224 protein-coding genes, 2 tRNA genes and 2 pseudogenes (2 of these 228 running past the window's edge) are annotated in these 230,686 nt (G+C 44.0%); 102 read left to right on the forward strand and 126 right to left on the reverse strand.

The features are described 5' to 3' along the window. Together WJQ40_RS05905 and WJQ40_RS05910 are read left to right on the forward strand one after the other, a co-directional pair. On the forward strand, positions 1-259 hold the 3' portion of the coding sequence (locus WJQ40_RS05905) for a 5-formyltetrahydrofolate cyclo-ligase (protein WP_337405298.1). Its footprint begins 338 nt before the window's first position; the window shows 259 of its 597 coding nt (coding positions 339-597); the start codon falls outside the window, past its left edge; it ends in the stop codon at positions 257-259. 16 nt (positions 260-275) lie between these two features. Further along, a complete protein-coding gene (locus tag WJQ40_RS05910; RefSeq protein WP_337538612.1) occupies positions 276-1,520 on the forward strand; it encodes a glutamate-5-semialdehyde dehydrogenase in 1,245 nt (414 codons plus the stop codon). A 45-nt stretch (positions 1,521-1,565) separates the two neighbouring features. Here WJQ40_RS05910 and WJQ40_RS05915 read toward each other — a convergent pair whose 3' ends face one another. The 5 genes and pseudogenes from WJQ40_RS05915 to WJQ40_RS05935 form a co-directional block, all read right to left on the reverse strand. Continuing rightward, positions 1,566-2,624 carry an ABC transporter substrate-binding protein gene (locus WJQ40_RS05915; protein ID WP_337538615.1) on the reverse strand — a complete coding sequence of 353 codons (1,059 nt, stop codon included), beginning with the start codon at positions 2,622-2,624 and terminating at the stop codon, positions 1,566-1,568. A gap of 52 nt (positions 2,625-2,676) precedes the next feature. Further along, positions 2,677-3,441 (reverse strand): annotated as a pseudogene (locus WJQ40_RS05920) (ABC transporter permease); the annotation flags it as partial. Continuing rightward, a complete protein-coding gene (locus tag WJQ40_RS05925) occupies positions 3,438-4,259 on the reverse strand; it encodes an ABC transporter permease (RefSeq protein ID WP_262573197.1) in 822 nt (273 codons plus the stop codon). The pseudogene WJQ40_RS05920 and the gene WJQ40_RS05925, both read right to left, overlap by 4 nt. Then, the gene (locus tag WJQ40_RS05930; protein ID WP_337538619.1) at positions 4,252-5,328 is read right to left on the reverse strand and encodes an ABC transporter ATP-binding protein; all 1,077 of its coding nucleotides are present in this window, start codon (positions 5,326-5,328) and stop codon (positions 4,252-4,254) included. Before WJQ40_RS05930 ends, WJQ40_RS05925 begins: the two co-directional genes overlap by 8 nt. A 27-nt stretch (positions 5,329-5,355) precedes the next feature. Next, positions 5,356-5,895: a cupin domain-containing protein gene (locus WJQ40_RS05935; RefSeq protein WP_337538624.1), complete on the reverse strand. Its 540-nt coding sequence runs from the start codon at positions 5,893-5,895 to the stop codon at positions 5,356-5,358. A 254-nt stretch (positions 5,896-6,149) separates the two neighbouring features. Between WJQ40_RS05935 and WJQ40_RS05940 the strand changes: the two genes are divergently transcribed. Further along, positions 6,150-7,226, forward strand: a complete 1,077-nt coding sequence (locus tag WJQ40_RS05940; RefSeq protein WP_262573193.1) for a lactonase family protein — start codon at positions 6,150-6,152, stop codon at positions 7,224-7,226. A gap of 37 nt (positions 7,227-7,263) precedes the next feature. Here WJQ40_RS05940 and aroC read toward each other — a convergent pair whose 3' ends face one another. After that, a complete protein-coding gene (gene aroC / locus WJQ40_RS05945; protein WP_337538628.1) occupies positions 7,264-8,364 on the reverse strand; it encodes a chorismate synthase in 1,101 nt (366 codons plus the stop codon). Positions 8,365-8,588: 224 nt separating this feature from the next. Between aroC and WJQ40_RS05950 the strand changes: the two genes are divergently transcribed. From WJQ40_RS05950 to WJQ40_RS05995, 10 genes are all read left to right on the forward strand, one after another. Then, complete coding sequence (locus WJQ40_RS05950; protein WP_337405292.1) at positions 8,589-9,641, forward strand: M15 family metallopeptidase; 1,053 nt, start codon at positions 8,589-8,591, stop codon at positions 9,639-9,641. An 8-nt stretch (positions 9,642-9,649) separates the two neighbouring features. Then, a complete protein-coding gene (gene tgt / locus WJQ40_RS05955) occupies positions 9,650-10,795 on the forward strand; it encodes a tRNA guanosine(34) transglycosylase Tgt (RefSeq protein ID WP_262573188.1) in 1,146 nt (381 codons plus the stop codon). A gap of 109 nt (positions 10,796-10,904) precedes the next feature. Then, complete coding sequence (yajC, locus tag WJQ40_RS05960) at positions 10,905-11,228, forward strand: preprotein translocase subunit YajC (protein WP_118796911.1); 324 nt, start codon at positions 10,905-10,907, stop codon at positions 11,226-11,228. A 78-nt stretch (positions 11,229-11,306) separates the two neighbouring features. After that, positions 11,307-12,395, forward strand: coding sequence for a 3-isopropylmalate dehydrogenase (leuB, locus tag WJQ40_RS05965; RefSeq protein WP_118796912.1), 1,089 nt, complete (start codon positions 11,307-11,309; stop codon positions 12,393-12,395). Further along, positions 12,379-14,043 (forward strand): glycosyltransferase family 39 protein, encoded by a 1,665-nt coding sequence (locus tag WJQ40_RS05970; protein ID WP_337538636.1) that lies wholly within the window; start codon positions 12,379-12,381, stop codon positions 14,041-14,043. The genes leuB and WJQ40_RS05970 overlap by 17 nt, the downstream gene beginning before the upstream one ends. Beyond that, positions 14,040-15,710, forward strand: coding sequence for a dihydroxy-acid dehydratase (gene ilvD / locus WJQ40_RS05975; RefSeq protein WP_337538639.1), 1,671 nt, complete (start codon positions 14,040-14,042; stop codon positions 15,708-15,710). The genes WJQ40_RS05970 and ilvD overlap by 4 nt, the downstream gene beginning before the upstream one ends. A 25-nt stretch (positions 15,711-15,735) precedes the next feature. Then, complete coding sequence (ilvB, locus tag WJQ40_RS05980; protein WP_337538641.1) at positions 15,736-17,409, forward strand: biosynthetic-type acetolactate synthase large subunit; 1,674 nt, start codon at positions 15,736-15,738, stop codon at positions 17,407-17,409. Continuing rightward, on the forward strand, positions 17,409-18,812 hold the full coding sequence (locus WJQ40_RS05985) for a L,D-transpeptidase family protein (protein WP_337538644.1): 1,404 nt from the start codon (positions 17,409-17,411) through the stop codon (positions 18,810-18,812). Before ilvB (WJQ40_RS05980) ends, WJQ40_RS05985 begins: the two co-directional genes overlap by 1 nt. A 105-nt stretch (positions 18,813-18,917) precedes the next feature. After that, entirely contained in the window at positions 18,918-20,009 is a 1,092-nt protein-coding gene (gene serC / locus WJQ40_RS05990) for a 3-phosphoserine/phosphohydroxythreonine transaminase (RefSeq protein WP_118796917.1), read from the forward strand. A gap of 6 nt (positions 20,010-20,015) precedes the next feature. After that, positions 20,016-21,179, forward strand: a complete 1,164-nt coding sequence (locus tag WJQ40_RS05995) for a phosphoglycerate dehydrogenase (RefSeq protein WP_118796918.1) — start codon at positions 20,016-20,018, stop codon at positions 21,177-21,179. A 117-nt stretch (positions 21,180-21,296) separates the two neighbouring features. Here WJQ40_RS05995 and WJQ40_RS06000 read toward each other — a convergent pair whose 3' ends face one another. Beyond that, positions 21,297-21,593 (reverse strand): hypothetical protein, encoded by a 297-nt coding sequence (locus WJQ40_RS06000; protein WP_118796919.1) that lies wholly within the window; start codon positions 21,591-21,593, stop codon positions 21,297-21,299. Positions 21,594-21,735: 142 nt separating this feature from the next. Between WJQ40_RS06000 and glgB the strand changes: the two genes are divergently transcribed. The 3 genes from glgB (at position 21,736) to WJQ40_RS06015 (ending at position 25,141) form a co-directional block, all read left to right on the forward strand. After that, entirely contained in the window at positions 21,736-24,156 is a 2,421-nt protein-coding gene (glgB, locus tag WJQ40_RS06005) for a 1,4-alpha-glucan branching protein GlgB (protein ID WP_337538647.1), read from the forward strand. Next, positions 24,157-25,017, forward strand: a complete 861-nt coding sequence (locus WJQ40_RS06010) for a mechanosensitive ion channel domain-containing protein (RefSeq protein ID WP_337538648.1) — start codon at positions 24,157-24,159, stop codon at positions 25,015-25,017. A gap of 51 nt (positions 25,018-25,068) precedes the next feature. Beyond that, positions 25,069-25,141: transfer RNA gene (locus tag WJQ40_RS06015), tRNA-Thr, on the forward strand. A 14-nt stretch (positions 25,142-25,155) separates the two neighbouring features. Here the strand turns inward: WJQ40_RS06015 and WJQ40_RS06020 are convergent. Then, positions 25,156-25,980, reverse strand: a complete 825-nt coding sequence (locus WJQ40_RS06020; RefSeq protein WP_118796920.1) for an ABC transporter permease — start codon at positions 25,978-25,980, stop codon at positions 25,156-25,158. Beyond that, entirely contained in the window at positions 25,958-26,728 is a 771-nt protein-coding gene (locus WJQ40_RS06025; RefSeq protein WP_118796921.1) for an ABC transporter ATP-binding protein, read from the reverse strand. Before WJQ40_RS06025 ends, WJQ40_RS06020 begins: the two co-directional genes overlap by 23 nt. Positions 26,729-26,902: 174 nt before the next feature. Between WJQ40_RS06025 and argH the strand changes: the two genes are divergently transcribed. The 13 genes from argH to WJQ40_RS06090 all read left to right on the forward strand — a co-directional run bounded on the left by argH (position 26,903) and on the right by WJQ40_RS06090 (position 42,246). Continuing rightward, the gene (gene argH, locus WJQ40_RS06030) at positions 26,903-28,282 is read left to right on the forward strand and encodes an argininosuccinate lyase (protein WP_262573169.1); all 1,380 of its coding nucleotides are present in this window, start codon (positions 26,903-26,905) and stop codon (positions 28,280-28,282) included. 19 nt (positions 28,283-28,301) lie between these two features. Beyond that, entirely contained in the window at positions 28,302-29,387 is a 1,086-nt protein-coding gene (gene asd / locus WJQ40_RS06035) for an aspartate-semialdehyde dehydrogenase (RefSeq protein ID WP_262573167.1), read from the forward strand. Between the two features lie 40 nt (positions 29,388-29,427). Further along, positions 29,428-31,149, forward strand: a complete 1,722-nt coding sequence (locus WJQ40_RS06040) for a bifunctional diguanylate cyclase/phosphodiesterase (protein ID WP_337538654.1) — start codon at positions 29,428-29,430, stop codon at positions 31,147-31,149. A 19-nt stretch (positions 31,150-31,168) separates the two neighbouring features. After that, positions 31,169-32,530 (forward strand): ATP-binding protein, encoded by a 1,362-nt coding sequence (locus tag WJQ40_RS06045; RefSeq protein ID WP_337538657.1) that lies wholly within the window; start codon positions 31,169-31,171, stop codon positions 32,528-32,530. Continuing rightward, positions 32,530-34,581: a DNA topoisomerase gene (locus tag WJQ40_RS06050; protein WP_337403789.1), complete on the forward strand. Its 2,052-nt coding sequence runs from the start codon at positions 32,530-32,532 to the stop codon at positions 34,579-34,581. The genes WJQ40_RS06045 and WJQ40_RS06050 overlap by 1 nt, the downstream gene beginning before the upstream one ends. Then, positions 34,582-35,247 carry a UDP-N-acetylglucosamine pyrophosphorylase gene (locus WJQ40_RS06055; RefSeq protein ID WP_337538659.1) on the forward strand — a complete coding sequence of 222 codons (666 nt, stop codon included), beginning with the start codon at positions 34,582-34,584 and terminating at the stop codon, positions 35,245-35,247. It begins immediately after the preceding gene. A gap of 130 nt (positions 35,248-35,377) precedes the next feature. Continuing rightward, positions 35,378-36,070: a hypothetical protein gene (locus WJQ40_RS06060; RefSeq protein WP_118796927.1), complete on the forward strand. Its 693-nt coding sequence runs from the start codon at positions 35,378-35,380 to the stop codon at positions 36,068-36,070. A 20-nt stretch (positions 36,071-36,090) separates the two neighbouring features. Continuing rightward, the gene (locus WJQ40_RS06065; RefSeq protein ID WP_118796928.1) at positions 36,091-37,101 is read left to right on the forward strand and encodes a GGGtGRT protein; all 1,011 of its coding nucleotides are present in this window, start codon (positions 36,091-36,093) and stop codon (positions 37,099-37,101) included. Between the two features lie 92 nt (positions 37,102-37,193). After that, complete coding sequence (locus tag WJQ40_RS06070; RefSeq protein WP_337538663.1) at positions 37,194-37,772, forward strand: ECF-type riboflavin transporter substrate-binding protein; 579 nt, start codon at positions 37,194-37,196, stop codon at positions 37,770-37,772. A gap of 123 nt (positions 37,773-37,895) precedes the next feature. Next, a complete protein-coding gene (locus WJQ40_RS06075) occupies positions 37,896-39,623 on the forward strand; it encodes an ABC transporter ATP-binding protein (protein WP_337538665.1) in 1,728 nt (575 codons plus the stop codon). After that, positions 39,595-40,449: an energy-coupling factor transporter transmembrane component T gene (locus WJQ40_RS06080; protein WP_337538667.1), complete on the forward strand. Its 855-nt coding sequence runs from the start codon at positions 39,595-39,597 to the stop codon at positions 40,447-40,449. The genes WJQ40_RS06075 and WJQ40_RS06080 overlap by 29 nt, the downstream gene beginning before the upstream one ends. A gap of 16 nt (positions 40,450-40,465) precedes the next feature. Beyond that, a complete protein-coding gene (locus tag WJQ40_RS06085) occupies positions 40,466-41,311 on the forward strand; it encodes an SAM-dependent chlorinase/fluorinase (protein WP_262573147.1) in 846 nt (281 codons plus the stop codon). An 11-nt stretch (positions 41,312-41,322) separates the two neighbouring features. Beyond that, positions 41,323-42,246 carry an NYN domain-containing protein gene (locus WJQ40_RS06090; RefSeq protein ID WP_118796933.1) on the forward strand — a complete coding sequence of 308 codons (924 nt, stop codon included), beginning with the start codon at positions 41,323-41,325 and terminating at the stop codon, positions 42,244-42,246. A 5-nt stretch (positions 42,247-42,251) separates the two neighbouring features. On the opposite strand, the gene WJQ40_RS06095 is transcribed toward WJQ40_RS06090, so the two are convergent. Beyond that, a complete protein-coding gene (locus tag WJQ40_RS06095) occupies positions 42,252-42,710 on the reverse strand; it encodes a helix-turn-helix transcriptional regulator (protein ID WP_337538670.1) in 459 nt (152 codons plus the stop codon). A 140-nt stretch (positions 42,711-42,850) separates the two neighbouring features. On the opposite strand from WJQ40_RS06095, the gene WJQ40_RS06100 reads away from it, so the two are divergent. Both WJQ40_RS06100 and WJQ40_RS06105 read left to right on the forward strand, forming a co-directional pair. Further along, entirely contained in the window at positions 42,851-43,492 is a 642-nt protein-coding gene (locus WJQ40_RS06100; RefSeq protein ID WP_337538672.1) for a DUF4190 domain-containing protein, read from the forward strand. Next, positions 43,482-43,892: a DUF2752 domain-containing protein gene (locus tag WJQ40_RS06105; RefSeq protein ID WP_118796935.1), complete on the forward strand. Its 411-nt coding sequence runs from the start codon at positions 43,482-43,484 to the stop codon at positions 43,890-43,892. Before WJQ40_RS06100 ends, WJQ40_RS06105 begins: the two co-directional genes overlap by 11 nt. On the opposite strand, the gene WJQ40_RS06110 is transcribed toward WJQ40_RS06105, so the two are convergent. Then, complete coding sequence (locus WJQ40_RS06110; protein ID WP_118796936.1) at positions 43,875-44,459, reverse strand: hypothetical protein; 585 nt, start codon at positions 44,457-44,459, stop codon at positions 43,875-43,877. The genes WJQ40_RS06105 and WJQ40_RS06110 overlap by 18 nt on opposite strands. A 141-nt stretch (positions 44,460-44,600) precedes the next feature. Between WJQ40_RS06110 and WJQ40_RS06115 the strand changes: the two genes are divergently transcribed. The 9 genes from WJQ40_RS06115 (at position 44,601) to WJQ40_RS06155 (ending at position 54,545) form a co-directional block, all read left to right on the forward strand. Beyond that, entirely contained in the window at positions 44,601-47,081 is a 2,481-nt protein-coding gene (locus tag WJQ40_RS06115; RefSeq protein WP_337538675.1) for a homocysteine S-methyltransferase family protein, read from the forward strand. Positions 47,082-47,089: 8 nt separating this feature from the next. Further along, complete coding sequence (locus WJQ40_RS06120; RefSeq protein ID WP_337538677.1) at positions 47,090-47,509, forward strand: hypothetical protein; 420 nt, start codon at positions 47,090-47,092, stop codon at positions 47,507-47,509. A 56-nt stretch (positions 47,510-47,565) separates the two neighbouring features. Then, on the forward strand, positions 47,566-49,182 hold the full coding sequence (ilvB, locus tag WJQ40_RS06125) for a biosynthetic-type acetolactate synthase large subunit (RefSeq protein WP_337538875.1): 1,617 nt from the start codon (positions 47,566-47,568) through the stop codon (positions 49,180-49,182). Between the two features lie 13 nt (positions 49,183-49,195). Next, complete coding sequence (gene ilvN / locus WJQ40_RS06130) at positions 49,196-49,687, forward strand: acetolactate synthase small subunit (RefSeq protein WP_118796940.1); 492 nt, start codon at positions 49,196-49,198, stop codon at positions 49,685-49,687. A 94-nt stretch (positions 49,688-49,781) separates the two neighbouring features. Beyond that, positions 49,782-50,279 carry an acetolactate synthase small subunit gene (gene ilvN / locus WJQ40_RS06135; RefSeq protein WP_118796941.1) on the forward strand — a complete coding sequence of 166 codons (498 nt, stop codon included), beginning with the start codon at positions 49,782-49,784 and terminating at the stop codon, positions 50,277-50,279. Positions 50,280-50,295: 16 nt separating this feature from the next. Then, a complete protein-coding gene (gene ilvC, locus WJQ40_RS06140) occupies positions 50,296-51,315 on the forward strand; it encodes a ketol-acid reductoisomerase (protein ID WP_331488695.1) in 1,020 nt (339 codons plus the stop codon). 82 nt (positions 51,316-51,397) lie between these two features. Continuing rightward, entirely contained in the window at positions 51,398-52,666 is a 1,269-nt protein-coding gene (gene leuC, locus WJQ40_RS06145) for a 3-isopropylmalate dehydratase large subunit (protein WP_118796942.1), read from the forward strand. 20 nt (positions 52,667-52,686) lie between these two features. Next, the gene (gene leuD / locus WJQ40_RS06150; RefSeq protein WP_118796943.1) at positions 52,687-53,175 is read left to right on the forward strand and encodes a 3-isopropylmalate dehydratase small subunit; all 489 of its coding nucleotides are present in this window, start codon (positions 52,687-52,689) and stop codon (positions 53,173-53,175) included. A gap of 47 nt (positions 53,176-53,222) precedes the next feature. Further along, the gene (locus WJQ40_RS06155) at positions 53,223-54,545 is read left to right on the forward strand and encodes a hypothetical protein (RefSeq protein ID WP_118796944.1); all 1,323 of its coding nucleotides are present in this window, start codon (positions 53,223-53,225) and stop codon (positions 54,543-54,545) included. Between the two features lie 40 nt (positions 54,546-54,585). Here the strand turns inward: WJQ40_RS06155 and WJQ40_RS06160 are convergent, their stop codons facing one another. Beyond that, positions 54,586-55,371, reverse strand: a complete 786-nt coding sequence (locus WJQ40_RS06160; RefSeq protein ID WP_262573127.1) for a histidine phosphatase family protein — start codon at positions 55,369-55,371, stop codon at positions 54,586-54,588. A gap of 161 nt (positions 55,372-55,532) precedes the next feature. Between WJQ40_RS06160 and WJQ40_RS06165 the strand changes: the two genes are divergently transcribed. The 13 genes from WJQ40_RS06165 (at position 55,533) to WJQ40_RS06225 (ending at position 66,245) form a co-directional block, all read left to right on the forward strand. After that, a complete protein-coding gene (locus WJQ40_RS06165; RefSeq protein ID WP_262573125.1) occupies positions 55,533-55,934 on the forward strand; it encodes a NusG domain II-containing protein in 402 nt (133 codons plus the stop codon). A gap of 24 nt (positions 55,935-55,958) precedes the next feature. Then, on the forward strand, positions 55,959-56,444 hold the full coding sequence (locus WJQ40_RS06170; protein ID WP_337538681.1) for a Gx transporter family protein: 486 nt from the start codon (positions 55,959-55,961) through the stop codon (positions 56,442-56,444). Beyond that, complete coding sequence (gene ruvA / locus WJQ40_RS06175; RefSeq protein ID WP_262573122.1) at positions 56,441-57,049, forward strand: Holliday junction branch migration protein RuvA; 609 nt, start codon at positions 56,441-56,443, stop codon at positions 57,047-57,049. Before WJQ40_RS06170 ends, ruvA begins: the two co-directional genes overlap by 4 nt. 21 nt (positions 57,050-57,070) lie before the next feature. Continuing rightward, on the forward strand, positions 57,071-58,069 hold the full coding sequence (ruvB, locus tag WJQ40_RS06180; protein ID WP_337538682.1) for a Holliday junction branch migration DNA helicase RuvB: 999 nt from the start codon (positions 57,071-57,073) through the stop codon (positions 58,067-58,069). Positions 58,070-58,111: 42 nt separating this feature from the next. Next, on the forward strand, positions 58,112-58,516 hold the full coding sequence (gene zapA / locus WJQ40_RS06185; protein ID WP_337538684.1) for a cell division protein ZapA: 405 nt from the start codon (positions 58,112-58,114) through the stop codon (positions 58,514-58,516). A gap of 134 nt (positions 58,517-58,650) precedes the next feature. After that, a complete protein-coding gene (locus tag WJQ40_RS06190; protein WP_337538686.1) occupies positions 58,651-60,885 on the forward strand; it encodes a U32 family peptidase in 2,235 nt (744 codons plus the stop codon). Continuing rightward, positions 60,886-62,328, forward strand: a complete 1,443-nt coding sequence (locus WJQ40_RS06195; protein ID WP_337538688.1) for an FtsW/RodA/SpoVE family cell cycle protein — start codon at positions 60,886-60,888, stop codon at positions 62,326-62,328. Continuing rightward, entirely contained in the window at positions 62,309-63,751 is a 1,443-nt protein-coding gene (locus tag WJQ40_RS06200; protein ID WP_337538689.1) for a penicillin-binding transpeptidase domain-containing protein, read from the forward strand. The genes WJQ40_RS06195 and WJQ40_RS06200 overlap by 20 nt, the downstream gene beginning before the upstream one ends. 44 nt (positions 63,752-63,795) lie before the next feature. Continuing rightward, positions 63,796-64,128, forward strand: coding sequence for a hypothetical protein (locus tag WJQ40_RS06205; protein WP_337538691.1), 333 nt, complete (start codon positions 63,796-63,798; stop codon positions 64,126-64,128). Beyond that, positions 64,118-65,029 (forward strand): DUF2953 domain-containing protein, encoded by a 912-nt coding sequence (locus tag WJQ40_RS06210; RefSeq protein WP_337538693.1) that lies wholly within the window; start codon positions 64,118-64,120, stop codon positions 65,027-65,029. The genes WJQ40_RS06205 and WJQ40_RS06210 overlap by 11 nt, the downstream gene beginning before the upstream one ends. Continuing rightward, a complete protein-coding gene (locus WJQ40_RS06215) occupies positions 65,016-65,414 on the forward strand; it encodes a GerW family sporulation protein (protein WP_262573106.1) in 399 nt (132 codons plus the stop codon). The genes WJQ40_RS06210 and WJQ40_RS06215 overlap by 14 nt, the downstream gene beginning before the upstream one ends. Positions 65,415-65,492: 78 nt before the next feature. Then, entirely contained in the window at positions 65,493-65,633 is a 141-nt protein-coding gene (locus tag WJQ40_RS06220) for a hypothetical protein (protein ID WP_262573104.1), read from the forward strand. 39 nt (positions 65,634-65,672) lie between these two features. Next, positions 65,673-66,245 (forward strand): hypothetical protein, encoded by a 573-nt coding sequence (locus WJQ40_RS06225; protein ID WP_337538695.1) that lies wholly within the window; start codon positions 65,673-65,675, stop codon positions 66,243-66,245. Between the two features lie 48 nt (positions 66,246-66,293). Here the strand turns inward: WJQ40_RS06225 and rpmB are convergent, their stop codons facing one another. Beyond that, positions 66,294-66,479 (reverse strand): 50S ribosomal protein L28, encoded by a 186-nt coding sequence (gene rpmB, locus WJQ40_RS06230; protein WP_118796956.1) that lies wholly within the window; start codon positions 66,477-66,479, stop codon positions 66,294-66,296. A 182-nt stretch (positions 66,480-66,661) separates the two neighbouring features. Between rpmB and WJQ40_RS06235 the strand changes: the two genes are divergently transcribed. The 10 genes from WJQ40_RS06235 (at position 66,662) to WJQ40_RS06280 (ending at position 78,926) form a co-directional block, all read left to right on the forward strand. Continuing rightward, entirely contained in the window at positions 66,662-67,021 is a 360-nt protein-coding gene (locus WJQ40_RS06235; RefSeq protein ID WP_118796957.1) for an Asp23/Gls24 family envelope stress response protein, read from the forward strand. Positions 67,022-67,072: 51 nt separating this feature from the next. Next, positions 67,073-68,689 carry a DAK2 domain-containing protein gene (locus tag WJQ40_RS06240; RefSeq protein WP_337538877.1) on the forward strand — a complete coding sequence of 539 codons (1,617 nt, stop codon included), beginning with the start codon at positions 67,073-67,075 and terminating at the stop codon, positions 68,687-68,689. Positions 68,690-68,761: 72 nt separating this feature from the next. Continuing rightward, positions 68,762-70,819, forward strand: coding sequence for an ATP-dependent DNA helicase RecG (gene recG, locus WJQ40_RS06245; RefSeq protein ID WP_337538697.1), 2,058 nt, complete (start codon positions 68,762-68,764; stop codon positions 70,817-70,819). Positions 70,820-70,896: 77 nt separating this feature from the next. Continuing rightward, complete coding sequence (locus tag WJQ40_RS06250) at positions 70,897-71,763, forward strand: DegV family protein (RefSeq protein ID WP_118797129.1); 867 nt, start codon at positions 70,897-70,899, stop codon at positions 71,761-71,763. 21 nt (positions 71,764-71,784) lie between these two features. Continuing rightward, on the forward strand, positions 71,785-73,707 hold the full coding sequence (locus WJQ40_RS06255; protein WP_262573092.1) for a DNA gyrase subunit B: 1,923 nt from the start codon (positions 71,785-71,787) through the stop codon (positions 73,705-73,707). A gap of 19 nt (positions 73,708-73,726) precedes the next feature. Next, positions 73,727-75,967, forward strand: coding sequence for a DNA topoisomerase (ATP-hydrolyzing) (locus WJQ40_RS06260; RefSeq protein ID WP_337538698.1), 2,241 nt, complete (start codon positions 73,727-73,729; stop codon positions 75,965-75,967). An 11-nt stretch (positions 75,968-75,978) separates the two neighbouring features. Beyond that, positions 75,979-76,533: a 16S rRNA (guanine(966)-N(2))-methyltransferase RsmD gene (gene rsmD, locus WJQ40_RS06265; RefSeq protein ID WP_337538700.1), complete on the forward strand. Its 555-nt coding sequence runs from the start codon at positions 75,979-75,981 to the stop codon at positions 76,531-76,533. Beyond that, positions 76,530-77,024 (forward strand): pantetheine-phosphate adenylyltransferase, encoded by a 495-nt coding sequence (gene coaD, locus WJQ40_RS06270; RefSeq protein WP_118796961.1) that lies wholly within the window; start codon positions 76,530-76,532, stop codon positions 77,022-77,024. Before rsmD ends, coaD begins: the two co-directional genes overlap by 4 nt. Positions 77,025-77,036: 12 nt before the next feature. Further along, positions 77,037-77,648, forward strand: a complete 612-nt coding sequence (locus WJQ40_RS06275) for a vacuolar family H+-ATPase subunit H (protein WP_262573085.1) — start codon at positions 77,037-77,039, stop codon at positions 77,646-77,648. Positions 77,649-77,738: 90 nt separating this feature from the next. Next, positions 77,739-78,926, forward strand: a complete 1,188-nt coding sequence (locus WJQ40_RS06280; RefSeq protein ID WP_337538704.1) for an N-acetylmuramoyl-L-alanine amidase — start codon at positions 77,739-77,741, stop codon at positions 78,924-78,926. Here WJQ40_RS06280 and WJQ40_RS06285 read toward each other — a convergent pair. Then, entirely contained in the window at positions 78,874-79,683 is an 810-nt protein-coding gene (locus tag WJQ40_RS06285) for a nucleoside recognition domain-containing protein (RefSeq protein WP_337538705.1), read from the reverse strand. The two genes, WJQ40_RS06280 and WJQ40_RS06285, sit on opposite strands and share 53 nt — an antisense overlap. Positions 79,684-79,850: 167 nt before the next feature. Here WJQ40_RS06285 and WJQ40_RS06290 point away from each other — a divergent pair, with 167 nt between their 5' ends. From WJQ40_RS06290 to rsfS, 22 genes and pseudogenes are all read left to right on the forward strand, one after another. After that, the gene (locus tag WJQ40_RS06290) at positions 79,851-80,588 is read left to right on the forward strand and encodes a pseudouridine synthase (protein WP_337538707.1); all 738 of its coding nucleotides are present in this window, start codon (positions 79,851-79,853) and stop codon (positions 80,586-80,588) included. Beyond that, positions 80,573-81,220, forward strand: coding sequence for an HAD family phosphatase (locus WJQ40_RS06295; protein ID WP_118796965.1), 648 nt, complete (start codon positions 80,573-80,575; stop codon positions 81,218-81,220). Before WJQ40_RS06290 ends, WJQ40_RS06295 begins: the two co-directional genes overlap by 16 nt. A gap of 12 nt (positions 81,221-81,232) precedes the next feature. After that, positions 81,233-81,802 (forward strand): hypothetical protein, encoded by a 570-nt coding sequence (locus WJQ40_RS06300; RefSeq protein ID WP_262573077.1) that lies wholly within the window; start codon positions 81,233-81,235, stop codon positions 81,800-81,802. Between the two features lie 11 nt (positions 81,803-81,813). Then, positions 81,814-82,842 (forward strand): RluA family pseudouridine synthase, encoded by a 1,029-nt coding sequence (locus WJQ40_RS06305; RefSeq protein WP_337538709.1) that lies wholly within the window; start codon positions 81,814-81,816, stop codon positions 82,840-82,842. After that, positions 82,814-83,353, forward strand: a complete 540-nt coding sequence (locus WJQ40_RS06310; protein ID WP_337538711.1) for a Holliday junction resolvase RecU — start codon at positions 82,814-82,816, stop codon at positions 83,351-83,353. The genes WJQ40_RS06305 and WJQ40_RS06310 overlap by 29 nt, the downstream gene beginning before the upstream one ends. A 140-nt stretch (positions 83,354-83,493) precedes the next feature. Further along, complete coding sequence (gene hisZ / locus WJQ40_RS06315) at positions 83,494-84,627, forward strand: ATP phosphoribosyltransferase regulatory subunit (RefSeq protein ID WP_337538713.1); 1,134 nt, start codon at positions 83,494-83,496, stop codon at positions 84,625-84,627. Position 84,628: 1 nt separating this feature from the next. After that, positions 84,629-85,279 carry an ATP phosphoribosyltransferase gene (hisG, locus tag WJQ40_RS06320; RefSeq protein ID WP_118796970.1) on the forward strand — a complete coding sequence of 217 codons (651 nt, stop codon included), beginning with the start codon at positions 84,629-84,631 and terminating at the stop codon, positions 85,277-85,279. Between the two features lie 70 nt (positions 85,280-85,349). Next, on the forward strand, positions 85,350-86,645 hold the full coding sequence (hisD, locus tag WJQ40_RS06325; protein ID WP_337538714.1) for a histidinol dehydrogenase: 1,296 nt from the start codon (positions 85,350-85,352) through the stop codon (positions 86,643-86,645). A gap of 14 nt (positions 86,646-86,659) precedes the next feature. Then, positions 86,660-87,247 carry an imidazoleglycerol-phosphate dehydratase HisB gene (gene hisB, locus WJQ40_RS06330; protein ID WP_118796972.1) on the forward strand — a complete coding sequence of 196 codons (588 nt, stop codon included), beginning with the start codon at positions 86,660-86,662 and terminating at the stop codon, positions 87,245-87,247. 37 nt (positions 87,248-87,284) lie between these two features. After that, positions 87,285-87,608, forward strand: a pseudogene (gene hisI / locus WJQ40_RS06335) (phosphoribosyl-AMP cyclohydrolase); the annotation flags it as partial. Positions 87,609-87,693: 85 nt separating this feature from the next. Further along, positions 87,694-88,095 (forward strand): hypothetical protein, encoded by a 402-nt coding sequence (locus WJQ40_RS06340; RefSeq protein WP_118796973.1) that lies wholly within the window; start codon positions 87,694-87,696, stop codon positions 88,093-88,095. Between the two features lie 54 nt (positions 88,096-88,149). Beyond that, entirely contained in the window at positions 88,150-90,072 is a 1,923-nt protein-coding gene (locus tag WJQ40_RS06345) for a TIGR03960 family B12-binding radical SAM protein (protein ID WP_337538716.1), read from the forward strand. Next, positions 90,056-90,733, forward strand: coding sequence for a TIGR03936 family radical SAM-associated protein (locus WJQ40_RS06350; protein ID WP_337538718.1), 678 nt, complete (start codon positions 90,056-90,058; stop codon positions 90,731-90,733). The genes WJQ40_RS06345 and WJQ40_RS06350 overlap by 17 nt, the downstream gene beginning before the upstream one ends. Positions 90,734-90,837: 104 nt before the next feature. Then, on the forward strand, positions 90,838-91,920 hold the full coding sequence (locus WJQ40_RS06355) for a ribonuclease E/G (RefSeq protein WP_262573062.1): 1,083 nt from the start codon (positions 90,838-90,840) through the stop codon (positions 91,918-91,920). A 126-nt stretch (positions 91,921-92,046) separates the two neighbouring features. Beyond that, positions 92,047-92,352 carry a 50S ribosomal protein L21 gene (gene rplU / locus WJQ40_RS06360; RefSeq protein WP_118796977.1) on the forward strand — a complete coding sequence of 102 codons (306 nt, stop codon included), beginning with the start codon at positions 92,047-92,049 and terminating at the stop codon, positions 92,350-92,352. Between the two features lie 14 nt (positions 92,353-92,366). Then, positions 92,367-92,681 carry a ribosomal-processing cysteine protease Prp gene (locus WJQ40_RS06365; protein WP_337538720.1) on the forward strand — a complete coding sequence of 105 codons (315 nt, stop codon included), beginning with the start codon at positions 92,367-92,369 and terminating at the stop codon, positions 92,679-92,681. A gap of 3 nt (positions 92,682-92,684) precedes the next feature. After that, positions 92,685-92,969 carry a 50S ribosomal protein L27 gene (gene rpmA, locus WJQ40_RS06370; RefSeq protein WP_118796979.1) on the forward strand — a complete coding sequence of 95 codons (285 nt, stop codon included), beginning with the start codon at positions 92,685-92,687 and terminating at the stop codon, positions 92,967-92,969. Positions 92,970-93,032: 63 nt separating this feature from the next. Beyond that, positions 93,033-94,328 carry a GTPase ObgE gene (gene obgE, locus WJQ40_RS06375; RefSeq protein ID WP_118796980.1) on the forward strand — a complete coding sequence of 432 codons (1,296 nt, stop codon included), beginning with the start codon at positions 93,033-93,035 and terminating at the stop codon, positions 94,326-94,328. A 14-nt stretch (positions 94,329-94,342) separates the two neighbouring features. Continuing rightward, on the forward strand, positions 94,343-94,633 hold the full coding sequence (gene yhbY, locus WJQ40_RS06380; protein ID WP_337538723.1) for a ribosome assembly RNA-binding protein YhbY: 291 nt from the start codon (positions 94,343-94,345) through the stop codon (positions 94,631-94,633). A 27-nt stretch (positions 94,634-94,660) separates the two neighbouring features. Continuing rightward, complete coding sequence (gene nadD, locus WJQ40_RS06385) at positions 94,661-95,275, forward strand: nicotinate-nucleotide adenylyltransferase (protein ID WP_337538725.1); 615 nt, start codon at positions 94,661-94,663, stop codon at positions 95,273-95,275. Positions 95,276-95,317: 42 nt separating this feature from the next. Further along, the gene (yqeK, locus tag WJQ40_RS06390) at positions 95,318-95,881 is read left to right on the forward strand and encodes a bis(5'-nucleosyl)-tetraphosphatase (symmetrical) YqeK (protein WP_337538879.1); all 564 of its coding nucleotides are present in this window, start codon (positions 95,318-95,320) and stop codon (positions 95,879-95,881) included. Between the two features lie 26 nt (positions 95,882-95,907). Next, positions 95,908-96,270: a ribosome silencing factor gene (gene rsfS, locus WJQ40_RS06395; RefSeq protein WP_337538727.1), complete on the forward strand. Its 363-nt coding sequence runs from the start codon at positions 95,908-95,910 to the stop codon at positions 96,268-96,270. A 5-nt stretch (positions 96,271-96,275) separates the two neighbouring features. On the opposite strand, the gene WJQ40_RS06400 is transcribed toward rsfS, so the two are convergent. After that, entirely contained in the window at positions 96,276-97,142 is an 867-nt protein-coding gene (locus WJQ40_RS06400) for an AraC family transcriptional regulator (RefSeq protein WP_118796983.1), read from the reverse strand. 343 nt (positions 97,143-97,485) lie between these two features. Here WJQ40_RS06400 and WJQ40_RS06405 point away from each other — a divergent pair, with 343 nt between their 5' ends. From WJQ40_RS06405 to gnpA, 6 genes are all read left to right on the forward strand, one after another. After that, positions 97,486-98,862, forward strand: coding sequence for an extracellular solute-binding protein (locus tag WJQ40_RS06405; RefSeq protein ID WP_337538729.1), 1,377 nt, complete (start codon positions 97,486-97,488; stop codon positions 98,860-98,862). A 75-nt stretch (positions 98,863-98,937) separates the two neighbouring features. Next, positions 98,938-99,816: a sugar ABC transporter permease gene (locus tag WJQ40_RS06410; protein ID WP_337538731.1), complete on the forward strand. Its 879-nt coding sequence runs from the start codon at positions 98,938-98,940 to the stop codon at positions 99,814-99,816. Further along, positions 99,809-100,615, forward strand: coding sequence for a carbohydrate ABC transporter permease (locus WJQ40_RS06415; protein WP_337405409.1), 807 nt, complete (start codon positions 99,809-99,811; stop codon positions 100,613-100,615). Before WJQ40_RS06410 ends, WJQ40_RS06415 begins: the two co-directional genes overlap by 8 nt. Next, positions 100,615-101,076 carry a hypothetical protein gene (locus WJQ40_RS06420; RefSeq protein WP_337538734.1) on the forward strand — a complete coding sequence of 154 codons (462 nt, stop codon included), beginning with the start codon at positions 100,615-100,617 and terminating at the stop codon, positions 101,074-101,076. The genes WJQ40_RS06415 and WJQ40_RS06420 overlap by 1 nt, the downstream gene beginning before the upstream one ends. Next, positions 101,027-102,325: a right-handed parallel beta-helix repeat-containing protein gene (locus WJQ40_RS06425; RefSeq protein WP_337538736.1), complete on the forward strand. Its 1,299-nt coding sequence runs from the start codon at positions 101,027-101,029 to the stop codon at positions 102,323-102,325. Before WJQ40_RS06420 ends, WJQ40_RS06425 begins: the two co-directional genes overlap by 50 nt. 44 nt (positions 102,326-102,369) lie before the next feature. Then, positions 102,370-104,532 (forward strand): 1,3-beta-galactosyl-N-acetylhexosamine phosphorylase, encoded by a 2,163-nt coding sequence (gene gnpA / locus WJQ40_RS06430; RefSeq protein WP_337538738.1) that lies wholly within the window; start codon positions 102,370-102,372, stop codon positions 104,530-104,532. A gap of 85 nt (positions 104,533-104,617) precedes the next feature. Here gnpA and lexA read toward each other — a convergent pair whose 3' ends face one another. Then, positions 104,618-105,232: a transcriptional repressor LexA gene (lexA, locus tag WJQ40_RS06435; protein WP_337538740.1), complete on the reverse strand. Its 615-nt coding sequence runs from the start codon at positions 105,230-105,232 to the stop codon at positions 104,618-104,620. 252 nt (positions 105,233-105,484) lie between these two features. On the opposite strand from lexA, the gene WJQ40_RS06440 reads away from it, so the two are divergent. Next, a complete protein-coding gene (locus tag WJQ40_RS06440; RefSeq protein ID WP_337538742.1) occupies positions 105,485-105,859 on the forward strand; it encodes a LysM peptidoglycan-binding domain-containing protein in 375 nt (124 codons plus the stop codon). A gap of 3 nt (positions 105,860-105,862) precedes the next feature. Here the strand turns inward: WJQ40_RS06440 and WJQ40_RS06445 are convergent, their stop codons facing one another. Next, positions 105,863-106,879, reverse strand: coding sequence for a tyrosine-type recombinase/integrase (locus tag WJQ40_RS06445; protein WP_337538881.1), 1,017 nt, complete (start codon positions 106,877-106,879; stop codon positions 105,863-105,865). Positions 106,880-107,047: 168 nt separating this feature from the next. Between WJQ40_RS06445 and WJQ40_RS06450 the strand changes: the two genes are divergently transcribed. Beyond that, entirely contained in the window at positions 107,048-108,367 is a 1,320-nt protein-coding gene (locus WJQ40_RS06450; RefSeq protein WP_337538744.1) for an AI-2E family transporter, read from the forward strand. 55 nt (positions 108,368-108,422) lie between these two features. Then, the gene (dtd, locus tag WJQ40_RS06455) at positions 108,423-108,875 is read left to right on the forward strand and encodes a D-aminoacyl-tRNA deacylase (protein ID WP_262573020.1); all 453 of its coding nucleotides are present in this window, start codon (positions 108,423-108,425) and stop codon (positions 108,873-108,875) included. Between the two features lie 478 nt (positions 108,876-109,353). Here the strand turns inward: dtd and WJQ40_RS06460 are convergent, their stop codons facing one another. The 28 genes from WJQ40_RS06460 to WJQ40_RS06595 form a co-directional block, all read right to left on the reverse strand. Then, on the reverse strand, positions 109,354-109,980 hold the full coding sequence (locus WJQ40_RS06460; protein ID WP_118797003.1) for a cytidylate kinase-like family protein: 627 nt from the start codon (positions 109,978-109,980) through the stop codon (positions 109,354-109,356). Positions 109,981-110,064: 84 nt separating this feature from the next. Continuing rightward, positions 110,065-110,985, reverse strand: a complete 921-nt coding sequence (locus tag WJQ40_RS06465; RefSeq protein WP_337538746.1) for an RluA family pseudouridine synthase — start codon at positions 110,983-110,985, stop codon at positions 110,065-110,067. A gap of 4 nt (positions 110,986-110,989) precedes the next feature. Continuing rightward, positions 110,990-111,529, reverse strand: a complete 540-nt coding sequence (lspA, locus tag WJQ40_RS06470; RefSeq protein WP_118797005.1) for a signal peptidase II — start codon at positions 111,527-111,529, stop codon at positions 110,990-110,992. Continuing rightward, complete coding sequence (gene aroB, locus WJQ40_RS06475) at positions 111,526-112,638, reverse strand: 3-dehydroquinate synthase (RefSeq protein WP_337405434.1); 1,113 nt, start codon at positions 112,636-112,638, stop codon at positions 111,526-111,528. Before aroB ends, lspA begins: the two co-directional genes overlap by 4 nt. A gap of 61 nt (positions 112,639-112,699) precedes the next feature. After that, entirely contained in the window at positions 112,700-113,212 is a 513-nt protein-coding gene (locus tag WJQ40_RS06480; RefSeq protein ID WP_118797007.1) for a cell division protein SepF, read from the reverse strand. Positions 113,213-113,227: 15 nt separating this feature from the next. Then, positions 113,228-113,920, reverse strand: coding sequence for a YggS family pyridoxal phosphate-dependent enzyme (locus WJQ40_RS06485; protein WP_118797008.1), 693 nt, complete (start codon positions 113,918-113,920; stop codon positions 113,228-113,230). Positions 113,921-113,932: 12 nt separating this feature from the next. After that, the gene (locus WJQ40_RS06490; protein ID WP_337538748.1) at positions 113,933-115,324 is read right to left on the reverse strand and encodes an HlyD family efflux transporter periplasmic adaptor subunit; all 1,392 of its coding nucleotides are present in this window, start codon (positions 115,322-115,324) and stop codon (positions 113,933-113,935) included. A gap of 84 nt (positions 115,325-115,408) precedes the next feature. Then, on the reverse strand, positions 115,409-115,828 hold the full coding sequence (locus WJQ40_RS06495; protein ID WP_337538749.1) for a twitching motility protein PilT: 420 nt from the start codon (positions 115,826-115,828) through the stop codon (positions 115,409-115,411). Positions 115,829-115,929: 101 nt separating this feature from the next. Next, entirely contained in the window at positions 115,930-116,931 is a 1,002-nt protein-coding gene (locus WJQ40_RS06500; RefSeq protein WP_337538751.1) for a D-alanyl-D-alanine carboxypeptidase, read from the reverse strand. Next, positions 116,915-117,310, reverse strand: a complete 396-nt coding sequence (gene mgsA / locus WJQ40_RS06505) for a methylglyoxal synthase (protein ID WP_118797011.1) — start codon at positions 117,308-117,310, stop codon at positions 116,915-116,917. The genes WJQ40_RS06500 and mgsA overlap by 17 nt, the downstream gene beginning before the upstream one ends. Positions 117,311-117,357: 47 nt before the next feature. Next, the gene (locus WJQ40_RS06510; RefSeq protein ID WP_337538753.1) at positions 117,358-118,473 is read right to left on the reverse strand and encodes an FtsW/RodA/SpoVE family cell cycle protein; all 1,116 of its coding nucleotides are present in this window, start codon (positions 118,471-118,473) and stop codon (positions 117,358-117,360) included. 24 nt (positions 118,474-118,497) lie between these two features. Then, the gene (minE, locus tag WJQ40_RS06515; protein ID WP_118797013.1) at positions 118,498-118,767 is read right to left on the reverse strand and encodes a cell division topological specificity factor MinE; all 270 of its coding nucleotides are present in this window, start codon (positions 118,765-118,767) and stop codon (positions 118,498-118,500) included. 12 nt (positions 118,768-118,779) lie between these two features. Next, complete coding sequence (gene minD, locus WJQ40_RS06520; protein WP_118797014.1) at positions 118,780-119,571, reverse strand: septum site-determining protein MinD; 792 nt, start codon at positions 119,569-119,571, stop codon at positions 118,780-118,782. A gap of 56 nt (positions 119,572-119,627) precedes the next feature. Continuing rightward, complete coding sequence (locus tag WJQ40_RS06525) at positions 119,628-120,308, reverse strand: septum site-determining protein MinC (RefSeq protein ID WP_118797015.1); 681 nt, start codon at positions 120,306-120,308, stop codon at positions 119,628-119,630. 22 nt (positions 120,309-120,330) lie between these two features. Further along, entirely contained in the window at positions 120,331-123,195 is a 2,865-nt protein-coding gene (locus tag WJQ40_RS06530) for a penicillin-binding transpeptidase domain-containing protein (RefSeq protein WP_337538755.1), read from the reverse strand. Beyond that, positions 123,188-123,706, reverse strand: coding sequence for a rod shape-determining protein MreD (mreD, locus tag WJQ40_RS06535; protein WP_118797017.1), 519 nt, complete (start codon positions 123,704-123,706; stop codon positions 123,188-123,190). The genes WJQ40_RS06530 and mreD overlap by 8 nt, the downstream gene beginning before the upstream one ends. Before the next feature lie 3 nt (positions 123,707-123,709). Further along, positions 123,710-124,585 carry a rod shape-determining protein MreC gene (mreC, locus tag WJQ40_RS06540; RefSeq protein WP_118797018.1) on the reverse strand — a complete coding sequence of 292 codons (876 nt, stop codon included), beginning with the start codon at positions 124,583-124,585 and terminating at the stop codon, positions 123,710-123,712. Beyond that, positions 124,582-125,592 carry a rod shape-determining protein gene (locus tag WJQ40_RS06545; RefSeq protein WP_337538757.1) on the reverse strand — a complete coding sequence of 337 codons (1,011 nt, stop codon included), beginning with the start codon at positions 125,590-125,592 and terminating at the stop codon, positions 124,582-124,584. Before WJQ40_RS06545 ends, mreC begins: the two co-directional genes overlap by 4 nt. A 15-nt stretch (positions 125,593-125,607) precedes the next feature. Then, complete coding sequence (radC, locus tag WJQ40_RS06550) at positions 125,608-126,297, reverse strand: DNA repair protein RadC (protein ID WP_337538760.1); 690 nt, start codon at positions 126,295-126,297, stop codon at positions 125,608-125,610. A 76-nt stretch (positions 126,298-126,373) separates the two neighbouring features. Continuing rightward, positions 126,374-126,610, reverse strand: coding sequence for a DUF4321 domain-containing protein (locus WJQ40_RS06555; RefSeq protein ID WP_118797021.1), 237 nt, complete (start codon positions 126,608-126,610; stop codon positions 126,374-126,376). Positions 126,611-126,721: 111 nt separating this feature from the next. Then, positions 126,722-128,026, reverse strand: a complete 1,305-nt coding sequence (locus tag WJQ40_RS06560) for a methionine gamma-lyase family protein (RefSeq protein WP_337538763.1) — start codon at positions 128,024-128,026, stop codon at positions 126,722-126,724. Beyond that, positions 128,023-128,976, reverse strand: a complete 954-nt coding sequence (gene miaA, locus WJQ40_RS06565; protein ID WP_337538765.1) for a tRNA (adenosine(37)-N6)-dimethylallyltransferase MiaA — start codon at positions 128,974-128,976, stop codon at positions 128,023-128,025. Before miaA ends, WJQ40_RS06560 begins: the two co-directional genes overlap by 4 nt. After that, complete coding sequence (gene mutL / locus WJQ40_RS06570) at positions 128,973-130,877, reverse strand: DNA mismatch repair endonuclease MutL (RefSeq protein ID WP_337538767.1); 1,905 nt, start codon at positions 130,875-130,877, stop codon at positions 128,973-128,975. Before mutL ends, miaA begins: the two co-directional genes overlap by 4 nt. A gap of 15 nt (positions 130,878-130,892) precedes the next feature. Further along, a complete protein-coding gene (mutS, locus tag WJQ40_RS06575) occupies positions 130,893-133,544 on the reverse strand; it encodes a DNA mismatch repair protein MutS (RefSeq protein WP_337538769.1) in 2,652 nt (883 codons plus the stop codon). A gap of 18 nt (positions 133,545-133,562) precedes the next feature. Continuing rightward, positions 133,563-135,002: a tRNA (N6-isopentenyl adenosine(37)-C2)-methylthiotransferase MiaB gene (gene miaB / locus WJQ40_RS06580; RefSeq protein WP_337538771.1), complete on the reverse strand. Its 1,440-nt coding sequence runs from the start codon at positions 135,000-135,002 to the stop codon at positions 133,563-133,565. A gap of 53 nt (positions 135,003-135,055) precedes the next feature. Continuing rightward, a complete protein-coding gene (locus WJQ40_RS06585; protein WP_262572973.1) occupies positions 135,056-135,481 on the reverse strand; it encodes a GtrA family protein in 426 nt (141 codons plus the stop codon). A 488-nt stretch (positions 135,482-135,969) separates the two neighbouring features. Continuing rightward, a complete protein-coding gene (locus tag WJQ40_RS06590) occupies positions 135,970-136,509 on the reverse strand; it encodes a DUF5662 family protein (RefSeq protein ID WP_337538774.1) in 540 nt (179 codons plus the stop codon). After that, entirely contained in the window at positions 136,506-138,341 is a 1,836-nt protein-coding gene (locus WJQ40_RS06595) for a hypothetical protein (protein ID WP_337538775.1), read from the reverse strand. The genes WJQ40_RS06590 and WJQ40_RS06595 overlap by 4 nt, the downstream gene beginning before the upstream one ends. Before the next feature lie 230 nt (positions 138,342-138,571). Here WJQ40_RS06595 and WJQ40_RS06600 point away from each other — a divergent pair, with 230 nt between their 5' ends. Then, complete coding sequence (locus tag WJQ40_RS06600) at positions 138,572-138,916, forward strand: DUF1292 domain-containing protein (protein ID WP_118797031.1); 345 nt, start codon at positions 138,572-138,574, stop codon at positions 138,914-138,916. On the opposite strand, the gene WJQ40_RS06605 is transcribed toward WJQ40_RS06600, so the two are convergent. The 6 genes from WJQ40_RS06605 to WJQ40_RS06630 form a co-directional block, all read right to left on the reverse strand. Beyond that, the gene (locus WJQ40_RS06605) at positions 138,891-140,711 is read right to left on the reverse strand and encodes an ATP-dependent helicase (protein WP_337538777.1); all 1,821 of its coding nucleotides are present in this window, start codon (positions 140,709-140,711) and stop codon (positions 138,891-138,893) included. The two genes, WJQ40_RS06600 and WJQ40_RS06605, sit on opposite strands and share 26 nt — an antisense overlap. After that, a complete protein-coding gene (gltX, locus tag WJQ40_RS06610) occupies positions 140,695-142,161 on the reverse strand; it encodes a glutamate--tRNA ligase (protein WP_262572965.1) in 1,467 nt (488 codons plus the stop codon). The genes WJQ40_RS06605 and gltX overlap by 17 nt, the downstream gene beginning before the upstream one ends. A 26-nt stretch (positions 142,162-142,187) precedes the next feature. Next, positions 142,188-143,675: a 4Fe-4S dicluster domain-containing protein gene (locus WJQ40_RS06615; protein ID WP_337405935.1), complete on the reverse strand. Its 1,488-nt coding sequence runs from the start codon at positions 143,673-143,675 to the stop codon at positions 142,188-142,190. A 73-nt stretch (positions 143,676-143,748) separates the two neighbouring features. Then, positions 143,749-144,327: a DUF4340 domain-containing protein gene (locus tag WJQ40_RS06620; protein ID WP_337538780.1), complete on the reverse strand. Its 579-nt coding sequence runs from the start codon at positions 144,325-144,327 to the stop codon at positions 143,749-143,751. 14 nt (positions 144,328-144,341) lie between these two features. Then, positions 144,342-146,450 (reverse strand): Gldg family protein, encoded by a 2,109-nt coding sequence (locus WJQ40_RS06625; RefSeq protein WP_337538782.1) that lies wholly within the window; start codon positions 146,448-146,450, stop codon positions 144,342-144,344. Further along, positions 146,434-147,444, reverse strand: a complete 1,011-nt coding sequence (locus WJQ40_RS06630; RefSeq protein WP_337538784.1) for an ABC transporter ATP-binding protein — start codon at positions 147,442-147,444, stop codon at positions 146,434-146,436. The genes WJQ40_RS06625 and WJQ40_RS06630 overlap by 17 nt, the downstream gene beginning before the upstream one ends. Positions 147,445-147,685: 241 nt before the next feature. Here WJQ40_RS06630 and WJQ40_RS06635 point away from each other — a divergent pair, with 241 nt between their 5' ends. Then, positions 147,686-149,341 (forward strand): SulP family inorganic anion transporter, encoded by a 1,656-nt coding sequence (locus WJQ40_RS06635; RefSeq protein WP_337538786.1) that lies wholly within the window; start codon positions 147,686-147,688, stop codon positions 149,339-149,341. Here WJQ40_RS06635 and WJQ40_RS06640 read toward each other — a convergent pair. Then, the gene (locus tag WJQ40_RS06640) at positions 149,307-150,458 is read right to left on the reverse strand and encodes a pyridoxal phosphate-dependent aminotransferase (RefSeq protein ID WP_337538789.1); all 1,152 of its coding nucleotides are present in this window, start codon (positions 150,456-150,458) and stop codon (positions 149,307-149,309) included. The two genes, WJQ40_RS06635 and WJQ40_RS06640, sit on opposite strands and share 35 nt — an antisense overlap. Before the next feature lie 124 nt (positions 150,459-150,582). Here WJQ40_RS06640 and WJQ40_RS06645 point away from each other — a divergent pair, with 124 nt between their 5' ends. Genes WJQ40_RS06645 through WJQ40_RS06660 form a run of 4 tightly spaced genes read left to right on the forward strand, consistent with a single transcriptional unit; the run spans position 150,583 to position 152,581 of the window. Then, positions 150,583-151,476 carry a LysR family transcriptional regulator gene (locus tag WJQ40_RS06645; RefSeq protein WP_337538790.1) on the forward strand — a complete coding sequence of 298 codons (894 nt, stop codon included), beginning with the start codon at positions 150,583-150,585 and terminating at the stop codon, positions 151,474-151,476. A 48-nt stretch (positions 151,477-151,524) separates the two neighbouring features. Then, complete coding sequence (locus tag WJQ40_RS06650) at positions 151,525-151,698, forward strand: spore coat associated protein CotJA (RefSeq protein ID WP_118797040.1); 174 nt, start codon at positions 151,525-151,527, stop codon at positions 151,696-151,698. Further along, positions 151,695-151,970: a spore coat protein CotJB gene (locus WJQ40_RS06655; RefSeq protein ID WP_118797041.1), complete on the forward strand. Its 276-nt coding sequence runs from the start codon at positions 151,695-151,697 to the stop codon at positions 151,968-151,970. Before WJQ40_RS06650 ends, WJQ40_RS06655 begins: the two co-directional genes overlap by 4 nt. A 2-nt stretch (positions 151,971-151,972) precedes the next feature. Beyond that, positions 151,973-152,581 (forward strand): manganese catalase family protein, encoded by a 609-nt coding sequence (locus WJQ40_RS06660; protein ID WP_262572950.1) that lies wholly within the window; start codon positions 151,973-151,975, stop codon positions 152,579-152,581. Between the two features lie 96 nt (positions 152,582-152,677). On the opposite strand, the gene WJQ40_RS06665 is transcribed toward WJQ40_RS06660, so the two are convergent. The 24 genes from WJQ40_RS06665 to WJQ40_RS06780 form a co-directional block, all read right to left on the reverse strand. Then, positions 152,678-153,106 carry a type II toxin-antitoxin system HicB family antitoxin gene (locus tag WJQ40_RS06665; RefSeq protein ID WP_262572948.1) on the reverse strand — a complete coding sequence of 143 codons (429 nt, stop codon included), beginning with the start codon at positions 153,104-153,106 and terminating at the stop codon, positions 152,678-152,680. 12 nt (positions 153,107-153,118) lie between these two features. Continuing rightward, entirely contained in the window at positions 153,119-153,316 is a 198-nt protein-coding gene (locus WJQ40_RS06670) for a type II toxin-antitoxin system HicA family toxin (protein WP_334307692.1), read from the reverse strand. A gap of 214 nt (positions 153,317-153,530) precedes the next feature. Next, positions 153,531-154,331 (reverse strand): MBL fold metallo-hydrolase, encoded by an 801-nt coding sequence (locus tag WJQ40_RS06675; RefSeq protein WP_337538796.1) that lies wholly within the window; start codon positions 154,329-154,331, stop codon positions 153,531-153,533. A gap of 100 nt (positions 154,332-154,431) precedes the next feature. After that, entirely contained in the window at positions 154,432-155,835 is a 1,404-nt protein-coding gene (locus WJQ40_RS06680) for a spore germination protein (protein WP_337538883.1), read from the reverse strand. Positions 155,836-155,965: 130 nt separating this feature from the next. After that, the gene (locus WJQ40_RS06685) at positions 155,966-156,400 is read right to left on the reverse strand and encodes a dUTP diphosphatase (protein WP_337538798.1); all 435 of its coding nucleotides are present in this window, start codon (positions 156,398-156,400) and stop codon (positions 155,966-155,968) included. Continuing rightward, entirely contained in the window at positions 156,387-156,908 is a 522-nt protein-coding gene (nrdG, locus tag WJQ40_RS06690; RefSeq protein WP_337538799.1) for an anaerobic ribonucleoside-triphosphate reductase activating protein, read from the reverse strand. The genes WJQ40_RS06685 and nrdG overlap by 14 nt, the downstream gene beginning before the upstream one ends. A 3-nt stretch (positions 156,909-156,911) precedes the next feature. Next, positions 156,912-159,098, reverse strand: coding sequence for an anaerobic ribonucleoside-triphosphate reductase (gene nrdD, locus WJQ40_RS06695; protein WP_262572933.1), 2,187 nt, complete (start codon positions 159,096-159,098; stop codon positions 156,912-156,914). Positions 159,099-159,124: 26 nt separating this feature from the next. Next, positions 159,125-160,300 (reverse strand): aminotransferase class I/II-fold pyridoxal phosphate-dependent enzyme, encoded by a 1,176-nt coding sequence (locus WJQ40_RS06700; protein WP_337538802.1) that lies wholly within the window; start codon positions 160,298-160,300, stop codon positions 159,125-159,127. A 101-nt stretch (positions 160,301-160,401) separates the two neighbouring features. Next, positions 160,402-160,563: a hypothetical protein gene (locus WJQ40_RS06705; RefSeq protein WP_262572927.1), complete on the reverse strand. Its 162-nt coding sequence runs from the start codon at positions 160,561-160,563 to the stop codon at positions 160,402-160,404. 30 nt (positions 160,564-160,593) lie between these two features. Continuing rightward, positions 160,594-162,267 carry a hypothetical protein gene (locus WJQ40_RS06710; RefSeq protein WP_337538804.1) on the reverse strand — a complete coding sequence of 558 codons (1,674 nt, stop codon included), beginning with the start codon at positions 162,265-162,267 and terminating at the stop codon, positions 160,594-160,596. Positions 162,268-162,282: 15 nt separating this feature from the next. Next, on the reverse strand, positions 162,283-164,013 hold the full coding sequence (locus WJQ40_RS06715) for a methyl-accepting chemotaxis protein (RefSeq protein WP_337538805.1): 1,731 nt from the start codon (positions 164,011-164,013) through the stop codon (positions 162,283-162,285). Positions 164,014-164,031: 18 nt separating this feature from the next. Continuing rightward, complete coding sequence (locus tag WJQ40_RS06720) at positions 164,032-165,354, reverse strand: amidohydrolase (protein WP_118797050.1); 1,323 nt, start codon at positions 165,352-165,354, stop codon at positions 164,032-164,034. Then, positions 165,351-165,836, reverse strand: coding sequence for a cytidine deaminase (gene cdd, locus WJQ40_RS06725; RefSeq protein WP_337538808.1), 486 nt, complete (start codon positions 165,834-165,836; stop codon positions 165,351-165,353). The genes WJQ40_RS06720 and cdd overlap by 4 nt, the downstream gene beginning before the upstream one ends. Positions 165,837-165,849: 13 nt before the next feature. Then, entirely contained in the window at positions 165,850-166,671 is an 822-nt protein-coding gene (locus WJQ40_RS06730; RefSeq protein WP_337538811.1) for a purine-nucleoside phosphorylase, read from the reverse strand. 206 nt (positions 166,672-166,877) lie between these two features. Next, positions 166,878-168,359: a stage IV sporulation protein A gene (gene spoIVA / locus WJQ40_RS06735; RefSeq protein WP_262572913.1), complete on the reverse strand. Its 1,482-nt coding sequence runs from the start codon at positions 168,357-168,359 to the stop codon at positions 166,878-166,880. Between the two features lie 138 nt (positions 168,360-168,497). After that, entirely contained in the window at positions 168,498-169,052 is a 555-nt protein-coding gene (locus WJQ40_RS06740) for a hypothetical protein (protein WP_337538814.1), read from the reverse strand. Positions 169,053-169,074: 22 nt separating this feature from the next. Continuing rightward, the gene (locus WJQ40_RS06745) at positions 169,075-169,764 is read right to left on the reverse strand and encodes a SprT family zinc-dependent metalloprotease (protein WP_337538816.1); all 690 of its coding nucleotides are present in this window, start codon (positions 169,762-169,764) and stop codon (positions 169,075-169,077) included. 7 nt (positions 169,765-169,771) lie between these two features. Next, complete coding sequence (gene tyrS, locus WJQ40_RS06750) at positions 169,772-170,995, reverse strand: tyrosine--tRNA ligase (protein ID WP_337538818.1); 1,224 nt, start codon at positions 170,993-170,995, stop codon at positions 169,772-169,774. A gap of 18 nt (positions 170,996-171,013) precedes the next feature. Further along, positions 171,014-171,499, reverse strand: a complete 486-nt coding sequence (locus WJQ40_RS06755) for a hypothetical protein (RefSeq protein ID WP_118797060.1) — start codon at positions 171,497-171,499, stop codon at positions 171,014-171,016. After that, positions 171,492-172,439 (reverse strand): hypothetical protein, encoded by a 948-nt coding sequence (locus tag WJQ40_RS06760; RefSeq protein WP_337538821.1) that lies wholly within the window; start codon positions 172,437-172,439, stop codon positions 171,492-171,494. Before WJQ40_RS06760 ends, WJQ40_RS06755 begins: the two co-directional genes overlap by 8 nt. Positions 172,440-172,469: 30 nt before the next feature. Beyond that, a complete protein-coding gene (locus WJQ40_RS06765; protein WP_337538823.1) occupies positions 172,470-173,507 on the reverse strand; it encodes an NAD(P)H-dependent glycerol-3-phosphate dehydrogenase in 1,038 nt (345 codons plus the stop codon). A gap of 32 nt (positions 173,508-173,539) precedes the next feature. Beyond that, the gene (gene plsY, locus WJQ40_RS06770; protein WP_118797063.1) at positions 173,540-174,196 is read right to left on the reverse strand and encodes a glycerol-3-phosphate 1-O-acyltransferase PlsY; all 657 of its coding nucleotides are present in this window, start codon (positions 174,194-174,196) and stop codon (positions 173,540-173,542) included. A 1-nt stretch (position 174,197) separates the two neighbouring features. After that, on the reverse strand, positions 174,198-175,535 hold the full coding sequence (der, locus tag WJQ40_RS06775; protein WP_118797064.1) for a ribosome biogenesis GTPase Der: 1,338 nt from the start codon (positions 175,533-175,535) through the stop codon (positions 174,198-174,200). A gap of 17 nt (positions 175,536-175,552) precedes the next feature. Then, entirely contained in the window at positions 175,553-176,893 is a 1,341-nt protein-coding gene (locus WJQ40_RS06780; RefSeq protein ID WP_337538825.1) for a DUF512 domain-containing protein, read from the reverse strand. 112 nt (positions 176,894-177,005) lie between these two features. Here WJQ40_RS06780 and WJQ40_RS06785 point away from each other — a divergent pair, with 112 nt between their 5' ends. Next, entirely contained in the window at positions 177,006-178,202 is a 1,197-nt protein-coding gene (locus tag WJQ40_RS06785) for a ribose-phosphate pyrophosphokinase (RefSeq protein ID WP_337538827.1), read from the forward strand. Positions 178,203-178,263: 61 nt separating this feature from the next. On the opposite strand, the gene WJQ40_RS06790 is transcribed toward WJQ40_RS06785, so the two are convergent. The 30 genes from WJQ40_RS06790 to pta form a co-directional block, all read right to left on the reverse strand. Then, positions 178,264-180,846 carry a HAMP domain-containing sensor histidine kinase gene (locus WJQ40_RS06790; RefSeq protein ID WP_337538829.1) on the reverse strand — a complete coding sequence of 861 codons (2,583 nt, stop codon included), beginning with the start codon at positions 180,844-180,846 and terminating at the stop codon, positions 178,264-178,266. A 28-nt stretch (positions 180,847-180,874) separates the two neighbouring features. After that, positions 180,875-181,567, reverse strand: coding sequence for a response regulator transcription factor (locus tag WJQ40_RS06795; protein WP_118797068.1), 693 nt, complete (start codon positions 181,565-181,567; stop codon positions 180,875-180,877). 89 nt (positions 181,568-181,656) lie between these two features. Beyond that, complete coding sequence (gene pgeF / locus WJQ40_RS06800; RefSeq protein WP_337538830.1) at positions 181,657-182,532, reverse strand: peptidoglycan editing factor PgeF; 876 nt, start codon at positions 182,530-182,532, stop codon at positions 181,657-181,659. A 32-nt stretch (positions 182,533-182,564) separates the two neighbouring features. After that, a complete protein-coding gene (locus WJQ40_RS06805) occupies positions 182,565-182,930 on the reverse strand; it encodes a YraN family protein (RefSeq protein WP_118797070.1) in 366 nt (121 codons plus the stop codon). 8 nt (positions 182,931-182,938) lie between these two features. Then, on the reverse strand, positions 182,939-183,229 hold the full coding sequence (locus WJQ40_RS06810) for an EscU/YscU/HrcU family type III secretion system export apparatus switch protein (RefSeq protein ID WP_337538832.1): 291 nt from the start codon (positions 183,227-183,229) through the stop codon (positions 182,939-182,941). Positions 183,230-183,239: 10 nt separating this feature from the next. Continuing rightward, positions 183,240-184,898, reverse strand: coding sequence for a flagellar hook-length control protein FliK (locus WJQ40_RS06815; protein WP_337538833.1), 1,659 nt, complete (start codon positions 184,896-184,898; stop codon positions 183,240-183,242). Positions 184,899-184,906: 8 nt separating this feature from the next. Beyond that, the gene (locus WJQ40_RS06820) at positions 184,907-185,686 is read right to left on the reverse strand and encodes a ribonuclease HII (RefSeq protein ID WP_118797073.1); all 780 of its coding nucleotides are present in this window, start codon (positions 185,684-185,686) and stop codon (positions 184,907-184,909) included. Positions 185,687-185,697: 11 nt separating this feature from the next. Beyond that, positions 185,698-186,246, reverse strand: a complete 549-nt coding sequence (lepB, locus tag WJQ40_RS06825) for a signal peptidase I (RefSeq protein ID WP_262572867.1) — start codon at positions 186,244-186,246, stop codon at positions 185,698-185,700. Continuing rightward, complete coding sequence (gene ylqF, locus WJQ40_RS06830) at positions 186,237-187,088, reverse strand: ribosome biogenesis GTPase YlqF (RefSeq protein ID WP_337538835.1); 852 nt, start codon at positions 187,086-187,088, stop codon at positions 186,237-186,239. The genes lepB (WJQ40_RS06825) and ylqF overlap by 10 nt, the downstream gene beginning before the upstream one ends. Beyond that, the gene (lepB, locus tag WJQ40_RS06835; protein ID WP_262572863.1) at positions 187,088-187,669 is read right to left on the reverse strand and encodes a signal peptidase I; all 582 of its coding nucleotides are present in this window, start codon (positions 187,667-187,669) and stop codon (positions 187,088-187,090) included. The genes ylqF and lepB (WJQ40_RS06835) overlap by 1 nt, the downstream gene beginning before the upstream one ends. Before the next feature lie 109 nt (positions 187,670-187,778). Further along, positions 187,779-188,126, reverse strand: coding sequence for a 50S ribosomal protein L19 (gene rplS / locus WJQ40_RS06840; protein ID WP_118797077.1), 348 nt, complete (start codon positions 188,124-188,126; stop codon positions 187,779-187,781). A 122-nt stretch (positions 188,127-188,248) separates the two neighbouring features. Continuing rightward, positions 188,249-189,061 (reverse strand): tRNA (guanosine(37)-N1)-methyltransferase TrmD, encoded by an 813-nt coding sequence (gene trmD / locus WJQ40_RS06845; protein ID WP_337538838.1) that lies wholly within the window; start codon positions 189,059-189,061, stop codon positions 188,249-188,251. Between the two features lie 7 nt (positions 189,062-189,068). Further along, a complete protein-coding gene (rimM, locus tag WJQ40_RS06850; protein WP_118797078.1) occupies positions 189,069-189,587 on the reverse strand; it encodes a ribosome maturation factor RimM in 519 nt (172 codons plus the stop codon). Positions 189,588-189,646: 59 nt separating this feature from the next. Beyond that, the gene (locus tag WJQ40_RS06855) at positions 189,647-189,874 is read right to left on the reverse strand and encodes a KH domain-containing protein (RefSeq protein WP_118797079.1); all 228 of its coding nucleotides are present in this window, start codon (positions 189,872-189,874) and stop codon (positions 189,647-189,649) included. Between the two features lie 29 nt (positions 189,875-189,903). Continuing rightward, on the reverse strand, positions 189,904-190,149 hold the full coding sequence (gene rpsP / locus WJQ40_RS06860; protein WP_118797080.1) for a 30S ribosomal protein S16: 246 nt from the start codon (positions 190,147-190,149) through the stop codon (positions 189,904-189,906). A 62-nt stretch (positions 190,150-190,211) separates the two neighbouring features. After that, complete coding sequence (gene ffh / locus WJQ40_RS06865; protein ID WP_262572858.1) at positions 190,212-191,570, reverse strand: signal recognition particle protein; 1,359 nt, start codon at positions 191,568-191,570, stop codon at positions 190,212-190,214. Positions 191,571-191,572: 2 nt separating this feature from the next. Next, complete coding sequence (ylxM, locus tag WJQ40_RS06870; RefSeq protein ID WP_118797082.1) at positions 191,573-191,914, reverse strand: YlxM family DNA-binding protein; 342 nt, start codon at positions 191,912-191,914, stop codon at positions 191,573-191,575. 87 nt (positions 191,915-192,001) lie between these two features. Continuing rightward, positions 192,002-192,850, reverse strand: a complete 849-nt coding sequence (locus tag WJQ40_RS06875) for an AraC family transcriptional regulator (RefSeq protein WP_337538841.1) — start codon at positions 192,848-192,850, stop codon at positions 192,002-192,004. 4 nt (positions 192,851-192,854) lie between these two features. Further along, the gene (locus WJQ40_RS06880; RefSeq protein WP_337538843.1) at positions 192,855-193,961 is read right to left on the reverse strand and encodes a glycoside hydrolase family 25 protein; all 1,107 of its coding nucleotides are present in this window, start codon (positions 193,959-193,961) and stop codon (positions 192,855-192,857) included. A gap of 83 nt (positions 193,962-194,044) precedes the next feature. Continuing rightward, complete coding sequence (locus WJQ40_RS06885) at positions 194,045-194,911, reverse strand: YitT family protein (protein WP_337538846.1); 867 nt, start codon at positions 194,909-194,911, stop codon at positions 194,045-194,047. Between the two features lie 120 nt (positions 194,912-195,031). Further along, a complete protein-coding gene (gene ilvA, locus WJQ40_RS06890; protein WP_262573354.1) occupies positions 195,032-196,243 on the reverse strand; it encodes a threonine ammonia-lyase in 1,212 nt (403 codons plus the stop codon). 1 nt (position 196,244) lies between these two features. Further along, the gene (gene ftsY / locus WJQ40_RS06895; protein WP_262572818.1) at positions 196,245-197,210 is read right to left on the reverse strand and encodes a signal recognition particle-docking protein FtsY; all 966 of its coding nucleotides are present in this window, start codon (positions 197,208-197,210) and stop codon (positions 196,245-196,247) included. Then, a complete protein-coding gene (smc, locus tag WJQ40_RS06900; RefSeq protein WP_337538848.1) occupies positions 197,210-200,770 on the reverse strand; it encodes a chromosome segregation protein SMC in 3,561 nt (1,186 codons plus the stop codon). The genes ftsY and smc overlap by 1 nt, the downstream gene beginning before the upstream one ends. A gap of 4 nt (positions 200,771-200,774) precedes the next feature. Continuing rightward, positions 200,775-201,461 carry a ribonuclease III gene (gene rnc, locus WJQ40_RS06905; RefSeq protein ID WP_118797145.1) on the reverse strand — a complete coding sequence of 229 codons (687 nt, stop codon included), beginning with the start codon at positions 201,459-201,461 and terminating at the stop codon, positions 200,775-200,777. A 90-nt stretch (positions 201,462-201,551) separates the two neighbouring features. Beyond that, entirely contained in the window at positions 201,552-201,785 is a 234-nt protein-coding gene (gene acpP / locus WJQ40_RS06910; RefSeq protein ID WP_118797088.1) for an acyl carrier protein, read from the reverse strand. Positions 201,786-201,803: 18 nt separating this feature from the next. Then, entirely contained in the window at positions 201,804-202,817 is a 1,014-nt protein-coding gene (gene plsX, locus WJQ40_RS06915; protein WP_118797089.1) for a phosphate acyltransferase PlsX, read from the reverse strand. 164 nt (positions 202,818-202,981) lie between these two features. Further along, positions 202,982-203,161, reverse strand: coding sequence for a 50S ribosomal protein L32 (rpmF, locus tag WJQ40_RS06920; RefSeq protein WP_118797090.1), 180 nt, complete (start codon positions 203,159-203,161; stop codon positions 202,982-202,984). A 2-nt stretch (positions 203,162-203,163) separates the two neighbouring features. Next, positions 203,164-203,709: a DUF177 domain-containing protein gene (locus tag WJQ40_RS06925; RefSeq protein ID WP_118797091.1), complete on the reverse strand. Its 546-nt coding sequence runs from the start codon at positions 203,707-203,709 to the stop codon at positions 203,164-203,166. Positions 203,710-203,802: 93 nt separating this feature from the next. Further along, positions 203,803-204,999: an acetate kinase gene (locus WJQ40_RS06930; RefSeq protein WP_118797092.1), complete on the reverse strand. Its 1,197-nt coding sequence runs from the start codon at positions 204,997-204,999 to the stop codon at positions 203,803-203,805. A gap of 13 nt (positions 205,000-205,012) precedes the next feature. After that, positions 205,013-206,014 carry a phosphate acetyltransferase gene (gene pta, locus WJQ40_RS06935; protein WP_337538851.1) on the reverse strand — a complete coding sequence of 334 codons (1,002 nt, stop codon included), beginning with the start codon at positions 206,012-206,014 and terminating at the stop codon, positions 205,013-205,015. Between the two features lie 155 nt (positions 206,015-206,169). On the opposite strand from pta, the gene WJQ40_RS06940 reads away from it, so the two are divergent. Continuing rightward, a complete protein-coding gene (locus tag WJQ40_RS06940) occupies positions 206,170-207,423 on the forward strand; it encodes a nucleotidyltransferase family protein (protein WP_337538852.1) in 1,254 nt (417 codons plus the stop codon). A 32-nt stretch (positions 207,424-207,455) separates the two neighbouring features. On the opposite strand, the gene WJQ40_RS06945 is transcribed toward WJQ40_RS06940, so the two are convergent. From WJQ40_RS06945 to WJQ40_RS07040, 20 genes are all read right to left on the reverse strand, one after another. After that, the gene (locus WJQ40_RS06945; RefSeq protein ID WP_337538854.1) at positions 207,456-208,745 is read right to left on the reverse strand and encodes a diguanylate cyclase; all 1,290 of its coding nucleotides are present in this window, start codon (positions 208,743-208,745) and stop codon (positions 207,456-207,458) included. Positions 208,746-208,786: 41 nt separating this feature from the next. Next, the gene (locus WJQ40_RS06950; RefSeq protein ID WP_337538855.1) at positions 208,787-211,066 is read right to left on the reverse strand and encodes an extracellular solute-binding protein; all 2,280 of its coding nucleotides are present in this window, start codon (positions 211,064-211,066) and stop codon (positions 208,787-208,789) included. A 12-nt stretch (positions 211,067-211,078) separates the two neighbouring features. Further along, positions 211,079-212,188 carry an ABC transporter permease gene (locus WJQ40_RS06955; protein ID WP_337538857.1) on the reverse strand — a complete coding sequence of 370 codons (1,110 nt, stop codon included), beginning with the start codon at positions 212,186-212,188 and terminating at the stop codon, positions 211,079-211,081. A gap of 14 nt (positions 212,189-212,202) precedes the next feature. Continuing rightward, positions 212,203-214,281: an efflux RND transporter periplasmic adaptor subunit gene (locus WJQ40_RS06960; protein WP_337538859.1), complete on the reverse strand. Its 2,079-nt coding sequence runs from the start codon at positions 214,279-214,281 to the stop codon at positions 212,203-212,205. A gap of 52 nt (positions 214,282-214,333) precedes the next feature. Beyond that, complete coding sequence (locus WJQ40_RS06965; RefSeq protein WP_317246613.1) at positions 214,334-215,290, reverse strand: carbohydrate ABC transporter permease; 957 nt, start codon at positions 215,288-215,290, stop codon at positions 214,334-214,336. After that, a complete protein-coding gene (locus tag WJQ40_RS06970; RefSeq protein WP_262572799.1) occupies positions 215,290-216,210 on the reverse strand; it encodes a sugar ABC transporter permease in 921 nt (306 codons plus the stop codon). The genes WJQ40_RS06965 and WJQ40_RS06970 overlap by 1 nt, the downstream gene beginning before the upstream one ends. Beyond that, positions 216,211-218,565, reverse strand: coding sequence for an extracellular solute-binding protein (locus WJQ40_RS06975; RefSeq protein ID WP_337538860.1), 2,355 nt, complete (start codon positions 218,563-218,565; stop codon positions 216,211-216,213). Positions 218,566-218,655: 90 nt separating this feature from the next. Continuing rightward, on the reverse strand, positions 218,656-220,020 hold the full coding sequence (locus tag WJQ40_RS06980) for a PFL family protein (protein WP_337538862.1): 1,365 nt from the start codon (positions 220,018-220,020) through the stop codon (positions 218,656-218,658). 13 nt (positions 220,021-220,033) lie between these two features. Further along, entirely contained in the window at positions 220,034-220,306 is a 273-nt protein-coding gene (locus WJQ40_RS06985) for an ACT domain-containing protein (RefSeq protein ID WP_118797102.1), read from the reverse strand. Positions 220,307-220,352: 46 nt separating this feature from the next. Further along, positions 220,353-221,153 carry an MBL fold metallo-hydrolase gene (locus WJQ40_RS06990; protein WP_118797103.1) on the reverse strand — a complete coding sequence of 267 codons (801 nt, stop codon included), beginning with the start codon at positions 221,151-221,153 and terminating at the stop codon, positions 220,353-220,355. Positions 221,154-221,156: 3 nt separating this feature from the next. Continuing rightward, positions 221,157-223,157, reverse strand: a complete 2,001-nt coding sequence (locus WJQ40_RS06995) for a cell division protein FtsA (RefSeq protein ID WP_337538885.1) — start codon at positions 223,155-223,157, stop codon at positions 221,157-221,159. Between the two features lie 17 nt (positions 223,158-223,174). Next, positions 223,175-223,771: a dephospho-CoA kinase gene (gene coaE / locus WJQ40_RS07000; RefSeq protein ID WP_337538865.1), complete on the reverse strand. Its 597-nt coding sequence runs from the start codon at positions 223,769-223,771 to the stop codon at positions 223,175-223,177. Next, the gene (gene polA / locus WJQ40_RS07005) at positions 223,772-226,408 is read right to left on the reverse strand and encodes a DNA polymerase I (RefSeq protein ID WP_337538867.1); all 2,637 of its coding nucleotides are present in this window, start codon (positions 226,406-226,408) and stop codon (positions 223,772-223,774) included. Between the two features lie 15 nt (positions 226,409-226,423). Continuing rightward, positions 226,424-226,750 (reverse strand): zf-HC2 domain-containing protein, encoded by a 327-nt coding sequence (locus WJQ40_RS07010; RefSeq protein ID WP_118797106.1) that lies wholly within the window; start codon positions 226,748-226,750, stop codon positions 226,424-226,426. A gap of 74 nt (positions 226,751-226,824) precedes the next feature. Beyond that, a tRNA-Leu gene (locus tag WJQ40_RS07015) sits at positions 226,825-226,907 on the reverse strand. 72 nt (positions 226,908-226,979) lie between these two features. Then, positions 226,980-228,278 carry a diaminopimelate decarboxylase gene (locus WJQ40_RS07020; protein WP_262572787.1) on the reverse strand — a complete coding sequence of 433 codons (1,299 nt, stop codon included), beginning with the start codon at positions 228,276-228,278 and terminating at the stop codon, positions 226,980-226,982. Between the two features lie 37 nt (positions 228,279-228,315). Beyond that, a complete protein-coding gene (locus WJQ40_RS07025; protein ID WP_118797108.1) occupies positions 228,316-228,993 on the reverse strand; it encodes a uracil-DNA glycosylase in 678 nt (225 codons plus the stop codon). After that, positions 228,984-229,748 carry an imidazole glycerol phosphate synthase subunit HisF gene (gene hisF, locus WJQ40_RS07030; protein WP_118797109.1) on the reverse strand — a complete coding sequence of 255 codons (765 nt, stop codon included), beginning with the start codon at positions 229,746-229,748 and terminating at the stop codon, positions 228,984-228,986. The genes WJQ40_RS07025 and hisF overlap by 10 nt, the downstream gene beginning before the upstream one ends. A gap of 4 nt (positions 229,749-229,752) precedes the next feature. Next, entirely contained in the window at positions 229,753-230,373 is a 621-nt protein-coding gene (gene hisH / locus WJQ40_RS07035; protein ID WP_118797110.1) for an imidazole glycerol phosphate synthase subunit HisH, read from the reverse strand. Positions 230,374-230,405: 32 nt separating this feature from the next. Continuing rightward, a protein-coding gene (locus tag WJQ40_RS07040) for a hypothetical protein (RefSeq protein WP_337538871.1) crosses the window boundary here: on the reverse strand, positions 230,406-230,686 show its final stretch. Its footprint extends 1,243 nt past the window's final position; only the last 281 of its 1,524 coding nucleotides appear in the window; the start codon falls outside the window, past its right edge; the stop codon is at positions 230,406-230,408.

Here is a 230,686-nt window from a genome sequence, read left to right on the forward strand (position 1 = left end):
TAAGGAAAAACTGTTCACAGAGGAAATAGCAGGGCAGAAGACACTTGTGCTGGTACCTGGCTCTGTATTTGACAGATCCGGAAACAGGATGGGTTATGGAAAGGGATTCTATGACAGATTCCTTAAGGCTTTTCCCTCTGTAAAAAGTGCGGGACTCGCCTTTGATGTACAGATTGCACCGGTTACAATACCCTGTGAGGAACAGGACAGAAGGGTGGATATGGTGATCACGGAATCTGAAGTGATCAGACATATCTGAGAGAAGGGGGAAGTATATGACAGCTTTACAGGAAACAGGGCAGAAAGCCGTGCAGGCAAAATATGAGGTACAGAAGCTTTCTGAAAAGGAGAAGAACCGGGCACTGCTTACGATAGCAGAAGCCCTTGTGACAGAGACAGACAGGATCCTTGCGGCTAATGAAAAGGATCTTGCAAGAGCAGAAGAAAAGGGAATGAAGGCAGGACTGATCGATCGTCTCAGACTGACAGAAGAGAGAATAAAAGGAATGGCAGAAGGGATCGAAAAGGTAACACAGCTGCCGGATCCTGTAGGAGAGCTGCTGGAAACCATTCACAGACCCAATGGTCTTGTAATCGAAAAGAGAAGAGTGCCGCTGGGAGTTGTCGGGATCATCTATGAATCCAGACCAAATGTGACGGCAGATGCTTTTTCACTTTGCTTTAAAAGCGGCAATGCCGTAATATTAAAGGGTGGAAGTGATGCTCTTTATTCCAATAAGGCGATCGTTTCCGTGATCCGTGAAGGACTTGAGAAAAGCGGTGTGACAGAGGATGCAATTTCCTTTATTGATGTCACAGACCGGGCGGTGACCATGGAATTTATGAAAATGAAGGAATATGTGGATGTCCTGATTCCGAGAGGTGGAGCCGGACTGATCCGCAGTGTGGTGGAAAACAGTACCATACCGGTTATCGAAACAGGTACCGGAAACTGTCATATTTATATTGATGAGGATGCAGACCTTGCAAAGGCTATTCCCATTATCATCAATGCCAAGACCCAGCGCCTTGGCGTATGCAATGCCTGTGAATCTCTGGTAGTCCATGAAAAGATCAGGGAAAAGCTGCTTCCAGATCTGGCAAAAGCACTTTCTGAAAAGAGTGTAGAGATCCGGGGAGATGAGAAAATCGGTGAAGTGATCAATTGTGTACCGGTCACAGAAGAGGACTACGGAACAGAATATCTGGATGCCATTATCTCTATGAAGACGGTAAAGAATGTAGACGAGGCTATTGCTCATATCAATAAATATAATACGAAGCATTCTGAGGCGATCATTACAGAAAACAGGGAGCATGCAGAGAAATTCCTGAATGAAGTGGATGCAGCCTGTGTTTATGTAAATGCCTCTACCAGGTTTACTGATGGATTTGAATTTGGCTTTGGTGCTGAGATCGGGATCAGTACCCAGAAGCTCCATGCAAGAGGCCCAATGGGACTTAGAGAGCTGACCAGCTATAAATACAGAATTACCGGTAACGGTCAGATCAGACCGTAATAGAACAGGGACGCAGACAGGTCAGACCTTCTGCGTCCCTGTATTCTATTGTGCCTTTACTTCTTTCCAGTAATCGTTATAAAGAGCATCACCCTCTTCACCAAGATACTGGAAGGTTTCCAGATTCTGGTAATCAGAGAAATCTGGGAATGCGATGGAGGAGTTTTTGATATCCTCATCCTCGATCAACTCACGGGCAGCCATGTTGGGGGTAGAATAGGTGATGTATTTAAAATTCATCAGGGCAATATCGTCCCGGCACATGAAGTTGATAAAGGTCTCTGCGTTTTCCTTATTGGATGCGTTCTTCGGGATCACCCAGCTGTCGATCCAGACATTGGTGCCTTCCTTCGGGATCACATATTCAAGATCAGGATTTTCTCTCTGCGTATAGATAGCTTCCCCGGAATAGATCACACCGATGGCAGCTTCATTGCCGATCATTTTATCTCTGACCTGGTCGATGACATAGGCCTGCACAAGGGGCTTCTGGGTGATCAGAGAATCTCTGGCAGCAGCAAGCTGGCTTTCATCCAGGGTATTCATGGAATAGCCGTTCAGCTTCAGGGCTACCATGAAGGCATCTCTGACAGAATCCTGCATCAGAATGCTGTCTGCGTATTTTTCATCCCAGAGAATGGACCAGCTGTCTACCGGCTCATCCACCATGGTCTTGTTATACAGGATGCCAACAGTTCCAAAGCAGTATGGAACGGAATATTTATTTTCCGGGTCAAATTCCCTGGACTGTTCAAAGTACTGGTCACCGATATTTTTCACATTGGGGATATTGTCAAAATTGATCTCGGCAAGAAGATCATTCTGGATCATCTTCTGGATCATATAATCGGATGGGCAGATCACATCATAGGCAGTGGCACCGGCCTCAACCTTGGGATACATGATCTCATTGGTCTCAAATTCATCATAAACCACATGGATTCCGGTTTCTTCCTCAAACATGGTCAGAGTATCAGGATCGATATATTCTCCCCAGTTGTAGACAACAACTTCACCGTTTTCACTTTTTGCAGCGCCGCAGCCTGTCAGCAGCAGGGAAAAGGTAAAGGAAAGGCAAATGGCAGCAAGTAATTTCTTTTTCATTGTTGTAGTATCTCCTTCATCATAAATAAAATATATCTTAGGCTTTCTGCTTTTTGTCAGCAGGCGCTTTATTGATCAGTAAGAGCAGGATCAGTACCGTTATAAAGATCAGTGTGGAAAGGGCATACATTTCCGGCTTGATCCCTTTTTTGACTTCGGTATAGATCTTGGTGGAAAGGGTATCCACACCGGCACCCTTGGTAAAGTGGGTGATGATAAAATCATCCAGTGACATGGTAAATGCCATCAGGAAGCCGGATAGGACACCGGGCAGGATATCCGGCAGCACCACTTTGAAAAAGCTGTATACAGGCCCTGCACCAAGATCCAGGGCAGCCTCGAAGGTACTGGTATTAAACTGCTTCATCCTCGGCATGACACTTAGGATTACATACGGGATGCAGAAGGTAATATGGCTTAACAGGATCGTTCCATAGCCAAACTTAAGTCCTAGACTTAAAAAGAGCAGCATCAGGGAAATACCGGTTACGATATCCGCATTCAGCATGGGGATATTAGTGATCCCCATCCAGATGGCTCTGGATTTCTTTTTCATATTGATAATGGCAATGCAGGCAATGGTTCCGATGACGGTAGCTGTCAGGGAAGCAATGAGAGCAATGGTAAGTGTATTGAGCAGGGCGTTCATAATGGCATCATTCCGGAACAGGGAAACATACCATCTGGTAGTAAAGCCGCCCCATTTTGCCCTTGTCCTGCTGGCGTTCAAGGACAGAACGATCAGTGTGACAATGGGCGCATATAAAAAGAGAAAGATCAGAAACACATAAAACTTTTTAGCAGCCGTTTTGATCATAATACAGAGCCCTCCCCCTCTTTATCGAAGATTGCAGAAACGATCATGTTCAGCAGGATAAACAGCATCAGGACGATGGAAAGTCCACTTCCAAGATGCCAGTTGCTGGCCTGTGTAAATTCCTGTTCTACGACATTGCCGATCAGAAGAACCTTACTTCCCCCAAGGAGATTACTGATCACGAAGGTTGTCAGTGCAGGGATAAATACCATGGTAATACCACTGATGATGCCGGGGAGTGTCAGGGGAAGCATTACCTTGAAAAATACCTGGACCGGACTGGCACCAAGATCCCTGGCGGCATTGATCACGTTTTCATCAATCTTGGCAAGGGCATTATAAATCGGCAGTACCATAAAAGGCAGGAAATTATATACCATGCCAAGGACGATGGCCTGCGGTGTATTGATGATATTTAAAGCCGGCAGATGCAGGAAAGAAAGGATACTGTTGATCACGCCGGTCTTTTCGAGCAGTGTCTGCCAGGCAAGGGTACGCAGCAGGAAATTCATCCACATGGGAAGGATGAAGATAAATACGATCACGCTGTGCTGACCGCCTTTCCTGCTGCACAGGATCATGGCAAGCGGGTAAGAGAGCAGCAGACAGATCACAGTTGCGATCAGGGACAGAAGGAGCGAGAGCCATAATGCCTTGCTGTGTTCCCTTGTTGTGACTGCTATGATATTTTCCAAGGTAAAGGCACCACTTTTATCTGTCAGACCGTAATAAAACACCATGCATAAAGGAATGATGATGAACAGCACGGACCAGAAAAAGTAGGGGGTACCGGGCAGTTTTTTGCGAAAGTTATTCATCGATCTTTACAGCCTCCTCATCTTCAGATGCAGGCTTGTGCATGATCTGGATATTAAAAGGATCCACATCAATACCAACCTGTGTGCCTACAGGATACATACCGGTAGAATGGACAAGCCATTCATAGCCATCAGGGGTGGTGACCTCCATTTCATAGTGGACACCCTTGAAGATCAGATGGGTTACGATACCGGCCAGTCTTCCGTCTGCAGGAGAAGAGAGGATGACATCCTCAGGGCGGATCACAACGTCAACGGGACGGTTTGTCCCAAAGCCGGTATCCACACAGGGAAACCTTGCAGAAAGGATCTCTACCAGCTTATCCTCGATCATGATGCCGCCGATGATATTACTATCGCCGATAAAGTCAGCAACAAAAGCATTCTCGGGCTCGTTATAGATCTTTTCAGGAGAACCGATCTGCTGGATATAGCCCTGATTCATGACCACGATCGTATCAGACATGGTGAGCGCTTCTTCCTGATCATGTGTGACATAGATGAAGGTAATGCCAAGCTCATTTTTCAGACGGATCAGCTCATACTGCATATCCTGTCTGAGCTTTAAGTCAAGGGCACCAAGGGGTTCATCCAGAAGAAGAACCTTGGGTTCGTTGACAATAGCTCTTGCGATAGCGATACGCTGCTGCTGGCCGCCGCTTAAGGAATCAGGCATACGGTTGCCGTAGCCTTCCAGATTCACTAATTTCAGGGCATAGGCGATCTTGTCGTTAATATAGGACTTTGATTTATTCTTGATTTTCAGACCAAAGGCGATATTTTCAGCAATGGTCATATGGGTAAAAAGGGCATATTTCTGGAATACGGTGTTTAACTGCCGTTTGTTTGGCGGAAGCTTTGTGATATCCTGATCATCAAAGATCACATGACCCTGATCCGGTGTTTCAAAACCGCCCAGGATACGCAGGGTAGTGGTCTTGCCGCATCCGCTTGGACCAAGGAGAGTCAGAAATTCATTTTCACGGATATAGAGATTTAAATCGTCCAGGATCATCTGGCCGTCAAAGGATTTGGTAATATGCTGCAGATCGATTAATTTCTTGTTCATTACGGTTCTCCTTGTTGGATTTATGGTTTAAAAACTGGGGGGTGCACTGACCCAGATCAGTGTTGCACCGGTTTTTTCACTGGCTCTGATGTAGTGTGTGGTATTAGCGGTAAAGTAAAAGGATTCTCCTTTTCTTACACGGATGGTACGGTTTCCGAGGATCAGACAGATGCTGCCGGACAGTACATAACCGAACTCTTCTCCTTCATGAGGATTGTCAGGGTAGGTGGAGCCTCCTTTTTCCAGTGTGATACGGATCGGCTCCATCATATTTTTCTGTGCATTCGGGATGATCCATTCGATCCGGTTACCGAGGGCTTCATCTGTTTTTTCAAAATAATCGGTTTCCTTAAAGCTGATCTGGTCATCATCAGAGTCATTAAAAAAGTGCTTCAGGTCAGTGCCAAGACACTGCAGGATATCGATCAGTGTGGCAATGGAGGGAGAAGTTAAGTCCCGCTCCAGCTGGGAAATGAAGCCTTTTGACAGCTCACAGCGGTCAGCAAGCTCCTCCTGTGTGAGATTTTTCTGGATACGAAGATCTTTTATTTTTTTTCCAATTTCCATAAATACTCCAGTCTGCCAGCACACGAGTGATGAAGAAATAATAAACTTGAAGTTTACTTTTACTAAACCGGCACTGCCATTTATTATACATACAGATAAAGGAAAGTCAACAGATTTTACAGGAAAATTACAAAATAAAAAAAGAGGTTTATTTTGATTGATTTGAGGCAGGACAGGAGATATAATAAACGCAGACGAAAGGAAGAAACTTTCATGTCTGACGATATCCAGAAAGAAGCAGGAAGGACACGACTATGAGTAAAGGAAAATATGTAGCGTATGTATCCGCTTATACCTCTGGTAACCAGAGTAGCTGCGGAATTCGAATTTATGATGTGGATATGAACCATGGAAGGTTTACAGAAAAGGACAGAGTAGAGATCACCAATTCTTCTTATGTGACGATTTCCCATAACCAGAAGTATCTTTATTCCATTACCGACTTTGGTGTAGAGGCTTACCGGATCCTGAAGGATGGTACGCTTGAAGCAATCAACCGGGCATCCATCAATGGAATGAGAGGATGTTATCTTTCTACTGATTATGATGATAAGTTTTTATTTGTCGCAGGCTATCATGATGCCAAGCTGACGGCACTCCGTGTTAATTCTGATGGTTCTGTCGGTGAGATCACAGATGAGATCTTTCACAGAGGACTTGGCAGCATTGCAGAGCGGAATTTCAGGCCGCATATCAGCTGTGTGAAGATGACAAGGGATAACAGATATCTGTGTGCTGCAGATCTGGGAATGGATCATATTGTTGTTTATGAACTGGATCATGAGAGCGGCAGGCTCCAGCAGGTTGATATTATCAGAAGTGAGCAGGAATCGGCACCACGGCATCTGAAGTTTTCCAAGGATGGCAGATATATGTATGTGGTACATGAGCTAAAGAATTATATAGATGTATATCATTATTACATAGATGAACATCATGATTCACCGGAATTTGAGAAGATACAGACCATTTCCACACTGAATGACTATCATGCAGGCGGATCCGCAGCCAGTGCACTGAACATATCTGATGATTTCCAGTATCTGGTAAGCTCCAATGCCGGTGATAACAGCGTAGTGGTTTATAGGATCGACCAGAGAAATGGTATGCTTGAGAAGCTGTTCTGTCTGCCGATCAGTGGAGATTATCCGAAGGATGCGACACTGTTCCCTGACAATAAGCACCTTGTTTCACTGAACCATGAATCCAATACCATGACATTTTTTACCGTGGATTTGAAAAAAAATATTATTGTGATGAACGGGAAGGAAATTGATGTTGACCAGCCGAACTGTGTAATCTTCCATAAGCTCACATCAGAAGAACCGTAAGAAAAGACAGGAGATCTGCCAGAAGGCTTCTGGCAGATTAAGACTGATAGAAATCTACCAGATAGTCAAGCCTTGCTGTCATGTTTTTCATGCAAGCATCCAGGATGGTAAGGGCAGTCATACACTCCACCACCACAACTGCTCTTGGAACAACAACGGGGTCATGGCGGCCTCTGATCTCAAGCTCTGTATTTTCGAGGGTATTTGTTACCGTATGCTGTTTCTGGAAGATGGAAGGTGTTGGCTTGAAGTGTGCCCGGAGAATAATCTCTGAGCCGTCACTGATGCCGCCAAGGATACCTCCTGCATGATTTGTCTTCTTTTTGATCTGACCATGATCTGCATAGAAAGCATCATTATTTTCAGACCCCTTTCTGGAAGCAGCCGCGATTCCGTCACCAATCTCTACTGCCTTCACAGCACCAATAGACATCACAGCCATGGAAAGCATGGCATCGAGCTTCTCAAATACCGGATCACCAATCCCGGCAGGAACACCACTTACCACACATTCTACTACGCCGCCGGCAGAATCGTGTTCTTTCATGCACTGTGCAAGGAAAGCACTGGCTCTTGCATCTGCCTCTCTGTCAGGCATACAGGTTGAAGTTTCGGAGATTGCTGACGGATCAAAATGATCGTCGGAAATGGAAACAGGACCGATGGATCTTGTATAGGCTGTCAGATGTATTCCAATGGAAGAGAGAATTTTGCTTGCAATAGCACCGGCAGCTACCCGTGCTGCGGTTTCTCTGGCTGAGGATCTTCCGCCCCCTCTGTAATCCCGAAATCCAAATTTGGAATCAAAGCTGAAATCAGCATGACCTGGTCTGTAGGTAACTGCGATCTCACCATAATCTGAGGAACGCTGGGAAGTATTGGGGATCATCATGGCAATAGGTGTACCGGTAGTTTTTCCCTCGAAGACACCGGAGAGGATCTCGACCTGATCATTTTCCTTTCTGGGTGTGGAGATTTTCGTCTGACCGGGCTTCCGCCTGTCAAGAAAAACCTGGATATCATGCTCGGAAAGTGAAAGACCTGCGGGACAGCCGTCTACGATGACACCGAGAGCTTTGCCGTGGGATTCTCCAAATGTTGTGATTTTAAAAAGCGTTCCAAATGATGAGCCTGCCATGGATGTATCCTTTCCCTGATTTATAATCTGAAGTATTCTGTTAATTTCTATTAACAGAATACAGTATGATATTGATTATATCGAAAACTTATGTTTCTGGCAATAAAATTTATAATAGGTGCAACTTATTTCATGAAACCCCTGTACAAATGTTATAGTTGTGTATTATGATAAAAGTGTGTGTAAAAGCATGGAATTACGAAAAAATGATACATGGTGGACAAATGAAAAGGTCGTTAAAAGAACGGGTTTTAGATTATTTCATTTATATGGGCAGAAAAAGCAGACTGCTGAAAATACCGGCTATCATCGGACTTGCTGTAAGTATCTGGTTCTTCAGGGTTGTTGAATATTTTAAGGGTGGCACCAAACGTTTTACCTGCGTGATGTTTATCCTGCTTTGTTTCATGGCGGGAAACAGCTTTGCCTATCCGGTATTCCAGAAGGACAGTGGCTTTGTGGATGGAGAAAAGGGGCAGGTAGAGGCTGTGTCGGAGGATGATTCCATATCCTTTGCAGATCAGGATGAGGGAAAGGATCCTTTTGCGGAAGAAGAGCAGAAAGAAATCCTGGACAGTCATGGTACCTCCGCAGAATATCAGTATTCCCTGTCAGAGATCCTGGATGAAGACAAGCTGTCTGAAATGCAGATCAGTAACGAAAATACAGACAGTGCTGCAGAAGAAGTGAAAGGATTTTCAGCAGATGACTGGAAGCTGATCCTGATCAACAAGCAGCATCCGCTTCCAGATGATTATGAACTGACTCTTGGCAATATCATGACGATCAAGGGAACGATGAAGTGCGATGAAAGGATTATAGAGGAGCTGCTTGTCATGATGCGGAATGCTGAGAATGAGGGTGTGACGCTTGCTATCTGTTCGCCTTACAGGGATCTGAATTACCAGGAAGGACTGTTCAACAGAAAAATAGAAAATTATATGAAAAAGGGAATGACTTATATGGAAGCCTATACACTGGCTTCCCAGGCGGTAACAGTACCGGGAGCCAGTGAACATCAGGCAGGACTTGCCTTTGACATTATTTCCAATGATTATGTAACTCTGGATGAAGGTTTTGCAGAGACAAAAGCTGGACAGTGGCTTTCGGAGAACAGCTGTAAGTATGGCTTTATCCTCCGCTATCCCAAGGGAAAAGAAGATATTACCGGGATTGAATTTGAACCATGGCATTTCAGATATGTTGGCAGGGAAGCTGCAGAAATCATAAATAAAGAAGGGATTACCCTGGAGGAATTCTGGGATAAATATTTATAGGTGCTGTTATGTATAAAGTATTGAAGCAGGAAGGCAGAGCTAAAAGAGGAGAACTGACCACTGTACACGGAGTGGTACAGACACCGGTTTTTATGAATGTCGGAACGGTAGCGGCGATCAAAGGAGCCGTATCTACGGAGGATCTTGAGGGAATCGGGACACAGATAGAACTGTCAAATACCTATCATCTCCATGTCAGACCGGGAGATGAGATTGTAAAGAAGATGGGAGGACTGCACAAGTTCATGTCCTGGAACAAACCGATTCTGACAGATTCCGGCGGATTTCAGGTGTTTTCCCTGGCGAGCATGCGGAAGATCAGGGAAGAAGGCGTTACCTTCCGTTCCCATATCGACGGACATAAGATTTTTATGGGACCGGAGGAAAGTATGCGGATCCAGTCCAATCTGGCATCTACCATTGCCATGGCATTTGATGAATGTCCTTCTGCACTGGCAGAGAAAACCTATGTGCAGAATTCTGTGGACAGAACCTACAGATGGCTGGTACGATGCAGGCAGGAGATGACAAGACTCAATTCTCTTGAAGATACCATCAACAGGAACCAGATGCTTTTTGGTATTAATCAGGGAGCTATATTCGCAGATATCCGGAGGGAACACGCAAAGCGCATTTCTGAGCTTGAGCTTGATGGCTATGCCATAGGAGGTCTTGCTGTCGGGGAGAGCCATGAAGAAATGTATCATATTATAGAAGAAACTATTCCGTATCTGCCGGTAGATAAGCCGACTTATCTGATGGGAGTAGGCACACCGGCCAATATACTGGAGGGTGTGGAAAGAGGGATCGATTTCTTTGACTGTGTATATCCTTCAAGAAATGGACGGCATGGACATCTGTATACCAATCAGGGAAAGATTAATCTGTTTAATGCTAAGTATGAGCTGGATGAGAGACCGATCGAGGAAGGCTGCCAGTGTCCCGCCTGCAGACGGTATTCCAGAGGCTACATCAGACATCTACTGAAAGCAAAAGAAATGCTTGGTATGAGGCTCTGTGTGCTTCACAACCTTTATTTCTATAATACGATGATGACGGAGATCAGGGATGCACTGGATGCCGGCAGGTTTGCAGCCTATAAGAAGAGAAAACTGGAAGGAATGGCACAGGAGCCTGATCAGAAGGAAAAATAAAAAGGTCTTGTTTTTAAGCTGGGGATTGTGTATTATATTTTTTAAGGCATGAAATTTGCGGTCATTTGCCTGAACAGGACCGCAGACCAATTTTTCAGGAGGAAATTTAATGGGCAATACATTACTGAGTAGTACCGATGCAGCTGGATCTGCAGCCGGGGGCGGTCTGATCATGATCGTTTACATCGTTTTAATCTTTGTGTTTATTTATTTCTTTATGATCCGTCCACAGAAGAAGGAGCAGAAGAAACAGGCAGCAATGCTGTCTCAGCTTGCAATAGGTGACTGTGTTCTGACAAACAGCGGTTTTTATGGAATTATCATTGACATTACAGATGACACTGTGATCGTTGAGTTCGGAAATAATAAGAACTGCCGCATTCCCATGCAGAAAGCTGCCATTGCACAAGTAGAAAAAGCAGACAATGAATAAAGCAGAACGTGATTGGAAATGAGGCGCTTATGGCGTCTCATTTTGTTTACAGGAATATAAAAAAGGAGACCGAAAACTATGAAACTGAATATTACCTGTATCCCGGGAGATGGAATCGGACCGGAGATCGTTGCAGAAGCGAAAAAGGTTTTGAATAAGGTGGCTGAGGTTTACGGACACGAGATCACTTATAAGGATATTCTGATGGGAGGCGCTTCCATTGATGTACATGGCGTACCGCTGACAGATGAAGCAATTGCGGATGCCAAGGCAGCAGACGCTGTCCTGATGGGTTCCATTGGTGGAAATACCAGTACATCACCCTGGTATCAGCTTCCTCCGGAGAAGAGACCGGAAGCTGGACTGTTAAAGATCAGAAAGGCACTTAATCTGTTTGCTAATTTAAGACCGGCAGTGCTGTATCAGGAGCTGTCTGATGCCTGTCCGCTGCGGAAGGATATCAGTGACCGGGGCTTTGATCTTCTGATCATGAGAGAACTGACAGGTGGTCTTTACTTTGGAGCAAGACATACCACAGAAGTGGACGGTGTGCGTACCGCAGTAGATACTCTGACTTATAATGAAAATGAGATCCGCAGAATCGCCATCAAGGCATTTGACATTGCAAGAAAGAGAAGAGGAATTGTGACCAGTGTGGATAAGGCCAATGTACTGGATTCTTCCAGACTCTGGAGAAAAGTGGTTGAGGAAGTGGCAAAGGACTATCCGGATATTACACTTTCCCACATGCTGGTAGACAACTGTGCCATGCAGCTTGTAAGGGATCCTTCCCAGTTTGATGTGATCCTGACAGAGAATATGTTTGGAGATATCCTTTCGGATGAAGCAAGTATGGTAACCGGCTCCATCGGCATGCTGGCAAGTGCATCCCTGAATGATTCCAAATTCGGTTTATATGAGCCAAGCCATGGCTCAGCACCGGATATTGCCGGTATGGATATTGCCAATCCAATCGCAACCATTCTTTCAGCGGCAATGATGCTCCGTTATTCCTTTGACCTTGACAAAGAAGCAGATGCGATCGAAATGGCTGTCAAAAGCATATTGAAGAAGGGCTACCGCACAGCTGACATCATGGCAGAAGGCTGTGAAAAGGTTGGCTGCAGCAGAATGGGTGATTTGTTAGCTGATGAAATTTCACGTTAATACAGAACGCAAAAAGGATCCGGAGATCATCATATTTGCTTGTATTTTGGCAGGAATGGCCGTTTATTATGGCTGCAGGATGTTTACCCTGACTCCCTGGTATGATGAGCTGTATACTTACTATTATTTCATCAGCCGGGGACCTGTCTATGCGGCTATCCACTGGCCGGTGCCCAATAATCATGTGGGATATTCCGTACTGTCAGCTTTTCTTGATTTCTTCGGGAATCCTTATATAGGCCTTAGAGGTGTCAGTTATCTGTGTGCCCTGATTAATATGGTGCTTCTGTTTTTATTAGGAAGACGTTATTTTAAGGAAGGGATCTCACTTGCTGTAGTTTCCGGGTACTGCCTTTTAAATCTGGTGAATCAGCTTTCTGTGCAGGGAAGAGGATATACGCTTTCCGTGACCTGTTTCCTGACAGCCGTCAGTATGCTGGATGTGATCTGCAGGGAAGAACGGGTACGAAAGAAGACATATGTATTTTTTGCACTTTCCCTGGTGCTTGGACTCTATACTGTTCCAAGCGATGTTTACTGGGTGATTCCGGTGTGCCTTTCTGGTGGAATTTACCTGCTTTTGCAGGCATTTGCAGAGAAAAGAAGCCGGCAGGGAAAGCTGATAGAAGCATCTGCATTCCAAAAGCTGATCCGGCTGATCCTTGTATCTCTGCTGGCAGCGTTTATTACAATATGCCTGTATGGAATCATCTGGCTGGCAATCGGATCCAACCTCTTGATCAAGGAGGATCCGGCATTTCAGGGAACAGGACATGTGCAGATGATCTTGAGGCATCCATTTATCTGTGTCAGTACAGGGATCGATTATATGCTGGCAACGCCCTATATCCAGAGTGTGCCAAAGGAAGGCTTCCTTACAAAGCTTGTGACATGGCTTCAGAATCTTTTTATCCAGTATCTGGATGGAAGCTGGTGGCTGATCCCAATGATTGTTATTGGCGGCTTCCTTGCGCTGGGAATCCGGACAGTGATCGGAAGCAGAAAAAGGAGGCAGCTGTCAGAAGAGGACATGAAAGACCAGGAAAAGGAAGAATTTACAGGGCAGACCAAAGAGAAGATGGCAGGAATACTGCCACTTCTTACGGTGATCTGTACACTTGCAATTCCCTTGTTTTTGTTCGTGCAGCATAAGCTCCCTTATTACCGGGTGTTTATGTATGGCGGTGCACTGACCGCCTTACTCCTTGGCTTTTTTCTTGACTGGATCTTACCTGATGACAGGAAGAAGACCGGATATGCAGCGTTTCTGACCGTGGCAGCCTTTGGCATATGGTGTTTTGCAACCAGAGGCTATCAGAATCAGTACAGTGACAGGGAACACAGCATGCAGGAGGTATTGGCAAAAGGCAATATCGAAGAAGCACAGAATGTCTGTGTCACGGACTGCACACAGCAGTATCTGATTCGGTTCCTGTATGGGATCACCTGTGAAAATCAGCAGATAGAGGGTTCTGACTTCCTGCTTCTTGACAGGAGGATGGCAGATCCGGACTTTACAGAAATGGAATGGGAGTTTTATCATTATTACAACACGATCCCCTGGGATTATGTAAATACAGAAATGGAAAAGAAATATGAAAACCAGAACTTTATTTTATATACTGGCATAAGGGAGGAAACAAAATGAGAAGTGATAACGTAAAAAAAGGAATGCAGCAGGCTCCTCACAGAAGTCTGTTCAATGCACTTGGCTTTACCGAAGAGGAAATGCAAAAGCCTATGATCGGTATTGTAAGCTCCTACAATGAGATCGTTCCGGGACATATGAACCTTGACAAGATCGTAAATGCTGTCAAGCTTGGCGTGGCAGAAGCAGGTGGTGTACCGGTTGTATTTCCGGCCATTGCTGTCTGTGATGGAATCGCCATGGGACATGTAGGTATGAAGTACTCTCTGGTAACCAGAGACCTGATCGCTGATTCTACAGAGTGTATGGCACTTGCACATCAGTTTGATGCCCTTGTTATGGTGCCAAACTGTGATAAGAATGTACCAGGACTTCTGATGGCTGCTGCCAGGATCAATATTCCGACCGTATTTGTATCTGGAGGTCCCATGCTGGCAGGTCACGTAAGAGGACAGAAGAGAAGTCTTTCATCTATGTTTGAAGCGGTAGGTGCCAATGCAGCCGGAACCATGACAGAAGAAGATGTCCGTGAATTTGAGGAAAAGGTATGTCCTACCTGCGGCTCCTGCTCCGGTATGTACACAGCCAATTCCATGAACTGCCTGACAGAAGCCCTTGGAATGGGGCTTAAGGGAAACGGAACCATCCCTGCAGTATATTCCGAGAGAATCAAGCTGGCAAAGCATGCCGGTATGGCTGTTATGGAAATGCTAAAGAGAGATATCAGACCAAGAGATATCATGACAAAGGATGCCATCTTAAATGCACTGACCGTAGATATGGCACTTGGATGCTCTACCAATTCCATGCTGCATCTGCCTGCTATTGCCCATGAGGTTGGTTTTGACTTTGATATTGCCTTTGCAAATGAGATCAGTGAGAAAACACCGAACCTCTGTCATCTGGCACCTGCAGGACCGACCTATATGGAAGATCTGAACGAGGCCGGCGGCGTTTCTGCTGTTATGAAGGAGCTGGCAGATCTTGGTCTGCTTCATACAGACTGTATCACTGTAACCGGCAAGACTGTAGCAGAGAATATCAAGGATGCTGTCAATAAGAACCCCGAAGTAATCAGACCGGTAGATAATCCATATTCCAAAACCGGCGGACTTGCCGTATTAAAGGGAAATCTGGCACCGGACGGCAGTGTTGTCAAGAGATCTGCTGTTGTAGAGGAAATGATGGTTCACGAAGGACCTGCCAGAGTATTTGAATGTGAGGAAGATGCGATTGCCGCCATCAAGGGTGGCAGGATCGCAGCGGGAGATGTGGTTGTGATCCGTTATGAAGGTCCCAAGGGCGGTCCTGGTATGAGGGAAATGCTGAATCCTACCTCAGCTATTGCCGGTATGGGGCTTGGCTCATCTGTAGCCCTGATCACAGACGGACGTTTTTCAGGAGCATCCAGAGGAGCGTCTATCGGACATGTTTCTCCTGAAGCTGCTGTCGGCGGTCCTATCGCATTGGTAGAAGAAGGCGATATCATCAGCATTGACATTCCGGCGCTGAAGCTGGAAGTTAAGGTTTCTGACGAAGAGCTGGCAAGAAGAAAAGCAGACTGGAAGGAAAGAGAGCCTAAGGTAACAACAGGATATCTGGCAAGATACAGAGAAATGGTAACAAGCGGAAACAGAGGGGCTATTCTGGAAACTCCCAGAAAATAATAATGAGCATGGAGGCAAATGAACTATGAAATTAACAGGAGCGGAGATCGTAGTTGCCTGCCTGAAGGAGCAGGAAGTAGATACTGTTTTCGGTTATCCGGGCGGTACGATCCTGAATGTATATGATGCTTTGTATAAACACAGTGATGAGATCAGACATATTCTGACATCTCATGAACAGGGGGCAGCCCATGCGGCAGACGGGTATGCCAGGGCTACAGGCAAGGTCGGTGTCTGCCTGGCAACCAGCGGACCTGGTGCAACCAATCTTGTTACCGGTATTGCAACGGCCTACATGGATTCTGTACCTATGGTAGCAATTACCTGTAATGTAAATCTTCCGCTCCTTGGAAAGGATTCCTTCCAGGAGGTAGATATTGCAGGCGTAACCATGCCGATCACAAAGCATGGGTATATTGTAAAGGATGTCAGTATTCTGGCAGATACCATCAGAAAGGCCTTTGCGATTGCAAGAAGTGGCCGGCCGGGACCGGTTCTTGTGGACATCACCAAGGATGTGACAGCGGCACAGTTTGAATATCAGGAGAAAAAGCCGGAAGCACTGCCTGTAAAGAAAAAATATGAGGAAGAAGATATAGAGAAGGCAGTAGCTCTGATGAAGGAAGCAAAAAAGCCATATATCTATGTAGGTGGCGGTGCTGTTATTTCTGGAGCCTACCAGGAAGTGCGGAAGCTGTCCGGGCTGCTGGATGCACCGGTATGTGATACCCTTATGGCGAAGGGTGTTATGGATGGACACAGTGACTATTATACCGGCATGATTGGTATGCATGGAACGAAGACCTCTAATTTCGGAGTAAGTGAATGTGACCTTCTGGTTGCCCTTGGTGCCAGATTCTCAGACAGAGTTGTAGGAAATGCTTCTGCCTTTGCAAAAAATGCGAAGGTATTACATATTGATATTGATGCGGCTGAGATCAATAAGAACATCCACAGTGATGCGTTTGTAGTCGGGGACCTGAAGGAAGTATTAACAAAGATCAATGAAAAACTGCCAGAGCAGGAACATCCGGAATGGATCGCTCATATAAAGGAATTAAAAGAGAAATATCCTCTTTCCTATGATCACAGTGTATTATCCTGCCCTTATATCATGGAGGAAATTGATAAGGCAACAGAAGGAAAAGCCATCATTACCACGGATGTCGGGCAGCATCAGATGTGGGCTGCCCAGTATTACAAATATACAGAGCCTAGAACCTTCTTATCTTCCGGCGGTCTTGGAACCATGGGGTATGGACTTGGAGCCTGCATCGGAGCCAAGTGCGGCAGACCGGAAAAAATCTGCATCAATATCGGCGGAGATGGATGCTTCCGTATGAATATGAATGAGCTTGCCACCGCAAGCCGCTATCAGATCCCGATCATCCAGGTGGTGATCAACAACCATGTGCTTGGTATGGTAAGACAATGGCAGACACTGTTCTATGAAAAAAGATATTCACAGACGGTTCTGGATGACGGCGTGGATTTCTGTATGGTTGCAAAGGGGCTTGGCTGCGAAGCCTTCCGTGTGACCACGAAGGAGGAATTTGATGAGGCGATCAGAAAGGCTATAGAGCTGAAAAAGCCGGTAGTGCTTGACTGCATGATCGGGGAGGATGACAAGGTATTCCCGATGGTTCCGGCAGGGGCACCTATCAGCGAAGCCTTTGACGCTTCTGATATGGAAGCATAATGAAAAATTCTGCATTAGTAAAAGGCTGCGTGATCGGATTTTCCATTGTGGCAGCGTCAGTGATTGGGTTTTATCTCTGGCTGTCTCATTATTATAAAGACGGCTTCAGTTATGGAACGTGGATTAACGGTGTTTACTGCACTGGCAAGAGCATTAATGAAATCAATGAGGAACTGCTTTCCGGCAGAGAACATGGAGGGCTTACTGTTCTGAAAAAGGATGGGGAGTCCTTCAGGATAAAGGCACAGGATATTTCGCTTACAGTTTCCTATACAGAGCCTCTCAGACTGTATCTGGACAGACAGAACCCCTATCTCTGGATCGACAATCTGATCGGTTCCGGTGGAAAAAAGGAACTGAAGCCACAGGTGGAGTATGATGCGGATATATTGGAGCAGATCCTGATGGATGCCGGAATTCCCAATGCTCCGTTAAAGACAGACGGCAAAGTCATGATCAGGAAAACAAAAGAAGGTTATGTTCTTGTGAATGAAAGAGAAGGACTTCTGAATGGGAAGAAGGCATGCCTGCTGATAGAGGATGCACTGGAAAACGGCGATACGGAGGTGGATCTGGCGGAAAATGAGTGCTATGAGGATCTGCCATTGACGGAGGAAATGGAGGAGAGTATTACTCTGTTTCAGAAAATATCTGATTTTCAGGACTGCAGGATCATTTACCAGATGGGAGATGATCAGGTGCCGGTAGATGCTTCCAGAGCCTGTGACTTTATAAAGTTGGATGAAAGCGGGAATTTTGTTCTGGATGAACAGGGAAATCTCTGTGCTGATGAAGAAGAGGTATTTGCCTTTGTAGACTGGCTTGCTGATGCCTATGATACAGTAGGGACAGAGCGTACCTTTCATGCTACAAGGGGAGATATCGTGAAGGTGGAAGGTGGGATCTATGGAAACCTGATCGACAGGGAAGCAGAGAAGGAGTATTTACTTGACGCTTTCCTTCAGAAGAAGGCAGAAATACATACGCCGGTCTATTCCCAGGTGGCCAGAAAACAGGGACTGGATGATATCGGGGACACCTACATTGAAGTGGATATGACAGAACAGAAGCTGTATTATTACGAAGAGGGAAAACTCCTGATCGATACTCCGGTGGTAACAGGAAATACATCTCTTCGGAGGGGAACTCCATGTGGAACCAATTATGTCTATGCCAAGCAGAAAAACAGGACTCTCCGGGGAGCTGATTATGAAAGCTTTGTCAGATACTGGATCCCGGTAAAGGGAGCGATCGGCATTCATGATGCGTCCTGGCGATCGGAATATGGAGGAGAAATCTATAAAAAGTCCGGTTCGCACGGCTGTATCAATACACCTCTCGATGAAGTGGCAAAGCTTTATGATCTGGTAGAGATAGGTACACCGTGTGTAATGTTTTACTAAAGCAGTTGACTAAAGTGTTAAATCGGTTTACAATAAGTGAAATATTTTATAATATTTTAAGATTTTCATATATGAGGGGATAACCCGTGACAGGAGGAAGAAAAAGTGGCCAGAGTGTATAACTTTTCAGCAGGTCCGGCAGTTTTACCTGAAGAAGTATTAAAAGAAGCTGCAGATGAAATGTTAGATTACAGAGGAACCGGTATGTCCGTGATGGAGATGAGTCACAGATCGAAGGCCTTTGAAACTATCATTAACGAAGCCGAGGCTGATCTGAGAGAGCTGATGAATATCCCTGATAATTATAAGGTGTTGTTTTTACAGGGAGGAGCAAGCCAGCAGTTCGCAATGATCCCTATGAATCTGATGAAGAACAGAAAGGCTGCTTATATTGTTACCGGTCAGTGGGCTAAAAAGGCATTTCAGGAGGCAAAGATCTATGGTGATGCCGTAGAGGTTGCATCTTCTGCAGATAAGACCTTTTCTTATATTCCGGATTGTTCTGATCTCCCGATTCCGGAGGATGCAGATTATGTTTATATCTGTGAAAATAATACCATTTATGGAACCAAATATAAAACACTTCCAAATACCAAGGGACATATTCTTGTTTCTGATGTATCATCATGCTTCTTATCAGAGCCTGTTGATGTAACAAAGTATGGTATAATCTATGGCGGTGTACAAAAGAACGTGGGACCTGCCGGTGTTGTTATTGTTATCATCAGGGAAGATCTGATCACAGAGGATGTTCTTCCCGGAACGCCTACCATGCTGAGATATAAGATTCATGCTGATGCAGGATCTCTTTATAATACACCTCCGGCTTATGGTATTTATATTTGCGGCAAGGTATTCAAGTGGCTGAAAAAACAGGGTGGTCTTGCAGCAATGAAGGAGCGCAACGAAAAGAAAGCAAAGATTCTGTATGATTTCCTGGATGAGAGCAAACTCTTTAAGGGAACAGTAAGAAAAGAAGACCGTTCCCTGATGAATGTACCTTTCGTAACAGGCGATGCTGATCTGGATGCCAAATTTGTTAAGGAAGCCAAGGAAGCTGGATTTGAAAACCTGAAAGGTCACAGAACAGTAGGCGGCATGCGTGCCAGCATTTACAATGCGATGCCGATCGAGGGCGTTGAAAAGCTTGTGGAATTCATGCGTGAATTTGAAAAAAATAACGGAAAAGAGGACTAGATCAGGATGTTTCAGTATTATTGTTTAAATCCCATTTCAAAGGTAGGCCTTGAGAAATTCTCGGATAGCTATACAAAGACAGAGACTGCAGAAGAGGCGGAAGGAATCCTTGTAAGAAGTGCTGCCATGCATGATATGGAGTTCTCGGATAAGCTGCTTTGTGTAGCAAGAGCAGGAGCCGGTGTCAATAATATTCCTCTTGACCGCTGTGCAGAAAAGGGGATTGTAGTATTCAATACTCCTGGCGCCAATGCCAATGGTGTGAAGGAACTGGTATTTGCAGGTATGCTGCTGGCATCAAGAGATATCATCGGCGGTATTAACTGGGTGATCTCTGATAAGGGTGATGAGAATATTGCCAAGGCTGCCGAGAAGGAAAAGAAGAAATTTGCCGGTACAGAGATTGAGGGCAAGAAGCTTGGTATCATCGGACTTGGTGCGATTGGTGTCAAAGTCGCAAACGCAGCAAAGCATCTTGGTATGGAAGTTTATGGATATGATCCTTATGTTTCCGTGGATGCAGCATGGAACTTAAGCCGTGATGTAAAGCATGTGCTGAATGTAGAGGATATTTATGAGAACTGCGATATCATCACCATTCATGTACCGCTTCTTGATTCCACCAAGGGCATGATCAATAAGGAAGCCATTTCCAAAATGAAGGATGGTGTGATCCTGCTGAACTTCGCAAGAGATCTTCTTGCAGATGAAAAAGATGTATTGGAAGGAATTAAAGCAGGAAAGATCAGAAAGTATGTATCTGATTTTCCAAATCCGACTACGGCAGGCCAGGAAGGCTGCATTGTCATTCCTCATCTTGGTGCTTCCACAGAAGAGTCAGAAGATAACTGTGCGAAGATGGCTGTGAAGGAAATGATGAACTATCTGGAGAATGGTAACATTGTAAACAGTGTGAATTATCCTTCTCTTGACATGGGTGTCTGCACACAGGCAGGCCGAGTGGCAATCTTCCATAAAAATATTGCCAATATGATCACAAAGTTTGCAGCATGCTTTGGTGATGAGGGAATCAATATCACAGATATGATGAACAAATCCAGAGGAGAGGTTGCTTATACCATGTTTGATCTGGAGAGTCCTGCAGAGCAGAAGATCATTGACAAGCTGCAGAGCATTGATGGTGTGTTCAGAGTCAGAGTAGTGAAATAAACAAAAATAAAACTGTTGTCATTTCGCCTGATGAAATGTTCCAACAGTTTTATTTTTGCTGTTAGTTATGCTTCTGACGGTATGACTCTTTGCCCGTAAAAGAAACTACTGCGAGGTTCAGATAGTCGGGAAGTCGATGGGGATGTTTCCTTTCTTTTCCTTCCCGGCCTTGCGGGCAAGGACTTCACTGGAGAGATCCATGTATCTGACAAAGATGTCTTCCAGGGCAACACCACGCTTTAAGGCAAGCTTACGCATAATGGGTTTTAATTTATCAAGCCGTTCTGACATTTTCATATCTTCCGGCTTCACATCTCCGATGACTTTTTCGGAGTAAGCAGTGATCTTCTGCATCAGTTCCTTATCGTCTCCGGTCAGAAAATCGAAGTCCTCAGGGGTGATTGGATCATACATAATTTCACTTCCTTTTTTATATATAGTAGGTAACAGATCCTGTATATTGTACCACTTGACCCTTGTACTGTACACCCATTTTTGATACACTGTAAGAACAGGTTGGATGGAAAATTCCGGAATGGAAAACAGGGGGATTATAATGGACAATAAATTATATAAGCTGATGAACTGGCCAAGAGTAGAAGGAATCATTTATTCAGAGGAGAACAGTCCGTTTGAGATACTGGGACCGCATCCGGCAGGACGGAATACACTGGTTCAGACCTTCTGGCCGGATGCCAAAGAAGTTTTTCTTGTTTCAGGGACGAAAAAGAAGCAGATGGAAATGGCTGATGAGGCCGGCTTCTTTGCCTGCCTGGTCAGCGGAAGGGACATGGCAGACTATCGGTATGAAGTGCACTATGATGATGAAAGAGGTATAAAGTCTGTGAAGGATGCTTACCGTTATCATCATGGATTGACAAAGCAGCAGATCGATAAGCTGAATGCAGGAATTCTGTATGATTCCTATGAGTTTCTTGGCGCACATCCCATGGAGATCGACGGGTGCCATGGTACTTTTTTTGCAGTTTATGCACCAAATGCCATCCGTGTCAGTGTAGTAGGTGATTTTAACTATTGGGATGGACGGATACACCAGATGCAGCTTTGCCGGGAAAGTGGTGTATATGAACTGTTTATCCCGGATGTAAAAGCAGGGGACTGCTATAAATACGAGATCAAATCTAAAGGAAATACAGTCGTTCTGAAGGCAGATCCCTATGCCTTCGGACAGCAGCTCCGTCCGGATACAGCTTCCATTGTCAGGAATATTTCTTATGAATGGTCGGACGAGGCATGGATGAAGGAGAGAAAGAAGCTTCAGCAGAAGGATGCTCCGGTCAGTGTGTACGAGCTTTATCTTGGAAGCTTCAAAAGAGGGGAAGATGGAGAGTACCTGAATTACCGGGCACTGGCACCCCTTGTTGCCTCCTATGCAAAGGATATGGGATATACCCACGTGGAACTAATGCCGGTAATGGAACATCCGCTGGATGCTTCCTGGGGATATCAGGTGATCGGATATTATGCACCTACGGCAAGATATGGCACAGCCGCAGATTTTAAATATTTTGTAGATATGCTTCATAAAGAAGGGATCGGGGTGATCCTTGACTGGGTTCCGGCACACTTTCCAAGAGATACTTATGGGCTTGGCAGATTTGATGGCACCTGTATTTATGAGCATGAGGATCCAAGAAAAGGGGCACATCCACATTGGGGTACACTGCTTTATAACTACGCCCGTCCGCAGGTATCCAATTATCTGATCTCCAACGCATTGTACTGGGTGAAGGAATATCATGCAGATGGGATCCGGATGGATGCCGTTGCCTCCATGCTGTATCTGGATTATGGCAAGAAGGAAGGAGAATGGATTCCCAATATTTATGGTGGCAATGAAAATCTGGACGCGGTGGAATTTTTAAAGCATCTGAATTCTATTATGAAAAAGAAAAATCCTGACGTGTATCTGATTGCAGAGGAATCTACAGCATGGCCGAAGGTGACCGGTGAGGTAGAGGAAGATGGACTTGGATTTTCCATGAAATGGAATATGGGATTCATGAATGATTATCTTTCCTATATCAGCTATGATCCATATTTCCGTGCCCATCATCATAATGAACTGACTTTCAGCATGGTGTATCAGTACAGCGAGAATTTTATGAGTGTATTTTCCCATGATGAAGTGGTGCATGGTAAGTCTACCATGATTGGTAAGATGCCGGGAAATAAAGAAGATAAATTTGCCAATCTGAGGCTTACCTATGCCTATATGATGACACATCCCGGAAAGAAGCTCCTGTTTATGGGACAGGATATTGCCGAATATAAGGAATTTGATGAAACAAGGCAGACGGAATGGGGGCTTTTGCAGTACCCTGAGCATAAGGGAATTTCAAAACTGGTGAAGGATCTGAATTTCCTGTACAAAAACAAACTTGCCTTGTATAAGAAGGATACGGATCCTGATGGATTTGAGTGGATCAACTGTATTTCCAGTGATAAATGTATGCTTTCTTTTGTGAGAAAAGCAGATAAACTGCAGGATATGATACTGGTAGTGGCAAATTTTGCAGGGATTGAACAGGAATTTACTGTGGGTGTACCTGCAGCTGGAAAATATAAGGAACTATTTACGACAGATGATAAAATATATGGCGGAAACAGTAGCCGGGTTACCAGAGCACAGGCAACGACAGAAGAGGAGGCGGACGGAAGGGAAAATTCCATTCATGTGGTGGTGCCATCACTTTCTCTTGTGATGTATTCCTATGCGCCTTATACGCAGAAGGAACTGGCAGAGATCGAGAGAAAGAAAGAAGCGGCGATGGCGAGAAGAAAAGCGAAAGAAGCCATGAAGGAGGCTGAGGAAGCTAGAAAAGAGGCTGATCTTGCAAGAGAAGAGGCAGGATTGGCACAGAAGAAGGCAGAAGCCGCAGAAGAAAGAGCTAAAGCTGCCATGGAAAGAGCAAAGGCTGCAGATAAGGAAGCACAGGAGAAGGAAAAGGCATAAATGGACGGAATTCAACAGATCGAACAGCTTGATATTGAAAACGTGGATCCCGGAGTGATCGAAAAATTCCTGCAGGAGCTGCCTGAAAAGGCATTTCATCTGGGACTTCGGATCGTACTTGCCATTCTTGCGCTGCTGATCGGCATGCAGCTGATCAGACTTGTCCGCAGTGTTATGAAACGGGGACTCAGAAGAGGGAAGGTAGAAGAAAATGCAATTCACTTTATTGATTCCTTTGTGAAATATGCACTGTGCTTTGTGCTGATCATTTTTATAGCTTCCTGGATGGGGGTTGATGCGACCAGCATTGTGGCGATCCTTGGTTCTGCCAGTGTGGCTATTGGTCTTGCCCTGCAGGGGAGTCTGAGCAATATGGCAGGAGGGATCCTGCTGCTCTGCCTGAAGCCCTTTGTTGTCGGTGACTATATCATGGATGCACAGGGGATGGAAGGTAGCGTGACTGCCATTGATGTTTTTTATACCCGCCTGCATACCTTTGATGATAAGGTGATTGTACTTCCGAATGGTACTCTGGCAAACGGAAGTATCATCAACTATACCAAAAGTGAGAAGAGACGGGTGGATATTCCTGTGGGGATTGCATATGAAGAAGATATCAGGAAAGCCCGTGAAGTATTGATGACCATGATCAAAGGGGATGAAGATGTGCTGAAAAAGGAGACAATGCGGGTGGTTGTGGACAGTCTTGCTGACAGCAGTGTTAATCTTGTGATCCACTGCTGGTGTAAGTCTGAGGATTACTGGCCGGTTAAGTGGAGGCTGACAGAAAATGCCAAGTATGCGCTGGATGATGCAGGTATTACCATACCCTTTCCACAGCTTGATATTCATACAAAATAACTCTTGCCAAAATAAAGGCTTGCCGTTATAATAGTTTTGTTGTGTTGACAGGCTGGAATGGCGCAGTTGGTAGCGCAACTGATTCGTAATCAGTAGGTCGAGGGTTCGAGTCCCTTTTCCAGCTTAAGAGGTCGGAAGTTATCCGGCCTCTTTTTTCTTATAAAGATGCTCCAGAAACTGAATGAACTGATACAGTCCCATGGCAATGACACAGAGGATCAGGATAGAAGTGATGACCATATTCAGCTGAAATACCTGAGTTCCATAGATGATCAGATATCCGAGACCCTGCCTGGCAGCCAGGAATTCCCCTATGATCACACCTACGAGAGAGAGGCCTACATTGACCTTCATATTGCTTAAAATAGCCGGTACAGAGGAGGGAAGCACCACCTTTAAAAGAGCGGTAAAACGGGTACCCCCAAGAGTTTCTATGAGCTTCAGCTTTTCAGGGTCTGTATTCCGGAAAGCAGTATACAGACTGATTATGGATCCGAAGAGAGCAACAGAGATCCCGGCAACGATGATAGTCGTCATACCACTGCCAAGCCATACGATCAGGAGAGGCGCCAGAGCGGATTTTGGCAGGCTGTTCAGGATGACAAGATAGGGTTCGGCAACTTCAGAAAGGGTTTTAAAGTACCACAGAAGAGTGGCGCTGATCAGTCCAAGGAGAGTTACGAGCAGAAAGCTGATCAGTGTTTCAAACAGGGTGATCCCTATATTTGAAAAAAAAGAACCGTTTTTTACCATAGCTGCAATGCAGGACAGGATCAGGGAGGGACTTGAAAAAAAGAAAGGATCAATCAGATGGGATCGGGAAGCAAATTCCCAGGCTGTAAGAAAAAGACACAGGATAAGAAAGCGGGAAAAGGTAACCATATGATGGTGATACCTGTGTTTTCTTAAAAAATCAATCTGGTTCTGACTGATCCCGGTTTTAATTTGTTTTTTGATATTCATCAGCGATCTCCTTCCAGAGAATTGAAAAATAGGAACTGAATTCCGGTGCATTCCGTGCTGCAAGTGGTGTCTGGTCTTTGAGTGTCAGGTGAATGGGGAGATCTTTTTTGATCCTGGCCGGACGTTTTGAAAGAACGATAATGCGATCAGCAAGAGAGATGGCTTCTGAAAGGTCGTGTGTGATCAGGATCGCTGTGATCTTACTGCTTTTGATAATACGTCCGATATCGGCAGACACCATCAGACGCGTCTGGTAGTCAAGAGCACTGAAGGGTTCATCTAACAGCAGAAGCTTTGGGTGCATCAGCATGGTCCGGATCAGAGCCGCACGCTGTTTCATGCCACCGGAAAGCTCACAGGGTCTTTTATACTGAAATTTATCAAGACCATAATCCTTCAGGAGTCTGTCAGCCAGCGTTTGGTGTTCAGAAGAGAGGATATGGTTGATTTCCGGTCCTAAAAGTACATTCCTGCGGATGCTGCGCCATTCAAAAAGATGATCCTGCTGAAGCATATAGCCGATCCTGCTCTTGTCTTCTATATTGATTATAATTTCTCCTTCTTCCGGGTGGCTTAAGCCAGCAATCAGTGACAGGAGAGTAGATTTGCCACAACCGCTTGGTCCGACAATGGACAGAAATTCTCCGGCCTGTACCTGAAAGGAGAGATTGGATAAAGCCAGGGTTTCACCACTGAGATTATGATAGGAATAACTGACATTACGACAGTCTAAAATTGGCTGATTCATACAGATTCCCTCCATGATTATAGTAATAGTTTATGAAAGATAAGGCTATTGGTGAAAGCAACGGGGATAAAATGATTGAAAATAAATATAAAATATGATAGTATCAAATTCAGATTTAATAAAATGGATATATTTATGAATAAGTGAAAATACGACCATTACAAGGAGGCTTTTATGGCACAGTTATGGGGTGGACGTTTTACCAAGCAGACGGATCAGATGGTATATGATTTCAATGCTTCCATCCGCTTTGACAAACGCCTTTTACAGCAGGATATCGAAGGCAGCATTGCCCATGTGGTCATGCTTGAAAAGCAGGGGATTCTGACCTGCGAGGAAAAGGATGCGATTGTAAAAGGACTGACAGAGATCAGGGAAGAGGTGGAGGCAGGCAGACTTGACATATCCACACAGTATGAAGACGTGCACAGCTTTGTGGAGGCAACGCTGATCGACAGAATCGGAGACGCCGGCAAGAAAATGCACACCGGAAGAAGCAGAAATGATCAGGTGGCTCTTGACATGAAGCTTTATGTAAGAGGAGAGGTGCTTGCAATCCAGGAAGAACTGAAGGAGCTGCTTACGACACTGCTTCATCTTATGGAGGATAATCTGGAAACCTATATGCCGGGATTTACCCATTTGCAGAAGGCACAGCCGACTACTCTTGCCCACCATATGGGAGCTTATTTTGAAATGTTCAAACGGGATGCCCAGAGACTTCAGGATATTTACAGAAGAATGAATTACTGTCCCCTTGGAGCAGGTGCATTTGCCGGAACTACTTATCCACTGGACCGTACCTATACAGCATCCCTTCTTGGATTTGAGGGTCCAACGCTGAACAGCATGGATTCTGTATCAGACAGAGATTATGTGATCGAATTTTTAAGTGCGCTTTCTACGATCATGATGCATCTTAGCCGTTTCTCGGAGGAGATCATTATCTGGAATTCCAATGAGTATCGCTTTGTGGAGGTAGATGATGCATTCTCTACCGGAAGCAGTATCATGCCGCAGAAAAAGAATCCGGATATAGCAGAGCTTGTCAGAGGAAAGACAGGACGTGTTTATGGGGCACTTGTCAGCATCCTGACAACGATGAAGGGACTTCCACTTGCCTATAATAAGGACATGCAGGAAGATAAGGAAGTCACCTTCGATGCGATTGATACAGTTAAGGACTGTCTGCGTTTATTTGATGGTATGCTTTCTACCATGAAGTTTAATCATGAAATTATGGAAAAGAGCGCCATGAAGGGGTTTACCAATGCGACAGACGCGGCAGACTATCTGGTCGGTAAAGGTGTTCCCTTCCGGGATGCCCATGGTATCATCGGACAGCTTGTGCTGCACTGCCTGGATAAGGGCTGTGCGATCGATGAACTGTCTATAGAGGAGCTTCAGAAGATCAGTCCGGTGTTTGAGGCGGATGTGTATGATGCCATCAGCTTAAAGACCTGTGTGGAAAAGAGGCTTACCACAGGAGGACCGGGAAGACAGGCCATGCTTGATGCGATTGAAATGCAGAAAGCATATCTTAATACACTATGAGGAGAGGAAGGAATTTATCATGAGTGACAAGTTAAAAGTAGGTATTTTAGGCGGAACAGGAATGGTAGGCCAGAGATTTATTTCTCTGCTTGAGAATCATCCCTGGTTTGAAGTGACAACCATTGCAGCAAGTGAAAGGTCAGCTGGCAAAACCTATGAGGAGGCAGTTGGGGACAGATGGAAAATGACAACCCCGATGCCGGAAGCGGTCAAGAAGATCGTGGTCATGAACGTCAATGAAGTAGAGAAGGTTGCTTCATCTGTAGATTTTGTGTTCAGCGCAGTGGATATGACCAAGGAAGAGATCAAAAAGATCGAAGAAGAATATGCTAAAACAGAGACACCTGTTGTTTCCAATAATTCAGCCCACCGCTGGACACCGGATGTTCCCATGGTAGTGCCGGAGATCAATCCGGAGCATTTCAAGGTGATCGAGTTTCAGAAGAAGAGACTGGGAACCAAGAGGGGATTTGTTGCCGTAAAGCCTAACTGCTCTATCCAGAGCTATGCACCGGTTCTTACTGCATGGAAGGAATTTGAGCCTTATGAAGTAGTAGCAACAACCTATCAGGCAATCTCAGGAGCAGGAAAGACATTTAAGGACTGGCCGGAGATGGTAGGAAATATCATTCCTTACATTGGCGGTGAAGAAGAAAAGAGCGAAAAGGAGCCTTTACGAATCTGGGGAGAGATCAAAGATGGTGTGATCGAACCGGCTAAGAGTCCTGTTATTACCTGCCAGTGTATCCGTGTTCCTGTATTGAATGGACATACAGCGGCTGTATTTGTAAAATTCAAGAAAAAGCCGACCAAGGAACAGCTGGTCGAAAAGCTGAGAAACTTCAGTGGACTTCCTCAGGAGCTGAAGCTTCCGAGTGCACCGGAACACTTTATCCAGTATCTGGAAGAGGACAACAGACCGCAGGTAAGCCTCGATGTTGATTATGAAAACGGTATGGGTATCAGCGTTGGACGTATCAGGGAAGACAGTGTTTACGACTGGAAGTTTGTAGGACTTTCCCACAATACAGTCAGAGGTGCAGCAGGCGGTGCTGTTCTCTGTGCAGAGCTGTTAAAGGCACAGGGATATATCACAAAGAAATAGAGATTAATGTTTATGAGGGGTTAAAAGGGAACTGGCATTCATGGAAGAGTTACGTTATCAGGTGGATTTACTGAACGCCTTGAATCAGAAGCTTGAAAAAGAAGAAAAAATGCTGAAACTGATCTGTGAGACATCGACCAGTGCTTTTGTATATGTCAATTTTGAAGATCATTATGTGAAGACAGTAGCCAACTGGGACTATCTTTTTAAAGGTGTGGAGATCAGGGAGATCAAGGATATCAGCAAGATTTACGGGGAAGTAGAAGAAAAATATGTCCTTCCGCTTAAGGAGCTTCTCTTCCTCGAAAAATCTGGAATACAGTCTGACAGTGCGATCGTAAGACTGAAGGAGGGAAAAACCTGGGTTGAGTGTGAGGTTTCCGTGATCTATGATCAGATGAATGTACCTACGGATAAGGTCATCCGTTTTAAAAATGTTTCCAAGATACAGAATCAGAACGATGAACTGACCTATATGGCATATTACGATGTTCTGACAGGACTGTACAACAGAAACTATTTTGTACGTCTTCTTGCCGATTTTGTAAGAAAAGCAGAAGACGAACAGAACATTGTTGCTGTCATGTTTGTAGATATTGATGATTTCAGAAAGATCAATGACGGTCTTGGCATTGTAGTTGGCGATGAAGTAGTACAGCAGTTTGGACAGTATCTGTCAGAATTTAACAGTGAGAATGTAGTTGTATCCCACTTTAATGCAGATATCTATTGTATTGCTATTTACAATCCATATGGAAACCGCAGTGTTGATTATATTTACGGGGCAATTGCTGAACGTGTAAAATCACCGTGGATCCTCAGTACTGGACAGGAGATCAGCATCAGTGTATCCATTGGTGTAGCAGAGTATCCGGAAGCGGCCAAATCTACCCTTGAACTGATCAACTGTGCAGAGATCGTCATGTTTAAGGCCAAAGAATCAGGAAAAACGTCTATTCAGTATTTTGATGCCCTGATCCTGAATGATTTCCTTCAGAATGTTGCTATTGAAAATAAGCTGAAGGATGCTGTATTTAACCAGAACTTTACGCTGAATTTCCAACCTCAGTATCATATTAAGGACAGAAAGCTGCGTGGAATGGAAGCGCTGATCCGCTGGAAGGACTCTGATGGAAAGATGATCAGTCCAGCGGTGTTTATTCCGATTGCCGAAAAGAACGGTGCCATTGTTCCAATCGGTACCTGGGTCGTAGAAGAGAGTATCCGCTGCTTTGCAGACTGGAAAAAGAAATATACAGGACATTTTGTCCTGTCGTTGAATATCTCTGCGATCCAGTATAAGAAGACGGATTTTGTAGATATCGTGATGCAGATCATCCGTAAATATGATGTAGATCCACACGAGATCGAACTTGAGATCACAGAAAGCGTATTGATTGATAATTTTGCAGAAATGACAGAGAAGCTCTGCGTTCTGCGTGAATATGGCTTCCGTATTTCCCTAGATGACTTTGGAACAGGATATTCTTCCTTATCCTACTTGAAAGGTCTTCCGATCGATACTTTGAAAATTGATAAAAGCTTTGTGGATGCAATGCTTGTAGATGACAATGCAAGGATTATTACAGAATCTATTGTATATATGGTCAGGAAGCTGGGGTTTGAGACAATAGCAGAGGGTGTTGAGACTAATGAACAGTTTGAATATCTGAAATCCATAGAATGTGACTGTATTCAAGGATTCCTTCTTGGAAAACCGATACCGAAAGATGAGGTAGAAAAGCTTCTGCTCAGAAGCTGATTCAGAGGACGGCAAGAGCATGGTTTTAGGACGTACTGTTGAACTGAATTATCTGAATACTTATTTTGATAAGGCGGGAAGCCAGCTGATGATTGCCTATGGAGAGCGTGGAACAGATAAACTTGCTCTCCTTATGGAGTTTGCAGACGGAAAGCCTTTTCATTATTACCGGGCCAGACCGGCATCCTTAAAAGAACAGCTGATCCAATGGAACAGGGAGCTTTGGGAACAGTCCGGTATTTCAAAAGATAGCATTTCTTTTTTTGGGTTATTGAATTCCCTTTCAGAAAAACAAAAGAAAAAAATAGTGGTGATCATAGACGAATTTCAGCTTATGATCCGTGAGAATGGCTCTTTTATGGAAGAGCTTATTCGTTATCTGCATAAAAAAGAACAGGAAGAGGGAGTCATGGTTATTTTGTGCAGTTCCCAGGTTAGCTTTGTAGAAAACAGCCTGATTTCCAAAATTGGAGCTGCAGCCTATGAGATTACAGGCTTTCTAAAGATCAAGGAGCTGCCTTTTTCCTGTATAGGAGAATATTTTCCTGCGTTTTCCAGACAGGAATGCATAGAAGCTTATTCGGTTCTTGGCGGTATGCCCGGTCTATGGAAATATTTTGATGATAAACTGTCTGTCAGGGAAAATATATGCAGAACGATTCTGAATCCGGAAAGTGGTCTGTATACAGAAGGAAGAAGAGAAATGGAAGAACAGCTCCGGGAGACAGGAGTTTATGATACCATTTTGTCGGCTCTTTCATCCGGACAAAAGAAGCTGAATGATCTCTATCGGCATACCGGGTTTTCAAGGGCCAAGATCAGCGTTTATCTGAAGAATCTCATGGAACTGGAAATTGCAGAAAAAGTATTTTCCTATGATACAGAAGGAAAAGCGGCGGCACAGAAAGGAATCTACCGGATTTCCAATCATTTTCTGCATTTTTATTATAAGTTTATATATCAGAATGCAAGCGGCCTGCAGAGACTTCCGGCAGATATGTTTTATGAGAGATATATTGCACCAGGGCTGAGAACTTACACTGCAGATTATTTCAAAAAGATCTGTATGCAGAGTCTGCAGATGTGGTCAGAAAATGGGAAACTTCCTTTCAGGGCAGAAGAATTTGGAGAATGGGTCGGCAAGTTTGGGAATATTGATCTGATCGCAAAGGGCGAAGGAAAGACACTGATCGGACTGTGCAATTATGAAAATGAGGTTTTCAGATATGATGATTATGAATGGCTGCTGTTCTGTGCAAAGAAGGCACAGCTCTCAGTCGATTATGTATATCTGTTTTCAGTGACAGATTTTGAGGATGCATTGAACAGAGAATCAAAACAGAAGGAATATTTGCGTTTACTGACGCTGGATGAAATATAATGGGGAAAAATTTGTTTATTGCGGAGAAGCCCAGTGTGGCAAGGGAATTCGCAAGAGTGCTGCAATTAAATACCAGTAACCGGGATGGCTATATGGAATCTGACCAGGCAATCGTTACCTGGTGTGTTGGACATCTGGTTACCATGAGTTATCCGGAAGTATATGATGAAAAATATAAAAGGTGGTCTTTTGATACGATTCCTTTTATCCCGGATCGGTTTAAATATGAGGTCATAGATAGTGTAAAGAAGCAGTTTCAGATCGTAAGCGGACTTCTGAACCGGGCAGATGTCGATACTATTTATGTCTGCACGGACTCCGGACGTGAGGGAGAATACATATACAGACTTGTGGAACAGGAAGCCCATGTGACGGGGAAAATCCGGAAGCGTGTGTGGATCGATTCCCAGACAGAGGAAGAGATAAAGCGTGGCATCCGGGAAGCCAGGGATCTGTCAGCTTATGATGCACTCGGAGCGGCAGCTTATCTGCGTGCCAAGGAAGATTACCTTATGGGTATCAACTTTTCCAGGGCACTGACACTGAAATATGGAAACGGGATCAAAGGATTCCTGAAAGCTGACCGGGCAGTGGTTTCCGTAGGGCGTGTTATGACCTGTGTCCTTGGAATGGTAGTGAAGAGAGAACGTGAGATCCGGGATTTTGTGAAAACACCATTTTACCGTGTGGTGATGGATATGGAAATCCAGGGAAGAAGCCTCGTCTGTGACTGGAAGGCAACGGAAAAGAGCCGTTATTTTAATTCGCCTCTCCTTTATAAAGAAAATGGTTTCAAGGAAGAGAAGGATGCCAGGGAGCTGATCTGCTTCCTGACAGAAGAGCCGACAGAAGATATGACAGTGGATGCGGTAGAAAAGAAAAAAGAAACCAAGAATCCACCGCTTCTTTATAACCTCGCGGAACTGCAGAATGACTGCTCCAAGTTTTTCAAGATCAGTCCGGATGAAACACTGCGGATCGCCCAGGAGCTTTATGAAAAGAAGATGACGACCTATCCGAGAACGGACGCCAGAGTGCTTTCCAGTGCGGTAGCTAAGGAAATCCATAAAAATATCCGTGGGATCCAGAATTATGAGGTCTGCAGCCAGCTTGCTGCGGAAGTCCTTTCTTCAAACAAAATTGCAGGGATTGCAAAGAGCCGTTATGTGAATGACAAGCAGATCACCGATCACTATGCCATTATCCCTACCGGTCAGGGACTTTCCGCACTCCGTTCCCTGAATCCTACAGCGCAGAAGGTATATGAGATCATAGTAAGGCGTTTCTTAAGCATTTTTTATCCGCCGGCCATTTACCGGAAGGTATCCCTGACACTGAACCTGAAGGGAGAACAGTTCTTTGCCAGCTTCAAGGTGCTGGAAGAGGAAGGCTATCTGAAAGCTGCCAGAGCTTCTTTTTTTAATGCAAAGAAGAAGCAGGCTGAGAATGAGGAAGAGGATAAACAGGAAAACGGCGAACAGGAGAATGAGGATTTTGATATCGGATTCCTGAAAGCACTTCATGACCTGAAAAAGGGAGATCATCTGCCGGTGGGAACACTGGAAGTCAAGGAAGGGGAAACCTCTCCTCCCAAGCGCTATAATTCAGGAAGCATGATCCTGACCATGGAAAATGCAGGCCAGTTTATCGAGGATGAAGAGCTGCGTTCCCAGATCAAGGGAAGCGGGATCGGAACCTCTGCCACAAGAGCCGAGATCCTGAAAAAGCTGTTTAATATTAATTATCTGTCCCTGAACAAGAAGACTCAGATCATCACCCCAACCCTGATGGGAGAAATGATCTACGAGGTGGTTGGCAACTCCATAAGACCGCTCCTTGACCCGGCTCTTACCGCAAGCTGGGAAAAAGGTTTGACTATGGTGGCAGAAGGTACTATAACAGAAGAAGAGTACATGAAAAAGCTTGATGATTTTGTCCGCAGAAGGACAAATGTGGTGAAACAGCTGAATAACCAGTCATCCCTGACAAGACGGTATCAGGAGGTGGCCAGAAATTATTCATCAAAGGGAAGTGCACAGAAAGGAAAATAAATGGAAGAATTTAAAATCAGTAATCTTTATGACCTGAATGAAACAATCGCAGCAGAGCTGCTTCAGACAGCAGAGTATCCATGGGAGCTTCTGCCGAAGATCAGTGCGTTTATCCTGGAGCTTGGAGCAAAGCTTCCAAAGGATACCTATACGGAGATCAAAGAGCATGTATGGGTGGCAGACAGTGCTACCATCGCACCTACAGCGTGTATTAACGGACCTGCTATTATTGATGAGGATGCAGAAGTAAGACATTGTGCCTTTATCAGAGGAAATGCCATTGTGGGAAAGGGTGCTGTAGTGGGTAATTCCACAGAGCTTAAAAATGTCATCCTGTTTAACAAGGTACAGGTACCGCATTATAACTATGTAGGGGACAGTATCCTTGGATTTAAGGCGCATATGGGAGCCGGCTCCATTACCTCCAATGTCAAGAGTGACAAGACATTGGTTGTTGTGAAAAACCAGGAGGAAAGAGTGGAGACAGGACTGAAGAAATTTGGCGCCATGCTGGGGGATCATGTAGAGGTTGGCTGCAACAGTGTACTGAATCCCGGTACTGTGATCGGAAGAGAAAGCAACATATATCCGACCTCCATGGTAAGGGGCTGCGTTCCCGCGCACAGCATTTTCAAAAAGACCGGAGAAATTGTTGCCAAGAGATAAAAAATTATCAAAAGTACTGGATTTTTTACCAGACTTATGAGAAAATATGTGTTGTGATTATGACAAAATATTCACAAATAGTGGGTGTTTTGTTAGAAAAATACATCTATATGTTGAAAGGAGTTTTCACATGATTTATTCAAAAGAAGTTGAAGAAATGTGTACAGTAGCACAGGGCGTTCATCATGGCTGTGCGCCAATTCCCGAAGAAGCAAAATGGGTACAGGCTAAAAAAGTGGAAGACATTTCCGGTTTGACACATGGTGTAGGCTGGTGTGCACCTCAGCAGGGTGCCTGCAAGCTGACACTGAACGTTAAGGAAGGCATTATCCAGGAAGCACTGGTTGAGACGATCGGATGCTCAGGTATGACACACTCCGCAGCTATGGCTGCAGAAATCCTTCCCGGATTAACCGTTATGGAAGCTTTAAACACTGACCTCGTATGCGATGCAATCAACACCGCTATGAGAGAATTATTCTTACAGATCGTTTACGGTCGTTCCCAGAGTGCATTCTCTGAAGAAGGACTTCCGATCGGTGCTGGTCTTGAAGACCTTGGTAAGGGACTGAGAAGCCAGGTTGGTACTATGTATGGTACTCTGAAGAAAGGTCCCCGTTATCTGGAAATGGCAGAAGGTTATGTAACCGGAATCGCCCTTGATGCAGATAATGAGATCATTGGTTACAAGTTCGTTAATCTTGGTAAGATGACAGACTTCATCAAGAAGGGTGACGATCCGACTACCGCTTATGAGAAATCCTGCGGACAGTACGGACGTGTTGATGACGCTGTTAAGATTATCGATCCCAGAAAAGAATAATTCATAGGAGGAATGAGAAAATGGCTTTATTTGAATCATATGAAAGAAGAATTGATAAAATCACTTCTGTATTAAACTCTTACGGCATTTCTTCTATTGAAGAGGCTGAGAAGATCACAAAGGACGCTGGACTTAACGTATATGACCAGGTTAAGAAGATCCAGCCTATCTGCTTTGAGAACGCATGCTGGGCATACACAGTAGGTGCAGCAATCGCAATCAAGAAGAACTGCAGAAAGGCTTCTGAAGCTGCAGCAGCAATCGGTGAAGGACTTCAGGCTTTCTGTATTCCCGGATCTGTAGCTGATACCCGTAAGGTTGGTCTTGGACATGGTAACCTTGGTAAGATGCTTCTGGAAGAGGATACTGACTGCTTCGCTTTCCTTGCAGGACATGAGTCATTCGCAGCAGCAGAAGGTGCGATCGGTATCGCTGAGAAGGCAAACAAGGTTCGTCAGAAACCTCTTCGTGTTATCCTGAACGGTCTTGGAAAGGATGCTGCAAAGATCATTTCCAGAATCAATGGATTTACATTTGTAGAAACAGAATATGATCCTTACACAAACACTGTTAAGGAAGTATATCGTAAGGCATACTCCGAGGGACTTCGTGCAAAGGTTAACTGCTATGGTGCAAACTCCGTTCCGGAAGGTGTTGCTATCATGTGGAAGGAGAACGTAGACGTATCCATTACCGGTAACTCTACCAACCCTACAAGATTCCAGCATCCTGTTGCAGGTACTTACAAGAAGGAAAGAATTGAAGCAGGAAAGAAGTACTTCTCTGTAGCATCCGGTGGTGGTACAGGACGTACACTTCATCCTGATAACATGGCTGCAGGTCCTGCATCCTATGGCTTCACAGATACATTAGGACGTATGCATTCCGATGCACAGTTCGCAGGTTCTTCATCCGTTCCGGCACACGTTGAAATGATGGGTCTGATCGGTATGGGCAACAACCCGATGGTTGGTGCAACCGTAGCTGTAGCTGTTGCCGTACAGGAAGCAGCTGACGCTGGCAAGTTCTAATAAGACAGTACTTTTTGAAAGGGTTTTGAGAATGCCTCAAAGCCCTTTCTTATAGAAAAACTCACAGAAACATTTCTTAGGAGGAAAGAGATATGAAAGAGAGCAAATGGAAACAGTTCCTTGGTGTTTGGAATACCAAGACAATTGTAGGTGTGGCGATCGGAGCAGCGCTGTTTGGTGTACTGATGGTATTTGGAGGAATCAAGATCTTTTCTAATACTTCCCTGACATCTGCTATGGTAGTTGTAGTTGTTGTAGCTGCTCTGTTCGGACCTGTTCCGGCAGCACTGACAGCAGGTATCGGTAACGTGATCGCCGATCTGATCGGTGGCTGGGGCTTCTGGTTTGACTGGTCATTTGGAAACCTTGTTCTTGGTCTGTTTGTGGGACTGCTCCCCTTATATGGTGCCAAGATTTCAGAAGGAATCTTTAAAGTAAAGCATGCTATTATTTATGTAATCACCTGTATTGTAGGTAATATTGTTGCATTCGGTCTGGTAACACCACTTCTGACAAGCCTTTTCTATTCCCAGGAGCTGGCCATCACATGGCTGCAGGCAGCATCTGCTATCGTATCCAATGGTGTCGTACTGATCGTGATCGGTATTCCTTTCCTGTTCCTTCTTGCAAAAAGAAATGCAAGCAAGACAAACCTGAAGAAAGAAGACTAATGCTGGCAGCTAATGTCAGAGCTTTACTGAAGAAGGCGGGATATCAGAGATCCTGTAAGAATCTGGTATCCTGCTTTCCTTAGGTTATACAGTACAAACAAACTTTTTGAATGAGAGAGAAAAATGGCACTTCCGATTATTGAATTTCATGATTTCGGCTTTCGTTATCAGTCACAGACAGAACAGACCCTGCATGATGTGAATCTGACTATTTATCAGGGAGAGAAGGTGTTGATCCTTGGACCAAGCGGAAGCGGAAAGTCTACCCTTGCCAACTGCATTAACGGACTGATTCCCTTTTCTTATGAAGGGGAGATCTCAGGATCCTGTAAGGTAGCTGGCATAGAGACGAAAGAATCCAGTATATTCCAGCTAAGCAAGCATGTAGGTACGGTCCAGCAGGATTCCGATGCACAGTTTGTAGGTCTTTCTGTAGGAGAGGATATTGCTTTTTCCCTGGAGAATGATGAGGTTCCAAGGAAAGATATGCTTCCCATGGTACTGGAAGCGGCGAAAACTGTCGGCATGGAGGATTATCTGATGGAACCCCCGTTTAATCTTTCGGGTGGTCAGAAGCAGAAGGTGGCACTTGCAGGTATCCTGCATGACCATGCAGAGATCCTTCTGTTTGATGAACCGCTTGCGGCACTGGATCCTGCCATGGGTATGACAACGGTAGATCTGATTGACCAGATCCATAAAAAGGAAAATGCAACTGTCATTATTATTGAGCACAGGCTGGAGGATGTTCTTTACCGTCATATTGACAGGATCATTCTGGTAAATGAAGGAACAATACAGATGGATACCACTCCGGATGAGCTGCTTTGCAGTGATGTGCTTAAAAAGAATGGTATCCGGGAACCCCTGTATATAGCAGCACTGAAGCATGCGGGGATTCGGTTTGGAAAAGATGAGCATCTGGATAATATCAACGAACTTGCCATAGATAGATATAAAGAAAAGATACAGCAGGAGATGAAGGCGGCAAGACCCTATGTTCCGGCAGAAAAGGGAGAAGAGCTTCTGAAGGCAGAGCATGTTGATTTTGCATATGAGAAAAGACAAGTGCTTTCTGATGTTTCCTTTACGGTATGCAGAGGAGAGAAGATTGCCATTATCGGAAAGAACGGTGCTGGAAAGTCTACGATGGCAAAGCTTTTATGTGGGATCATCCGGCCTGTGTCCGGCAGCATCATGGTCCAGGGAGTGAATTATCTGCCGCTTACTATTAAGGAAATCGGCAGAAAGATCGGATACGTCATGCAGAATCCAAACCAGATGCTGGTAAAGGATATGATCCGGGATGAAGTAGAACTGGCTCTTATACTCAATGATTTTTCCAGGGAAGAGATCGACAGGAGGGTGGAAAAGACACTCAAAATGTGTGACCTGTACAGCATGCGCAACTGGCCTGTGAGTGTACTCAGCTACGGACAGAGAAAACGTGTGACGATTGCTTCCATTCTGGCACTGGAGCCGGAAGTCATTATTTTGGATGAGCCTACTGCAGGCCAGGATTATCAGAGATATTCCGAGATTATGGGATTTCTGGAAACACTGAACAGAAAGTATCATATTACGATCCTGTTTATTACCCATGATATGCACCTTGCTATCGAGTATACGGACAGAGCCATTGTTTTTGCAGATGGAAAATGTATTGCTGATGCACCTGTATTTACAGTACTTTCCAATGAAGGTTTAATTGAGCAGGCCAATTTAAAGCAGACGTCACTGGTACTTCTTGCAAAACAGGCAGGGATTGATCCAGAAAGCTATATCAGACATTTTATCGAAATTGAAAGAGAGGAGAGGGCACATGGGACTGACAAAACGACTGTTCATTAAAATTATTCCCGGAAAGACTTTCCTTGATAAATTGAGCGGAACTACAAAGGTCAGATTTTTTCTGCTTCTGATATTACTTCTGATCGTAAGCTGGGATCTCAGGGTGCTTCTTGCAGTATCGGTACTGGGTGTTATCGGAATGATATCCGTGAAACCAAACTGGCCACTGATACGGGGACTTACGATATTCATGCTGCTTACGAACCTGTTTAACCTGTTCCTGATCTGGCTGACCAATCCAAATTACGGAGCGGATCTGACAGGTGGCTGTACAGTTCTTCTGGTACTGTCAAAGCATTACTTTATTTCAGCGGAAACGTTGTTTGCCCTGTTTGTACGTTTTATGAAGTTTATGTCCACCTTCCTGATCTCACTGTGCTTTATCCAGTGTATTACACCAAGTGAGATGGCAGCCGGACTGTATTCCATCAAGGTGCCCTATAAGGTATGTACCGTAGTGTCACTGGCTTTCCGGTATATTCCGGATATTGCCAGGGATTTTGAAAATATCAAGATCTCCATGCAGGCAAGAGGAATGGAGCTTGACAGTAAAAAAGTCGGCTTTTTCGCCAGATTGAAACAGAATATACTGATTCTGATGCCTCTTATTATTTCTTCTTTTGACAGAATCGGAAATATTGCCAATGCCATGGATTTGAGAGGATTTGGAAAAGGAAAAAAAAGAACCTATTATTCAGAGCATGAGGAAACAAAACAGGATAAAATTATGAAGGTCTGCTATCTTCTGACAGCAGCCGGAATACTTGCAATTATAATTGGCAGAATTGTGGCACCACCCGAATATAAGATGTGGAAGCCATGGTAAAAGAAAGGAAAATAAAATGAAACCTTGTATTGTTTGGCAGACAGATTTTGGACTTTCCTGGGGAGCAGTTGCTTCCATGGTAGGCGTATGTAAGCAGGTCGATCCGGAACTGGAATGCATTGATATCACACATGAGATTGAAGCTTATAATATTCTGGCAGCGTCCAGGGAGATTATCTATGTGGAGCCTTTCTGGCCGAAGGGAACCGTATTTGTATCAGTAGTGGATCCCGGTGTCGGAACTGACAGACGTGCCTGTGTGGCAAAGCTCCATGATGGAAATTATATTGTTACACCGGATAACGGTACCCTGACTCACCTTTATTATGAAGTTGGTATTGATGAAGTCCGTGAGATCGATGAAACTGTAAACCGTTATCATGGAACAGAAGCAGTCAGCGTATTCCATGGAAGAGATCTGTTTGCGTATACGGCGGCAAAGCTGGCTTCCGGGAAGATCAGCTTTGAAGGTGTCGGACCAGCTTATCCGGTAGAAGAGATTGTACGCTTTGACAGAGATGTGATCGAGGCACAGGTAGATGGCAGCGATATCAAAGCAATCGTGGGGAGTGTCAGTGATCCCTTTGGAAGCATTGCCTTTAATATTAAGAGCTCAGATTTCGCAAAAGCAGGCTATGCCCAGGGAGATATGGTGCATGTCATCCTGAAGAAGGATGGAGAAACTTACTTTGAGCAGGATGTTCTGTATGAAAAATCTTTTGGCTTTGTAGAAAAAGGAGCGCCGATCCTGTTCAATTCTTCTACCAATTATATTGAGCTTGGACTGAATATGGGCTCATTCCGCGATACTTATCAGGTAAAGGAAGGCAGAAGCTATACAGCGGAACTTTCCAGAGCATAAGGAGAGGGCTTATGGAGAATAAACGATTTGCGCTGCTGATTGATGCAGATAACATTTCAGCAAAATATATCAGTGTGATCCTGGAGGAGCTTTCTACCTATGGGATTACAACCTATAAAAGGATTTACGGGGATTGGACAAGTACGCAGGCTTCCAAATGGAAGAACCAGCTTCTGGAAAATTCCGTGATCCCGGTACAGCAGTTCAGCAATACGGTAGGAAAAAATGCCACCGATTCCACGCTGATCATTGATGCCATGGACATTCTCTATACAGGAAATGTAGAGGGCTTCTGTATTGTGTCAAGTGACAGTGATTTTACCAGGCTGGCAAGCAGACTCAGAGAATCCGGCATGGAAGTTATTGGCATGGGAGAAGAGAAGACCCCCAGATCCTTCCGTGTGGCCTGTACAAGGTTTGTGAACCTTGAAAATCTTGGAAATCAGGAAGACAGTGAAGAGAAAAAACAGCAGGATAATACTGTCAGCCGTGAAGTGATCTACAATGCGATCACCAATATTATTACTGAGAATGAAAATAAAGGAAAGAATGTGGAACTGGCATCAGTGGGAAACCGTCTGGTCAATATGTACCCGGATTTCGATGTCAGAAATTACGGTTACAGTCTGCTTTCCAGATTTTTGCAGGAATCCGGTCTGTTTCTGCTTGATAAAAGGGATAATGTGATTACGATTTCACTGAAGGAAAATGAACAGTCCAAAGAGGAGATCAGAACCTATGTGATGGAGATCATCCATAAGGCGGGAAGTAAAGGGATTGGGATCAATGAACTCAGTAACCGTGTCCATGGCAGATACAGCCACTTTAATGTAAAGGATTTCGGCTACAGCCAGTTTTCCAAGTTTGTACAGGGAATGGAAGGCGTGCAGGTCTATGCAGACAAAAATGACAGGAAACGTGTCAAGGCATTATAAGTATATTAACGCTTCCGGTCATGGCTGCGGTTCTGACATTTCACTTTCATAAAGGAGAGGATATCCTGCTGGTCTCTTGCATCAAGCTGTTGGTAATAGTACAGGATCATCCGTTCCTTACGGTCAAGGGGTTTGAATTTCCTGATATTTTCCGGTGCATTGATATAATCAAGAAAGCCTGAAAGATCTTCGGAAACAGCACTGTCGGAAACCGGAGGCTGTGTGGCAAAATCCATACTGATATTGTAGGTGACAGCCAGCTCCAGAAATTCTTCGGCCGGAACACCATAAAGCCTTGTAAGGTTATAAAGCGAATTGACCGGAGGGGAAATACGGCCGGTTTCATAATGAGAATAAGTCTGCCGTGTAATGTTAAGATGTGAGGCAACAAATTCCTGAGAATAACCACAGGACTTGCGAAGTTCTTTTAAATACTGGTTGAGGGGCCGCTTGTCTTTCTCCATACAAATTTCTCCTTCTGATTTTGTATATTATACCATTTTTTGAGAAAATAGACTATAGAAAGAATAGACAATTTACAAAAGATAGCTTACAATAAAAACAGATAATAAGCCTGTGATACAGGTATAGGAAAGAGGATATTATGAGCGAAAATAATGATCTGATCACATGCTCCCATTGTGGAAGCCAGAATCCGTCCACCTTCCGTTTCTGCAGTAACTGTGGAGAGAGACTGGATGAGAAGAAAGAAGAAGCACCCGTTCAGGAAACATCTTTTTCTGAAGATGCTGTACAGACACCGGTACAGGATCCTTCTGCAGCATGGGGAGCTGAAACAGAGCAGCCTTCTGCAGAAACATCCGCATTTGCGAAGGCAGAAGGTGAAGTGGTAAGCGGCGGTGCATTTTCATCCCAGGATACAACAGGTACATATAAACCGCAGGAAGAGATTCATATCAATTATGAACGTGCAGCTGGTGATCCGGTACCTGCACAGGCGGCAGTCAAAGAAGGAAACGGTAATATCGGTTTTGCCATTGCTTCCCTGATCTGTGGAATCCTTTCCATTCTGTGCTGTTGTTTTGTATGGCTTGCGTTAGTTCTTGGCATTGCAGGCATTGTTCTTGGTATCATTACCCTGACACAGAAATATGAGGGGAAGGGTATGGCAATTGCCGGTATCATCACCGGAGGTGTTGGTCTGTTGCTTTTCCTTATTGTTTTACTTGTTGCCGGCTCTACTGATGCATTCACTACTCTGATAGATGCTCTTAATGAATACTAAAAAATTCAGACTGGATACTTTATTGTTTAAAACAGAAGCCCTGCTTGCTGTGCCCTGCATAGCAGCAGGGTATTGGTTTGTCAGAAGGATTTATCCTGAACATGCAGACTTTTTTTCCTGTACATTTAAAAGGATCACCAGCCTGCCATGTCCGGGATGTGGTGGTACAAGAGCGCTGTATGCTTTTCTGACAGGACATTTTGCGGAAAGCTTTCTGTACCATCCGGCCATTCTGTATCTGGCATTTGCCGGCATCCATTTTACCGTTCGTTATATTTTCCGTAATTTTATAAAAAAAGAACAGCCATCAAAAGAAATAGCTGTTCCTGTATATGCCTATATACTGATCGGTGTGATCCTGGTACAGTGGATCTGCAAGCTGTTATTCGGTTTCTGTTAAAAGATCTTCTTCAGCGGAAGGATCTGTTTCACCGGAAGCAGCACCGGAATCTGGCTGGCTGCTGTCATCTTCAGAATCATCCTCATAGGTATAAATCTCTTCCGGAATGTCCCCGTGGAGAATGGAAACGATATACTGGAGTCTGACATTGGCTCTGTCGTAATATTGCTTGGCAACGTCTGCAAGAGAGGCATCATATTCTTCCCCTTCAAAAGCCTGATGATAATAGGAAACAGCCTGAGACATATTCTCACTGGCTTCTGCGGCAAGCTGATCTACACCGGGAAAACCATCAGGAACTGTGAGAGATGCCATCTGGGCAAAGGAAGTATCCATGGAGTCAAGCAGGGCAAGCAGATCGGAAACCGCTGTATCGGACTGGGGATCAATGCTGTTGATAGAATCATTGTAAACCTTTATGTTTTCAAAGAACTGGTTCATGTTTGCCTTATAATTTTCAAGTTCCTGGTTTTTCTTGCCACAGCCTGTGAAAAGCAGGGAAAATGAAAGGATCATGATGGAAAAAATGGTCAAAACAGAGTATTTTCTGTGGAACTTATGGTACAAGATAATGTCCTCCCTTTTAAACTTGATCTAAATGCATACATATAAAATAGCATAGATGATTAAATTATTCAATTGTAGTTTCTGAGTAATTATGCTAACATGATGAGGAAATATAAGCAGTACGACAGATGGAGATTTTTCATGAATAAAGCAGAATTTAACCGGCTTTCCAGAGAAAGAGTCCTGTATCTGGATGGTGCGACCGGATCTAATCTGATCAAGCGTGGCATGCCTGCAGGAGTATGCCCGGAGAAGTGGATCTTAGATCATAGAGAGATCATGATCGGTCTGCAGAGGGAATACATAGAAGCCGGAAGTAATATTATTTATGCGCCTACTTTTACTGCAAACCGGATCAAATTGAAGGAGTATGGTCTTGAGAAGGAAATCAGGTCCATGAACAGGGAGCTGATCAGGCTTTCTCTGGAAGCAGCAGAGGGGAGGGCGCTTGTTGCTGCAGATATCACCATGACAGGAGAGCAGCTTGCTCCTATGGGAACCATGGATTTTGAAACCCTGATTTCGGTTTATAAGGAACAGATCACAGCTGTTGCGCAGGCGGGAGCTGATCTGATCGTTGTGGAAACTATGATGAGCCTTCAGGAATCAAGAGCCGCATTAATTGCCGCAGGTGAGGTCTGTGATCTTCCGGTTATGGTTACTATGACGTTTGAAAGTGATGGTAAGACACTGTATGGCACCGATGCTACTACAGCGGCAGTCGTTCTTGAAAGTCTTGGTGCCTGCGCGATCGGTGCCAACTGTTCCACAGGACCGGATAAGATGATGCCGATCATCCGTGAGATCGCAGAAGCGGTATCCATTCCGGTCATAGCCAAGCCAAATGCCGGCCTTCCCGCGCTAAACGAGCATGGAGAGACTGTCTATAGTATGGGGGAAGAGGACTTTGTTGCAGGTATGCAGGAGCTGATAGAAGCCGGGGCGTCTATTCTTGGAGGCTGTTGTGGGACGTCACCCTCTTATATAAGAGCACTTTCAGATTCCTGTCATGGAAAGGAGCAGATGGTCAGGAAAGAGCAGCTGCAGAAGACAGATCACAGATTGCCGCAACGTTTCCTGACATCCGAAAGAAAGACCCTTGCCTTTAATCTGGATTCACCGTTTATGATCGTGGGTGAAAGGATCAATCCTACTGGGAAGAAAAAGCTTCAGGAAGAGCTGCGCAGCGGAAGCCTGTCCATGGTACTTGACTTTGCGGAGGAGCAGGAAGCAAGGGGAGCATCTTTACTGGATATTAACGTAGGCATGAGCGGTATTGATGAAAAGGATATGATGCTTAAGATCCTGGATGAGGTCACGCTTGCATCCTCCCTGCCACTTTCACTGGATTCCAGCCATGTTGATGTACTGGAGGCAGCCCTCCGGAAATATCCTGGAAGAGCTCTGGTCAATTCCGTATCGGCTGAACGGGTCAAGCTGGAAAGGCTTTTGCCAATTGTCAGGAAGTATGGGGCTATGTTCATATTACTTCCTTTGTCGGATGAAGGACTTCCTGCAAATCTTGATGAAAAAATTGCACTCATTGAAATGATCGTTCAGAAAGCTTCTGAACTGGGCATGAGAAAAGAAGATATTGTGGTAGACGGTCTTGTGGCTACAATAGGTGCTAATAAAAATGCAGGACGGGAAGTACTGGAAACAATCCGTTATTGTAAGGAAAATGGGCTTGCAACGATCTGTGGTCTTTCCAATATTTCCTTTGGCTTGCCGGAGAGAAGCTTTGTAAATACGGCATTTTTGACTATGGCGATCAAGGAAGGACTTACGATGGCAATCGCCAACCCTTCCCAGGAGATGCTGGTCAATGCGGCTTTTGCTTCTGATCTTCTCATGAACAAGGAAGAAAGCGATATCCGTTATATTGAACGTATGGCTGATTACCAGGCAAGAAACCCGAAGGTGGATCCGATGCTCCTCAGGGCTGCTGTCAGTAAAACAGACCAGCCGGCCAGGAAGGAAGAAAAAGAACAGACCGGTATTTTATATCAGGATGTATTAAAGGGAAACCGGAAGATGATCCTTTCCCATACCAAAGAAGAAATAGAGGCAGGTAAAGAGCCGTCTGTTCTTTTAAATGAAATGCTGCTGCCGGCAATCGATGAAGTGGGAAAGCTGTTTGATCAGGGAAAATATTTCCTTCCCCAGCTTATAGCCAGTGCAGAGGCCATGAAGCTGTCCATTGAATATTTGGAGCCCCTTCTTGCAGGAACGAGGGCAGAAGGAGATATGCCAACGGTTGTTATTGCTACGGTGCAGGGAGACATTCATGATATTGGCAAGAATCTGGTAGGACTTATGTTAAAAAACCATGGCTTTCATGTGATCGATCTTGGAAAGGATGTTTCAAAAGAAGCGATCGCTGAAGCGGCACTGACCAATCATGCGGCAATCATCGGATTATCAGCACTGATGACGACAACCATGCAGGAAATGAAACATGTGGTTGATTATGTCCATGAGAAAGGGATTCCGGTCAGGATTATGATCGGCGGGGCTGTCATCACACCGGAATATGCAAAAGAGATCGGAGCAGATGCTTATTCCAAGGATGCGGCAGAAGCGGTTGTTGTGGCAAAAAGGCTTTTGGGAATACAGGACTAGGAGGAAATATGGACGAAACAAGGGATGAGCTGCTGCAAAGGATTGCAGAGCAGACGAAAAAACAGGTTTTTTATGCCAGGATCAGTGCTATATGCGGAGGAATACTGACAATGGCTGTCGTGATTGCACTTCTTATACTGGTTCCGTCACTGCTGAAGACCATCCACCAGGTGAACGGCGTGGCCGCAGAAGCAGAAGAGACTTTAGCGCAGGCACAGGATGCTCTTGCAGGCGTGGATGAGATGACAGATGCTGTAATTAGTATGAGTGAAAATATGGATACCTTTGTTACCGAAAATGCTGTATCCATTGAACAGGTCATGAAAAAACTGGAGGCTATTGATTTTGAAGGACTGAACGGTGCTATCAAGGATCTTGGTGATGTAGTGGAACCCATGGCTAAATTCTTTGGGAAGTTTAAGAAATAACAGGTAAGCCCCTCTTACAGGGTAATGATACAGAAATGGGAAAGGAACAAACGAATATGATAGGTGCAGATGCAATCGTTAAATGTCTGGAAGAAGAAAAAGTAAAATATGTATTTGGATATCCTGGTGTGGCAATCTGTCCGTTTTATAACAGCATTCTGGATTCTTCTATAGAAACCATTCTTGTCAGAACGGAGCAGAATGCAGCCCATGCGGCAAGCGGACTTGCCAGAGTGACAGGAAGACCAGGAGTCTGTGCAGTTACTTCCGGTCCAGGTGCAACCAATGTGATCACCGGAATTGCCACAGCCTTTGCCGACAGCATCCCTCTGATCTGTATTACAGGACAAGTAAATTCAGAGCTTCTTGGAAGTGATGTGTTTCAGGAGGCAGATATCACAGGTGCTGTGGAATCTTTTGTAAAATACAGTTATCTGGTAAAGGATGTCAATGACATTCCGAGAATTTTCAAGGAAGCCTTTCATATTGCCAGTACCGGCAGAAAAGGACCTGTACTGATCGATATTCCCATTGATATCCAGAATGCGGAGATAAAAAAGTTTTCCTATCCGGAACGTGTATCCATGAGAACCTATAAGCCTACGGTAAAGGGAAATATGGTACAGATCAAGAAAGTAGCATCCCAGCTTGAAAAAGCAAAGAAACCGATCATCTGTGCAGGGGGTGGTGTTCTTTTATCCGATGCGGAAACGGAGCTTAGGAGCTTTGCACAGAAGTATGGGATCCCTGTTGTTTCTACTATGATGGGGATTGGTGTTATGCCAACTGAGGATCCTCTTTACTTTGGGATGGTTGGAAATAATGGAAAGCCTTATGCTAACCGTGCAATGAATGAATCTGACCTTCTGATTATGGTGGGTGCAAGGGTGGCTGACAGGGCAGTCAGCCAGCCGGATCTGATCACGGAAAATAAGGTACTGATCCATATTGATGTAGATCCTGCAGAAATCGGTAAAAATGTTGGAGCAGCCATTCCACTTGTCGGAGATGCAAAGCATATCTTCAGAGATCTTCTTGAGCTTACTATTGACTGTGAACATCAGGAATGGCTTACTACACTGGATACCTACCGCAGAACCATGGTGCCAAAGAGAAATCCGGATCCATCCTATGTAGATCCGGCAGCCTTTATCACCCTGCTGTCAGAGAAAATGCAGGCAGATGGCATTTATGTGGCAGATGTAGGGCAGAATCAGATCTGGTCCTGCGGCTACCATATAGTAAGAGATGGAAAGTTCCTGACTTCCGGCGGTATGGGGACGATGGGGTATTCCATTCCGGCTGCTATGGGAGCCAAGCTGGCAGATAAAAAGAGGCAGGTCGTTGCAGTCTGCGGTGATGGATCCTTCCAGATGTCCATGATGGAGCTGGCAACCATGAACCAGCATCATATTCCTGTCAAGATCGTTGTCCTTAAGAATAATTATCTTGGTATGGTACGTGAATATCAGCATTATACCTATAAGGATCATTATTCTGTTGTAGATCTGTCAGGAAGTCCGGATCTTGAGAAGCTTTCTGCGGCTTATGGCATGGACTTTGCAAGACTTGAAAATATGGATCATGCACAGGAAACGGTCGATGCTTTTCTGAAGGAAGATAAGTCCATGCTTCTTGAGTGTCTGATCAATCCGATGGATCTTGTAAAGTAGGAGGAGAAGTATCATGAAGAAAATATATTCTGTACTGGTAGAAAACAGATCCGGTGTACTATGCAAGGTGGCAGGTCTTTTCTCAAGGAGATGCTTTAATATTGATTCGCTTGCTGTAGGAGAAACAGATACGAAGGATGTTTCCTGCATGACAATCGTGAGCAGCGGGGACAAGAGAACCATAGAACAGATCGAAAAACAGCTGAATAAAAAGCTGGATGTCATCAAGGTAAAAACCTTTGATACGGAAAGCAGTATCAGCCGTGAACTGATGCTGATCAAGGTCAAGTACAACAAGACGAACCGGAGAGACATTATGGAGATCTGCGAGATCATGCATGCCCAGATCGTGGATATGTCTAAAAATCTCATGCTGATCCAGATGTGTGATCTGCCTGAAAGAACACAGCTTCTGATCGACATGTTCCAGTCAGTCAGCATCGTGGAGGTGGCACGTACCGGTACCTTGGCGCTGCAGAAATGCAATGAAACAGATCTGAAATGATAAAATAGATCAACAAAATTGGATAAAATGGTACAATTGACTTTTATAACGTCAGTTGCTAAAATATTGGATAAAAGTTAAGGAGGAGTCTTACGTGCATAAGAAAGTATTTCAGCTTCTTGTTGACAATACCTCAGGTGTGTTAAGCCGTATTTCAGGTCTGTTTTCAAGGAGAGGCTATAACATTGAGAGTATTACTGCAGGTGTAACTGCGGACCCTCGTTTTACAAGGATCACCATTGTCGCTTCAGGGGATGATGAGATTCTGGATCAGATTGAAAAACAGGTCTCCAAGCTCGTGGATGTCCGCGATGTGAAGGAGCTTAAGCCGGACAGCAGTGTTTACAGGGAACTGGCACTGATCAAGGTAAAGGCAGGATGTGACCAGAGGCAGGGTGTGATCTCCATTGCAGATATTTTCCGTGCGAAGATCATTGATGTGGCTTCTGACAGTCTGATCGTTGAACTTACAGGTAATCAGGATAAGATTGATGCTTTCATCAATCTCCTTGATGGATATGAAATTCTGGAGCTTGCCAGAACCGGTATTGCCGGACTTGGCAGAGGTTCAGAAAATGTTACCTATTTATAAGAAAGGAGTCATGAAAATGGCAAATATTTATTATCAGGAGGATTGTAATCTTTCCCTTCTTGAAGGAAAAACAATCGCAGTTATCGGTTATGGCAGTCAGGGACATGCCCATGCACTGAATGCAAAGGAGTCCGGCTGTCACGTAATTATCGGTCTTTATGAAGGATCCAAGTCCTGGGCAAAGGCTGAGGCACAGGGATTTGAAGTATATACTGCAGCAGAAGCAGCAAAGAAGGCTGATATCATTATGATCCTCATCAATGATGAGCTGCAGGCAGCAATGTATAAGAAGGATATCGAGCCCAACCTGGAAGCAGGCAACATGCTGATGTTCGCACATGGTTTCAATATTCATTTCGGACAGATCGTTCCGCCTAAGGATGTCGATGTTACCATGATCGCTCCCAAGGGACCTGGACATACTGTAAGAAGCGAGTATCAGGCTGGTAAGGGTGTTCCCTGTCTGGTTGCTGTTCATCAGAATGCTACAGGTAAGGCCCTTGAGATGGCACTGGCTTATGCACTTGCTATCGGTGGCGCAAGAGCAGGTGTTCTTGAGACAACCTTCCGTACAGAAACAGAGACAGACCTCTTTGGTGAGCAGGCAGTTCTCTGTGGTGGTGTATGTGCGCTGATGCAGGCTGGCTTTGAAACTCTCTGCGAGGCTGGTTATGATCCGAGAAATGCATACTTTGAGTGTATCCATGAAATGAAGCTGATCGTAGATCTGATCTATCAGTCAGGCTTCGAAGGAATGAGATATTCCATCTCCAACACAGCAGAGTATGGTGATTATATTACAGGTCCCAAGATCATTACAGATGAAACCAAGAAGACTATGAAGAAGATCCTGAAGGACATCCAGGATGGTACTTTTGCAAAGGACTTCCTGCTTGATATGTCTCCTGCGGGCGGACAGGCTCATTTCAAGGCCATGAGAAAGCTTGCTGCAGAGCATCCTTCAGAGCAGGTTGGCAAGGAGATCCGTAAGCTTTACAGCTGGAACAACGAAGGCGACAAACTGATCAATAACTAAAGGTATGACAGTTCTATAAAAATGACATGAACCTTGTGCCGAACTTCTGGCACAGGGTTCTTTCTATCAGGAGGAAATAAGCATGGGAATGACAATGACCCAGAAAATTCTGGCAGCACATGCCGGACTTGAGAAGGTAGAAGCCGGACAGCTGATCGAAGCAGATCTGGATCTGGTGCTTGGAAATGATATTACCAGTCCGGTAGCCATTAAGGAAATGGCAAAGATGAATACCGAGGGAGTTTTTGATAAGGACAAGATCGCACTTGTTCCTGATCACTTTGTTCCCAATAAGGATATTAAATCTGCGGAACACTGCAAATGTGTCAGAGAGTTTGCAAGGCGTAATGAAATTACCAATTATTTTGAAGTAGGAGAAATGGGAATTGAGCATGCCCTGCTTCCTGAAAAGGGACTGACAGTAGCTGGTGATGTGATCATCGGGGCAGATTCCCATACCTGTACCTATGGTGCACTTGGTGCATTCTCGACGGGTGTTGGAAGTACCGATATGGCTGCCGGCATGGCAACGGGTAAGGCATGGTTCAAGGTGCCGGGAGCTATTAAGTTCAATCTGACAGGTAAGCCTTCCAAATGGATTTCCGGTAAGGACGTGATCCTGCATATTATCGGCATGATCGGTGTAGACGGTGCCTTATACAAGTCCATGGAGTTTGTTGGAGATGGTATCAGAAATCTTACCATGGATGACAGATTTACCATTGCCAATATGGCGATCGAAGCCGGCGGCAAGAATGGTATTTTTCCGGTAGACGATCTGACGGTCGCTTATATGAAAGAGCATGCGACCAGATCCTTTACAGTATATGAAGCAGATGAGGATGCTGTTTATGATGAGGAGTATACCATTGACCTTTCTGAGTTAAAGCCTACCGTGGCATTTCCTCATCTTCCGGAGAATACAAAGACAGTAGATGAGATTACAGAAGATATCGCCATCGATCAGGTAGTGATCGGCTCCTGTACCAATGGACGGATTGATGATATGAGAATTGCAGCATCTATCCTTAAGGACAGACATGTTGCAAAGGGAATGCGCTGTATCGTAATCCCTGCTACCCAGGCTGTTTATCTGCAGGCCATGGAAGAGGGTCTGTTAAAGACCTTTATCGAAGCCGGCGCCGTAGTCAGTACACCCACCTGCGGACCCTGCCTTGGTGGTTATATGGGTATCCTGGCAGAGAATGAAAGATGCGTTTCTACCACAAACCGTAACTTTGTAGGTCGTATGGGACATGTAAAGAGTGAAATTTATCTGGCAAGCCCTGCAGTAGCTGCTGCAAGTGCCGTTGCAGGTAAGATCGCAGATCCCAGAAAGTTAGATGCGTAGAGAAGGAAAGGACGAAAACTATGAAGGCAGCAAAAGGAATCGTATTTAAATTCGGAGATAACGTAGATACAGATGTGATCATTCCTGCAAGATATCTGAATTCCTCAGATCCTGCGGAACTGGCTGCACATTGTATGGAGGATATTGATAAGGATTTTATTAAAAATGTAAAAAAGGGAGATATTATCGTGGCAGACAAAAATTTCGGCTGCGGTTCTTCCAGAGAGCATGCCCCTATTGCCATTAAGGCTGCAGGTGTAAGCTGCGTCATCGCGGAAACCTTTGCCAGAATTTTCTACCGCAATGCGATCAATATCGGACTTCCCATTATTGAATGTAAGGAAGCAGCCAGAGAGATTGAGAACGGGGATGAGGTTTCAGTTAACTTTGATACCGGTGTGATTACTGATATCACAAAGAACACAACTTATCAGGGACAGGCATTCCCTGAATTCATGCAAAAAATAATTGCTGCAGAGGGACTTGTTAATTATATCAATCAGAAGTAAAATAGGTTCTGTAGTTATTGAGAAAGAATTAAGGAGGAGCTCTACAAATGGCAAAAAAAAATGAACCTGAGGTAACAGAGCAGAAGGTTCAGACCCGTTATGACAAAAAAATGGCAGCCAGAAAGGCGAAAGAAGAAAGGGACAGACGTGACGAGAAGATCTTCAAAACAGTTACAGCTGTGATCGGTATCGCTATTGTACTGGCAATTGTAATTGGTTTTGGATCCAGTATCGTTAAGAAACAGACAGCACTTCACGGAACCTATATCCAGGTAGGAGAAGAGAATATCAGCAAGCTGGAATTTGATTATTATTATCATTCCGTTGTAAATAGTTATCTTTCCACATATGGTTCCATTGCTTCTTATATGGGTCTTGATACATCCAAGGATCCGGCAGAGCAGATCTATGATCAGGACAAGAACCTGACCTGGAAGGATCTGTTTGAGGAGATGGCTGTACAGCAGATTGTTTCCACTTATGCGATGAAAGCGGATGCACAGGCAAATGGTTTTACCTATGACAGTACGGAGGAATACGAAAGTCAGATAGAGCAGTTCAGATCGGCTGCCGATTCAGCTGCTGAGACACTTTCTGTTTATTACAGAGAAACCTTTGGTGATTATGCTACTGAGAAGAATATCAAGCCTTTCCTTGAGGATGCGCTTCTTACCAATGCATATTATCAGGAACTGCTTGCAAAGAATGCGCCTTCAGAGGAAGAGATCAAGACAACTTACGAGGCTGACCCGGCGTCTTATGATGATGTGGATTACAGAAGCTTTGTTTTCAAGGCTGATCTTGCAGATGACGCTACAGAGGATGATATTGCAGCAGCAATGGATGACCTGAAAGCAAAAGCAGATGCTTTTCTGACAGAGCGTAAGGCCGGTGGAGATTTCAATGCACTGTGTGCTGAGAATGCTTCTGAAGATGATAAAGCAAATTATGAAGATACTGAGTCTGATTATTCGCTGAAGGAAGGTCAGCGTAAATCCTATGCTCCTTCTGTTATTCAGGATTTTCTGTTTGATGATACAAGAGCAGAGGGGGATATCGAAGTTATCGAGGACACTGACAATCATCAGTATTATGTAGTTGAATTTATCAAGAGATACTATGATGCTGAAACTGTAGACAGTGAAATTTCTGATTCCATGGCTTCTGATGCGACAGCGGCATATCTTTCGTCTCTGACTGAGAAGTTTGAGGTATCAGATCAGAAGGGACATCTGAATTATCTGACCGCAACAGACAGTTCTTCAGACAGTACTGCAGCAGATGGTTCTGACAGTACAGATGAGACCAGTGATACTGGCACAGCAGAGTCTGATGAGATGGATGGCACAGAAGATACAGCGGAAGAATAAGAAGATTTAAAAGGCTGCGAGTAATCTCGCAGCCTTTTGGTTACTGCTGAAAAACAGGCGTAAAGGAACCGGCATTGGATATGGGCTCTCCTGCAAGCAGCAGATGGGATACATCTCCCATGGCCTGCACGCGGAAATAAGCTTCATTGCTCCAGCGTTCTTCGGTACCGAGAATAGTCAGGGAGGTAGTTGGCAGGAAAAATCCATGTGCAAGAAGTGGGAAGGGGATATTCAGCAAATGGGACAGCATAATGCAGATTGCACCCAGATGACAGAAGATAACGACAACCTTTTCCCTGCCATGCTGCAGCTGGTTACTGATATTGGCCTGATTGTCAGGAGAAACGGTTCTGGAAATGAATACTTCCTTTTTACCGGGAACTCTGTAAAAATTATCCTCCCGTACATAGCCGTATTTTTCAAGAAACTGATCCAGCTGCTTACATACATCCTGATAATGGACTGCAATATCGGGATTCTGGCTCATGATATCAGATTGAACCCAGCCGTCTTTGGACAGCATAAGGATATCATTACACCAGGAAGAAGGAACAAGATCCCATGGAACACCATGCCTGCCGGTAACAGGGTCATCGATCGGATAATTAAATTCCTGTGTCCAGCTCAGGATCTTTGCCTTACGGTTCATTTTTTTCAGTGTACAGTAAGCGGTATCTCTTGCACGGCCAAGAGGAGAACAGTAGAAGTCATCCACGTCAAAGCTGCTGATCCGTTCTGCCAGTATTTCTGCCTCACGCCAGCCTTTTTCTGTCAGGGAATCCAGTGTATAGTCAGGATCACCATGTCGAACGAATATTAATTTCATCTGTTGTTTTCCCTTTCTTAAAAACGGTTTTGTATTCCTGATCAGTTTAGCACAGAAAAGGAAGAAAATAAATACCAGAGAAGCTTGAAACATATGTTCGATTATGATAATATAATAATATGGTTTTGCAAGAATGTGAACAGGAGATACCAGTATCGTATATGGAGAGGCAGACATTGTTTCAGAAGCTGAAGGGCGATTTGCTTATTGTCGGAATCATTCTTCTTCTGGCAGCCACTTTTTTCCTGATCAATGTAATCAGGGACAGGCAGTCCTCAGGAGAGGGGAGTGTCCTTGTGATCAGAGACGGCAGTGTGACAGCTTCTTATCCTCTTTCTGAGGATATTACCGTTACGCTGTGGAATGAAGAACGGACACATTATAATTTGTTGATGATCAGAGACGGCAGTGCAGAAATTTCTGATGCCAACTGTCCGGATAAAATCTGTGTCCGCTCAAAAGCCATAGCAAGGGATGGGGAGAGCATCATCTGTCTGCCTCATAGGCTGGTCCTATCCGTTCATTCAGAAAGGGAGAGTGACATGGATGCGGTCACCGGTTAGGCACATATGAAGAGAACTGCAGTAATGGGACTTTTACTTGCCCTTGCTTTAATTTTATCCTATGTGGAAAGCCTGATTCCGCTCCCGATAGGAATACCTGGGATCAAGATCGGACTTGCCAATCTGGCAGTTGTGCTTGCCATGTATCTGGTGGGGGAGAGGAATGCGCTTCTCCTTACGATATCAAAGGCTGTTTTAAGCGGTCTGTTATTTGGAAATCTTACAGTGATCCTGTATAATCTTGCAGGAGCCCTGATCAGCTTTTTTACCATGGCACTGATGAAAAAATCAGGAAGATTCCACCTTCCGGTGATCAGCGCTGTCGGAGGTGCGATGCATAATACCGGCCAGCTCCTGGTTGCATGTGTGATCGTGAGCACCTATGGCATTGTATATTATATTCCCTTTCTGCTGATCGCAGGCCTTGGTACCGGCATGGTGATCGGCAGTGTGGCAGTACTTGTGCTGCCGGCAGCCAGAAAGGGTATGAACGGAGGAAACAGAGGATGATTGCTTTTATCAGGGGGATCATTGATGAAATTACAGAAGAAAGTGTTGTGATAGATACCGGAAGTATGGGTTACAATATCCGTATTTCAGGGAAAACAGCCGGTGAACTCCCGGGGATTGGAGAAGAAGCTAAGCTTTATACCTATACAAGTGTACGTGAGGATGCAATCTGGCTGTATGGTTTTCTTACAAGGGATGAACTGGCTGTTTATAAACAGCTTATTACGGTAGGTGGAATCGGTCCTAAAGGAGGTCTTGCAATCCTGTCTGTGATGAGTGCAGATGATCTGCGGTTTGCTGTTCTTTCCGGGGATGCCAAAGCGATTGCCAAAGCACCTGGTGTCGGTATCAAGACTGCAGGCAGGGTGATCCTTGACCTGAAGGATAAGATCTCCATGAGGGATACCGCAATCGGCCGGGAAGAAGCTGCATATGCTGAAGGTATGGAACAGGATGGAAACAGTGCCAGAAGTGAAGCTGTAGAAGCACTGACGGCGCTTGGATACAGCCCGGCAGATGCCCTTAAGGCGATAAGGAAGGCAGAAATCCCCGAGGATGCAGATGCAGAGCTGATCCTGAAGCTGGCTCTGAAAAATATGTTCTAAATTCTGAAAAGGAAATGAAGCATGGCAGGAAGAATGATAGAAACCAGCCTGAAGGAGGAAGATATCCGTGTAGAAGGATCTCTCCGCCCCAAGCAGCTGGATGATTATATTGGACAGTCCAAGATCAAAGAAAATCTGAAGATCTATATTGAAGCGGCAAAGAAACGACAGGATCCACTGGATCATGTTCTTTTTTATGGACCGCCTGGGCTAGGTAAGACGACGCTGGCAGGTATTATTGCCAATGAAATGCAGGTCAATATGAAGGTGACCAGTGGACCAGCCATCGAGAAGCCAGGGGAAATGGCTGCGATTCTGAACAATCTGAAAGAAGGGGATGTTCTCTTCGTAGATGAGATCCACAGACTGAACAGGCAGGTGGAAGAAGTTCTGTATCCGGCTATGGAGGATTATGCCATTGATATTATGATCGGTAAGGGACAGGCAGCCAGATCAATTCGTCTTGATCTTCCGAAGTTTACATTGATCGGAGCAACCACCAGGGCAGGTCTTTTAACTGCACCTCTCCGTGACCGTTTCGGGATCATCCACCGGCTTGAATTTTATACGCCGGAAGAATTGCAGCAGATCATTCTGCATTCAGCAAGGATACTGGAAGCACCGGTAGATTTTGACGGAGCGATGGAGATGGCAAGGAGGAGCCGGGGAACACCGCGTCTCGCCAACCGGATACTGAAGAGAGTCAGGGATTTTGCACAGGTGAAATATGACGGTGTGATCACAAAGGACGTAGCAGTAACAGCCTTAAATCTGATGGATGTGGATCCTATGGGGCTTGATCATATTGACAGGAATCTGCTGCTTACCATGGTCAATAAATTTCAGGGAGGGCCGGTAGGTCTTGATACACTGGCTGCAGCCATTGGAGAGGATGCCGGTACCATAGAAGATGTTTATGAACCTTATCTGATCAAAAACGGCTTTCTGAACAGAACTCCCAGAGGACGTGTAGTGACAGACCTTGTTTATCACCATTTTGGACTTGAAATTCCCGGTTAATATGCGTATAATTAACTCAATATATACAAAGGGGTGAAGGGGATGTCAGTGAAGACAGATACAGAGGTTATCATCGGTGGTAAGGTATTTACACTGAGTGGTTATGAGAGCGAAGAATATTTGCAGAAAGTGGCCTCCTACATCAACAACAAGCTGTCTGAGTACAACAAAGTAGAGTCTTTCAGACGTCAGCCCCAGGATACCCAGAATGTACTGATGCAGCTCAATCTGGCTGATGATTATTTTAAGGCGAGGAAACAGATTTCCCTGCTGGAAGAAGAGATCCAGAGCAAGGAGAAGGAGTTGTATAATCTGAAGCATGAGCTCATTGCTTCCCAGATCAAGCTGGAGAATATGGAGAAAAATATCAAGGGTCTCCAGACAGAAGTCAATGACAGTGCCAGGAAGATCGTCAGACTGGAAACAGAATTAAAAAAACAGCAATAGTATAAATAAAAGAACGGATCTACGAAAGAAAGCTGTCTCAAGAAGACAGCTTTTGTCACATTATGAGAAGTTGTTGGAGACTTTGTATGAAAGAGGTTCCGTAAGCTTTACAGATCCGTATTATTGAGGCAGCTATGAATCAAACAGAATTACTGGCACCGGCAGGAAATTATGAAGCGCTGACAGGTGCCCTTTCAGCAGGTGCAGATGCCATCTATCTTGGTGGCAGTGCCTTTGGGGCGAGAGCATATGCAGATAACTTTTCTCAGGAAGAAATCTGCGAAGGGATCCGTTATGCCCATACCCTCCAGAAGAAAATATATCTTACTGTCAATACACTGGTAAAGGAATGGGAATTCCCAGCACTTTATCAGTTTCTGATACCCTTTTATGAAGCAGGACTGGATGCTGTGATCGTACAGGATCTGGGTGCCTTTCTTTTTATAAGAGATCATTTCCCAGGTCTTTCCCTTCATGTCAGTACCCAGATGACCATTACTGGCCCCTTCGGGGCGAAGCTGCTGAAGTCACTTGGCGCATCCCGTATTGTTCCTGCCAGGGAACTGTCCCTGCGGGAAATTATTACCATGAAGCGGACAGCAGATATCGAGGTGGAAACCTTTATCCATGGAGCCATGTGCTACTGCTATTCCGGACAGTGCCTGTTCAGCAGTATCCTGGGAGGCAGAAGTGGTAACCGCGGCAGATGTGCACAGCCCTGCAGACTTCCCTATCACGTAGAGAACGGCAGGGAGGAATATCCTTTAAGCATGAAAGATATGTGTACGATCCATTTGATTCCGAAGCTTATGGATGCCGGGATTGATTCCTTTAAGATAGAAGGCCGTATGAAAAAACCGGAATATGCAGCCGGTGTGACTGCAATCTACCGGAAATACATGAATCTTTATACAGCCCTGAAGCAGGAAGGGAAAGAAGCACTGTATGCGGTATCGGCAGAAGATATTCAGAAGCTGAAATCCTTATATTTGCGAAGCAGTCTTTCAGAAGGCTACTATGAGAAGCATAATGGACGGGATATGATCACGATTTCTTCACCTTCCTATAATGGTGCTGACGAGTCACTTCTTCAGGCTGTCCGGAAACAGTATATTGAGAAGCCGGTTCGAAAGGAGGTTTCTCTGTCTGCTGTATTTCATGCAGGTGAACAGGCCGTCCTTACTGTAACGGACGGTATCACGACTACAGCCGCTAAAGGTGATATTGTAGATAAAGCCAAAAACAGGCCATTATCAGAAGAACAGGTGGTTGAACAGCTCCGGAAATGCGGCGGTACATTTTTTACAGTTGCAGATGTGCAGATCACCATGGATCCGGATATTTTTATGCCTGTTAGCAGGCTGAACCAGCTGCGGAGGGATGCCCTGAAGGCTTTTGAATCATTTTTTCTGTGGGATGACGCCGTAAAGGAAAGACATCCACTGCCATTTGAAGTGGATTCTTTATCAGACAGAGCTGCCGTACAGAAGGTACAAAGTGTCCGGAAAGAACAGGAAATACTTCCGTCTTTGAAAGGAACGCAGCTTCATGTCCTTGTGACACAGAAAGAGCAGCTGCAGGCAGTATGCCATACCTGCCTTGAAAAGAGGGGAGAGGCAGCAAGGCTTTATGTGGAACTGGCACTCACGAAAGATCCTTCTGTGACAGAACTGTTTTCCCTGTACAGACAGGCAGGCGGGGGTGAGGTATATCTGGCACTTCCCTATGTCAGCCGACAGACCTGTGACAGCGAATGCAGACAGCTTATCGAGCTGACAACGCAGGGATTTATTGATGGATGTCTTGTACGAAATATGGAAATGCTTTCCTGCCTTTTGGAAATTAACTATACAGGTCATATAGTAACAGACAGTGGTCTTTATGTGTGGAACAGCAGGTCATTTGCTGTTCTTCAGAAATATGCAGAAGAAAGCTATCTGCCGATTGAACTGAATGGAAAGGAACTGTACACTCTGATACAGAATGCTGATATCAGAAGGCCTTCTTTGCAGATATATGGGCGTTTTCCCATGATGGTCAGTGCGGGGTGCCTGCAGAAAACTTCCGGAAAATGTACCCATGTACCGGGTTATCTTACATTAACAGACCGGTACCGGAAGACATTCCCGGTTTATCATGAATGCAGCTCCTGTTATAATATTCTTTATAATTCTGTACCGCTGTCACTACATACGCTTCTGATGAACAGAACATTTCCGGTATCTGTCGGAAGGCTTGACTTTACCACAGAGACGGCGGGGGAAACAGAAAAGGTTCTTTCGTATTTTACAGCGCTGGTCAGAGGAGAAAAACGGCAGCCGTTTTATCAGGATTTTACAACAGGACATTACAAACGGGGAGTTGAATAAATGGAGTTATACGTCAGCGAGTTTTCAAAATATGTTATAACGCTGCTGATTGCACTATATACTTATGAAAGCTTTGCAGTTTTCAGAAAAAAACAGGAAAGCGACAGAAACGGCATTTACACGAGACAGAATATACTTATGTTTGGCCTGCATTTTAGCTGCTTTATTGTGATCTGCTTTGAAACGGGAGATATCACGTATCTGTTCTTTTATGCTTTTCAGCAGATCGTGCTGTATGCGACTGTGATCCTGTTCCGGATGCTTTATCCCAAAACGAACAGGCTTCTTGTCAATAATATGTGTATGCTTCTGACAGTTGGATTTGTGATCCTGACAAGACTTTCCCTTGGTAAGGCGATCAGACAGTTTATCATAGTCATGATCTCTCTGGTGATAGCGCTTGTGATTCCTTTCTTTGTAAGCCGTTTCAGGTTTCTGAAGGAATGGAAATGGATCTATGCAGCGGCAGGTATTGTGGCACTTGGCATTGTGCTTGTTCTTGGACAGACAACCTATGGCAGCAAGCTTTCTTACACCATAGCCGGGCTGACCTTTCAGCCATCAGAATTTGTGAAGATCATCTTTGTCTTTTTTGTGGCCAGTGCTTTATATAAGGCAGCCGGATTCTTTGAGGTATTTACAACAGCAGTGATAGCAGCAGCCCATGTCATTATTCTGGTCTGCAGTAAGGATCTTGGAAGTGCCCTGATCTTTTTCGTGGTGTATGTACTTATGGTAGTGGTGGCCAGCAGAAACTGGCTTTATCTGTTGGCGGGTGTATCCGGCGGCAGTGTGGCTGCCTATCTTGCTTATTGTGTGTTCCCACATATTCAGGTGCGGGTACAGGCCTTTAAGGATCCCTGGAGCGTGATTGATTCTACTGGTTATCAGATTACCCAGTCTCTGTTTGCGATTACGAGCGGGGGCTGGTTTGGACTTGGACTTTTTAAAGGCACACCGGAATCCATTCCCTTCGTGGAGGCGGATTTTATTTTTTCGGCGATCACGGAAGAGCTTGGTCTTCTGTTTGCTCTGTGTGTCATACTGATCTGTGTCAGCTGCTTTGTCATGTTTATGAATATTTCCATGAACCTGAAGGATAAGTTTTATCAGTTAACAGCCTTTGGACTTGGTGTTACTTATATTTTCCAGGTTTTTCTCACCATTGGCGGTGGCTGCAAATTTATTCCGCTGACCGGAGTTACGCTTCCCTTTATCAGCTATGGAGGAAGCTCTGTCCTTACTACACTGATCATGTTTTCCATTACGGAAGGTCTTTCCATGATCCAGGAAGAAGAAGCTGAGGAAGAGAAATACCGCAGGAAACGTATCAGGCAGAAGAAAAAGAAACAGGCGGGCAGAAAGAAAGACAGACCTGTTTACGAATATGAGGATTTAGATTTTGAAGAAGACGGAGAAACCTTTGAACAGGAAGAAGAATAAAGGAAAGAAAAAAAGCCCACAGATTATGATTATAACGGCTGGCTTTACGCTGCTGTTCCTGTCCATGATCGGGTATATTACCTATTATTCAGTGACGCACAAGCAGGAGCTGATCAATAACAGCTATAATGGAAGACAGCAGATGCTGTTATCCCAGAATCGCAGAGGCAGCATTTATTCTGCTGATGGAAAGGTGCTGGCACAGACGGTAACTGATGAAAACGGAAATGAGGTCAGGGAGTATCCTTATGGCAATCTGTTTTCTCATGCTGTCGGATACGCAACCAACGGGCGTATGGGTGTGGAAGCACAGGCAAATTATTATCTGATCAATTCGAATGCGCCTCTTTCCACGAAAGCGGCACTGGAAGCCAGCGGTGATAAGTATCCTGGAGATAATGTTTACACGACCCTGGATACAAAGCTCCAGCAGGTTGCATCCACAGCACTTGGTGTTTACCGTGGTGCGATCATAGTGACTGAGCCGTCTACCGGCAGAATCCTTGCCATGGTAAGCAAACCGGATTTTGACCCGGGTACGGTAGAAGCAAACTGGGATGAGCTTCGAAGTGACAGTCAGAAGGGTGTCCTTTTAAACAGAGTAACACAGGGATTATATCCACCAGGATCTACGTTTAAGATCGTTACAGCCCTTGAATATATCAGGGAGAACCCGGATACTTATCAGCAATATACTTATCAGTGTAATGGTTCTATTTCGAGGGGAGAAGACAGGATCCAGTGTTATCATGGCTCTGTACACGGACAGATTGGCTTTACCAGATCCTTTGCCAAGTCCTGTAATTCCTCATTTGCGAATATGGGACTGACTTTTGACAGAGGCCATTTTGAAGAAACCCTGGATCAGCTTCTGTTTAACCAAAAGCTGCCATTGTCCATGAATTACAGTCAGAGCCGGGTGGATATGAGTGATACGACTTCAGATGCAGATATGATGCAGGTATCTATCGGACAGGGAACAACAGCCATGACGCCTATTCATCTGAATATGATCACAAGTGCCATTGCCAATAACGGGGTTCTGATGAAACCCTATATTGTTGATCATGTACAGAACAGCGCTGGCGGTAACATTAAAACCTTTAACGCTGCTGCCTATGGAAATCTGATGACAGAGGAGGAAGCCTTCATACTGACAGGACTGATGACAGACGTTGTAGAGGAGGGAACAGCCTCCAGACTAAAGGGACTGTCCTATACAGCGGCTGGAAAGACAGGCTCTGCAGAATATGGTACGGTAAAGGGAGACAGCCACGCGTGGTTTACCGGTTTTGCACCGGCAGAGGATCCGGAAATCTGTGTTACTATTATTATCGAAGGAGCCGGTGCCGGCGGTGATTATGCGGTACCGATCGCCAAACGGATTTTTGATGCCTACTTTGGAGTAGAAACAATCTACTGATCCGGAGTGGATTGGGATAAGGAAGCATACATGAGGAAATATCTATGAAGTTTTACAGATATCTTTATGTCGGAGAGTCTGTGACAAATCCGGCTAAGGTCAAATGGAAACTGAAAAATCATATCGGGCAGCTTTCGATTTATGTGATCTGTCTGGCGAACGGCATGGATCAGCTTGAAATCTATCACTGTGCCTATCTGAAGCAGAAATATTACCGGTTCCACCCACCGGTCATCGTGGGTATTTCAGGAAGCTATGAGGAGGCTGTAGAGCTTGTCATGCAGATGACAAAGGAAAGCCTTGAGACTACCGGCTGCTGCAATATTAATGCCTATCTGAAAAAGAGAACGGGAAAAGGAGCTGCTTATGGTGATTAAGATACTGACAGTACTCCTGCTTATACTGAAAATCCTGGGCATAGTCCTGCTTGTATTCCTTGGGATCCTGCTGGCTCTTTTACTGATCGTCCTTTTTGTCCCGGTCAGATATCAGGGAAGCGGATACAGAGAAGAGGGAGATCCTGTTCCGATGCATGTGCAGCTTAAAGTAACCTGGCTGTTACATCTTGTCAGGGTATCCTTTATTTATCCGGAAGAGGCATTTCTGAAGGTAAAGGTACTGTTTTTCCAGATCCTTCCGGCAAAAGAAAAGAAGAAAAAGACTTCAAACAAAAAGGAAGCTGATGGAAAGAAGCCGAAAACAGATAAAAAGGAAGTCGGATCTGACGTCAGCGATACAACTTCAGATCAGAAGATTTCTGATGAAGGAAATGCCGCTGATGAGGACGGTGGCGATGACAGAAGAACCCTTTTGGATTTCGTAAGAAAGCTTTTTTCCGCTATCAGAAATATTAAGTACACAATCCGGAAGATATATGATAAGATAAATCATATCATTCATAACATCAGATATTATATAAAGATTTTACAGACAGAGAGCTTTAAAAGAGCGTTTGTGTTATGCAGGGAACAGCTTTTAAGACTCATGAAGATAGTTCTTCCACGGAAGGTATCCGGTACCTTTACAATCGGCATGGAGGATCCTGCAGCTACAGGACAGATTCTTTCCATATATGGGATTCTGTATCCACTGATCGGGGACAGTATTACGGTAATCCCCGATTTTGAAAAGCCGGTGATGGAGGGCAGCTTTCGATTTAAAGGGAAGATTACTGCATTTACCCTGATCAGGATTGCAGCGAAAATTTATTTTGATAAGGATCTGAAAAGAGTGATCTGTTTATTTAAGAAGGAGGCAGTGCAGAATGGCAGAAAATAATTTTACCGGTGTGATCGAGTCGTTGATGAAAGGAATGAATACGGTACTTTCTACTAAAACGGTTGTCGGGGAACCAACGAAGCTTCCGGATGATACAGTGATCGTACCTCTTGTAGACGTAAGCTTTGGTGTTGGTGCCGGTGCCAGTGTGGGAGATAAGAAGAACGGGGGCATGGGCGGCTTTAGTGGAAAGATGTCACCAAGTGCAGTTCTGGTGATTAAAAATGGCAGCACCAAACTTGTTAACATCAAGAATCAGGATACCATGACAAAGGTACTGGATATGATCCCTGATATTGTAGATAAATTTACAGCACCGAAGGAAGAGATGATCGATGATGAACAGGCTGTAGATGTGGCTTTTCCGGAGGAAGAAAATAACTGATCCTTTTAGAGAAATCAGGAAAAATCAAGGGTTTTCTGCATATAATAAAGAAAGAAGTATGTGAAAGAGAGCAGCAGAATGAAAAAAATGATCGGCTTTATTGCTTTCTGGATTGCGGTAGGGATGCTGTTTATGCTTTTTCTTGCCCATCACTATCTGATCGCACTGATCATTATCGGACTGCTTTTACTGGTAGGCTATAATTTTTACTGTGATTAAAAGTAAAGCGGCAATCTATCAGGCCGCCGGGAATGATTCATGGACATGTTTAAAGAAAAGGATGATCATCAGCCTGAGTTCGAAAAGAAGCTGGTGGATGGAAGGGAAGAGGAACTGAATGAACTGAAGGCCTGGCTGTTCAGGGAAAATATCCGTGTGGAGACGGAGAAAAAAGACCTGAAACACAGGCAGGAGGAGTTTCTGAAAGAAAAACAGCAGTTTCGGAGAGAAATGGACGAGGTCAACAGAAGACTTGTCGTTGAAAGAAAACGCCTGAAGCAGGACGAGCTGTTTTTTGATAAAAAAATGGATATTCTGAAAAGCGGATTTTTGCAGCTTGATGCAGAACGCAAACAATTAAACCGTGAAAAACAGGAATTTGCCGGTGAAAAGAGAGGCGAGGAGAAAGTGCGTCGTATGGAATACAGCCAGATGACGGCAAAGCTTCTGTTCCAGGGGGTAAAGAGCCAGCTTGCTCTCAAAAAGAGATACAGGGATCTTCTTAAGATGTTCCATCCGGACAATATTGCAGGAGACCATGAGATGGTGCTTCTGATCAATGCGGCCTATGAGGAACTGAAAGAAGAGTATGATATAGGAAAAAGAGCATAAAAAAACTTCACTTTGCAGTGAAGTTTTTTGTTACGCATTTCTTGCTTATTAAGCTCTCTCAACTTTACCAGACTTTAAGCAGTTTGTACAAACGTGCATTCTTTTAGGAGCTCCGTTTACTTTACATTTAACACTTTTAATGTTGGAATTCCAGATTCTGTTAGATCTTCTATGAGAATGGCTTACGTTGTTACCAAAATGAACGCCCTTACCACAAATATCACATTTAGCCATCGTTGCACCTCCTAACATATTATTATCTGCGTGCTTCAAATAGCGGATTATATCCGCAACAGTTGTATAATATCAGAAAACCCAGAATAATGCAAGAAGAAATTTAAATTTATTTTATAGTTTCTTTTTTGGAAGATACAGGTTATAATCAAAATATATGGAAAGAAATAAGGAGGCAGCCTATGAAATCTTCTTCAATGAATACCCACATGGGAAATGTTTCAATTGATAATGAAGTAATCGCCCAGTATGCCGGCAGTGTAGCCATGGAATGTTTTGGTATTGTCGGAATGGCAGGCATTAATGTGAAAGACGGACTTGTGAAGCTGTTAAAGATGGACAGCATGACAAGAGGAATCAATGTTTCCATAAAGAACAACAAGCTGACACTGAACTTTCACGTGATCGTAGCATATGGAGTCAGCATTCTTGCTGTTACGGACAATCTGATCAGCAATGTGAAATACAAGGTAGAGGAATTTACCGGTATAGAAATTGAAAAAATAAACATCTTTGTTGAAGGTGTTAGAGTGATTGACTAAGAGGAGGATACATTCGTGGTTAATACGATTGACGCTAAGTTACTTGCAAAGATGTTCTTAGCTGGAGCCAAAAATCTGGAAGCAAAGAAGGAGTGGATCAACGAGCTCAATGTTTTCCCCGTACCTGACGGTGATACAGGAACCAATATGACACTGACAATTATGTCTGCAGCCAAGGAAGTGGCTGTTATGGAAGATCCGGACATGGCAACCCTGTGTAAGGCAATCTCATCCGGTTCCCTTCGTGGAGCGAGAGGAAATTCAGGTGTTATCCTTTCGCAGCTGTTCAGAGGTTTTACCAAACGGATCAAGGGGGAAGAAACACTTACGATTCCGATCCTTTCAGAAGCTTTTGATAAGGCGGTGGAAACTGCTTACAAAGCAGTTATGAAGCCAAAGGAAGGAACGATCCTGACTGTTGCCAAAGGCGGTGCTGATAAGGCAAGAGAGCTTGCAGAAAACGGATGTGATGATCTTTCCGTATTTATTGATGAAATTATCAAATATGCAGATGAGGTTCTTGAAAAGACTCCTGAGATGCTTCCGGTTCTGAAACAGGCTGGTGTAGTGGATTCCGGCGGACAGGGACTGATGCAGGTGCTGAAGGGTGCCTATGATGCATTCCTTGGGAAGGAGCTGGATCTGACGATCCCGGAGAATACTCAGGCGAAGCCACAGGCAGAAACAGCACAGAAGGAAGAGCGGGAGATCAGATTCGGTTATTGTACGGAATTTATCATTCTTCTGAATAAAACCTTTAATATAAAGCAGGAAATTGATTTTAAAGCCTATCTGGAATCTATCGGTGATTCTATTGTAGTGGTTGCGGATGATGATGTTGTTAAGGTACATGTACACACCAATGATCCGGGACTTGCAATCCAGAAGGCTCTGAAATATGGTGCTCTTTCCAATATGAAGATCGACAATATGCGCCTGGAGCATCAGGAAAAGCTGTTTAAGGAAGAAATGAAGAAGGCTGCACAGGAAGAAGTACAGATGCCTCATAAGGATACCGGCTTTATCGCTGTTTCAGTCGGTAAGGGAATGGATGAGATCTTTAAGGGACTTGGTGTTGATTATATTATTGAAGGCGGACAGACCATGAATCCAAGTACAGAGGATATGCTGAATGCCATTGATAAAGTCAATGCTGACCATGTTTTCATTCTCCCCAATAATAAGAATATTATTCTTGCTGCAAATCAGGCCAAGGCCATGGTGAAGGATAAGGATATTATTGTGATCCCGACAAAGACAGTTCCACAGGGAATTACAGCTGTGATCAATTATGTTCCGGATCTTTCAGCGGCAGAGAATGAAGAAACCATGAATGCTGAGATCGGTAATGTCAGAACCGGACAGGTTACTTATGCGGTCAGAGATACCACGATTGATGACAAGGAGATCAAACAGGGTGATTATATGGGTCTTGGTGATCATGGAATTCTTTCTGTTGGCACAGAAATGGATACAGTTGCCTTTGAGATGATTGAAAACATGATGGATGATTCCTTGGAACTGATCAGCATTTATTATGGATCAGATGTGGATGAACAGACTGCACAGGCACTTCGTGATAAGGTGGAGGCAGCATATCCTTCCTGCGATGTTGAGCTTCAGTATGGCGGACAGCCGATCTATTATTATATTGTTTCAGGAGAATAAGGAAGAGGAAAATAAAACCAGTTTATAAAAGGGACGGTGAAAGCCGTCCTTTTCCTGTCAGAGGATTTGCATATGCAGTATACAGACAATATTACCAGCCTGAAAGGAATCGGTGAAAAGACGGCCGGACTTTTTCATAAACTGAATATTACGACATTGTACGATCTGATCACCTTCTTTCCAAGGGATTATGAACAGTTCGGAGAAAGAATCCCTGTCAGTCAGGCGGCCGGGCAGGAGCCTGTTACGCTGAAGCTGACACTGACAGGAGATTACAAGTACCGAAAATTTGCATCTCTTGGTGTAGGAACCATAACAGCTGCGGATGAAAGCGGACAGCTTGTCATTACCTACTACAATGCACCCTATCTGAAAAATACGCTAAAAAGAGGTATGTCCTATTACGCACATGGCAAGGTCCGCACTGAGAAGAACCGGATCCAGATGGATCAGCCAAAGCTTTATACAGAGGAACAGTATCAGGCTCTGATGAGATTCATGCAGCCAAAGTATGCCCTGACAAAAGGACTTTCGGCTCATATGGTAAGCAAAGCTGTTTCCATGGCTCTTGCTGGATTGTCTTTTGCCGAGTATCTTCCAGAAGATATCCGCATGGAATATCAGCTGTCTGACATTGAAAAAGCCTACCGTCAGATTCATTTTCCGGAAGATTATGAGAGTATGATCCTTGCCAGAAAACGGCTTGCCTTTGATGAACTGTTTTCTTTTTTTATGCAGCTTCACCGTCAGAAGGAGATCACAAAGGAAACTCCTTCAGCCTTTTCTCTCCTGGAAACTGCCGACACCGGCAGATTGCTGGAAGCTCTTCCTTATAAGCTGACGAAGGCGCAGATGCGTACCTGGCAGGAAATCAAAGATGATCTGACAGGCGGGATGGTCATGAACAGGCTTGTACAGGGAGATGTAGGAAGTGGAAAAACGATCCTTGCTTTTCTTTCACTTCTCCTTGTGGCAGCTAATGGCTGTCAGGGAGCCATGATGGCTCCTACGGAAATTTTGGCAAGACAGCATTATGAAGAGCTGTGCCATATGGCAGAAACTTATCATCTGCCGATGAGACCGGTACTTCTTACCGGTTCTGTTTCCGCAGCTGAAAAGAAAAAAAGATGTGCCGGAATTGAAAAAGGTGATTATAATGTCGTAATCGGCACCAGTGCCCTGATCCAGGAAAAAGTCACTTATCAGAAGCTGGTTCTTGTGATCACGGATGAGCAGCACCGGTTTGGCGTGCGTCAGAGAGAAGCCTTTCTTGGAAAGGGAGAACAGGCGCATGTACTTGTCATGAGTGCTACACCCATCCCAAGAACACTTGCCATTATTCTCTATGGAGATATGCATCTTTCACTTGTAGATGAGAAACCGGCAGACAGGCTGCCGGTGAAAAACTGTGTGATTACCAGAAGGGATCACAAAAAAGCTGTTTCTTTTCTTATAAAGGAAACACAGGCAGGACATCAGGCCTATGTGATCTGTCCGATGGTAGAAGAAAATGAAGATATGGAAGGCGTGGCAGATGTGATCTCCTATACAGCAGCTTTAAAAAAGGAGCTGCCGGAACAGATCCGTGTGACATATCTTCATGGCAGGATGCGGCCTTCTGAAAAGGACCGGATCATGGAAGCTTATCTGAACCGCAATATTGACGTGCTGGTGTCTACGACGGTGATTGAAGTTGGGATCAATGTGCCAAATGCAACTGTTATGATGATAGAAAATGCAGAGCGTTTTGGCCTGGCACAGCTTCATCAGCTCCGGGGACGGATTGGAAGAGGAGCAGCACAATCCTATTGCATTTTTGTAGATGGAAGTGGAAAAGACAGTCCATCAGAACGGCTGCAGGTATTAAATAAATCCAATGATGGATTTTATATTGCAGAAGAAGATCTGAAAATGCGGGGACCCGGTGATCTTTTCGGAATCCGTCAGAGTGGTATTATGAATTTTAAGGTTGCTGATATCTATCAGGACAGTTCCCTGCTGATGCAGGTCAGAAAACTGGTAGAGGATCTGCTTATGGACGATCCTGATCTTACAGCAAAAGAGCATGAGAGTATAAGGGGATGGCTGTCCCTTAACTTTGGAAATCTGGTTGACTTTAGAAGTATCTGACGGTAAGATATATTTGTGTGTATTTTCCTAAAAAGCACTAGATGTTGTACTTTTTATTAGAAGAAAGGGATGGAATCATGGGAAAAGTGGCAGTCGTCACAGACAGTAACAGTGGTATTACGCAGGCACAGGGAACAGAGCTTGGGATCTTTGTTCTGCCTATGCCTTTTATGATTGATGAAGAACAGTTCTTTGAAGATGTGAACCTGACACAGGAGCAGTTCTATGAGAAACTGGAAGCCGGTGCAAACGTGGTCACAAGCCAGCCGTCTCCAGAAGCTGTCATGAACCTGTGGAAGGAAATTCTTACAGATTATGATGAAATTGTGCATATTCCCATGAGCAGCGGTCTTTCTGGCTCCTGCCAGAGTGCCATGATGATGTCTGAAGAATTTGACGGCAGAGTACAGGTTGTAAATAATCAGCGTATTTCTGTTACCCAGAAACAGTCCTGTATGGATGCTCTGATGCTTGCCGGACAAGGACGGAATGCAGCTGAGATCAGGGAGATCCTTGAAAATGATAAATTTAACTCCAGTATTTATATTATGCTGGATACCCTGTTTTATCTGAAAAAGGGTGGGCGTATCACACCGGCTGCGGCGGCGATCGGAACGCTTCTGAAATTAAAGCCTGTATTGCAGATCCAGGGCGAGAAGCTGGATGCCTTTGCCAAGGCGAGGACAACAGGACAGGGCAAGGCACTGATGGTCAATGCCATCCGTACAGATATGGAAAACCGCTTTGGAGGGGCAGCACCGGATAATATTTATCTGCAGGTTGCTTATACCAAGAACCGGGAAAATGCGCTTCATTTCTGTGAAGAACTGAAAAAGGAGTTCCCCGGGTTCAATGTAGAGCCAGATCCGCTTTCCTTAAGTGTTTCATGCCATATTGGCCCCGGTGCACTTGCGGTAGCCTGCTGCAAAAAGCTGCAGCCATAGAAACAGAAAGAGGTTTTTAAAATGGAAAAGGAAGCCAGATATGATGCCTCCAGTATTACTGTACTGGAAGGACTTGAGGCAGTCAGAAAAAGACCCGGTATGTATATCGGAAGCGTATCTACCAAAGGACTGAATCATCTCGTATATGAAATTGTAGACAATGCAGTAGATGAACATCTTGCCGGATACTGTGATGCAATTTCTGTTACCCTGGAGGCTGACGGTTCTGCTACTGTAGAGGATAATGGCCGTGGAATCCCAGTAGGCATGCATGAAAAAGGAGTCAGTGCGGAACGTCTTGTGTTTACAACGCTTCATGCAGGTGGTAAGTTTGATGATTCTGCCTATAAGACAAGTGGTGGTCTCCATGGTGTTGGTTCTTCTGTCGTAAATGCTCTTTCAACCCATCTGACGGTCAGGGTAAAAAATGGCGGTAATATTTACGAAGATAAATACGAAAAAGGAAATCCGGTGATCCCGTTAGAGAATGGTCTTTTACCTGTGGTTGGCAGGGCAAAGGGAACCGGAACCAGCATTAATTTCCTGCCGGATGATACAATCTTTGACAAGACAAGGTTCAAGGAGGATGAAATCAAAAGCAGGCTCCATGAGACCGCTTATCTGAATCCTGGGCTGACCATTCATTTTGAGGATAAGAGAAAAGAGATCCCTGAAAAAATCTCCTATCATGAACCAGATGGTATTGTTGGCTTTATCAAGGATATGAACAAATCCAAAGAGGTTCTCCATGATGTGATCTATTTTAAGGGAGAGGTGGATAAGATCACGGTAGAGGGTGCTCTCCAGTATGTGAACGAATTTCATGAAAATGTGCTTGGCTTCTGTAATAATATTTACAATGCAGAGGGAGGTACCCACCTGACAGGCTTTAAGACAGCCTTTACCAATATCATTAATACCTATGCGAGAGAACTGAATATCCTGAAGGAAAAGGATGTGAATTTTACCGGTGCAGATGTCAGAAACGGTATGACTGCAGTGATCAGCATCAAGCATCCGGATCCCAGATTTGAAGGACAGACCAAGACCAAGCTTGACAATCAGGATGCGGCAAAGGCAGTCAGCAAGGTGACAAATGATGAACTGATCCGTTATTTTGATAGAAATCTGGAAACACTGAAAAGCATTATCGGCTGTGCAGAAAAAGCGGCCAAGATCCGTAAGACAGAGGAAAAGGCAAAGACTAATCTGCTGACGAAGCAGAAATTTTCCTTTGATTCCAATGGAAAGCTGGCAAACTGTGAATCCAGGGATGCTTCCAAATGTGAAATTTTTATCGTAGAGGGAGATTCTGCGGGTGGCAGTGCAAAAACAGCCCGTAACAGAGCTTATCAGGCAATCCTGCCGATCAGAGGTAAGATCCTGAATGTAGAGAAGGCAAGTATTGACAAGGTGCTCGCCAATGCTGAGATCAAGACCATGATCAATGCCTTTGGATGTGGTTTTTCCGAGGGCTACGGAAATGATTTCGATATTACGAAGCTCCGTTATGACAAGATCATTATCATGGCCGATGCCGATGTGGATGGCGCCCATATTTCCACTCTGCTTCTGACTCTGTTTTACCGGTTCATGCCAGAGCTGATCTTTGAGGGACATGTGTATATTGCCATGCCTCCTCTTTATAAGGCTATGCCGTCAAGAGGAGAAGAAGAGTACCTGTATGATGATAAGGCACTGGAAAAATACAGAAAACGGCACAAGGGATCCTTTACACTGCAAAGATACAAAGGACTTGGTGAAATGGATGCGGATCAGCTCTGGGAAACCACGCTGAATCCGGATACGAGAATGCTTAAGCTTGTAGAGATCGAGGATGCCAGGATGGCATCTGAAGTCACAGAGATGCTGATGGGGACTGATGTTCCTCCCAGAAAGGCATTTATTTACGATCATGCAACTGATGCAGAGCTGGATGTTTAAGAAAGGCATTTTACTGTAAATGGACGAGAAAATCATAAAAACAGAATATTCTGAACTGATGCAGAAATCTTATATTGATTATGCCATGAGTGTTATCATTGCAAGAGCCCTGCCGGATGCCAGAGATGGCCTGAAGCCGGTTCAGAGAAGAACACTTTATGATATGCATGAGCTGGGTATCCGCTATGACAGGCCTTATCGTAAGAGTGCCCGTATCGTAGGTGATACCATGGGTAAATATCATCCTCACGGAGACAGCTCCATTTATGATGCACTGGTTGTCATGAGCCAGGAGTTTAAAAAGGGGCTGCCGCTTATTGATGGACATGGTAACTTCGGTAATATCGAAGGAGACGGTGCCGCAGCCATGCGTTATACAGAAGCAAGGCTTGAGAGGGTGACACAGGAAGCGTTTCTTTCTGATCTCGATAAGGATGTCGTTGATTTTGTGCCAAACTTTGATGAGACAGAGAAAGAACCGTCTGTTCTGCCGGTAAAATTCCCAAATCTCCTGGTAAACGGTTCTGAAGGTATTGCTGTTGGTATGGCGACCAGTATCCCGCCTCATAATCTTTCAGAAGTCATTGATGCTGTGAAGGCATATATGAAAGATGAATCCGTTTCTACGGCAGAACTTATGAAGTACATAAAGGGACCTGATTTTCCGACCGGAGGAATCGTTATCAATAAAGACGAGCTTCTGTCCATTTATGAGACGGGAACCGGTAAGATCAAGGTTCGTGGAAAGGTGGATATCGAAAAGGGAAAAGCCGGCAGAACCAATGTGGTCATTTCAGAAATACCCTATCCCATGATCGGTGCCAATATTGCCAAGTTCCTGATGGATGTGGCAGCTCTTTCCGAGCAGAAGAAGACTATGGATATCGTGGATATCACCAATCAGTCTTCTAAAGAAGGAATCCGTATCGTTATAGAGCTGAAAAAAGATGCGGACGTGGAAAACTTTGTAAATATGCTTTACAAAAAGACCAGACTGGAAGATACGTTTGGGGTCAATATGCTGGCGATTGCCGGAGGCCGCCCGGAAACGATGGGGCTTAAGGGAATCATTAAATGTAATGTGGATTTCCAGTATGAGGTCAATACCAGAAAATATACCACACTTCTTGCAAGAGAACAGGAGAAGAAGGAAATACAGGAAGGTCTCATCAAGGCCTGCAATGTCATTGATCTGATCATTGAGATCCTGCGTGGCTCCAAAGACAGAGCCATGGCGAAGGCATGTCTTGTGGAAGGTAAGACAGAGGGTATCAAATTCAAGTTTAAAGAGTCAAAGATCATGGCATCACAGCTTATGTTTACGGAGAAGCAGGCAAATGCTATCCTGGAAATGCGCCTTTATAAGCTGATCGGCCTGGAGCTGGAGGCACTGATCAATGAGCATGAAGAGACCATGGCCAATATTTATCGTTATGAGGACATCCTTTCCCGTAGAGATGCCATGGCACAGGTTATCATGAATGAACTGGATGCCATTAAGAAAAGCTTTGGACATGCCAGAAAAACACAGATTGAAAATCTTGCAGAAGCTGTTTATGAAGAAAAGAAACCGGAAGAGATGGATGTTGTCTTCCTGATGGATCGCTTTGGCTATGCCAGATGTGTTGACACAGCTACCTATGAAAGAAATAAGGAAGCTGCTGACAGCGAGTCACGGTATGTATTTACCTGTAAGAATACGGGCAAGGTCTGTGTATTTACCAATACAGGCCAGCTCCATACCGTAAAGGTAGCCGATATTCCCTATGGAAAATTCCGTGATAAGGGAGTTCCGATCGATAATATCAGTAACTTCAGTTCGGATAAGGAACATATTATTGCTGTTACCAGTCAGACGTCACTGAATCTGTATCGTGTGATCTTCGTTACGAAGCTTTCCATGATGAAGATCGTCGATGGTGGCGAATTTGATGTATCAAAGAGAATGGTTGCATCCACCAAGCTGCAGGAGGGAGATGAGATCGTGGATGTATCTGTACTGAAGGAGCAGAAGGATATTATACTGCAGACGAAAGACGGATATTTCCTGAAATTTTCCCTGGAAGAAATACCGGAGAAGAAAAAGGGAGCCGTTGGTGTCAGAGGCATGAAGCTGACAGGTACGGATCAGGTTGAAAACGTTTATTATACAAGACCGGGCATGGCAGATCCTGTCATAGAATTTAAGGAAAAACAGTTTGATCTGTCCAGGATCAAAACCGGCAGACGGGATTCGAAAGGAACGAAACCCAGAGTATAAAGGAGATCATTATGAGGGTAATTGCAGGAACAGCAAGACGTCTTTTGTTGAAAACACCGGAAGGAATGGATACAAGGCCAACAACAGACAGAATCAAGGAAACATTGTTTAATATGATACAGGGTGAGATTCCGGGAAGTATATTTGTGGATCTGTTTTCCGGAAGCGGAGGTATCGGGATCGAAGCCCTGAGCCGTGGTGCCAGACATGCTTATTTTGCAGAAAATGCGAAGGACGCCATAGCCTGTATCCAGGCAAATCTTTCAACAACCAGATTCGAGGATAAGGCAACATTGTTAAAGCAGGATGCTGTCAGTGCACTGTCCCTGATCTCCGAAAAAGAAGTTGATATTGTATTCATGGATCCTCCTTATCAGCTTCAGGTTGAAAGAAATGTGTTTTCTGCATTAAAACAGCAGAAATATATTACAGAGGATACGCTCATCATAACTGAAGCAGCTCTTGATCGTGATTTTTCCTTTGTAGAAGAACTTGGATTTACCATAGTCCGTGAAAAAAGATATAAGACGAATAAGCACGTGTTCTGCAGAAAGGCGGCACAATGAAAAGAGCAATCTATCCCGGAAGCTTTGATCCCGTAACCTACGGGCATCTGGATATTATAAGGAGGGCAGCAGAAATATTTGAAGAGCTGACTGTCAGTGTACTGAATAACACGCAAAAAACTCCATTGTTTTCTGTAGAGGAACGTGTTACTATATTGAAAGAAGCAACGAAAGATATCCCGAATGTAAAGGTGGAATCTTTCAGTGGACTTCTGGTTGATTATGCGAAAGCCAAAGATGTTCATGTCGTGATCCGAGGACTTCGTGCTATTACCGACTTTGAATATGAATTGCAGAATGCACAGACCAATGCGCTGTTGTCCAAAGGAGCACTTGATACGGTTTTCCTGACCACGAAGCTTGAGTATGCCTACTTAAGCTCCTCAACGGTCAAGGAAATTGCAAGCTTTCATGGTGATATTTCCATGTCAGTACCGGATTTTGTGGCTGAGCGGGTATATAAGAAATTTGGGTATCATATAGACAAATAGGGAGGTTCTTCCATGAGCAGCAGAATCGAGCAGTTAATCGACGAGATCGAAACTTATATTGATAATTGCAAATATCAGCCTTTTTCCAATACCAAGATCATTGTAGACAAAGAAGAGATCGATGAGCTTTTAAGAGAGCTTCGTATGAAAACACCTGATGAGATCAAGCGTTATCAGAAGATCATCAGTAACAAAGAAGCAATCTTAAATGATGCAAGAGCCAAGGCTGAGGCACTGATCAATGATGCTACGATCCATACCAATGAGCTGATCAATGAACACGAGATCATGCAGCAGGCATATGCACAGGCCAATGAAGTGGTCACCATGGCAACCAAGCAGGCACAGGATATCCTGGATAATGCTACGATTGAAGCCAACAATATGCGAAGCGCTGCCATGCAGTATACAGACGGCATTCTCGCCAACGTAGAGAATCTGCTGACACAGACGATGAAAACCACGCAGGATCATTATGACAGCTTTATCAGTTCCCTGAATCAGTATAATGACGTGGTCAACGCTAACCGTGTGGAGCTGAATCCGCCGGAACCGGATACCATCGTAGAGGATCCTGGGGCAGCACAGTCTTCCTCCGAAGACCTCAATCTGGATATGATCTAGAACAGGAACAGCATAAACCGGTTTGCCACAGGGCAGGCCGGTTTTTTTGAGTGCGCCTGACGGCGCACATTTAAAAGGAGACAACAGTTTATGCCGGATTTACAGGGAAATACCGTTATTGTGATTGATCCGGGGCATGGCGGAGAAAATCTGGGTGCCCAGGTAGATGGATATACAGAAAAAGAAATGACGATGATCGTTGCCAAAGCGATGAAGAAAGAACTGGAAAACTACGACAATGTGGTTGTCTATCTGACAAGGGAGTCAGATCAGGAATTGTCATTAGAAGAGCGTGCGCAGTTTGCAAAAGACAGAAATGCCGATTTTCTGTTCTGTCTTCACTTTAACAGTTCTGTTAACCATAATTTATACGGTTCTGAAGTCTGGGTATCTGCTTTTGGAGAATATTACAGCAAGGGACGCAGCTTTGCTGAGATCAATATGAGAAGGTTTGAAGATATGGGTCTGTTTTCCAGAGGGATCAAGACCAGACTGAATTCCCGTGGAGATAATTATTACGGAATCTTACGAGCCAGTACAGACCTTGAGATTCCAGCGGCATTGATCGAGCATTGTCATCTGGATCAGTCCCGTGACAAGGTTTTTTACCAGCAGAGTGAAGAACAGCTTGTAACGTTCGGACGGGAGGATGGCAAGGCTGCTGCCGAATATTTCGGGCTGAAATCCCCCAAAACAGGCGAAGATTTCAGCGGTCATGTGAACCAGAGCTTTTCCATAAAAGAAATCAACAGACCGGATCAGACAGAAGCGGAAATCTGCCAGATTGAACTTTTATCTGTTGATCCTTATGGACGGGAAGCAGATGTGAAAATTAAAGCATCTGATTCTGATGGCTATATCCAGTATTACTGTTATCGCTTTGACCAGGGAGAATACAGTGAGCTATATCCATGGCCAAGAGAAAACTGGGACAGCTCCCTGCCAGAGCATGAATTTACCGTTGCACTCCCAGAGGAAGAAACGGCAGATCTGCAGGTATGCGTTTACAATGGTTATGATCTGAAAACGGAAAGCAATACAATTACCATTTTTATTCCATTACAGGAAGAGGAAACGGAGGAAATTACCAGTGAAACAGAAACACTTTCCAGAATTCCACTGGATCTTTCCATGTCAGCTTCAGAAATTCGGGCTGAAAAAGGCTCCCTGATCCTTCTGATCCTCTGTGTCAGTCTGATTCTGACTGGAAGCCTTTATTTTGTCATCAGGCTGTTACAGAAAAGAAAACGACGTAATAAAGGGCACAAAGAATGGTAAGACAGAGCCGGTTCTTAAAATAACAGATAAGAGAAAACGGACTTCCTGCAAGGACGCTCCCTGTCTGGGCAAGACAGCAGAAACCGCAGAATACAAGCAGAATCAGGGAGATACAGGGAGAGGTATCCTGAAGCAGTGCCAGACCTCCTGATATTTCCAGTAGTCCCTGTGCAATCCCGGGATACAGTCCCTGTTTAAGAAACAGGGACGGATATACATTCAGGATCTGGAACAGGATCATATAACCGCCAAGCTTTGTAATACTGTGCAGGGAGGCTGTCACAGATTCATCCAGTGCAGCAAGGAGCGAAGCTTCTTTTTCATAAGAAGCCTGACAGAGAACTGGCGTTTTTCTTGCGGAAGCAGACAACTTACAGCGGTATCTTGTATGGCGGAGAACTATCCCATAAAGCAGTGGTATGCCATACATGCCAAAGAGGCAGGGCAGGAGCGGCGGATTTCCCATGCTGGGAAGGGCGAAGCTGATGAAATAAACCGGTCCGATATTATTACAGAAGGAAAGCAGAAATTCTCCTTCTGTAACAGAAAGCCGTCTTTTTTTATAAAGATCTGTAACTGCCACAGCACCCATGGGGAATCCACACAGAAACCCTATGATGATCACATAAAGGCAGTCAGTATTTACCCTGAATACTGGGGTGAGCAGAGGGCGGAGCAGTGAAACAAACCGGTCTGTCAGATCCATGCGGATCAATATGCCTGACAGTACCATAAAGGGGAATAAGGATGGAATCATCTTCTGGAACCAGAGGTTTAAGCCTGTGAGTGCAAAGGACAGGCATTGCCCCGGGAATAGAAGGAGTGTTCCCATAAACAGAAAAAGACATATCAGTGTTAATGGAAATGAATTCTTTTTTAACAAAATGAGTGGTTCTTTTCTCCGTTTGTGTTATTATTATAGCTATGAGAATTGACAGGTTTTTATGCGAACTGAATATAGGTTCCAGAAGAGAAGTGAAGGAGCTCCTGAAGAAGGGAGAGATCCTCATCAATGGAAAGAAAGGGCTTAAGCCGGATGACAAAGTGGATGAACTGACAGCGGTTGTCAGCTACAGGGGGAAGGAATTCCGCTACCGGCCTTATGTTTATTATATGATGAACAAGCCTGCAGGTGTTGTCAGCGCTACAGAAGATTTAAGAGATAAAACCGTACTGGATCTTTTGAAGGAACAGCTTTCCCAGCATGACAATAAAGACCTGTATGGCATTCCTTCAGATGATATCTTTCCTGTTGGAAGACTGGATAAGGATACGGTAGGACTTTTGCTCCTGACCAATGACGGTGCGCTTTCCCACAGACTGCTTTCTCCTGCAAAGCATGTGAAAAAATGCTATTATGTGGAAACGGATCTGACCATTGTTCCAGAAGAGCTCAAAAAGCTTGAAATCGGTGTGGATATCGGAGAAAAGGCACTGACAAAGGAAGCGGAAACTAAGCTGCTATCTGAAAAGAGCTGCCTTCTGACCATTACAGAGGGAAAGTTCCATCAGGTAAAACGGATGTTCCAGGCCATCGGTCTTACCGTCACGTATCTGAAGCGGGTTTCCATGGGAAGCCTTGTGCTGGATGAAGATCTGCCTGAAGGACGCATCCGTGAATTAACAGAAGAAGAGGTAAACAGCTTATGCTCGAACATATAAAGGCGGTCCTGTTTGATCTGGACGGTACGCTGGTAGATTCCATGTGGGTATGGAATGATATTGATGTTGAATATCTGGGACGATTTGGCCTGTCGCTTCCGGAAACCCTGCAGAAGGAGATTGAAGGAATGAGCTTTACGGAAACGGCTGTTTATATCAAACAGAAGTTTTCCATTCCGGATCCCATCGAAAAGATGAAGGAAGACTGGAATGCCATGGCCTTTGACAAGTACGTGAATGAGGTGCCCTTGAAAAAAGGGGTTCCTGAATTTCTTGCGCTCTGCCGGAAGAAAGGAATCCGTCTTGGTATCGCTACCAGTAATTCCAGACAGCTTGTGGATGCGATCATTGCTTCACATGGCCTTACAGAATACTTTGACGGTATCGTGACAGGATGCGAGGTAAACCGTGGGAAGCCGTGGCCGGATGTTTATCTGGAAACTGCCAGAAGATGTGGTGTTTCACCAGAACACTGTCTGGTTTTCGAAGATATTGTTCCGGGTATGCAGGCGGGCAGAAATGCAGGTATGAAGGTATGTGCTGTGGCAGATGCCTATTCGGTTTATCAGGAAAAAGAAAAGCGTGAGCTTGCTGATTATTATATTGAAGATTTCACAGAGATCACAAAATAGAGAGGATAGCAGATGAAAAAAGCAGTTAAGGGTACTTATGGTTATATTAAAACAAAGCGGACTTTTGTTCTGCTGCGTACGATTCTTTATTTCGTTATTTCCCTGGCACTTCTGTTTGCCGGTATTATTTCTACCGGATCACGGAAAAACCTGCTTACGGTTGTAGCAGTGCTTGGCTGCCTGCCGGCTGCCAAAAGCCTTGTGAATTATGTCATGTTCTGCCGGGCTAAAGGCTGTAGTGAAGCAGTAAAGGAACAGGCAGAAGCTGTGACCGGTGATCTGGTTGGTATGTTTGACATGTATTTTACCTCCTATAAGAAAAATTTTGCCATCAGTCATATGGTAGTTGACGGCAAAACAATCTGTGGTCTTACAGAAGATGACAAATGTAATCTGCAGGCCTGTGAAACGCATCTGGCTGATATGTTAAAACAGGGCGGTTTCAAAGACATGACCATCAAGATCTTTCGTGATACCGGCAAATACTGTGACAGACTGGTGAGTCTTAACAAATCAGAGCATGGCAAAACACCTGAGAGAGATGATGAGATCCGTGTCATCCTTTATGATATTTCCCTGTAAGAGAGGCTGTTATGTACCAGTTTACGATCAAAGAGTCAGAAGCAGGACAGCGTTTTAACAAATACCTTCAAAAGCTTCTTCCTGCAGCAGCTTCTTCTTTTCTCTATAAAATGCTGCGCAAAAAAAATATTGAACTAAACGGTAAAAAGGCTGCCGGAAACGAGGTACTGAAAAACGGAGATACCGTAAGGCTTTTCTTTTCAGAAGAGACCTTTCTGAAATTTAAGGCTGCCGGTGCACAGGAAGCCAAAAGCTCTTCCTATGAAAAAGCCTTTCAATCCCTGAAGGGTATTTCTGTTATTTATGAAAATGAACATATGCTTCTTCTGAATAAACCGGAAGGCATTCTGACCCAGAAGGCCAGTGATTCCGATCTTTCCCTGAATGAATGGATGATCGGCTATCTGCTTTATCATAAAGTTATTTCAGAACAGTCCCTGCAGACCTTTAAACCATCTGTCTGCAACCGTCTTGACCGGAATACCAGTGGACTTGTGATCTGTGCCAAAACCCTTATGGGAAGTCAGAAGCTGAATGAAATGATAAAGACAAGAGCTGTACGGAAATATTACCGGCTTTTTGTAAAAGGGCGGCTGGAAAAAGAATTGTCTTTAAAGGGATATCTTGTCAAGGACGAAAAAACAAACCGGGTAAGTGTTATTAACAAGCCTGTTGATAACAGTTCTTATATTGAGACACGCTTTTATCCACTTCAGATCTTTTCCGATATGACTTATCTTGAGGTGGAGCTGATCACCGGAAAGACCCATCAGATCCGTGCACATATGGCATCCATCGGCCACCCGTTGCTGATGGACTATAAATACGGGGAAGCCGCTTTTAATCACCGCTACGAAAAGCTGATCTCCGGAAGGGGACAGCTTCTGCATGCTTATCGGTTGGAATTTCCACCCTGCCGTCTTTTAGCAGAAGAAGAGATCCACCGCTTTACGGCACCGGAGCCGAATGCCTTTCAAAAGCTTCTGCAGATAAAAGGTAAGGAGAATATTGATGACAACATGGAATTCCAGAGGTCTTAGGGGAGCAGGACTTGAGGAACTGATCAACAGAACCAACGAAAAATATCTGGAAAAGGGACTGGCTCTGATCCAGAAGATTCCAACGCCGATCACACCGATCAATATTGATCAGACAAGCAGGCATATCACACTGGCTTATTTTGATAAGAAAAGTACCGTTGACTATATTGGTGCCGTTCAGGGGATCCCTGTCTGTTTTGATGCCAAAGAATGTGCTGTGGATACATTCAGTCTTCAGAATATCCATGAACATCAGGTGACCTTTATGGAGGCCTTCGAAAAGCAGAGGGGGATCGCTTTTTTTCTGATCTATTACACTCATCTGGATCTATTTTATTATCTGCCCTTTGATATGCTGATGTTCTTCTGGATCCGGGCAAAGGAAGGAGGACGGAAGAGCTTTCGCAGGGAAGAACTGAATCCGGACTATTATCTGCCAAAGCATAATGGTATCCTTGTTCCTTATCTTGACATCCTGCAGAAAGATCTTGAGGATCGAGATTATACATAAACTATTTGACAAGTATTTCTCTTTTCGTTATACTGACAATAGTTTTAAACACTACCATGGTAGCATATTAGCACTGTAATCTACTAAAGTATTTGGCGATACATAAAAAACCATACTGCACCAGAAAGGATTTTATCACCATGAATAAGAAGCCGGTACATACACCTGAGGGCGTCAGGGATATCTATGGAAAGGAATACGCAGTCAAGCTGGCCATAGAAGAACATATCCATGGACAGTTAAACAGCTACGGCTATGAAGATATCCAGACACCGACTTTTGAATTTTTTGATGTTTTTTCCAAGGATATCGGGACTACACCTTCCAGAGAGCTGTACAAATTTTTTGACAAGGAGGGTAATACCCTTGTCCTTAGACCAGATTTCACACCTTCCATGGCACGCTGTGCTGCCAAATATTATATGGATGAAGATGTACCGATCCGTTTCTGTTATCTAGGAAATACTTTCACAAACACCAGCAATCTGCAGGGTAAATTAAAGGAAGTCACCCAGATGGGTGCAGAGCTGATGGGGGATGGCAGTGTGGAAGCTGACGGAGAGATCATTGCCCTTGCTGTTTCCTCCCTGCTTGCGGCGGGACTTCAGGAATTTCAGCTTAGCATTGGTGAGATCGAGTATTTTAAGGGAATCTGTGAGGAAGTAGGACTGGATGAAGACACAGAGCTTTCTCTTCGTGATTATATTTCCGGCAAGAACATTTTCGGTGCCGAAGCTCTTCTCCTTGAAAAGGGTATTGACGAAAAGCACAGGGAAATGCTTCTGAAAACTACAGATTTCTTTGGAAGTGCAGAGATGCTGAAGGAAGCAGCTGCGATTGTCGATAATGACAGATCCAGAAGTGCCGTAGAAAGACTGTTTGCATTGTATCAGGTGCTTTGTGAATACGGTGTGGAGAAATATATCTCCTTTGACCTTGGCATGTTAAGCAAATACAATTATTATACCGGTGTGATTTTCAAGGCCTATGCCTACGGTGTCGGGGATGCGATCCTGAAAGGCGGCCGCTATGACAATCTGTTATCCCGTTTCGGAAAGGAAGCACCGGCTGTTGGTTTTATGGTTGTGATCGATGATCTGATGCAGGCTCTTTTCCATCAGAATATACAGCTGCCTGAAAAGGAATCTGTCAGGATCATTATCTATGCTAAGGACAGCTTCAGGGCAGCCCTTAGAGAAGCGAAAAAACTCCGGCAGGAGGGCATCCGGGTGGCACTTGTTCCGGAAAAGAATATGCAGGAAAGAGGAGAGTAGCATGAACAACGACAGATATCTTACCTTTGCCCTCGGTAAGGGAAGACTTGCCAATAAAACACTGGAGCTTCTTGAAAAAACAGGAATCACCTGTGAAGAGATGAAGGATAAGAATTCCAGAAAGCTGATCTTTGTCAATGAGGAGCTGAAGCTTCGTTTTTTTCTTGCCAAAGGACCTGATGTCCCCACTTATGTGGAATATGGTGCAGCTGATATTGGTGTGGTCGGAAGCGATACCATCATGGAAGAAAACAGACGTGTTTATGAAGTGCTGGATCTTGGCTTTGGAAAATGCCGGATGTGTGTCTGTGGTCCTGCACAGGCCAGAGAGCTGTTAAAGCATCACGAAAGGATCCGCGTAGCCAGTAAATATCCAAATATTGCCAAAGACTATTTCTTCAACAAGAAGCATCAGACTGTAGATATCATCAAACTGAACGGCTCTGTAGAGCTTGGCCCTATCGTCGGGCTTTCAGATGTGATCGTTGATATCGTAGAGACCGGTTCCACCTTAAGGGAGAATGGCCTTGAGGTGCTGGAGGAGATCTGTCCCCTGTCTGCAAGAATGATAGTCAATCAGGTCAGCATGCAGATGGAAACAGAGCGGATCCGCAGCCTGATCCAGAAGCTGAAGCCTCTGTGTGAAGCCTGAGAATCAGTATGAAACAGGTAATGATGAACTATAAGAATATACAGAAAGCATACCAACAGGAGGAAGCCTCATGAAGATCATCAATCTGAATGAAAATACAAGAAAAGAACTGCTTTTGCAGCTGCAGAAAAGAAGTCCTTCAAGCTATGGCGGTTATGAAAAGACGGTCAATGAGATCATTGAAAATATAAGACAGCATGGTGACAAAGCCCTGTTTGATTATACGGAGAAATTTGATCACTGCAGCCTGAGCAGGGAAACTGTACAGGTCACCCGGGAAGAGATTGAAGAGGCCTATACAAAGATCAGTCCTGAATTTGTAGCTGTTATGAAAAAGTCAGCAGAAAACATCAGGGCTTTTCATGAGAAGCAGCTTCATGCAAGCTGGATCATCCCCAAAGAAGACGGGACAATCCTTGGACAGAAGATCCTGCCTATTGCCATTTCCGGTGTTTATGTTCCCGGCGGCAAGGCGGCTTATCCTTCCAGTGTTCTGATGAATGTGCTCCCTGCCAAAGTAGCGGGTGTTAGCCGTATTATCATGACAACCCCTCCCGGAAAAGACGGAAAGGTAAATCCAGGCACACTGGTTGCTGCAGATATTGCAGGGGTAGATGAGATCTATAAGGTAGGCGGTGCACAGGCAATCGCAGCCATGGCGTTTGGTACAGAAAGCATTCCCAAGGTAGACAAGATCACAGGACCCGGAAATATTTTCGTAGCCCTTGCCAAGAAGGCATGCTTTGGTTTTGTAAGTATTGACTCTATCGCAGGCCCCAGTGAGATCCTGGTTCTTGCCGATGAAAGTGCAAATCCCAGATATGTAGCAGCGGATCTTCTTTCCCAGGCAGAGCATGATGAACTGGCAAGTGCGATCCTGATTACCACAAGCAGAGAACTGGCTGATCAGGTTGTTACAGAAATTGAACAGTTTACAGAAAAACTGGAGAGAAAGGCTATCATTCAGGCCTCACTTGATAATTACGGTACCATTTTCCTTGCAGATTCCATGGAGGATGCGATCCATGCTGCCAATGAGATCGCCAGCGAGCATCTGGAGATCCTGACGAAAAATCCGTTTGAAACCATGACCAAGATCAAAAATGCAGGGGCAATTTTCCTTGGAGAATACTCCTCAGAGCCGCTTGGTGATTATTTTGCAGGACCGAACCACATCCTGCCAACCAATGGCACGGCAAAATTCTTCTCTCCCTTAAATGTAGATGATTTTATGAAGAAGACAAGCATCATTTCCTATTCAAAAGATGCACTTGCCCGTGTTCATAAGGACATCGAACTGTTTGCAAAAGAAGAGGGTCTGACTGCCCACGCCAATTCCATTAAAGTACGATTTGAAGAAGAGTAAGAAAGGAATCTGTTATGAGCCGAAACGCTTCTGTAACACGTAAAACAAAAGAAACTGATATTACTGCAACGCTGGAGCTGGATGGCACCGGCAATTCCAACATTGATACCGGCATCGGATTTTTTGATCATATGCTTGAGGGATTCTCCAGACACGGATTCTTTGACCTGATCCTGGAGGTGGAAGGGGATCTGCAGGTAGACGGACACCATACCGTAGAAGACACTGGTATTGTAATCGGTTCTGTGATCAAAAAGGCTCTTGGCGATAAGGCAGGAATCCGCCGGTATGGCTCCTGCATTCTTCCCATGGATGAAACACTTGTTCTCTGTGCGGTAGATCTGTGTGGCAGACCCTATCTGAACTTTGACTGTAACTTTACAGTAGACAGGGTCGGAGAACTGGATACCGAGCTTGTAAGGGAGTTTTTCTATGCCATTTCCTACAGTGTGGGCATGAACCTTCATATCAAGCTTTTGGATGGCAGCAATAACCATCATATCATTGAAGCCATGTTCAAGGCCTTTGCCAAAGCACTGGATATGGCCGTTGAAAAGGATCCGAGGATCCAGGATGTACTCAGTACCAAGGGGAGCTTATAATATGAAAAAAATGACTTATACACCGGTATCTGTCGTAAATCATATTCCATGGAGCGAGCTTAAAAAAAATACGGATGGCCATGTTACGGTAGTGGTCCAGGACGAAAAGACGCTGCAGGTACTGATGGTAGCTTATATGAACGAAGATGCCTACGAAAAGACCCTTGCCACCGGCAGGATGACCTATTTCAGCCGGAGCCGGAATGAACTCTGGATCAAGGGTGAGACAAGCGGTCATTTCCAGTATGTGAAGGAGCTTTATGCCGACTGTGATAAAGATACCCTCCTTGCCAAGGTGGATCAGGTTGGAAATGCCTGTCATACCGGAAGCTACAGCTGTTTTTTTGAAAAAATAATCTGAAACAGATAAGAATGGTGACATGCACTGCATAGATTAAAAATGCAGTGCATATTTTTTAGTAAGGTTTGTCTGAAAAGAGAATGATATGGAAAAAGTCAGTGCAGATCAGAAGCTGAAACTGATACAGTCCATCCGGACAGAAAATCAGTATAACCGTATGAAATGCAGAGAACGGGAAAAACTGCTTTATGGAGCAGAGGCAGTACATATGGATGGATATGGTGGTGTGGGAAGCAGCTATGGAAGCATGGATGGCATTTCACCTCCTTCGTCAGACGATCCCCGGCCATCCACCGGAAAAGGGCTTCTTTCCGGATTCCGCTTCCGGTTCTTTCTGGCGGTCTGCCTGTCTGCTGCTTTTATTTACATGGATAAGCAGCAGATCCTGGTTCTCGGAGAGCCCCTGCGGTCTTACTGTGAAAAGCTGACAGAAGAGGATGCCATTTTTGACCGGATCCTTCAGAGTCTGAATCTATTTGATTTCTGATCTGTTATTCGTTATACTGAAAAGGCAGGAAAAACAACAGACAAGGAAAAAAACATGAGAACATTAGCATTAAGTGATGAAATTCTTATGCAGGTAGAAAAACCTGCCAGATATATCGGCGGCGAGATCAATGCCGTCATGAAGGATCCGGAGGCAGTAAAGGTACGTTTTGCCATGTGCTTTCCGGATGTTTACGAAATTGGTATGTCCCACCTTGGGATCCAGATTCTTTATGGTATGCTGAACAGCTATGAAGATGTCTGGTGTGAAAGAGTCTATTCTCCCTGGGTCGATCTGGATGCCATCATGCGGAAGGAACAGATCCCTCTGTTTGCACTGGAATCCCAGGATCCGATCAGAACATTTGATTTTCTCGGCATCACCATCCAGTATGAAATGTGTTATACCAACATTTTGCAGGTACTTGATCTGTCCGGCATTCCCCTGCTTTCTAAAGACCGTACAGAAGAAGATCCCATTGTGATCGGCGGCGGTCCCTGCACATACAATCCGGAGCCGGTCTGTGATTTCTTTGACCTCTTTTATATTGGAGAAGGAGAGACCAGATACCGTGAGCTGATCGATCTTTATGAGGACTGCCGTGGCAGAGGACTTTCCAGACAGGACTTTCTAAAGAAGGCTGCCTGTATTCCCGGAATTTATGTGCCTTCCCTATATGAGGTAAGCTACCATGAAGACGGCACCATAAAGGAAATGAAGCCTCTGGAAGAAGGAATCCCTGAAAGAATCCTCAAGGAAATGGTGACCGAGGTATCTGATACCTATTATCCGGATAAGCCGGTGGTTCCCTTTATCAAGGTGACACAGGATCGTGTTGTGCTTGAGATCATGCGTGGCTGTATCAGAGGCTGCCGTTTCTGCCAGGCCGGCCAGCTCTATCGTCCGGTCCGCGAAAGGGATGTGGAATTCTTAAAGAAATATGCTATTGCTATGCTGGAAAATACCGGTCACGAAGAAATATCCTTAAGCTCCTTAAGCTCCAGTGACTATCAGAAGCTTCCCGAGCTGATCGATTTCCTGATCGAGGAGTGCAGCAGGCGGAAAGTCAATATTTCCCTGCCGTCCCTCCGGATTGATGCCTTTTCCCTGGATGTCATGAACAAGGTGCAGGATGTAAAAAAGAGCAGCCTGACCTTTGCACCGGAAGCCGGCAGCCAGCGCCTTCGTAATGTGATCAATAAGGGGCTTACCGAGGAAGTGATCCTGCAGGGTGCAAAGCTTGCCTTTGAAGGCGGCTGGACAAGGGTCAAGCTGTATTTTATGCTGGGGATCCCCTTTGAAACAGAAGAGGATATTCGGGGCATCGCAGAGCTCTGTAATAAGATTGCTGCTGAATTTTATGATACGGTTCCCAAGGAAAAACGAAATGGAAGAGTACAGATCGTTGCCAGTACCTCTTTCTTTATCCCTAAGCCCTTTACCCCTTTTCAGTGGGCACCGCAGTGTAGAAAGGAAGATTTCCTGAATAAAGCCTATCTGACAAGGACAGCTATTATGAGCCAGTTAAATCAGAAGAGCATCAAGTACAACTGGCATGAAGCAGATGCCAGTGTGATGGAAGGCATTCTTGCCAGAGGTGACAGAAAGGTGAACCAGGTTATTTTGAGAGCCTATGAAAAGGGCTGCTTCTATGATGCCTGGGGCGAAAATTATAAACATGATGTGTGGCTTGAAAACTTTGAGGAATGTGGTGTGGATCCTGACTTTTACACAGTCAGGGAACGGAGTGAGGATGAAATTTTCCCCTGGGACTTTATCGACTGCGGTGTGACCAAGGCATTTCTTCTCCGCGAATGGAAAAGGGCTGCAGAAGCTGTTGTCACCCCCAACTGCCGGATGCAGTGTCAGGGCTGCGGCGCTGCCAGGTTCGGGACAGGCGTCTGCTTTGATAAGCATACCGGTGTCACAGAAATTCAGACAGAAACGGAGGAAAACGGAAATGAAGGTACGGATTAAATTTTCCAAAGAGGGTCCTGTCCGTTTTATCGGGCATCTGGATATCATGCGCTATTTCCAGAAAGCAATCCGGAGAGCCGGAATTGATATTGCTTATTCCACCGGCTTTTCCCCTCACCAGATCATGTCCTTTGCATCTCCTCTGTCAGTAGGGCATGAAAGCTGCGGTGAATATTTCGATGTGGAATTAAATTCCATAACGGATACGGAGGATATTAAGATGCGCCTGAATCAGACCATGGCAGAAGGAATTCAGATCCTGCAGGTGGCTGTTCTTGATGAAACGGAAGGAAATGCCATGGCAAGCGTTGCCGCTGCCGATTATCTGATCTCTTTCCGGGACAGTGTTTCCCTTCCGGATGACTGGAAAGAAAAGCTGACAGCTTTCTACGAAAAGGATAAGATTCCTGTCATTAAAAAGACCAAAAAGGGGGAAAGAGAAATAGATCTGAAGGAGACCATTTATCAGCTTGAGATACGGGAGGATCAGGTCTATATGCTGCTGGATGCTGGAAGCGGAAGCAATATGAAGCCTGGCTTTGTACTGGAAACCTTCTGCACTGCTGAGAATATTTCCCTGCCGGAATATCCTTTCAGGGTACGCCGTCTGGAAACCTATAAAAGAACCGGAGAAGAAAGGCTTGTTCCTTTAATACCATGAATAATATTGTAATTACCCGTCAGAACAACCGATATCTGTCAGTCCTTTTCACAGAGGGACGGCCTTCCCGGATGCACTGCAGCCCTCTCTTGCAGGAGGAGGGGATGCTTTCACAGATCTGCCTTGCCAGAGTGAAGGATGTTATCCCTGCCATGAAAGGTGCATTTCTTACTGTTCCTGAAGGCAGGACTGTCTATCTGCCGCTTTCAGAGTCCGGTGATTTCCTGTGTGCAAACAGAAGCTTTTCTTCCTTATCTGAGCTTCATCAGGGAGATGAGATCGTTGTCCAGATCACCGGAGAAGCGGTAAAGACCAAGCCGCCTCTTGCCAGTGCAATGCCTGTACTGACAGGACAATATTGTGTCTGTTCCCTTTTTGGACATGGTATCCATGTTTCCAGAAAGCTTGCACCGGAAAGACAGAAAGAGTTAAAGACTGCCATTGCAGAGGCTGGTATCGAAGGCAGGAAAAACTTTCAGTTCACTGTCCGCACCAATGCAGATACCCTGAAGGAGCTGACACCTCTTTTTCAGGAAATGCAGGAATTTATCTGCTTTTTTCAGGAGCTTACTGAAATTTACCGGCACAGGAGCTGTCCTTCATGTCTGTACAGACCGCTGCCAGAACTGATCCGTCAGATCCAGGATATCCCTCTTACAGCATATGAAGAGATCGTTACGGATGAACCGGAAGTATGGCAGCTTCTGAAGGATACTTTTCCGGAAAAGACTGTCAGGCTGTATCAGGATCCTTCCTTAAGCCTTTCCAGGCTTTACCGGCTGGATTTCTTTCTACAGGAAGCCCTGTCAAGAAAAGTATGGCTGCCCTGTGGTGGTTATCTGGTGATAGAACCGACAGAAGCCATGGTTGTCATCGACGTCAATTCTGGCAAGGCTGTCCATAAAGGCCGCTCCAGTCAGGACTATTACCGGAAGGTCAACCGGGAAGCAGCAGCCGAAATTGCAAGACAGCTGCAGCTTCGGAATTATTCCGGCATGATCATGGTTGACTTTATCAATATGGAAAGTGAAAAAGATCAGAAAGAGCTGCTTTTCCTGCTGGACCAGCTCCTGAAGAAGGATCAGGTACGGACAAGACTGGTTGATATGACAGCACTTGGAATTGTAGAAATTACAAGAAAAAAAATCAATCGTCCGTTATTTGAAGAAATGCAGAAAAACTCTTGACATACATGGGTCTGGATGTTATATTTTATGAGTATGCCGCATAGCGGGGTAGAAGTGTGCCTTACGGCGCCACCGAAGCTAGCGAGTAAAATCAGTTTCGGCTGATTAGAAGGAGGATTATCCATTATGTACGCAATCATAGCAACAGGCGGAAAGCAGTATAAGGTTTCCGAAGGTGATGTGATCAAGGTTGAAAAGCTTGATGCTGAACCCGGAGCTACTGTTACATTTGACCAGGTTGTCGCTGTAAGTGACAAGGAGCTTAAGGTTGCCGGAGACGTAGCTAACGCCAATGTTACTGCAACAGTTATGGAGCAGGGCAGAGGTAAGAAGGTTATCGTTTACAAGTATAAGAGAAAAACCGGTTACCATAAGAAGAATGGTCATAGACAAGCATACACTCAGGTTAAGATCGAAAAGATTAATGCTTAGTTATGACGACCATTATGATTTATCAATCCAATAAGGGAGAATATCAGAGACTGACCTGTAAGGGTCATGCAGGCTATGCAGATTACGGTAAGGATATCGTATGTGCTTCCATATCCTGTCTGGTGATCAACACAATCAACTCACTGGATGAATTAGTCCATGAGAAAATGGAGATTACTACAGAGGAAGAGCAGGGTTATATCGACTGCAGATTTGAAAGTCTTTCCGATCAGGGAAAGCTTCTCATGGATTCTCTTATTCTTGGATTACAGAATATCGTAAGCAATTACGGTAAGAAGTATTTGGAACTAAAATTCAAGGAGGTGTAAACCATGTTAAAGATGAACCTTCAATTTTTCGCTCATAAAAAGGGAGTTGGTTCTACTAAGAACGGTAGAGATTCCGAATCCAAGAGATTAGGCGCGAAAAGAGCTGACGGACAATTCGTAAAAGCAGGAAACATTTTATACAGACAGCGTGGAACCAAGATTCATCCTGGTATCAATGTTGGTATCGGTGGAGATGATACTTTGTTCGCATTAGTTGACGGTGTACTTAAATTCGAAAGAAAAGGCAGAGACAAGAAACAGGCTTCTGTATATCCTGTAGAGAAATAGTACGATGGATCGGGCTTCAAACAACTTTACGTTTGAAGCCCATTTTTTTGAAAGGAAAACGTTATGTTTGCAGACAGAGCGAAAATATATGTCAGAAGCGGTAAGGGCGGCGATGGCCATGTGTCCTTCCGACGTGAAAAATATGTGGCGAATGGCGGACCAGACGGAGGCGATGGCGGTGATGGCGGCAGTGTTATTCTGGAAGTTGATGATGGAATGAATACTTTAAGTGATTACCGTCATGTCCGTAAATATCAGGCAATGGACGGCGAAAACGGAAAAAAGCGGAACTGCCGTGGGAAAAACGGTGATGACCTGATCCTGAAAATGCCTGCTGGAACTGTCATTAAAGAATTTGAAAGCGGCAAGATCATTACGGATCTCTCTGGCGATAACAGACGTTTTGTTCTTTTACAAGGCGGCAGAGGCGGGAAGGGGAACCAGCACTATGCCACCAGTACCATGCAGGTTCCCAAATATGCGCAGCCAGGCCAGCCGGCAAGGGAGCTTACCCTGCAGCTTGAACTGAAGGTAATTGCCGATGTAGGACTTGTGGGATTTCCCAATGTCGGGAAATCAACACTGCTTTCCAAGGTCAGCAATGCCAGACCGGAAATTGCCAATTATCATTTCACCACCATCACACCCCATCTTGGCGTGGTAGACCTGGATGGTGCAAAGGGATTTGTCATGGCAGATATTCCGGGACTTATCGAAGGTGCATCCCAGGGTGTTGGCCTTGGCTTTGAATTCCTGCGTCATATTGAACGTACCAAGGTGATCATCCATATGGTAGATGCTGCATCCACGGAGGGAAGAGATCCGGTTGCGGACATTTATGCCATCAACGAAGAACTGGAAGCCTATAATCCTGAGATTGCCAGAAGGCCGCAAGTGATCGCAGCCAATAAAACTGACATGATCTTTGATGACGGGGAGACAGAAGATCCTGTAGAACGTCTGAAAAGGGAATTTGAGCCAAAAGGCATCCCGGTGTATCCAATTTCTGCCATTAGTGGGAAAGGCCTGAAAGAGCTTTTGTATCATGTAAGTGAACTGCTTTCAAAAGCGGATCAGGAGCCTGTTGTTTTTGAACAGGAATTCTTCCCAGAATATATGCTGCCAGTATCCGATGAGCCTTACTCGGTTACTTATGATGAAGATGCAAATGAATATGTTGTAGAAGGACCCCGTATTGAAAAAATGCTTGGTTATACCAATCTCGACTCCGAAAAGGGATTTACCTTCTTCCAGAATTTCCTGAAGGACAATGGTATTCTGGATGAGCTGGAAGCACTTGGTATTTCAGAGGGAGATACTGTAAGAATGTATGGTCTTTCTTTTGACTATTACAAATAACGGAGGAGACGAATATGACAAGTAAACAGCGTGCCTATTTAAAGGGACTTGCCATGAATATTGAACCGGTATTCCAGATCGGCAAATCAGGCCTTACACCGGAAATCACAGAAGCTGTTCTTGAGGCTTTTAATACAAGGGAGCTGATCAAGCTTGCTGTTCTGAAAAACTGTCTGGAAGACCCAAAAGAAATTGCAGCAGTGATCGCTGAAAGAACCCATTCACAGGTTGTCCAGGTGATTGGCAAGAAAATCGTTCTGTATAAGGAAAACAAGGACCACAAGAAGATCAATCTGCCTTTATAATATTCAGAATCATGGAGTATTCCTTATATGACAAATAGAAAAACAGGCCTCATAGGCGGAACCTTTAATCCTGTTCATTATGGTCATCTTTTTCTGGCAGAACAGGCGATGGAATACTGTCATCTGGATCAGGTGCTCTTTATTCCAAGTGGCATTTCCTATATGAAAAATGTGAGAGAAATTGCCAGTGCAGAAGACCGTCTGCAGATGGTCAGGCTGGCAACAGAAAATCACCCGGACTTTCGAGTTTCTTCTGTGGAAACAGACAGGCCGGGAGAAAGCTATACCTGTGAGACACTTTTAGCCTTGTCAAGGGAATATGCTGATACCAGATTTTACTTTATTATCGGGGCAGACAATCTTTTTTCTATTGAAAAGTGGAAAGAACCTGCAGAAATCTTCAGAAGATGTACACTGGTCGCGGCATTTCGCGGTGATGAAGCCAGAAGTGCACTGGAAGAAAAAGCAGAAGATCTGTATCATAAATATCAGGCAGAAATTATTCTTCTGCCAAAGCGCAGGATAGATATTTCTTCCACAGAGATCAGACAACGGATTACTGAAAAGAGATCCATCCGTTATATGGTACCTGAACCGGTGAGAAACTATATCACAGAACATGGATTGTACCAAAAGGCATAAATCTTAAAAGCAGGGAAAGGGACAGAGGTTATTGTGAAAGAAATCAGTCTGAAAGAATTACGGAAAGAAATAGAAAAATCACAGGATGAAAAACGTTTTGAACATACACTTGGTGTTACCTATACAGCAGCTGTTCTTGCCATGTGTCATGATGAGAATGTCGAAAAGGCCAAGATAGCAGGTCTCCTGCATGATTGTGCCAAGTGTATCAGTGATGAAAAGAAGATAAAGCTCTGCCAGAAGGCTCATATGGAAATTACAGAGGTGGAGCTTCGCAATCCTTTCCTGCTTCATGCAAAGGCTGGTGTCTGTCTTGCACGCGACAAGTTTGGTGTGCAGGATGAGGATATCCTGAATGCCATCCTATATCATACAACCGGGCGACCTGATATGTCGAGGCTGGAAAAAATCATTTACATTGCTGATTATATGGAGCCTTCAAGGAAACAGGCAGAGGATCTTCCTGATGTCCGCAGACTGGCTTTTCAGGATCTTGATCTGACTCTTGTCCGGATATTAAAGGATACTCTTTTTTATCTGCGGGAAAAGGGAAACGAAACAGATCCCATGACACAGAAAACCTATGATTTTTATGCGGGATTCTAACTACATCCTGTCGGAAAGGAACAATTATGATCGAACAGAATATAAAAGAAATGGCACTTCTTGCAGTGGATGCACTGGAGGATAAAAAAGGTGAGGATATTACCGTTATTGACATCAGTGAAGTTTCTGTCATTGCAGACTGCTTTATCATTGCAGGCGGTTCCAACAAAAGTCAGATTCAGGCAATGAGTGATTCTGTAGAAGAGAAGCTTGGCCGGGTAGGTATGCCGCTTAAGCAGTCAGAAGGATATGGCAGTGCCAACTGGATCCTTCTGGATTTTGGAGATATCATTGTCCATATTTTTGATAATGAGAACCGTTTATTCTATGATCTTGAAAGAATATGGAGTGATGGCAGGAAGATTGACCTTACTGGGTGGAGATCCTGAACGTGTCAGCAGGACGCTTCTTTGTCCTGATCCTGATCCGATTTGCTTGTCCTGCGGTAGCAGCTGGGAGACACACCCGTTATCTTTTTGAAGGTCTGGGAAAAGTAGCTGGAGGAGGAAAAGCCACAGGTACGGCTGATGACGGAAAGAGAGTAATCCGTGGTTGCCAGCAGCTTTTCCGCCTTTTTTACACGGGTACGCATGAGGTAGCTGATAGGAGAGATCCCATACTCGTCGGTAAAGGTATGCACCAGATAATATTTGTTTACATGAGAAAATTTTGCCAGCTGCTCCAGGGAGAGATCATCCCCGCAGTTCTGGTCGATGTAGCGTCGCACTGAATCACAAAGGTGGGATGCTTTTTTATTTGCCGGGCTAAGAATTGTAGAGAAATTTGTCTGGCGTCCGAAAAGGACAATAAGAATCTCCATCAGATCCTGGCAGATGGTTTCATGACCAGGAGAGCGGTTTTCAATTTCTCTGAGCATCATCTTTAAATAGAAGTTGATAGTATCCTTGATTTCCTTAAAATTTACAATACAGAAGTTGGCGTTGTGATTTTCCACGGAAAGTTCCAGCCCCTCGATTCCAAGGACGATATATTTTAAAGGATTAGCATTGAAACCAAGCTCCGTGTGGGAAACGTTAGGATTGATAACCACAAGATCATTGGCTGAAACTGGAAAAATATGATCCTCCACCTGAAATTGCCCCATACCGTCAATGACATAGAAAAGTTCGGAGCAGTAGTGGGTGTGAGGAGTACTGAGCCAGTCCCCGCCATAGGTTGCAGAGGAAACATATAAAAGTTTTGCTTTATCTTTTGTTAAATATTCTTTTGGAGCAGAAAAGTCGTAACGCTCATTTCCCATAAAAACCTCCTGAAAAACCGTTTTTTTCATTATACTACTAAAAAATAGTGATGTATTGTGCTAAATTGCTATAAAATGTTAATATCTTGCTAAACAATATAGCAAAACAAAAACAAGCATATCAACAATTTGTACACTAAAGTAAAGCTAGAAAAATAAAAATGGGATAAAATGACGAAAAAATAAGTGCAAAAAAGAGGGATAAGAGCTGAATAAATATATTTTTTAATAAAAACAGCAATATATTGATAAAATAGAACAACATAGAAATTGAAAAGAAAAATTGGCACAGATATAATGAAATCATCAACAAATAATATATTGTTTCAAAGGAGGATTCAATATGAAAAAAAAATTAGTAGGTGCACTGCTCATTACAGCGATGATGGCTACTATACTGGGAGGCTGTGGCAGCAGCAATGATACAGCAAACGCTCCTGCCTCCACTGATGCAGCAGAAACCTCAGAAAGTGCAGCAGACTCTGTTACAGAAACGGAAAGTACAGAAGCTGAGGCAGCTGATGGCGAAGAAGTTCTCACTGTATGGTGTTGGGATCCCACTTTCAACGTATATGCAATGAAACAGGCTGAGGCAATTTACCAGAAAGACCATCCAAATTTCAAACTGGATATCCAGGAGAAGGTTTACACCGACATTGAGCAGAGTATCATTACCGCTGCTGAGGCTGGCAACTATGATACGCTGCCTGACATCTTCTTGATGCAGGACAATTCTTTCCAGAAGAACATAGCAAATTATCCTGAAGTTTTCACAGAGTTATCCGACTCTGGTATCAGCTTTGATGATTTCTCAGGTGGTAAATTAGGAGATTCTACTGCAGATGGCAAACACTACGGGATTCCTTTTGATAACGGAGCAACTATTATGGCAATCCGATCCGATATGGTAGAGGCTGCCGGCCTTACTGTTGAGGATTTCAAGGATACAACCTGGTCTGAGTTTATGGGTTTAGCAAAAAAGGTTGTTGATGCAAACGGTGTTCCCATGCTGACAAGCTCAGGTGGTTCTGAAATCGTTATCGAAATGCTGCAGTCCGCAGGTGCATCTCCAATCGTTGATGGTAAAGTCCACCTTGTTGACAATGCAGCGTTGAAAGAAGCAATCAGTGTTTATAAAATGCTGATCGATGAGGGCATTATGGTTGACTACACTGACTGGGATCAATACATCGCATCCATGAACAAGGGAGACGCTGCCGGTGTTATCCAGGGATGCTGGATCATGTCCTCCATTCAGGCAGCAGAAGACCAGTCCGGTAAATGGGCTATCGTAAATATGCCTGCCCTGGATGACGTTGACGGTGCTACTAACTTCGCGAACTGTGGTGGTGCAAGCTGGGCAGTATCTTCTAATTGTCAGAACACCGAGCTTGCATTTGATTTCTTAAAGACAACCTTTGGCGGAAGTGTTGAATTATATGATGAACTGCTTCCTAACGCTGGTGTAATTTCCAGCTATCTGCCTGCAGCGCAGTCTGATGTCTACAACCAGAATTCTGATTTCTACGGTGGACAGGCAGTATATAAGGATATTGTTGAGTTCGCAGGTAAAGTACCCGCAATCAACTATGGTGCATACTACAATGATATTAGAAGTGCACTGACTGATGCAATCACTAACGTAGTACAGAATGGTGCTGATATTGATGGAGAAATCCAGAACGCACAGGATACTGTTGAATTTAACATTAGTGAATAAATAAGTAAAAAATGAGCCAGTACCGGGAATGCAGTGTATTGCGTTCCCGGTATTTGTTAAATCAGGAGAATTTATATGAAACAGAAGAAAGTAAAAATGAGTTTGGAAAAAAAGCATAACCTGACTGGATGGGTATTCTTGATTCCGGCTGCACTTCTTATCTTTATCTTTTGCTTTTATCCTATGGTGCAGGCGATCATCCTGTCCTTTTCCAAAAAGAATTCAGGCTTTGTAGGATTGGCAAACTACCAGAGAATATTAAAAGATAAGACCTTCCAGCAGTGTCTGTTTAATACGGTATTTTACTTTATTATCCAGGTTCCGATCATGCTGATCCTGGCACTTGGTCTGGCACAGCTTTTGAACAGCCCGAAGATTAAAGGAAAGAGTATTTTCCGTACTCTCATCTTTCTGCCCTGTGCAACATCACTGGTATCATATTCTATGATTTTCAAATCTTTATTTGCCCAGGATGGTCTGGTAAACAATATTATCACAACGCTTGGCTTTGTCAGAGTGGACTGGTTTCAGAACGCATGGGCAGCTCGTTTTGTTATTATTATTGCGCTGATCTGGAGATGGACAGGATACAATATGGTTTTCTATCTGGCAGGTTTACAGAATATTGATTATTCCGTATATGAGGCAAGTTATATTGATGGAGCTACCCCTTTCCAACAGTTTACGAAGATTACCATTCCATTACTGAAGCCTACCATTTTGCTGACAGCTATTATGTCAACCTCCGGTACGCTACAGTTGTTTGATGAGTCTGTCAATCTGACTTCCGGCGGTCCCGGTAAGTCTACTATGACACTGGCACATTATGTTTATAATATCTCTTTCGTGGAAACACCTAAGTTTAATTATGCAGCAGCAATTTCTGTGTTTATTCTTGTAAGCGTAGCAATCCTTTCTGCAATCCAGATGAAAGTAGGTGACAAACGTGACTAAAGTAAAGACGACTATTACTTATATTATTTTAATCGTTGCCAGTTTTCTGTCAGCGTTTCCCCTGTACTATATGATTTGCGGAGCAACCAATTCCAGTATTGCTATTGTCCGTGGGAAACTCGTGCCTGGCACTTATCTATTGGAAAACTATCGGAGTCTCATTGCCAACCAGAATCTGGGACGTGCCATATTTAACTCCTTCCGCAATGCCATTGTGATCACTGTAGTTGCACTGCTGATCTGCTCCATTGCAGGGTACGGATTTGAGATCTATCACGATAAGGGAAAAGACCTTTTGATGAACATCCTGCTTCTTGCCATGATGCTCCCTTTTGTGGCTATAATGATTCCTTTGTTTAAAATGTTTTCCTCCTGGAAAATGGTCAACACCTGGATCGCACTGGCACTGCCTTCCATTTCCACACCTTTTCTTATCATGATGTTCCGGCAGGCAGCTCGTTCCTTCCCTCACGATATTATCGAGGCATCGCGTCTGGAAGGACTTAGTGAGATTAAAATTTTCTTTACCATGTTCCTGCCTGTTATGAAGTCCACCTACGGTGCTGCTATGACCGTAACCTTCATGAATGCCTGGAATAATTACCTATGGCCAACTATCATCCTGCAGGACAGCAACCAGATAACGATGCCTATGCTGGTAGCTAATTTAAAGAGTGGTTACAGCGTAGACTACGGAATGTTAATGCTTGGGGTATTGATTTGTACCCTTCCTACCGCAATTATCTTTCTGTGCTTACAAAAGAGCTTTGCCAATGGAATTGCAGGAGCAGTGAAATAATGAATCAGAAATATTGTTTGGATAAAAAGGAATGGAAGGAGGCGCAGGCAGCCCTTCTTCTTGCAAAACAATTAGGACTTATTGAAGATGCATGCATCGGGGCTTTGGAGAAAAGACGGGCAGAGAAAAATGAGAAAAACAGGCAGGCAGAAAAAGCCGGGGAATTTTTTTATGGACCTCGTTTTTATAGTCCGGCCATGTATCTTCAATATGAACTCACCCGTTTTAAGCTGGATTTCGTTCAGCCCTCGGAAAAGATAAAAAAGCAGGGGCGCTGTCCTGACTTTAGCGAGAAAGAAAAACGGGCATTTTATGAAAATAATCGGGATCTGTTCGGACGCTACCATGGGGATCTGTTCGATTATGAGGATGTACGGCAGGTTATCGAAAAAAGACTGAGGGAGGATGTCTATGAAAAGCTCATACAGGACATTTTATGTCAATCAGAAAACGGGGTGTGATACCAATGACGGATTGACCATGGCTTCCCCTTTTGCCAGCCTTTTCTCCATAAACAGACAGACACTGAAACCTGGCGACAAAGTGTTATTAGCTCAGAATTCTATTTTTGCAGGGCAATTTTTACAGATTAAGGACAGTGGAACGAAGGAACATCCTATTGAAATTGGAGCTTATTCACCGGAGAGGGAAGAGGGAAATATGCCTCTGATCGCAGCTGATGGACAGGGTATCTGGTACCAGGATTATGGGACACCCCTGGATTCCCCCAATCACGTGTATCAGGGCTATGTATCCTCAGCAGTACTTTTGTACGATGCAGAGCATATAATCATCCACGATATTGAGATCAGCAATAAGGCATTGGAAATTCCGGGAGAAAGCTATAGTTCTCCTCATAAAATGAACCGTACTGGTGTGGCTGTAGTGGCAAAGGATAAAGGAATACGCAGCGGCATCATCCTGCAGAATCTTTCTATCCATGATGTCAATGGTAACGTCTATGACAAACATATGAACAATGGCGGCATTTATATGACAGCTTTAAAGCCTGCCAATGAAAAAGCCACCGGTGTTGCACGTTTTAAGGATGTCACTGTGACAGGATGCTTTGTATACAGGGTCAGCCGCTGGGGGATCGCTGTGGGATATACCTATTCCCATGACGAGTTCAAGGGTGCAGAGCTGTCAGAGGATATCTTCCTGAAATATGGACATGAGAATATTGTCATACGGGACAATTATGTGAAAGCTGCCGGAGGCGATGGAATTACTGCGATGTACGCTTTACGTCCTTTGATCGAACATAATACAGCAGATTCTGTTGCCTGCGAGATCAATGACAGAATTTACAGCAAGCCGGAAAACCGTGCCGGAAAAGTAGCAGCAGGCATATGGCCCTGGAAGTGCAAGGATGCTCTGTTTCGTTACAATGAGGTCACGGATACCAGACTGAATCAGGATGGGATGGCTTATGATGCAGATTCTGGTGATGGCACCATTTACGAATATAATTATAGCAGACAGAATGAAGGTGGATGCATCATGTTTTGTTTACAGGAGGCAATTCACAATACCTTTCGATATAATGTGAGCTTTGACGATCTTGGGGGCACGGTTAGCCCGTCGCAGAACCCAGACGCTTTGCTTGCCCATAATATCTTTTATGTGAGAGAAGGTGTACCCTTCATCCGTAACAAGATGGGTGGTGGAAGCTACACCGAGGAGGATAATACGATTATCCCGTTGTAAGCAGCTGCCGCAATAACTTAATTTATTGCAGGAGGAAAATACCGATGAGTATAACAAAGGGACGGGTAACCATTCCAACTAATCTGGATGTTGTGCCTGAAACGATAGAATTGATGAACCGCTGGGGAGCTGATGCCATCCGTGACTGTGATGGTACAGAGTTCCCGGAAGAACTGATTAAGACCGGGGCAAAAATATATGCTACTTATTATACCACGCGGAAGGATAATGAGTGGGCAAAAGCAAACCCGGATGAGGTACAGCAATGCTATGTGATGACTGCTTTTTATACCGCAGTGGAGCCTGAGCTGATGATTCCTCTTATGAAGGGTATTTCCAAAGAACTGATGATGGTCAATACCAGAGATGACAGAAAACGATGGTGGGAGGTTATTGACCGTTCGACGGGGAAGGTTGTGTCCGTAGATCTCTGGGAATATGATGAGGAAAAGGGGTGCGTGATCGTTCACGATGCTATCCCTTTCCATGAATATACCGTCAGCTTTCTGGCTTATATTATCTGGGATCCGGTACATATGTACAACGCAGTCACTAACAATTGGAAAAACTTTGAGCATCAGATTACGTTTGATGTGAGACAGCCGAAGACTCATAAATATTCCATGGAGCGTCTTCGCAATTATTGTGCCTCACATCCTTATGTGAATGTAATTCGATATACTACCTTTTTCCATCAGTTTACTCTGATGTTTGATGAGTTAAAAAGGGAAAAATATGTGGACTGGTATGGTTATTCTGCTTCTGTCAGCCCCTATATCTTAGAACAGTTTGAAAAGGAGGCTGGCTATGTGTTCCGGCCCGAATATATCATTGACCAGGGTTACTACAATAATCAGTATCGTGTACCAAGTAAGGAATTCAAGGATTTCCAGGCATTCCAGCGCAGAGAAGTTGCAAGGCTTGCCAAAGAGATGGTGGATATTACCCATGAGTGTGGCAAGGAGGCAATGATGTTCCTGGGTGACCACTGGATTGGAACTGAACCGTTCATGGAAGAATTTGCCACTATTGGTCTGGATGCAGTAGTAGGAAGTGTTGGAAATGGAAGCACACTTCGCCTCATCTCTGATATTGAAGGGGTGAAATACACGGAGGGCAGATTTTTGCCTTATTTCTTTCCTGATACATTTCATGAGGGCGGTGACCCTGTGAAAGAGGCAAAGGAGAACTGGATTACTGCAAGACGTGCCATCCTGAGAAAGCCAATTGACAGAATTGGTTACGGTGGGTATCTGAAGCTGACTCTGGATTTCCCTGAATTTCTGGACTACGTGGAGAGTGTGTGCAATGAGTTCCGGGAGTTGTATGCGAATACAAAAGACACCATCCCGTATTGTGTTAAAAAGGTAGCCGTTCTGAACAGCTGGGGAAAAATGAGAAGCTGGGGATGCCATATGGTACATCATGCACTGTATCAGAAACAGAATTACAGCTATGCAGGAATTATTGAGGCATTGAGTGGGGCGCCATTTGATGTAAGCTTTATTTCCTTTGATGATATTCTGGCAGACAGGAAAATCCTAAAAGACCTGGATGTGATCATCAATGTAGGGGATGGAGATACCGCTCACACTGGCGGAAGCATATGGGAGAATCCTGATATTTCTTCTGCAATCAGAGCGTTTGTATATAGCGGCGGTGGTTTTATCGGTGTCGGAGAGCCTTCCGGACACCAGTTCCAGGGACATTACATCCAGCTTGCAGACATGCTTGGTGTGGAAAAAGAAACTGGATTTACTTTAAACTACGATAAATATAACTGGGAGGAGCATCCAGATCACTTCATTCTGGCAGATACCACAAAAACCGTGGATTTTGGCGAGGGAAAAAAGAACATTTTTGCTTATGAAGGTACGGAAATTCTGGTACAGAAGGAGAAGGAGGTACAGATGGCAGTCCATGAGTTTGGAAGGGGACGCTGTGTTTATATCAGTGGTCTGCCTTACAGCTTTGAAAACAGCCGCATCCTGTACCGCAGCATTCTCTGGAGTACTCACGGTGAAGAGGAACTGCATCAGTGGTTCAGCTCCAATTTCAATGTGGAGGTTCATGCCTATGTTAAAAACGGTAAATTCTGTGTGGTAAATAACACCTATGAAAACCAGAAAACCGTGGTTTACCGTGGCGATGGCAGCAGCTTCTCTTTGGAGATGGAGGCAAATGAAATTAAGTGGTATAATATTTAATATATGAGAAAAAAGGATGGGTTACAGTCCACAGATAAATCTATGAACTGTGACCCATCCTTTTTAAAAATAGAACTTGGAACCGTTATAAAATACGGAAAATTCCAAATACCTTTCCAAGAATCTGACAGTCATTGACAATAATCGGATCCATGGTATCATTTTCAGGCTGGAGACGGATATGTCCATCTTCTTTGTAAAATGTCTTGACGGTAGCAGAATCATCGATCAGGGCAACCACAATCTCACCATTTCTGGCAGTATTACAGGCATTGACAAAAATCTGATCTCCGTTAAAAATACCTGCATTGATCATAGAATCTCCCTTGACGTTCAGTATGAAGGATTCTCCATGAGGTACCACCTCTGCTGGAACAGGGAAGTAGCTTTCAATATTCTCTTCAGCCAGGATCGGCTGTCCGGCTGCCACCTGTCCGATCACGGGAAGACTTACCATTTCAGTACGTACCATCTGAAAATTGTCATCACAGATTTCAATCGCACGCGGCTTCGTAGGATCCCTTTTGATATACCCATTCTTCTCAAGTGTTTCCAGGTGGGAATGGACGGAAGAGGTGGATTTCAGATTCACAGCTTCACAGATCTCACGAACAGCCGGCGGATAACCTCTCTTTAATATTTCTTCCTTAATATAATCCAGTATTTCCTGTTGCTTCACTGAAATCTTACCATATGCCATGCTTGATCCTCCCATATCACTGACCGATAACCTGCCAGTATCAGTTCTTTCAATTTTGATTCAGTAGTTGATAAATAAAGTATATCATACCTCATTTCCGAAAGCAAACATATATTCCAAATATTTGTTCGATTATTTTCATGTAATCTATTGACACGGGAATGTATGTTCGATATAATCAAAACATAAGAACAAATATTTGGAGCATACGTTCGATATTTGTATAAGGATGATTATCAGGGAGGCAGAATCATGAATAATCAGATCAGTGAAAGAAGGATCAGAAATAATAAGAAAAAAAGATGCCGTCAGCTCAAACGACATCTTATGATTACTGTTATAACCTTACTCTTAACAATAGGTATTTCCGGTGCTTTCTTCAGTATCGGATCCAGAGCCCAGGCGGCAGGAGATCATAACATCAGCTATAAGTATTATAAAAGCGTTACTGTAGCCAGTGGAGAAACTCTCTGGAATTATGCCGATCAGTACGCTGACAGTGAATTCTATGATTCTCATGATGATTATATTAAAGAGGTGATGAATATCAATCATATGAAAAAGGATACTATTATCTATGGACAGCATATCATTCTTCCCTATTACAGCGATGTATTTGTAGAGTAAAGATTATGGTTCTCTGAGGCGTACAGCATTGGCAGCCTTCCGTTTACGCATATCAGACTGGGCTGCATAGTGCTTTCGGGTAGTATTCACATCCTTGTGTCCAAGAACATCTGCTACCAGATAAATATCACCGGTTTCCTGGTAGAGGGCAGTACCATAGGTACTTCTCAATTTGTGAGGAGTAATTTTTTTCAGTGTCGTTACGGTAGAAGCGTATTTTTTTACAAGATTTTCTACAGCCCGGACAGTGATCCGTCTGTTCTGCAGGGATAAGAACAGTGCATTTTCATGACCTTCAAGCGGTATCATATGATGCCGCTTTTCCAGATAATCGTGTAGTGCATCTGCCACTTCATCTCCGAAGTAAACTACAGTTTCATAGCCGCCTTTTCGTCTGATCTTAATTCCATTATTTTTAAAATCCACATCATTGATGTCCAGCCCCACACATTCAGAAACACGTATCCCGGTTCCCAGCAGAAGAGTAAGAAGTGCCACATCCCGTATCACTGTTTTTTTATGATAAATCTGCTGGGTCTTACTCAGCTTTGTTCCATCTTCAACCTGGTCAAGAAGCATGGCAACTTCGTCTGCATCCAGACGGATGATTTCCTTTTCGTGCTGTTTGGGAAGAGGTACGAGGGCTGCCGGGTTTGTCTGTATCTGTTCTGCACAGAAATAATAATTATAAAAGCTCTTTAAGGCAGACAGCTTTCGTTTTTTTCCGCGTTCATTATTGGTATATTCCTTACCATCCTTTTCGTACAGACTCAGATAATCCATATATTCCTCAATGTCCTCCTTACAGATACTATCCAGGATAGAAAGAGGATATGCTGTAATCTCCATTTTTTTGCACATGCTGTTATTATCATGCAGAAATTCAAAAAATACCCGGAGATCATAGGCATAAGCAAGACGTGTCCGTGAAGAAGTATATTCCTGGATACCGCGGAAAAAGCTTTTGCAGAAGCCCGGCAGTGTAGCAAGAACTTCTCTCATATGGGTTATGTTGATCATGCTTTGCTCGTCATGATAATTTTTACTGTTTTCCAATGTTCAGTCCTCCAGTTCCAATAAACTATGATAATATTATCATAAATCAATAAGAATCCATAGTATATTTTCAGAAATAATGGTATGATAAATTAATATGGGTTAACATTTTTAGGAAGGAACAAGTATATAATGAAATTAAAATTTGAAAAAAAATACATCTGCTTTGGAATTACTGCATTCCTTGTAATTGCAGCTTCCATCTGTTTTTATTATTTATTATTTCATTGGGACCGTTTTTCAGCCAGAATAGATTCCATTGTAAAGATTGCATGTCCTGTTCTTTATGGTATGATTCTGGCTTATCTGCTGACACCATTGGTAAATACACTGGAAAGAAAATTTTTGATCCCGGCATTTACAAGGAAATCGAAAATCAGCTCTAAAAAGAAGAAAGGAATCCGTTTTATTTCTGTTACACTGACAATTATTATTGTTATTTTAGTCGTTTATGGTTTCTTTTCTATTATGATCCCCAACCTGATCAACAGTATCCAAAGTATTTCCATGGCGCTTCCCATTTATGTGAACAATCTGATGAAATTCATGGACAAGTATTTTGAAGCCAATCCAGATATTGAGAATCTTGTACAGCAGCTTATGACCACATATTCTACCGAATTTAATCATTATGTTAATAGTAATGTGCTGCCCCAGATGGAATCTTTGCTGCGGACAGTTTCCCTAAGTCTGATCAGTGTTTTAAAGGCTATGTGGAACCTGATCATTGGTCTGATTATTTCCATCTACGTTCTGTTCAGCAAAGAAACCTTTTCTGCACAGACTAAAAAAATTATCTACAGCATTTTTCCTACATCAAATGCCAATGAACTGATCCACGATATGCGTTTTGTCAGTGATACTTTTATTGGATTTATCAGTGGAAAGATTGTAGATTCTATCATTATTGGATTGTTATGTTTTATTGGAACCACGCTTTTGAATATCCCCTATGCATTGCTGGTTAGTGTAATTGTAGGTGTTACCAATGTGATCCCATTCTTTGGCCCTTACCTTGGTGCTATTCCAAGTGCACTATTAGTCCTAATGATCAGTCCCATGAAATGTCTGACATTCCTGATCTTTATTTTGATCCTGCAGCAGCTGGATGGCAATTTTATCGGGCCAAAGATCCTTGGACAGTCAACGGGATTGACAGGATTCTGGGTTATTTTTTCTATCACTATTTTCGGAGGATTATTTGGTGTACTTGGCATGATCATAGGTGTACCTTTCTTTGCTGTTGTTTATGCCTTTATCAAGCGCCTGGTTGAAAAAGTGCTGCGTAAGCGGGAGCTTTCTGTGAAAACGACCGATTATATTAACCTGAACTATATTGATGAAAGCAGAAATATGATTCCCAAGGATGAAAGCCTTGAGAAACCTTTCTTTAAATTTTCCTTTAAGAAGAAATCAACTCATGATAACAATAGTGATAAGAAAGAAGATTAGTATCTTACAGTAAAACCTATAAAAATGCTTGGAAGAAATAGGAGAGTAGTAAATTATGAAATTAGTCATTCAACGTGTTCAGGAAGCCTCCGTTAGTGTGGATCAGGAGGTTGTCGGTAAAATTGGCCATGGATTTATGGTATTGCTGGGGGTCAGTCAGACTGATACAGAAGAAATTGCAGATAAAATGTTCCAAAAACTTTTGAAGCTTCGTATTTTTGAAGATGAAAATGGGAAAACAAACCTGGATATTAAATCTGTAAATGGAGAATTGTTAATTATTTCACAATTTACATTATATGCGGATTGCAGGCATGGAAACCGACCCTCATTTATCGGTGCAGGAACACCTGATCAGGCAAATGCCTTGTATGAATATTTCCTGTCACAGTGCAGGAAGGAAATCCCTGTTGTTGAACAAGGCATTTTCGGTGCACATATGATGGTTTCCCTGATCAATGACGGTCCCTTTACCATAGTGCTTGATTCAGACGAAATCATTAAATAATTCCATGAAATCAATATATAATATTGAAAGGCAGCTTATATGAAGATATTAATTGGCCTGATCGTGGTGTTTCTAGCGATTGTATATATCTATACCTTTCTAAAAATCAGAAAGAAAAGGAAAAACATAACACCAGATGCTGTACAAAGCTTTCATCAGAAATATGATCGTATTCACAATAAACCTAAGCCAGATACTAAAATAAGGAATCATACTAAACAGATTACCCGTTACAATAGTGCTGTAGATTATATTACCAGGGAAGATCTGGCTGAGGACAAAAACCGCAACGGATCGTGATGGTTAAAGCACGCACTGTTCGTTAAACTTGTGTTTTGCGAATAGTTTTCTGTATCTTTCAGGCTTCTTTTCTTCGACCAGGCAGGCAGAAAAAACCTGTTGACTTCATGTACCCGTGCACTGAAAAAGCCATACCGATTTCTAACAGTATGGCTTTGATATCTTTTATATACTTCATTTACTGATTCTTAGCTTCAAAGTCTTCAATATACTGAACAAGGAGCTTTACTGTTCCTTCTACACCAAGAACACTGCTGTTAATGCAGAGATCATAGCTGTCAGCACGTCCCCATTTCTTGGAGGAATAATAATTGTAATAGCTCTGTCTCTGTTTATCCTTTTTAATGCACATATCCTTTGCTTTAGCAGCATCTACATTATATTTACCCATAATTCGTTTGGTTTTGGTTTCTTCATCACCATAAATAAAAATGTGGACGCAATTCTTCAGATCATTTAATGCATAATCAGCACACCGTCCGACAATAACGCAAGGGCCTTCGCTTGCAATTTTTTTAATAGCATCAAACTGCGCCAAGAATACCTTATGACTGATAGGCATATCTACGAAATGGGATGCATTATAACCAAAGGAATACGTATCCATAACCAGATTATAAAGAAATGAGCTGGTTGGTCTTTCATCATGATTTTCCAGCATTTCTTCACAAAAACCACTTTCCTTTGCTGCTCGGCTCAATAACTCCTTATCATAACATTTAATTCCAAAATACGCTGCAACCTTTTCACCGATCTCGCGGCCGGCAGAACCAAACTGCCTTCCGATTGTAATAACTGTATTCATACGGAACCCTCCTTTTTTTTCACTGTCAGTGTTATTTCTATTATATCAAAAAAACGAAAAAAATCCAGTTTATTGTCTGAAAGATCATGCAAGGATTGTGAGCAAATGCTCAAAATATCTAGGAAGTGATGCATCTGTTTCAATATACTTTCCTGTGGAAGGATGTGAAAATCCAAGGATTTTTGCATGCAGACACTGTCCCTGTAGTTTATACTGTTTTGAAGGTGTTCCATAGATTTCGTCTCCGAGAAGGGGGTGTCCAATACTTGCCATATGTACACGGATCTGATGGGTCCGGCCGGTTTCCAGTATACATTCCACGTAGGTATATTTCTCGAACTGCTGCAGTACCCTATAGTGAGTAATGGCATCCTTTCCACCCTCTCTCACAACAGCCATTTTCTTACGATCTGTGGGGTGACGTCCAATTCTTGTATGGATCGTTCCCTCAATTTCCGGCAGTCTGCCGCACACAATGGCATGATACTTTCTTATAATACTGTGTTCTTTTAACTGCTCGGCAATGGAAGCATGGGCGGCATCGTTTTTGCAGGCAATGATACTGCCTGTGGTATCCTTATCAATACGGTGTACGATTCCTGGACGTAAAACACCGTTAATACCGCTTAAATTATGGCAATGGTATAAAAGTGCATTGACCAGTGTACCACTGTAATGTCCGGGAGCCGGATGTACAACCATACCTTTGGGTTTATTGACTACGATAACATCCTCATCTTCATAAAGAACCTCCAAAGGAATATTCTCCGGAAGGATATCCGGTGTGATCAGGGGTGGCAGCAATACTCTTACTGCATCTTCAGTTTTGATCCGGTAATTCGCCTTTACTGGCTGTCCGCCTACGGTCACATGTGATTCCTTTAAAAGCTTTTGCAGATAAGAACGGGAAAGAGAGTCCATAAGCATCGTCAGATACTTATCGACTCTCTCCCCTTCTGATTCTTCTGAAACAATAAATTCATATTCCTTTAATTCTTCCGCCATATGTTTATTTAAGTTCCCTGAATTTTTTCTGATTAAAGCTTAAAAAGTTAAAATCATTGTCCTTATATACAAACAGAACCTGAATGATCAGTATCACTGTGGCAAATGTTACATACATATCTGCCACATTGAAAATCGGGAAATTAATGAGGACAATATAAATAAAATCTACAACATAGTCAAATCTGAGCCGGTCGATCATATTACCAATGGCGCCGGCGGCAATCATGGTCAGCAGGATATGCAGCTTTCTGTATTTCCTGTCATCCGGGGTACGGAGCAATACAAATATGATAACACTTAAAAAGATCACTGCAATAAATACGAAAAAGATTTTCTGATTCTGAAGCATACCAAATGCAGCACCTCTGTTTTCCAGATAGTTAAATTCCAGTACGCCATCGATGATATTAAACGCTGCCTGATTTTTCAGTTTGATCACAGCCAGGTATTTTGTATAATAATCGATCAGAACAAGTACGACAAGCATGACCAGATCCATACATAACAGTTTTATTTTCTCTTTGTTCAATGTTTTCTTCATTCTGCTGAATTCTCATCCTCCACATAAAGAATTTCTTTTACGGCATTCAAAATATCATCATCTGTAACATTTCTGTCAATGACAGCTTTTCCAACCTTCTTAAGAAGTACAAATTTTATACTTCCGTTTTCTGCCTTTTTATCTGATTTTGTCAGAGCGAGAATTTCCGCAGGATCAATATCTTCTATCGTGATTGGAAGGTTAAATGGCACAAACATGTCACGGATTTCATAATATTCCTCCATGGAAAGCCATTCATGCTTCCAGGAGATATACGCAGCCGCCACACAGCCAAGAGCAACACATTCTCCATGTGTCATATTAAAATTCTTTGCTTTCTCAATGGCATGACCGATCGTATGTCCAAAATTTAAAAGAGCCCTGTCTCCTTTTTCAGTAGGATCCTTCTCCACTACAAGCTTTTTGATCAGGCAGCTCTTTTGTACCATTTCCAGCATGGTTTCAGGATTTCTTTCATGGATCTCATACATTTTGTCAAGAAGCCATTCATAAAAATTGCTGTCCTTGATCAGTCCATGCTTCATCACCTCTGCAAACCCACCATAAAACTGTCTGTCGTCCAGTGTGCCAAGCACAGAAACATTCATATAAACCAGCTTCGGCATATAAAATGCACCAACCATATTCTTATAGCCTTCAAAATCAACACCTGTTTTTCCACCAATGCTGGAATCACACTGTGCCAGCAGTGTTGTGGGAATCTGGATAAAATCCACCCCCCTCAGATAGGTTGCTGCTGCATATCCTGTGATATCACCGGTCACACCACCGCCAAGTGCGATCAGCAGATCTTTGCGGTTAAACTTCTCTTCAATCAGAAAACGGTAAATATCTCTGACAGTATCCAGTGTTTTATTTTCTTCTCCTGCTGGAAAAGCATACATAACTGCTTTCAGGCAGAATGGAGTAATCCTGTCTAAAAGCTCAGTACCATAAAGGGATTCTACATGGGAATCCGTAATGATGCATACCTTACGGTCTTTCGAATCCAGCTTCAGAAGTTCTTCAGGAAGATCTTCAAAGGAAGCAGTGAACAGAATATCGTAGCATGGTTTTTTGTCATAATTGATTGTCATTCGTTCAGACATCGTTATTCTCCTTTAGTAACAGTAGTAAAAAAGCTTCCCGGCATCACCAGGAAGCTTGCTTCTATAATCCATTATTGATCGGTGGTACATCAAAGGAACCTGATAAGATTTCCTGAAAATCACCGGAAATATCTACAATAGCCGGTGTTATGATGAATATATAATGAGATATCTTCTGCAGATTCCCACTGATTGCAAAACAGGATCCTGAAGTAAAATCAATGATACGCTGTGCAATATCTACATCAAGACCTTCCAGGTTCAAAACAACTGTCCGGTTTGCTAGGAGTGTTTCTGTAATCTCTCTCGCATCTTCAATGGATGTCGGCTTGATCACACATACCTCCATGCCATTACCAGTCTTCTTATTCTGGCGCATGGGTGTTACCTTTGGCGTCACCTTCTTTGGTGCAGGCTTCTCATCTTCTATTTCTGCATTACTTTCTTTTGTAATAGAAGGAAGCTTCTTTGGTTTGGACTCTACTGGTTCCTCATCATAATAGTCATCATCATAGTAATCATCATCGTCATCGTTCAGTTTCATCGCATTGAGGAATTTATCCATTACTCCCATTTTAAGCACCCCTTTTTATACTGCATAATGCCTTTCACCAAAGATGCCTGTACCAACACGTACATATGTAGCACCTTCTTCTATGGCAACAGCGTAGTCTCCTGTCATGCCCATTGACAAAACATTCATATTAACATTATCAATGTTTTTTGTTGCAATGTCAACAGATAATTGCTTTAAATCAGCAAAATATTGACGATTTTTTTCCTCATCCTCTACATATGGTGCTATTGTCATAAGACCACATATTTTTATCCCGTCAAGCAATGCAATCTTGCGGATCAATGGTTCAGCTTCCTCCATGCTTACACCGAACTTGGATTCTTCCCCTGCTACATTCACTTCGATCAGAATAGAAACGGTGACCTGTTTCTTCTGTGCTTCTTTGCTGATCTCCCTTGCAAGCTTAATGGAATCTACACTGTGGATCATGGTTACCTTATCAACGATATACTTCACCTTATTGGTCTGCAGATGTCCGATCATATGCCAGTGGATATCCTTTGGCATTACTTCGTATTTATCAACAAGCTCCTGTACCTTATTTTCTCCAAACTCACGGCAGCCTTCCTGATAAGCTTCCATCAGATCCGGAACCGGTTTGGTCTTACTGACAGCGATCAGTGTTACTTCTTTCTCATCCCGTCCTGCTTTCAGGCAGGATTTCTGTATTCTTTCATTTACATATTTCAGATTTTCTGCGATCATCCTTGACACTTCCTATTCATTAATAATTTCATTATCTTCTACTGCCATAGCATCCAGTGCGATATAATCATATACGCTGAGACCATACTGTGTATTGGACTTTACAATTGCGTATTCTTCGTTCTGGTATAAAATGTCGATCTGCTTGAAATCGGCATAACCCTTGTTGATATTATAAACGCCCATCAGGCTTCCCTTTTTGCTGACAGCATACTTTTCTGTAGAATCAGGTTTGATCAGATAATCGCCGCTCCTTAAGGTGCTGTCATCCAGATAGTATTCTGTTTCTGTGGCATTATAGATCGTTGTTTCAACAAATTCAGTCGTTGCGGTACCTTCTTCCGTATAGCTTTCTCGCATGACCCCATCACGACCGTATTCACCGCCCTGGATCACGTATTCACTGGGAACAATGAAAAAGTCCTTCTGTATAATGGAAGAAACCGGGATCTTCAATCCTTTTTCATCTTCTGTGATCAGTTCGATCTCTATAAAACGGTCTGTGCAGAAGGTAACCATGGAATTGGTAAAGGTAAGGGATACAAAGGTATCTCCATCAGGATTGGTGTAGCTCTTTACCTCAGCCCAGGAAGTATCTTGATTTTTCAAAAATCTGATCTTTACATATTCAAGCTCAAGAAGCTCCTGTGCCTTTTCTTCATCCACCTGGATCACAATGGACCAGTCCTCATCCTCAGACAGCTTATATACAGGATCACCACGGGCGATAAGGTCATTACTGATGAGCTGTGTTTTTTCATAATCCTTGTTATCAAACAGATCTTTCGTAAAGTCTTCAAGCTTCAAAGCCTCATAACCATCTACAGAATAGATCACAATACCGGTATCAGGTGCATTACAGAAGGAAACAAGGCTTGTCGTTCCGGCATTGAGCTTATCAATATTTTTCAGAATATTGGCATTAGCCAGCTTCAGTACAGTACCTTTAACGTCATATTTGAATTCATACACAGTTGAAAAGTTTGTTGCATCAAAACCAGAAACAAAACCAAGGATCTCTGATTTCAGTTCTGCCAGATCTTTATCAGACAGTGTTGTTTCTCCACTGTTTTCGGCAGAAACATAATCAGAAAGCTTACCAGATTCATCCAGTGTATAAACAAGATTTCCTACGCCGACACGTTCACCTTCTCTGGCATAGTAATTAATGTACCCCGCCTGGTCAGCTGTAATGATCTTTTCATTTCGCAAGGCGATTCCCTGATAAATATTATTGGCTGAGAGAGACCCCTCCTTTACTTCATAAGGGACTACATGCTTGGCTGTGAAGTATCCGAACACACAGATGATAATATAGATCAGGATAACAGCGAAAATGACCATTCCAATATTGATATTCAGAGGTTTTCTGTATTTTACCACATTGTTCCGGGATGCATTCAATGGTCAGACTCCAATCTTTTCCTTTTCAGAACAAGAACCCCAGATATTTTCCGGGGTTCCTGCTGTTACCTTTTCTACTGCTGATTATAATGAAACGATGATCTTTTCTTTCAGTGAAGCAGGAAGCTCCGCTTCGTCACGGGAAATACTAAGTACAAAATCAATTCCAAACTTTTCTCCAATAGCATCAAGCTTTTTGATGATAGGCTCTATTTCAGCTTCTTCTGCGCATGCAATCTTTAAGAAGCTGTCAAAATACATCTGCTGCAGATCATGATCCTGTGAAACAATACCGCAGACAAATCCGAGAAATTCCTCCGGACTGGTGATCAGATAAGAGGAAACATCGATTAATCTGATCTTATTATTTAATTCATACATATGTTTTGTGCTTTTATCCAGATATACAATATTTCCAGATACAGACTGTACTTCACTATTTACTTTGTCAAGAAGCTGTTTTGTTTTGCCTTTTCCCTTTTTTCCTACAATTAACTGAACCATCGGTAAACCCTCCTGTAGTATGATTTGGTACTGCTTTTGACAGCACCTTCAAGAAATAACCCTGTTTTTATTATAAGATAGAAAGTGCCAAATGACAACCGTTATTTGTTAATTCCGGAAAGGAGGCTGCTCATCTCATCATACAGATCTTCCCTGCTTTCGGCTCTCATGATCACAGAAATGTAAGGATTTCCGGATGTATCTCTTGACACGAGCACAAGGCAGTGTCCGGCTGCATTAGTTGTTCCTGTCTTTCCTCCAAGTACTGTGATCCCGGAAGGTGCATCTGCATTTCCCTGCAGATAATAATTGGTACTGTTAACCGACAGATCCTTGGCGTTTCCGCTTTTGTCATAATATACTGTCTGATATTCTTTCATATGTATGATCTCATTGAACCGGTCATACTGAATCGCTGCATTGGTGATCAGATACATATCATATACCGTTGTATAATGGTCATTATCAGAAAGACCATGGGGATTTACAAAGTGAGAATTGGTTGCCCCGATCTCAAGTGCTTCCTGATTCATCATGTCGGCAAACGCTTCGACTGATCCGGCAATTCCTTCTGCAATCATAATGGCGGCATCATTGGCTGAATTGATCAGAAGTACATGAAGTGCCTGATCCAGGGTCATCTGATCCCCTTCCTTCAGCCCACAGGTCTGTGCTCCGGATTCCAGATTCCTGACATTGGCAGATGCTGTCAGTGTGGTATCCATGGAACCATATTTTAATGCTACCAGTGCCGTCATGATCTTGGTCAGACTGGCCGGATACAGCTTTTCATATACGTTTTTGGCATATAAAGTATTTCTGCCATTTACATCGAACAATCCGGCACCATCGGCCTTGGAGGTATCTATGCCGGGAATAGATATATCTGAGGATACTACACAGAGATCAGAAGCAAACGTCTCTGCATTTAAATTTTTTTCTTCAATATTAACAAGACGCAGACTGCTGACATCTGAATTAACAGTATATGCCATATCATATCTGCTCTGTCCACAGCCTGTCAGTAAAAAAAGCATCATACAGGAGCAAAGAACTGATACGCTGCGCTTTATCTGCATTTTCTGCCTATTTGTAATTTTCACGCCACTCCATATCTCCTCTGTCCAGGGACTTGATCAAAAGCTCAGCGGTGGCAAGATTGGTTGCCAGTGGAATATTATATACATCACAGAATTTGACTACATTGTTTACATCCGGTTCATGATGCTTCTGTGTCAGCGGATCTCTCAGGAAAATAACAAGATCAAGCTGATTATGTTCAATCTGCGCACAGAGCTGCTGTTCCCCACCTAGGTGCCCTGCCAGATATTTATGTATCGTCAGATTGGTTACTTCCTCCACAAGACGTCCTGTTGTTCCTGTAGCATAGAGTTCATTTTTGCTCAATATGCCCCGATAGGCAATGCAGAAATTCTGCATCAGCTTCTTTTTGGCATCATGGGCAATTAATGCAATATTCATAAGTAATTTGCCCTTCCCTTCTCACAGATTTTCTCTTTCAGTATACACTATTTTTGTTTACATTGTAACCCCACATTTAAAACTAATCCAATTCCGATAAAGGAACTGATCAGCGATGTCAGACCATAACTGACAAACGGCAGAGGAAGACCGGTATTTGGCAGCAGATAAGTAACTACACCTATATTGATAAAGCTTTGGAAACCGATCAGGGCACCGATCCCGGTAGCAATCACCGCTCCTGCTGTATCTTTTGCTTTTCTTGCCACCGCAAAGCATTCAAGACTGATCAGGAGAAGCAGGATCACAACTGCGGAAGAACCAATAAACCCAAACTCCTCCCCAATGACCGCATAGATAAAATCTGTTTCCTGTTCAGAAATAAAGTTTGCATTTTTTACCGAACTGATCTGGTTTGTCTTATAGCCTTTTCCGGTAAGCTGTCCGGAGCCGATGGCCATTACCGAGTATTCCTGTTGATAGCCAAGGGTATTGGCATACTCTTCTTTGTTAAAGAAGGCAATGATACGATTGCCCTGATATGTAGTATCTCCGCTGAATATCTTCTGATCCGGCTGCAGGATGAGAAAGATCAGGATTACGGCAGCCGGAATGGCTACAGCCAGAACACCGGCTATCAGCTTCCAGCTGATTCCTGCCACAAACATGATGGATGCAAAAATAAGGCAGAACACAATGGTTGTAGAAAGATCTGGCTGTGAAACGATAAGAAATGCCAGAATACCGAATAAAACGACAGACAGTACAATATACTTTACTGTATTCAGTCTTTCCCTGTTCTTTCTCAGAAACTCGGCAAAGAACAGGATCATGAATATTTTGGCAATCTCGGACGGCTGGAACCGGAAACCACCGATATCCAGCCATCTCTGTGCACCGCCGCCTTCATCCCCGATGAAGATGACAAGAGCAAGCAATACTACATTTGCTGCATAAATGAGCCAGTAGAACTTCAGTATGATCGAATAGTCAAACAGGGAAAGTGCGATCATGATAGCCACACCTGCCGCAAATCCGCCAATCTGTCTTGACTGCAGACTTTCCTGTGCACTTCCTACGGCAATGATCCCGATCATCGATATGGCAAGCACAAGAAATATCAGTTTGAAATTATAATTCCGTAATTTATACTGTCTCAGCATATAAGTAAATCCTTACCTCTTCTATCATTTGCTGTGAAGATCCAGAATCGGAATATTGGCATACAGTGTCGGCATTTTGCCATCATGCCCTTTTACTCCCGTTTTGCTGATCTGGATCTCCATGGATTTTGTATCTATCTGCATATATTTCGATATAACTTTTGCAATATCTGTTTTTATCATTTCCATCATTTCCGGTGAGCAGTTTACTCTGTCGGAGATCAGAAGAATCTTAAGCCTGTCTTTTGCAATTTCTCTGGATTTTTTCCGTGAAAAAAAATGTTTGAATCCCATATCAGCCACCTCCTAGTTCTTCCGAAATATTCCTGACACTCTGGTCCAAAAGGAAAAGCTTTTTTCAAATTCAAGAAAAGGCATTTCCTTTCCGGTTACCCTGTAGCATATGTTCTGATATGCTCTTCCTGCCAGTGTATTATTTCCAACCAGTGGTTCTCCCTGATTTGTGGCGATCACCACATTTTCATCATCTGGTACAATACCGATCAGTGGAACTGAAAGAATATCGATCACATCGGATGCACTCATCATTTCTCCGCGCTTTACCATATCCGGACGTAGTCTGTTGATCACCAGATCTATCTGTTTGAAGTCATTGGCCTCCAAAAGGCCAATAATACGATCTGCATCGCGGATCGCAGATACCTCAGGTGTTGTTACCACAAGCGCCCTGTCAGCACCGGCAATGGCGTTCTTAAATCCCTGTTCAATCCCTGCCGGACAGTCCAGGATGATATAATCAAACTGCTCCCGGAGTTGATTGATCATACGGACCATCTGTTCCGGAGTTACTGCTGTTTTATCCTTTGTCTGGGCTGATGGCATCAGATAAAGACTTGGATGACGTTTGTCCTTGATCAATGCCTGCTTGATACGGCATTTATTTTCTACCACATCTACAAGGTTATAAACAATCCGGTTTTCCAGCCCCATGACTACATCCAGATTGCGCAGACCGATATCGGTATCGATCAGAACCACCCTTTTCCCCATTGCTGCAAGACCCGTTCCTACGTTTGCGGAAGTAGTGGTCTTTCCTACCCCGCCTTTCCCTGATGTGACGACAATTACTTCACTCATAGTTTATCCTCCTCAAACTGTTGTGAATCAATTTCGTCCCCTGAGGCATATCCTGTTTAAAGTGGCATGTCACTCAGTAATTCTTTGGTAAGGGAATCCATAACGATTTTTTTGTTTTTTACGTATGCGATTTTCGGCTGTACCTTTGGCTTAATGCCCCATTTTGATTTCTCTTTGGCATGATATTTGAAATCACCGATTTTTAATTTTTCCGGCGACATTTCAAGCGCTGCTACATAATGGCCATCACTGCCATTTCCTCCGGCATAGGCCTCTCCATATAGCCCGCCAAGAACGATAATATCCCGTGCGGATATAATGGCTGATCCGGGATAAACATCTCCTAGAATCACTATGCTGTATTCTGTTTCCAGTACTTCACCATTTTTTAATGTGCCTTTATAAAACTGGCCGGCACTGTTCCCATTTCCGTCTTCTGAAAAGTCTGTTTCAGAAATAGCTTTTATAAACATCCTGTCAGTATCTTCATCATCACTTACGAGACACAGGATATGAATATCAGAATTCTCTGATATGATATTTAAAAGGGTATTTTCTTCCTCTTCCGTCAGCTTCCGGCCCTTGATGGACAGAGCCATTTTTGCATCCTTGAAAAAATCTCTGGATTCCCGGAAACGTATTGCAGTTTCCTGCAGGATCTCTTCAAATGTGTCTGCTTCGGAAAGATGAAGCACAATACCATTTGGAAAACTTTTTATAATGACAGATTGTTTCAATGAATATAGCCGCCTTTCTGTTTTAGTCAGTCTGTGCTGTACTTGCTCCAAGCTCAGATGCTGTATCTGTGATCAGATCATCTTCATCTACCAGATCGAAATAATAACTGATCACATCCTTGGTCGTTCTTGCCGCATAATCAGAAGAATATCCATAAGCAATTCTGGTTGCTACTGCAATTTCAGGATTATCATATGGTGCATAACATACAAACAATGCATGGTTTGCCCTGTTTTTATTCTCTTCTGCGGTACCTGTCTTACCAGCTACCTGAACCTTCAGATCAGAATAATAGGATTTTGCTTCCACCACCTGACGCATACCAGTATGAATGGCATTCCACTCACCACTGCTCAGTTCTACCTGATTACGTATCTGAGGCTCCTTTTCCATGAGAAGATTTCCACTTCTGTCAGTTACTTTATCGATCAGTGTCAGATCATAGCAGGTACCACTATTTGCTACTGTTGTAACATATCTTGCCAGACTGACCGTTGTATAGTTATTGGTACCCTGGCCAATGGCAGAACGGACAGCATCGGTATTTGATACCTGTGGTGCGTATTCTTCAATCTCTACACCGGAGGTTTCTGTAAGTCCATACATATCTGCATATTTCTGAAGCTTTTCAAGACCGGCTTCTGAAGAATAGACTCCATCCACCATACCAAGCCTGTATGCCATTTCATAAAAGAATACATTACAGGAATTTTTGATTGCTCCCGTCACATTCAACGCTCCATGGCTGCCTCTTCCGTAGATCCAGCAGCGGGGAGGTGGATCGATTTCATTAAACTGGCCATTACATACAAACGTCGTAGTTGTATTGATGATCCCTTCTTTGAAGCCGGCAGTTGCAGATACCATTTTAAAGGTGGAACCAGGTGCAGTTCTCTGCTGGGTTGCATAATTCAGCATCGGTGATGAAAGATCACTTCTCAACTGTGCAAAGTATTCTGCATCTACACCATTTGCCATCTTATTGTTGTCATATCCCGGGTAGGAAACCAGTGCAAGCACATCACCGGTATTGACATCCGTAATGACCATGGAGGCATTACAGGGATCCAGTGCAAGCTGAGCCGGTGTAATATCCAGGTTTTTGATCCGGTCCATCATAAAGGTATAGGAAGAAACAGCGCCGCTGATCAGTTTGTTCTGCTCTTCTTCTGAAATATCGATCAGGTTCTGCTCCAGCAGGATCATGCAGATCTGTCTGCCTGATATCACATCATCCTTGATCATATATTTGTAAATGCTCTTGGTAAAATCCAGGTTATTTTTCAGTTGTCCGAAAAGATAATCTACCAGTTTCCTATAAATTTCCTCCGTATCGGAATACTGGCTGTCAAGAGAAAGCTTCGTTACATCCACCCAGTTCTGTGCGATACAGTAATTCAGGTATTCATTCAGGCTGATCACCTCATCGGTTGTCCATGCAATATAAGTCTGATCTTCCGGATCCACCTTCTCCTTGTCGAGCACACCATTATTGTAAAGCATCCTGACAATATAGCTTTCGTAAACCTGATATTCCTTTTTCAAGTTTTCATAGGTTGTTTTCGTGTTAAAGAGTTCTTCCCTGAGAGTGGCAAATACATCTTCCTTTCTGGTAAGAAAGCTGTCATATACCGCCTTTTCATTTTCGGCTGCAGTTGTTTCTTCAAAATGAGAAAGATTAATAATATTGTTATTGATCAGTGCAAAATATACATCATAAATAGGAATCTTTATCTTACTGCTCGTAACATTTTCCGTATTGAATTCTTTAGTGTTGATAATATTGGAATACAGAATACCTGCAAGCTTCTCTTCCAGGATCTTGTAGCAGGCAATCTGCAGATCCTTATCAAGTGTCAGATAGATATCATTTCCGGCAGCCGGTTCCACATAGTTGCTTGTTTCAATTACTTTACCAACATTGTTGACAAATACCGTTTCACTTCCTTTTTTGCCCTGCAGCCAGGATTCCATGGATTTTTCAATGCCAAGCTTTCCAACCGTATCATTCAGGTCATAAGCATTGTTCTTAGTCTGAAGCTCCTTAAGTTCCTCCTGGTCTACTTTGCCGGTATAGCCGATGATCGGTGCAAAGTAAATGCTATCTACATATTTGCGTACAGTATCCTCTACAATGGAAACACCCTCCAGTTCATTACAGTTTTCCATGATCACTGCTACTGTTTCTTCGCTTACATCCGTTGCTACTGTGGTTGCAATATATTTCTGGTAGGAATTGGTATTCATATCATAGCGGATGGTCAGGATCTTCAGAACCTCCTCCTTGGTATAGCCATTACCGGGGATAAAGGTATCCTTAGTATCTTCAGAGGTATACTCTCCAATCCTGAAACGGCTCCAGCCGCACAGATATTCCACCACTTCTTCTGCTGTAGCAGTCCGTTCCTGCTCCTTCAGATCATCAATAGAAAGACAGCCATACACATCTGCCAGAAAACGCAGAAGCTGTGTATCCTCTACTGTAAATGCATATCTGCCATTATCATCCAGATCAATCTTAAAATCCCGTACAGTCGTGTCACCATTTTTTTCAAGCATCTGGATCAGCGTAGCAATCGTACTGTTCAGATTATAATTTTTCATCTTGCTGTTTTCATAGACATCTTCTATCGTCACAGAATGTGCCAGTTCATTGTACGCAAGAAGGTTCCCATTCCTGTCATAAATACAGCCACGGCTTCCGGAAATGGTTCTTTCCTTCATGATCTTTGTTTCAAAAGAATCAAGATATTCTTCTCCGTGTACTATCTGCAGATCAAAAATACGTTCAATGATAACCACCGCAATCAGAATCATTGCGATTGTCAGCACAAACGTACGGGATGTTATGGTATTGATCAAATTTTCCTTAAAATCCTCAAACAAATTTCCGCGCACTCCTTTGTTCTCTGCTTTCCAGCCTTTTATTGATCCAGAGGATCAGCGGATATAACAGCAGGGTTACCACGATGGTATAAACAGCCTCAGGCAGAATAATGTGAAGCAGGTAATATCCGAAATGAAATTTTCCTCTCATAAGGAAAAACAGAAGATAGCAAAGCAATCCATATGCCAGATCACTGCATAGAATCAGGGCAAGGGGAAGCTTGATATCCTCCGGATAAAAAATCCTGTTGAATTTGCCATTTAAATAACCAATATACATATAGATCAATGCATACAGTCCAATAAAGCTTCCAAAGAAAATATCTGCCAGAAGTCCGCAGAAAAAACCAAATAAAAGACCTGATTTTTCTCCACGCATAAATCCAAAGGAAGCAGTCAGGACAATCATAAGATTTGGCACAATCCCTCCAAAAGAGATTGCCGGAAAAACTGTGCTCTGCAGTACAAAGCAGAATATTGTCAGAAAAAATGAAACCAGAAATCTAAGCATGGATCAGTCTCCTTCCGCAACAGTCTGCTTTGTCTGTGTGATCACAAGAACCTCTTCCAGATGCTCAAAGTCCACTGCCGGTGTCAACACTCCTGATTTGGTCAGATTATTGGAATCCACATTAATGGCCGATATGTAACCGATCAGAATCCCTGGCAGATATTTGTCACTGACATTGGAGGTGACGATCTTATCCCCCTCTACCACTCTGTCAGCACTGTCAACCAGCTTTTCAAAGCTGATCAGACCATCTGCGTACAGCTCCAGGTCTCCTGTTACGATAAGATTATCGGATGTGGAAAGTACCATGCCGCTGACGTTGGAATTATCGGAAATGATCGCCATTACCTTTGCCCAGTCAGGTCCTGCATCTATGATCCTTCCGACCAGCCCACTTCCGGCTATGACATTCATATCCACGGACAGTCCATCATTCGTTCCTTTGTTGATGGTAAAAGAATGGAACCAGTTGCCAGAATCCTTGGCAATGATCCTTGCTCCGATCTTCTGATATTCATCATACTGGGAATCCAGCTCATAGAGCTGTCTTAAATTGGTCAGCTCGTACCGATCCTGCTGAAGGCTGATATTTTCCATGGTAAGCTCGTCCACTTTCTGCTTCAGCTCCTCATTTTCCTGAATCAGCGACCGGATCTCGACCAATTCTTCTGATCTTGTTGAAAGCCATGAGCCTGCCTTACTGATCCCGTCCTGCATGGGAACGATCAGAAAGCCTCCCACAGCACTTAACGGGGTACTCAGAAAACCGGTATAAAAAGTCAAAATGATCAGTGCGGTACATACAATTGTTAAAATAAAAAGGAGATATTTACTCGGTAATGTAAATTTTTCTCCTTTTCTCTTTACGACAGGACTCATTTACTCATTCCTTCAATAGCATAAGCTACGGACTTGTAATTATCTTCCTTGATGATCTTGGCAAGTCCAAGTGCAACACTGGTAACCGGATTCTCAGAGAGATTTACCTTAAGACCGGTTCCCTTGTGGATCAGTTCAGCCAGATGACTGACCTGGGAAGCCCCGCCAGTCAGATAAATACCATGACGGTAGATATCAGCAGCCAGTTCCGGAGGTGTTCTCTCCAGAATGACTTTTATACTGTCAATGATCGTATAAAACAGTTCCATCAGACATTCATCAATCATAGAGGTAGGAAGTTCTCTTTCTACAGGAAGTCCGGTTACAATATCACGGCCGTAAACAACTGCACCTCTTCCCTCTTTTTCAAGCTCTTTCAGCGAAATCTTGACATTTTCTGCTGTTTTTCCACCTATGATCAGGCTGAATTCCTTGCGCACCGCACTGCGGATCGCATCATCAAATTTAAGCCCGCCAATCTTGATCAGCTTGCTGAGCACAATCCCCCCAAGGGACAGAATGGAAATTTCTGTGGTATCATACCCTACGTTAACAGTCAGTACCCCCTGGGAATTCTTAACATCAATATCCATCCCAAGGCCGTCAGCAACTGCCTTTTCCACAACAAGGATCTTCCTTGCCTTCACACCGGATTCCTTGATCAGATCATAAAAAGCCCTTTTCTCTACCTCTGTGATGTCAAAGGGGACTGCAATATAATAATCTGCAGGACGTACATTGCCTCTTGTCAGGTCATTGATGAAATATTTGACAAGAAGCTCCATGTTCTTGATATCAGCGATTACACCATTGGACAACGGATAGGAAATATGAATGTTGGCCGGTGCTTTCTCGTACATTTCAAAGGCGGAATCTCCATAGGCAAACAGCGTGCTCTTGTTTTCGATGGCGATCATATTTTTTTCAACAAGGATTGTATCATCCGCCCTGTTATAAATTTTAATATTGCTTGTACCAAGATCGATACCAAAAATATTTGAAGACAAAATAAATACTCCTTTCTATAATAAGCCGCATTTCTTAAAGCTTGTATAAGCATTACTCCCTATAACGATATGATCTGTCAGCGGAATGCCAAGCAGTTCTCCGGCTTCTTTTATCTTTTCTGTAACACAGACATCCTGTCTGCTTGGTGTTGCATCCCCACTCGGATGATTATGAAGCAGCATAACAGACGATGCCTTATTTTGAAATGCCAGTACGAAAATTTCTCTTGCAGAAAGCAGGGAATAATTCACGGTTCCAATGGAAAGCACATCCTTTTCAATCAGATTAAGTCTGGAATCCAGTGATAATAACAGTACCTTTTCTCTTTCCTCGTGCCGCAGCTCTTCCATAAAATAACGGGCTACTGTATCCGGTGAATCAAAGGAAAGTGTTGAGGCAGCCTGTTCTCTTGCCATACGTTTCGACAGCTCTGCAAGGCTTTTCAGCTTCACTGCCTTGACTTCACCAATTCCCGGGATCTTCAGCAGTTCCCTTAAGGGTATATGGTGCAGTGCATTTAATCCCTTTTCCCTTCCCCTGGCAAGCGAAAGTACCTTTTCTGCCAGCTCCAATGCAGAACAATTTCTGGTGCCTGTCCGCAGGATAACGGCAAGCAGCTCTGCTTCTGTCAGTGCTTCAGCCCCGAAACGCATAAATTTCTCATAGGGCTGTTCCTGACTCATTGTTTCTGTGATAGCTTCCATATTTTCCTTTCTGCCCTTCTCTCATCACAGATACCTCCCGGCATCTGACTATGCAGAAAGTAATGTTTTACATATTTCAAAGGAAGCGGTAAATAATAATTCCAATAATAATCCCAAGAATACTGGCTACAGTGATCTTAATGGAAAGTCCAAATGTCAGGCACAGGATACCAAAATCCAGGACGACCGGACTGGAAAGTCCAAACGTCTGCCCATAGTTTAACCACTGTACCGGTAAAAGACTTCCTATAAAGCCACCTATTACAATTCCTGCCAGGATCAGCAGAAAGCAGGCCCAGTTATTCTTACGCATAAATCGTTACCCCCGGCTTCTCTTTTGCTTGTTCACAATGTCATTATTTTAGCATAGAAAAAAATCAATGTATACCGCTTTCATGGAAATTTTATGATTTACGGATGTAATTTATTCCCCTGTTCCATCAAAATTCGAAGGGATCATTCCCTGTTCGACAAGACTCTGCAGGCTTTTCATAATACCGAATTTTCCATGCTGCCAGGTCAGTCCCCCCTGGAAGTAAACAGTATAGGGTGGTTTGATCGGGCCGTCTGCGGAAAGCTCAATAGAGGAACCGGAAACAAAGGCACCTGCAGCCATGATCACCGGGCTGTCATAGCCTGGCATATCCCACGGTTCTGGTGTTACATGCCCATCTACAGGTGCTGCCTGCTGGATTCCCCGGCAGAAAGCAATCACACCCTCCGGCTTTCCAAAGGTTATTGCCTGAATGATATCATACCGGGGCTCGGTACCATTCGGCACAACAGAAAATCCAAGCTTTTCATAAATGTTTGCAGCAAAAATGGCATTCTTCATGGCATTTGCCGTAACAGAGGGTGCCAGAAAGAGTCCCTGATAAAAGGATGGAAGTGCCTGCAGGGAAGCTCCTACTTCTCTGCCAAGTCCAGGTGTTGTCAGACGGCAGGCTGCATTCTCGATACATTCTTTTTTGCCGGCAAGGTAGCCACCGATCGGAGCGAGACCGCCGCCCGGATTCTTGATCAGGGAACCGACTACCAGATCTGCTCCCACATCAGAAGGTTCTATGGTTTCCGTGAATTCTCCATAGCAGTTATCTACCATGCAGATAATATCAGAACGGATTCCTTTAATGAACCTGATCAGATCTCCGATTCTTTCGACTGACAGGGTAGGCCTTGTCTGATATCCCTTGGAGCGCTGGATTGTAACCAGCTTCGTACAAGGCTTTATGGCCTTTCTGATATTCTCATAGTCAAAAGAACCATCAGGCAGCAGATCCACCTGGCTGTAGCTGATACCGTATTCCTTTAAGGATCCCCTGGATGGACGGATTCCGATCACTTCTTCCAATGTATCATATGGTTTCCCAACAGGAGAAAGCAGTTCATCCCCTGGGCGGAGGTTACTTAAAAGTGCCAGTGCCAGCGCATGTGTTCCACAGGTAATCTGGGGTCGCACCAGTGCATCTTCTGTATGGAAAATATCTGCATAGACCTTTTCCAGGGTATCCCTTCCAAGATCATTATATCCATAACCGGTCGTACCAAGAAGGCAGGCCTCACTCACCTTCTGGTTCTGCATGGCTGCAATGACCTTGATCTGATTATACTCTGATATCCGGTCAATCTCCTGAAAACGTCCAGAAAGAGCTTCCCAGATCTTTTCTCCATATTCGTATACTTTCCGGCTGATGCCAAGCTGTCTGTACATCATTTCTGCTGCACTCATTTTATAATTTCCTTCTTTCTTAAGTTTTCCAGTATGCAGGAAAGAACGGCATCCTCATCATAAGCAAACGCCTGCTTATCAAGCCAGATCACATCCCTTTCCCTGCGGAACCAGGTAAGCTGCCGTTTGGCAAAATGTCTGGTTTCCTTCTTGATCTTTTCTACTGCTTCCAAAAGGCTGCATCTGCCATCCAGATATTCCAGTATTTCTTTATATCCAAGCCCCTGCATGGATACCATGGAGGCATTGCAGCCCCGTTCCTTCAGGGTTCTCACCTCGTCGCCCAGCCCTTTAGAAAGCATCTGGTCAACCCTGCTCTCAATCCTTTCATAAAGCTTTTTTCTGTCATCCGTCAGGACAAAATAGCAGGAGTTATAGGCTGACGTCTTCTGCCGCTGTTCCTTATTATGGGTCGAAATAGGCTTACCGCAGTTCTCATAAAACTCCAGGGCACGTATCACCCTTTTCCTGTTATTTTCATGGATCTCTTCTGCGGACTCCGGATCTACCTTACGCAGCAGCTCGTGGAGATAATGGTTCCCCTTTTCTTCTCCAAGCTGCCAGAGTTTATCGCGGTAGGCAGTATCTGTTTCTTCTTCTGTAAAATCGATCTGATATAAAAGAGCCTGAATATAAAAGCCAGTTCCTCCGACCACAACAGGAATATGTCCTCGTTCATAAATCTGTTCCATGGCTTCCAGTGCAAGCTTTTCAAAAAGACAGACATTGAATTCTTCCTCCGGCTCCAGTATATCAATCATATGATGGGGAATTCCACCCATTTCTTCCGGCTTTATTTTGGCAGAGCCTATATCCATCTGCCGGTAGACCTGCATAGAATCAGCGGAGATGATCTCTCCGCCGATTTCTGAAGCAAGTTTAATGGAAAGTGCTGTTTTCCCAACAGCGGTCGGTCCGGTCAGAATGACCAATGGTTTCTTTTCCGTCACGTCACGATCCTCTTAAATTTCTTTTCAATTTCATATTTGCTCATAGTAATGATCGTTGGTCTGCCATGTGGACAATGGTAAGGATTTTCCAGTGTCAGCAGTTCATCGATCAGTGTTTCCATTTCTTTTCTGTTCATGGAATTATTTCCCTTTACTGCAGATTTACAGGCCATGGATGCCAGCTTCTGAAGGATCACATCCGGTTCTCCCCTAGCAGGCACTTCAGAAAGCTCATCCAGAACCTGGAAGAACAGTTCCTTTTCATCACAGCCATAAAGGTCTGTCGGCACACTTCTGATGGCATAGGCACCAGTTCCAAATTCTTCGGCTTCAAAACCCATCTTTTCAAAGTATTCCCGGTATTGTCTGAACACAATTTCTTCTTTGCTGGAAAGATTTAAGATGACCGGAGGACTTAAAAGCTGGGAAGCTGCCTGCTTTTCCTTAAGCTGCTTTACCAGCCGTTCGTATTTTACTTTTTCGTGAGCCGCATGCTGGTCAATGATCAGGAGCTTATCCCGGTATTCCATCAGCCAGTAGGTATCAAAGATCTGCCCAAGGATCTTATATTCATCCCTAGCCTCTCTTGTCAGGATCTTTTCTTCGAACAGATTCATCTGTACTGGTTTTTCTACAAAAATATGGTCAGCAGCCTTGATTACATTGGATCGGATTTCACTATTGACTAAAGGAGTCCCGATTTTATGTGCAGCTGCACCTAGTACTGCACTGGTCAATTTGCGATCCGCCCGGTCAACCGGAGCACCTTGCCCTGTTTCTGGACCTGTAAGGTAAGTCTTTTTTTCCTCCTGTACCAGATTTTCAATCCGTCTGGTTTCGAAGGGCTCCGGTGTCTTTACCTTCTGCGGTGCTTCTTCTTTTTCCTCTGTCAGAAGAACCTTTGGTATCATCTCCAGCTCGTGCAGTCTTTTCTTTATATTCTCCGAAAGAAAGGCAAACATTTCATTCCCGCGCTGGATCCTGATCTGCATTTTGGAGGGATGCACATTCACATCAATCTCCTTTGGATCTATGGAAATGTGCAGCACGGCAAAAGGAAACTTATGCTGCATCACATACTGTCTGTAGCCTTCTTCCAGTGCCTTGGACAACAGATCATCCCTTACAAATCTTCCATTCACAAAGAACAGCTCATAGGCTCTGCTGGAACGGTTGATCTCCGGCTTTCCAATGTAGCCGCTGATATGGCAGAGATCTCCTTCTTCTTCAAACGGGATCACACTATCTGCCATTTCCCTTCCATAGATCCGGTAGATCACTTCCTTCAGATCCCCGTTTCCGGAAGTGTGGAATCTGACAGCACCGCCATTTACAAATTTAAAGGAAATATCCGGTCTGGACATCGCAATGTGCTCCATCAGATCTGATACATAGCCGCCTTCTGTTTTGGGCTGCTTCATAAATTTCCGTCTCGCCGGTGTATTATAAAACAGATTATGCACAAGGAATGTTGTTCCTTTCGGAGCCCCGATCTCTTCCACGTCCTCTTCCATGCCGCCTGCAATGGCATACCGGATGCCGGTCAGTTCTTTCTCTGTTTTGGTGATTGCTTCTACCTGTGCCACTGCAGCGATACTGGAAAGTGCTTCGCCGCGGAAGCCAAGACTTTCTACGAAGCTTAGGTCATCTATGGTACTGATCTTGCTGGTAGCATGACGGAGAAACGCCCGTTTAATCTGCGATTTATCAATGCCGCAGCCATTATCCGTTACCCGGATCAGAGACAGTCCGCCGTCTTTGATCTCGACAGTAACTGCGTCTGCTCCGGCATCTATGGCATTCTCTACAAGCTCCTTTACCACACTGGCAGGCCGCTCAACAACTTCTCCTGCCGCAATCTGATCAATTGTGCTCTGACTTAAAAGATGAATTTCAGGCATACAGACCTCCCTTTTTTACAGCTGCCATCTGTTGTTCAGTTTATTCTGTAATTTATACAACGTATTCAGTGCATCCAGAGGTGTTAAGGTGGAAATATCAATTTCCTTCAGCTCCTTTATCACATCCTCATCCTTCACGGTATCAAACAGGGACATCTGAGACAGATCCACTTCATCATACTTGACGGGTTTATGTCTGCTCTCCTTCTGATCCACAGTGATGCTTTGCACTTTTTCCAGAATATCATTGTCAGAAAGCTGTCTTGCAATCTCTTTTGCCCTGTCAATGACCATATCCGGAACACCTGCCAGTTTGGCTACCTGGATACCGTAGCTTCTGTCAGCACCACCCTTTATGATCTTGCGCAGGAATACAATGTCATCTCCTTTTTCCTTAACAGCGATACAATAGTTGGTGACATTATTCATCTTGCCCTCCAGCTCTGTCAGCTCATGATAATGGGTGGCAAACAGTGTTTTGGCTCCAAGAAGCTTTTTATTGCTGATATGTTCGATCACTGCCCATGCAATGGATAGTCCGTCAAAGGTAGAAGTTCCCCTTCCAATCTCATCCAGTACAAGCAGGCTGTCTTTTGTTGCATTGCGAAGAATATTCGCAACCTCGTTCATCTCTACCATAAAGGTACTCTGCCCGCTTGCAAGATCGTCTGAAGCCCCGACTCTTGTAAATATCCTGTCCACGATACCGATATTAGCACTGTCAGCCGGTACAAAGCAGCCAATCTGCGCCATTAGGACGATCAGTGCTGTCTGACGCATATAGGTAGACTTACCGGCCATATTGGGACCGGTGATCACAGCTACACAATTCTTGTGATTGTCAAGGAAGGTATCATTGGCGATAAACATATCACCATCTGTCATCTGTTCCACAACCGGATGTCGTCCTGCCCGGATCTGGATCACACCTTTTTCATTGATAGCGGGCCTGACATAATGATTCCGCTCAGCTACAACGGAAAATGACGCATATACATCAAGCATGGCGATCGCCTTGGCCGTTTTCTGGATTCTCAGGATCTCTCCTGCTATGGTATCCCTGACACGGCAGAACAGATCGTATTCCATGGCCGTCAGTTTATCTTCTGCATTCAGGATAGTATCTTCCAGCTCTTTCAGCTTCTGATTGGTATAACGCTCGGCACTAGCCAGTGTCTGCTTCCTGATATAATCTGCAGGCACCAGATCCTGATAGGAATTGGTCACTTCAAAATAATAGCCGAATACCTTGTTGTATTTGATCTTCAGATTTTTGATCCCTGTCCGGTTCCGGTCTTCTTCCTCAAGCCGTGCCAGCCAGTTTTTCCCCTCTGTTTTGGCATGACGCAGGGTATCTACATTTTCATCAAAGCCTTCTTTGATAATATCACCTTCTCTGATGGAAATGGGCGGCTCCTCAATGATCGCGCTGTCGATCAGATTACAGATATCCGTCAGCGGATCAATGTCCTGACCAATCTCCGGCAGAAGACCTGTTTCGAAATCATTCAGGATTGTCTTGATATGCGGCAGCATCTTCAGGGAATTGCCAAAGGCGATAAGATCCCTAGGGTTTGCTGTTTTAAAGCTAACCTTTCCAAGCAGACGCTCAAGATCATAGACTGGATTTAAATATTCACGGATCTCATCCCTGAGCATGGGCTTCTTTGAAAGTGCTTCTACTGTATCCAGTCTTTTCTCAATGGAAGCCTTATCGATCAGAGGCTGTTCCACGTACTGACGCATACATCTGGCTCCCATGGCTGTTTTTGTCTTATCAAGCACCCAGAGAAGAGAGCCTCTCTTCTGTTTTTCCCGTAAGGTCTCTGTAAGCTCCAGATTCCTTCTGGTAGCACTGTCAAGAAGCATATAACGGCTTGTCAGATACGGATATAAATGAGTAAAATGGGAAAGATCATTCTTCTGTGTATCATAAAGATATTGCATCAGCGCCCCGGCTGCGATCAGCCCGGACGGAAAATCCTCGACCCCCATCCCCTTCAGCGTACTGACATGAAAATGCTTCATCATGCATTTCTTGCAGCGGTCTTCGTCATAATAATGGGAATCCAGTGTATTACAGATAATACCAAGTCTTCCTTTCAGATCATCAATATTGACCCCACTGACAAGAAACGCATCATTACAGATAATCTCACTTGGTACGTATTTATTGATCTCATCCAGAAGCTTCCGGTTGTCCTCCACCTCTGTCAGGTAATAATCACCCGTTGTCACATCAGCTACGGAAATTCCACTTTTGCCCTGAAAATAGGCTATACTCATGAGATAATTATTCTTACCTGCATCCATAGCCTGAATATCCATATTGGTACCGGGTGTAACGATCCTTACCACTTCACGCTTTACAATTCCTTTGGCAAGCTTCGGATCCTCTACCTGTTCACAGATTGCCACCTTGTAGCCCTTCTGGATCAGCTTGTTCAGATATCCTTCTACCGCATGGTAGGGAATCCCGCACATGGGTGCTCTCTCTTCCTGTCCGCAGCTTTTGCCGGTCAGGGTAATTTCCAGCTCTCTGGATGCTGTCAGGGCATCCTCATAAAACATTTCATAAAAGTCACCCAGTCTGTAAAAAAGGATGCAGTCCTGATAATCCTTTTTTGTTTCCAGGTACTGTTTCATCATAGGTGTTACTTCAGCCATTTGTTCACCATCCGATTTCTATACTCGTTCTCCCAGATAATAAAATCCGTGACATTCCTTCAGGCAGACTGGTACGATCTGTCCGATCAGATCTTTTTCTCCTTTGAAATGCACGATCATATTGTTTGACAGTCTTCCTGTCAGAAGCTCCGGATCCTGGTCATTCACATCCTCCACAAGAGCAGAATGTGTCTGTCCCTGCAGAAGTGCCGCCCGTTTCTTTGCAGTCTGCTGTACGGTTTCCAGTACTCTTGCAAAATTTTCCTTTACTTCCTCTTCCGGCACCTGTTCCATTGCTGCAGCAGGTGTTCCTGTCCTCTTGGAATAAATAAAGGTAAACGCATTGTCATATTGTACTTTATTGATCACATCAATTGTTTCATCCACATCTGCCCTGGTTTCCCCCGGGAAACCCACGATAATATCTGTGGTGATCGCCATATCCGGTATCTCCCTCCGGATCTTTTCTGCCAGTGCCAGATACTGTTCTTTGGTATACCGGCGGTTCATCTTCGTCAGGATCTCTGTAGAGCCTGACTGCAGAGGCAGATGCAGATGCCGGCAGATTTTTTTCGATTCCTTCATCATCTGAATCAGTTCATCTGAAAGATCCTTTGGATGGGAAGTCATGAATCTGATTCTCTCAATGCCGTCGATTTTTTCCACCTCCCGAAGAAGCTGAGCAAAGGTAATGGGCATATCCAGATTTTTTCCATAGGAATTGACATTCTGTCCAAGGAGCATGATCTCCTTCACCCCATCCCCGGAAAGCTTCTCAATTTCCCTGAGGATATCCTTCGGGTTCCTGCTTCTTTCCCTGCCTCTTACATAAGGTACGATACAGTAGCTGCAGAAATTATTGCATCCAAACATGATATTAATTCCGGATTTGAAAGGATATTTTCTTTCTACCGGAAGATCTTCCACAATCTGGTCAGTATCCTTCCAGATATCCACGATCATACCATCTGACTCAAACATGGCTGTCAGAAGCTCTGCAAATTTATAGATATTGTGGGTTCCAAAGATCAGATCCACAAAGCGGTAGCTTTTCCTGATCTTTTCAATCACTGCCGGTTCCTGCATCATGCAGCCGCACAGAGCGATCTTCATATGAGGATTTTTCTTTTTCAGTCCATTCAGATAGCCAAGTCTTCCATAGACTCTCTGATTGGCATTGTCCCTGACGGTACATGTATTGTAAATAACGAAATCAGCCTCTTCCTTCTCTACCAGTTCATAGCCCACCTTTTCCAGGATACCGGAAAGCTTCTCGGAATCCCTTGCATTCATCTGGCACCCGAAGGTAACTACACAGCAGGTCGGCTTTCTGCCAAGCTTTTCTGAAAGCTCCTGCACATAACCGGCTGCCTTTTCCATGAAGGCGATCTGTCTTTCTGTTTCCCTGGCACCATCTATCTTTTCTGTTATCTGTGTAATTGTTTTCTGTTCTGTCATGTCAGTCTCTCATTCTGTATTTATTATTTTTCAGACCTCTGGAAGCTGCCTTGTTATTTTCTTTCAAGAAACAGCTTCCTGGAAATAAAATTGTATACCATAACAATACCGGTTGCCACCACAGAACTGATGGATACCATCAGGCCATCTGTAATCATATCCTGCAGGAAAGCGCTGTGATCATAGATCACGTCAATGCAGAGATACATCACGATCTCATTGATCAGAAGCCCAAAAGCAGACAGTATCAGAAATATAGTGAATTCCTTCTTCTTGTCCATTTCCTTTTTATCAGTAAATACAAACTTGATACTGAGGATATAATTGACGATTGCTGAAACTACAAATCCAAGGAACTTGGATACCAGATAATGGATACCAAACCAGTTATAAAATCCACTGGTGATTCCAAAATCGATCAGGAAGCAAATAAATCCCACTACGCCAAATTTCAGAATCTGTTCTATCAGTTTTTTCATTGTTTTTCAAAATTTCCTTTCTTTTCATTTCCTGCTGGATGATCTGTGACATGCTTTAGCTGTTCACAACAAAATGCCATGTTAAAAGGCACACAGGCTATTATAACATGACATTTTATATTTGAGACATATTATTTTTGCATTTATTTGATGCTTTTTCTTATTTTCAGTTTGAAGAATTCTCACAGCCGCAGGATGACTGGCTCTGGAATGAGATAAAGTTCCTGGTTGTATCACTGCAGGAAGAAGGTTCTCTCCGCTCCGCTTCACAGCCACAGGAAGATCTTCTGCCGGAAGAGCAACTGCTACCATTACCGTTTCCGTTACTGTTGTTTCCACTTCCCTGACAAGGTCTGTTTCCGGTTTTAGATGGACACTGGTTATTCTGGAAGCAGCAAAGTAATAATAAAATAATAAGACAATCCATATTTTTCCGCTCCTTTATTTTATACTGTATCCTATGCAGTAAAGGAGCAAAGAGTGAGCCATCAGCGTTTCTTATGAAAAATTTCTTTGCGGATATAGGAAAAAGTTTCCTTTTCTCCCTTCTGTGCCAGCATGGTGAGCAGCTTTTCAAGAAGGGCTTTGGTTTCAGGGTGCATCATTGCATTTGCCTTTCCCTTACGGAAATAGGCAAGGGGATCTCCGTCCGTATAACTGCTTCCGTGATAGGTCTTGCAGGCTGCGATCCGATCCATAAGCATTTCCACAACATATTTATCAGGCATTCTGGCTGGTGTCATACCTCCCTTGATATCAGAAGCACTGTAATCGATCCAATATTCATAATGATGCTTGTTTCGTCCCTTATGGTGCAGCCATGCACTGGAATAGCCGACAGCTTCTCTCTCTGCATTATTGGGACTTCTGTCACCCTGATAATATCTGGCTCCCACCAGAAATTCTGCCGGACTGTATTTGGACATATCATGAAGAAGCCCCTGCCCGTAAAGGCCGACTTTAAAGCATCCCTGCATGACCAGTATCTTATGATGGGTTATGGTTTTAAAATGGGAAAAGGCTTTCATGCATTCTCCTTCTGACTGACATACACAGCAATGCTTCTTCCGGGTATCACAATCTTATTTTCCGCTTTTTCCCCAGAAGAATCTTCTTTTTCTGCAGCCTCATTTTTTCCCACAGAGTCATCAGAAACCGGTCTCATAATTTCTTCAGACCAGAGAACCGGGACAAATTTTTCACCCTTTGGCAGCTTTGGAAGTGCCAGCTCATGCTCTATCCAGTGCATATTATACGCAATATAGATAGATGGTTCATCCTGTTTTTCAGCATAATTTCCACAAAGCATAATACCGATCATACGGCTGATATAGGACAGATCCGGTCTCCAGGCTTCTGTCCCGTGGTAAGAAATATCCGGGTAGCCGCATCCAAGCGTATCAAGTATTTTTAATTCCTTCTGGCTGTGCAGAACGGAGTGTTCCTTTCGGAAACGTATCAGTGCCTTCGTAAAGCCAAGGATCTCATCCTGAAGCTTTCCGGTCTTCCACTTTATATAGCCGGTATCATTGTCCTGACAGTAAGCATTGTTATTTCCATATCTGGTATTGCCAAATTCATCTCCACTGAACAGATATGGTACCCCCTGGGAAAGAAATAAAAAGGCAAGCGCATTTTTTATCTGCTTCTTTCGAAGCTCCAGAACCGATTTCTTACGACACTCTCCTTCAAAGCCGCAGTTCCAGGAATAGTTATGATCAGTACCATCACGGTTGTATTCTCCATTTGCTTCATTGTGCTTCCGGTCATAGGAAACCATGTCATACAGGGAAAATCCGTCATAATCTGCCAGATAATTAACAACAGCACAGTCTCTTGGATTATTCCGCTGGTCAAAGATCACCTGTCCGACCAGATTCTCATCCCCCTTCAGGAATCTGCGCATATCATTCCTGTAATTACCGTTATCAGCTGCAAGATTTCGGTAATAAGGTATCTTATCACCATAGATCTCTTCTAATGGGAAATAACTGCTTCTGATCTTGGTTTCCTGCAGAACTGGTTCTTTGGCAATGATCAGATACGGGATCTGAAAACCACTGAGGCGCACACCATCAATATGATACTCAATGACCCAGTATTTCAGGATATCCAGAATCACAGACTGATTCATTTCTGGTGGAAAATAAAACTGCATCATAACCTCTATGCCATTTGCATGCAGCTCCTTTACCATATTTTTGAAGGAAACCTCAGGATCCCCACCGGCACTGTAAGAAGCCTTAGGTGCAAAATAAAATCCCTCCTGATATCCCCAGCAGTTCAATCTTACCTTCTCCTTAAAGGCTTCCGGAAGATTTTTTACTTCCCTTGCGATTTCTTCTTTAACCGGTTTATCACTGGCAGCTCCGGAAGCCGGGTAGATACACTCATCATATTCATAGCAGGGCATCAGTTCTACTGCCGTAATACCAAGTCCGTTCAGATAGGAGGCTTTTTCTGCAACGCCTTCATAGGTTCCCCTGTTTTTCACATGGGAACTCTTATGCATGGTAAACGCCCTGACGTTCAGGCCATAGATCACGCTGTTGCTGTACGGGATCAGGAGTGGTTCATCCTCACCCCAGTCAAATTCCTTATAAGTAAGAGAACCCCGAGTTTTTCTTTTGGCAGTCAGGCCATGTCCGAATTTCGACAATCCGTTGACCTTTCTGGCAAATGCATCTGTATATACAGTATTTTTATAATAATAATTGTACTCCAGATAAGGGAATTCTCCGGAAACAGCTTCTACCATAATACCACAAAGAGATCCTCTTTTTCCTTCTTTCTGAAAGGGGATCTTTTTCTGTTCTCCATTTTCTGCATATAAAATCAGGCCGCTGTTCCCATCATCCAAAACTTCCTCTGCAAAAGAGAATCCATTCTTAATGGGATATACGCCCTGCTTTGTCGGTTTAAAATATGTGATTTTCAAATTTTTATTCATGGATTTATTATAGCATGAAGTCGTAAAAGGGGCAATAAAGCCTTTTAAAAGAAAACAGTTGTATCTCATCCTGTTATTCTGTACAATAGAGGCGGTAACCAATAACATACAGAAGCTGAAGCTTCAGAATGGAAGGAAAAATGGGCAGACAAGAAAATTACGAAACACCGGAAGAAAACGATGAGGAAATGACCGTCACCCTGGATCTTGATGATGGCACCAGTGTTACCTGTGCGATCGTTACGATCCTGACAGTAAATAATCGGGACTATATCGTCCTGCTTCCTCTGGAAGAGGATGGGGAAAACCATGATGGAGAAGTCTGGTTTTACCGTTACAGCGAAGATGAAAATGATCCCAATGCTGAGCCTGTTCTTGACTATATCGACAGTGATGAGGAATATGATCAGGTTGCAGAGGCCTTTGATGAATATCTGGATAATGCAGAATTTGATGAGATCATGGACGATTCCACGGAAGACTGATATCACACAGGAAGCGGGTCAGTTTCCGGTTCCGTTCTCCTGTATAATACAGAAACAGTTGTTCTCTGGCTCTTGTTATGGCAACATACAGGAGCCTTCTTTCTTCTTCAAGCTCTTTTTCTTCCTTTACCTTCCTGTCAGGAATAACTCCTTCATTCAGATCCGGTAAAAACACACTTTGAAATTCAAGCCCTTTGGCTGCATGCATGGTAAGCACGGTTATGCCTTCTTCTGTCTGCTCTTCTTCACATGGCGTTTTCTTTCTCATCTTATCAAAGAAATCATCCACACTCTCGCCTCTTTCAGCCAGCCGGCATCCTTCCTGTAATTCATCCAGTATTTTCATGGTTCCTGCTTTATCCCCGGGATATTTTGAAAGAAGATAGTTTTCATAGCCAAGCTGCTTCCGAAAGCAGCGGACTGCCTGTGAAAAAGACAGTTTTTCAGCAAGCAGAAGTCCGGTAAAAAGGGTTTCTATCCTTGCACACATTTCTTTGTTCTGTCTGTAATAAGAGAGTATCTCTTTCCTGGAAACACGCTCTGAAAGAAGTGCCTTGCTGGAAAGATATCTGTCTGGTTTATTCATGAACCGCAGAAAATCACTTCGTTTTTCTCCTTCCTTACAGAACCTGAGAAAGGAACGGATATCCTCTGCCACTTCTCCTTCAAAAACATTTTGAGCTTTTTTCCCTTTTCTTTTCACCGGTATTTTATGTTTCGTAAGTAATTCTTCATATAAAATTGCTTCCCGGTTTGTTCTAAGGATCACAGCACTCTCTAAAAGCTCCTTTTTGTCAAGACTCCTGATATCATCAAGAAGCTTTTCTTCCTCCAGCATTCTTGTTTCACAGCAGTATCCTTTTATTTTGCCACCGGCCTTGCCGGCATGTATCTCCTTCCGGATCCGATCTTTATTTTTCTTTACAACTTCTGTTGCAAAATGGACGATTCTTTCACCACTCCGGTAGTTATCTGTCAGAAATAATACCTTTTCTTCCGGATAATCCTGTGAAAACCGTTTCATGATCCCTGGAACGGAACCCCGGAATCCATAAATGGACTGGTCATCATCTCCCACCACAAAGATATTTTTCTCTTTACCGGCAAGAAGTTTTATCAGTTCATACTGTGTCAGGTTAACATCCTGAAATTCATCCACCAGAAGATAGCGGATGCGATGCTGCCATTTTTCTCTGTAAGCTGCATTCTCCTGTAGTAAAACAAGACTTTGCAGGATCAGGTCATCGAAATCGCAAAGCCCCCGCTCATTCATGAAGGCAGTGTAATCATTTAAGAGAAGCTGCAGGCTTCCCTTCGGAATTCCGAAGTCCTTCCCGGAAAAAGAAATGCCATTCTTTATACGGCTGATCTCAGACAGAAGCTCTGCTGCAAATCCGGCTGAACACATACGTTCAAAACCTCTGTTTTTCAGAAGCTCTTCCATGATCCTGATTCGTTTATTTTCACTTGTAAGGGAAGCATGATAGCCCCTCCGCTCTTTCAGAATAGAATAGCAAATACCGTGGATCGTACCAAAGTGTGCCACATTTCCCAATCCCTTAGTAAGGCACTGGCTTCTTTCATCTGCAAGGAATCTGCTTTGCATTTCCCCGGCCGCTGCTTTTGTATAAGTAATTGTGAGTATACTGTCAGGACTGATCTGACGGTTGAATATAAGATAAAAGATTCTCTGAATGATCGTAAAGGTTTTGCCGGAGCCTGGACCTGCAACGACTCTTGCAGGTCCTTCTCCGTGCATAATTGCTTCCAGCTGAATTTTACTTGGCTGCTGCATTTTGAAGTAATTCAATTCCTTTTTTGATTCGGTTAATAGATTCCTCTTTACCGAGGATCTCCATGATCTCTGTTGCACCCGCAGGTGTCATCTGCTTACCGGATACCGCTGTTCTTACCGGCCAGAGTACATAACCGTTCTTGTACTCATGTTCTGCTGCAAAGGTTGTCAGAAGCTGGTACAGGGCATCATTGGAATAGTCCTCCTGCTGTTCGAATACTGGACATAATTCCTGAAGTACAGCAAGAGATGTTTCCTTATTGGTCTTCATTTTCTTATGTGTATACATTTCCGGATCATATTCCGGCAGTGTCTCAAAGAAGTCTATCAGATCACAGATATCCGGGAAAACTTCAATTCTTGTTTTCACCATGGCTGCGATCTTGTGAAGATCCAGATCCTTTTTAATGACACTCTTTAAATAAGGCTCTGCCATGGTATAGAAAGCCTCGTCAGCCATGGCCTTGATATATTCCCCATTCATCCATTTCAGCTTCATATAGTCAAAAACAGAAGGAGACTTATTGATTCTATGATAATCAAATTCTTTGATCAGTTCATCCAGAGAAAAGATCTCACGATTATCTTCCGGACTCCAGCCAAGCAGTGCAATGTAGTTCACAACTGCCTCAGGAAGAAATCCCTGCTCAAGCAGATCCTCAAAGGAAGAATGTCCGCTTCTCTTGGACAGCTTCTTGTGATTTTCATCCGTGATCAGCGGCAGATGGATATAAACCGGAGATTTCCAGCCAAATGCATCATAGAGCCGCTGATATTTCGGTGAGGATGACAAATATTCATTTCCACGTACCACATGGGTGATATTCATGGTATGATCATCCACTACATTGGCAAAATTGTAAGTCGGGTAGCCGTCTGACTTGATCAGTATCATATCATCCAGCTCTGCATTTTCTACAGTAATGTCTCCATATAATTCATCATGGAATGTAGTGGTTCCTTCCATGGGGATATTCTGTCTGATTACGAAGGGCTTGCCCTCTGCCAGATTCTTCTCTACTTCCTCCTTGCCAAGATGCAGGCAGTGCTTGTCATAGATCATGATCTCTTTGCCTTCTACTACCTCTGTCTTCAGCGTGGAAAGACGTTCCTTATCACAGAAGCAATAATATGCCTCTCCCTTTTCAATGAGTTCCTTGGCATATTTCATGTAGATGCCAGTTTTCATACGTTCACTCTGTACATAGGGACCGTAACCGCCATCCTTATCTGGTCCTTCGTCATGGGTAATACCGGCTTTGGCAAGCGTATCATAAATGATATCTACAGCACCCTCTACAAAACGCTCCTGATCGGTATCTTCGATCCTGAGCATAAAATCTCCACCAGCATGCTTGGCAATTAAAAACTCATACAGGGCGGAACGCAGATTTCCTACGTGCATCCTTCCTGTCGGACTTGGTGCAAATCTTGTTCTGATCTTTGTCATGATTTTCTGTTCTCTCCTGTCCCTATTTATTCTGTTATATCCCTGTCAGGGATCTTCTTATCTGCTGCAGCTTTGAAGCCTGCCACTTCCTTCATGGCCTGTGGAATGGCTATATTCGTGCCGGCTCCGGCAACACATCCGCCAGGACATGCCATACCTTCGATCAGGCAGCCGTTTTTCTTACCGGCCTTCGCAAGCATCAGGATCTTCTTGCATTCCGCCAGACTTTCTGCATGCTCAATATGCACATCGATATCCGGATAATATTCCCTGATACATTCTTCGATCGCACTGGCTACACCGCCTGCCACTCCATATCCTCTTCCGGCTCCGGTTGCATCGTTTAAAGGCTCTCCTGGCTGAATATTATCAAGCAGCAGTCCTTTTGCCTCAAACATTCCCTGAAGCTCTTCAAAGGTAATAACGAAATCCACATCGGAACGTACTGTTCTTCTGGATGCCTCCAGCTTTTTGGAGGCACATGGACCGATAAACACCACACTGGCATCAGGATGTTCCTTTTTAATTTCTCTTGCAGTGGCTACCATAGGCGTCAGAGCATTGGATATATTGTCAATCGTTTCCGGGAAGAACTTCTTAGCCAGCATTGCCCAGGATGGACAACAGGACGTCAGAAGAAAGGGTACTTTTCCAGTTGCTACTTCCTTCGCATAATGCTCTGCCTCTGCCATGGCACCATAATCAGCTCCGATTGCTGTTTCGTATACGTCATAGAAGCCAAGCTCCTTTAAAGCCTCTTTGATCATATCCGGTGTCACCTTGCTTCCAAACTGTCCAACAAAGGAAGGTGCCACCTGTGCAATGATCTTTCTGCCTGACTGGATCGCACGGATCAGCTGGAAGATCTGGGACTTGTCTGCAATCGCACCAAAGGGACAGCTTACCATACACTGGCCACAGGATACACAGATGTCAGTATCAATATATGCTCTGCCCTTTTTATCACTTTTAATAGCATTCACACCACAGTTGGCAAGACATGGCCTTACCTGATGGGAAATGGCATCATAGGGACATACAGACTTACATTTACCACATTTGACGCATTTTTCCTGATCAATGATGGATTTGCCATTTTTCATGGAAATGGCTCCTCTTGGACATACCTCACGGCAGGGATGCGCAACACAGCCCATACATTTATCTGTCACTTCATATCGGTTCTCCGGACAGGCATTGCAGGCTGATGGTATTACCTGCATCAGGGGCGGCTCATAATACTTTTCATCAATATTACTTTCCTCAAGTCCCTGTGTCACATGCACCGGCTGATCCTCAGGACGCAGGGAAAGACCCATTGCCAGACGGATGCTCTCTCTGACAATGGCCCTTTCCCTGTAAATATTCCCTGACTCGGATTCGTCATAATCTACTATTTTATAGGGAAGTGCTTCCACATCATCCTTCAGATTCCTGGATTCATAGGCAAGTGAAGCTACTTCCTTGAAGATTCGTCTTCTGTTTTTACGAACCTGTGTGTCAATTCCCCGCATACTCATACTAATGGTCTACATCCTTTCTGCATCATCATTTTATTTTTGCACAAACCTGCGAGGAAATCAAGCACTATTCTGTTTCAGATCCTGTTTCTGTCTCCGTTTCTGAATCAGCTTCAGATGTTGCAAAATCATCCATTGTCTTCTCCAGGGCATAACGTACAGAGCTTTCTATTGTATAAACAGTATCTTCGTCATTAACCCTGACATAGAAAAACCCGCCGGCATTACTGTTCTGGTCTCCAATGGTGATCACATACAGATCATCATCCCACTGCAGGGATATAGTATTCTCCGAATCTGTCAGACCATACTGGTCAAAATCTGTCACATCCGGAATCACAAGATCTGCCGGTATTTCACAGGCATCTGTAAGAAAGCTTTCTACCTTGTCACTATCTATGGAAATACTGTCATCATCTTCTGAAGTCCATACGTCCCCCTCTTTTTTCAGATTGACACTGGTTTCTCCCTGCGTGATCCCGATCTCTGTTACTTTGGATGAATCAATCTCCAGTACCTTTGCTGTTACCGGCTCTTCTTCCGTCTGATGGTTTTCTTTATAGTATCCATATCCCAGATAACCGGCCATCAATATCAGAAATAACACAATAAGGAGAATCAGATTTCTCTTTTTCTTTTTATTCATTTCCTCGTACTCCTTTATTTCTTTCTCCGTCTAAACCATACGATAAAACCACCCACAATGAAGAGAACCGGAAGTAATACTACGGTAACAAGGGCAATGATCATGATCGTGCCCTGCGGTACTGTCAGATAGTCTGCTTCCATACTCTTGACCGGAATAGAAACACTGGTCTCATGAGAGGCGAAGGTTCCAAGCGATGCTGTGAAAAGCTTTACATTGGTTCCTGATACGATCATATTGGCATCATTTGTGAACATATTACTGCTTGTATAAATGATGGCTGTTGAGGTTTCCTCTCCTGCACTCTTTTCGCACTTAACACCAATTTGGAACGGTCCGTCCTCATCACTGTCCTGTTTCTCATAGCTGTCCACACCGGAAATATCATTTCTTAAATAGCTGTTGTCAGAAGAGCTGAGCAGCTCTGCTATTGTCACATCCTCCTTCTCTTCTGTTGTGATTCCCTGCGCATAAGGTGCAAATACATAGCTTCCATTATTATAAATGCCCGATGTAATATCATCATAGCTGATCTCAGGCAGGATATAAAAAGGATCCTGATAATAATGCCCTCTGTCAGTTTCGATGATGAGTCCTTCCTTCACGTTTACTCCATAATAATCCAGGAGTCTGTCAATATTTTCATGGGCTTCTCCTGTATAACAGGAAACAAAGAAAATATCACCGCCCTTTTCCATATAAGAAAGCATCTTTTCTGTATCATCCGCCGAAAAATCTGATGTCGGTGCATTGATCACCACGCAGGAGGCATCCTCTGGTACTTCATCATAATCCATCAGATTAATGCTTTCATAATCCAGATTTTCCTTTTCAATCGCATTGCTGAAGGTACTGTCAAAGGAAGACTCCCCATGACCTTCCAGCAGGTAAATCTTCGGCATTTCATTACTGGTCACATAGGCAAGGGCACTGGTAAGCTGTCCTTCTCCGTCATAACCGGTCACGCTCTGTGTATAATTGGTATAGTCATAGCTATATTCATAAATATCACTGTAATCAATGACACGGCTTCTCTTTCCACTCTCCACGATCAGGCTGTTTGAAGAAACACTGCCATCCGTATACTGCAGATAAAACTTTGGATTTACCGCAGGATCCACATAAGAAACCTTAATATGGGAATTGAGTCCTTCATACTTTTTCAGAGTCTCATCCAGTGTGGTATCTGCATTGTCCTCATTTGCCAGTACATAAATCTGGATATCATCTGTAATACCATCCGCAATCTCCTTTGTTTCCGTTGTCAGGGAATACAGCTGATCTGATGTCACGTCAAATACAGTATATTTCTCAGGAAGCTGTGCCACAAGCAGATTCAGTACCACGATAACGGCAAGGGAAAGCACAACCACAGAGCTGCTGTAGGTTCCAAGACTCAGTGTTTTTCTGGATAACTGGTACCTTCTCTTTTGAATGGACTGTACCGTAAGGATCAGTGCCAGTACGATCACAGAAAGATAATACAGCACACTGGTCAAATGGAAGGAGCCATTCAACAGATTGCTGAATCTTTCTGACATATCAAAGACTGACAGAAATCTCGTGAACAGATTTCCCGTAGAAGAGATCATGCTGCAAAGACCGTTTACGATATAACCAAAAAACAGCACACCAAAAGAAACCACTGCTGCGATCACCTGGCTTTCTGTCAGGGACGAGATAAATACGCATACGGCAATGCTGGCAAGTCCATACAGCAAAAAGCCGAATACGGCCAGATAGGATTTTCCGATATCCACGGTGCCAAAGAAGCTCATCACAACAGGATACAGGGAAACAAGCCCTACTGGTATAGCAAAGATCGTAGCAAGAGCCAAAAACTTGCCAAGCACAATTCCCGTAACACTGACAGGTGAGGTTAATATAAGCTGATCCGTTTTCTGGTGCCGCTCTTCTGCCAGGATCTTCATGCAAAGAACCGGTATGGCAATCAGAAATAAAAAGGTTACGGAGGAAAGAGCATATCCGATATAAGGATAGCCCATGAACAGATCATATACCGCAAAGTAAATGCCAAGCAGCAATAAAAATGCCCCTATAAATAAAGGTCCAAGGAACGAATGAAAATAGGACTGTAACTCCTTTTTATAGATTGCCTTCATCTTCATTTCCTCCTTTATTTTCACTCATATGTTCTGCTGTATCCGGATCAGATATGCTGCTTTGATCCTCTGTCAGTTCCAGGAAAATATCCTCCAGTGATTTTTCTACCCGGTTCATGGAAAGGATCGGCATTTTATTTTCTGCCAGCGCATAAAAAAGATCTTCTCTGATATCCTCACCCGCTTCTGTTCTGATCACTGCTTTCACTGCACCCTTCTCCGGCGCATTTTCTATGGAAAACTCAGCAATTCCGGCAATAAACGGCAAAATTTTCCGTAACGCCTCTTCGCTTCCGAGAATATGTACCTCCAGTGTTGCATTTCCTTTCATCAGACCGGTGAGTCCTTCCGGTGTATCGCAGGCGGCAAGCTTTCCCTTTGACAGGATCATGATCTCATCACAGACTGCCTGCACTTCTGAAAGAATATGGGAGCTTAAGATCACCGTATGCTTTTCTGAAAGACTCCTGATCAGCTCCCTGATCTCAATGATCTGTTTGGGATCAAGACCAACCGTAGGCTCATCCAGGATAATCACTTCCGGATAACCCAGGATTGCCTGTGCAAGACCAACTCGCTGCTTATAGCCCTTGGACAGGTTTTTGATCAGCCTTTCACTGACATCAGTTGTCATGGTCATTTCCATAATATCCGCAAGCTGCTTTTCCACATCCTTCTTTGGAATCTTCTTCAGGGCTGCTGCGAAGCGCAGGTACTCAAATACCGTCATATCCTGATAAAGTGGAGGAATTTCCGGAAGATAACCAATGCACCGCTTTGCCTCCTCTGCATTTTTCTGGATATCAAAGCCATTTATCCTGACAGTTCCCTCTGTGGGGGCAATATACCCCGTCATCATATTCATCGTGGTACTTTTTCCGGCACCGTTCGGTCCCAGAAAACCATAGATTTTTCCAGGCTCCACCTGAAATGTCAGGTGATCGACAGCAAGGTGATTTCCGTATCGTTTGACAAGATTCTCAACTTCTATCAAAATAAGCTCCTCCTTTTTAACCCTTTGGGAAATTCGTATTTACCGGGTTGTTTTTATTCTCTACCACTGTAAAGCATAATTGTGTTCGAAAATGGGAAAATTTGTGAACATTGTGTGTTCCCTCTTTCGGTCTCTCTGAAAATACAGTATATGAAGCAGCTCGCGCAAAAATGATTGCAGAATCATTCTTTCAATGATATAATCAAGCCGTTTGTTTTTTATTATGAGGGAGAAATAAATTATGAAAGAATTAAAACCTATGTTATTTACCTGTCTGAAGGGCTACACAAAGGAACAGCTTCTGAAGGATGTAGTCGCAGGTGTCATTGTAGCGATCATTGCCCTGCCCCTTTCCATCGCCCTGGCACTGGCTTCCGGTGTCGGTCCTGAGGAAGGTCTGTATACCGCAATTATTGCCGGATTTCTGATTTCCTTTCTTGGCGGCAGCCGGGTACAGATCGCAGGACCTACCGCTGCCTTTGCTACTATCGTTGCTGGGATTGTTGCCAGGAACGGTATGGATGGTCTTATGCTTGCCACACTTCTTGCCGGTGTTTTCCTGATCCTTATGGGTCTGTTCCACTTTGGAAACCTGATCAGATTTATCCCCTATACGATCACCACCGGTTTTACTGCCGGTATCGCCGTAACCATTGTCATAGGTCAGTTGAAAGACTTTTTTGGCCTGACCTATGCCGAAGGAGTAAAACCGATCGAAACCATGGAAAAATTAAAAGCTGTTGTCAGCAGCTTTTCTACCATAAATCTTTATTCGGTTCTTGTGGGAGTCATCTGTCTTGCCATTTTGATCCTGTGGCCAAGGGTCTGCGCAAAGATTCCCGGATCCCTGATCGCTGTCCTTGCAGGGATCCTTCTTGTAAAAGGTCTGCACCTGCCTGTCAATACCATTGGAGATCTTTATACTGTAAGTAACAGGCTGCCATATCTCCACGTTCCGTCATTCAGTCTTTCCATGGCACAGACTGTATTGCCGGATGCATTTACCATTGCCATACTGGCGGCGATCGAGTCTTTGCTTTCCTGTGTGGTTGCTGACGGCATGACAAACTCCAAGCACCGCTCCAATACTGAGCTGGTTGCCCAGGGAGTTGGGAATATAGGCTCAGCACTCTTTGGAGGTATTCCGGCAACAGGTGCTATTGCAAGAACAGCAGCCAATATCAAAAGCGGTGGCAAGACACCGGTAGCCGGTATGGTACATTCCATTACTCTGCTTCTGATCCTTGTTGTCCTGATGCCCTATGCAGCCCTGATCCCCATGCCGGCCATTGCCGCTATCCTGTTTCAGGTTGCCTATAACATGTGCCAGTGGAGACCCTTTGTCCATCTTGTGAAGACAGCTCCAAAGAGCGATATTTCCGTTCTCGTCCTGACCTTTGTCCTGACCATCGTCTTTGACCTTGTCGTTGCTATTGAGATTGGACTTTTGCTTACCTGTCTGCTGTTTATGAAGCGCATGAGTGATGAAACGGATATCAGAAGCTGGAAATATGCAGAGGATGAATGGGATGACACTGCAAAACTGATCCATCTTCCCCTCTCTGTCAGAGTCTACGAGATCAATGGTCCTCTTTTCTTCGGCGCTGCTGGAAGAATTGCAGAGATCAGTGTCAAAGATTTTACGAAATGTCTGATCATACGGATGAGAAGTGTCCCTGCGATCGACGCCACTGCCATGAACGCACTGGAAGAATTATATAACCGCTGTTCCCGCCAGGGAATCATTATGATCTTCTCCCATGTTAATGAGCAGCCAATGCATACCATGGAAAAAGCGGGATTCCTTGACAAGGTTGGCAGGGAACACTTCTGCACTCATATTGATGATGCGATTGCCATGGCTACAGAGATTTCAGGAAACGTTCCATCCTGTTAAGTCCATCTTCAATTTTCTCCATGGAAGTACCATAGGAAATTCTGACATACCCGGAAGCATTTTTGCTGAAATTGCTTCCGGGTATAACTGCCACATGTTCTTTTTCCAGTAATCTTTCTGCAAACTCCTCTGCAGATAACCCTGTTTTCTTTATATTGGCAAAAACATAAAATGCTCCTTTTGGCATGATACAGCTGATCTTATCCATTTCATTAATCCTGCTTACCAGAAAATCCCGTCTTTTTTTGTATTCCTTTTTCATAGCCATCATAGCCTCCATTCCTTTATCAAATGCAACAAGAGCCGCATACTGGGATGGGGTTGCAACTGCTGAATATACATTTTCCACGCATTTTGTCATAAGCTCGATCAGATGAACGGGACCTGTGGCAAAGCCGACCCTGAACCCTGTCATGGCAAAGCTTTTTGATACACTGTCGATGATCAGAGTACGTTCCTTCATGCCTGGCAGCGTTGCGATACTGAAGATTTCATCACTGTCAAAATTCAAATGTCTGTAAACCTCATCCGAAAAAACAAACAGATCCTTCTCCTTCGCGAACTCTGCAATTTTCTGTAGTGATTCCCGGTCGATCAGCCCTCCTGTCGGATTACATGGAGAATTCAGAAGAAGAATACGGCTTTTTTTTGTCACAGCCGCTCTCAGATCTTCTACGGAAAGGATAAAATCATTTTCCTCCTTTACCTCTATTTCCCTGACAGTCCCTCTGCACATAGCAACCATCGGGCCATAATTTGAGAAGTAGGGAGCCGGTATGAGAACCTCATCTCCAGGATTGAGCAGGCAGAAGAACGCAAGGTACAGAGCTGCCATGCCACCGCTTGTTACCATAGTTTCCGGCATACTGTAATCACTGCCTATCGTTTCATTCAGATATCTGATATATCTTTCCCGCAGAGGATCAATTCCGGCTCCCGGCGCATATTTGGTACAGGAGGATAAATGCTCTGCCGTCTCTTTTAAAATACATTCATCTGTAATAAAGTCCGGCTCTCCTACCCCGAAGGAAACTACATCCTCCATATGGGCTGCTTTCACCATCATGGCCCTGATTGGGGATGCTACGATACTTTCTGCCAATTTTCCATATTCCATATGCTTTTTCCTCCTCAAAATAAAATGTGTACTTGTATTGGAGAACAGTATAGTATAAATTAATATATAAGAAAATTTAAATGTTTTTATATTATATATAAATTTTTACTATATAGGAGGCCTTATGGAAATCCGTGAACTGAAAACATTTGTTACAGCCGCTGAATACATGAATTTTTCGAAAGCAGCTGAAAAGCTCGGATATACCCAGGCATCAGTCACATTGCAGATACAGCATCTCGAGAAAGAGCTTTCAGTCTGTCTCTTTGACCGGATTGGGAAAAAGGTGTATCTGACTGACAAAGGCACACTTCTGTTGGAGCATGCCCAGATCCTTATACGGAATATAGAATCCCTTACAGCAAAGCTGCAGGATAACACAGCAAGCATGGAAACGATCCGTATCGGTATTTCAGAATCTCTTCTTTCCTGTGATTTTTCTGATCTGATACATACCTTTGAATCCCATTACAGTAATATATCTCTTATCCTTAAAACTGGTGTAAGGGATCATCTATCCGAACTCATGATGCGGAATGAGCTGGATTTTTCATTTATTATTGACCAGAATGTTGGCGATCCGGACTGGAATGGCACTGTCCTTGGCAGTGACCAGGCCTACTTTACTGCTGCTCCGTCACATCCGCTTTTTCAGAACCGGAATCTTGCGATAACAGACCTGCTTTCCGAAAAAATTATCCTTACAGAACAGGACTTCGGATACAGTCAGGCTCTTCTTCAGCTGCTTTCCAGGGAAGGCATTTCCTTAAAGGCAAGTCTGGAAACAGGAAATACGGATTTTATCCGTGCCATGCTTCTGAAGGAAAACTGTATTTCCTATCTCCCCAGATATGTGATTGAAAAAGAACTTTCTTCAAGACAGCTTGCCATTCTTCCGCTTCCCCAATATAGCGTCACTGTCTACAGACAGATCATCTATCGGAAAAATAAATACCTGACTCCTGCAATGTCATCTCTGATCCGCCTGATCAGGGAACAGTATGGAACATCAAAATAGCCCTTTCATACAATATATTAAATAAACAGAAAAATATGAGAGGATTTTATGCAGGATTACAGCTTCAACGAATATTTTGAACGATTTCCTATTGCTATGGCATATGTTCCATGGCAGCATCTTACAAGCATTTATGAGGATCTTGAAGAAGGCTATTGTAATGGCACCATCTTTCCTGAGCTGACCAAACCATTTACAGGAAGGAGATGTGTGAATCCATGAATAACCGTAGCAAAATGACAGATCAGCAGCAGCTTTATCACGACATAGGTGTGATTGATTTTGTTGTTGTGGAAATGACAGAATATCTGGATACCCACCCGACTGACCGTGAAGCCATGGAGTATCTGAATCATTACGTCAGAATGAAAAACCAGGCCATGCAGGAATATGCCATGAAATACACACCCTTGCGCATTTCTGATGCACAGTTCTGTAAAAAAGGTGAATGGGAATGGGCGACAACCCCATGGCCCTGGGAAGGAGGCTGCTGACTATGTGGAACTATGAAAAAAGATTACAATTTCCGGTAAATATCAAAACTCCAAATGCCATGCTTGCACAGGCAATCCTCAGCCAATATGGTGGACCTGACGGAGAGCTTGGCGCTTCTATGCGTTATCTTTCACAGCGTTACTCCATGCCTTATAATGAAGTGGCAGGTGTACTGACTGATATTGGAACGGAAGAACTTGCACATCTTGAAATGGTCTCTACCATCGTCCACCAGCTTACAAGAAACCTTTCCATGGAAGAAATTGAGAAATCCGGCTTCGCCAATTATTATGTGGATCACACTGTCGGTATCTGGCCTATGGCAGCAGGCGGCATCCCCTTTAACAGTTGTGAATTCCAGTCAAAGGGCGATGCCATTACGGATCTTTTTGAAGATATGGCAGCCGAGCAGAAAGCCCGTTCCACCTATGACAATATCCTCCGCCTTGTCAGGGATGATCCGGATGTCTATGAACCCATAAAGTTCCTTCGCGCCAGGGAAGTCGTACATTTCCAGCGTTTTGGCGAAGCTCTCCGTATTGTCCAGGATAAGCTGGACTCCAAAAACTTCTATGCCTTTAACCCGGAATTTGATAAATGTAAATCCTGATATTCGCATATGACACAGAAGCATTTCTGATGCCATAAAATAATGCAGGGGAAGCCTGTTTCAGCGGCTTCCCCTTGTATTAACTTTTTACGGTATTCATCTGTTTTGGGTCGTTTGTAAAACTGTTATAAGTGCATCCTGTAATACTTTGGACACATTAAGACCTTCCCTATCTGCTGCTCGATTTAACCAGTTCGGAAGTGTTACATTTCTCCGGACTGTTCTCCTATCAACCTTCTTTCTATACTCAGCAAGATCAACATCTACATAAGTTACACAGGTTTCCCCTTCACCAGAAAAGATTCCTTCGTCTTTATTAATCTTCTCAATAGCCGAGGGTTCTTTAATGTCAATTCCTTCATCTTCTCTTGTAATAATTTCCAGACCGATTGCATCCCTGGCCATTTCTATAGCATCTGCAATTCCATAGCCTTCTGTCTGAATATTCAGATCCGGAACCTCAACTAAAATTGTATTTTTCGTGTCCTTCGTTTTGGTCAACAACACCGGATATGCTTCTTTCATCTCTGCTCCTTTCTACAGTCCCCATTTCCGCAATATTGCCATTGCTAATTTCTCATGTATTTCCTTATGTCTTGGAATTTGCTCCGTATCCCCATTTCTGATATATACATCATGATTTCCACCATGACGTAAAAAACGAAAGCCAGCCCCTTCAAGCTTCTTTATTAAGTCCCTTCGTTTCAAGTGTAACTCCTTTCTCTTATTATACACATTGAGTGTGTATAATACAATTGCATAACACTGCAATTTTTATAAATAAATACAAAATCAACCATGTTGGATTTTACTGACTGCATGAATATTTCCAGCCAAACAGATTTTTAAGATTCTATCAGATCACTGTTTTGAATATCTTCAAAGACACTTTTATTATAAAACAGGGATCAAAAATGTCAATCTGATCATTTTTGATCCCAGGCTTTTCCTACAACTCCATTACTTCCAAGTCATCCGGCACGAACAGATTCCCCTTATAATACCTTTTCCCCTCTTCCAGATACTTTTCTTTCCGGCAGGCTATATTCTTGTCCTCGGTATGATACAGGACAAGATTTTTCACCTGCAGCTTTTCTGCCAGTTCACAGGCATCCTTTACCGTAGAATGATGCTTCTCATAAGGTTTGAAGATATCCGCCTGTCCATACAGACAAAAAGCCTCATGGAGAAGCCATTTGCTTCCCCTCGCATATTTCTCTTCACATTCCTTATAAGGTTCATCCCCGCAGCAGGTCAGCTTCTCTCCGTTTCCAAGATCCATGCAGAACCCAAACTGCTTCGCCTTGGTGGACTGAATATCGAAAAAAGTAACCTTTCTTCCAAGGATTTCCTTTTCTTCTCCATCTGCTACCGGTATGAGATGCAGCTTTTCATCCAGATACTGCACTTCTTTTTTTGCAAAAAGCATCTCTGACATACTGCGGATCAGCCGTATCACTTCCTCATGCCCGTAGATCACAGCTTCCCCTTCATAATTTCCCCTGCTCATATTCTGACAGATCATCCTTACCATCCAGAGGATCCCAAGCAGATGATCCACATGCTTATGGGTTACAAAAATCGTCCGCATATCCTGCCAGTTCAGCTGTGCGGCTTCAAGCTGATGTAAAAGACCATTTCCACCACCACCGTCAACCAGAAAATATCTGTCATTTTCCTGCAGTACAAAACAGGTATTATAGCACTGCGTCACTGTTGCATTGCCAGTTCCAAGCATAATCATTTTCATAATCGTTTCTCCTCATTTGCATCATTATAATATGATTATAGCAAAGATAGCTTTTAGTTAGAACAGCGGATTTTCCCACTTATTTATCCGCCTTCTGTCTTTATTCTCTTGCTCCCGGGAGTCTGTAACGGATAAATCTTCTGGCAAGACGTTTCAGATTTAATGGAAGCAGCGGATAAATATAGCTTTTCCCGGAAATTGTTTTATTAGATACCAGCGCAATGACCATAACGAGCAGTGCAGCTATATACCCCCATATATCGAAAAGCGCTGTCAGGATCAGAGCCAGGATCCTCATAAACTTGATCGCATATCCGAGTTCGTAGCTTGCCTGTGTATAATTGGCGATCGCCACGAAAGCCATATACAGCATAACCTCTGAATTAAACCAGCCGCTATTCACCGAAAACTCCCCAAGCACCAGTGCCGCCATGACACTTAATGGTGTACTCAGCATATTAGGGGTATTGACCGCCGCAAGACGCAGACCGTCAATGGCTAGCTCCAGAAGCAGGAACTGCCAGATAAGCGGAATATTGACCGTATCTTTGACTTCAATAAAGGTAAAACCTGCAGGAATCCATTCCAGATGCTGTGTCAGCAGAAGAAAGGTTGGTGTCAGAAGATATGTCAGAATGGCGATCAGAAACCTGGTCAGACGTAAGTACGTTCCAGTGATGGGAGGAAAATAATAATCATCTGCTTCCTCGATCACATCAAAGACAGAGGTCGGTGTGATCATGGCTGAAGGGGAATTATCAACAAGTATGACCACATCCCCCTCCAGGATCTGTGCCGATGCTGTATCCGGCCGTTCTGTAAACTTAAACTTTGGAAAAGGATTATACCATTTTTTCTGATACAGACACTCTGCGAGGCTCTCCTGATTCATAGTCAGGGCATCCACCTTGATATTCTGGATCCTCTTCCTGATCTGCTCCAGGAATTTCTGGTCTACTCTGTTTTCCATATAACAGAGCACAATATCTGTCTGGGAGCTGTTGCCAGCATGGAACATTTCCATTCTGAGATTAGTACTGCGGATCCTCCTGCGTATCAGCGCTGTATTAAATACGATAGTTTCCACGAATCCATCCTTGGATCCACGGAGTGCTTTATCCTTCTCCGGCTCTGAAACACTTCTTGCAGGATAGGTTCTGGAGTCGATCAGAATACACTGATCATATCCATCAATAAAAAGAGCAAATACCCCGGACATGATAAAATAAATGATCTGACTGAAATCAGATTGCAGATCCACTTCAACATACGGGACACATTTTTTGGACATTTCATGGGCATTTTCCGGAAGTTCTTCCGGTTTGATATCCATAAAGCGCTGCAGTATTTTCTGCATCAGCTCGTCCTTACAGAAACCATCCACAAAGTACATACAGGCTTCCCTTCCCCCGATCTGGATCACACGGTACACCAGATCGAAGTTTTTATCAATATCAAGCTTTCGGTTCAGAAAATCCATATTTTCCTTCAGCGAAGCTGTCATGGCATCCTTTTGCTGTCTCAGATTATCAATTCCATTAACATCCATAATAAAAAGACTCCTTTTACGCACATACTGATTACCTCACCATTATGTGGCAAAAGAAGTCCTTTTATACTCATTTTTTCATTTTTTATTGCTTTCCTGTTGTGCCAAAGCCGCCTCTGTCCACACCGGTAAGCGCTTTTACCTCTTCAAACTGGATCTTTGGCTGATTTTCCATAATACGGAACTGGCAGATCCTGTCATTCACTTCAATATATGTATCTCTCATAGCATAAACCGGCATTTTCCATTCATCATTGTCCCCACAATAAGAACTGTCAATCACACCCTGATGATTAGTCTGGATAATCCCGAAATTCTTAAAGGTTGAGCTTCTTGGCACAATATGCGCCTCATAACCCTTTGGCAGCTCCATGGCAACACCAAGAGGGATCAGTTTAAATTCTCCCTTTTTCAAATCCACCGACTCCGCTGCCCGAAGATCGATCCAGTCAGATTTGCCGTCAATGTAGGTCAGTTTTTCAATTTTGTCTGTAAAATATTTGATTTTAATGGTTTCCATAGCTGTAATCTCCACAATGCAGAACCGGGATCACTGGATCTGTCTGTTTTAAACTTTTTTGTACATCGATCACTCTTTGGTTACTGCTTCCTTTCCAGAGAAGCTTCACATCCTTTTTATCTGCCATAAATTCTCCGTCTACCAGGACATCAATATATTGCATCATGGCATAATGAAGCACATTTTCCCACAGATCTCCTGTATAGAGCCATATCGTCTTATCCGGATATTTCTCCCGGATCTCGACCATGAGGTTCCTTACCTCAAGCCGGTTTGCTGAATGCAGCGGATCTCCTCCAGAAAAGGTAATCCCGGAAATATAGGGCTTATCAAGCTGGTCAAAGATCTCCTGCTTTGCTGCCTCATCAAACGGGATTCCACCGTTTGGATCCCAGGTGATCGGATTCTGGCAGTCCTTGCAGCAATGGGAACAGCCCGCTACCCACAATACAACCCGCAGGCCGTCACCATTCAGCATATCGTCTTTCGTAATATTGTGATATCTCATTCCCTACATGCTCTTCCTTTCTGAAATTTCTGCCATTTTTGCCTCATTCAGTCTGGTATCCCCATGTACTCTGGAATAGGAAAGATAACCATTCATTCTCTCTATTTTTGTCAGATTCTTGCTGCCGCATTTAGGACATACATCCATTTCAAGCTCCTGATGCCCGCAATCATCACAGTATGCCAGTGAAAGATTTACTCCTTCATAAAATCCCATTTCCATTGCCCTGCGGATCAGGGTTTTGATCGCTTCTATATTGTAATCAATTGGGTACTTCACATACTGGATCTTACCGCCATTGGATAATTCCCAAAAACGGTATTCCAGATCCTGCTTCTGGATCGGTGTAATATCTTCAGTCACATGGCAGTGAAAGCTGTTAGAAACATATTCCCTGTCAGAAACGCCTTCAATAATGCCATACTTGGCACGGAACTGCTTCACCTGAAGACCGCAGAGACTCTCTGCCGGTGTTCCGTAGATGGCATAGAGATTGCCATCCTCTTCTTTAAATTCATTGATCCTTTCATTAATATACTCCAGCACCTCCAGTGCAAATGCCCCGTCCTCTACCAGAGATTTCCCATTATAAAGCTCCTGCAGTTCATTAAACGCAGTAATGCCAAAGCTTGCTGTCGCCGTTTTCAGGATCGGCTTGATCTTGTCTGTCAGCTTCAGATGTCCGCCAAGAAATCCACCTTCACAGTAAGCAAGCGGATTAGTGGACGCCCTCATTTCTCCAAGGTAAGCATAGGTTCTGATATGAAGCTGTCTGATCAGGTTCAGGTAATAATCAAGAACCTCGTAAAAGTCCCTTCCTTCCTGTCTTGATTTGGCAAGGATCATCGGAAGATGCAGGGACACGGCACCGATATTGAATCTTCCCACAAATACAGGCACATCATTTTCATCTGCCGGATGCATACCGCCTCTCTCATACCAGGGAGACAGAAAAGCACGACAGCCCATGGGAGAAATAACCTTTCCGTACTGCTTATACATACTGGCAATATAACCTTTTCCAGTAAGGGAAAGCCAGTCAGGATACATGGTTTTGGCAGAACATTTCACCCCAGCCTCAAACACATCCTCAAGCTCCTTTCCGGGACCATGAAGATTTTCATCATAAAGGAATACAATTTTCGGGAAAAGCACCGGTTTTTTACAATCCTTTTTCCCCTGTCCCTTTCTGCGGACATTCAACAGGGAGATTGTAGCAAGTTTTGCAAATCTGCCTGTACCGATTCCTGCAGTTACTGTAATAAATGGATAATCTCCACGGCTGCTGGCTACTGTATTAAACTTATACTCCCAGCCCTGGAAGCCCTGCTCGAACTCTCTTTTTACATCTGCATAAGCCTCTGCTTCTGCACTTTCTTCATCAATTCCCAGTCTTTTATACTTTTCAAGGCTCTTATGATAGGTCTTCTCTGCATACGGCTCCAGGATCTTATCTACTTCTGGAACTGTGAAACCGCCATATTGCTGGCTGGCTGCACTTAAGACGATATCACCGATCACGTCAAAGGCAACATCCAGTGTCTTTGGCTCATTATACCAGATATTTCCCATTTCAAAGCCGCCTGTCAGTACGCTTGCCACATCAAAAAGACAGCAGTTCATGGTATCTCTTCTTGCAGACATATCATGGACATAGATATAGCCATCCCTGCAGGCCTGGATCTCTTCTGTGGTCATAAAGAACTTCTGATACAGCTCTTTGTTAAACTGATTGAAGATCAGACTTCTCTTGGTTGAAACCAGTGCACTGTCGGTATTGGCATTTTCTTTATCACCGACATACATAATGGACTGACTCTTTTTATAGACATCATCCATCATCCTTACAAAATCCTGCTTATAGTTACGGTAATCCCGGTAGCTCTTTGCTACAATAGGCTTCACATCCTCCAGGGCACTCTCTACGATATTATGCATGATCGGAATGGGGATCCTGTCCTCTTCCAGTTCATCTACTTTATCGATCACATACTGGCAGATATGCTTTTTTTCTTCTTCCGTGAATTTGGTCAGGGCGCGGTAAGCACTCTTTCCAACCGCATCAATGACCTTCTGTACATGGAACGCTTCCAGGCTGCCATCCTTTTTGATGACCTTAACATCTCTCTTTGGTCTGTATGCTTCATCCAGTGCAGAAGCCTCCAGTTTTTCCTCTGTTTCAATACTCATCTGTTGCTTTCATCCCCTTTTATCTGTTATTTTCTGATCATACCGCTGTTTTCAATCGCTTTTACCGCTTCCTTTATCCTTTCAACAGGCATGGTCAATGCAAAGCGTACATGTCCCTTTCCCCGTTTTCCGAAGCTGCTTCCCGGTGTACATAAGACACCTGCCCTTTCAAGCAGCTCCATAACAAAGCTGACATCATCCGTATAGCCTTCTGGAATGGCTGCCCAGGCAAACATACTGCCCTCACTGTCCTCGATATACCAGCCTATCGAACGAAGCCCGCTGCATAGAGCATCTCTTCTCTTCTGATACTCAGCACACTGTGCCTTTACTTCTTCATCACTGCCGGTAAGGGCTGCTACCGCACCGTACTGCACCGGAAGAAATGCACCATAATCGATCTGTGACCTGAGCTTCTTAAATGTCTGTACCAGGAATTCATTTCCCACAAGGAATCCCATTCTTGCGCCTGTATAATTAAAGCTCTTTGACAGAGAGTAAAATTCTACACAGATATCCTTTGCCCCTTCATGAGAAAGGATAGACTTGCCAACGTGTCCATCATATACAATATCAGAATAAGCATTATCATGAACGATAATGATATTATTCTCCTTTGCCCAGGGAATCAGCTCATCATAAAAGCTGTCCGGTGCGATCCTGCAGATCGGGTTTAACGGATAGGAAACGATCATCATCTTTGTCTTCTTTAATAATTCAGAATCCATTCCTTTCAGATCTGGCAGATAATCATTCTCTTTCAGCAGAGGATAGGTTCTTACATCTGCCATGGCAAGGGATGGTCCTATGGAAAAGATCGGATATCCCGGATCCGGAACCAGCACAACATCTCCCGGATTACAGTATGCCAGCGCAATATGGGCAATTCCTTCCTGAGATCCGTAAACGGCTGTAAATTCAGCTTCCTTCAGTTCTACCTGATATCTTGTCCGGTAACGCTCTATCAGTGCCTGCTTTAGTTCCGGGATCTCTTTCAGGGAATATTTGTAGTTTTCCGGCTTTCTGGCTGCTTCTTCTACAGCTTTCATAATGCGTTCTGACGGTGGAAAATCCGGTGTACCAACGGAAAGGTTATATACCTTTTTCCCTGTCTTTTCTACTTCCGCCTTCTTTTCATCCAGAAGCTGGAAGATTCCTTCCTCATATTCCTTCATTCTGTCTGCTACCTGTAAATTAAGCATATCTCTCCTCTTTTCCTGTGCACATTTCTGCCAGGGAACTATCCTTTGCAGCTTTTTTACGCACGTATAGTATAGAAAAAGTGTTCATTGGCTGAACACTTTTAAGGGGTTTGTACACTATCCTGTACATCCTTTTCTTTTTCATTTTTACTTTTGCGGAGCTTAATGCCGATGAAAATTGCCACTCCTACGATTGCTGCTATCAGAAGCAGTAATAAAAAATAAGACATAAAGGAATTAAAAAATAAAATCAGATTATTCATGTCTACCGCCTTTCTCAACTGCTTTTTATTTTAGCATGACCAGACTCCTTTTTCAAGAAAATCAGAAGCCATCTTTTCAGCTGTTTCTGTTATTTTTTTGTCATATCCCATTCCTGCCAGCAGTCTGATCGCATTTCTTGATCTGACACGTCCCTCCTTTAGCTGATATGGGAAGATCACTTCTCCATTTTCTACCACTTCTGTGAAATGATAATTATGATATTCCTTCTGCAAAAGCACAGTCAGCTCTACATCATGTGTTGCGGCAAAGCAAAATACACCCTCTTCCTTCAGATATTTCAGGATCTGGGCAGCTGCTGCTATCCTCTCCACAGTATTTGTCCCTCTCAAAATCTCATCTGTAAATGCAATAACGGGTGTCCCCTTTACTTCTGCTGCATCTATTATTCTCTTCAGCGCCCTGATCTCCGCAACATAAGTGCTTTCCCCGTTCAGAAGATCATCACTGATAGAAATTGAGGTATACAGTCTGTAACAGGGAGCTGCAAATGCTTTGGCCATGCAGGTATGAACTGTCTGTGCCAGAAGGACATTGATTGCAGCCGTTCTTAAAAAAGTAGACTTTCCTGAAGCATTGGAGCCTGTGATCAGTACGCAGTCAGTGGTATTCATGTCATTTGCTACCGGCTTTTTCAGCAGCGGATGATAAAGTCCCTCTGCCATGATCCCCTTCTCCTGGTATTCCGGAATACAATTTCCGCTGTTGCCTGCCCGAAATGCCACGATCGCTATGAATGCTTCTATCTTTCCCGTAATACGGATCAGCTCTGAAGCTTCTTCCTTGTACATAAGAATCTGTTTTTTTCTGTGATAAAAAAACAGCAGATCCATATGCAGCAGCATATTTATATAATCAAGCAAAACAGAAAAGGGATCAGATGAACTTCTGATATTTCCTTCAGGCAGAAGAAAGGCTCCTCTTTTCAGCCTCTGCAGCTTATTTACAATGTTTGTAAGCTTATTTATATCTTCCTGCCACGGTCCTGTAAGCTGTGGAAATTTTTCTGCCTGCTTCACAAATAAAATCAGATACGAAAAGCAGCTGATGTAAGGTGTGATCTCTGCTTTCCTTTTAAAATAAGACAAAATATTATAGATGCAGACTGCCACCATCATGCAGATTCCAACCGGAAAATTCCACAGGATCATAATCACAGAAAAAAGCACAAGCCACACTGCCAGATAATCGGATACAGCCTTCTGCTCCGGTGCTTTCTCAAGCTGCTCCAGCTGTTCATACAAAGAACGGGAACACTTCTTTACTGACAGCCTGTGAAATAACATCTGGCATGCTGCCCTTTCCCTTGGATGTTCCTGAAAATAACGGATCTGCAATTCTCTCTGTGCAAGAAGCTCAGGATCTGTCAATGGTGTTCTCAGAATTTCATAAAGAGACTCTTCTCCGGCCTGTGTTTCCACAAAAGCAAGCCGGTCATAGACCTCATCCATCTGAAGATCTTTCCAGGTAATATCGTCTATATAAAACTCCCTGTTCCTTCGTTTATAGCCATCTGCGATTTTCTGCTTTCTGGCAGCACTGACCTTTTCCGGGGGCTGTTCACCAAAATGATATAAAATGCGATCCCTATATTCTTTTTCTTCTCTGCGGCTCTGCAGATATGTTCTGGTGATCAGGAGCAGAAAAAACAAAACAATTGCTGCCAGAAACATAAGATAACCCATATTTTTTACCTTGCATTATTCAAAGATAAACATTTTTACACAATCTTCCAGACTGACAGCAATTTCATGCAGATTATTGGCATTTGCAGCAATATTGCTGATAACAGCATTGACCTCCTCTGCAGATGCTGATGTTTCCTCTGTACTTGCAGCGTTTTCCTCTGCAATGGCCGTCAGATTCTGGACAATATCCACAACCTTGATCCTTGCTTCATCAAGTCCGGCTGTCCGTTTCGCAATCTCACGGATTCCTTCTACAGAACGGTCTATTCCGTCCTTAACCTTATTAAACGCATCCTGTGTATTTGTTACATTGACATCCTGCTTATCAATAACTTCCTTTACGTTCTTCATCGTGTCTACAGACTTTTCTGATTCCTCGATCAGCGTATTAATGATCGCTTCGATCTGTCTTGCAGACTCATTGGACTGCTCTGCCAGCTTCTGGATCTGGGCTGCTACTACAGCAAAGCCCCGTCCCTGTTCACCGGCTCTTGCAGCTTCAATAGATGCGTTTAAGGAAAGCAGATTAGTTTCTTCTGCGATATCCGTAATGATCTCTGTCGCCTCTTTGATCTTCTGTGCAGACTCATTGGTTACATTTGTCTGTTTATAGATCACTTCCATAGCATCCTTTGTCTGCTGATTGATCTGTCCAAGCTCTTTCAGAATGGTAACTGCAGAATTTCCGGCATCACGCATGGCTCTTGCATTGGTACGGAGATTTTCAACCTCTGTATTGGCTTCTTCGATCATGTTCCCCATTAAAACCACATTTTCAGATGCTGACTGCGTTTCCTGCGCCTGGGAGGTTGCGCCCTTGGCAATTTCTGTGATCGCATTTTCTACCTGTTCCACTGCTGTAACTGTTTCACTTGTCCCTGTGCTGAGTGCTTCAGAAGATTCATATAATTCCTGGCTTTTTCCCTTGATCTGCTTTGCAATATCAATCAGTTCCAGACGCAGAGTATTGACTGCATGTCCCATTATGCCTGTTTCATCTTTCTGCTTCAGCATATGCTTCTGATCATCATTTTCCCTGAAATCCATATCTGAGATTTTATTTATCACTCTGGTAATCACGCCAATCGGTCTGAACATCAGTGAAGTTATGAAAAAGGTAAATACACTGCAGACGAGGATCAGTATAAGTGCTCCTATCAGACTGTAATTTGTAGTTTCATTCAGACTTGCAAATACCTCATCTCCATCGGCTGTAATGATCAGGACAAACGCTGCTTCATTTCCTATATAATAAGCTGCATATTTCTGTTTTCCCTTAAACTCATACTCAATTACGGAAGGCTCTGGTTTCTTTCCCTCTCCGATCTCTGTAAGAAGCTGCTTTGCCGCTACATTCTCTACCGGAAGGCCGATCTTGTCTGCTGTCGGATGATACAGCATGGTGCCGTCTGTCCCTGAAAAAATATAAGCGTAGCTTGATGGCATCCCACTGATCGAAATGCCTTTAAGATCGTCCTGCAGCGCTTCTGCGGAAAGAACTGTATCAGCTCCTTCTCTTGCCAGCTCCCTGTCCAGATTTTCGCCTTCGACAACAGTAACATCCTTCATATAATTTTCAATAACCGTCTCAAGATTACTCTTTGATTTTGGAACGATCATCAGCAGGCAAAGACCTATGGCAAATATGATGGCAATAAATACCAGTAAGAAGATTTTCATTTTTAATGAATGCATCGTATTTGCTTTTTTCCCCTGTGTTTTGTTTATTTCCTGATTATTCATGGCTTTTCCCTCCTTATATCACAACACATTTTTTGAAATTTTCTGTTTCTTGTCCTTTATGATCTCTTCTGCTCTCTCATAGATGGCAGCCGGACCCTCCGCTGTCTGAAACACTCCATTTTCATAGAGGATCTTTCCGCCGATCATAGTTAATTTTACATTTATCTTGCTTCCACTGTAAACTATATTCTTGGCAATATTGTTAAATGGCCTCATATTAGGCTGATCCAGATCGATCAGTATCATATCTGCCAGTTTCCCTCTGGCAAGCACATCTGCATCTGGAAGTCCCATGGCATGAGCCCCGTTCACTGTCGCCATTTTCAGAACCTCCATCGCATCAACGGCTGCTGCATCCTCCTCCTTCAGCTTGGCAAGCCCTGTTACCAGGAACATCTCCCTGAACATATCAAGACAGTTATTGCTTGCCGGTCCATCTGTTCCGAGTGCTACAGGTATTCCTTCCTTCAGATACCTGCTGATCGGCGCTGTTCCACTGGCCAGCTTGGTATTGGAACCCGGATTGGATATCGCATACAGCTTTCGTTTTTTTAATACTTCAATATCTTCTTCTGACACGTGTACCAGATGGTAACCGCCTCCGCCATAATCAAACATGCCAATGGAATCCAAAAATGCAGCCGGTGTCATCCCATACCGATCCCTGCATCCCTCTACCTCAGCCTTCGTTTCACATAAATGGGTATACACCGGCGCCTGATATTTATGGGAAAGCTCTGCGATCTTCAGCAGCAGCTCCTTTGAACAGGTATATTCAGCATGAAATCCAAGCTTAAAGGACTGCAGCGGACTTTTATTATTCAGTCTTACATACCAGTCCTCCAGTGCCTCCACTGACTGGCTGAAATTGTTAACGCCGCCAACCTGTACGCCTCTCATTCCCATGGAATCAAAGGCTTCAAATATTGTATCCGGTGTCAGATACATATCAAAAACCGCTGTAATACCACTTGTCAGGTATTCCAGTACGGCAAGCTTCGTCAGCTCACCAATCTCATCTCCGGTCAAAAGTGCTTCCACCGGAAAGATCTGCTGATTCAGCCACTGGTCAAGCGGCAGGTCATCTGCAAAGGATCTCAGCAGGGTCATTCCTGAATGCGTATGTGCATCCTTGAATCCCGGCATCAGCAGATTACCATTACAGTCAATTTCGCGATCCCAGATAATCACAGGTATCTTAAGCTCCTGAAAGATATCATCGTTGCTTCTGCCCTCTCCCACATACAGGATACGATCACCACTCACCCATACCTCTCCGGAAAAGATTTTCCTTCCTTCTTCCATGGTGAGGATCCTGGCGTTAAAAAAACGAATGTTCATTCCGTGCCTCCCTCCAATTCTTTAGCTGACAGATTCTCCGGTCCAAAGCTGTTTGGCAAAAGCTCCTCCAGGCTGAAAATCTGAAAATCTGTTATATTCCTTGCTACGATCACCTTAAATGCAGCATCCTTTACAAATTCACGCATGACCTGTCTGCAGACACCACACGGGAATGCATATCCGCTCAGCATATCTGTTTCCTTTTCGTTTCCTCCTGCAATGGCAATCGCCTTCAGGGAATGTTCCCCTTCACTTACTGCCTTAAAGATGGCACAACGTTCTGCACAGATGGTTGGTCCATAAGCTGCATTTTCAATGTTGCATCCTGTATATATCTGTCCACGTTCTGTCAGAAGTGCTGCTCCTACCTGAAAGTGGGAATAAGGTGTGTACGCATTTTTTCTGGCTGCAAGTGCCTTCCCTATCAATTCCTCTACAGGAAGCCTGTCCTGATCCGGGTCTTCACACTGTACTTTTTCCATTTTCATCCCATCCTTAAAACAGCATCAATGCTTCCGTGATCAGCTTTTTGAACAGGGGTGCTGCAATATCTGCAGCTTCCTGAACTTCTTCATGCGTCAGAGGCTGGTCTGTCATACCGGCTGCAAGATTGGAGATACAGGAAATCCCACATACCTTCATTCCCATATGATTTCCTGCGATTGCTTCTACCGCTGTACTCATGCCAACTGCATCTGCCCCAAGTGCCCTCAGCATCCGGATCTCTGCAGGTGACTCAAAGGAAGGTCCGGTAAGCTGTGCGTAAACCCCTTCCTTCAGTGCTATATTATGTATACCTGCAGCTTCTCTGATCTTCTGCTGCAGCTTTTTATTGTAAATCGTACTCATATCTGGAAATCTGAGTCCCAGCTCATCAATATTAGGACCTACAAGCGGATTAGGAGCAAAACAGGAAATATGATCTTTAATCAGCATAAAATCCCCTGCTCCAAAAGCAGGATTAATTCCACCGGATGCATTGGTAAGAAACAAAATTTCAGCGCCCATCATCTTCATCAATCTGGTTGGAAGTACCACATCTGAAATCGGATATCCTTCATAATAATGGATTCTTCCCTTCATGCATACAACAGGAACCTGTCCTACATAACCGAAAATAAACTTTCCCTCATGTCCGGGTACTGTAGAAACAGGAAAATCTTTAATTTCGCAATATCTGATTTCACCTTTGACATCAATAGCATCTGCATAATTGCCAAGACCTGATCCAAGAACAAGTGCAACTCTTGGAATAAAAGGAATCCTTGCCCGTACACTTTCGTAACAGTCAAGGAGTTTCTGGTATGTCTGATTCATAAAGGAACCCTCCATTCATTTTCTAATTACTTATTAATTCTATCACAAAACGGCATTTGCTTCAACCAACGAAGCACCCTTTTGACAGGTCTTTACAGCTTCTTAACACTAGCAAAAAAGTACTGTCTTCTGCCTGATTTGCCGAAAAAATGTTGAATGATATTTGCAAAAACAGGGACTGCTGTTCCGGGCAGTCCCTGTTCTTCTCAGATAATAATGCACACCATGCCTCCGTTGGAATCGTTCACGATCTTCTGCATGGTCTCCTGCAGCTTCACCTGACTTTCTTCACCGATCATCGTCAGCTTCCCGGTAATACCGTCATTTACAAGCTGTTCTACTGTTTTTCCGAAAATGTTGGTTTCCCAGATGCCTTCCTTTCCGGTTTCGGACTCGGAAATATACCGTATCAGATCCTTTGCCTGTTCCTCACTTCCTACGATCGGAGAGATCTCTGTTTCAATGTTGGCACGGATCATATGGATGCTCGGGCTCTCTGCCCGGATCTTTACACCAAACTTGTTGCCATGCCGGATCAGCTCCGGTTTATCTAACAGGATTTCTTCTCTCTGTGGCATAACAACGCCATATCCTTTTTGTCTCACTGACATCACCGCACTCAGAACCCTGGAATACTCTTTTTTCATAGCCGCCATTTCTTTCAGTGTTGATAAAAGCTGGTATTCATTGTGAATGTCTTCTCCTACCAGACTGCTCAGCATCTCAAAATAGCAAGCATCATCCACATCAATATAGATTCTTACGCAGCCGTCTGCCATTCCTACCTGATCCATCTTACATTTTCTGACAAAATCTCCTTTAATGGAAACCGGCCTCTGCAGTACATCCCGGATGCAGGTGTATTCCTTCATGACCTCTCTGACCTTTTCTACAAGCTGTACCTTAAGGGGGTGATCCCTCTCCAGCATTTCCACCCACTTCGGCATATAAAATTCCATAACTGTAAGTGGAAATTCACAGAGCAGCTTTTCAAGAATCTGCCGGATATCTTCTTTTTTTAACTGTTCACAATTTACAGGCAGCACAGATACCTGATACTTTTCAGAAAGAACTTCTGCCAGCTTCCCTGTTTCTTCGCTATAAGGCTTTGTGGTATTCAAAAGTACGATAAAGGGTTTGTTCAGCTTCTTCAGTTCCCGTACCGTACGCTCCTCTGCCGGTTCATACTGCTGTCTTCCGATCTCAGTAAAGCTGCCGTCACAGGTCACCACGATCCCAACACTGGAATGATCTGCGATTACCTTTCTTGTACCCGTTTCAGCCGCCTGCGTAAAGGGGATCTCTTCCTCACTCCATGGTGTCTTCACCATCCTCTCTTCCCCGTTTTCCATATGGCCTGCAGCACCTTCTACCATATATCCCACACAGTCGATCAAACGTACCCTAGCCTGTGCCCCTTCCCCAAGGGAAATACTTGCTGCCTCCTTTGGGATAAATTTGGGTTCCGTTGTCGTGATCGTCTTGCCTCCAGCGCTCTGTGGCAATTCATCATTTGCACGTTCCCGTTCAAATTCGTCCTCTATATGAGGCAGGACAAGCAGATCCATGAACCTCTTGATAAAGGTTGATTTTCCTGTCCGCACAGGTCCCACCACACCTATGTAAATCTCCCCGTTGCATCTCGTCTGTATGTCCCTGTATAAATCATAATCCCTTTGATTATCCATATAATAAACCCCTTCCATATTTATTTAAATGTATGAAAGGGGTGTTTGTTTTATGAACAGAATATTCAGCTTTATTCTTTGTGCTTAAGGTTCATCAAATAAATCTGTCTGCTGTCAAGATTGGTATCATTTAAGAACTCAGAAAATGCTTCCTTCCCTGAATGTCCTCAGAAACCTGAAATATTCCTCATCGCACTTATCAAAGGTGCCATCCTCTTTAAACCTCTGAAAGTATTCCCAGTATATGGAAGAAAGGCTCTCCTGGTAAGGCAGCCAGTCCTCTGCCATCTCATCTGCCCCGTAATGCTGGATACAGTAGCCATCCGGTCTGCTTTCCAGATACCTGCCGCCCTTTGGTCTGTCCTCTTCTGATAATATGCAGCCGGCAGCAGTCAGTGCAGCACAGATCCCTATGGCATCCTCTCCGACAAAGGTATAGGCATGATGCCGCATTCTCATATAGTAGATCTCTTTTCCCTCCAGATGAAACCGGTCAATGGCATACAGATTCCCTTCCTCCTGTAAAAGAGAAAGAATCTTCTCCCTCTCATTTCCGGTAAGTCCTCTTGTTTCTATTGCTCTTTCAAGATCGGAGGGTGCAAGGCTGCAGCCCTTTTCCCGGCAGCAGCGCCCCTTACAGTGACTGCACTCCTCTCCCGGTCTGTAACCGTCTGTATTTTGCATTATACCCATAATTCATCTCCCCTGCTAAAGCTCAGAACAGATACAGTTCATTTCCGTGTTCTGCCAGCCATTTCTTCCTGACTTTATAATCCGGACAGAAGGCTTCGACCATCTGCCAGAAATTCTGCGAGTGATCCATATACCGCAGGTGGCACAGCTCATGGATCACCACATACTCTGCCACAGCTGCCGGTGCCAGCATGAGGCGGAAAGAAAAATTCAGGTTAGAAAGACCACTGCAACTTCCCCACCTGCTTCTCTGATCCTTGATATGGATCTCAGAAAAGCTTACCTGCATCATTCCGGCATAAAGCATGGCCCTTTCCCTGATCCACTGCGCAGCCATCTTCCGGTACCATTTTTCTATGGCCATTCTCCTGATCTCATAGTCTGCTTCATAGGGAACAAATAAAAGAAGTCTGTCTCCTGCCTTCTTTACCCGGCATCTGCTGCTTTCCTCCCGGAAAACTGACAGTGTCAGATGCTCGTTAAGGAAAGGAAGCTGATCTCCGTTCACAAGCTGCAGCCGCACTGCTTCTTTTTTCTTTTCCTGCATGGCAAGCCGTTTTGCTGTCGCAAGGATCCATTCCTCCTTGCTCTGCACAAATCTTTCTACCTCCCTGTCGCTGACAAACCAGGGCGCTTTCACAACAAGATTGCCACCCCTGTCAAAAGAGATGGCAATCGTTTTTCGTTTGCTTTTGATTAACTGATACTGCATACTGTCCTTATTTCACAATAATCTTGCGGAAGTTCTTCTTTCCACGTTTTACAACAAGTCCTTCTCCTGCAAAAGCATCCTTTGCATAAGCTGCCTTTACATCAGTCACCTTGTCCTCACCTACTGTTACGCCGCCCTGCTCGATAGCACGTCTGCCTTCAGATCTGGTATTTACCAGTCCTGCCTTGCACAGTACAGAGATCAGATCAATGCTTCCATCTTCCATATCCTCATCTGTCAGCTCACAGGTGGGCATCTGTGCTGCCACACCAGTACTGAACAACGCTCTTGCACTTTCCTGTGCTTTCTTTGCTTCTTCCTCACCATGTACAAGGTTTGTCAGCTCATAAGCCAGGATCTCCTTGGCCTGATTGAGCTGGCTGCCTTCCCAGTGATCCATCTCATCAATCTGCTCAAGAGGCAGGAAGGTAAGCATACGCAGACACTTAAGTACATCTGCATCTGCCACATTTCTCCAGTACTGATAGAATTCAAATGGAGAAGTCTTCTCTGGATCAAGCCATACAGCCCCCTTCTGTGTCTTACCCATCTTCTTGCCCTCAGAATTCAGAAGCAGGGTAATGGTCATGGCATAGGCATCCTTACCAAGCTTTCTTCTGATCAGTTCAGTTCCGCCAAGCATATTGCTCCACTGGTCATCACCGCCAAACTGCATATTGCAGCCGTATTTCTGGAACAGCTCATAGAAATCATAGCTCTGCATCAGCATATAGTTAAACTCAAGGAAAGAAAGACCCTTTTCCATTCTCTGCTTGTAGCACTCCGCTCTCAGCATATTGTTAACTGAGAAGTGAGGTCCTACCTCTCTTAAAAATTCAATATAATTCAGATCCATCAGCCATTCTGCATTATTGACCATCAGAGCCTTGCCCTCTGAGAAATCAATAAAACGGCTCATCTGCTTCTTGAAGCAGTCACAGTTATGCTGGATCGTCTCCGGTGTCATCATAGTACGCATATCACTTCTTCCGGAAGGATCTCCGATCATACCGGTACCACCGCCGATCAATGCGATTGGCTTATTCCCTGCCATCTGCAGTCTCTTCATCAGGCAGAGTGCCATGAAATGTCCAACATGAAGAGAATCTGCGGTAGGATCAAACCCGATATAAAAGGTGGCCTTTCCATTGTTGATCAGCTCCTTGATCTCCTCTTCATCTGTAAGCTGTGCAAGAAGTCCTCTTGCTTTTAATTCATCAAAAATCGTCATCGTTTTATCTGCTCCCTTTTATTTTTCTAATTGTACTGTAACAGGGTCTGTATCATCTCCACGTTGGGAAATCTTAACTTCCCTGCAATCCTTATCAACTTCTATGATCCGTTCACTGACAGCCGCCTTCCCTGCCGGGAAGTATCGTCCATCCTGCCATCTGTCAAAGGCTGATGTATGCTCCATCTCCTGAATATAGGCGTTACTGTTATCTGGCTTCTTATATGTGAAATATAGTGAGCTGTCCCAGTATCCATAATTACTGTTATTTTGCAGCATCAGCTTTACTTTATAATAGTCCCTGTCATCGCGCACATTTTTCAGCGTCCCACTGTCTATACGCTCTGCTGTAGCAGAAACCAGCTCCGGCTTCACAGCAGACTCAAGCTCGTAGGATGCATATTTCAGTTCTCCCGATGCATAAAGAAGAAGTGCGATCAGGCAGACAAAGCCACAGACTGCAACAACCAGTACAGTGATCCCGTTTTTCAATACCTTACTCATAATGATACCCTCCCTCTTTTGCAAGTCTGCCTGGGATTTCCTCATCATAAGGAAGAACACCCATGTTCCATGACATAACCGTTTCTATTTTGTCTATCGTATCATACTGCAGATCATATTTTTCCATATACAGTGTAATTTCCTGTACATCTGCCGGAATCAGGAAGAAAAAATAACCGGTAATATCAGCTCCATTACCACATCCGTAATCTGAAAGAAAGCTGCTGCTGTCAAATCCATATCCAGCCACATAGGGATAATAAACATCCCTTCCAAGCGACTGTTTATATTCCACTGTTCCGTTCTCTTCGTAACCGATGTAACAGTTTTTCATGACATAGGCATTTTGGACATAAGCACTGCTCTCCACATCTACCCTAATGGCAATCAGGGAATAGTCTTCCGGAAAGCCTGCATAAATATCATGATTTACGATTGTATAACAGTTATTCTCCAGTGTTACCGTATTGTTATCATAATAATCAAATACCGGTGAAGTAAGATTTTCTTCTGTGTAGGATACCACACGTGCTTCCTTTTTCTGTACGTTTTTTGTAAGAGATGCTGCCGCTGCAACCGCCAGAATGACAAATACCATAATACATATACTGATCAGACAGATAATAGTATGTACATGTACTCTTTTCTTCTGTTGCTCCGGTACTTCTCCGGTATAAATATTGTCCGATTTCTGTTCACGGTAAACATTGTCTGCTGCCTTGTCCCAGTAAGTACTGTCTGTGTTTTCCTCATGAAACACACTGCCCTTTACCTCATCCTCATGGACATGGCTTTGGTAATACGGGTTTTCATTCCAGGAAGGCTCATTTGTTTCAGGCTTTGGCTCGTCCTTTTTTAACCAGTCATCACCGACCGGCTTATTCCAGAAATCATCATTGGATGATGAACTCCAAAAATCATTTTTCTGTTCGTCACTCACCTGCAGGTTCCTCCCTCTGTTATCACTATCCTACCAGGATATTTCTGCACTGTTCTGATACAGATTCCTGAGATCAATATTTTCTACCTTCTTGTCACGGAGCATCAGCTCCTTTACTGCATCGGCTGCACTTGCTCCTTCAAAGAGTACCTTGTTTACCTGTTCAATGATCGGCATGCTTACCTGATACTTTTTAGAAAGTGCATAACCGGCCTTAGCGGAATATACCCCTTCCACGACCATCTTGACCTCTGCCATGGCTTCTTCCATAGTTGCACCCTTACCGATCAGGATACCAGCTCTTCTGTTTCTGGAATGCATGGAAGCACAGGTTACGATCAGATCTCCTATTCCTGTCAGCCCGTAAAAGGTTTCAATCCTTCCGCCCATTACGATACCAAGCCTTGCGATCTCAGCAATACCCCGGGTGATCAGTGCAGCCTTGGTATTATCACCATAGCCAAGTCCGTCTGCAATACCGGCAGCCAGAGCCACAACATTTTTAAGTGCTGCACCAAGCTCTATGCCAAGCACATCTGAGCTGGTATAAACACGGAAAACCTCACTCATAAACAGATTCTGCAGATACTCTGCTGTCGCCTTATCCTTGGATCCTGCCACGATCGTTGTCGGCAGTCCTCTTCCTACCTCTTCCGCATGGGAAGGTCCTGAAAGCACTGCCACATTTGCCTGTGGAATCTCTTCTTCTATGATCTCGGAAAGCGTCATCAGTGTGGTCTCCTCGATTCCCTTGGCCACGTTCACAATGATCTGTCCATCCTTTACATAAGGCTTCATTTTTGCAGAAGTACTTCTGGTGAAGGGCGATGGTACTGCAAGCACAAGCACATCCTTCCCCTTTATTGCTTTCTCCAGATTGGTTGTAAAAATCATATCCTCCGGCAGCTTCACTCCTGGAAGCTTATCCTTCTGCTCCCGTTCCTCCTTCAGCATCTGAATCTCATTTTCCAGTGCTGACCAGACAGTTACCTGATTTCCGTTTTTATACAAAAGCAGGGATAGCGCTGTTCCCCAGCTTCCTGCCCCTATGATTCCTACTTCAGCCATATCTCCGGTTCCTACCCTTTCTATGTAATAAACTATTTGATCGCTTCTTTATTCTTCTTCGTCAGATAAGTCTTTCTTTCCTCTCCCTTAAGAAGACGCTTAATATTCTCTCTATGCTTATAATAAGCCATGATCGTAAGAAACGCTGTGATGATATACATTTCATTCAGTATCCCCTGCGATGTATGGAACAGTCCCATCTGTCCGCTTACTACCATCTGGATCATAATACCTGCATAGACCAGCAGTGATCCAAGGGAAACATAATGCGTCAGCAAAAATGCACCAAAAAACAGAACCACACCTACAGGAATAAAGGTCGGATGGAAGGAAAGTACCAGGCCTGCCGTTGCTGCGATTCCCTTACCTCCTTTAAAATGAAGATAAAAAGGGAAATTATGTCCAAGGATCGCTCCAGTTGCCGCATACAGCTTAAGCAGATACAGCTCCTCCGGATGTGCCTTGCCAAACAGGGCACCACACAGTACAACCGCCAGAATGGTTTTTATTATGTCACCAAACAGAACAAGCAGCCCTGCCTTTGTGCCAAATACACGTAAGGTATTGGTGGTTCCTGCATTTCCGCTTCCATAGTTTCTGATGTCGATCCCATGCAGCTTTCCATATATAAAGGCTGTCTGGAACAGACCAAATACATAGCCGATCAAAATACAATACAGACGTTCCACTTTACTTGTTTTCCTTTCTTTCTCTTATAATGAATTTCAAAGGTGTCCCCTGGAAATCAAAGGCCTCCCTGATCTTATTTTCAATATATCTGGTATAAGAAAAATGCATCAGGTTCTTATCATTCACAAAAATAACAAAGGTAGGCGGCTTCACAGACGCCTGTGTAATATAGAAAAGCTTGAGTCTTCTTCCCTTGTCTGAAGGAGGCTGCTGCATGGCAACGGCTTCTGCCATGATCTCATTCAGTACACCGGTCGCAACTCTCATGGCATGATTCTCTGCGACCGTATCGATCAGGTCATACAGCTTCACCAGACGCTGCCCGCTCTTGGCAGAAATAAAGGTGATCTTGGCATAAGGCATAAAGGACAGTACCTCACGTATCCTGCTTTCATATTCTCTTACCGTCTTTTCTGTCTTCTCAATAGCATCCCACTTATTCACAGCAATGATCGTCGCCTTGCCTCTGTCGTGGGCAATTCCTGCGATCTTGGCATCCTGTTCAGTTACACCTTCGACTGCATCAATTACAAGTACAACAATATCTGCACGTTCTACGGCGCTGACTGTACGCAGGATCATGAAATGCTCCAGCTCTTCCTTGATCTTGTTTTTCCGGCGCAGCCCCGCTGTATCAATAAACACATAATCCTTACCATTGTGGGTGACCGGTGTATCTACCGCATCTCTTGTCGTACCGGCAATGTCAGATACGATCAGCCTGTTCTCCCCAAGCAGTCTGTTGATCAGGGAAGATTTTCCTACATTTGGCTTTCCAACAATGGCCACACGTATCCTGTCATCCTCTTCCTCTTCTGTACTGTCCTCATCAAAATACTTGATAACCTCGTCCAGCATATCACCAATTCCCATCTGATTGGCTGCCGATATAGGAATCGGCTCCCCGATCCCAAGGTTATAGAATTCATAGACATCTGCCATATACTTTTCAAAGTTATCTACCTTATTTACCACAAGCACCACCGGCTTGCGGGAACGTCGCAGCATATCTGCCACCTTGGCATCTGAATCCACAAGTCCCTGCTTCACGTCAACCATAAACAGAATCACATCTGCTGTGTTGATAGCAATCTCAGCCTGCTCCCTCATCTGGGACAGGATCACATCACTGCTGTCCGGTTCGATACCACCGGTATCGATCAGGGTAAAGGAACGGTCAAGCCAGCTGACATCGGCATAGATCCTGTCTCTTGTGATTCCCGGTGTATCTTTTACGATTGATATTCTCTGCCCTGCCAGCATATTGAACAGGGTCGATTTACCCACATTAGGTCTGCCTACTACTGCCACAACAGGCTTTCCCTTTCTTTTACTCATGTAGTACCTCCATTATTTTATGCTCTGTCAAGCACTGCATTTACAAAATCACGTCCGCTTGATTTTATAATATCTACCTTCACTTGTAAAGCCTTTTCCATCTCTGTAACAGTTACGTCATCCAGGAACACCTCTTCGCCGCTCCTTAAGACATTCTGTGGCAGATACAGGGCTTCTCCCAGTTCCTTGCCGGTAAGCTGGGCGATCAGATCCTGTCCTGTCAGAAGTCCGGATACTGTGATCATCTCTCCGAAGAAATCATTTCTGATCTCATAGACATGGATCATAAGTCCGGGAACCATCTCCATCATACGTGCTGCCATATCACGGATAAAGGGATATGCCAGTCTGGCTGTTGCCATGGATATTTCCCTTGGTACAAAATCCAGATCATCTGCACTGATCTTCTCCTGCAGCTCCTTCATCGCTTCTTCAAACTCATTAAGCAGAAGCCTCATCATGCCTACACCATTTTCAAGCTGCAGATAGCCGTCATAATTTTCTTCCTGTGGCAGTTCTTCTCCTGCCAGAATATACCATTCATCACTGGCATGGATAAAATGATTTCCATATTTCTGATAGCTCTCATTCTGGTAATGATGGATCGTAGAAAGTACCTCTCTGGCATCCTCCCTTGTGAACGGTTCCAGTGGAAACAGTCCGTCTCTGTATTTTGAAAGCCCGACCGGCACCACAGATACACTCTGCAGATTGGGAATATATCTCATCATCTCACGGATGCTGAATGCCAGTTCTTCTCCGTCGTTGACTCCCTTACACAGTACGATCTGACCATTCATCTCAATTCCTGCTTCATTTAATCTGTCAACCTTTTTAAGTGCTTCTCCGGCAAATCTGTTATTCAGCATTTTACATCTCAGCTCCGGATTCATGGTCTGAAAGGAAATATTGATGGGTGAAAGGTGATACTGGATGATCCTGTCAAGGTCATGGTCAGACATATTCGTCAGAGTCACATAATTTCCCTGCAGAAAAGACAGCCGGGAATCATCATCCTTAAAATACAGGGTGTCCCGCATTCCCTTCGGCATCTGGTCAATGAAGCAGAAAATACATTTATTATGGCATGATCTGTATTCATCCATCAGGCCATTATCAAATTCGATTCCAAGATCCTCGTCCTCTTCCTTGTCTACCTCCAGGATCCACTGTTCTCCGTCTGGTTTCTCTATTAATATTTCTATATAAGTATCTTCTGCATAAAACTGGTAATCAAAAATATCCTCGATCTCATGCCCGTTTATTGAGATCAGCCTGTCTCCCGGTGCCAGTTCAAATTCCTCTGCGATACTTCCCGGAAGGATCTTTTTGATCAAATGTCCCTTACTTTTGTTCATGTTATTTTACTCCGCTATCTCTTATTCTATTATAAATTTCTTGACGTGTCACTAGCAGAATGATATAAATTAAATGAAGTTTTATCATATTTTTTCACGCTGGAGGGTTATCATGCCTAATTTACATGAACTGGAAGCAGCCATTCCTGTTGCTCCCTTAAAGCTTATCGTGCTGGATTCTGCCACCAGACTCGGCAATCAGATCAACAACTATCTTGTAGGTTTCCGCAGAGACATTAAGAATATTGCCAAAAATGATCCCGCCTTTGAAGGCTATGTATCCGACAATTACATTGTTGACTCCACCTGCTATCGTTTCGGTACCGGAGAAGCCAAGGCTGTCATCTCTGAATCCGTCAGAGGTAAAGATCTCTTTATTCTTGTTGATGTATGTAACCACAGTATTTCCTATACTATGAACGGCTATACCAATTACAAATCCCCCGATGACCATTATCAGGACTTAAAACGAGTGATCGCCGCTGTAAATGGCAAGGCACACCGTGTTAATGTCATCATGCCCTTCCTTTATGAAGGCAGGCAGCATAAGCGCAGCGGACGGGAATCCCTTGACTGTGCCTACGCCATCGAAGAACTCGCCAATATGGGTGTCAACAACTTCATTACCTTCGATGCACACGACCCCCGTGTGCAGAATGCAGAGCCCTTACGGGGCTTCGACAATATCACCCCTCCGGTTCAGTTCATGAAAGCTCTGCTTCGTGCCAAAGAAGATCTGATCATTGACAAGGATCATCTGATCGTCATCAGTCCAGATGAAGGGGCACTTGACAGAGCGGTTTACTTCGCCAATGTCCTTGGTGTCGATACCGGCATGTTCTACAAGCGCAGGGACTATTCCAAAATTGTCAATGGCAAGAACCCGATCGTTGCCCACGAATTCCTTGGTGACAATATTGACGGTAAGGATGTCATCATTATGGATGATATGATCTCTTCCGGAGGAAGCATGATCGATACCGCAAGACAGCTTAAGGAAATGAATGCAAACCGTGTTTTCATCTGTGCAACCTTTGGTCTGTTTACCGATGGGCTCGCAAAATTCGATGAAGCCTATGAAAAGTGCTATTTTGACAAGATCGTTACCACAAACCTTACCTACCAGCTTCCTGAACTAAAAGAAAGGCCTTACTACGTAGAAGCTGATATGAGTAAGCTGATTGCCTCTATTGTTGACTTTATGAACCATGACTCATCCATGTCGAACGTTTATACATCCACAGAAAAGATCCATCAGATCCTGAATGCCTATAACCGCCGGGAAGATTTAAGTCAGCATCATCTGTAAAAATACTATAAAAGAAAAGGACGGGTTCCTTTCGGAGTCCGTCCTTTTCTTTTGTTTCCAGTTATTGTTCTGTCTCCTTCTGTGCTTCCAGCTTCGGGAACTGCAGTATCACCTTGAACAGATCACCATCTACCTTCACATTCAGCTGTCCATTCATGGCAACCGTCAGATTCTTCGCAATGGAAAGTCCAAGTCCGCTTCCTTCTGTAGTCCTCGATTCATCTCCGCGGATAAAGCGTTCTGTCAGTTCATCCCCACTGACAGATACCGGGTTTTCTGAAATGTTCTTAACAGCTACCTGTACCAGTGTTCCACTCTCACTGTTCTTATCTTCTACATCAATATAAACCCTTGTACCTGGCAGAGCGTACTTGATTACATTGCTAAACAGATTTTCAATGACCCTGAAGATTCTTCTGGAATCTGCCTCAATACAGGCACTTCCATTTTGGGTACGGAGTACGGGGATCAGTCCTCTGCCTTCAAACTTCTCCGAGAATTCCCCGATCGACTGATGCAGCAGTTCGATCAGATCGATCCTTTCGAAGTGGAGTATAATATTTCCTGAAGAAATCTTGGAAGCCTCCACCAGATCATCTGTCAGCTGCTTGAGCCGCTGCGATTTGGCATCCAGAACAGCAATATATTCCTTCACCTTTTCATCTTCTATATTCTCACGCTTCAGCAGGTCAACATAATTGATGATCGAAGTCAGCGGTGTTTTGATATCATGGGATACATTAGTGATCAGATCCGCTTTCAGTCTTTCATCCTTCATGCTGATCGCTACTGCCTCCCGGATCCCGTCTCCAATATGGTTCACCTCCCTGGCAAGAACCAGATTGTCTCCGGTAAGCCCTTCCTCCGGAATCTGATAATTCATATCCCCTGCATTCATTTTTTTGATCCCTGTCAGGATCCTATCCCTGCCAACCGCTGCACGCAGCAGAGAAATAATCACCAAAATACCAATCAGAATAAGCATCAGTATGAGCACCACCGTCGTACCGGCAGTTGCCCTGTAGGCAATCAGTATGGAAATCAGTACTGCCATAAGGAGCACACCTGATGGGATCAGCACCCGTAGTGTTGTATTTGCATGCCCGTACAGATAGCTGCCTGCCCTCCGGCTTATCCTTACCAGCTCTGCAAGGAGACTGTCTTTCCACAGTGTTCCTGCCTTGATCCTCCTGATCAGGCTGAAATAGAAGAAGGAGAAACCACCGCTTACAAGCAGCGCATATAACAGGGCAAGACCGCAGGTCAGTGGCCTGCCTTCTGCAAATTCATCTGTCACTGTCTTAAGAAGTCTGTTTCCCTGATATCCGAGGATCACAAGAAGCTCTCCTGTCACAACTGCCAATACCAGCATGATCTCTGTAGGAATCTTATCCTCCCATTTCAGCAACACCTTCTTTTCTCCGTTTTCCAGCATGACTGCTTTTCCTTCTGCTGCAGTCAGTACCACCATAAGCAGGAGATATAATCCGCCAAGCAGTACAATCCAGATCAGATTCTGCCACAGATAAGGGGAATACTGGCTGTATGCGTTTTTCGCAGTCTGAAACGCGTCTGCCTCCTTATATCCGGTTTTCACGCCAACCAGGATCTGGGTATCATCCGGATAAGCATACGAATAGCCATTCAGCACATAACGCGGTGTCTTTTCCTGTACCTTGGTATTAGTAATAAAGGACATATTCTGTGGATCATAGATCAGATACCTGCTGCATTCCTCCTGAAGCTGTGCTGTCAGTGCATCCATGCTTTTATTCTTTATATTTTCATTGCTGTAGACAACAGTCTGATCTCCTGTGGTTCTGCGAACAAAGTAAACAAAATTGCTGTTACCACTGTCATAATAATCCTGATAGGTCAAATATTCATTATAGTTGATCAGCAGATCCTCTGCGGCTGACTGTACATGATCCCGGAGAGCTGTATATTCCTCCCAGGAAGAAACGTAATCTTCAATATTCTTACCATCCACTGTATGATAGCGATTCTTCAGTATATTAACTGTCACATTATCCCGGATTGGATTCTCAGGGTCAGAAAGCACATTGCCGGATACATCTACCACTCTTACCTTCTGCTCCAGATCCGTATTCAGATAACTGCCACCATCCACATTTCCCTCTACATAAGTGACTTCTCTGGTACGGCTCAGAAACTGATCTGCTTCTTCCCCTGTCATATAGGTTTCTTCTGTTTCAAATCCATACTGTGCCCACTTCAGCAGATCCTCCAGATAATACCTTGCTGTAATATATTCTCCAGCGATTCCGGAATACCTGTTATCAAAGGCAGTTACATCAATGACCTTCTTCGGATCAAACTTCCCGTCAGTTTCCATCTGCGAACGGATCGCCCCATAGCAGATGATATCTGATATATCCCTGCCAAGAAGCTTATTGAATACCATGGAATCCTCAAACTCCGTATTGGTATCCCCCATATCAAAAAAGAAGGTTTCTGTATCTTTCCTGCCTTCCACCGTAACAAAGGAAGAAAGAAGCACCACCGTTGCAAGGCAGGCTGCTCCTGCAAAACAGATATGCTGAAGAAGATGCAGCGTGCCTAAAGTACCCTTCTTTTTCTTTCTGACCTTTTTATCCTTTTTTTCTTCGTTTTCTTTTTTCATTTACACTCCCTCTTCTGCCGCAGGGGATCTACTGCTTTTCCACCTTATAGCCAACACCCCAGACTACCTTCAGATAACGTGGTTCCTTGGGATTGATCTCGATCTTCTCCCTGATATGCCGGATATGTACCGCAACCGTGTTGTCAGCGCCGATTGCTTCTTCATTCCAGATATTTTCATAGATCTGATCAATGGAAAATACCCTTCCCTGATTTTTTACAAGAAGCAGCAGAATGTTATACTCGATCGGGGTCAGCTTCACCGGTTCTCCATCCACCGTTACTTCCTTGGTATCATCATTCATGCAAAGACCCCCAGCGACAAAGAGAGCATTATTCGTCACATTCAGGCTGCCAAGACTGGTATACCGTCTCAAATTGGACTTGACCCTTGCCACCAGCTCCAGCGGATTAAAGGGCTTAGTCACATAATCATCTGCCCCTACATTCAGCCCGAGGATCTTGTCAGTATCCTCTGACTTGGCTGAAAGGAAGATAACCGGCACACTGTTGGATTCCCGGATTTTAATGGTAGCTCTGATCCCATCCAGCTTTGGCATCATGATATCAATGATCACAAGCTGTACGCTTTCTGTTTTCAGTACCTCAAGAGCCTGCTCTCCGTCGTAGGCCTTCAGCACACGATATCCTTCCTGGTTCAGATAAATTTCAATGGCATCCACAATCTCCCTGTCATCGTCGCAGACAAGAATATTCATCATCTTTTTCTCCTTCTGCCCCGCAGGGCTTTCTTTTGCTTCCTGTGTTTATAGTAAAACACAGGATTGTTAAGTATTATCAGGGAATTTCTTTAAGATTTTCTTAATTCCATAAAAGCAGCCAGATTTCCCCGTTTTCCATGGCTTGCCCGGTGTGAAAACAGATAATCCGGATTATGACAGGTACAGATATCAGTAATTTCCAGATGCTCTTTTAAGATCCCGGCATCCAGAAGTACCGTTTCATTCGCCTTCCAGAGATCAAGCTGGTATTTTCCTTCTTTTTTCCCCGGAAGAACAATTCCCTTCTGCTCCGGGAATTCCTTTAAGAAGGATTCTGCCACATCAAAGCCAATCTCATAACAGTCTGCACAGATTGACGGGCCTATGGCAGCATACACATCCTCCGGTCTTGTTCCAAAAGCATTTTTCATGGCAAGCAGCGTCTTTTCCCCCATTCTTTCTACCGTGCCCCGCCAGCCGGAATGGGAAAGTCCGATTGCCCTATGTCTGACATCCACAAAAAACAGCGGCACGCAGTCAGCATAAAAGGTGGCAAGTAAAAGCCCAGGTGTATCCGTGATCAGTCCGTCCACATCCGTAAACTCTCTTTCCCTTGTGACACCCTTCCCAGCATCTTCCTCTGTTACCAGCCGTACATTTGTCGTATGAGTCTGATGGGAGCATACAATCCTGTCCGGTGTCTCATCGAAAATGGCTGCCACTCTCCTGAAATTTTCATCTACAGCTCCCGCTTCATCCCCTCTTGTATAACTGAGATTTAAGGATGAAAAAATGCCGGTACTGACACCGCCCATTCTTGTTGTAAACAGATGGTCTGCAATACCGGTTTTTGCAAGCTGCGGAAAACATAAATATTCCAGTTCACCATATTTTTTCTGCTGTAATATCTCCGCTTCCCCAATCCTTATAACCGGATAACAGGAAGCTGCTTCCTCTAATAACATAACCTATACCCTTTCCGGAATCCGGTCTTAATCTACCAGGCACATGCCCCTGTATAGGGGAATGCGTTCTGATACCAGCTGATTTCTTCTCCAAGTATAGCCACTACATCATACCTGACCTGGTATCTGAAAAAGTGGCGGTTCCTGCTTCGGTAAAAATCAGATGCCCTGCATATCTTTTTCTGTTTGGCTGCAGTTACTGCTTCCTCCGGAAGTCCCTTTCCTTTGCTCTTTCTGTATTTTACTTCCACAAATACAAGATATTCCCCGTGGATACCAACAAGGTCAATCTCTCCCTGTCTGCAGTAAAAATTCTTTTCAAGTATCTGAAACCCATGCTGTATCAGATAAGCTGCGGCTCTTTCCTCGTAAACCGCTCCCGTTTCTCTTTTGTTCAATCCTTCTCCTATCGTACCTTATCTATTTTCGCCTTGATCTTATCCATGGCATCCACAAAAACAAGGATCTCCGCTACCACCTCATAAAGTTCCGGCGGGATCATTTCTCCGATTTCCAGTCTTGACAGCGTTTCTGCCAGAGAATCATCCCTGTGTACCGGTACCTTGGACTCCTGTGCTCTCTCTATGATCCTTTCTGCCAGCATGCCTTTTCCGGATGCAATGACCTTCGGCGCTTCTTCTGCAGGGTCATAGGAGAGGGCAATGGCCTGTTTTACCTTTTCTTTCTTTTCTTTCATAGCCTGTCTCCTATGCTCTGGCATCAAAGGAGCTGCTGGATATCAGAACCTTTTCCTTTGATGATACCTTTTTATCCCTGTCCAGCATTTCATCTATTGGATGCTGTGCCTTGTCCTTCTGTTCAAAAGAAGCGTCCACGGAATATCCTCTCTTCATCAGTCTCTGGTTCAGTGTATCAATATTGGCCGCCACCAGATCAAGTGCCTTTTCATCTGAAAGGCAGAATTTCGTTGATACATGGCTGTCTCTCAGGCTGACATGGATATCTATCTCACCAAGATGCTTAAGGTCAAGGTGCAGGAGTGCACTGACCTGCCCATCCTTCTTTGCAAGATTCTTTTTATTGGTATAAACATAGAGCTCCCCGGCAGCTTCCTGCCCTGACAGCTTCAGCGGAAGCTGTACATAGGTAAACATCTGGTTCAGCTGATTCATAAACTCTACATTAGAAGAAAGATTCTGAATTGACTGGGACAGTGCAGGATTTTCCTTTGCCATTCCCTGCAGTGCCTGATTCATCCGTGAAAGCTGACTGTCCAGTCTCTCATAGAGCTTTTCCACCTGACCATCCTCTCCAACCTCGTCCGGTGTCAGAAGGAATTTCTCTGTCAGGCCCTTTTTCAGGTTTTCAAGGAACTCATTATCCTTAAGCAGCTCCAGGATACCATTCTTCTGTTCGGTTGACAGCCTGCCATCCTTCACCAGCCTGCCAAGCTCTGTAAGAAGCTCCTTTGCCGGCAGTTCCCCTTTCAGACAGGCATTTACCGTTTCTTCAGAAAATCCGGCTTTCTGCAGAACATCTGAAAGCGCCATTCCTAAGCCTTTCTCTCCTGCCTGTTCTGCCATTCCCGGCATAAACGGGAGCTTTTCCTTCCCTGCATTTTCTTCTGGAGCTTCTGTCATTACAGCATTTTTGAAGGTCTGAATGACATTGTCATCTCCTGCCATATTTTCCTCTGTCTGTACATTCTCTGTCCCGGAAGGCTCACCAAGGACTACTTTCAAAAAAGTAAATACATCCTCCGGATTATCTGAAGCAGCCAGAGAAGAAAGCTGCTCCGCCACCTCTCCCATCAGGATTTTTACCCCCTCTGTTACCTGACCTTCATAATTTTTGTAGGACTGAAGCTGCGTGATATTCTCTTCCGTCACCGGAAGCCCCATCCTGTTAAGCTGTACCAGTGTGGTAATATCCGCATCCATATGGGCATTCACAGTCCTGTACATGGAAGAAAGAGAATCCGGATCCAGCTTCATTCCTTCCTTCATCATGGCTTCCACCATCTTCATGGTTTCTTCATTTCTTGGAAGTCCTGCAAGCTCAAGTGCTTTCTCTGCTCCTGAACCGGATGTCATATTTTCAAAAAGAGGACTTAAGACCACCTTCATCCCACCGATGGATTTAATTCCAAAGGTCAGCTGCTGGCCCGCTTCCACATCCATGGCAAGTGAAAGCCTTGCCCGAAGGAGCTGGTTTTTCCCTATTGCAAGCAGGATATCCTGTCCATCTGCTTCTATGACCTCTCCTGTCACAGACTGCCCGGGCATCTTGCCCTCCATCTCCTTCATGCCGTTTCTCAGACCCTTTTCCAGCGTGGAAAAGGACATATCACGACTGTTCTCCTGTATCTGCTGATTTCCCTGTGTAAATAAAGAAGAAAGCCTCATAACGCCTCCTATAGAAAGTTCCTGATAAAGCTCCTCCGGTGGATTGGTGTCGGACCAAGTTCCCGGATGGCTGCAATATGCTCTGCGGATCCATAGCCCTTGTTGGCTGCAAAGCCATAGCCCGGATACGTCTTCTCATATTCAGTCATCAGCCGGTCTCTTGTCACCTTGGCAATAATGCTTGCTGCCGCTATGGAAATACTCTTGGCATCTCCCTTGATGATCGGTACCTGTCTGATCGTTACCTCAGGTATGGTAACCGCATCATTTAGAAGAAGATCCGGCACAGGATCAAGTTCTCCTATGGCCATACGCATAGCTTCATAGGTAGCCTGCAGAATATTGATCTCATCGATCCTCTCCGGCGTCACAAAGCCAAGTCCCGTACTGACCGCCTTTTCCATGATCACCTCATAGAGCTCTTCTCTCTTTTTTTCGGATAACTGCTTGGAATCATTTAGATATAAAATATCACAGTTCTTTGGCAGGATCACGGTTCCTGCTACCACAGGTCCTGCCAGTGGTCCTCTTCCCACCTCATCAATTCCACAGATATAGGAATAACTATCATATTCCTTTTCAAAGCGTTTCATTGACTCCGTCCGTTTCAGTTCCTTTTCATAGGCATCTATCTGCTTTCTGGCCTGTTCTACCAGCTTTTTTACACCGCTTCTCTCATCTGTTTCATAAGTTCTGATAAACGTTTCGTGATCCTTTAAAAAATCAGGCAGCCCCGGTAAACTGGCTGCCTGTAATTGTTTCTTTATCTCTGCAATGCTTTCACTCATTTTCTGCTCCTTTACTGATGCCGGATCAGTCCTATCTGATCCAGCGGCCAGATCCGCATCCACGCTTTTCCTATGATCTCACTACGGTGGATATTCCCCACTACAGGATCCCGGCTGTCAGAACTGTTATTCCTGTTATCACCCATGACAAAATATTCATCTTTCCCAAGTGTGATCGGTTCATAAGCCCGGCCAGGATCAAGAATAACCTCTTTTCCATAGTGCTCCTCAAGCTCCTCACCGTCAATGAAGATCGTACCATTCTCATCAATATAGACTGTCTCACCCGGAAGACCTATGATACGCTTGATATAATATGTCTTATCCTCATAGCGGAATGGAAATACTATAATATCGAATCTTTCCGGATCAGAAAACCTGTAGGAAATTTTATCTACGATCAGATTGTTCCCATCATGAAGTGTCGGCTCCATGGAAGCACCGCTGACCTTCGTCCGCTGTCCAACATAAGTAACTACCAGAAATGTAAGGACAAGAACGATCAGTAAATAAATACTGGTGCTGAGTATCTCTTTTAATGTATTGTTTTTCACTTCCACTCCTCCGGACTCTCCAGCGTGATCCTGCCAAGTCTGCCACCCCTGAAATCATCTACGATGATACGGGAAGTCCTTAGAAGATCCGGTTCCTCTCCCTTCAGAAAGCACTTTCTCTGAATACTGATCTCCTTTAACATGGCATAAGCATCCCCGGATTCCTCTGTTTCATATCGTTCACGGATCTTCCCCTGATAATGCTTTTGCAGATAGATAAGGATGGCAGCTGCCAGCTCATCCGCATGAAGTATCTCATCATTGATAGAGCCGATCATGGCAAGCCTTTCACCTACCTGCTGATTTTCAAATCTTGGCCAGAGAATCCCCGGTGTGTCCAGAAGCTCCAGATTCTGATTCAGTCTGATCCACTGCTTTCCCTTGGTTACACCTGGCTTATTACCGGTTTTGGTACACCCCTTTCCGGCAAAAGCATTGATAAAGGTTGATTTTCCCACATTGGGGATACCGACCACCATAGCCCTGATAGGCCTGTTCTTAATACCTCTTCTTCTGTCTCTTTCGATCTTCTCCTTACAGGCCTCCTGCACAAGTCCCTGTACAGCACGCACACCGGCTCCTGTCCTTGCGTTGATCTCAAGAACATGAAAGCCCTTTTTCTTAAAATATTCCGTCCATGCCGCATTTCCTGCAGGATCAGCAAGATCTGCCTTATTCAGCAGGATCACCCTTGCTTTATTACCTGCCAGAGAATCGATATCCGGATTCTTGCTGCTCATGGGGGTTCTGGCATCCACTAACTCGATCACAAGATCGATCAGCTTTATATTTTCCTGCATCATCCGGACAGCCTTCGTCATATGCCCCGGATACCACTGATAATTCATTAATTTACAAACCCTGTCCCTTCCTCATCACAGGAAAGATGGAACCATACTTTTCCTGCGATCGTATCCTTCTTTACTGCTCCGATATTACCGGATCTGCTGTCTTCACTCATATTCCGGTTGTCACCAAGAACAAAATATTCATCACTGCCAAGCTGTATCTCATTCCCGGCAATTCCATAATCTGCCATTTTATCATATTCATCCTCTGGAAGTCTCTCTCCATTGATGTATACGTACCCGTCTATGATCTGTATACTTTCCCCAGGCAATCCCACGATCCGTTTCAGATAATAATGGGAGTTCTGATTGCCGTTCGGCAGAAATGCTATCACATCTCCCCGCTTCGGTGATGTGATTTTATAAATAAAACGGTTAATCAGTACTTCCTGTCCATTATACAGGGCAGGTTCCATGGAAACTCCTACCATACTGATCTTCATGCCAACAGAAAATACCAGCACAAAAGCAAGAAAAACCGCCACTCCGCAATAAAACAGTGTGGAAAGGATCTCATGGATCGTAGATTTGTTAATTTTCTTTTCCTTTTCATAAAAGGTCAATCCCTTTTTCCTTGCCATGCCATTTTCCTCCCTGGCCATTACAAATTATTTTAACATACATCAAAAGATAAAGAAAGAGTAAAAAAAGACAGCTACCATGCAGCAGCTGTCTTTCTGAAAGCTCTTCTTATTTAACGATCTCTTTAACCTTTGCCTTCTTACCAACACGATCTCTTAAGTAGTTCAGCTTAGCTCTTCTTACTTTACCCTTACGAACAACTTCGATCTTCTCTACGTTAGGGGAATGTACAGGCCATGTCTTCTCTACGCCTACGCCATTGGAAGACTTTCTTACGGTGAAGGTCTCTCTTGCGCCAGTTCCCTGTCTCTTCAGGACAGTTCCTTCGAAGATCTGGATTCTTTCGTGGTTACCTTCTCTGATCTTACCGTGTACTCTTACGGTATCACCTACGTTGAATTCTGCTACTTCAGCCTTTAACTGAGCATCTTCAATGTTCTTAATGATTTCGTTCATATTTGCCTCCTTGAATCAACTGGATGTTCTTAATACCTTGGTAACAGAGGACCATCTCATTTTTGCAACGTTAATAATTTATCATATAACCCATATAAAAGCAAGTGTTTTTCACCATTTTTTCAAAAATGCTCCTCCGCAGCTTTTTTTCTGGCTTCCTTCTGAAGCTTTCTTCTGAGTCGTTCTTCCTTTTTTGCCTTTTTCACGAAATACTCCTGATGGGACTCTGCCCAGCTCTCATATAGCTCTGGTCTAACCTCTTTTGTTTTTGCAAGGGATTTTTCAAGCCGCCATTCTTCGACCTTTGCGTGATCTCCTGACAGCAGTACTTCAGGTACCCTTTCCCCTTCCCAGATCTCCGGTCTTGTATACTGTGGATATTCAAGGAGCCCATCATCAAAGCTCTCTGTCTGTGCAGATTCTTCATTTCCAAGAACACCAGGCACATTTCTGGCAATCGCATCCATCATTACCATAGCCGGCAGCTCTCCGCCAGTCAGCACATAATCACCAATAGAAACGTAATCTGTCACTATCCTTTGAAGGACTCTTTCATCGATCCCTTCATAATGTCCACATAAAAAGATCAGATCCTCTTCTCTGGCAAGCTCTCTTGCCAGCTGCTGGGAGAAAACCTGCCCTGTAGGGGTTAAATAGATGACTCTGACTTTTTCCTCTCCTGCAGTTTTCTTTCTTGTCTGTATCCCTTCTATTACCGCCTGGCAGGCATCATAAACAGGCTGTGCCTGCATCAGCATGCCGGCACCGCCTCCATACGGATAATCATCTACTTTTTTATGTCTGCTCTTTGTATAATCCCGGATATTTACTGCTTCCAGAGATAATATTCCCTTTTCAGCGGCTCGTCCGAGGATACTGGTTGTAAACCCATCACGGATCATATCCGGAAATAATGTCAGTACATGAAAAAACATAGCTGCCTCACTTTTCTGAAAGAAGTCCATCTAACAGATGTACCTTCATAAAGCCCTGTTCCACATCTACCTGTAAAATACAGTCTTTGATCGCCGGGATCAGCACTTCTTTTCCTGTATTCTGATCTGTTACAATATAGACATCATTGGCACCGGTTTCCAGTACATCCTTCAATGTCCCCTGAAAGGATCCGTCCTCATTCTCTACAAAAAGGCCGATGAGATCAGCAATAAAATACTCATCCTTTTTCAGCTTGACCGCATTCTCTCTCGTTACATAGAGACTTTTTCCCCGGTATCTTTCGATATCGTTGATATTGTCAATCCCCTTAAATTTCAGGATCACAAACTGTTTGAAGAATTTCACTCCCTCTATGGTAAGGGGAAGCGTCTCCTTACCGGTATCCAGCAGCACTTCCTTCAGCTTTTTAAATCTATTCACATCATCTGTTGTCGGAAATACTTTCACTTCTCCACGGATTCCGTGAGTGGAGGAAATAATGCCGACCTGCAGAATATTTTCCATCATATCTCCTATCCTTTATAAAAAAGGGAGTCCTATGCGGGCTCCCCTTCTCATACACATTAGACGATTTCCACGTCAACCTTCTTGTTTTCCTTAGATGATGCAGCTTTCACAACAGAACGGATAGCCTTTGCGATCCTTCCCTGCTTACCGATCACCTTTCCCATATCAGCTGCAGCTACGTGAAGCTCAAGTGTAACATGCTTACCCTCTTCCTTCTCTGTCACTGTAACCTCTTCCGGATGTTCAACAAGCGCTTTTGCAATTACTTCAACTAATTCTTTCATAGTCTACCTCCAAAGGCCGCCAACAATTCCTACTTTTCAATACCTGCCTGCTTGAAAATTCTGCTGACAACTTCTGTAGGCTGTGCTCCGTTTGCAAGCCACTTCTTTGCAAGCTCCTCATTTACCTTGAAGGTACTGGGGTCTGTGTTAGGATCATAAGTACCGATCTCCTCGATACATCTTCCATCTCTGGGGGATCTGGAGTCTGCTACTACGATTCTATAAAAAGGAGCTTTCTTCTGACCCATTCTTCTTAATCTGATTTTTACTGCCATGTTTTTCACCTCCGAAAAATTTTGTTTATATTTGAATTGAAATTCAAAACACTGTCATATCCCTAAAAAGGGAATCTCATGCCGCCGAAACCGCCACGGCCACGCTTGCCGCCCATAAGTCCCGGCATCTGCTTCATCATCTTCTGAGACTGCTCAAACTGTTTGATGAATCTGTTTACTACCGCAATATCAACGCCTGCTCCTCTGGCGATCCTGTGCTTTCTGCTCGGATTCAAAAGCTTCGGGTTCTTTCTCTCTGCAGGAGTCATGCTGAAAATAATGGCCTCTGTCCTGGCAAGCTGCTTTTCATCGATCATGGATTCCAGATCCATGCCCTTACCACCTGTGCCGGGAAGCATCTTCAGGATACTGGCAAGACCACCCATATTCCGCATCTGCTTCATGCTCTCCAGATAATCATCGAAATCAAACTTTCCCTTCTTCATACGGGAAGCCATTTCTTTCTCTTTATTCTCATCAATGGAGATATTTTCCTGTGCTTTCTCGATCAGGGAAAGTACATCTCCCATGCCGAGAATCCTTGAAGCCATACGATCCGGATAAAACTGCTCCAGATCAGAAAGCTTCTCTCCCATACCAACGTACAGGATCGGCTTACCAGTCACTGCTTTGACGGACAGTGCCGCACCACCTCTGGTATCACCATCCATCTTGGAAAGGATGACACCGTCGATTCCTATCTGATCGTTAAAGGCCTTGGCTACCGTAACGGCATCCTGACCTGTCATGGCATCTACAACAAGCAGCGTCTGATGGACTTCAACTGCCTTCTTGATCTCCTGAAGTTCTTCCATCATCTCTTCATCTACATGAAGACGTCCGGCCGTATCAAGGATCACTACGTTATTTCCATTCTTCTTCGCATGCTCAATAGCAGCCTTTGCGATATTGGCAGGCTTCTGATTTTCTCCCATGGAGAAAACCTCTACCTTCTGCTTCTCACCATTGATCTGCAGCTGTTTGATTGCCGCCGGCCTGTACACATCACAGGCTGCAAGGAGTGGGGTTTTTCCCTTCAGCTTCAGCTTACCGGCAATTTTGGCTGTAGTAGTTGTTTTACCTGCACCCTGCAGACCGCACATCATGATCACGGTAATGGCCTTTCCTGGCTGGAATGCGATCTCTGTGGTTTCCGATCCCATCAGTGCAACCATTTCTTCATTTACGATCTTGATCACCATCTGTCCGGGATTCAGACCGTTCATCACATCTGCGCCGATGGCTCTTTCTTCTACCGCCTTGATAAACTGCTTTACTACCTTGAAATTAACATCCGCTTCTAACAGAGCAAGCTTGACTTCCTTCAATGCCGCCTTGACGTCATCCTCTGTAAGCCTCCCCTTACTGCGAAGGTTCTTAAATACATTCTGGAGTTTATCTGTTAAACTTTCAAATGCCATTCCTAAAGCTCCTTTAAGATTTCACAGCACAGGCTGTTTACTCTGCCAAGAATTTCTTCCTTTGTCAGTTCGGTATTTTCTGACAGATGCTTCATCTCATCTACCCCGCTTCTGATCTTCAGGAAACGCTCAACAAGATGCAGCTTATTTTCATACTCTGTAAGCATGTGATTGCACCGTCTCACCATATCATGGACTCCCTGCCTGGAAATTCCATTTTCCTGTGCGATCTCACTTAAGGAAAGATCATTGTACACCACATCCTCATATATTTTTTTCTGATGCTCTGTCAGAAGCTCTCCATAAAAATCATACAAAAGCCCCTGTTCAACAATTCTTTCCATGCAATCACCTTTGCTAGAATACAACAAAAAAATCACACTGTCAAGCATTTTTACTTGACAATGTGATTTTATTTTTCATCTCACTTCTCAGAATGCCGATGGCTGCTTCCCAAGTATTTTTTTGCAGGCTCTGTGAAAAGTGGAATAATCATGAAATCCACTTTCAAGACATGCCGTCGTAGCCGGAACACCTGCCTGTATCATTTCCTTTGCGAGCAGGATCCTTTTCTCCAGAATATACTGGTGCATGGAATATCCGGTTTCTTCTTTGAATTTACGCATCATGTGATATTTACTGATATAAAACTGTTCTGCAAGTTTATCAATGGACAGCGGTGCCTTCAGATGCCCGTTGATATAATGAAGGATCTCCACAGTCTTATGATCATAGGTTGCCATCTTATGAAAAACATCCGGATTATCTATGCAGCATCTGGCGAGTTCGATCAATAATTTCATAAGAAGCAGTCTTTCATAAGTATTGTATGCATACTCCTTATTTTCTTCTGCAGCTTCAATCAGCCTGCTGTTTTCAAATATCCTGCTGCTGTCACCGGGCGATAACCGTATCACACAGCTTCCTTCTCTGTCTGCCAGCGCAAAACACTGTTTCAGATCACAGTCTTCTGACGAATACTCCTTTAAAAACTGCTCTGAAATATAAAAATTATAACGTTCATAGGGTACATCCGTTCCTATAAAAGGCTTATGGATCTGCCCCTTCCCAACAAGCAGGATATCATAGGGCTTCAGCTGATACGCTTTTCCTTCAATATGATACTCCACATTCCCCTCCTGGAACCAGATCAGTTTGTAAAAATCATGATAGTGATATGGATAATCGATCGGTTTCTTATCCTTTAAATGAAACAGCCTGAAATCCTCCAGCAGATATCCTGTTTTTATGGTCTCTGCTTCCTGTAAAAGTTCTTTCATCCTTTTACTCCTGCTCATCTCCAAAATCTGTCATACAGACATTCAGATCCACATCTCCCTTGATCCCGCTGATGCTGCCCTTTGAACTGTATTGCCAGACATCAAATTCGTAAGGGAAATATACCGGTGTATTGTAGTATGCAAACCATTTATGATATTCCTCAAGCTGGGACATATCCAGCATGATCAGGAATGTTTTCAGGTTTCCATAGATCATTGGTGTATAACCGGCCTTTTTGATCGTTTCACAGAAAGCAATACAATTCTTTGTATACTGTTCCTTCGTAAGATCCTCAGTTCTTGCATTCTTGCTTGTCACTTCCTCCAGATCATATACTACCGGATAAGTAACATCATATGGCTCCAGCAGATCCAGTACAAACTCTGCTTCCTCTACTGCTTCTTCCTCTGTGATCGCCTGGGTAAAGAAGTATGCTCCTACCTGAATATCATTGTCAAGTGCCCCTTCCATATTCTCCTCAAATCGTTCGTCGGCCATCATGCGCCCTTCTGTACTGCCCCTGACACCAGCCCTTATAAAAGCGTAGCTGACACCGTCATCTGCCACCTTTTTCCAGTCAATGGATTCCTGAAATCTGGAAACATCAATCCCTTTCTTTGAAAGTACCACATCAGTATCATCCACATATTCGATCTGCCCGTTTTCAAGCTGTTTGAAATTATCATAAACATAGCTGTGTTTCTTCAGCTTCTCGTCAATCGGGAAAAAGTGATAGCTGCCATCTGCATAAACAACTACATCCTCAGGGAAAAAATCTCTGAGGACAGCGGCTGTATTGGAGCCGCCATCCATTCTGCTTTTCAGCTCAGACAGGATCTCATTTTCTCCCGCTTCCTGTGCATCTGCTCTTGCTTCTTCCAGGTAGGAATCAAGATCTGCCTGGGTATAAATATAATGCTCAGATTCCTCTTCAAAGCTCTTAAGCTGTGCCATTGCTTCTTCACTCTGGCTCTTCAGGTCATAATTCTTCAGTACAAGCACGATACATGCGGTCAGTGCGGAAAGTGTGATCAGACACATGACGATATTGGTGATCATACTCCTTCTCTGCTGTTTTCTTCTTCTACGTACTCTATTGTTGTTATCCATACCGGTATTCCTGTTATCCTTTATCTTTTTGCTCTATTCTATCACATTAATCAGAAACGAAAAACCCCCTGTATTTTTCGCAGCTATCTTCCTTTGTCAGCAAAAAAGCTTTTATAGCCTTCTCCGTAAATTTCAGATGCGTTGGTAATGATCATAAACGCTCCCTGGTCATCATTTTCCACCACTTCTTCTACCCGTGGTGCAAGCTGCTTCTTTACCACACACATGATCACTTTTTTCTCCGTATTGTGATAGGCACCACTTCCATTCAGAAAGGTTACGCCGATATCCACATCTTCCAGCAGCTTTTCAGCGATTCCTTCTGCTTTATCGCTGATGATATAGATCAGTCTCGCTTCATCACCTCCGTACAGTACGAAATCCAAAGCGGCTGACGTAGCTACCGAGGATAAGATTCCATAAAGCACTGCATTAAAATTACCAAATACGATCCCAGACATTCCAATGATCGCAGCATCGAGCATCAGCATCAATGTCCCAGTTTTCATATGTGGGATCCTGATCTTCAGACATTTGATCACAATGTCTGCCCCTCCTGTTGTTCCTCCATTTCTCATTACGAGGCCTATTCCCACGCCGATCAGCGCTCCGCCGAATACCGCACCGAGAAGGGGATCATAGGTAACTGGTGTCATCAGATGGAACAGATCTGTAAAAAGGGAAACCGCAAGAATGGAATACAGGGTAGAAACTGTAAACTTCCATCCAAACTTCCGGATTCCAAGCAGAATGACCGGAATATTTAAGATCAGATACAGCATACCGGTATTCACCGGGATCAGCCGGTTGATCATGATGGCAAGTCCTGTAAAGCCACCCGGTGCCAGATCATTAGGATCTACAAACAACGCAACGCCTATGCCAAAAATACCACAGGCAATTGTAAGCATAGTGTACTTTTTTATATATCTGATTCCCTTTTTCTTCACCTAAGACCTCCTGTTCCGTGCGGTGCATCCTCTTTCTGCTTCCCCTCACATCTTCCCCTCACAAAAAAGCCATATACTACCTATAGTATACGGCTTTTCCTGAAAATTTAAAGACAGTTACTAAATATTTGTACGAACCAGTCTCGGTTTGTAGTTTTCATCTTCCAATGCCTTAATAATCTGGGCTTTATGCTCCGATCCGAAGGCTTCCAGCGTGATCCGAAGCTCTACCGCAGCACTTCTGTTAATGGATATAAACTGGTTATGCTCCAGCTTGATCACATTACCGTTCTGCTTTGCGATCACATCTGCCACTCTGGACAGTTCACCTGGCTTATCTGGCAGAAGCACAGATACGGTAAAGATTCTGTCACGCAGGATCAGTCCCTGCTGTACAACAGAAGACATCGTGATCACATCCATATTGCCGCCGCTTAAGATAGAAACGATTTTTCTGCCCTTTACATCCAGATGCTTCAATGCTGCTACTGTAAGAAGTCCCGAATTTTCTACCACCATCTTGTGATTTTCAACCATATCAAGGAAAGCAACTACCAGCTCTTCGTCCTCAACAGTAATGATATTATCCAGATTTTTTACAAGATATGGGAAAATCTTACTTCCAGGTGTCTTAACTGCTGTACCATCTGCGATCGTGCTTACTTTCGGCAGTGTCACTACCTTCCCTGCCTTTAAAGATTCCTGCAGACAGTTTGCTCCTGCGGGTTCCACACCGATCACCTGGATCTTCGGATTCAGGAGCTTTGCCAGTGTAGAAACACCGGTAGCCAGCCCTCCACCTCCAATGGGCACTAAAATATAATCCACAAGAGGCAGTTCCTTGAAGATCTCCATGGCAATTGTTCCCTGACCGGTCGCAACTACAGGATCATCAAATGGATGGATAAAGGTATAACCATGCTCCTTTGCAAGCTCATAGGCATGCTCACAGGCTTCATCATAAACATCTCCGTAAAGAACAACCTCAGCACCATAGCTCTTGGTTCTGTTGACTTTGATAAGAGGCGTTGTCGTAGGCATAACGATTACCGCCTTTACTCCATAGCACTTTGCCGCATAGGCAACACCCTGTGCATGGTTTCCTGCGGAGGCTGTGATCAGTCCCTTTTCCCGTTCCTCTTTGGTCAGGGTACTCAGCTTATAGTAAGCACCCCTGAGCTTATAGGCACCTGTAAACTGCATGTTTTCCGGTTTCAGATATACCTTATTCCCGGTCTGTGCACTGTAAAAATCACTGTAAACCAGCTTGGTCTCCTGGGTAACCTGCTTAACGACCTCTGAAGCCTCTTCGAATTTTTCAAGAGTCAGCATCTTATTCTCCATCTTCGTTTCCTCCTGTCATCTCTTCTGCCAGATCCTCTTCCTTCACATCAAACAGTGCATTTACAAACTGCTCCGGATCAAATTTCTGAAGATCTTCTATATGTTCTCCAACGCCAATATATTTCACCGGTATGTTAAGCTCTGACTGAATGGCTACAGCAATACCTCCCTTGGCCGTTCCATCCATCTTTGTCAGGATGATACCTGTCAGGTCTGCTACCTGCCCAAACTCCCTCGCCTGATTTAAAGCATTCTGTCCGGTTGTTCCATCAAGGACTACCAGATTCTCCCTGTGGGCATCCGGAAACTCTCTTTCTATGATCCGGTTGATCTTCTTCAGTTCTTCCATCAGGTTCTTCTTGTTATGAAGTCTTCCAGCTGTATCACAGAGAAGCACGTCTACTCCTCTGGCCTTTGCTGCATTCACTGCATCATATACTACACTTGCAGGATCTGCTCCCTCTTTGCCGCCAATCATTGGAACACCGGCCCGGTTAGCCCATGTCAGAAGCTGCTCTCCGGCAGCTGCACGGTAAGTATCCGCTGCAGCGATCAGGACGTTTTTGCCCTGATCCTTCAGGATCCCTGCCAGCTTACCGACAGAAGTCGTCTTACCAACACCATTTACACCGATCACAAGTACTACTGACTGTTCATTTTCAAAATCATATGCTGTTTCCCCGACCTGCATCTGCTCCCTGATACTTTCGATCAGAAGCTCCTTACAGGCAGCCGGTTCCTTTATATGCTTTTCCTTTACCTGTTCCCGCAGCCGCTCCAGGATCTTTTCGGTAGCATTCACACCGATATCTCCCATGATCAGGATCTCTTCCAATTCCTCATAAAAGTCTTCATCAATAGTAGAGAATCCACCAAATACAGCATCTATACTACTGACAATATTATTTCTCGTCTTGGTCAGACCTTCTTTTAATCTGCTGAAAAAACCTGCCATTAGTCATCTAACTCCTTGTCAATCAGATTTACACTTACCAGAGTAGAAACACCCTTCTCCTGCATGGTAATACCATACAGCCTGTCTACCTGCTCCATAGTTCCACGTCTGTGCGTAATAACAATAAACTGGGTATGCCTGGTAAGCTTATGTAAATATTTTGCAAATCTGGATACATTACTTTCATCCAGTGCTGCCTCAATTTCATCCAGAAGACAGAACGGAGAAGGCTTCAGGTTCTGGATGGCAAATAATAGAGCGATTGCTGTCAGCGCCTTCTCTCCACCGGAAAGCTGCATCATATTCTGCAGCTTTTTTCCCGGAGGCTGTGCAATGATCCGGATACCTGCTTCCAGGATGTCTTCATCCTCCATCAGTTCCAGTGTACCCTTACCGCCGCCAAACATTTCCTTGAATACCTTGTCAAACTCCCGGCTGATCTCACCAAACTTTTCATGGAACTGTTTTCTCATAGCTGTATCAAGCTCCGTAATGATACCCTCCAGCGTTTTCTCCGCTTCGATCAGATCATCATGCTGCGTCTTTAAGAAGCTGTAACGCTCCATCAGATTCTTATAATCTTCAATCGCATTGACATTGACATCACCAAGCTTTTTGATCTGATCCTTTAAAGTGGAAATATCCCGTTTCATGGCAGGCAGATCATTCAGCTCCTCATTTCTCATGCCTGCTGCATCAGAAAGCGTGATCTCATACTCATCCCACATATAATTGATCTGGGATTCTGTCATATCCTGCAGCTTTTCTCTCTGGGCATTCAGACGGTAAACTTCCTTGTCAAGTCCTGCCATCTTTTCAGAAAGTGCTTCTCTGTCTTTAAAGAAATTCTTCTGTTTTGCGGAAAGCTCTTCTTTCTTTGTAATATCTTCCTGCAGCTGTTTCTCAGTATCGCTTTGTGATGTATGGGAAGCCTGTATGGTTTCTTCAATCTGCCGGATATTATTTTCCTTCTGCTCGATGTCTCCCGTATTGCCAAGAAGCCCTTCCTCGATCTCTGAAAGCTCCGATTTCGAACGTTCCAGTTCAGTATTGATACGGTCTACATTCTGCTGATGGAAGCCCTGTTGCTGGAGCATCTTTTCTACTTCTACTTCCAGTGCATTCACACCTGCAAGGTTTTCTGACTCTTCACTTCTCTTTTCATCCAGAAGCACCTGACATTCTTTGATCTTCCCTTCCGTCTGCTTTTCCAGAGTTTCTGAATCCTGCAGTTCCCTGCTGATCTCTTCCTTACTCAGGCGGATTTCCTGGATCTGGCTTTCAATCTCCCTCTCTTCGTTTTTCAGTTCGAGTGAGCTTTCCGAAGCCTCTTCCTTCCGCTCCTTTGCTTTAATTACATTAAGACGGGCCGTATTCTGCTCGATAAACTTTTTCTGCAGGGAAGCCTTGTCCTCCTCCAGGCTTAACCGGAGCTTATTTCTTTCTGCTTTGGTATCTTCAATCTCCTGAAGCAGGGTATCCACCTCTTTCAGGTATTTTTTGACACTGGCTTCCATCTCCTCCATCTCTCTTCTTCTTCCGAGGAGATTACTGTTGTTTTTAAATGCACCACCACTGATAGCACCACCTGGAACGAGCAGTTCTCCTTCCAGTGTGACCATGCGGATCCCATAATCGAACTTTCGTGCGATCCTGACGGCATTATCCACCTGATCTACAACAACGATCCTTCCCAGCATGGCCTTTGCCACATTACGGTATTTCTCATCGACATGTACCAGTTCATCTGCCATGCCAAGCACACCCTTTTCCTTCAGGGACTCCGGATTCTTGAACTCCTGCGGATGGGTAATACTGGTAAGAGGAAGGAAGGTCGCCCTTCCGGCCTTCGTCTGTTTCAGATAACCAATCATACGCTTGGCGGTTTCTTCATCATCTGTAACAATATTCTGGATATTACCGCCAAGTGCTGTTTCAATGGCTGTCTCGTACTTTTTATCTACTTTAATGATATCCGCAACAACACCGACGATACCCTTTTCCTGCTCCTTGCGTTCCATGACCTTCTTGACACTTCCACCATAGCCCTCATAGCGTTCTGTCAGGTTCGAAAGTGCCTCCAGTCTGGATTTTTCCTGATGATAGCTTACCTGAGTATCCCTGAGCTTTTTGTCCTTGTCAGCCAGTGTTTCCCGAAGAAGTGTCAGCTTCTCTTCCTTGGACTCCACAGCATCATTTAATGTACGGATCTCTTCATTGATCTTCTCAAACTCATCATTTAATGCTTTCAGAGTCTCTTCCTGCTGTGCTTCGTCTGACTTCATACGAAGGATCCTTGATGTCAGCTCTGCTTTCCGGATATTTACCTGCTCTGTCATAGTATCATACCGGCCAAGCTTGGATTTGATTGTTGCTCTGGCATTCAGAGCCTCGATGATCGCATTCTTACCGCCTTCGATCTGATTATTCAGTTCTTCAATACAACTCTGAACTGCTGTCAGGGCAGCTTTCGCCTCATCCCGTTTTTTTTCGATCTCAGCAACCTGTTCATCGATCTGTCCCTTGTCAGAAAGTATGCCTTCCTTATCCTGGTTCTTTGCTGCAATCTCATTTAAAACAGCTTCCCTGCGCTGTTTCAAATGTTCTTCATTATTTCTGGCAGAATGGATCTGCTCCTTCAGGACATTGATCTCACCTTCCAGCTTTCCTCGAAGCATACTGGTATCCGTAAGTGCTGATCTGTTCTTCTCAATGGTCTCATCAAGAAGTGTGATCTGTCCTTCTATTTTTTCATATTCTTCTTTGATATTTTCATACTGCTTAGAAGTATTCTCCAGATCTTCACTGGCAATATCATATTTTTCCTGTGCATCTTTTAACTGCTCCTGCAGTCTCTGATTCTCAAGAAGGAACATGTTTACGTCCAGTGTTTTCAGTTCTTCCTTCTTTTTCAGATAGATCTTTGCTGTTTCCGACTGTTTTTCCAGCGGTCCGATCTGCTTCTCCAGTTCGGATAATATATCATTCACACGCACCAGATTCTGCTGTTCATCCTCCAGTTTCTTCTGGGCTGCCAGTTTTCTTCTTTTAAATTTGACGATACCGGCTGCCTCATCAAACAGCTCACGTCTCTCTTCCGGTTTACCGCTCAGGATCTTATCAATCTGTCCCTGCCCGATAATGGAATATCCTTCCTTACCGATACCGGTATCATAAAAGAGTTCATTCACATCCTTCAGACGGCAGGGTGTACCGTTCAGAAGGTACTCGCTTTCACCAGACCTGTAAATTCTTCTTGCCACAGTTACTTCATTATAATCAATAGCAAGCTGATGATCGGAATTGTCCAGTGTGATTGCCACATATGCATACCCAAGTGGCTTTCTCAGTTCTGTACCGGAAAAAATGACATCCTGCATGGATGCTCCTCGCAGCTGTTTGATCCTCTGTTCACCAAGTACCCAGCGCACAGCATCTGCAACATTACTCTTACCACTTCCGTTCGGTCCTACAATACCAGTAATTCCATTGTGAAACTGAAATACGATTTTGTTGGCAAAGGACTTGAATCCATGAATTTCAATACTTTTCAGATACATAAAACTACTGTTTCCCCCACTTGAGCAAAACGGCATAGGCTGCCTGCTGTTCTGCTGATTTTTTAGTTCTTCCAGTTCCGCTGCCCACTGTTTCATCGCCGATAACAGCTTCTACGGTAAACAGCTTGTCATGATCCGGACCGCTTTCCTCCACCAGTACATAATGGAGTTCCCTTCCATCCTTCTGCACTCTCTCCTGCAATATTGTCTTGCTATCATAAAAGAGCTTCTTGTTTTCCAGATCAGAAAGAATATACTTCAGGATAAATTTTTCTGCTTCTTCAAAACCACCATCCAGATAAACAGCCCCAATCACTGCTTCCATGACATCTGAAGTGATGGAATCCCTTTCTCTTCCTCCGGTAGCCTCTTCCCCCTTACCAAGAAGAATATACTTTCCAAGCTCAATATCTCTGGCGCAGAAAGCCAGTGCCGGTTCGCAGACCATAGAGGATCTCAGTTTCGTCAGCTGTCCTTCTGCCATTTCCGGATGCTGCTGATAAAAGAACTTGCTGGAAGCCAGTTCCAGTACAGCATCTCCAAGGAACTCAAGCCTCTCGTAATTTTTCTGCTTGTTGACCTTCTGTTCATTTGAAAAAGAACTGTGTGTCAGTGCCTGCTTCAAAAGAGCCTTGTCTTTGAAATGATACCCTATTCTCTCTTCTAATTCTTTACTGTTTTGTGAAAGCATATTTTTACCTGTCTTTATCTGATATATAAAAAGCCCTTTATACAAAGGGCTTTTCAAACTTCTCATAAGCCGTTTTAATTTCTCGGCGCTTTACTGATTTACTGCATTTTTGATCAGATTAACTGCTTCTTCTACAGTAGTAATCTTCTCTGCTTCTTCTGCCGGAATCTCGATGTCAAATACTTCCTCAAGACCCATGATAATCTGAAATACGTCAAGTGAATCTGCTCCCAGATCATCCACAAATGTACTCTCCATAGTGATTTCTTCCGGGTCGACATTAAGAACGTCGGCAATTACCTTTTTTAACTTTTCAAATTCCATTTCCTGCTGATTCCTTTCCTAGCTTTCTTCCATAGTAATTTTTTCTTTTATTTTTTCATTAATATTCTGTTCTTTAAATGTAATGCATTGTAAAACAGAATTCTTAATTTCTACTGCTTTGCTGCTTCCATGTGTCTTAACCACAAGACCATTGAGTCCAAGCATCGGTGCACCGCCATACTGCTCAAGATCAAATGCCTTCAGTGTATTCTTCAAAGCCGGCTTTACCAGCAATGCACCGATCTTGCTTCTGAGTGAGGTCATCATGCCTTCTTTGACCTTTTTGATCAGAACGCCGCCAACGCCTTCATACATCTTGAGGATCACATTTCCAACAAAGGCCTCACATACAATAACATCTGCCTTGCCCTCTGGAATATCTCTCGCTTCTATATTTCCTACAAAATTAATATCAGGACAGTTCTTCAGGAGTGGATAGGTCTCCTTCACAAGTGCATTTCCCTTATCTTCCTCAGCTCCGATATTAACGATCGCTACCTTCGGGTTCTTTACTCCCATGACATATTCCATATAGACAGATCCCATCTTGGCAAACTGGATCAGATGGGAAGCTCTGGCATCTACATTCGCCCCACAGTCAATCAGAAGGGAGCATCCCTTTGCTGTCGGGATAAGCGGTGCCAGCGGAGGTCTCTCTACACCCTTGATCCTGCCTACGATCACCTGACCGCCTACCAGTGTGGCTCCGGTACTGCCCGCCGATACATAAGCATCGCAGGTACCATCCTTCACCAGATACAGGGCTTTCACAAGGGAAGAATCTTTCTTCTTACGGATAGCCATAACAGGAGGCTCTGCTGTTTCGATTATCTCAGCTGCATTCACCACCTCTACCTGTTCTTCAGGATAAGTATATTTCGTCAGCTCCGCTTTTACTACTTCTTCCTGTCCAACAAGAAAAACCTTAACACGGTGATCTTCATTCACAGCTTCGATCGCACCTTTGACGATCTCAACCGGTGCATTATCACCACCCATGGCGTCTACTGCTACTTTAACAAATTCTGCCATATTACACCTCCGTATTTCATACCCATTTAACTATACTAGACCATATTGCAAAAATCAAGGACAAATTGTGCGAAAAAATAAGGGTTAAGCTAATCTGCCCAACCCTTAATTCTCTGTCATTCATTTTGAAAAGCAACCTCTGACTGCTTTTCTGCTTTCTGGAATTAGTCTACACTGATGATCTCTTTTTTGTTATAGGAGCCGCACTTCTTGCATACTCTATGAGGCATCATCAGGGCGCCGCATTTGCTGCACTTTACTAATGTAGGAGCACTCATTTTCCAGTTTGCTCTTCTCTTATCTCTTCTTGCTTTGGAAGATTTATTCTTAGGACAAATAGACATCGTTACACCTCCTTATTCGCGTTAAAGATATCTTTAATTGCTGCCATTCGCGGATCCGGGACAAATCTGTCACATCCACATTCCCCTTCATTCAGGTCGTGTCCGCAAACAGAGCAAATTCCTTTGCAGTCATCCTTACATAATACCTTGACTGGCATATGAATTAAGATTTCGTTGCTTATGAGAGCATCTGTATCCAGTTCATAGCCAGATACAAAATTCTGTTCTTCATCAGATGTATCATCTGATGCTTCCTCTGTGGCACCTTTCTCCTGATCAGGAGATGTAACCTGATGTGCAAAATCCGCAGATACGGAAACCTTTACATCCTTCAGACATCTGTCACAGGGAATGATCATCAAAGCAGTAACACTGCCCTCCACCAGAACAGTTCCTGTCCCGATATTCGACAGCTTCATGTCTGCCACTGTGTCCCCTTTGATTTCGTACTCATTTCCCATATAGGAAAAGGTCTTCTCTTCATACGGAACAGACAGCTCTTTCACTTTTCCCTCAGATGTAAATACATCAGTCAGATTCAATAACATAATAAACTCCCAATATGCACAGAGAACTCCCTGCACACTTGATTAAGTATACAGAAGAGATATTTATTTGTCAATACCTCTCCTGAAATATTTTTATTTTACAAGAGCGAAGGTTTCTCTTGCGATTGCAAGCTCTTCATTGGTAGGGATCATCAGTACTTTGGTTCTGCTGTCCTTCGTAGTGATCACAAGATCCTCTCCCCTCCTGGCATTCAGCTCCGGATCCAGTGAAACACCAAGATATCCCAGGTATGCGCAGATCTTTTCGCGGATAAAGCCACTGTTTTCGCCAAGCCCCGCGGTAAAGCAGACTGCATCCACACCGTTCATGGCTGCCACATAAGCACCGACATATTTGGCAACCCTGTATGCAAAAGCATCCATAGTCCTTATGGCAAATTCTTCTCCCTTTTCGTAGGCATCTTCAAGATCTCTGAAGTCGGAAGAAAAACCGCCGGATAAACCAAGGACGCCTGATTTCTTGTTCAGTTCGTTCAGAATCTCAGACACACTCTTATTCTCCTTATTGCAGAGAAATTCAATAATAGCAGGATCAATGTCACCGCTTCTGGTTCCCATGATCAGTCCCTCTAACGGTGTAAGTCCCATGGAGGTATCTACACATTTTCCATTCTTTACAGCAGAAACACTGGCTCCATTGCCAAGATGGCAGACGATCAGTTTAAGTTCCTTGTAATCCTTCTGAAGAATCTCTGCAGCCCTGTGTGATACATAGGAATGGCTTGTTCCATGGAAGCCATATCTTCTTATCTTGTACTTTTCATAATATTCATAAGGGATTCCGTACAGATATGCTTCCTTTGGCATGGTCTGATGGAATGCCGTATCAAAAACAGCTACCATGGGAGTACCCGGCATCAGCTTTCTGCAGGCATCAATACCAATAAGGTTAGCCGGATTATGTAAAGGTGCAAGATCATTGCATTCGGTGATTGCTTCAATGACCTCATCTGTAATAACGGTAGATGCTGCAAATCTCTCACCACCATGAACTATACGGTGCCCAACTGCCCCGATTTCCTTTAAATCCTTTACAACACCGGTCTTTTCTCCGGTCAGTGCCTCCAGTACCAGTCGGATCGCATCCGTATGATCCTTCATAGGCGTGACTGTTGTTTCTTTCTGTCCTCCCGCCGGTGTATAGGAAATCTGGCTGCCATCAATTCCGATCCTCTCGCAGAGTCCTTTGGCGATCAGCTTTTCTGTTGCTGCATCGATCAGCTGGAATTTTAAAGATGAGCTTCCACAGTTAATAACTAAAATATTCATGATAATCCTCCTTCTATACAAGCTGTGCCTGTACTGCTGTCAGCGCCACTACACCGACAATATCCTGCCAGGAGCATCCTCTTGACAGATCATTTACCGGCTTTGCTATCCCCTGAAGCATGGGACCGTAAGCCTCTGCCTTGGCAAGTCTCTGCACAAGCTTATAACCGATATTTCCTGCATCCAGATTCGGGAAGATCAGGACATTGGCCTTACCAGCCACTTCACTTCCGGGTGCCTTTGACTTGGCAACTGCCGGAACAAGTGCGGCATCCAGCTGCAGCTCGCCGTCAATGCAAAGTCCAGGATACTGTTCATGGGCGATCTTCGTAGCCTCCACTACCTTGTCAACCAGTATATGCTTTGCACTTCCCTTTGTAGAATGTGACAGCATGGCAATGATCGGCTTTGAGCCTACAAGACTCTTAAAGCTCTTGGCGGAAGAATCTGCGATAGCTGCCAGTTCTTCTGCAGTAGGATCCTGGTTCAGACCGCAGTCTGCAAACAGAAAAGATCCATTATCACCAAATTCACAATCCGGTACACACATCAGGAAGAACCCCGATACCAGCTTAACTCCTGGCGCCGTCTTCAGGATCTGCAGTGCAGGACGCAGTGTATCTGCCGTTGCGTGGCAGGCACCTGCCACCATGCCATCTGCATCATTGGCCTTAACCATGATAACACCAAAGGTAAGCGGATCCTTGTGCAGGATATCCCTTGCCTTCTCAATAGTCATCCCTTTTGCTTTTCTTGTTTCATATAATAGCTCCACATATTCGTCCAGCTTTTCGCAATTTTCAGGGTCTATGATCTTAACACCATCCAGTTCAATCTCCAGCCACGTTGCACCATCCATGATCTTTTCTTCATTACCGATCATGATAATATTGGCAATTCCTTCCTTGAGGATATGTGCTGCTGCGATCAATGTTCGTTTGTCTGTTGTCTCCGGCAAAACAATGGTCTTTCTGTCCATTCTTGCCTTATCCTTGATAATATCGATATAAGACATTCTGTTTTCTCCTTTCGCAGATCATGTGCGATACACACGTACATAAAAATTTTAACGCATCCCTGTTTTTCCCACAAGTGGAAAACGCAAAAAAATTGTGCAAAATGACAAACAATATGCTATCATGAGCGAAAGAGAAAATATCAGGAGATCCTATGAAAACAGCAGCTATTATTGCCGAATACAATCCTTTCCACAAAGGCCACAGATATCAGATTGAAGAAACCAGAAAAGCAACCGGAGCAGACTATATCCTTGTCCTTATGAGTGGGGATTTCGTGCAGCGTGGAGAACCCGCCATTTACAATAAATACATCAGAACCCGTATGGCACTTCTTGGAGGCGCCGATGCAGTCCTTGAGCTTCCGGTTCTCTATGCCACCTCCAGTGCCGAATTTTTCGCAGAAGGTGCTGTAACACTGCTCGACCATATGCAGATGGTTGATTTTCTTTCCTTTGGCAGTGAATCCGGAAAGCTGGAAGATTTCCTTCCTCTTGCTGAGCTGCTTAACAGAAAGGAAGCAACGGTTCTCAGCACAGTAAATGAGCTGCTGCGTCAGGGATTATCCTATCCAAAGGCCAGAAGCAGAGCTGTTTCTCTTCTCTTTTCTGAGTATTCTTCAGCAGATGCTGCTTTCTTTTCCTCACCTAACAACATCCTTGCCCTGGAATACTGTAAAACCCTCCAGAAGCTGAAAAGCTCCATAAAACCCTTTACCCTGCTCCGAAAAGGCAGTGGTTATCATGATCCTTTTCTGCCGGAGGACTCTTCTATGTATCCGTCTGCTTCTGCCCTGCGTTCCCTGATCACTGCCAGCACCTCCAGCCAGTTTCTGACTGCAGACGATCTGTCTCCCCAGCTCTTCTATAAGCTGCTCACGGAAAAAGACTGTGGTTTTTCTGATTACCTTGACTGCAGCACAGCTCTTTCTGACCGGATCTGCAAATATCTGTCATCCTTTACCGGTTATACAGATTTCTGCACCCTGTTAAAAAGCCGTGAATTTACCTATACCAGAATCAGCCGCACTCTGCTTCATATCCTGCTGAATCAGAAGACACCGGTCTCTTTTAAGCCTTCTTTTTCTGAACGCCATCTAAAGACACCATATGTAAGGCTCCTCGGCTTCCGCAAAGACTCCGCACCGCTTCTTTCTTCTATCAAAAAGCACAGCGATATCCCTCTGGTATCCAAGCTGGCGGATGCCAAAACCATACTTTCAGAAGAGGCTTACCAGATGCTCTCCAGGGATATCATGGCGTCCACCCTGTATGAATCTGCCACTTTCCTTAAATATGCTTCCACAGATTTTCATCAGAAAACCGCTGCGAATAATGATCCGTCCTTTTTTGCAGAAGCAAAAAAGGGACTGCTGAATGAATATCAGCAATCCCCGGTCATCCTATAAATTCTTTCTTCCGGTATCTGTTCAGGCTCTTTTTATTCCTGTATGATTCTGTCTCTGCCACCCTTTTTTCCGGCATAAAGTCTGTGATCTGCACACCTGAGCAGCTCATCTGTGTTCCCACCGGAGCTTTCGCAGATTCCAAAGGTCATTGTTACACGGATCTTTTCCTTTTCATTGTATGTAAATTCCGTATCCCGTATCTCATTCTGCAGCTTCCTTAGTGTTTCCGCTGCATCCTGCAATCCCTGATCTATGAATACAAGGAGAAATTCTTCTCCACCCCACCTGGCTGCATATCCTTCTCTTCTCATCCGTTCTGCCATGATCCTTGCAATCTGTGTAAGCACTCTGTCACCCCATTCATGGCCATAGGTATCATTTACATGTTTAAAGTAATCAATATCCCCGATTGCAATGCAGAACGGCATGCCATAGCTGTCAGCGTCCTTCTGCACCTGTTTCAGACGCTTCTCTCCATACCTGCAGTTATAAAGTCCCGTAAGCGCATCCTTCTCCACAAGCTCACGCAGGGAACGCTGCATATCTACCGCATGTCTGCCCAGCTCCCCTACCTCATCCTTTCTCTTTCCTACAGGATAGGCAAGCTGTTCATTGAGTTCACCATTTGCTACCTTTCCAAGGAATTTTTCTATTTCTCCGATCGCCTCTGTCAGCCTGCAGGAATACCTGATTGTAAGCAGCGCAGCGATCATAACTGCAAGAATTCCAAGGAAAACGATCGGCAGGATCACGCGGAACAGATCATTCATCACTGTTTCTACAGGCTTTGCCACAAAGAGCATACCGATACAGGCTCCGTCCTCGTTTAAAAGAGGTGAATAATAGGCAAAATAATCTTTATCCCCGATCGATACATTTGGATAAAAAGCAGCCCTGCCGCCTTCAAGAACATCCTTTACAACAACTGCACTTACCTTCGTACCAATGATACGCTCCCCGTCTTCTCCACAGACTGTAGTGATCACACGTACATCCTGATAAAAAACAGTAATATCTACACCAGTATTTTCCTTCAGGGTATCAATAATGGAAAAATCTCCATTGATCAGATGATCCCCCTTCAGCAGATAAAGTCCATCATCTCCCTCAAATGCTTTGTAGTCACCGGGATACAGCTTATCGTACATGGTAATAATCGTAAAGCTCTGGTTCATAAGTCCCTGTCTGACTTCATTATTCATGGCGTTTGCATAGCTCCTGATGCTGATCGTGATAATGACAGCCGTCAGGAGAAAGATAGGAAGCAGTGTGATCTTAAGCAGCTGATGGTAAAGTTTTTTCTTTGCTTTATCCTGTTCCATAGACAGTCCTCTTTCCTGTAAGGTTAGTCAGACATCTTCTGTTAACGGTTTTCATTTACATAGATCTGCACGCGGCTCTGGATGATTGATGCCACATCCCTCGCGTTCTTCTGTCCGCTGAAAAATGCTGCTGACTCTTCAGAAATAATATTCATAAGTTCCTGATCATAAGTATATACCTGATTAAAAGTATACAACATCTGCTTCAGATTCTCTACTTCTTCCTGCGTCATTGGCTTAATTTCCACATCAACACCATTCATGTAATAATAATCGGGGCTTTCCACTTCATTTCCATTTTCATCAATATAGGTATCCACCTTCATAGCCTTCTCCCCCATGGCATCCAGTGCCCTGATGCTTACCGGAAATCCATAGGTGATTTCATCCTGATATTCATCTGTCAGATACCCTCTCATAAACTGCCAGGCACCCTCTTTATTAGCTGATTTGGAAGACATGGCAAGCTGCATGGCCGGCATAATAGAGGATCCGTCCTCATTGCTGGAGGGAAAACCGATCAGTGTGATATCTTCTCCGAAGGTTCCCTTCTTGGTATAATTATAATCCTTGAACCCGCTCAGACTGTAGGACATGGCTATTGCCCTGTTTTCTCTCCACATGGTGTCATAGCTTTCCCAGTAGGAATCATCATAAACCGTATCATCTGTCTGCTCTGGAAACTGCTTTAAGAATTCCAGCATCTCTATGAAGGCATCTGAATCAAAATTACAGGTACCAGCATCAAAATCAAGGAACTGATTTCCTGCCATAGTCATGCAGTTAAGAAGCATTCTTTCCCTATCCATGTTCGGAAGGAAGCTGGTACCGGCAGGCATTCCGCTCATGAGCTGGTTTACCTCTCCTATTGTCCAGCCTCTCTCTTCCCCGACCAGAGAAGTTTTTGCGATCAGTGTACTGATCATATAAGAAGGCACCAGACGGTACAGCTTACCATCTACAGAAAAGGCATCCAGAATATTGGGCATGAAATTATTAATGTCAAGTCCCTCATCCTTTTCGATATAAGGCTTCAGATCCTCAAACAAGCCTTTGGAAACATAGCTTTCCACTGGCATATTATCATCAATAACCAGAATATCTGGGATTTTTCCGGAAACGATATCTGCATTCAGACGGTTAAGGCCAGCCTGATAATCATCTTCCGTATTGTACAATGCTGCATAATCCTGGATTGTAATGCGGTACTCATCATTGTTCTTGTTGAATTTTACGATATTGTTTCTTACATCATAATCGATTCCATTGCAGGCAAGAACCAGAGTCTTTTTGTCCTTAACCTCTGACGGAGGCACCTTGGTAAATCTTCCCAGTGCATTTCCATCCTCTGCATCATACATGGCAAAAAATTCATCCTCATTGATACTGATCACATTGTAAACAGAATAACCGGCTATGTCTGAATCTACAAAATTCATCAGAAGCTGTGTTTCCGTATCACCCATATTGTATCCGTATAATCCAATCGAATTTACAAGAAACAGCTCATATTTGCTATTGCCCGGATAAATGGAATAGTCATAGGAATAACCGGGAAGCTTGGTTGTGTCTGTCAGAGTTCCCGTATTCATGTCAACATAGCCAATATTTACTCCATTATCATCCCAGCTGATCCCGGCCACCTTACCGCTTGCAAGAGTATATATATTACTAACATCAACCACATTTTCCTTGTCACCTGTTACAATCATTTTCTGATAATTACCATTCTGATCGAACAGACATATATTATCCATGATCTGTGCATAAATAATATCCTGATAGATCATAATACTGCCCATATAAAGCCAGCCGCCATTTTCTGTTATCTGTTTTTGTACATCCGGCAGCTCATTAATACAGATGCTGAAAAGCTGTTCTCCATCCATATTGATCTTCTCAAGATAATACGTATCTATATAATTATCATTTTCATCCGGCTCTGTTGCATAAACATCCTTCACATAGTAAATATTTCCCTCTTTATCACAGGCCGGATTATTTATACTGACATTATCCTCTATATCCAGTGCCATTTTCTTTATTATGTCACCATTTTCATCAAGGCTGGCAAAATGTACAGTCATCTCGCCTTCTTTTCCATAATCATAACCATAAGCCATCAGTGTATCAGCTTTACCAAACAGTGTCGGAATATTGTCATTTCCAAAATCAACATTTACATCCGTCACTTTATACACATAATTCTTGCTGGATGCCGCTGCCTCACTGTTACCACCATCCTTACTCTTTCCACAGCCGCTGAGTGCCATCAGCATCATGACAGCTGCCATTCCTGCTGCTACAATTCTCCTCTTCATAATTCTCCCTCCTTACCGTTTAAAAACCCTTGCTTTTTCCAGTGCTTTGTCTTTTTTATCCATCAGGATATAAATCAGATCCCTGGTAGTATATTTTCTGTGTTTCCATTTTATGATCAGGAATACCAGAATAATAACACCGGGAATCAGCAGAAACAGGAACTGGAAGATCAGGACAACTGCCCTGATGTCCTCATAGCCCCTTGCAATATTCTCGAAATAGGGATAATGAATCGCCGCATTCTGCATGGATCTTGTCCCGAAATCAAGGATCACCGGAATCATGGCTTCCACTGTATACCTGGAGGAATTCTCCACTACCTTCATCTGCTCCTCCGTAGGTCCAAACTTTTCCCGTACAGTCTTTGCCAGAAATCCCTTTACCGGATTCGGTGCTGCTACCTCATAGCAGTTCACGCCTTCACTTGTTCCATAGTCTTCCAGTGTTTCTACAGAAACATAAACAAGCGTTTTTGTCAATCCGGCATTCTTTGCCATCCGGCTTTCATCCCGCTTCACCACACCGGCAATGGTATGTGGTACCCCACCGATAGTTACTGTCATTCCTGAGATCTCATTGGAACCAAAAAGCTGCCACGCAGCATCCTCATCAATGATCACATAATCTGTCATCAGCTCATTTTCCGAGAAATACCGGCCATCCACAAGCTTCAGTGGATGAAAATAAAAGAAATCATTTCCTATGCCGATCGCATCTGCTTCCAGTGTTGCCTGTTCACTGACCAGTGTGATCTTTCCCGGTGCACTGTAGGCATCAATAAACAGTCTTTTTGATTCTTCTGTTTCCTGCTGGTTTCCCTGTACGCTTCCCTCTTCCTCATCCAGTGTCACTGCTACATCCGCAAGAGCCGTCGTAAGCTGATTTTCAAAATTACGGATGCTGAAGTCATCCAGTGTTACATCCCTTGTCACAAAGCAGCTCACCTGTGCATATTCCCTGCCGCCCCATCTGTCCGCTGCCTGCTGGTCTGTCAGTTTTTTTTCCTGACCCCTCCACCACAGCGTCAGGATCAGATACAGGATCAGTGAAATCACCGCGATCAGGGAAAAGATGATCTGTGCTGCTGACAAACGCTTCAGAAAATTTTTCAAGCCTGCCACTGTATTCTCCTTTTTTAACTGTTATTTTCGTTCAGACGTACCTGCTTGCCTGCTTCAACAGGCTTTGTGGATGTGGTGATCACATATTCATAGCCATAAAGTCCGGCTGAGATCGCTGTGTTGTTATCATCGGAAGCCAGCACCTCCACATCTACTCTCGTCGCTATATAACGGTTGCTGATCGGCCCGCTCTTTGACTCGACGATCAGAATAAATTTACCATTCTTATCTTCTCTGATAGCACTGTTAGGTACAGTCAGTTCATATTCCGCACTTCTCTGTCCTACAGAGATATTTAAGGACTGTCCGGCCTGGATACTGCTTCCTGTCACATTAAAGACAAGCAGCTTCTTCTGTCCGTTGCTTTCCGGATCCGGCTTGATAGCAGCCAGTGTCACCATGGCATCATCATAATACCAGGCGTTCTGCAGTTCTCCCACATCTCCTACCTGTACCTTCTTGGACTGCTCGTTTGTGACAGAAAAGCTTACCGTATAGCCCTTACCGTCTACCTGTATAACCGCTGCAGCCTCCTCCGGCTTTGTCGTCTCTCCTGCCACATAGGCAAGATTTGAAATCGTACCGGCTACCGGTGCTACAATGGCACTGCCCTCTGACTTCTCCTTCAGTTTCGCAATTTCATCCTTTTTCTCCTGAATATCCTTACTTGCCTTGGACAGATCCAGTTCTGCATTAATATCTGCCGCAAGCTCGGTCTGTTCCTGCTTTAACAGATCATAAACCGCCTGCGCCGCCTTCAAAGCCGCATTGGCATCTGCCAGCCTATTCTGCCACGCAACGCTTGCCTGACTGTTGGCAGCCGTGATCTCAGAGATATTCCGGTTTGCCTGATTTAAACGGTTCTGTGCATCCTGGACACCGCCATCTGAGGAGGCTGTGATCGCCTGGACTTCTGCAAGCTTCTGCTGAAGCTTCGCAAGCTTTGCTTTCTTATCGGCTAGGGTTGCCTGATTATTTGTGTAATTATTTAAATCCGAACTGTTTTTTTCAATATTTTCAACATTAATCAACGCTGCATTATAATCTGCAAATAAAGTGGTATAACTTTCTGCTTTATTTCCTGTAGCATTATATATAGCTGTCTGGAGCTGATTAAATGCTGTTTTTGTTGTTGATAATGTTGTTTGAACATTCTCAAATGTATCAACTTTTCTGTCACCAGGTATTATTTTTGATGTATCAATGTCTTTATCTAGAGCTGCAGCATCGAAAATGAGTTTCATCTTATCATATAAATTTCCTACAGCCGTTGCTTTCTGTGCATTATAAGAATTTGGTGCAACTGTTGGTGACGCACTCGGGTTTGGATTCGTTCCAGCTGCTCCTCCTGCTGATGACTGTGCATTTGAAATCAGTTTTTCTAAATCTGAAATCTGGGATGTCAGCTCTGAGATCTGTGCATTCAGCTCTGCAATTGTCTCTGCCTTATCCCTTTCAAAGCGTTCCTGTGCACTTGCCAGATCGGTGGTTGCCTGATCCCGGTTCAATTCATCCGGCTTGGTATTGACCGTGGCATTGTTGGTGTCCTTGGTGCTCTGAAGCGTAAGTGCATCCACATTTTTCTGGCACTCATCCACCCTTGCCTTGGCCGCCTCCAGACGATTTACCATATCTGTCACCTTTGCCTGATAGGTTGCAAAGGTATCCGTCCTGCCGCTTGCCACCTTATTGATGATCTCCGGAGAAATCGTTCCTCCAAAAAGTCCCTTCATATAAGCAAGCTCCAGATCCTCCAGCTCATCCTCTGCTTTTTTCAGCTCATCACTCTCTGCATCCTCCAGATAATAAATGACCTGATCCTTCTCTACCGTATCTCCCTGTTTTACCGCTACACTGCTGATGACACGGGACTCCTTGACCATTACATTATAGGGATCTGTGGCTTCTACCGTACCGGTTCCACGTACCTTGGCTGTGATAGTCCCTCTCTGTACATACTGGGTAGCGACCTCCGGCAGTGAATAATTCATGATCGTATTAGAAAAAAAGGTAAGTACAAGCATTACCGCGAGAAAAATGATCGCGGCATTCTTCACCCAGTCTCTTCGTTTGGAAGCTGTTTTTTCGTCCATTTTATCCTCACATTCTGCCGCATTAAACGGCATCTATCTGAAATATTATTTATTATCCCTTAATTCCACCCTGATAAGTGATTCCCTCTACAAGATAATCTTCACCATACAGAAATACCAGGATTGGCGGTACCATATAAATCGTTGCAACAGCAAAGGCCAGTCCTACTTCTCCCTCATTGATCTTCGACAGGAATACGGACAGCGGGTGCATTTCTGTATCCGACAGAAGGATCAGCGGCTGCTCTACCATATTCCAATAATCAATAAAGATCAGGATTGCTACCGAGCACAGCGATCCTTTACAGAGAGGCATACATATGCTTTTAAAAATCTGCCATTCTCCTGCTCCGTCGATCTGCGCTGCCTCCATCACCGATTCCGGGATCCTTCTCATATACTTGGTCAGAAGGAATACCGCAAAGGGAGAAAAAATACCCGGCAGCCAGATAGCCCACCTGGTATCCAGTATATTCAGCCATTCACTGACCAGATAGTTTGGTACCAGCGTTACCTGATACGGCATCAGCATCAGGATAATATAAACAAAAAAAATGATTTCCTTCAGCCTGCCTCTGTATCTGGCAAATCCATAGGAGGCTCCTGCTGCTACCAGCAGCTGGAAGATCACGATCGGTACTACAAGAATCACTGAATTCCAAAACTTGAACAGATATTCCGGACTCTTGAACAGCACTGTGATATACTGGCTGAAGGATACCATATCCGGAATAAATTTCAGGTTTACCTTGCTGGCTATATAGGTTTTACCTCCTGTATCCGATGTGGCAAAGACCTGTCCATAATTGGCTGATATCTCAGAAGCAGACATAAAGGAATTGGTCACTGTCAATACGATCGGCATCAGGAAAAGAACAGCGAAGCAGGCAGCAAACATGGTGATCAGCGCTGTCTTGACGATCAGTCTCCTCCGCTTTTTTCTGTTGTTCCTTCTGGCTCTTCTTTCTGCCGGATTCCATACTCTGGATGAGTGTCTGTTACTATTCATCAGCCCTCCACATCCTTTCCAAAATAATTTTCCGTCAGAAACAATACTCCTATGATAATAACCATGACAATTGACATCAATATTGCTGCAGCCGACAGCTTCTGATAATCAAGCTGGCTGAACGCATTGTTCATAAAATGCTGCATCATATAAATCGTGTCATAAGGATAGTTTCCTGTCAGCAGATAGATTTCCCTGAAAACCTTGAAGGAATTTATCAGGGACATAATCGTTACAAATAAAATCGTGGAAGACAGATACCGTATCTTGATATACCAGAATATCTGCCTTTGCGTGGCACTCTCCAGCACTGCTACCTCCAGGATATCCTTAGGGATACTGGAAAGAGCTGCCATAAACAGGATCATATTATAGCCAAGATTTTTCCAAAGAAACAGGATGACGATAACCACCTGCGCATGGGAAGATTTCAGCCAGTCTATCTTGTCTGCTCCAAACAGCCCAATAAAGTCGTTGGCAATGCCGTTATAATGAAACAGCACCTGCCAGATCAGGATAACCGATGCCACAGGCACCATCATGGGACTTAAGAAAAAAGTCCTGAACTGGCTCCTGAAAGGAATCTTAAAGTCCAGCATCATGGCAAGGAGCAGGGAAAGGATTACAGCAAGCGGCACTGCTACCAGAGAAAATTTCATGGTATTGGCTGCTGCCTGCTGAAATGCCTTGTTGGTTGCCACTTTTACGAAATTATCCAGAAATACAAACTCATGATTAATAGGATTGTCCACCATGGAATAATAAATGACAACAAAAAAGGGTAATACAAAAAACAGCAATACACCGGTCAGGCTGGGGGAAAGATACCCCCAGCTGATCAGTGTGCCATGCCTTGCCCTCTGTGTCAGCTTATTATGCTTCTTTTTTGACTTATTTTCTGCCTTCTGCCCGTGCAGCATTTAGCTATGCTCCTTCATATAGATCTGAACCCGGTTCTGGATAATATCAGCTGTTTCCTTCGCTGACTTCTGTCCCTTGAAGAAGGCACCGGTTTCTTCTGTAATAATGTTGATCAGTTCCTCATTTACAGATGTGGATGCTTTCTCTGCCGACTCAATAATAGTCCTGACTGCATCAATCTCTTCCTGGGTTGCTGCATAAATATCTATTTCATAGTCATCATACCCCCAGCTCGTCTTCATCTGTTCTACCTGGTTGCCATTGGCATCGGTCGTATATTCCTTTTCCATGTCCTTTGCAAACTGCTTTTCCAGTGCAGACCGCTTTACCGGGAATCCATAAGACATACTGTTCTCAGCTACCAGTCCCTCCTGATATTCATCAGAAAGCAGTGTGCTCACAAATGCCCATGCACCATCTTTATGCTTTGAGGATGCGTTGATGGCCACACTGCCACTGGTACTGGTGATCATATTTCCCTTTCTGTCCACATCAGGATATCCGATAAAGTTTACCTTTTCTCCAAACAAACCATTATACATCTGATATTCCTGCACAGAATCAAAGGAGGTCTGCATCAGAAGCACCTTATCTCCACGGATCTTTGCACTGATGCCATCACCCTCAGTAGAATAATTGATGTCCTCATCATCCGGGAATTTTGCTGCAAACTCCAGTACTCTGGCAAAATCTTCCCCATCAAAAGAGCTTTCTCCAGTCTCCCAGTTCATGAATTCATTCATATTATTATATATGCAGTAATAGAACACCATTGACCTGCTTCCATAATCAAAGATATTCTCCACATTATTCTGCTCTACAAAATCCAGCATTTCGCTTAAGGTCCATCCCGGACTGCTGAGCTTACTTGCTTTTACCATGGTCGTGCTGATCACAAACTGTGGAATGACCGCATAAAGTTTTCCATCTATTTCGTAAGCCTTAAATACGTTTTCAAGATAATCAGAACGATTTATCCCGGCTTTGTCCATATATGGATAAAGATCCTCAAATACACCCATGCTGGCATACTGGTTATAATCAATGTTGGTAATATCTATGATATCCGGACCTGTTCCGCTTACAATATCATTATTGAACTGAGTCACGCCTGTCGTATAATCATCTGTATTATAGGATTTCACTGTAATGTGATATTTATTACTGCTCTTATTAAAATCAATGATATTTTTTCGAAGATCCTGATTGATATACAGTGCGCCAACAGTGATCTCCTCCTTCTGCTGTACCTCAGAAGCAGGGGTCTTCGTGAGAAGTACCAGTGAATAGCTGGCATCATAAGAAGAATCACCGGAATAAGCCCGTGTCAACACATAATATCTGCCATCTGACAGTTTCCCGATATCCTGTACATCATCTGAATTGATATCCGCGTCAAGCCAGTCAAACAGTGCTTCCGATTTATCTTCTGCAGGATCATAGGAATATACCGTAGTTCCATCACTTACCAGCACCTGTGTACCATCATTTTCATAAAAATTAAGTCCGTAATTTTTATTCAGAGAATCACTCTTTATGGGACTTCCAATTGTCTTTATCGTGCTGTCAACCGGATAGATTTCAAAGCCTTCGCCACCCCACATGCAGACATATATCTTTCCGCCTGCTGTAAATGCACTGTTGACCCAGTTACCTGAAAGATCGATACTGGTTTTCTTCTCTCCCTGTGTACTGATCACTTCGATCGACTGGTCTGTTATCAGATAGATCAGACCTTCTCCATCTGTCAGCATATACTGAATATAACTGTTTTCATCCAGCACATCAAAATTTTCTGTGCTGATCACAGATCCATCCTCTGTGGAAAGTACATAAAGATCTGTATGATAAGTATACTCTGCTTCAGATCCTTCAGTAAATCCGGGATCTATAGGTTCATCTGGCAGAACCGCTTCCTCAGTATCTACCAAACCAACTGCTTCATCACCGTCAGCTGTAGTCTGCGAGCCTTCATACCAGTCCACAACAGCTATCAGATTTCCTTCTTCATTCAGGAAGCTCTGCCGCACAGATGCATTTTCCGGCAGATCCAGGTATCTTTCCTGCAGCTCTTCTGTTGAAAAATCATACTGGAACAAAGCATTGCTGCTCGTTTCAACAGCCTGATCCCACTTATTTCCTACCATCAGGAGTTTATCTCCATTCTGGAGGATCGCCGAAAAATATTCGGCATCAGCTTTAAAGTCCTTATACGTCGGTACATAGTAAAATTCCTTCTGTGCAGAATCTGTCTGTGTCTTATTCTTACCACAGCCCGCAAGAGAAGCCACCATCAGGCCTGCACACAGAAATGCCAGAATTCTCTTTCCTTCTTTTGTCATAAATTTTTTCATAAAAATACCTCATATACATGCTTCATTTTATCTGTTAAAACTATAGCATAGTATATGAGGCTAAACAATCTTTTCTGTCTTAATTTTTCCTTAGTTTTTAAAACTATGGATCGGTGCCGGAATCCTTCCTCCACGGTTTACAAAGGCTTCACAGGAATAGGGATTTATCGCCATAACAGGGGCATGACCGAGAAGTCCTCCAAACTCCACTCTGTCTCCTACCTTCTTGCCGATGGCAGGGATCACACGGACTGCCGTTGTTTTCTGATTGACCATACCGATCGCCATTTCATCTGCGATCATACCGGATAGTGTTGCTGCAGAAGTATCTCCCGGCACAACCACCATATCAAGACCAACAGAACATACACATGTCATGGCCTCCAGCTTTTCCAGGGTAAGTGCCCCGGCTTCAACCGCATTGATCATTCCCTGATCTTCACTGACCGGGATAAATGCTCCGCTCAAGCCCCCTACATAGGAAGATGCCATCACGCCACCCTTCTTTACCTGGTCATTCAGAAGTGCAAGTGCTGCTGTGGTTCCCGGTGCGCCTGCATATTCAAGACCGATCTCACAAAGAATATCTGCCACACTGTCACCGATTGCCGGTGTAGGCGCCAGTGAAAGATCCACGATACCAAAGGGAACTCCAAGTCTTCTGGACGCTTCCTGCGCAACCAGCTGTCCCACTCTCGTTACCTTAAATGCTGTCTTCTTGATCGTCTCACAAAGAACCTCAAAGTTTTCTCCACGCACCTTGCTTAAAGCTGTCTTTACAACGCCCGGACCGCTGACACCGACATTGATGATCTTGTCAGCTTCTGTTACCCCGTGGAACGCTCCTGCCATAAAAGGATTATCATCAGGTGCATTGCAGAACACTACCAGCTTGGCACATCCGAGAGAATCATTGTCCTTTGTATACTCGGCTGTTTCCTTTACGATCTCCCCCATCAGCTTTACAGCATCCATATTGATGCCTGTCCTTGTGGATCCAAGATTGATAGAGCTGCATACTCTTTCTGTCACAGAAAGTGCCTTCGGGATCGAACGGATCAGCAGCTCATCTGCCGTTGTCATTCCCTTACATACAAGTGCAGAATAACCACCGATAAAGTTTACACCAACCTCATGGGCTACCTTGTCAAGAGTCTTTGCAATCGCAACAAAATCTTCTTCTGACTTGCAGGCTGCTCCTCCGATCAGTGCAATAGGAGTTACCGAAATTCTCTTATTTACAATAGGAATACCAAAATCTCTTGCGATCTTCTCACCGGTTTCCACCAGATCCTTAGATGCCTCATAGATTTTCTGATAAATCTTTTCATTCAGTCTTTTCAGATCAGAATCAATACAGTCAAGAAGACTGATGCCAAGAGTGATGGTTCGGACATCCAGATTTTCCTTGGAAATCATTTCATTGGTCTCAACGACCTCACGTAAATTAATCATGATCTTTTATCTCCTAGATTCTATGCATTTTATCAAAAATTTCTTCCTTCTGTGCCTTGATCTCAACACCTATCTCTTCTCCTAATCTGTGCAGATCCTCAGCAATGGTTCCGAAATGCTTCTCTGATGCACTGGTATCTACGATCATCATCATATTGAAATATCCCTGTACGATCGTCTGGGAAATATCTTCAATATTGATCTGATTTTCTGCCAGATAAGTGCATACCCTGGCAATGATTCCTACAGTGTCTTTTCCAACTACGGTGATAATTGTGTTTTTCATAATTTTCCTCCAGTGCTTTTTTGTCAGTATAGTGTAAAATACTTTACTATGCAATATGTATTACCGGTGTGACTTCATTTCTTCTTGCAACCTGCATGGGCAGATCCCTGACAGCAATACCCTCATCTGCCATGGTCATCTCCACCCTTACTGCTTCATAGGCAAGCTCCGGCATATTATTTTCCTTGCTCAGATGTCCAAGAAGTACCGCCTGCAGATCATCATGGATCAGTCTTGTCAAAAGCTGTCCTGCCCGCTCATTGGAAAGGTGCCCTTTATCTCCCAGTATCCTCTGTTTCAGATAATAAGGATACGGTCCAACCTGAAGCATATTGATATCATGGTTTGCCTCCAGCAAAAGAGCATCCATCCCCTTCAGGGATTCTACTGTATAATCATTGTAATTGCCAAGGTCTGTTACGATCGCAGCCTTTTTCCTTCCATGAGCAAACCGGTAAGCCACAGGATCTGCCGCATCATGGGAAATCCGCATGGGATTGCAGCATATATCCTTGATCATCAATTTTTCATCCGGGAAAACTGTATGAAACAGATCTTCCGGGATCTTTCCAACACTTGATGTTTTCTGAATGGCTTCTATCGTCCCTCTTGTGGCATAAATCGGAACCTCATATTTTCTTGAAAGAACACCAAGTCCGGCAATATGGTCTGTATGCTCGTGGGTGATAAAAATTCCATCAATATCCCTCATAGAGAGCTCCAGCTCCTTAAGTCCCGCTTCCGTCCTTTTTCCACTGATCCCGACATCCACCAGAATATGTGTGGAATCAGAGCCTATATAAATACAATTACCGCTGCTTCCGCTGGCAATGCTGCAAAGTCTCATATTTTAATTCTCCTGCCAGTATATTTCGATTGCATCGCCATCATGGATAGGCTCCATATACTGGGCCGGTCTTCCATTCAGCTTTGTTATGATCGACTTTCCTTTCTGTATGGACCTGTCAAAATCGATCTGATCAAATACATCTACATAAATATAACTGTCCTTTCCCGAAAGCTTCACAGGCTGTCTGTTTACAAGCACTACAATAGTCGCTGTTTTATTCTCATTATCTGCAGTGTCTTCCCTGATATCACTCTCGCTCTTTAAATTTGCTTCTGTAATCTCTACTGTAAAATTCTCATATACCTTTGTATCTCCATCTGCCAGTTCATGATTAACATAAATATTACTCATGCCATCCGCAGCAAGATCCATATACTGCAGCAGTTTCTGCAACGGATAATAATTCAGGATTTCTACCATATCCCCTTCTGCTACAGAATAATCCGGTGTTGTAAAAGCTTCATTTACTAAGATCAGTCTTGGTAATTCTACTTTGCTTCCATTAACCTGTAAAAACAGTTTCTCTTCTTTATCCGCAAGTTCTGAAAGCTGCACCTCTGCCCGTTTTCCTGCCGTAGAATGCTCCACACGGATAATATCATTTTCATGGATCGGTGTGGCAATATCTGCCGGTTGTCCATTAACGGTGATAACAGCGGCTTCTCCCACTTCTCCTCTGACTATGCGCTGTTTCCCATTGACAGTAAATTGAAGTGCCTTTCCCCTTCCCGGAAACAGACCATCATTTGGAAATCCTGCCTGCATGGCCGCATCTGCCACTGTCAGCCTGTTGTTATCATAAATCTTCACCTTGCGGTCATTAAAGCTTACAAAAATAAAGTTATTGTTCTGCTCATAAAAATTCAGGCAGATTCCGATCGGCGTTACAAGCAGACTGTCCTTGGCAGTATCCTCTTCAAAGACGATCTGCTGCATCACTTCTTCACCTCTGAGTGCCACACGTTCCGGAACAATATCCAGATCTCTTGCAACAGCTTCTGTATAACCCGGAAGCTTTCCGCCTCCTCCAACTACAAATACTGCACTTACGCTTTTTCCACCATTCAGCTCTTTGATCTTATCTGCCACCTGCCTGGCCATATCTTCCACAACCGGTGCTGTCACTGAAAGTACTTCTTTGCTTTTAATCTTCTGTGGCAGGAACATAATATCTTCATATGTGATCTCTTCGGCTTCCCCTGCCTGCCTTTTAATCTTTTCTGCTGTCGCAAAATCCACAAGACAATGCCTTGCGATCACTTCGGTCAGGGCATCTCCCGCAATAGGGATCATGCCATAGGCAATGATACAGCCATCGTTGGTAATGGAAATATCACTGGTTCCTGCTCCCACATCGATCAGTGCTATATTCAGCATGCGGAAACGTTCCGGGATTGCTACCTGGATCGCTGCTATAGGCTCCAGCGTCATATTAGCCACCTCTAAGCCTGCAAGCTCCACTGCCCGGTAAAGACCATCTACAACATCCTCCGGCAGGAAGGTTGCGATCAGGTCAACTCCTATCGTCCTTGCCTTATGCCCCTCCAGGTTTCCCATTGGATAACCATTTAAATAAAACCGCACTACAGAATATCCTACACAGTAGAACTTCATATCTTCCTCTGTCTGCTGTTTCAGGAATTCTTCATAGGCTTTTTCCACCGCTGAGGAAGTCAGGGCATAAATATCTTCACTTACGATTTCCTTATCCGAGCCGAAGGGATACTCCACATGACTGTTCACCGTCCGTAGCACACGGCCTGCCGCTGCGATGCAGACATCTGTCAGCTTCCGTCCTATCGCCTCTTCCAGCTCTTCCTTTACCTGTCTGATCGTTTCACTTACCTTGCCTATGTCATGGATCTGTCCATCCAGCATGGCTCTTGTCTCATGTTCCCTGACTCTCTGCGCCACGACAACGAAACGATTGTCTTCCTTGTATCCTACAGTTCCTACTATGCTTCTTGTCCCAATATCCAGTCCAAAAACAAGCTGTCCCATATAACTGTTCTTTTCTGTCACAGATATTCCCCCAATTTCTCATCAATCTGACGTCTGCTCTCTGTAAGGCTGTCACTGTTATCGATCACCACGCTGCAGTACCTCCGAAAATCAGTTTCCTTCAACTGGCTGTTCATGATCGAATCTATTTTTTCATCAGAATATCCTCTGGATTCCTTCAGACGCTTTCTTCTGACCTCTTCTCTTGCATAAATATACCACATTTCATCCACATAGTCCAAATATCCTTCTTCGATCAGAAGCGCAGCTTCTATAAAGAAGAAATCATGTATCTTACTTTTTCTTTCCTCCTGGATTGCAGAAAGGATCAGTTTCTTTACCGCCGGATGGATGATCCCGTTGACCTTAGTAAGAAGTTCCCTGCTTGAAAAAATCTTCTCTGCCATTTTTACTTTGTTGATATTTCCAGTTTCATCCAGGATCTCATCTGACAGAAGTGCTACCAGCTTTTCATAGCAGGGCTGTCCTTTTTCCTTTACCTTGTGGGCAGCCTCATCTGCCAGGAGGATACGGCAGTTATAACGCTCTCTGATGTAAGAAAGGATCTCACTTTTCCCGGCACCTACGCCCCCCGTAATTCCAATTACTTTCATTTATTTCGCCTCATACCAGTCATAGCCTGTATGAAGATCGATCTCCAGCTCTACAGCAAGCTTTGCTGCGCCTTTCATCTCTTCTTCCAGGATCTCCCTGACCTTGTCCTTTTCTTCTTCCTTTGTTTCTATCAGAAGTTCATCATGAACCTGCAGTATCAGCTTTGACGAAAGCTTTTCATCCTTCAGTCTCTGATACACCCGGATCATGGCAATCTTTATGATATCGGCTGCTGTCCCCTGGATTGGGGAATTCATGGCAACTCTTTCTCCAAAAGAACGCTGCATAAAGTTGCTGGAGGAAAGCTCCGGCACCGGACGTCTCCTTCCATACATGGTTGTCACATATCCGTTTTCCTTTGCATGAGCCACCGCTCCGTCAAGAAACGCCTTGATTCCCGGATAGGTTGCAAAATACTGTTCAATGTATTCCGTTGCTTCCTTTCTGGAAATACTCAGATCCTGACTTAAGCCAAAAGAGCTGATCCCATACACGATACCAAAATTGACTGCCTTTGCATTTCTTCTCTGCAGATCTGTCACTTCCTCAAACGGAGTATGGAACACCTTTGACGCTGTGATCCTGTGAATATCTGCATCTGTTCTATAAGCTTCTATCAGCTGCCTATCTCCGGACATATGTGCCAGTACGCGCAGCTCGATCTGGGAATAATCCGCATCTGTAAAAAGATATCCATCCCTTGGAATAAATACCTTACGTATCTGTCTTCCGAGCTCCATTCTCATTGGTATGTTCTGCAGATTTGGTTCTGTAGAACTGATCCTTCCGGTAGCGGTGATCGTCTGATTAAAGGTAGAATGGATCCTGTCTTCTTCTCCGATATAGACCGCCAGTCCATCCGCATAGGTACTCTTCAGCTTTGTAAGTCCTCTGTACTCCAGAATATCAGCTACTACCGGAGCTTCGCCTGAAAGCTTTTCAAGAACATCTGCTGCTGTGGAATAACCCGTCTTCGTCTTTTTTCCGCCCGGCAGCTTCATCCTTTCAAACAGGATTTCTCCAAGCTGCTTTGGTGAATTGATATTGAATTCGCATCCTGCCTTCCGATAGATTTCCTGTTCCAGCTCCTTTATCCTGCCTGCCAGTGTATCTCCGTACACTTTCAGCTTTTCAGGATTGACACGGATGCCTTCCTTCTCCATATCATAAAGAACACAGGTCAGCGGCATCTCAATCTCTTTCATCAGCCTGTCCATTCCTGTCTCTTCCAGCTTTTTTTTCAGAACTGGCGCAGCTTTAACGCAGGCATAGACAAGAAAGCTGATATATGAAATCACTTCCTCTTCCATCTCCGCGTAAGCTGCTGAAAGGCTTTTCTTTCCAAACATCTCTGTCTTTTCCTGCAGCATCAGTCCAAGATGTTCATTAGCTACGTCCTGGATCGTATAATCATTTTTTAACGGATTTAACAGATATGCTGCCAGGATGATATCAAAATAGTGATCTGTATTATCTGTCTGCAGGAAATCATAATATTCCTTAATGTTGGCACATACTATTTTTCCTGTCTCTGACAGCTTTCTGAGCTTATCTGCAAGGTAATCCTCTGTCAGAAATCCTTCTCTCCTGCAGAAGAATGTCTCTCCATCCGGAAAAGACAGGCAGACTGCAAGCAGGCTCCTTTTTTCATCAAGAAGAAGATACAAACCGGTTGCTTCTTCCTTTCCGGCTTTTTCAAACAGGTTTTCTGCCTCTGCCAGATCAGTTACTGTATGGAATTTTTCTGTGATCTCATCATGGGAAACCTTTTTTTCAAACCTGGAAAGCAGGTTTTTAAACTCCAGTTTCTTTAAAATTTTATAGGCATCCTCTGTATAAAAATTATGAATTCTTGCCTTGTCCTTATCAAGCTCTACATCACTATCCGTCCGGATCGTTGCAAGATCCTTGCTTAAATCTGCCAGTTTTCTGTTGTTGATCAGTGATTCCTTAACTGCTTTTTTCGTAATCTCGTCGATATGGTCATACAGATTTTCTACCGAATGATACGTTCTGATCAGCTCTGTAGCCGTCTTTTCACCAACCTTAGGCACACCTGGGATATTATCTGCAGTATCTCCCATTAATGCTTTCAGGTCTATAAATTCTGTAGGTGTTACCTGATAACGTGCCACTACATCAGACGTATAATAATCTTCAATCTCCGTCTTTCCGCCTTTGGTCTTCGGTATCCTGACCTTGATCCCGTCTGTTGCAATCTGCAAAAGATCCCTGTCACCGGATACCAGCGACACAGCCATACCCTGTTTTTCTGATTTTTTTGCCAGTGTTCCCAGGATATCATCAGCCTCAAGTCCCGTCTTCTCTACAGTCGCGATTCCCATGGCAGAAAGGACTTCCTTCATTACCGGCACCTGTTCCCTCAGTTCCTCCGGCATGGGTTTTCTGGTTCCCTTATATTCCTTATAGATCTCGTGCCTGAAAGTAGGCGCATGAACATCAAATGCCACTGTCAGATAATCCGGCTTCTCTTCCTCCAGTATCTTAAACAGGATGTTCAGAAAGCCATAGATTGCATTAGTATGCAGTCCACTGCTGTTTGTCAGATCCGGAACGCCATAAAAGGCTCTGTTCAATATGCTGTGTCCATCAATTAAAACAAGTTTTTCCATCAATTCCTCAGCCCTTTTCTAATACAATACGATAAATAACAATAATAATGCTATGAGCTCTACTGCGACAAATCCCTGAAGCACAAAAAGCAGCCATTTCATATTTTCACGGAGCTTTAACGTATGCTCCGCATTCTCCAGTCTTTCAAGCAGTTCATTCTGCAGATCAAAAACACTTCCTGATTCCAGTCTTGCCATGCCTTCTGTTACCAGGAACTGGATAGAAAGCTCTTCCATGCAGTCATTACACCTCTCCACATGTTCCATGAACTCCCGCAGATCGTCCGTATCCAGATCATCCTCCAGAAAAGAAGGGATCATTTTTTCTATTTCTTTGCAGATCATAACCTTTTACCTTCCTTTCCTCTCAGATCTGATAAAAAAAGGACTTCTGATGGTCAGTCAGAAATCCTGATTCGTGCCGGCAGTGGGACTTGAACCCACACGTGGTTGCCCACAACAGATTTTGAGTCTGCCTCGTCTGCCATTCCGACATGCCGGCAATTAAATAAATACCTGTATTCACAGCCGAATATTATATTAACATATCCGGCTGCTATTTACAAGGTTAAAATTATTGCCTGATTCCCTGCTCTGTCACATCGAAATCGATTTTTTCATATACAGGAAGGACATCCAGCGTTGCAAAATAATCCCTGGGTGTTTCTGCCCTGCGGATCATGGTCACATCACCATTTTCCCTTAAAAGAAGCTCCGCGCATTTCAGCTTGCCATTGTAATTATATCCCATGGCATAACCATGTGCACCTGCGTCATGTAATACCAGATAATCTCCCATATCAATCTTCGGAAGCATTCTGTCTATTGCAAACTTATCATTGTTTTCACAAAGAGAGCCTGTTACATCATACATATGATCGCAGGGCTCATCTTCCTTGCCAAGAACCGTGATATGATGATAGGCACCATACATGGCGGGACGCATCAGGTTAACTGCACAGGCATCTACACCAATATATTCCTTATGGGTATGCTTCTCATGGATTGCCTTCGTCACAACCTGTCCATAAGGTCCCATCATAAAACGCCCCATCTCAGTATAAATTGCCACATCTCCCATACCAGCCGGAGTAAGGATCTCTTCATAGACTTTTCTGACACCTTCCCCAATCACCCGGATATCATTAGGCATCTGCTCCGGTCTGTAGGGAATCCCTACACCTCCGGAAAGATTGATAAACTGGATGTCTGCTCCGGTTTCCTTTTCCAGCTTTACAGCAAGCTCAAAAAGTTCGCCTGCAAGCTGTGGGTAATATTCATTGGTCACTGTGTTGCTTGCAAGAAATGCATGGATGCCAAAGTGCTTTACTCCCTTTTCCTTCAGGATACGGAAGCCTTCAAACATCTGCTCTGTGGTAAATCCATACTTTGCATCTCCCGGGTTATCCATGATACCGTTGCTCATCTTAAATACCCCACCCGGATTGTACCGGCAGCTCATGGTTTCCGGCAGCTTTCCAAGAATTTCTTCTACAAACTCAATATGCGTGATATCATCCAGATTGATAATAGCTCCAATTTTATCTGCATAAGCATATTCTTCCGCCGGAGTATCATTTGATGAAAACATGATATCGCTTCCTGGCAGTCCCATTGCTTTACTGAGCATCAGCTCCGTCAGGGAGGAACAGTCACAGCCACAGCCATACTCCCTCAGGATCTGGATCAATGCCGGATTTGGTGTTGCCTTTACTGCAAAATACTCTTTGAAACCTTTATTCCATGAAAAAGCCTCCTGAACGGCTCTGGCATTCTCACGGATTCCCTTTTCATCATAGAGATAAAACGGTGTGGGATATTTCTTTGAAATCTCCTCTGCCTGTTGTTTTGTAATAAATGGTGCTTTTTTCATGTTACTTTAGTCTTCTCCTTCCGTAAGCTGTCCCGTGTCAGATATTTTCTATTTGCCAGTCAATCGGTTCAATTCCGTTCTTTTCAAGAAATGCATTAGCCTGGCTGAAATGCCTGCATCCAAAAAAACCTCTGTATGCAGATAATGGACTTGGATGAGGTGCCTTTAAAATCAGATGCTTGCTGTTTGTCAGCATTGGTATCTTACTCTGTGCCGGTCTTCCCCAAAGCAGATATACAATTGGTCTGTCCTGTGCATTGACGGCCTCAATCACAGCGTCAGTAAACTGTTCCCAGCCCTTTCCCTGATGGGAATTTGCCTGATGCGCCCGCACAGTCAGTACCGTGTTCAAAAGCAGTACTCCCTGATCCGCCCACTTTTTAAGATACCCATTATTGGGAATGTAACATCCAAGATCATCGTGCAGCTCCTGATAAATGTTGACAAGTGACGGTGGAATATCCTTCTGTGTCGGAAGCACAGAAAAGGACAGTCCATGTGCCTGATTTTCATTATGATAAGGATCCTGTCCAAGGATCATGACCTTCACTTTACTTAATGGTGTAAAATGAAATGCATTAAAGATATCCTCTGCCGGAGGATAAATAATCCTTGTATCATACTCATGCTTCACGAATGTATAAAGTTCCTTATAATACGGCTTGGTAAATTCCTGTTTAATACAGGGCAGCCAGTCATTATCTATCATTGCCATAATCGAACAGATACTCCCTTGTCATGCAGATATTTTTTGACTTCTCCAATTTCCAGTTCCTTGTAATGGAACAGAGAAGCTGCCAGTGCCGCCTCCGCCCTTCCTTCTGTCAGAGCCTCATAAAAATGCTCCATCGTTCCCGCACCGCCAGAAGCAATGACTGGAATCGATACACTTTCCGCTACCATTCTCGTCAGTTCAATATCATAGCCAGCCTTGGTACCATCACAGTCCATGCTGGTAAGAAGAATCTCTCCTGCGCCAAGCTTTTCTGCCTGTATGGCCCATTCAACAGCATCGATCCCCATATCAATCCTGCCGCCATTTTTAAAAATATGCCAGCTTCCATCCGGACATCTCTTGGCATCAATCGCCACAACAACACACTGGCTTCCAAATTTTTCAGCTGCTTCACAGATCAGTGACGGATTCATGATTGCCGCCGAATTAACAGCTACCTTATCTGCCCCTTCCCGGAGGATCATCCTGAAATCATCCACACTCCGTATCCCTCCTCCTACTGTAAAGGGTATGAAAACAGTTTCAGCCACACGTCTCACCATTTCTGTTTTAATATTTCTGGCATCAGAGGATGCGGTAATATCAAGGAATACCAGCTCATCTGCGCCTGCCTTATCATAGATTCTGGCTACCTCTACCGGATCCCCGGCATCTCTTAAATTTACAAAATTAGTTCCTTTCACCACACGTCCGTTATTGACATCCAGACAGGGAATGATTCGTTTTGTATGCATTCTGTCAGCCCTCCCTCTGCAGTGAAAGAAAATTCTTCAGTATAGTAAGTCCAACAGAGGAACTCTTCTCCGGATGGAACTGGCATCCAAACAGATTCCCCTTTTCAATGGAAGCATGGATTCCGGTACTTCCATACTCTGCCTCTGCAGTCACGATCCCCTGATCCTTTGCTTTCAGATAATAGGAATGTACAAAATAAACATAAGAATTTTCTGGAATACCCGCAAACAATCTTCCCGGATTCGGATAAGTCAGGGAATTCCATCCTATATGCGGAATCTTGAGTCCCGGTTCATCCGGTATCTTCAGGATTTCTCCATCCAGAAGTGCAAGGCCATTGACACCATCACTTTCATCGCTTCTTTCAAACATCAGCTGCATTCCAAGACATATTCCAAGGAAGGGTATCCCTTCATCAACTACTTTTCTGATTACTTCAACGAGACCGTATCTGTGAAGCTTTTCCATGGCATCACCAAATGCGCCTACCCCCGGCAAAATCACCCTGTCTGCCTGCTCAATGATCTTTTCATCCCGGGTAACAACCGTATCTTCTCCGAGAAATAGCAATGCTTTTTCCACACTTTTGATATTCCCGGCATCATAGTCAATGATTGCTGTCATCTGCAAATCCTCCTGCTGTCATCTATGGTTTTTTAAAAAGAACTGTCCACATTTTCCATCAGATCCTCTTCCTCTTTAAGGAGGTCTGGCAGCTGCTCCGTCGCATTCCCTGTCTCTTCCGTTTCTTCTGTTTCTGACTCTGGAAGCTTTCCGTTATTGATCAGACTGTAAACTGCCTCACTGTAATCATCATCGCTTTCATAGGAATTTACTTCTCTTGCAACTGCTTCATCAACCTGGAACTGACTTTGAAGCGTGTCAATAATCTGTTGATAAAGTATAGCAAGTTCATTCTCTGCGCCATAGGCATTTC

It is taken from the genome of Suilimivivens sp. (assembly GCF_037359455.1).
GTDB classification, from domain to species: domain Bacteria; phylum Bacillota; class Clostridia; order Lachnospirales; family Lachnospiraceae; genus Suilimivivens; species Suilimivivens aceti.

Coding starts and splice junctions, on each gene's coding strand:
- WJQ40_RS05910 (WP_337538612.1), top strand. CDS start 276: ATGACAGCTTTACAGGAAACAGGGCAGAAAGCCGTGCAGGCAAAATAT.
- WJQ40_RS05915 (WP_337538615.1), bottom strand. CDS start 2,624: ATGAAAAAGAAATTACTTGCTGCCATTTGCCTTTCCTTTACCTTTTCC.
- WJQ40_RS05925 (WP_262573197.1), bottom strand. CDS start 4,259: ATGAATAACTTTCGCAAAAAACTGCCCGGTACCCCCTACTTTTTCTGG.
- WJQ40_RS05930 (WP_337538619.1), bottom strand. CDS start 5,328: ATGAACAAGAAATTAATCGATCTGCAGCATATTACCAAATCCTTTGAC.
- WJQ40_RS05935 (WP_337538624.1), bottom strand. CDS start 5,895: ATGGAAATTGGAAAAAAAATAAAAGATCTTCGTATCCAGAAAAATCTC.
- WJQ40_RS05940 (WP_262573193.1), top strand. CDS start 6,150: ATGAGTAAAGGAAAATATGTAGCGTATGTATCCGCTTATACCTCTGGT.
- aroC (WP_337538628.1), bottom strand. CDS start 8,364: ATGGCAGGCTCATCATTTGGAACGCTTTTTAAAATCACAACATTTGGA.
- WJQ40_RS05950 (WP_337405292.1), top strand. CDS start 8,589: ATGAAAAGGTCGTTAAAAGAACGGGTTTTAGATTATTTCATTTATATG.
- tgt (WP_262573188.1), top strand. CDS start 9,650: ATGTATAAAGTATTGAAGCAGGAAGGCAGAGCTAAAAGAGGAGAACTG.
- yajC (WP_118796911.1), top strand. CDS start 10,905: ATGGGCAATACATTACTGAGTAGTACCGATGCAGCTGGATCTGCAGCC.
- leuB (WP_118796912.1), top strand. CDS start 11,307: ATGAAACTGAATATTACCTGTATCCCGGGAGATGGAATCGGACCGGAG.
- WJQ40_RS05970 (WP_337538636.1), top strand. CDS start 12,379: ATGAAATTTCACGTTAATACAGAACGCAAAAAGGATCCGGAGATCATC.
- ilvD (WP_337538639.1), top strand. CDS start 14,040: ATGAGAAGTGATAACGTAAAAAAAGGAATGCAGCAGGCTCCTCACAGA.
- ilvB (WP_337538641.1), top strand. CDS start 15,736: ATGAAATTAACAGGAGCGGAGATCGTAGTTGCCTGCCTGAAGGAGCAG.
- WJQ40_RS05985 (WP_337538644.1), top strand. CDS start 17,409: ATGAAAAATTCTGCATTAGTAAAAGGCTGCGTGATCGGATTTTCCATT.
- WJQ40_RS05995 (WP_118796918.1), top strand. CDS start 20,016: ATGTTTCAGTATTATTGTTTAAATCCCATTTCAAAGGTAGGCCTTGAG.
- WJQ40_RS06000 (WP_118796919.1), bottom strand. CDS start 21,593: ATGTATGATCCAATCACCCCTGAGGACTTCGATTTTCTGACCGGAGAC.
- glgB (WP_337538647.1), top strand. CDS start 21,736: ATGGACAATAAATTATATAAGCTGATGAACTGGCCAAGAGTAGAAGGA.
- WJQ40_RS06010 (WP_337538648.1), top strand. CDS start 24,157: ATGGACGGAATTCAACAGATCGAACAGCTTGATATTGAAAACGTGGAT.
- WJQ40_RS06020 (WP_118796920.1), bottom strand. CDS start 25,980: ATGAATATCAAAAAACAAATTAAAACCGGGATCAGTCAGAACCAGATT.
- WJQ40_RS06025 (WP_118796921.1), bottom strand. CDS start 26,728: ATGAATCAGCCAATTTTAGACTGTCGTAATGTCAGTTATTCCTATCAT.
- argH (WP_262573169.1), top strand. CDS start 26,903: ATGGCACAGTTATGGGGTGGACGTTTTACCAAGCAGACGGATCAGATG.
- asd (WP_262573167.1), top strand. CDS start 28,302: ATGAGTGACAAGTTAAAAGTAGGTATTTTAGGCGGAACAGGAATGGTA.
- WJQ40_RS06040 (WP_337538654.1), top strand. CDS start 29,428: ATGGAAGAGTTACGTTATCAGGTGGATTTACTGAACGCCTTGAATCAG.
- WJQ40_RS06045 (WP_337538657.1), top strand. CDS start 31,169: ATGGTTTTAGGACGTACTGTTGAACTGAATTATCTGAATACTTATTTT.
- WJQ40_RS06050 (WP_337403789.1), top strand. CDS start 32,530: ATGGGGAAAAATTTGTTTATTGCGGAGAAGCCCAGTGTGGCAAGGGAA.
- WJQ40_RS06055 (WP_337538659.1), top strand. CDS start 34,582: ATGGAAGAATTTAAAATCAGTAATCTTTATGACCTGAATGAAACAATC.
- WJQ40_RS06060 (WP_118796927.1), top strand. CDS start 35,378: ATGATTTATTCAAAAGAAGTTGAAGAAATGTGTACAGTAGCACAGGGC.
- WJQ40_RS06065 (WP_118796928.1), top strand. CDS start 36,091: ATGGCTTTATTTGAATCATATGAAAGAAGAATTGATAAAATCACTTCT.
- WJQ40_RS06070 (WP_337538663.1), top strand. CDS start 37,194: ATGAAAGAGAGCAAATGGAAACAGTTCCTTGGTGTTTGGAATACCAAG.
- WJQ40_RS06075 (WP_337538665.1), top strand. CDS start 37,896: ATGGCACTTCCGATTATTGAATTTCATGATTTCGGCTTTCGTTATCAG.
- WJQ40_RS06080 (WP_337538667.1), top strand. CDS start 39,595: ATGGGACTGACAAAACGACTGTTCATTAAAATTATTCCCGGAAAGACT.
- WJQ40_RS06085 (WP_262573147.1), top strand. CDS start 40,466: ATGAAACCTTGTATTGTTTGGCAGACAGATTTTGGACTTTCCTGGGGA.
- WJQ40_RS06090 (WP_118796933.1), top strand. CDS start 41,323: ATGGAGAATAAACGATTTGCGCTGCTGATTGATGCAGATAACATTTCA.
- WJQ40_RS06095 (WP_337538670.1), bottom strand. CDS start 42,710: ATGGAGAAAGACAAGCGGCCCCTCAACCAGTATTTAAAAGAACTTCGC.
- WJQ40_RS06100 (WP_337538672.1), top strand. CDS start 42,851: ATGAGCGAAAATAATGATCTGATCACATGCTCCCATTGTGGAAGCCAG.
- WJQ40_RS06105 (WP_118796935.1), top strand. CDS start 43,482: ATGAATACTAAAAAATTCAGACTGGATACTTTATTGTTTAAAACAGAA.
- WJQ40_RS06115 (WP_337538675.1), top strand. CDS start 44,601: ATGAATAAAGCAGAATTTAACCGGCTTTCCAGAGAAAGAGTCCTGTAT.
- WJQ40_RS06120 (WP_337538677.1), top strand. CDS start 47,090: ATGGACGAAACAAGGGATGAGCTGCTGCAAAGGATTGCAGAGCAGACG.
- ilvB (WP_337538875.1), top strand. CDS start 47,566: ATGATAGGTGCAGATGCAATCGTTAAATGTCTGGAAGAAGAAAAAGTA.
- ilvN (WP_118796940.1), top strand. CDS start 49,196: ATGAAGAAAATATATTCTGTACTGGTAGAAAACAGATCCGGTGTACTA.
- ilvC (WP_331488695.1), top strand. CDS start 50,296: ATGGCAAATATTTATTATCAGGAGGATTGTAATCTTTCCCTTCTTGAA.
- leuC (WP_118796942.1), top strand. CDS start 51,398: ATGGGAATGACAATGACCCAGAAAATTCTGGCAGCACATGCCGGACTT.
- leuD (WP_118796943.1), top strand. CDS start 52,687: ATGAAGGCAGCAAAAGGAATCGTATTTAAATTCGGAGATAACGTAGAT.
- WJQ40_RS06155 (WP_118796944.1), top strand. CDS start 53,223: ATGGCAAAAAAAAATGAACCTGAGGTAACAGAGCAGAAGGTTCAGACC.
- WJQ40_RS06160 (WP_262573127.1), bottom strand. CDS start 55,371: ATGAAATTAATATTCGTTCGACATGGTGATCCTGACTATACACTGGAT.
- WJQ40_RS06165 (WP_262573125.1), top strand. CDS start 55,533: ATGGAGAGGCAGACATTGTTTCAGAAGCTGAAGGGCGATTTGCTTATT.
- WJQ40_RS06170 (WP_337538681.1), top strand. CDS start 55,959: ATGGGACTTTTACTTGCCCTTGCTTTAATTTTATCCTATGTGGAAAGC.
- ruvA (WP_262573122.1), top strand. CDS start 56,441: ATGATTGCTTTTATCAGGGGGATCATTGATGAAATTACAGAAGAAAGT.
- ruvB (WP_337538682.1), top strand. CDS start 57,071: ATGGCAGGAAGAATGATAGAAACCAGCCTGAAGGAGGAAGATATCCGT.
- zapA (WP_337538684.1), top strand. CDS start 58,112: ATGTCAGTGAAGACAGATACAGAGGTTATCATCGGTGGTAAGGTATTT.
- WJQ40_RS06190 (WP_337538686.1), top strand. CDS start 58,651: ATGAATCAAACAGAATTACTGGCACCGGCAGGAAATTATGAAGCGCTG.
- WJQ40_RS06195 (WP_337538688.1), top strand. CDS start 60,886: ATGGAGTTATACGTCAGCGAGTTTTCAAAATATGTTATAACGCTGCTG.
- WJQ40_RS06205 (WP_337538691.1), top strand. CDS start 63,796: ATGAAGTTTTACAGATATCTTTATGTCGGAGAGTCTGTGACAAATCCG.
- WJQ40_RS06210 (WP_337538693.1), top strand. CDS start 64,118: ATGGTGATTAAGATACTGACAGTACTCCTGCTTATACTGAAAATCCTG.
- WJQ40_RS06215 (WP_262573106.1), top strand. CDS start 65,016: ATGGCAGAAAATAATTTTACCGGTGTGATCGAGTCGTTGATGAAAGGA.
- WJQ40_RS06220 (WP_262573104.1), top strand. CDS start 65,493: ATGAAAAAAATGATCGGCTTTATTGCTTTCTGGATTGCGGTAGGGATG.
- WJQ40_RS06225 (WP_337538695.1), top strand. CDS start 65,673: ATGGACATGTTTAAAGAAAAGGATGATCATCAGCCTGAGTTCGAAAAG.
- rpmB (WP_118796956.1), bottom strand. CDS start 66,479: ATGGCTAAATGTGATATTTGTGGTAAGGGCGTTCATTTTGGTAACAAC.
- WJQ40_RS06235 (WP_118796957.1), top strand. CDS start 66,662: ATGAAATCTTCTTCAATGAATACCCACATGGGAAATGTTTCAATTGAT.
- WJQ40_RS06240 (WP_337538877.1), top strand. CDS start 67,073: ATGTTCTTAGCTGGAGCCAAAAATCTGGAAGCAAAGAAGGAGTGGATC.
- recG (WP_337538697.1), top strand. CDS start 68,762: ATGCAGTATACAGACAATATTACCAGCCTGAAAGGAATCGGTGAAAAG.
- WJQ40_RS06250 (WP_118797129.1), top strand. CDS start 70,897: ATGGGAAAAGTGGCAGTCGTCACAGACAGTAACAGTGGTATTACGCAG.
- WJQ40_RS06255 (WP_262573092.1), top strand. CDS start 71,785: ATGGAAAAGGAAGCCAGATATGATGCCTCCAGTATTACTGTACTGGAA.
- WJQ40_RS06260 (WP_337538698.1), top strand. CDS start 73,727: ATGGACGAGAAAATCATAAAAACAGAATATTCTGAACTGATGCAGAAA.
- rsmD (WP_337538700.1), top strand. CDS start 75,979: ATGAGGGTAATTGCAGGAACAGCAAGACGTCTTTTGTTGAAAACACCG.
- coaD (WP_118796961.1), top strand. CDS start 76,530: ATGAAAAGAGCAATCTATCCCGGAAGCTTTGATCCCGTAACCTACGGG.
- WJQ40_RS06275 (WP_262573085.1), top strand. CDS start 77,037: ATGAGCAGCAGAATCGAGCAGTTAATCGACGAGATCGAAACTTATATT.
- WJQ40_RS06280 (WP_337538704.1), top strand. CDS start 77,739: ATGCCGGATTTACAGGGAAATACCGTTATTGTGATTGATCCGGGGCAT.
- WJQ40_RS06285 (WP_337538705.1), bottom strand. CDS start 79,683: ATGATTCCATCCTTATTCCCCTTTATGGTACTGTCAGGCATATTGATC.
- WJQ40_RS06290 (WP_337538707.1), top strand. CDS start 79,851: ATGAGAATTGACAGGTTTTTATGCGAACTGAATATAGGTTCCAGAAGA.
- WJQ40_RS06295 (WP_118796965.1), top strand. CDS start 80,573: ATGCTCGAACATATAAAGGCGGTCCTGTTTGATCTGGACGGTACGCTG.
- WJQ40_RS06300 (WP_262573077.1), top strand. CDS start 81,233: ATGAAAAAAGCAGTTAAGGGTACTTATGGTTATATTAAAACAAAGCGG.
- WJQ40_RS06305 (WP_337538709.1), top strand. CDS start 81,814: ATGTACCAGTTTACGATCAAAGAGTCAGAAGCAGGACAGCGTTTTAAC.
- WJQ40_RS06310 (WP_337538711.1), top strand. CDS start 82,814: ATGACAACATGGAATTCCAGAGGTCTTAGGGGAGCAGGACTTGAGGAA.
- hisZ (WP_337538713.1), top strand. CDS start 83,494: ATGAATAAGAAGCCGGTACATACACCTGAGGGCGTCAGGGATATCTAT.
- hisG (WP_118796970.1), top strand. CDS start 84,629: ATGAACAACGACAGATATCTTACCTTTGCCCTCGGTAAGGGAAGACTT.
- hisD (WP_337538714.1), top strand. CDS start 85,350: ATGAAGATCATCAATCTGAATGAAAATACAAGAAAAGAACTGCTTTTG.
- hisB (WP_118796972.1), top strand. CDS start 86,660: ATGAGCCGAAACGCTTCTGTAACACGTAAAACAAAAGAAACTGATATT.
- WJQ40_RS06340 (WP_118796973.1), top strand. CDS start 87,694: ATGGAAAAAGTCAGTGCAGATCAGAAGCTGAAACTGATACAGTCCATC.
- WJQ40_RS06345 (WP_337538716.1), top strand. CDS start 88,150: ATGAGAACATTAGCATTAAGTGATGAAATTCTTATGCAGGTAGAAAAA.
- WJQ40_RS06350 (WP_337538718.1), top strand. CDS start 90,056: ATGAAGGTACGGATTAAATTTTCCAAAGAGGGTCCTGTCCGTTTTATC.
- WJQ40_RS06355 (WP_262573062.1), top strand. CDS start 90,838: ATGCTTTCACAGATCTGCCTTGCCAGAGTGAAGGATGTTATCCCTGCC.
- rplU (WP_118796977.1), top strand. CDS start 92,047: ATGTACGCAATCATAGCAACAGGCGGAAAGCAGTATAAGGTTTCCGAA.
- WJQ40_RS06365 (WP_337538720.1), top strand. CDS start 92,367: ATGATTTATCAATCCAATAAGGGAGAATATCAGAGACTGACCTGTAAG.
- rpmA (WP_118796979.1), top strand. CDS start 92,685: ATGTTAAAGATGAACCTTCAATTTTTCGCTCATAAAAAGGGAGTTGGT.
- obgE (WP_118796980.1), top strand. CDS start 93,033: ATGTTTGCAGACAGAGCGAAAATATATGTCAGAAGCGGTAAGGGCGGC.
- yhbY (WP_337538723.1), top strand. CDS start 94,343: ATGACAAGTAAACAGCGTGCCTATTTAAAGGGACTTGCCATGAATATT.
- nadD (WP_337538725.1), top strand. CDS start 94,661: ATGACAAATAGAAAAACAGGCCTCATAGGCGGAACCTTTAATCCTGTT.
- rsfS (WP_337538727.1), top strand. CDS start 95,908: ATGATCGAACAGAATATAAAAGAAATGGCACTTCTTGCAGTGGATGCA.
- WJQ40_RS06400 (WP_118796983.1), bottom strand. CDS start 97,142: ATGGGAAATGAGCGTTACGACTTTTCTGCTCCAAAAGAATATTTAACA.
- WJQ40_RS06405 (WP_337538729.1), top strand. CDS start 97,486: ATGAAAAAAAAATTAGTAGGTGCACTGCTCATTACAGCGATGATGGCT.
- WJQ40_RS06410 (WP_337538731.1), top strand. CDS start 98,938: ATGAAACAGAAGAAAGTAAAAATGAGTTTGGAAAAAAAGCATAACCTG.
- WJQ40_RS06420 (WP_337538734.1), top strand. CDS start 100,615: ATGAATCAGAAATATTGTTTGGATAAAAAGGAATGGAAGGAGGCGCAG.
- WJQ40_RS06425 (WP_337538736.1), top strand. CDS start 101,027: ATGAAAAGCTCATACAGGACATTTTATGTCAATCAGAAAACGGGGTGT.
- gnpA (WP_337538738.1), top strand. CDS start 102,370: ATGAGTATAACAAAGGGACGGGTAACCATTCCAACTAATCTGGATGTT.
- lexA (WP_337538740.1), bottom strand. CDS start 105,232: ATGGCATATGGTAAGATTTCAGTGAAGCAACAGGAAATACTGGATTAT.
- WJQ40_RS06440 (WP_337538742.1), top strand. CDS start 105,485: ATGAATAATCAGATCAGTGAAAGAAGGATCAGAAATAATAAGAAAAAA.
- WJQ40_RS06445 (WP_337538881.1), bottom strand. CDS start 106,879: ATGATCAACATAACCCATATGAGAGAAGTTCTTGCTACACTGCCGGGC.
- WJQ40_RS06450 (WP_337538744.1), top strand. CDS start 107,048: ATGAAATTAAAATTTGAAAAAAAATACATCTGCTTTGGAATTACTGCA.
- dtd (WP_262573020.1), top strand. CDS start 108,423: ATGAAATTAGTCATTCAACGTGTTCAGGAAGCCTCCGTTAGTGTGGAT.
- WJQ40_RS06460 (WP_118797003.1), bottom strand. CDS start 109,980: ATGAATACAGTTATTACAATCGGAAGGCAGTTTGGTTCTGCCGGCCGC.
- WJQ40_RS06465 (WP_337538746.1), bottom strand. CDS start 110,985: ATGGCGGAAGAATTAAAGGAATATGAATTTATTGTTTCAGAAGAATCA.
- lspA (WP_118797005.1), bottom strand. CDS start 111,529: ATGAAGAAAACATTGAACAAAGAGAAAATAAAACTGTTATGTATGGAT.
- aroB (WP_337405434.1), bottom strand. CDS start 112,638: ATGTCTGAACGAATGACAATCAATTATGACAAAAAACCATGCTACGAT.
- WJQ40_RS06480 (WP_118797007.1), bottom strand. CDS start 113,212: ATGGGAGTAATGGATAAATTCCTCAATGCGATGAAACTGAACGATGAC.
- WJQ40_RS06485 (WP_118797008.1), bottom strand. CDS start 113,920: ATGATCGCAGAAAATCTGAAATATGTAAATGAAAGAATACAGAAATCC.
- WJQ40_RS06495 (WP_337538749.1), bottom strand. CDS start 115,828: ATGGTTCAGTTAATTGTAGGAAAAAAGGGAAAAGGCAAAACAAAACAG.
- mgsA (WP_118797011.1), bottom strand. CDS start 117,310: ATGAATATTGCATTAATTGCCCATGATGCCAAAAAGAAGCTGATGCAG.
- WJQ40_RS06510 (WP_337538753.1), bottom strand. CDS start 118,473: ATGCTGAGACAGTATAAATTACGGAATTATAATTTCAAACTGATATTT.
- minE (WP_118797013.1), bottom strand. CDS start 118,767: ATGGGATTCAAACATTTTTTTTCACGGAAAAAATCCAGAGAAATTGCA.
- minD (WP_118797014.1), bottom strand. CDS start 119,571: ATGAGTGAAGTAATTGTCGTCACATCAGGGAAAGGCGGGGTAGGAAAG.
- mreD (WP_118797017.1), bottom strand. CDS start 123,706: ATGCTTAGATTTCTGGTTTCATTTTTTCTGACAATATTCTGCTTTGTA.
- mreC (WP_118797018.1), bottom strand. CDS start 124,585: ATGAGTCCTGTCGTAAAGAGAAAAGGAGAAAAATTTACATTACCGAGT.
- radC (WP_337538760.1), bottom strand. CDS start 126,297: ATGGAAGCTATCACAGAAACAATGAGTCAGGAACAGCCCTATGAGAAA.
- WJQ40_RS06555 (WP_118797021.1), bottom strand. CDS start 126,610: ATGCGTAAGAATAACTGGGCCTGCTTTCTGCTGATCCTGGCAGGAATT.
- WJQ40_RS06560 (WP_337538763.1), bottom strand. CDS start 128,026: ATGAGTGCAGCAGAAATGATGTACAGACAGCTTGGCATCAGCCGGAAA.
- mutL (WP_337538767.1), bottom strand. CDS start 130,877: ATGCCTGAAATTCATCTTTTAAGTCAGAGCACAATTGATCAGATTGCG.
- mutS (WP_337538769.1), bottom strand. CDS start 133,544: ATGGCTGAAGTAACACCTATGATGAAACAGTACCTGGAAACAAAAAAG.
- miaB (WP_337538771.1), bottom strand. CDS start 135,002: ATGACAGAACAGAAAACAATTACACAGATAACAGAAAAGATAGATGGT.
- WJQ40_RS06585 (WP_262572973.1), bottom strand. CDS start 135,481: ATGAAAAAACTGATAGAACAGATTCTGAAATTTGGCGTAGTGGGATTT.
- WJQ40_RS06590 (WP_337538774.1), bottom strand. CDS start 136,509: ATGAAAGCCTTTTCCCATTTTAAAACCATAACCCATCATAAGATACTG.
- WJQ40_RS06600 (WP_118797031.1), top strand. CDS start 138,572: ATGGGCAGACAAGAAAATTACGAAACACCGGAAGAAAACGATGAGGAA.
- WJQ40_RS06605 (WP_337538777.1), bottom strand. CDS start 140,711: ATGCAGCAGCCAAGTAAAATTCAGCTGGAAGCAATTATGCACGGAGAA.
- gltX (WP_262572965.1), bottom strand. CDS start 142,161: ATGACAAAGATCAGAACAAGATTTGCACCAAGTCCGACAGGAAGGATG.
- WJQ40_RS06615 (WP_337405935.1), bottom strand. CDS start 143,675: ATGCGGGGAATTGACACACAGGTTCGTAAAAACAGAAGACGAATCTTC.
- WJQ40_RS06620 (WP_337538780.1), bottom strand. CDS start 144,327: ATGAATAAAAAGAAAAAGAGAAATCTGATTCTCCTTATTGTGTTATTT.
- WJQ40_RS06625 (WP_337538782.1), bottom strand. CDS start 146,450: ATGAAGGCAATCTATAAAAAGGAGTTACAGTCCTATTTTCATTCGTTC.
- WJQ40_RS06635 (WP_337538786.1), top strand. CDS start 147,686: ATGAAAGAATTAAAACCTATGTTATTTACCTGTCTGAAGGGCTACACA.
- WJQ40_RS06640 (WP_337538789.1), bottom strand. CDS start 150,458: ATGGAATATGGAAAATTGGCAGAAAGTATCGTAGCATCCCCAATCAGG.
- WJQ40_RS06645 (WP_337538790.1), top strand. CDS start 150,583: ATGGAAATCCGTGAACTGAAAACATTTGTTACAGCCGCTGAATACATG.
- WJQ40_RS06650 (WP_118797040.1), top strand. CDS start 151,525: ATGCAGGATTACAGCTTCAACGAATATTTTGAACGATTTCCTATTGCT.
- WJQ40_RS06655 (WP_118797041.1), top strand. CDS start 151,695: ATGAATAACCGTAGCAAAATGACAGATCAGCAGCAGCTTTATCACGAC.
- WJQ40_RS06660 (WP_262572950.1), top strand. CDS start 151,973: ATGTGGAACTATGAAAAAAGATTACAATTTCCGGTAAATATCAAAACT.
- WJQ40_RS06665 (WP_262572948.1), bottom strand. CDS start 153,106: ATGAAAGAAGCATATCCGGTGTTGTTGACCAAAACGAAGGACACGAAA.
- WJQ40_RS06675 (WP_337538796.1), bottom strand. CDS start 154,331: ATGAAAATGATTATGCTTGGAACTGGCAATGCAACAGTGACGCAGTGC.
- WJQ40_RS06680 (WP_337538883.1), bottom strand. CDS start 155,835: ATGACAGCTTCGCTGAAGGAAAATATGGATTTTCTGAACCGAAAGCTT.
- WJQ40_RS06685 (WP_337538798.1), bottom strand. CDS start 156,400: ATGGAAACCATTAAAATCAAATATTTTACAGACAAAATTGAAAAACTG.
- nrdG (WP_337538799.1), bottom strand. CDS start 156,908: ATGAGATATCACAATATTACGAAAGACGATATGCTGAATGGTGACGGC.
- nrdD (WP_262572933.1), bottom strand. CDS start 159,098: ATGAGTATTGAAACAGAGGAAAAACTGGAGGCTTCTGCACTGGATGAA.
- WJQ40_RS06700 (WP_337538802.1), bottom strand. CDS start 160,300: ATGCTTAATTTACAGGTAGCAGACAGAATGAAGGAATATGAGGAAGGA.
- WJQ40_RS06705 (WP_262572927.1), bottom strand. CDS start 160,563: ATGAATAATCTGATTTTATTTTTTAATTCCTTTATGTCTTATTTTTTA.
- WJQ40_RS06710 (WP_337538804.1), bottom strand. CDS start 162,267: ATGGGTTATCTTATGTTTCTGGCAGCAATTGTTTTGTTTTTTCTGCTC.
- WJQ40_RS06715 (WP_337538805.1), bottom strand. CDS start 164,013: ATGAATAATCAGGAAATAAACAAAACACAGGGGAAAAAAGCAAATACG.
- WJQ40_RS06720 (WP_118797050.1), bottom strand. CDS start 165,354: ATGAACATTCGTTTTTTTAACGCCAGGATCCTCACCATGGAAGAAGGA.
- cdd (WP_337538808.1), bottom strand. CDS start 165,836: ATGGAAAAAGTACAGTGTGAAGACCCGGATCAGGACAGGCTTCCTGTA.
- WJQ40_RS06730 (WP_337538811.1), bottom strand. CDS start 166,671: ATGAATCAGACATACCAGAAACTCCTTGACTGTTACGAAAGTGTACGG.
- spoIVA (WP_262572913.1), bottom strand. CDS start 168,359: ATGGATAATCAAAGGGATTATGATTTATACAGGGACATACAGACGAGA.
- WJQ40_RS06740 (WP_337538814.1), bottom strand. CDS start 169,052: ATGGGTATAATGCAAAATACAGACGGTTACAGACCGGGAGAGGAGTGC.
- WJQ40_RS06745 (WP_337538816.1), bottom strand. CDS start 169,764: ATGCAGTATCAGTTAATCAAAAGCAAACGAAAAACGATTGCCATCTCT.
- tyrS (WP_337538818.1), bottom strand. CDS start 170,995: ATGACGATTTTTGATGAATTAAAAGCAAGAGGACTTCTTGCACAGCTT.
- WJQ40_RS06755 (WP_118797060.1), bottom strand. CDS start 171,499: ATGAGTAAGGTATTGAAAAACGGGATCACTGTACTGGTTGTTGCAGTC.
- WJQ40_RS06765 (WP_337538823.1), bottom strand. CDS start 173,507: ATGGCTGAAGTAGGAATCATAGGGGCAGGAAGCTGGGGAACAGCGCTA.
- der (WP_118797064.1), bottom strand. CDS start 175,535: ATGAGTAAAAGAAAGGGAAAGCCTGTTGTGGCAGTAGTAGGCAGACCT.
- WJQ40_RS06780 (WP_337538825.1), bottom strand. CDS start 176,893: ATGAACAAAAGTAAGGGACATTTGATCAAAAAGATCCTTCCGGGAAGT.
- WJQ40_RS06785 (WP_337538827.1), top strand. CDS start 177,006: ATGCCTAATTTACATGAACTGGAAGCAGCCATTCCTGTTGCTCCCTTA.
- WJQ40_RS06790 (WP_337538829.1), bottom strand. CDS start 180,846: ATGAAAAAAGAAAACGAAGAAAAAAAGGATAAAAAGGTCAGAAAGAAA.
- WJQ40_RS06795 (WP_118797068.1), bottom strand. CDS start 181,567: ATGATGAATATTCTTGTCTGCGACGATGACAGGGAGATTGTGGATGCC.
- pgeF (WP_337538830.1), bottom strand. CDS start 182,532: ATGTTATTAGAGGAAGCAGCTTCCTGTTATCCGGTTATAAGGATTGGG.
- WJQ40_RS06810 (WP_337538832.1), bottom strand. CDS start 183,229: ATGAAAGAAAAGAAAGAAAAGGTAAAACAGGCCATTGCCCTCTCCTAT.
- WJQ40_RS06815 (WP_337538833.1), bottom strand. CDS start 184,898: ATGAGGCTTTCTTCTTTATTTACACAGGGAAATCAGCAGATACAGGAG.
- WJQ40_RS06820 (WP_118797073.1), bottom strand. CDS start 185,686: ATGAGTGAAAGCATTGCAGAGATAAAGAAACAATTACAGGCAGCCAGT.
- ylqF (WP_337538835.1), bottom strand. CDS start 187,088: ATGAATTATCAGTGGTATCCGGGGCATATGACGAAGGCTGTCCGGATG.
- lepB (WP_262572863.1), bottom strand. CDS start 187,669: ATGGCAAGGAAAAAGGGATTGACCTTTTATGAAAAGGAAAAGAAAATT.
- rplS (WP_118797077.1), bottom strand. CDS start 188,126: ATGAACGAAATCATTAAGAACATTGAAGATGCTCAGTTAAAGGCTGAA.
- trmD (WP_337538838.1), bottom strand. CDS start 189,061: ATGTTTTTTCATGTACTGACATTATTTCCGGATATGATCCGTGATGGG.
- rimM (WP_118797078.1), bottom strand. CDS start 189,587: ATGGAAAATATTCTGCAGGTCGGCATTATTTCCTCCACTCACGGAATC.
- WJQ40_RS06855 (WP_118797079.1), bottom strand. CDS start 189,874: ATGAAAGAATTAGTTGAAGTAATTGCAAAAGCGCTTGTTGAACATCCG.
- rpsP (WP_118797080.1), bottom strand. CDS start 190,149: ATGGCAGTAAAAATCAGATTAAGAAGAATGGGTCAGAAGAAAGCTCCT.
- ffh (WP_262572858.1), bottom strand. CDS start 191,570: ATGGCATTTGAAAGTTTAACAGATAAACTCCAGAATGTATTTAAGAAC.
- ylxM (WP_118797082.1), bottom strand. CDS start 191,914: ATGGAAAGAATTGTTGAACAGGGGCTTTTGTATGATTTTTATGGAGAG.
- WJQ40_RS06875 (WP_337538841.1), bottom strand. CDS start 192,850: ATGAAAGAACTTTTACAGGAAGCAGAGACCATAAAAACAGGATATCTG.
- WJQ40_RS06880 (WP_337538843.1), bottom strand. CDS start 193,961: ATGGATAACAACAATAGAGTACGTAGAAGAAGAAAACAGCAGAGAAGG.
- ilvA (WP_262573354.1), bottom strand. CDS start 196,243: ATGCTGACTCTTGAAAAATTCGAAGAGGCTTCAGAGGTCGTTAAGCAG.
- ftsY (WP_262572818.1), bottom strand. CDS start 197,210: ATGGCAGGTTTTTTCAGCAGATTAAAAGAAGGTCTGACCAAGACGAGA.
- smc (WP_337538848.1), bottom strand. CDS start 200,770: ATGTATCTGAAAAGTATTGAAATTCATGGATTCAAGTCCTTTGCCAAC.
- rnc (WP_118797145.1), bottom strand. CDS start 201,461: ATGCTTTCACAAAACAGTAAAGAATTAGAAGAGAGAATAGGGTATCAT.
- acpP (WP_118797088.1), bottom strand. CDS start 201,785: ATGGAATTTGAAAAGTTAAAAAAGGTAATTGCCGACGTTCTTAATGTC.
- plsX (WP_118797089.1), bottom strand. CDS start 202,817: ATGGCAGAATTTGTTAAAGTAGCAGTAGACGCCATGGGTGGTGATAAT.
- rpmF (WP_118797090.1), bottom strand. CDS start 203,161: ATGTCTATTTGTCCTAAGAATAAATCTTCCAAAGCAAGAAGAGATAAG.
- WJQ40_RS06925 (WP_118797091.1), bottom strand. CDS start 203,709: ATGTTATTGAATCTGACTGATGTATTTACATCTGAGGGAAAAGTGAAA.
- WJQ40_RS06930 (WP_118797092.1), bottom strand. CDS start 204,999: ATGAATATTTTAGTTATTAACTGTGGAAGCTCATCTTTAAAATTCCAG.
- pta (WP_337538851.1), bottom strand. CDS start 206,014: ATGTCTTATATCGATATTATCAAGGATAAGGCAAGAATGGACAGAAAG.
- WJQ40_RS06940 (WP_337538852.1), top strand. CDS start 206,170: ATGAAAACAGCAGCTATTATTGCCGAATACAATCCTTTCCACAAAGGC.
- WJQ40_RS06945 (WP_337538854.1), bottom strand. CDS start 208,745: ATGGAACAGGATAAAGCAAAGAAAAAACTTTACCATCAGCTGCTTAAG.
- WJQ40_RS06950 (WP_337538855.1), bottom strand. CDS start 211,066: ATGAAGAGGAGAATTGTAGCAGCAGGAATGGCAGCTGTCATGATGCTG.
- WJQ40_RS06960 (WP_337538859.1), bottom strand. CDS start 214,281: ATGGACGAAAAAACAGCTTCCAAACGAAGAGACTGGGTGAAGAATGCC.
- WJQ40_RS06965 (WP_317246613.1), bottom strand. CDS start 215,290: ATGAATAGTAACAGACACTCATCCAGAGTATGGAATCCGGCAGAAAGA.
- WJQ40_RS06970 (WP_262572799.1), bottom strand. CDS start 216,210: ATGCTGCACGGGCAGAAGGCAGAAAATAAGTCAAAAAAGAAGCATAAT.
- WJQ40_RS06975 (WP_337538860.1), bottom strand. CDS start 218,565: ATGAAAAAATTTATGACAAAAGAAGGAAAGAGAATTCTGGCATTTCTG.
- WJQ40_RS06980 (WP_337538862.1), bottom strand. CDS start 220,020: ATGATTAATTTACGTGAGGTCGTTGAGACCAATGAAATGATTTCCAAG.
- WJQ40_RS06985 (WP_118797102.1), bottom strand. CDS start 220,306: ATGAAAAACACAATTATCACCGTAGTTGGAAAAGACACTGTAGGAATC.
- WJQ40_RS06990 (WP_118797103.1), bottom strand. CDS start 221,153: ATGAGACTTTGCAGCATTGCCAGCGGAAGCAGCGGTAATTGTATTTAT.
- WJQ40_RS06995 (WP_337538885.1), bottom strand. CDS start 223,157: ATGGGACAGCTTGTTTTTGGACTGGATATTGGGACAAGAAGCATAGTA.
- coaE (WP_337538865.1), bottom strand. CDS start 223,771: ATGAAAGTAATTGGAATTACGGGGGGCGTAGGTGCCGGGAAAAGTGAG.
- WJQ40_RS07010 (WP_118797106.1), bottom strand. CDS start 226,750: ATGATCTGCAAAGAAATAGAAAAAATGATCCCTTCTTTTCTGGAGGAT.
- WJQ40_RS07020 (WP_262572787.1), bottom strand. CDS start 228,278: ATGAAAAAAGCACCATTTATTACAAAACAACAGGCAGAGGAGATTTCA.
- WJQ40_RS07025 (WP_118797108.1), bottom strand. CDS start 228,993: ATGGCAATGATAGATAATGACTGGCTGCCCTGTATTAAACAGGAATTT.
- hisF (WP_118797109.1), bottom strand. CDS start 229,748: ATGCATACAAAACGAATCATTCCCTGTCTGGATGTCAATAACGGACGT.
- hisH (WP_118797110.1), bottom strand. CDS start 230,373: ATGACAGCAATCATTGACTATGATGCCGGGAATATCAAAAGTGTGGAA.